The 228280-nt window shown below is 55.2% G+C and carries 230 protein-coding genes, 1 tRNA gene and 1 pseudogene (2 of these 232 cut by a window edge); 113 read left to right on the top strand and 119 right to left on the bottom strand.

The window, feature by feature from the left end; genetic code table 11:
* Positions 1–104, top strand: the 3' portion of a protein-coding gene (gene tesB / locus FIV00_RS01990; protein ID WP_152499246.1) for an acyl-CoA thioesterase II. It extends 763 nt beyond the left edge of the window; only the last 104 of its 867 coding nucleotides appear in the window; its start codon lies beyond the left edge, outside the window; the stop codon is at positions 102–104.
* A 51-nt stretch (positions 105–155) separates the two neighbouring features.
* Here the strand turns inward: tesB and FIV00_RS01985 are convergent, their stop codons facing one another.
* The 3 genes from FIV00_RS01985 to FIV00_RS01975 form a co-directional block, all read right to left on the bottom strand.
* A complete protein-coding gene (locus tag FIV00_RS01985) occupies positions 156–1400 on the bottom strand; it encodes a GTP-binding protein (protein ID WP_152499245.1) in 1245 nt (414 codons plus the stop codon).
* Between the two features lie 119 nt (positions 1401–1519).
* Positions 1520–1819 carry a hypothetical protein gene (locus FIV00_RS01980; protein ID WP_152499244.1) on the bottom strand — a complete coding sequence of 100 codons (300 nt, stop codon included), beginning with the start codon at positions 1817–1819 and terminating at the stop codon, positions 1520–1522.
* Between the two features lie 191 nt (positions 1820–2010).
* Complete coding sequence (locus FIV00_RS01975; RefSeq protein WP_209006779.1) at positions 2011–3411, bottom strand: D-alanyl-D-alanine carboxypeptidase family protein; 1401 nt, start codon at positions 3409–3411, stop codon at positions 2011–2013.
* 374 nt (positions 3412–3785) lie between these two features.
* Between FIV00_RS01975 and FIV00_RS01970 the strand changes: the two genes are divergently transcribed.
* The 14 genes from FIV00_RS01970 (at position 3786) to acs (ending at position 14508) form a co-directional block, all read left to right on the top strand.
* The gene (locus FIV00_RS01970) at positions 3786–4640 is read left to right on the top strand and encodes an urease accessory protein UreD (RefSeq protein ID WP_152499243.1); all 855 of its coding nucleotides are present in this window, start codon (positions 3786–3788) and stop codon (positions 4638–4640) included.
* An 18-nt stretch (positions 4641–4658) separates the two neighbouring features.
* Positions 4659–4961: an urease subunit gamma gene (locus tag FIV00_RS01965; protein WP_152499242.1), complete on the top strand. Its 303-nt coding sequence runs from the start codon at positions 4659–4661 to the stop codon at positions 4959–4961.
* A gap of 20 nt (positions 4962–4981) precedes the next feature.
* Entirely contained in the window at positions 4982–5287 is a 306-nt protein-coding gene (locus tag FIV00_RS01960) for an urease subunit beta (protein WP_152499241.1), read from the top strand.
* Between the two features lie 15 nt (positions 5288–5302).
* Positions 5303–5710 carry a lysozyme inhibitor LprI family protein gene (locus tag FIV00_RS01955; protein WP_152499240.1) on the top strand — a complete coding sequence of 136 codons (408 nt, stop codon included), beginning with the start codon at positions 5303–5305 and terminating at the stop codon, positions 5708–5710.
* Positions 5707–6135 carry a lysozyme inhibitor LprI family protein gene (locus FIV00_RS01950; protein ID WP_209006778.1) on the top strand — a complete coding sequence of 143 codons (429 nt, stop codon included), beginning with the start codon at positions 5707–5709 and terminating at the stop codon, positions 6133–6135. The genes FIV00_RS01955 and FIV00_RS01950 overlap by 4 nt, the downstream gene beginning before the upstream one ends.
* 34 nt (positions 6136–6169) lie before the next feature.
* Positions 6170–7882: an urease subunit alpha gene (gene ureC, locus FIV00_RS01945; protein ID WP_152499239.1), complete on the top strand. Its 1713-nt coding sequence runs from the start codon at positions 6170–6172 to the stop codon at positions 7880–7882.
* A 19-nt stretch (positions 7883–7901) separates the two neighbouring features.
* A complete protein-coding gene (locus FIV00_RS30165; RefSeq protein ID WP_247649324.1) occupies positions 7902–8672 on the top strand; it encodes a hypothetical protein in 771 nt (256 codons plus the stop codon).
* Positions 8673–8749: 77 nt separating this feature from the next.
* Positions 8750–9355, top strand: a complete 606-nt coding sequence (locus tag FIV00_RS01935) for a glutathione S-transferase family protein (protein WP_152499237.1) — start codon at positions 8750–8752, stop codon at positions 9353–9355.
* Complete coding sequence (locus FIV00_RS01930; RefSeq protein WP_152499236.1) at positions 9352–9855, top strand: urease accessory protein UreE; 504 nt, start codon at positions 9352–9354, stop codon at positions 9853–9855. Before FIV00_RS01935 ends, FIV00_RS01930 begins: the two co-directional genes overlap by 4 nt.
* Complete coding sequence (locus FIV00_RS01925; RefSeq protein WP_173006215.1) at positions 9797–10561, top strand: urease accessory protein UreF; 765 nt, start codon at positions 9797–9799, stop codon at positions 10559–10561. The genes FIV00_RS01930 and FIV00_RS01925 overlap by 59 nt, the downstream gene beginning before the upstream one ends.
* Positions 10558–11175 (top strand): urease accessory protein UreG, encoded by a 618-nt coding sequence (gene ureG, locus FIV00_RS01920; protein ID WP_152499234.1) that lies wholly within the window; start codon positions 10558–10560, stop codon positions 11173–11175. The genes FIV00_RS01925 and ureG overlap by 4 nt, the downstream gene beginning before the upstream one ends.
* Positions 11176–11206: 31 nt before the next feature.
* Positions 11207–11911: a hypothetical protein gene (locus FIV00_RS01915; RefSeq protein WP_152499233.1), complete on the top strand. Its 705-nt coding sequence runs from the start codon at positions 11207–11209 to the stop codon at positions 11909–11911.
* A 78-nt stretch (positions 11912–11989) separates the two neighbouring features.
* A complete protein-coding gene (locus FIV00_RS01910; RefSeq protein ID WP_152499232.1) occupies positions 11990–12388 on the top strand; it encodes a DUF1761 domain-containing protein in 399 nt (132 codons plus the stop codon).
* A 182-nt stretch (positions 12389–12570) separates the two neighbouring features.
* Complete coding sequence (acs, locus tag FIV00_RS01905) at positions 12571–14508, top strand: acetate--CoA ligase (RefSeq protein ID WP_152499231.1); 1938 nt, start codon at positions 12571–12573, stop codon at positions 14506–14508.
* Between the two features lie 69 nt (positions 14509–14577).
* Here acs and FIV00_RS01900 read toward each other — a convergent pair whose 3' ends face one another.
* The 5 genes from FIV00_RS01900 to trmD all read right to left on the bottom strand — a co-directional run bounded on the left by FIV00_RS01900 (position 14578) and on the right by trmD (position 20243).
* Positions 14578–15948, bottom strand: a complete 1371-nt coding sequence (locus FIV00_RS01900) for a pilus assembly protein (protein ID WP_152499230.1) — start codon at positions 15946–15948, stop codon at positions 14578–14580.
* A gap of 145 nt (positions 15949–16093) precedes the next feature.
* Positions 16094–16651 (bottom strand): HNH endonuclease, encoded by a 558-nt coding sequence (locus tag FIV00_RS01895; protein ID WP_152499229.1) that lies wholly within the window; start codon positions 16649–16651, stop codon positions 16094–16096.
* Between the two features lie 381 nt (positions 16652–17032).
* Positions 17033–18445 (bottom strand): 3-isopropylmalate dehydratase large subunit, encoded by a 1413-nt coding sequence (gene leuC, locus FIV00_RS01890; protein ID WP_152499228.1) that lies wholly within the window; start codon positions 18443–18445, stop codon positions 17033–17035.
* A gap of 305 nt (positions 18446–18750) precedes the next feature.
* Complete coding sequence (rplS, locus tag FIV00_RS01885; protein ID WP_152499227.1) at positions 18751–19221, bottom strand: 50S ribosomal protein L19; 471 nt, start codon at positions 19219–19221, stop codon at positions 18751–18753.
* 311 nt (positions 19222–19532) lie between these two features.
* A complete protein-coding gene (gene trmD / locus FIV00_RS01880) occupies positions 19533–20243 on the bottom strand; it encodes a tRNA (guanosine(37)-N1)-methyltransferase TrmD (protein ID WP_152499226.1) in 711 nt (236 codons plus the stop codon).
* 179 nt (positions 20244–20422) lie between these two features.
* On the opposite strand from trmD, the gene FIV00_RS01875 reads away from it, so the two are divergent.
* Positions 20423–20941 (top strand): antibiotic resistance protein VanZ, encoded by a 519-nt coding sequence (locus tag FIV00_RS01875; protein WP_152499225.1) that lies wholly within the window; start codon positions 20423–20425, stop codon positions 20939–20941.
* Here FIV00_RS01875 and rimM read toward each other — a convergent pair.
* The 13 genes from rimM to phnG all read right to left on the bottom strand — a co-directional run bounded on the left by rimM (position 20890) and on the right by phnG (position 31312).
* Entirely contained in the window at positions 20890–21444 is a 555-nt protein-coding gene (gene rimM / locus FIV00_RS01870; RefSeq protein WP_152499224.1) for a ribosome maturation factor RimM, read from the bottom strand. The two genes, FIV00_RS01875 and rimM, sit on opposite strands and share 52 nt — an antisense overlap.
* Positions 21445–21491: 47 nt before the next feature.
* Positions 21492–21896 (bottom strand): 30S ribosomal protein S16, encoded by a 405-nt coding sequence (rpsP, locus tag FIV00_RS01865; protein ID WP_152499223.1) that lies wholly within the window; start codon positions 21894–21896, stop codon positions 21492–21494.
* A 17-nt stretch (positions 21897–21913) separates the two neighbouring features.
* On the bottom strand, positions 21914–22237 hold the full coding sequence (locus FIV00_RS01860; protein WP_152499222.1) for a chorismate mutase: 324 nt from the start codon (positions 22235–22237) through the stop codon (positions 21914–21916).
* A complete protein-coding gene (gene ffh, locus FIV00_RS01855; RefSeq protein ID WP_152499221.1) occupies positions 22234–23781 on the bottom strand; it encodes a signal recognition particle protein in 1548 nt (515 codons plus the stop codon). Before ffh ends, FIV00_RS01860 begins: the two co-directional genes overlap by 4 nt.
* A gap of 283 nt (positions 23782–24064) precedes the next feature.
* Entirely contained in the window at positions 24065–24631 is a 567-nt protein-coding gene (phnN, locus tag FIV00_RS01850; protein ID WP_152499220.1) for a phosphonate metabolism protein/1,5-bisphosphokinase (PRPP-forming) PhnN, read from the bottom strand.
* 1 nt (position 24632) lies between these two features.
* A complete protein-coding gene (locus FIV00_RS01845) occupies positions 24633–25778 on the bottom strand; it encodes an alpha-D-ribose 1-methylphosphonate 5-triphosphate diphosphatase (protein ID WP_152499219.1) in 1146 nt (381 codons plus the stop codon).
* Positions 25775–26524 carry a DUF1045 domain-containing protein gene (locus FIV00_RS01840; RefSeq protein WP_152499218.1) on the bottom strand — a complete coding sequence of 250 codons (750 nt, stop codon included), beginning with the start codon at positions 26522–26524 and terminating at the stop codon, positions 25775–25777. The genes FIV00_RS01845 and FIV00_RS01840 overlap by 4 nt, the downstream gene beginning before the upstream one ends.
* A gap of 123 nt (positions 26525–26647) precedes the next feature.
* Positions 26648–27352, bottom strand: coding sequence for a phosphonate C-P lyase system protein PhnL (gene phnL, locus FIV00_RS01835; protein WP_152499217.1), 705 nt, complete (start codon positions 27350–27352; stop codon positions 26648–26650).
* 15 nt (positions 27353–27367) lie between these two features.
* Positions 27368–28156, bottom strand: coding sequence for a phosphonate C-P lyase system protein PhnK (phnK, locus tag FIV00_RS01830; protein ID WP_152499216.1), 789 nt, complete (start codon positions 28154–28156; stop codon positions 27368–27370).
* Entirely contained in the window at positions 28153–29082 is a 930-nt protein-coding gene (locus tag FIV00_RS01825) for an alpha-D-ribose 1-methylphosphonate 5-phosphate C-P-lyase PhnJ (protein ID WP_152499215.1), read from the bottom strand. The genes phnK and FIV00_RS01825 overlap by 4 nt, the downstream gene beginning before the upstream one ends.
* The gene (locus FIV00_RS01820) at positions 29079–30203 is read right to left on the bottom strand and encodes a carbon-phosphorus lyase complex subunit PhnI (RefSeq protein WP_152499214.1); all 1125 of its coding nucleotides are present in this window, start codon (positions 30201–30203) and stop codon (positions 29079–29081) included. Before FIV00_RS01820 ends, FIV00_RS01825 begins: the two co-directional genes overlap by 4 nt.
* 3 nt (positions 30204–30206) lie before the next feature.
* On the bottom strand, positions 30207–30839 hold the full coding sequence (phnH, locus tag FIV00_RS01815) for a phosphonate C-P lyase system protein PhnH (RefSeq protein WP_152499213.1): 633 nt from the start codon (positions 30837–30839) through the stop codon (positions 30207–30209).
* Positions 30839–31312 carry a phosphonate C-P lyase system protein PhnG gene (gene phnG, locus FIV00_RS01810; RefSeq protein WP_152499212.1) on the bottom strand — a complete coding sequence of 158 codons (474 nt, stop codon included), beginning with the start codon at positions 31310–31312 and terminating at the stop codon, positions 30839–30841. The genes phnH and phnG overlap by 1 nt, the downstream gene beginning before the upstream one ends.
* 132 nt (positions 31313–31444) lie before the next feature.
* Between phnG and phnF the strand changes: the two genes are divergently transcribed.
* From phnF to FIV00_RS01790, 4 genes are all read left to right on the top strand, one after another.
* The gene (gene phnF, locus FIV00_RS01805) at positions 31445–32185 is read left to right on the top strand and encodes a phosphonate metabolism transcriptional regulator PhnF (protein WP_152499211.1); all 741 of its coding nucleotides are present in this window, start codon (positions 31445–31447) and stop codon (positions 32183–32185) included.
* Between the two features lie 447 nt (positions 32186–32632).
* A complete protein-coding gene (locus FIV00_RS01800) occupies positions 32633–34627 on the top strand; it encodes a methyl-accepting chemotaxis protein (protein ID WP_152499210.1) in 1995 nt (664 codons plus the stop codon).
* Positions 34628–34928: 301 nt separating this feature from the next.
* Positions 34929–36317 carry a glutamate decarboxylase gene (locus FIV00_RS01795; RefSeq protein ID WP_152499209.1) on the top strand — a complete coding sequence of 463 codons (1389 nt, stop codon included), beginning with the start codon at positions 34929–34931 and terminating at the stop codon, positions 36315–36317.
* A gap of 5 nt (positions 36318–36322) precedes the next feature.
* Entirely contained in the window at positions 36323–37786 is a 1464-nt protein-coding gene (locus FIV00_RS01790; RefSeq protein ID WP_152499208.1) for an APC family permease, read from the top strand.
* A 107-nt stretch (positions 37787–37893) separates the two neighbouring features.
* Here FIV00_RS01790 and FIV00_RS01785 read toward each other — a convergent pair whose 3' ends face one another.
* Positions 37894–39459, bottom strand: a complete 1566-nt coding sequence (locus FIV00_RS01785) for a CYTH and CHAD domain-containing protein (protein ID WP_152499207.1) — start codon at positions 39457–39459, stop codon at positions 37894–37896.
* A gap of 274 nt (positions 39460–39733) precedes the next feature.
* On the opposite strand from FIV00_RS01785, the gene FIV00_RS01780 reads away from it, so the two are divergent.
* From FIV00_RS01780 to FIV00_RS01760, 5 genes are all read left to right on the top strand, one after another.
* Positions 39734–39818 (top strand) — tRNA-Leu (locus FIV00_RS01780).
* Between the two features lie 163 nt (positions 39819–39981).
* Entirely contained in the window at positions 39982–40560 is a 579-nt protein-coding gene (locus FIV00_RS01775; protein ID WP_152499206.1) for a YqaA family protein, read from the top strand.
* Between the two features lie 16 nt (positions 40561–40576).
* Positions 40577–41101 (top strand): disulfide bond formation protein B, encoded by a 525-nt coding sequence (locus FIV00_RS01770; protein WP_152499205.1) that lies wholly within the window; start codon positions 40577–40579, stop codon positions 41099–41101.
* Entirely contained in the window at positions 41098–41358 is a 261-nt protein-coding gene (locus FIV00_RS01765) for a hypothetical protein (RefSeq protein ID WP_152499204.1), read from the top strand. Before FIV00_RS01770 ends, FIV00_RS01765 begins: the two co-directional genes overlap by 4 nt.
* A gap of 50 nt (positions 41359–41408) precedes the next feature.
* Positions 41409–41843 (top strand): metallopeptidase family protein, encoded by a 435-nt coding sequence (locus tag FIV00_RS01760; RefSeq protein WP_152499203.1) that lies wholly within the window; start codon positions 41409–41411, stop codon positions 41841–41843.
* Between the two features lie 37 nt (positions 41844–41880).
* On the opposite strand, the gene ppa is transcribed toward FIV00_RS01760, so the two are convergent.
* On the bottom strand, positions 41881–42420 hold the full coding sequence (gene ppa, locus FIV00_RS01755; protein ID WP_152499202.1) for an inorganic diphosphatase: 540 nt from the start codon (positions 42418–42420) through the stop codon (positions 41881–41883).
* Positions 42421–42550: 130 nt separating this feature from the next.
* Here ppa and FIV00_RS01750 point away from each other — a divergent pair, with 130 nt between their 5' ends.
* Entirely contained in the window at positions 42551–43129 is a 579-nt protein-coding gene (locus FIV00_RS01750) for a hypothetical protein (RefSeq protein ID WP_152499201.1), read from the top strand.
* 13 nt (positions 43130–43142) lie between these two features.
* On the opposite strand, the gene FIV00_RS01745 is transcribed toward FIV00_RS01750, so the two are convergent.
* Entirely contained in the window at positions 43143–43661 is a 519-nt protein-coding gene (locus FIV00_RS01745) for a GNAT family N-acetyltransferase (protein WP_152499200.1), read from the bottom strand.
* Positions 43662–44213: 552 nt separating this feature from the next.
* Between FIV00_RS01745 and FIV00_RS01740 the strand changes: the two genes are divergently transcribed.
* A complete protein-coding gene (locus FIV00_RS01740) occupies positions 44214–44603 on the top strand; it encodes a DUF2794 domain-containing protein (protein ID WP_152499199.1) in 390 nt (129 codons plus the stop codon).
* Positions 44604–44676: 73 nt separating this feature from the next.
* Here the strand turns inward: FIV00_RS01740 and FIV00_RS01735 are convergent, their stop codons facing one another.
* The 4 genes from FIV00_RS01735 to FIV00_RS01720 all read right to left on the bottom strand — a co-directional run bounded on the left by FIV00_RS01735 (position 44677) and on the right by FIV00_RS01720 (position 49807).
* Positions 44677–45414: a Bax inhibitor-1/YccA family protein gene (locus FIV00_RS01735; RefSeq protein WP_152499198.1), complete on the bottom strand. Its 738-nt coding sequence runs from the start codon at positions 45412–45414 to the stop codon at positions 44677–44679.
* Positions 45415–45580: 166 nt separating this feature from the next.
* Complete coding sequence (locus FIV00_RS01730; protein ID WP_152499197.1) at positions 45581–46354, bottom strand: hypothetical protein; 774 nt, start codon at positions 46352–46354, stop codon at positions 45581–45583.
* 160 nt (positions 46355–46514) lie between these two features.
* Positions 46515–49097: an ABC transporter permease gene (locus FIV00_RS01725; protein WP_247649323.1), complete on the bottom strand. Its 2583-nt coding sequence runs from the start codon at positions 49095–49097 to the stop codon at positions 46515–46517.
* On the bottom strand, positions 49094–49807 hold the full coding sequence (locus FIV00_RS01720; RefSeq protein WP_152499195.1) for an ABC transporter ATP-binding protein: 714 nt from the start codon (positions 49805–49807) through the stop codon (positions 49094–49096). The genes FIV00_RS01725 and FIV00_RS01720 overlap by 4 nt, the downstream gene beginning before the upstream one ends.
* A 123-nt stretch (positions 49808–49930) precedes the next feature.
* Here FIV00_RS01720 and FIV00_RS01715 point away from each other — a divergent pair, with 123 nt between their 5' ends.
* From FIV00_RS01715 to thpR, 3 genes are all read left to right on the top strand, one after another.
* Positions 49931–50560, top strand: a complete 630-nt coding sequence (locus FIV00_RS01715; protein WP_152499194.1) for an arylesterase — start codon at positions 49931–49933, stop codon at positions 50558–50560.
* Positions 50561–50619: 59 nt separating this feature from the next.
* Complete coding sequence (locus FIV00_RS01710; protein WP_152499193.1) at positions 50620–51672, top strand: NADP(H)-dependent aldo-keto reductase; 1053 nt, start codon at positions 50620–50622, stop codon at positions 51670–51672.
* 183 nt (positions 51673–51855) lie between these two features.
* The gene (gene thpR, locus FIV00_RS01705) at positions 51856–52392 is read left to right on the top strand and encodes an RNA 2',3'-cyclic phosphodiesterase (protein ID WP_152499192.1); all 537 of its coding nucleotides are present in this window, start codon (positions 51856–51858) and stop codon (positions 52390–52392) included.
* Between the two features lie 62 nt (positions 52393–52454).
* Here the strand turns inward: thpR and FIV00_RS01700 are convergent, their stop codons facing one another.
* Positions 52455–53645 carry a glycosyltransferase family 4 protein gene (locus tag FIV00_RS01700; RefSeq protein ID WP_209006776.1) on the bottom strand — a complete coding sequence of 397 codons (1191 nt, stop codon included), beginning with the start codon at positions 53643–53645 and terminating at the stop codon, positions 52455–52457.
* Positions 53646–53729: 84 nt separating this feature from the next.
* Here FIV00_RS01700 and FIV00_RS01695 point away from each other — a divergent pair, with 84 nt between their 5' ends.
* Complete coding sequence (locus FIV00_RS01695; RefSeq protein ID WP_152499191.1) at positions 53730–54503, top strand: carboxylesterase; 774 nt, start codon at positions 53730–53732, stop codon at positions 54501–54503.
* 7 nt (positions 54504–54510) lie between these two features.
* Here FIV00_RS01695 and FIV00_RS01690 read toward each other — a convergent pair whose 3' ends face one another.
* Positions 54511–55152: a DNA-3-methyladenine glycosylase gene (locus FIV00_RS01690; protein WP_152504072.1), complete on the bottom strand. Its 642-nt coding sequence runs from the start codon at positions 55150–55152 to the stop codon at positions 54511–54513.
* Between the two features lie 100 nt (positions 55153–55252).
* Between FIV00_RS01690 and gluQRS the strand changes: the two genes are divergently transcribed.
* Positions 55253–56137, top strand: a complete 885-nt coding sequence (gene gluQRS / locus FIV00_RS01685) for a tRNA glutamyl-Q(34) synthetase GluQRS (RefSeq protein ID WP_152499190.1) — start codon at positions 55253–55255, stop codon at positions 56135–56137.
* Here the strand turns inward: gluQRS and FIV00_RS01680 are convergent.
* Entirely contained in the window at positions 56134–57102 is a 969-nt protein-coding gene (locus tag FIV00_RS01680; RefSeq protein ID WP_152499189.1) for an AEC family transporter, read from the bottom strand. The genes gluQRS and FIV00_RS01680 overlap by 4 nt on opposite strands.
* Positions 57103–57291: 189 nt before the next feature.
* Here FIV00_RS01680 and FIV00_RS01675 point away from each other — a divergent pair, with 189 nt between their 5' ends.
* Positions 57292–58440: a response regulator gene (locus FIV00_RS01675; protein WP_152499188.1), complete on the top strand. Its 1149-nt coding sequence runs from the start codon at positions 57292–57294 to the stop codon at positions 58438–58440.
* On the opposite strand, the gene FIV00_RS01670 is transcribed toward FIV00_RS01675, so the two are convergent.
* Entirely contained in the window at positions 58437–59111 is a 675-nt protein-coding gene (locus FIV00_RS01670; RefSeq protein WP_371419561.1) for a 2-hydroxychromene-2-carboxylate isomerase, read from the bottom strand. The two genes, FIV00_RS01675 and FIV00_RS01670, sit on opposite strands and share 4 nt — an antisense overlap.
* A 75-nt stretch (positions 59112–59186) precedes the next feature.
* Between FIV00_RS01670 and FIV00_RS01665 the strand changes: the two genes are divergently transcribed.
* Entirely contained in the window at positions 59187–60044 is an 858-nt protein-coding gene (locus FIV00_RS01665) for a phosphatase PAP2 family protein (protein WP_152499186.1), read from the top strand.
* 27 nt (positions 60045–60071) lie between these two features.
* Here the strand turns inward: FIV00_RS01665 and FIV00_RS01660 are convergent, their stop codons facing one another.
* Positions 60072–60362 carry a hypothetical protein gene (locus FIV00_RS01660; RefSeq protein WP_209006775.1) on the bottom strand — a complete coding sequence of 97 codons (291 nt, stop codon included), beginning with the start codon at positions 60360–60362 and terminating at the stop codon, positions 60072–60074.
* Positions 60363–60425: 63 nt separating this feature from the next.
* Positions 60426–60887: a low molecular weight protein-tyrosine-phosphatase gene (locus FIV00_RS01655; RefSeq protein WP_247649322.1), complete on the bottom strand. Its 462-nt coding sequence runs from the start codon at positions 60885–60887 to the stop codon at positions 60426–60428.
* 165 nt (positions 60888–61052) lie between these two features.
* Between FIV00_RS01655 and FIV00_RS01650 the strand changes: the two genes are divergently transcribed.
* Both FIV00_RS01650 and FIV00_RS01645 read left to right on the top strand, forming a co-directional pair.
* Complete coding sequence (locus FIV00_RS01650) at positions 61053–61349, top strand: 4a-hydroxytetrahydrobiopterin dehydratase (protein WP_152499185.1); 297 nt, start codon at positions 61053–61055, stop codon at positions 61347–61349.
* Positions 61350–61466: 117 nt separating this feature from the next.
* Positions 61467–62792 carry an FAD-dependent oxidoreductase gene (locus tag FIV00_RS01645; RefSeq protein ID WP_209006774.1) on the top strand — a complete coding sequence of 442 codons (1326 nt, stop codon included), beginning with the start codon at positions 61467–61469 and terminating at the stop codon, positions 62790–62792.
* Between the two features lie 43 nt (positions 62793–62835).
* Here FIV00_RS01645 and FIV00_RS01640 read toward each other — a convergent pair whose 3' ends face one another.
* The gene (locus FIV00_RS01640) at positions 62836–63063 is read right to left on the bottom strand and encodes a sulfurtransferase TusA family protein (RefSeq protein ID WP_152499183.1); all 228 of its coding nucleotides are present in this window, start codon (positions 63061–63063) and stop codon (positions 62836–62838) included.
* A 150-nt stretch (positions 63064–63213) separates the two neighbouring features.
* Here FIV00_RS01640 and FIV00_RS01635 point away from each other — a divergent pair, with 150 nt between their 5' ends.
* From FIV00_RS01635 to FIV00_RS01625, 3 genes are all read left to right on the top strand, one after another.
* Positions 63214–63765 carry a DUF924 family protein gene (locus tag FIV00_RS01635; protein WP_152499182.1) on the top strand — a complete coding sequence of 184 codons (552 nt, stop codon included), beginning with the start codon at positions 63214–63216 and terminating at the stop codon, positions 63763–63765.
* Positions 63766–64193: 428 nt separating this feature from the next.
* The gene (locus FIV00_RS01630) at positions 64194–64532 is read left to right on the top strand and encodes a P-II family nitrogen regulator (RefSeq protein WP_173005836.1); all 339 of its coding nucleotides are present in this window, start codon (positions 64194–64196) and stop codon (positions 64530–64532) included.
* 20 nt (positions 64533–64552) lie between these two features.
* Entirely contained in the window at positions 64553–65887 is a 1335-nt protein-coding gene (locus tag FIV00_RS01625) for an ammonium transporter (protein WP_152499180.1), read from the top strand.
* 111 nt (positions 65888–65998) lie between these two features.
* Here FIV00_RS01625 and FIV00_RS01620 read toward each other — a convergent pair whose 3' ends face one another.
* Positions 65999–67114: a methyl-accepting chemotaxis protein gene (locus tag FIV00_RS01620; RefSeq protein ID WP_209006773.1), complete on the bottom strand. Its 1116-nt coding sequence runs from the start codon at positions 67112–67114 to the stop codon at positions 65999–66001.
* A 286-nt stretch (positions 67115–67400) separates the two neighbouring features.
* On the opposite strand from FIV00_RS01620, the gene FIV00_RS01615 reads away from it, so the two are divergent.
* Complete coding sequence (locus FIV00_RS01615) at positions 67401–68621, top strand: ammonium transporter (protein WP_152499178.1); 1221 nt, start codon at positions 67401–67403, stop codon at positions 68619–68621.
* Between the two features lie 51 nt (positions 68622–68672).
* On the opposite strand, the gene FIV00_RS01610 is transcribed toward FIV00_RS01615, so the two are convergent.
* The 18 genes from FIV00_RS01610 to hemE form a co-directional block, all read right to left on the bottom strand.
* Entirely contained in the window at positions 68673–69353 is a 681-nt protein-coding gene (locus FIV00_RS01610; protein ID WP_152499177.1) for an HAD family phosphatase, read from the bottom strand.
* 25 nt (positions 69354–69378) lie between these two features.
* Positions 69379–70206 (bottom strand): ABC transporter permease subunit, encoded by an 828-nt coding sequence (locus FIV00_RS01605; RefSeq protein ID WP_152499176.1) that lies wholly within the window; start codon positions 70204–70206, stop codon positions 69379–69381.
* 45 nt (positions 70207–70251) lie between these two features.
* Positions 70252–71139, bottom strand: coding sequence for a cation diffusion facilitator family transporter (locus tag FIV00_RS01600; protein WP_152504069.1), 888 nt, complete (start codon positions 71137–71139; stop codon positions 70252–70254).
* A 161-nt stretch (positions 71140–71300) separates the two neighbouring features.
* Positions 71301–72074 (bottom strand): thioredoxin family protein, encoded by a 774-nt coding sequence (locus tag FIV00_RS01595; protein WP_152499175.1) that lies wholly within the window; start codon positions 72072–72074, stop codon positions 71301–71303.
* Positions 72075–72249: 175 nt separating this feature from the next.
* Complete coding sequence (locus tag FIV00_RS01590) at positions 72250–72855, bottom strand: DsbE family thiol:disulfide interchange protein (protein WP_152499174.1); 606 nt, start codon at positions 72853–72855, stop codon at positions 72250–72252.
* Positions 72856–72859: 4 nt separating this feature from the next.
* Positions 72860–73033 carry a heme exporter protein CcmD gene (gene ccmD, locus FIV00_RS01585; RefSeq protein WP_152499173.1) on the bottom strand — a complete coding sequence of 58 codons (174 nt, stop codon included), beginning with the start codon at positions 73031–73033 and terminating at the stop codon, positions 72860–72862.
* Between the two features lie 4 nt (positions 73034–73037).
* Complete coding sequence (locus FIV00_RS01580; RefSeq protein WP_152499172.1) at positions 73038–73805, bottom strand: heme ABC transporter permease; 768 nt, start codon at positions 73803–73805, stop codon at positions 73038–73040.
* 104 nt (positions 73806–73909) lie between these two features.
* Positions 73910–74581, bottom strand: coding sequence for a heme exporter protein CcmB (gene ccmB, locus FIV00_RS01575; RefSeq protein WP_152499171.1), 672 nt, complete (start codon positions 74579–74581; stop codon positions 73910–73912).
* Entirely contained in the window at positions 74581–75213 is a 633-nt protein-coding gene (ccmA, locus tag FIV00_RS01570) for a heme ABC exporter ATP-binding protein CcmA (protein ID WP_371419577.1), read from the bottom strand. The genes ccmB and ccmA overlap by 1 nt, the downstream gene beginning before the upstream one ends.
* 236 nt (positions 75214–75449) lie before the next feature.
* Positions 75450–76355, bottom strand: a complete 906-nt coding sequence (locus FIV00_RS01565) for a ParB/RepB/Spo0J family partition protein (RefSeq protein WP_152499169.1) — start codon at positions 76353–76355, stop codon at positions 75450–75452.
* A gap of 96 nt (positions 76356–76451) precedes the next feature.
* A complete protein-coding gene (locus FIV00_RS01560; protein ID WP_152499168.1) occupies positions 76452–77276 on the bottom strand; it encodes a ParA family protein in 825 nt (274 codons plus the stop codon).
* Between the two features lie 20 nt (positions 77277–77296).
* Positions 77297–77953 carry a 16S rRNA (guanine(527)-N(7))-methyltransferase RsmG gene (rsmG, locus tag FIV00_RS01555; protein ID WP_152499167.1) on the bottom strand — a complete coding sequence of 219 codons (657 nt, stop codon included), beginning with the start codon at positions 77951–77953 and terminating at the stop codon, positions 77297–77299.
* Entirely contained in the window at positions 77953–79842 is a 1890-nt protein-coding gene (gene mnmG, locus FIV00_RS01550) for a tRNA uridine-5-carboxymethylaminomethyl(34) synthesis enzyme MnmG (protein WP_152499166.1), read from the bottom strand. Before mnmG ends, rsmG begins: the two co-directional genes overlap by 1 nt.
* 301 nt (positions 79843–80143) lie before the next feature.
* Positions 80144–81493 carry a tRNA uridine-5-carboxymethylaminomethyl(34) synthesis GTPase MnmE gene (gene mnmE, locus FIV00_RS01545; RefSeq protein ID WP_152499165.1) on the bottom strand — a complete coding sequence of 450 codons (1350 nt, stop codon included), beginning with the start codon at positions 81491–81493 and terminating at the stop codon, positions 80144–80146.
* A 387-nt stretch (positions 81494–81880) separates the two neighbouring features.
* Entirely contained in the window at positions 81881–82453 is a 573-nt protein-coding gene (locus FIV00_RS01540) for a GNAT family N-acetyltransferase (RefSeq protein ID WP_152499164.1), read from the bottom strand.
* 113 nt (positions 82454–82566) lie between these two features.
* Complete coding sequence (rho, locus tag FIV00_RS01535) at positions 82567–83832, bottom strand: transcription termination factor Rho (RefSeq protein WP_152499163.1); 1266 nt, start codon at positions 83830–83832, stop codon at positions 82567–82569.
* A 293-nt stretch (positions 83833–84125) separates the two neighbouring features.
* Entirely contained in the window at positions 84126–84554 is a 429-nt protein-coding gene (hemJ, locus tag FIV00_RS01530; RefSeq protein ID WP_152499162.1) for a protoporphyrinogen oxidase HemJ, read from the bottom strand.
* A 3-nt stretch (positions 84555–84557) separates the two neighbouring features.
* A complete protein-coding gene (hemE, locus tag FIV00_RS01525; RefSeq protein ID WP_152499161.1) occupies positions 84558–85586 on the bottom strand; it encodes a uroporphyrinogen decarboxylase in 1029 nt (342 codons plus the stop codon).
* 488 nt (positions 85587–86074) lie between these two features.
* Between hemE and FIV00_RS01520 the strand changes: the two genes are divergently transcribed.
* Genes FIV00_RS01520 through coaE form a run of 4 tightly spaced genes read left to right on the top strand, consistent with a single transcriptional unit; the run spans position 86075 to position 88910 of the window.
* A complete protein-coding gene (locus FIV00_RS01520; RefSeq protein ID WP_247649393.1) occupies positions 86075–86860 on the top strand; it encodes a pyruvate, water dikinase regulatory protein in 786 nt (261 codons plus the stop codon).
* Between the two features lie 27 nt (positions 86861–86887).
* On the top strand, positions 86888–87481 hold the full coding sequence (locus FIV00_RS01515; protein ID WP_152499159.1) for a Maf family protein: 594 nt from the start codon (positions 86888–86890) through the stop codon (positions 87479–87481).
* Positions 87478–88326, top strand: a complete 849-nt coding sequence (locus tag FIV00_RS01510) for a shikimate dehydrogenase (RefSeq protein WP_173005835.1) — start codon at positions 87478–87480, stop codon at positions 88324–88326. The genes FIV00_RS01515 and FIV00_RS01510 overlap by 4 nt, the downstream gene beginning before the upstream one ends.
* Positions 88323–88910: a dephospho-CoA kinase gene (gene coaE, locus FIV00_RS01505; protein ID WP_152499158.1), complete on the top strand. Its 588-nt coding sequence runs from the start codon at positions 88323–88325 to the stop codon at positions 88908–88910. Before FIV00_RS01510 ends, coaE begins: the two co-directional genes overlap by 4 nt.
* 6 nt (positions 88911–88916) lie before the next feature.
* Here the strand turns inward: coaE and FIV00_RS01500 are convergent, their stop codons facing one another.
* On the bottom strand, positions 88917–89276 hold the full coding sequence (locus tag FIV00_RS01500; protein ID WP_152499157.1) for a hypothetical protein: 360 nt from the start codon (positions 89274–89276) through the stop codon (positions 88917–88919).
* 144 nt (positions 89277–89420) lie between these two features.
* Here FIV00_RS01500 and dnaQ point away from each other — a divergent pair, with 144 nt between their 5' ends.
* Entirely contained in the window at positions 89421–90134 is a 714-nt protein-coding gene (gene dnaQ / locus FIV00_RS01495; protein ID WP_152499156.1) for a DNA polymerase III subunit epsilon, read from the top strand.
* A gap of 84 nt (positions 90135–90218) precedes the next feature.
* Here the strand turns inward: dnaQ and FIV00_RS01490 are convergent, their stop codons facing one another.
* Both FIV00_RS01490 and FIV00_RS01485 read right to left on the bottom strand, forming a co-directional pair.
* On the bottom strand, positions 90219–91100 hold the full coding sequence (locus tag FIV00_RS01490; protein WP_209006772.1) for an aminoglycoside phosphotransferase family protein: 882 nt from the start codon (positions 91098–91100) through the stop codon (positions 90219–90221).
* 21 nt (positions 91101–91121) lie between these two features.
* Entirely contained in the window at positions 91122–92108 is a 987-nt protein-coding gene (locus tag FIV00_RS01485) for a D-glycerate dehydrogenase (protein WP_152499154.1), read from the bottom strand.
* A gap of 289 nt (positions 92109–92397) precedes the next feature.
* Between FIV00_RS01485 and FIV00_RS01480 the strand changes: the two genes are divergently transcribed.
* Positions 92398–92895 (top strand): SH3 domain-containing protein, encoded by a 498-nt coding sequence (locus FIV00_RS01480; protein WP_152499153.1) that lies wholly within the window; start codon positions 92398–92400, stop codon positions 92893–92895.
* Positions 92896–92992: 97 nt separating this feature from the next.
* Here the strand turns inward: FIV00_RS01480 and fabI are convergent, their stop codons facing one another.
* From fabI to fabA, 3 genes are all read right to left on the bottom strand, one after another.
* On the bottom strand, positions 92993–93805 hold the full coding sequence (gene fabI / locus FIV00_RS01475; protein WP_152499152.1) for an enoyl-ACP reductase FabI: 813 nt from the start codon (positions 93803–93805) through the stop codon (positions 92993–92995).
* 10 nt (positions 93806–93815) lie between these two features.
* Positions 93816–95039 (bottom strand): beta-ketoacyl-ACP synthase I, encoded by a 1224-nt coding sequence (fabB, locus tag FIV00_RS01470; RefSeq protein ID WP_152499151.1) that lies wholly within the window; start codon positions 95037–95039, stop codon positions 93816–93818.
* Between the two features lie 138 nt (positions 95040–95177).
* Entirely contained in the window at positions 95178–95684 is a 507-nt protein-coding gene (gene fabA / locus FIV00_RS01465) for a 3-hydroxyacyl-[acyl-carrier-protein] dehydratase FabA (protein WP_152499150.1), read from the bottom strand.
* A gap of 340 nt (positions 95685–96024) precedes the next feature.
* On the opposite strand from fabA, the gene irrA reads away from it, so the two are divergent.
* On the top strand, positions 96025–96456 hold the full coding sequence (gene irrA / locus FIV00_RS01460; RefSeq protein ID WP_247649321.1) for an iron response transcriptional regulator IrrA: 432 nt from the start codon (positions 96025–96027) through the stop codon (positions 96454–96456).
* Here the strand turns inward: irrA and FIV00_RS01455 are convergent, their stop codons facing one another.
* A complete protein-coding gene (locus tag FIV00_RS01455) occupies positions 96457–97005 on the bottom strand; it encodes a GNAT family N-acetyltransferase (RefSeq protein WP_152499149.1) in 549 nt (182 codons plus the stop codon).
* On the bottom strand, positions 97002–97763 hold the full coding sequence (gene nth / locus FIV00_RS01450; RefSeq protein ID WP_247649320.1) for an endonuclease III: 762 nt from the start codon (positions 97761–97763) through the stop codon (positions 97002–97004). The genes FIV00_RS01455 and nth overlap by 4 nt, the downstream gene beginning before the upstream one ends.
* A gap of 76 nt (positions 97764–97839) precedes the next feature.
* Here nth and FIV00_RS01445 point away from each other — a divergent pair, with 76 nt between their 5' ends.
* A complete protein-coding gene (locus FIV00_RS01445) occupies positions 97840–98361 on the top strand; it encodes a DUF2244 domain-containing protein (protein WP_152499147.1) in 522 nt (173 codons plus the stop codon).
* Positions 98362–98370: 9 nt separating this feature from the next.
* On the opposite strand, the gene FIV00_RS01440 is transcribed toward FIV00_RS01445, so the two are convergent.
* Positions 98371–99558 (bottom strand): MFS transporter, encoded by a 1188-nt coding sequence (locus FIV00_RS01440; protein ID WP_152499146.1) that lies wholly within the window; start codon positions 99556–99558, stop codon positions 98371–98373.
* Positions 99559–99647: 89 nt separating this feature from the next.
* Positions 99648–102377, bottom strand: coding sequence for a DNA mismatch repair protein MutS (gene mutS, locus FIV00_RS01435; RefSeq protein ID WP_152499145.1), 2730 nt, complete (start codon positions 102375–102377; stop codon positions 99648–99650).
* Between the two features lie 160 nt (positions 102378–102537).
* Here mutS and FIV00_RS01430 point away from each other — a divergent pair, with 160 nt between their 5' ends.
* Positions 102538–104820, top strand: a complete 2283-nt coding sequence (locus FIV00_RS01430) for an NADP-dependent malic enzyme (RefSeq protein WP_152499144.1) — start codon at positions 102538–102540, stop codon at positions 104818–104820.
* Positions 104821–104824: 4 nt separating this feature from the next.
* Here the strand turns inward: FIV00_RS01430 and FIV00_RS01425 are convergent, their stop codons facing one another.
* Both FIV00_RS01425 and FIV00_RS01420 read right to left on the bottom strand, forming a co-directional pair.
* Positions 104825–105664 carry a 3-keto-5-aminohexanoate cleavage protein gene (locus FIV00_RS01425; protein ID WP_209006770.1) on the bottom strand — a complete coding sequence of 280 codons (840 nt, stop codon included), beginning with the start codon at positions 105662–105664 and terminating at the stop codon, positions 104825–104827.
* A 3-nt stretch (positions 105665–105667) separates the two neighbouring features.
* The gene (locus FIV00_RS01420; protein WP_152499143.1) at positions 105668–106984 is read right to left on the bottom strand and encodes an aspartate aminotransferase family protein; all 1317 of its coding nucleotides are present in this window, start codon (positions 106982–106984) and stop codon (positions 105668–105670) included.
* Positions 106985–107215: 231 nt separating this feature from the next.
* Here FIV00_RS01420 and FIV00_RS01415 point away from each other — a divergent pair, with 231 nt between their 5' ends.
* Positions 107216–107593, top strand: coding sequence for a D-Ala-D-Ala carboxypeptidase family metallohydrolase (locus tag FIV00_RS01415; RefSeq protein WP_209006769.1), 378 nt, complete (start codon positions 107216–107218; stop codon positions 107591–107593).
* A gap of 9 nt (positions 107594–107602) precedes the next feature.
* Here the strand turns inward: FIV00_RS01415 and FIV00_RS01410 are convergent, their stop codons facing one another.
* On the bottom strand, positions 107603–107962 hold the full coding sequence (locus FIV00_RS01410) for an ArsC family reductase (RefSeq protein ID WP_152499141.1): 360 nt from the start codon (positions 107960–107962) through the stop codon (positions 107603–107605).
* Between the two features lie 211 nt (positions 107963–108173).
* On the opposite strand from FIV00_RS01410, the gene FIV00_RS01405 reads away from it, so the two are divergent.
* The 8 genes from FIV00_RS01405 (at position 108174) to FIV00_RS01370 (ending at position 120692) form a co-directional block, all read left to right on the top strand.
* Positions 108174–109898, top strand: a complete 1725-nt coding sequence (locus FIV00_RS01405) for an adenylate/guanylate cyclase domain-containing protein (protein WP_152499140.1) — start codon at positions 108174–108176, stop codon at positions 109896–109898.
* Between the two features lie 18 nt (positions 109899–109916).
* Complete coding sequence (gene argE, locus FIV00_RS01400) at positions 109917–111074, top strand: acetylornithine deacetylase (RefSeq protein ID WP_247649319.1); 1158 nt, start codon at positions 109917–109919, stop codon at positions 111072–111074.
* Positions 111075–111206: 132 nt separating this feature from the next.
* Complete coding sequence (locus tag FIV00_RS01395) at positions 111207–112790, top strand: ABC transporter substrate-binding protein (RefSeq protein ID WP_152499139.1); 1584 nt, start codon at positions 111207–111209, stop codon at positions 112788–112790.
* Positions 112791–112861: 71 nt separating this feature from the next.
* A complete protein-coding gene (locus FIV00_RS01390; protein WP_152499138.1) occupies positions 112862–113836 on the top strand; it encodes an ABC transporter permease in 975 nt (324 codons plus the stop codon).
* Positions 113837–113851: 15 nt separating this feature from the next.
* Entirely contained in the window at positions 113852–114829 is a 978-nt protein-coding gene (locus tag FIV00_RS01385) for an ABC transporter permease (protein ID WP_152499137.1), read from the top strand.
* A gap of 7 nt (positions 114830–114836) precedes the next feature.
* Entirely contained in the window at positions 114837–116558 is a 1722-nt protein-coding gene (locus FIV00_RS01380) for an ABC transporter ATP-binding protein (protein WP_152499136.1), read from the top strand.
* Between the two features lie 661 nt (positions 116559–117219).
* Entirely contained in the window at positions 117220–118785 is a 1566-nt protein-coding gene (locus FIV00_RS01375; RefSeq protein WP_209006768.1) for a cation-translocating P-type ATPase, read from the top strand.
* A 110-nt stretch (positions 118786–118895) separates the two neighbouring features.
* The gene (locus FIV00_RS01370; RefSeq protein WP_152499135.1) at positions 118896–120692 is read left to right on the top strand and encodes an IlvD/Edd family dehydratase; all 1797 of its coding nucleotides are present in this window, start codon (positions 118896–118898) and stop codon (positions 120690–120692) included.
* A gap of 21 nt (positions 120693–120713) precedes the next feature.
* On the opposite strand, the gene FIV00_RS01365 is transcribed toward FIV00_RS01370, so the two are convergent.
* On the bottom strand, positions 120714–121517 hold the full coding sequence (locus FIV00_RS01365; RefSeq protein ID WP_152499134.1) for a molybdopterin-synthase adenylyltransferase MoeB: 804 nt from the start codon (positions 121515–121517) through the stop codon (positions 120714–120716).
* A 56-nt stretch (positions 121518–121573) separates the two neighbouring features.
* Complete coding sequence (gene hrcA, locus FIV00_RS01360) at positions 121574–122623, bottom strand: heat-inducible transcriptional repressor HrcA (protein WP_152499133.1); 1050 nt, start codon at positions 122621–122623, stop codon at positions 121574–121576.
* A gap of 176 nt (positions 122624–122799) precedes the next feature.
* Between hrcA and rph the strand changes: the two genes are divergently transcribed.
* The 8 genes from rph to FIV00_RS01320 all read left to right on the top strand — a co-directional run bounded on the left by rph (position 122800) and on the right by FIV00_RS01320 (position 130060).
* Positions 122800–123513, top strand: a complete 714-nt coding sequence (gene rph, locus FIV00_RS01355) for a ribonuclease PH (RefSeq protein ID WP_152499132.1) — start codon at positions 122800–122802, stop codon at positions 123511–123513.
* Positions 123514–123534: 21 nt separating this feature from the next.
* Positions 123535–124173, top strand: a complete 639-nt coding sequence (rdgB, locus tag FIV00_RS01350) for an RdgB/HAM1 family non-canonical purine NTP pyrophosphatase (protein WP_152499131.1) — start codon at positions 123535–123537, stop codon at positions 124171–124173.
* Between the two features lie 15 nt (positions 124174–124188).
* On the top strand, positions 124189–125343 hold the full coding sequence (gene hemW / locus FIV00_RS01345; RefSeq protein ID WP_152499130.1) for a radical SAM family heme chaperone HemW: 1155 nt from the start codon (positions 124189–124191) through the stop codon (positions 125341–125343).
* A gap of 322 nt (positions 125344–125665) precedes the next feature.
* The gene (phaZ, locus tag FIV00_RS01340) at positions 125666–127186 is read left to right on the top strand and encodes a polyhydroxyalkanoate depolymerase (protein ID WP_247649392.1); all 1521 of its coding nucleotides are present in this window, start codon (positions 125666–125668) and stop codon (positions 127184–127186) included.
* Positions 127187–127329: 143 nt separating this feature from the next.
* Positions 127330–128025: a glycosyltransferase gene (locus FIV00_RS01335; protein ID WP_152499128.1), complete on the top strand. Its 696-nt coding sequence runs from the start codon at positions 127330–127332 to the stop codon at positions 128023–128025.
* A gap of 149 nt (positions 128026–128174) precedes the next feature.
* Positions 128175–128615: a DUF2852 domain-containing protein gene (locus FIV00_RS01330; protein WP_247649318.1), complete on the top strand. Its 441-nt coding sequence runs from the start codon at positions 128175–128177 to the stop codon at positions 128613–128615.
* A gap of 209 nt (positions 128616–128824) precedes the next feature.
* Positions 128825–129562: a M48 family metallopeptidase gene (locus FIV00_RS01325; RefSeq protein ID WP_152499127.1), complete on the top strand. Its 738-nt coding sequence runs from the start codon at positions 128825–128827 to the stop codon at positions 129560–129562.
* Between the two features lie 63 nt (positions 129563–129625).
* On the top strand, positions 129626–130060 hold the full coding sequence (locus tag FIV00_RS01320) for a hypothetical protein (RefSeq protein ID WP_209006767.1): 435 nt from the start codon (positions 129626–129628) through the stop codon (positions 130058–130060).
* Positions 130061–130117: 57 nt separating this feature from the next.
* On the opposite strand, the gene FIV00_RS01315 is transcribed toward FIV00_RS01320, so the two are convergent.
* The 12 genes and pseudogenes from FIV00_RS01315 to FIV00_RS01265 all read right to left on the bottom strand — a co-directional run bounded on the left by FIV00_RS01315 (position 130118) and on the right by FIV00_RS01265 (position 145503).
* Positions 130118–132370, bottom strand: a complete 2253-nt coding sequence (locus FIV00_RS01315; RefSeq protein ID WP_152499126.1) for a transglycosylase domain-containing protein — start codon at positions 132368–132370, stop codon at positions 130118–130120.
* A 192-nt stretch (positions 132371–132562) separates the two neighbouring features.
* Positions 132563–133501: a GNAT family N-acetyltransferase gene (locus FIV00_RS01310; RefSeq protein ID WP_152504061.1), complete on the bottom strand. Its 939-nt coding sequence runs from the start codon at positions 133499–133501 to the stop codon at positions 132563–132565.
* A gap of 292 nt (positions 133502–133793) precedes the next feature.
* Entirely contained in the window at positions 133794–135308 is a 1515-nt protein-coding gene (locus tag FIV00_RS30495) for a response regulator (protein ID WP_371419576.1), read from the bottom strand.
* Positions 135309–135428: 120 nt separating this feature from the next.
* Positions 135429–135785: pseudogene (locus tag FIV00_RS30490) on the bottom strand (PAS domain-containing sensor histidine kinase); the annotation flags it as partial.
* A gap of 513 nt (positions 135786–136298) precedes the next feature.
* A complete protein-coding gene (locus FIV00_RS01300) occupies positions 136299–136778 on the bottom strand; it encodes a hypothetical protein (RefSeq protein ID WP_152499124.1) in 480 nt (159 codons plus the stop codon).
* Positions 136779–136818: 40 nt separating this feature from the next.
* Complete coding sequence (gene trpS / locus FIV00_RS01295; RefSeq protein WP_152499123.1) at positions 136819–137898, bottom strand: tryptophan--tRNA ligase; 1080 nt, start codon at positions 137896–137898, stop codon at positions 136819–136821.
* A 121-nt stretch (positions 137899–138019) separates the two neighbouring features.
* Complete coding sequence (gene murJ / locus FIV00_RS01290) at positions 138020–139582, bottom strand: murein biosynthesis integral membrane protein MurJ (protein WP_152499122.1); 1563 nt, start codon at positions 139580–139582, stop codon at positions 138020–138022.
* Positions 139583–139615: 33 nt separating this feature from the next.
* Positions 139616–142450 carry a [protein-PII] uridylyltransferase gene (locus tag FIV00_RS01285; RefSeq protein ID WP_152499121.1) on the bottom strand — a complete coding sequence of 945 codons (2835 nt, stop codon included), beginning with the start codon at positions 142448–142450 and terminating at the stop codon, positions 139616–139618.
* Between the two features lie 183 nt (positions 142451–142633).
* The gene (locus tag FIV00_RS01280) at positions 142634–143005 is read right to left on the bottom strand and encodes a helix-turn-helix domain-containing protein (protein ID WP_152499120.1); all 372 of its coding nucleotides are present in this window, start codon (positions 143003–143005) and stop codon (positions 142634–142636) included.
* Between the two features lie 3 nt (positions 143006–143008).
* Positions 143009–143578 carry a Smr/MutS family protein gene (locus tag FIV00_RS01275; protein WP_152499119.1) on the bottom strand — a complete coding sequence of 190 codons (570 nt, stop codon included), beginning with the start codon at positions 143576–143578 and terminating at the stop codon, positions 143009–143011.
* Between the two features lie 3 nt (positions 143579–143581).
* Positions 143582–144676, bottom strand: coding sequence for a murein transglycosylase A (locus FIV00_RS01270; RefSeq protein WP_152499118.1), 1095 nt, complete (start codon positions 144674–144676; stop codon positions 143582–143584).
* Between the two features lie 95 nt (positions 144677–144771).
* On the bottom strand, positions 144772–145503 hold the full coding sequence (locus tag FIV00_RS01265; protein ID WP_152499117.1) for a Tim44/TimA family putative adaptor protein: 732 nt from the start codon (positions 145501–145503) through the stop codon (positions 144772–144774).
* Positions 145504–145741: 238 nt separating this feature from the next.
* Here FIV00_RS01265 and FIV00_RS01260 point away from each other — a divergent pair, with 238 nt between their 5' ends.
* From FIV00_RS01260 to polA, 3 genes are all read left to right on the top strand, one after another.
* Positions 145742–146263, top strand: coding sequence for an FxsA family protein (locus tag FIV00_RS01260; RefSeq protein ID WP_152499116.1), 522 nt, complete (start codon positions 145742–145744; stop codon positions 146261–146263).
* A 119-nt stretch (positions 146264–146382) separates the two neighbouring features.
* Positions 146383–147414 (top strand): acyltransferase family protein, encoded by a 1032-nt coding sequence (locus FIV00_RS01255; RefSeq protein WP_152499115.1) that lies wholly within the window; start codon positions 146383–146385, stop codon positions 147412–147414.
* Positions 147415–147593: 179 nt separating this feature from the next.
* Positions 147594–150566 (top strand): DNA polymerase I, encoded by a 2973-nt coding sequence (gene polA / locus FIV00_RS01250; RefSeq protein WP_152499114.1) that lies wholly within the window; start codon positions 147594–147596, stop codon positions 150564–150566.
* 33 nt (positions 150567–150599) lie between these two features.
* Here polA and FIV00_RS01245 read toward each other — a convergent pair whose 3' ends face one another.
* The gene (locus FIV00_RS01245; protein ID WP_152499113.1) at positions 150600–151421 is read right to left on the bottom strand and encodes a cyclase family protein; all 822 of its coding nucleotides are present in this window, start codon (positions 151419–151421) and stop codon (positions 150600–150602) included.
* A gap of 72 nt (positions 151422–151493) precedes the next feature.
* Positions 151494–152597: a linear amide C-N hydrolase gene (locus FIV00_RS01240; protein WP_173005832.1), complete on the bottom strand. Its 1104-nt coding sequence runs from the start codon at positions 152595–152597 to the stop codon at positions 151494–151496.
* An 82-nt stretch (positions 152598–152679) separates the two neighbouring features.
* Here FIV00_RS01240 and FIV00_RS01235 point away from each other — a divergent pair, with 82 nt between their 5' ends.
* Both FIV00_RS01235 and FIV00_RS01230 read left to right on the top strand, forming a co-directional pair.
* Positions 152680–153495, top strand: a complete 816-nt coding sequence (locus FIV00_RS01235; RefSeq protein ID WP_152499111.1) for a LytTR family DNA-binding domain-containing protein — start codon at positions 152680–152682, stop codon at positions 153493–153495.
* Positions 153496–153840: 345 nt separating this feature from the next.
* Positions 153841–154413 carry an ADP-ribosyltransferase domain-containing protein gene (locus tag FIV00_RS01230; protein ID WP_152499110.1) on the top strand — a complete coding sequence of 191 codons (573 nt, stop codon included), beginning with the start codon at positions 153841–153843 and terminating at the stop codon, positions 154411–154413.
* Positions 154414–154651: 238 nt separating this feature from the next.
* Here the strand turns inward: FIV00_RS01230 and FIV00_RS01225 are convergent, their stop codons facing one another.
* Positions 154652–155635, bottom strand: a complete 984-nt coding sequence (locus FIV00_RS01225; protein ID WP_152499109.1) for a LysR family transcriptional regulator — start codon at positions 155633–155635, stop codon at positions 154652–154654.
* Positions 155636–155719: 84 nt separating this feature from the next.
* Between FIV00_RS01225 and FIV00_RS01220 the strand changes: the two genes are divergently transcribed.
* The 4 genes from FIV00_RS01220 (at position 155720) to FIV00_RS01205 (ending at position 159896) form a co-directional block, all read left to right on the top strand.
* Positions 155720–156778: a hypothetical protein gene (locus FIV00_RS01220; RefSeq protein WP_152499108.1), complete on the top strand. Its 1059-nt coding sequence runs from the start codon at positions 155720–155722 to the stop codon at positions 156776–156778.
* On the top strand, positions 156738–157937 hold the full coding sequence (locus FIV00_RS01215) for an MFS transporter (protein WP_152499107.1): 1200 nt from the start codon (positions 156738–156740) through the stop codon (positions 157935–157937). The genes FIV00_RS01220 and FIV00_RS01215 overlap by 41 nt, the downstream gene beginning before the upstream one ends.
* Before the next feature lie 113 nt (positions 157938–158050).
* Entirely contained in the window at positions 158051–158281 is a 231-nt protein-coding gene (locus tag FIV00_RS01210) for a hypothetical protein (RefSeq protein WP_152499106.1), read from the top strand.
* An 88-nt stretch (positions 158282–158369) separates the two neighbouring features.
* The gene (locus FIV00_RS01205) at positions 158370–159896 is read left to right on the top strand and encodes a YifB family Mg chelatase-like AAA ATPase (protein ID WP_152499105.1); all 1527 of its coding nucleotides are present in this window, start codon (positions 158370–158372) and stop codon (positions 159894–159896) included.
* 38 nt (positions 159897–159934) lie between these two features.
* Here the strand turns inward: FIV00_RS01205 and FIV00_RS01200 are convergent, their stop codons facing one another.
* Positions 159935–160975, bottom strand: coding sequence for a zinc-dependent alcohol dehydrogenase family protein (locus tag FIV00_RS01200; protein ID WP_152499104.1), 1041 nt, complete (start codon positions 160973–160975; stop codon positions 159935–159937).
* 224 nt (positions 160976–161199) lie between these two features.
* Between FIV00_RS01200 and FIV00_RS01195 the strand changes: the two genes are divergently transcribed.
* Positions 161200–161517, top strand: coding sequence for a heavy metal-binding domain-containing protein (locus tag FIV00_RS01195; RefSeq protein ID WP_152499103.1), 318 nt, complete (start codon positions 161200–161202; stop codon positions 161515–161517).
* A gap of 8 nt (positions 161518–161525) precedes the next feature.
* A complete protein-coding gene (locus tag FIV00_RS01190; protein ID WP_152499102.1) occupies positions 161526–162116 on the top strand; it encodes an N-acetyltransferase in 591 nt (196 codons plus the stop codon).
* 50 nt (positions 162117–162166) lie between these two features.
* On the opposite strand, the gene cysK is transcribed toward FIV00_RS01190, so the two are convergent.
* From cysK to dut, 3 genes are all read right to left on the bottom strand, one after another.
* Entirely contained in the window at positions 162167–163126 is a 960-nt protein-coding gene (gene cysK, locus FIV00_RS01185) for a cysteine synthase A (protein WP_152499101.1), read from the bottom strand.
* A 145-nt stretch (positions 163127–163271) separates the two neighbouring features.
* The gene (locus FIV00_RS01180; protein ID WP_152499100.1) at positions 163272–163931 is read right to left on the bottom strand and encodes an HAD family phosphatase; all 660 of its coding nucleotides are present in this window, start codon (positions 163929–163931) and stop codon (positions 163272–163274) included.
* 20 nt (positions 163932–163951) lie between these two features.
* Positions 163952–164401, bottom strand: coding sequence for a dUTP diphosphatase (gene dut / locus FIV00_RS01175; protein WP_152499099.1), 450 nt, complete (start codon positions 164399–164401; stop codon positions 163952–163954).
* 204 nt (positions 164402–164605) lie between these two features.
* Here dut and FIV00_RS01170 point away from each other — a divergent pair, with 204 nt between their 5' ends.
* The 3 genes from FIV00_RS01170 (at position 164606) to FIV00_RS01160 (ending at position 166569) form a co-directional block, all read left to right on the top strand.
* The gene (locus FIV00_RS01170) at positions 164606–165022 is read left to right on the top strand and encodes a hypothetical protein (RefSeq protein ID WP_209006764.1); all 417 of its coding nucleotides are present in this window, start codon (positions 164606–164608) and stop codon (positions 165020–165022) included.
* Between the two features lie 21 nt (positions 165023–165043).
* Positions 165044–165625, top strand: coding sequence for an OmpA family protein (locus tag FIV00_RS01165; RefSeq protein ID WP_152499098.1), 582 nt, complete (start codon positions 165044–165046; stop codon positions 165623–165625).
* Between the two features lie 143 nt (positions 165626–165768).
* Positions 165769–166569 carry a class III extradiol ring-cleavage dioxygenase gene (locus FIV00_RS01160; protein ID WP_209006763.1) on the top strand — a complete coding sequence of 267 codons (801 nt, stop codon included), beginning with the start codon at positions 165769–165771 and terminating at the stop codon, positions 166567–166569.
* Positions 166570–166592: 23 nt separating this feature from the next.
* Here the strand turns inward: FIV00_RS01160 and coaBC are convergent, their stop codons facing one another.
* Both coaBC and FIV00_RS01150 read right to left on the bottom strand, forming a co-directional pair.
* Positions 166593–167816 (bottom strand): bifunctional phosphopantothenoylcysteine decarboxylase/phosphopantothenate--cysteine ligase CoaBC, encoded by a 1224-nt coding sequence (gene coaBC, locus FIV00_RS01155; protein WP_152499097.1) that lies wholly within the window; start codon positions 167814–167816, stop codon positions 166593–166595.
* 54 nt (positions 167817–167870) lie between these two features.
* Entirely contained in the window at positions 167871–169094 is a 1224-nt protein-coding gene (locus tag FIV00_RS01150) for a penicillin-binding protein activator (RefSeq protein WP_152499096.1), read from the bottom strand.
* Positions 169095–169291: 197 nt separating this feature from the next.
* On the opposite strand from FIV00_RS01150, the gene rsmI reads away from it, so the two are divergent.
* The 3 genes from rsmI to gshB all read left to right on the top strand — a co-directional run bounded on the left by rsmI (position 169292) and on the right by gshB (position 171716).
* The gene (rsmI, locus tag FIV00_RS01145) at positions 169292–170206 is read left to right on the top strand and encodes a 16S rRNA (cytidine(1402)-2'-O)-methyltransferase (RefSeq protein ID WP_152499095.1); all 915 of its coding nucleotides are present in this window, start codon (positions 169292–169294) and stop codon (positions 170204–170206) included.
* Positions 170206–170595, top strand: coding sequence for a YraN family protein (locus FIV00_RS01140; protein ID WP_152499094.1), 390 nt, complete (start codon positions 170206–170208; stop codon positions 170593–170595). Before rsmI ends, FIV00_RS01140 begins: the two co-directional genes overlap by 1 nt.
* A gap of 176 nt (positions 170596–170771) precedes the next feature.
* Entirely contained in the window at positions 170772–171716 is a 945-nt protein-coding gene (gene gshB / locus FIV00_RS01135) for a glutathione synthase (RefSeq protein ID WP_152499093.1), read from the top strand.
* A gap of 396 nt (positions 171717–172112) precedes the next feature.
* Here gshB and hppD read toward each other — a convergent pair whose 3' ends face one another.
* On the bottom strand, positions 172113–173225 hold the full coding sequence (hppD, locus tag FIV00_RS01130; protein ID WP_152499092.1) for a 4-hydroxyphenylpyruvate dioxygenase: 1113 nt from the start codon (positions 173223–173225) through the stop codon (positions 172113–172115).
* Positions 173226–173353: 128 nt separating this feature from the next.
* Between hppD and FIV00_RS01125 the strand changes: the two genes are divergently transcribed.
* Positions 173354–173827 carry an Lrp/AsnC family transcriptional regulator gene (locus FIV00_RS01125; RefSeq protein ID WP_152499091.1) on the top strand — a complete coding sequence of 158 codons (474 nt, stop codon included), beginning with the start codon at positions 173354–173356 and terminating at the stop codon, positions 173825–173827.
* A 5-nt stretch (positions 173828–173832) separates the two neighbouring features.
* Here the strand turns inward: FIV00_RS01125 and FIV00_RS01120 are convergent, their stop codons facing one another.
* Positions 173833–174327, bottom strand: a complete 495-nt coding sequence (locus tag FIV00_RS01120; RefSeq protein WP_152499090.1) for a hypothetical protein — start codon at positions 174325–174327, stop codon at positions 173833–173835.
* Positions 174328–174512: 185 nt separating this feature from the next.
* On the opposite strand from FIV00_RS01120, the gene FIV00_RS01115 reads away from it, so the two are divergent.
* A complete protein-coding gene (locus tag FIV00_RS01115; protein ID WP_152499089.1) occupies positions 174513–175274 on the top strand; it encodes a tellurite resistance TerB family protein in 762 nt (253 codons plus the stop codon).
* A gap of 106 nt (positions 175275–175380) precedes the next feature.
* On the opposite strand, the gene FIV00_RS01110 is transcribed toward FIV00_RS01115, so the two are convergent.
* Positions 175381–176484 (bottom strand): citrate synthase/methylcitrate synthase, encoded by a 1104-nt coding sequence (locus FIV00_RS01110; protein WP_152499088.1) that lies wholly within the window; start codon positions 176482–176484, stop codon positions 175381–175383.
* A gap of 47 nt (positions 176485–176531) precedes the next feature.
* Between FIV00_RS01110 and FIV00_RS01105 the strand changes: the two genes are divergently transcribed.
* From FIV00_RS01105 to FIV00_RS01095, 3 genes are all read left to right on the top strand, one after another.
* Positions 176532–177731, top strand: coding sequence for a citrate/2-methylcitrate synthase (locus FIV00_RS01105; protein WP_209006762.1), 1200 nt, complete (start codon positions 176532–176534; stop codon positions 177729–177731).
* 205 nt (positions 177732–177936) lie between these two features.
* Positions 177937–179031: a ribosome small subunit-dependent GTPase A gene (gene rsgA, locus FIV00_RS01100; protein WP_152499087.1), complete on the top strand. Its 1095-nt coding sequence runs from the start codon at positions 177937–177939 to the stop codon at positions 179029–179031.
* A gap of 150 nt (positions 179032–179181) precedes the next feature.
* The gene (locus tag FIV00_RS01095; RefSeq protein WP_209006761.1) at positions 179182–180075 is read left to right on the top strand and encodes an AEC family transporter; all 894 of its coding nucleotides are present in this window, start codon (positions 179182–179184) and stop codon (positions 180073–180075) included.
* Positions 180076–180084: 9 nt separating this feature from the next.
* Here the strand turns inward: FIV00_RS01095 and FIV00_RS01090 are convergent, their stop codons facing one another.
* The 5 genes from FIV00_RS01090 to FIV00_RS01070 form a co-directional block, all read right to left on the bottom strand.
* Positions 180085–180558 (bottom strand): GNAT family N-acetyltransferase, encoded by a 474-nt coding sequence (locus tag FIV00_RS01090; protein WP_152499086.1) that lies wholly within the window; start codon positions 180556–180558, stop codon positions 180085–180087.
* Positions 180555–181400 (bottom strand): oxaloacetate decarboxylase, encoded by an 846-nt coding sequence (locus FIV00_RS01085; protein WP_152499085.1) that lies wholly within the window; start codon positions 181398–181400, stop codon positions 180555–180557. The genes FIV00_RS01090 and FIV00_RS01085 overlap by 4 nt, the downstream gene beginning before the upstream one ends.
* A 311-nt stretch (positions 181401–181711) precedes the next feature.
* On the bottom strand, positions 181712–182176 hold the full coding sequence (locus tag FIV00_RS01080) for a DUF1203 domain-containing protein (RefSeq protein WP_152499084.1): 465 nt from the start codon (positions 182174–182176) through the stop codon (positions 181712–181714).
* A gap of 80 nt (positions 182177–182256) precedes the next feature.
* Positions 182257–183372 carry a hypothetical protein gene (locus FIV00_RS01075; protein WP_209006760.1) on the bottom strand — a complete coding sequence of 372 codons (1116 nt, stop codon included), beginning with the start codon at positions 183370–183372 and terminating at the stop codon, positions 182257–182259.
* Positions 183373–183506: 134 nt separating this feature from the next.
* A complete protein-coding gene (locus FIV00_RS01070; RefSeq protein WP_152499082.1) occupies positions 183507–183914 on the bottom strand; it encodes a GNAT family N-acetyltransferase in 408 nt (135 codons plus the stop codon).
* Positions 183915–184142: 228 nt separating this feature from the next.
* Here FIV00_RS01070 and modA point away from each other — a divergent pair, with 228 nt between their 5' ends.
* From modA to FIV00_RS01015, 11 genes are all read left to right on the top strand, one after another.
* The gene (gene modA / locus FIV00_RS01065; protein ID WP_152499081.1) at positions 184143–184901 is read left to right on the top strand and encodes a molybdate ABC transporter substrate-binding protein; all 759 of its coding nucleotides are present in this window, start codon (positions 184143–184145) and stop codon (positions 184899–184901) included.
* Between the two features lie 45 nt (positions 184902–184946).
* Positions 184947–185654, top strand: coding sequence for a molybdate ABC transporter permease subunit (modB, locus tag FIV00_RS01060; protein ID WP_152504056.1), 708 nt, complete (start codon positions 184947–184949; stop codon positions 185652–185654).
* The gene (modC, locus tag FIV00_RS01055; RefSeq protein ID WP_173005830.1) at positions 185641–186759 is read left to right on the top strand and encodes a molybdenum ABC transporter ATP-binding protein; all 1119 of its coding nucleotides are present in this window, start codon (positions 185641–185643) and stop codon (positions 186757–186759) included. Before modB ends, modC begins: the two co-directional genes overlap by 14 nt.
* A gap of 69 nt (positions 186760–186828) precedes the next feature.
* Complete coding sequence (locus FIV00_RS01050; protein WP_152499079.1) at positions 186829–188613, top strand: ATP-binding protein; 1785 nt, start codon at positions 186829–186831, stop codon at positions 188611–188613.
* Between the two features lie 13 nt (positions 188614–188626).
* Positions 188627–189961 carry a sigma-54 dependent transcriptional regulator gene (locus tag FIV00_RS01045; protein WP_152499078.1) on the top strand — a complete coding sequence of 445 codons (1335 nt, stop codon included), beginning with the start codon at positions 188627–188629 and terminating at the stop codon, positions 189959–189961.
* Between the two features lie 141 nt (positions 189962–190102).
* Positions 190103–190534: a carboxymuconolactone decarboxylase family protein gene (locus FIV00_RS01040; RefSeq protein WP_152499077.1), complete on the top strand. Its 432-nt coding sequence runs from the start codon at positions 190103–190105 to the stop codon at positions 190532–190534.
* A gap of 19 nt (positions 190535–190553) precedes the next feature.
* The gene (sigJ, locus tag FIV00_RS01035; RefSeq protein ID WP_209006759.1) at positions 190554–191450 is read left to right on the top strand and encodes an RNA polymerase sigma factor SigJ; all 897 of its coding nucleotides are present in this window, start codon (positions 190554–190556) and stop codon (positions 191448–191450) included.
* A 248-nt stretch (positions 191451–191698) separates the two neighbouring features.
* Positions 191699–192706 (top strand): DctP family TRAP transporter solute-binding subunit, encoded by a 1008-nt coding sequence (locus tag FIV00_RS01030; RefSeq protein ID WP_152499075.1) that lies wholly within the window; start codon positions 191699–191701, stop codon positions 192704–192706.
* A 131-nt stretch (positions 192707–192837) separates the two neighbouring features.
* Positions 192838–193470 carry a TRAP transporter small permease gene (locus FIV00_RS01025; RefSeq protein ID WP_152499074.1) on the top strand — a complete coding sequence of 211 codons (633 nt, stop codon included), beginning with the start codon at positions 192838–192840 and terminating at the stop codon, positions 193468–193470.
* A 6-nt stretch (positions 193471–193476) separates the two neighbouring features.
* Entirely contained in the window at positions 193477–195075 is a 1599-nt protein-coding gene (locus tag FIV00_RS01020) for a TRAP transporter large permease (protein WP_152499073.1), read from the top strand.
* A 126-nt stretch (positions 195076–195201) separates the two neighbouring features.
* The gene (locus FIV00_RS01015; RefSeq protein ID WP_152499072.1) at positions 195202–195849 is read left to right on the top strand and encodes an MSMEG_1061 family FMN-dependent PPOX-type flavoprotein; all 648 of its coding nucleotides are present in this window, start codon (positions 195202–195204) and stop codon (positions 195847–195849) included.
* A gap of 66 nt (positions 195850–195915) precedes the next feature.
* Here FIV00_RS01015 and FIV00_RS01010 read toward each other — a convergent pair whose 3' ends face one another.
* Both FIV00_RS01010 and secB read right to left on the bottom strand, forming a co-directional pair.
* The gene (locus FIV00_RS01010; RefSeq protein WP_152499071.1) at positions 195916–196197 is read right to left on the bottom strand and encodes an SCP2 sterol-binding domain-containing protein; all 282 of its coding nucleotides are present in this window, start codon (positions 196195–196197) and stop codon (positions 195916–195918) included.
* 218 nt (positions 196198–196415) lie between these two features.
* Complete coding sequence (gene secB, locus FIV00_RS01005; protein ID WP_152499070.1) at positions 196416–196925, bottom strand: protein-export chaperone SecB; 510 nt, start codon at positions 196923–196925, stop codon at positions 196416–196418.
* A 191-nt stretch (positions 196926–197116) separates the two neighbouring features.
* Between secB and FIV00_RS01000 the strand changes: the two genes are divergently transcribed.
* The 4 genes from FIV00_RS01000 to FIV00_RS00985 all read left to right on the top strand — a co-directional run bounded on the left by FIV00_RS01000 (position 197117) and on the right by FIV00_RS00985 (position 202951).
* Entirely contained in the window at positions 197117–198463 is a 1347-nt protein-coding gene (locus FIV00_RS01000) for an ActS/PrrB/RegB family redox-sensitive histidine kinase (protein ID WP_152499069.1), read from the top strand.
* A gap of 76 nt (positions 198464–198539) precedes the next feature.
* The gene (locus tag FIV00_RS00995; RefSeq protein ID WP_152499068.1) at positions 198540–199097 is read left to right on the top strand and encodes an ActR/PrrA/RegA family redox response regulator transcription factor; all 558 of its coding nucleotides are present in this window, start codon (positions 198540–198542) and stop codon (positions 199095–199097) included.
* A 100-nt stretch (positions 199098–199197) separates the two neighbouring features.
* The gene (locus FIV00_RS00990; protein ID WP_152499067.1) at positions 199198–201072 is read left to right on the top strand and encodes a hypothetical protein; all 1875 of its coding nucleotides are present in this window, start codon (positions 199198–199200) and stop codon (positions 201070–201072) included.
* A 175-nt stretch (positions 201073–201247) separates the two neighbouring features.
* Entirely contained in the window at positions 201248–202951 is a 1704-nt protein-coding gene (locus FIV00_RS00985; protein ID WP_152499066.1) for a methyl-accepting chemotaxis protein, read from the top strand.
* A 78-nt stretch (positions 202952–203029) separates the two neighbouring features.
* Here FIV00_RS00985 and coaA read toward each other — a convergent pair whose 3' ends face one another.
* From coaA to hisB, 8 genes are read right to left on the bottom strand one after another with little or no spacing between them, the layout of a single operon-like run.
* Positions 203030–203995, bottom strand: coding sequence for a type I pantothenate kinase (coaA, locus tag FIV00_RS00980; protein WP_152499065.1), 966 nt, complete (start codon positions 203993–203995; stop codon positions 203030–203032).
* Between the two features lie 45 nt (positions 203996–204040).
* Entirely contained in the window at positions 204041–204364 is a 324-nt protein-coding gene (locus FIV00_RS00975) for a phosphoribosyl-ATP diphosphatase (RefSeq protein ID WP_152499064.1), read from the bottom strand.
* Between the two features lie 23 nt (positions 204365–204387).
* Entirely contained in the window at positions 204388–205167 is a 780-nt protein-coding gene (hisF, locus tag FIV00_RS00970) for an imidazole glycerol phosphate synthase subunit HisF (protein WP_152499063.1), read from the bottom strand.
* Complete coding sequence (gene hisA / locus FIV00_RS00965) at positions 205164–205907, bottom strand: 1-(5-phosphoribosyl)-5-[(5-phosphoribosylamino)methylideneamino]imidazole-4-carboxamide isomerase (protein WP_152499062.1); 744 nt, start codon at positions 205905–205907, stop codon at positions 205164–205166. Before hisA ends, hisF begins: the two co-directional genes overlap by 4 nt.
* A gap of 5 nt (positions 205908–205912) precedes the next feature.
* Positions 205913–206200: a DUF1330 domain-containing protein gene (locus tag FIV00_RS00960; RefSeq protein WP_152499061.1), complete on the bottom strand. Its 288-nt coding sequence runs from the start codon at positions 206198–206200 to the stop codon at positions 205913–205915.
* A gap of 19 nt (positions 206201–206219) precedes the next feature.
* Positions 206220–206873, bottom strand: a complete 654-nt coding sequence (gene hisH, locus FIV00_RS00955; RefSeq protein ID WP_152499060.1) for an imidazole glycerol phosphate synthase subunit HisH — start codon at positions 206871–206873, stop codon at positions 206220–206222.
* A complete protein-coding gene (locus tag FIV00_RS00950; RefSeq protein ID WP_152499059.1) occupies positions 206870–207379 on the bottom strand; it encodes a DUF2628 domain-containing protein in 510 nt (169 codons plus the stop codon). The genes hisH and FIV00_RS00950 overlap by 4 nt, the downstream gene beginning before the upstream one ends.
* Positions 207380–207393: 14 nt before the next feature.
* Complete coding sequence (gene hisB / locus FIV00_RS00945) at positions 207394–207987, bottom strand: imidazoleglycerol-phosphate dehydratase HisB (RefSeq protein ID WP_152499058.1); 594 nt, start codon at positions 207985–207987, stop codon at positions 207394–207396.
* 173 nt (positions 207988–208160) lie between these two features.
* On the opposite strand from hisB, the gene FIV00_RS00940 reads away from it, so the two are divergent.
* A complete protein-coding gene (locus FIV00_RS00940) occupies positions 208161–209009 on the top strand; it encodes an SDR family oxidoreductase (RefSeq protein WP_152499057.1) in 849 nt (282 codons plus the stop codon).
* 66 nt (positions 209010–209075) lie between these two features.
* The gene (gene pyrF / locus FIV00_RS00935; protein ID WP_152499056.1) at positions 209076–209804 is read left to right on the top strand and encodes an orotidine-5'-phosphate decarboxylase; all 729 of its coding nucleotides are present in this window, start codon (positions 209076–209078) and stop codon (positions 209802–209804) included.
* Positions 209805–209809: 5 nt separating this feature from the next.
* On the opposite strand, the gene FIV00_RS00930 is transcribed toward pyrF, so the two are convergent.
* Together FIV00_RS00930 and rocF are read right to left on the bottom strand one after the other, a co-directional pair.
* Positions 209810–210895, bottom strand: coding sequence for an ornithine cyclodeaminase (locus FIV00_RS00930; protein ID WP_152499055.1), 1086 nt, complete (start codon positions 210893–210895; stop codon positions 209810–209812).
* Between the two features lie 8 nt (positions 210896–210903).
* A complete protein-coding gene (rocF, locus tag FIV00_RS00925) occupies positions 210904–211770 on the bottom strand; it encodes an arginase (protein ID WP_247649390.1) in 867 nt (288 codons plus the stop codon).
* Positions 211771–211976: 206 nt separating this feature from the next.
* Between rocF and FIV00_RS00920 the strand changes: the two genes are divergently transcribed.
* Together FIV00_RS00920 and FIV00_RS00915 are read left to right on the top strand one after the other, a co-directional pair.
* Positions 211977–212438, top strand: coding sequence for an Lrp/AsnC family transcriptional regulator (locus tag FIV00_RS00920; RefSeq protein ID WP_152499053.1), 462 nt, complete (start codon positions 211977–211979; stop codon positions 212436–212438).
* 109 nt (positions 212439–212547) lie between these two features.
* Positions 212548–213465 (top strand): bifunctional helix-turn-helix domain-containing protein/methylated-DNA--[protein]-cysteine S-methyltransferase, encoded by a 918-nt coding sequence (locus FIV00_RS00915; protein WP_152499052.1) that lies wholly within the window; start codon positions 212548–212550, stop codon positions 213463–213465.
* A gap of 57 nt (positions 213466–213522) precedes the next feature.
* On the opposite strand, the gene FIV00_RS00910 is transcribed toward FIV00_RS00915, so the two are convergent.
* The 4 genes from FIV00_RS00910 to trpA form a co-directional block, all read right to left on the bottom strand.
* Positions 213523–214785 carry a hypothetical protein gene (locus FIV00_RS00910; RefSeq protein ID WP_152499051.1) on the bottom strand — a complete coding sequence of 421 codons (1263 nt, stop codon included), beginning with the start codon at positions 214783–214785 and terminating at the stop codon, positions 213523–213525.
* A 36-nt stretch (positions 214786–214821) separates the two neighbouring features.
* The gene (locus tag FIV00_RS00905) at positions 214822–216138 is read right to left on the bottom strand and encodes a folylpolyglutamate synthase/dihydrofolate synthase family protein (RefSeq protein WP_152499050.1); all 1317 of its coding nucleotides are present in this window, start codon (positions 216136–216138) and stop codon (positions 214822–214824) included.
* Positions 216139–216275: 137 nt separating this feature from the next.
* Complete coding sequence (gene accD, locus FIV00_RS00900; RefSeq protein ID WP_152499049.1) at positions 216276–217232, bottom strand: acetyl-CoA carboxylase, carboxyltransferase subunit beta; 957 nt, start codon at positions 217230–217232, stop codon at positions 216276–216278.
* A gap of 79 nt (positions 217233–217311) precedes the next feature.
* Complete coding sequence (trpA, locus tag FIV00_RS00895) at positions 217312–218145, bottom strand: tryptophan synthase subunit alpha (protein WP_152499048.1); 834 nt, start codon at positions 218143–218145, stop codon at positions 217312–217314.
* Positions 218146–218682: 537 nt separating this feature from the next.
* Here trpA and FIV00_RS00890 point away from each other — a divergent pair.
* A complete protein-coding gene (locus tag FIV00_RS00890; RefSeq protein ID WP_152499047.1) occupies positions 218683–218889 on the top strand; it encodes a hypothetical protein in 207 nt (68 codons plus the stop codon).
* A 90-nt stretch (positions 218890–218979) separates the two neighbouring features.
* On the opposite strand, the gene FIV00_RS00885 is transcribed toward FIV00_RS00890, so the two are convergent.
* The 5 genes from FIV00_RS00885 to FIV00_RS00865 form a co-directional block, all read right to left on the bottom strand.
* Positions 218980–219150, bottom strand: coding sequence for a DUF1127 domain-containing protein (locus FIV00_RS00885; RefSeq protein ID WP_152499046.1), 171 nt, complete (start codon positions 219148–219150; stop codon positions 218980–218982).
* A 230-nt stretch (positions 219151–219380) separates the two neighbouring features.
* Complete coding sequence (trpB, locus tag FIV00_RS00880) at positions 219381–220586, bottom strand: tryptophan synthase subunit beta (protein WP_152504055.1); 1206 nt, start codon at positions 220584–220586, stop codon at positions 219381–219383.
* Between the two features lie 33 nt (positions 220587–220619).
* Positions 220620–221264, bottom strand: coding sequence for a phosphoribosylanthranilate isomerase (locus FIV00_RS00875; RefSeq protein WP_152499045.1), 645 nt, complete (start codon positions 221262–221264; stop codon positions 220620–220622).
* A gap of 129 nt (positions 221265–221393) precedes the next feature.
* Positions 221394–222293 carry a LysR family transcriptional regulator gene (locus FIV00_RS00870; RefSeq protein WP_152499044.1) on the bottom strand — a complete coding sequence of 300 codons (900 nt, stop codon included), beginning with the start codon at positions 222291–222293 and terminating at the stop codon, positions 221394–221396.
* Between the two features lie 353 nt (positions 222294–222646).
* Positions 222647–223243: a LysE family translocator gene (locus tag FIV00_RS00865; protein ID WP_152499043.1), complete on the bottom strand. Its 597-nt coding sequence runs from the start codon at positions 223241–223243 to the stop codon at positions 222647–222649.
* A gap of 105 nt (positions 223244–223348) precedes the next feature.
* Between FIV00_RS00865 and FIV00_RS00860 the strand changes: the two genes are divergently transcribed.
* The 5 genes from FIV00_RS00860 to FIV00_RS00840 form a co-directional block, all read left to right on the top strand.
* Positions 223349–224758 carry a PLP-dependent aminotransferase family protein gene (locus tag FIV00_RS00860; protein ID WP_209006758.1) on the top strand — a complete coding sequence of 470 codons (1410 nt, stop codon included), beginning with the start codon at positions 223349–223351 and terminating at the stop codon, positions 224756–224758.
* 223 nt (positions 224759–224981) lie between these two features.
* Entirely contained in the window at positions 224982–225758 is a 777-nt protein-coding gene (locus FIV00_RS00855) for an energy-coupling factor ABC transporter ATP-binding protein (RefSeq protein WP_152499042.1), read from the top strand.
* Between the two features lie 5 nt (positions 225759–225763).
* The gene (locus FIV00_RS00850) at positions 225764–226363 is read left to right on the top strand and encodes an energy-coupling factor transporter transmembrane protein EcfT (protein WP_247649389.1); all 600 of its coding nucleotides are present in this window, start codon (positions 225764–225766) and stop codon (positions 226361–226363) included.
* 144 nt (positions 226364–226507) lie between these two features.
* Positions 226508–227062, top strand: coding sequence for a biotin transporter BioY (locus FIV00_RS00845; RefSeq protein WP_152499040.1), 555 nt, complete (start codon positions 226508–226510; stop codon positions 227060–227062).
* Between the two features lie 25 nt (positions 227063–227087).
* Positions 227088–228280 carry the 5' portion of an AMP-binding protein gene (locus FIV00_RS00840; protein WP_152499039.1) on the top strand. 235 nt of this gene lie beyond the right edge of the window, so only the first 1193 of its 1428 coding nucleotides appear in the window; it begins with the start codon at positions 227088–227090; its stop codon lies beyond the right edge, outside the window.

The raw sequence follows: 228280 nt of genomic DNA, 5'->3' as shown, positions 1-228280 counted from the left end.
CAGGCTCGCGTGGCATGAACCGCGGTTCGCTCTACACGAAAGAGGGGGTCTTGATCGCTTCAACGGCACAGGAAGGTCTGATCCGGCTCCGAAAGAAAGATTGATCGATTTCGGCAACAATTTGCGATGCGACGCAGACGCCTTCGCCGCACTAATCACCGGACAGGACTTGTGAAACCCGATACCGCAAGCGGGTTTTCGCTCAAAGCCTGGTGATCCGGGGTATCCGGAAGCAAAGCACCAGAAAACGCTTCAAACATCTTGCGTACGAAACCTTCAGGCAGATCCTTGGTGATAAAGACCATACGAGTTCTATGGTCTTCATCCGGCCAGGCCTCAAGCGTTGCGGGCGGGTGAAAGACATGCTGAACGCCATGGATGACAACCGGCCGCTCGGGATCTTCCGCCAGTTGCACAATGCCCTTAACCCGCAAGAGCTTCGGCCCATGTGCAGAGCGCAGCAAATCCAAGAACATTTCGAGAGCAGATGCTGGCACAGGCCTGTCGGTAGCCAAAGTAAATGCGCGGATGGATTCGCTGTGCCGATTTACGTCATGCGGATGGTCGTGGCCATGACCTTCACCATGAATATGACCGTGGTTGTGACTATGTCCATGGCTGTGGCCACGGTGATGCGCGTGATCGTGATGGTCGTGGTCATGCCCGGAGCCTTCATAAGCCTCCGCATTCAGCCAGGCCGCCACATCCGGTATCTTGCTGTCAGGATCGTAAAGGCCTGCATTGAACAAGGTGGTCGGCGTCGCCTCACCAGACTGCGCATCCAGTCGCCTTGCACCGGGGTTCAGCGTTTCGATTTTCCGCAAAAGCTGTCCGAATTCCGCTTGTTCCGCCTCCGATTCGATCAGATCTTTCTTCGTAAAGACCAGGCGGTCCGCAACCGCAGCCTGTTTGCGGGCTTCTTCGTGGTTTTCAAGGGTCGACAAGCCGTTCACAGCGTCGATGAGCGTGATAACACTGTCCAGCCGATAGCGCATGACCAGATAGGGATGCAGCATCACGGTGTGCAGGATCGGCGCTGGGTCGGCAAGACCAGTGGTCTCGATTACCACCCGCCTCAAGCGCTCCGTACGGCCATTGTCGAGATGGCGTAACAGGTTTTCCAGAGTTGAAACCAGATCGCCTCGGATCGTGCAGCAAAGGCAACCGGACGAAAGTTCGATAATTCCCTCTCCAGCCTGGTCAACAAACAGATGGTCAAGACCGATCTCGCCAAATTCATTGATGATAACCGCTGTGTCGGCCATGGCCGGGTCATTTAGAATCTGGTTCAGCAAAGTGGTCTTTCCCGAACCGAGGAAGCCGGTCAGGACGGAAAGCGGGATAGGGGGCTTGGGCCCCTTTTGCGCAGGCTGGTCCGTTGCTTCTTTGGCAGAAGTCATGAGGTCGAAGTCTCCTGATCGTAGAACTGCCGGGCAGGGTGCAATTCATGCGGCACCGCTAGCATTCTTTTCAGGAGTAGGTCAAAGGTGTTTGGATGTTTGCCGACACTCGGCGAGAGTTACCCGGCGTTCAGGACGGGCTCTTCGGCTTCAGCCGTTTCAGCTTCTTTGTCCGCGTCCACGCCATTCTCGCCGGCTGAAAGATCCATTGGAGTCAGATCCTGAGCGAGATCCTCATTGTCAAAGTCTGCCTGATCTTGCTCATCTGCATCGACAACAATACGCACCGCTTCCGCGGCCTTCCGCAATGTTGCGATGACTTCCTCAACCGAAACCCCTTCTTCCAACTGGTTGGCGGAAAGTTCAGCGAGGCTGGCGAGCGCCTTGATTGTGGCAGTGGATCTCGGTTCAATCATCATGCGATCACTCGCTTCTTTAGTTTCGGCATGTTCTATGCCCGGATGACCTGACGTGTCATTGCCTCACTCAGGCGGGCAAATGCCCACCCAAGAGAATGCTTACTACACTGTTAAGGAGTAGCGTAAATAAAGGGTTAACCGACTTTTCTGCGCATCCTTACAAAGGCTTAGCTCAGCTATCGACCGATCTGTTATTGTCTGCGAGGGCTGGGAGTCGGTACCGGAACGGAAAAATCGAGGCCTTTGCGGAAGATTGACCCGGGTGCGGCCGGAGAGGAATCTCCGCCAGCGACTTGCTCTGTTTGCGGAATTGCACCCACGGCACTTGCCTCGGCAGTCTGCTGAAGTTTGGCACGGATTTGCATCTCGGCACGGCGCATCGGATTGGCAACGGGCAGCGGAATGTTCTCAGCAGGCGCCAGGACCTCAAGCGCTGAAGTTGATGCGCCGGCTGCTGGCCGCCCACTCGGATTGCCAAGGCTTACCTGCAAGGGTTTGTAAGCAAGACGTCGTGGACCGAGCGTCCGGTCAAGTATCTTCGCCCAGTCAGGCTTGCCATTCGATTTGGTGTAGCCACTGGCATCGGCGTTCTTTTCTTTGGTCTTGTCGGCCTTGAAGAAAAGAAAACCACCCCGTTTCTCGTTCTGCATATCGAAACGGGCCATGTACCCGTTCGGTCCCGGGCTTTTGTTTCGCCGGCAGTACCCGTTTGCAGGTGGGTTTCCGGATGACCCCGTCAGGGTGCTGACATTCTGGCCACCGCGCTTGCGAAACCCATTGTCAAAAAGCTGCCGGGCGAATGCTGTTCGCTCAAGACCTGAACCAGCCCCAAGAATAATCGCAATCAATGTCCGGCCCTTGCGGGAGACGCTTGCTGCAACATTGTAACCCGAATTGCAGATGTATCCCGTCTTCATGCCGTTTGCTCCGGGAACACGCAGCAGGAACTCCCGATTTGCCGAGCGAAGCGTCTTTTTGCCAAAACGAATTCCGGGATATTTGTAGAAATCCCGTGATTCCGGGAAGTCCCTTCGAAGCGCCATTGCCAGGATCGCCATGTCTCGCGCAGTTGTCACCTGACCGTTATCCGGCAAACCGTGAGGATTGGTGAAACGGGTGTTCGTCATGCCCAAGCGCCTGGCTTCAGCATTCATGGCCGCAATGAAGGCTGCTTCGGAACCCGAGATTGCCTCGCCCAGCGCCACGGCAACATCGTTTGCCGACTTGATAAGAATGATCTTGAGCGCTGTATCGACTGTGAAACGCGTTCCGACCTTGAAACCCATCTTGCTGGGTGGCTCAGATATGGAATTTTTCGATTGAACCACGGCGGAGTTCAGGGTCGCACGGCCTTCACGGATCGCTTTGAAGGTGACATACGCCGTCATCATTTTCGTCAAGGAAGCAGGGTACCACTTGCGAGTTGCGTTTTTTTGGTCGATCACCGCACCCGATTTTGCGTCGACGAGAATGAACGCACCGATATCGGCCCTGGCCTCATCAGGAACCAGGCAAAAAAACAATACGGCAAACATTACAACCGCGGATGTCAGGCGGCCGGCCAGGCTTGCAATCACGGGGATCCCTCGCATGTCATCCTGTAAAACAGGGAAACGCACAAACTGCAATCTCAGTCTAAGGTGCATAGCCTAACGACTGTTGAACTCTAAAAAACCGGAACATGTCCCTAAGGGCAACCCCTTCCGTGCAACCGTCCCGCGCCAAAACTTTTATCAATTGCCGTTTTTTTAGGCATCTTAACTGGTAAAATCGCCCTAACCTTTGAAACGATTGGGCGATTGTCCCTTGCAGAACATCACGGCAAGAGCCCAACAACTTTGGCCCGGCTCTTGCTAAGATTACCAAGGGCATCTTGCCTATTGCATCCCGGAAGAAGCTGGGAACAAGGTGGCGATCAGACGTCAGACAATAAAAAAACCGGGAATCCGGGGAGGCACGCAACTTCATGTATGATGCTGGCGTAGCATCACAATCGACTGCGTCCGCGCGCGAATTGCAACGCGTGAATGGTCACGCACGCGCCGGTTTCCGCTTGTCTGAGGGCTCGACCCGTCTCGCCGACCTTTATCAAAGTGGCGCGGCGAAGATCCGATTGCCAAAGGTTTACGATGAACCGACAACAGCCGTCCTCATCAACACCGCCGGTGGTCTGACAGGAGGCGATCGGCTGTCTCTTGAATTCCATCTTGCAGTAGGTGCACACGCGATTGTGACCAGCCAGGCAGCCGAACGCGCCTACCGAAGCCAGACGGGTCCAGCAAAAGTGACCGCAAAGTTCCAAGTCGGCGCAGGTGCAAAACTCGAATGGCTGCCGCAGGAAACGATCCTCTTTGACGCGTCAAACCTTAGCCGCACGATCGAAGCTGATCTGGCGGAAGATGCCGGTTTGCTCATGTTGGAATCGGTCATACTCGGGCGCAAGGCAATGGGTGAGAAAGTCAGATCCGTGTTCTTCAGGGACAGCTGGCGTATTCGGCGGAGCGGCAAGCTGGTTTTCGCCGATGACGTGCGCCTGGAGGGAGACCCGGATGTATTCTTGGCCGGACCGGCAACAGCATCTGGAAATCTGTGCGTTGCAACTCTTTTGGACTGCTCACCACAGGCAGAAGATCATCTGAACCTTGCAAGGTCCTTGATTGGAGCTTTGCCTTCTGACCGTGTCCGGGCAGCAGCCAGCACTTGGAACGGCCAATTGGTCGCACGATTGACGGCGGTGAGCGGACAGGATCTACGCACCGCCTTAGTGAGTTTTTTAACCGGATACCGCTCGGCACCTTTGCCGCGGGTTTGGCATTGTTGACAATAAGGAGCCTTCTTCATGAACCTGACGCCCCGCGAAAAAGACAAGTTGCTGATCTCAATGGCAGCCATGGTCGCGCGCCGCCGTCTGGAGCGTGGCGTGAAGCTGAATCACCCGGAAGCGATTGCACTGATCACCGACTTCGTCGTTGAAGGCGCCCGAGATGGCCGCTCTGTGGCTGACCTGATGGCGGCGGGAGCCACGGTCGTAACGCGCGAGCAGGTCATGGAGGGCGTCGCCGAGATGATCCATGATGTGCAGGTTGAAGCCACATTTCCCGACGGTACGAAGCTTGTCACCGTTCACGAACCCATTCGCTGACCCGATTTGAGGACAAAGACATGATCCCCGGAGAACTGTTTCCCGCCGAAGGTGACATAGAACTCAATGCCGGTCTGGAGACGGCGACACTGGAAGTTTCCAATACCGGCGACCGGCCTGTTCAGGTTGGCAGCCACTATCATTTTTATGAAACAAATGAGGGCCTTTCATTCGACCGTGAAAAGGCGCGCGGCATGCGCCTTGATATTCCGGCCGGCACTGCTGTGCGCTTTGAGCCGGGCCAGACCAGAACGGTCACGCTGGTCGCTTACCGCGGCGCGAGAACCGTCTACGGCTTCAATCAGAAGGTCATGGGCGAGCTTTAACGCCGGGAGACATGCATGTTTGGGGTGTTATGGGGATTGATACTGGTGGCGGTGCTTGTCTCGCCAGCGCTGGCTGAAGAAAAGGTCGACTGCAACAATGCCATGACTCAACTGGAAATGACCACTTGCACCAATCTTGATTGGCAACAGGCAGATGAGGAACTGAACGCCGCCTATAAAGCAGCGATGGCGAAAATGCGCGAAACAGATGAGTTTCTGCCCGAAGATCAGCGGGGGGCGGCAGAAACCCTTCGCGAGGCCCAACGTGCCAGGATTCCATACCGAGACAAGGCGTGTGACGCCTATGGGTTTCAGGCAAGAGGCGGAACAATGGAGCCAATGCTGGTCTATGGCTGTCGCGCGCAGTTGACCGAGCAACGGACCAAGGAACTTGAGGAATTGACGGAAGGACTGGGAAATTGACCCGTGTTTCGTGCTTCTTGTTCCTGATGCTGGGCATCATCTGCTTGGCCTCAACCAATGCTCCTGCAGTGCTGGCGCAAGAGAACATCGATTGCGGATATCCATTGAACAACGACGAGCGAACCTATTGCGCAGAAAAGGCCTTGAAAGACGCAGAGGCAAAAATGGCGGCTGCATACGTCAAACTCCACGCAAAAGTGGTCGAAATGGATGACGCACTGCCCGAGCACCTGAAAGGCAGCCCCGCAGCACTGGAGGAAGCGCAGGCGGCATGGTCGGACTATGCCGACAAGGACTGCAAGGCTTACGCCTTTCCGTTTATGGGCGGGACGCGCGGGCAGGAACTTTACCGAAATTGCAAGATCGTTCTGACGATGACGCGAACGGAAGATCTGACTGCAACACTAGATGACTACGGCAATTAAACGACACGATTTCTGATCGCCGATTGGAGACACAATGGCTTACAAAATGCCCCGCGCCGCCTATGCGGACATGTTCGGACCAACCACCGGTGACAGGCTTCGCCTTGCCGATACGGATCTGGTAATCGAGGTTGAAAAAGACTTCACCACCTATGGTGAAGAGGTGAAATTCGGTGGTGGCAAAGTCATTCGCGATGGCATGGGACAATCGCAGGCGCCCCGCAGTGCCGGGGCCGTCGACACGGTAATCACAAACGCCCTGATTGTTGATCACTGGGGCATCGTGAAAGCAGATGTCGGCCTGAGAGACGGACGGATTGTCGGCATTGGCAAGGCAGGCAATCCGGATGTACAGCCTGATGTCGACATTGTCGTTGGTCCCGGTACGGAGGCCATTGCCGGTGAGGGCAAGATCCTGACAGCGGGTGCGCTCGACGTCCATATTCACTTCATTTGTCCGCAGCAGATTGACGAGGCGCTGATGTCCGGCGTCACAACCATGCTTGGTGGCGGAACCGGGCCGGCGACGGGAACCAATGCCACAACATGCACACCCGGCCCTTGGCACATCACCCGCATGCTGCAATCGGCAGACAGCTTTCCGATGAACCTGGCATTTGCAGGCAAAGGCAATGCCTCCTTGCCTGCAGCGCTGGAGGAACAGATCCTGGCAGGTGCTTCTGCGCTGAAATTACATGAGGATTGGGGAACAACTCCGGCGGCCATCGATACCTGTCTTTCGGTTGCTGACGAATACGATGTCCAGGTGATGATCCACACCGACACCTTGAACGAAAGCGGCTTTGTTGAAAACACAACCGCCGCCTTCAAGAACAGGACCATTCACGCTTTTCATACTGAAGGGGCCGGAGGCGGCCACGCGCCCGACATCATCAAAGTCTGCGGCGAAACAAATGTTCTGCCCTCGTCCACCAACCCCACGCGGCCTTACACGGTCAATACGCTGGAAGAGCATCTCGACATGCTGATGGTCTGTCACCATCTAGACAACTCCATTCCGGAAGACGTTGCCTTTGCAGAAAGCAGAATCCGCAAGGAAACGATCGCCGCGGAAGACATCCTTCACGACATGGGTGCGTTTTCGATCATCGCATCCGACAGCCAGGCCATGGGCCGGGTCGGCGAGGTGATTATCCGCACCCTGCAGACAGCTCACAAGATGAAGGTGCAACGCGGACGTCTTTCAAATGAGATCGGGGAAAACGACAACTTCCGCGTCAAGCGTTACATGGCCAAGATCACAATCAACCCGGCAGTTGCACACGGTCTTGACGAACATGTCGGCTCTGTCGAAGTCGGAAAACTCGCCGATCTCGTTCTGTGGGATCCGAAGTTCTTCGGGGTGAAGCCTGACATGGTATTGAAACTCGGCACCATCGCCGCAGCACCCATGGGTGATCCGAACGCATCGATTCCAACACCTCAACCGGTTCACTACAGACCGATGTTCGGCGCCTTTGGCAAAGCCATGACCGAAAGCCGGGTGACTTTCGTCTCTCAGGCGGCCTATGAAAACGGCGTCAAGGACAAGGCTGATCTCTCAAGCTTGGTCTTACCGGTAAAGAACACCAGAGGCGGCATTTCAAAGAAATCCATGGTGCTCAACGATGCAACGCCGGAAGTTGAAGTGCATCCGGAAACCTACGAGGTACGCGCAGACGGTGAGCTGCTCACCTGTGAGCCGGCGGAGGTCCTGCCGATGGCTCAGCGGTACTTCCTGTTCTAGTCTCAAATCGGCAAGCGTCATGAAACTCCTGCCAACTTCACGACCCCGGATTTTTGAAGACTATCCAACCCTTGCGATTGCTTTGAAGAACTGGCAGCACGAGACCTACCGCCTGGAAGATCTGACATTTGAGGCAGGTGAAGAAGTGTTTCTGGAGATTGATGATGAGGAGCCAACAGTGCTGAGCGAAAGTAAGGCACGCGAACTCAATCTCGAGGCCGAGGAGGAACTTGCCAATCTGAAGGACTCTTTCAGGGACGACATTCCCCTGTTGTCCCCGTTGACCACGTTGATTGTGGACAAAAGCGCAGCATCGTTTGAGGATTTCACAAAGCAGATTGGAAAGGCCTGCTCTTTGCTGGCGAGAGAGTTGGATTGGTCGGAATTTGCGATCATTTCCGATTGCCGGAGATCCATACTGTCTCAGGACAATGATCATCCGCCTGTTCGAGCTGCGCAAAAGAAGTTGGCCGAGTTCGGGCTCACAGCAACAGCACCGGATGGCCTGGTTGTCGACAGACAAGGACTTGAGGCAATCATTGGTGATCTCTTCTGGATTGCACGATGCAACGCGTCCGCACCCTATACCTTTGTTTCCGCCAAGGGGTCTTCAACTGTTGCAACGCTTTGCAAATACGGAAATTTCCACTTCGATTTCTATGCGGAAGACGCAGAAAGAGTGTTTGAAATGGCTGTCCCGCCCGCAGGCTTGTCAATTGTGCCCGATGGCATGTGCTATGAGCGTTTTACACATGATAGTTCAATATCAGGCAGAGCCCTGGACCTCTGAGCAGGCCAAATTGCCTTATCGGCAGCCCTCTCGAAGCGGATTGTCGAGCAGCACTGAACTCCGGAGTTGAAACGAGAATGTACAAAATCATTGGGTTTCCTCGCACACGCGCCATGCGCGTCATGTGGCTGCTGGAAGAACTGGGTGAACCATACGAGATTGATCCGGCACTGCCGCAATCTGAGCCGGTACGAGAAGTCAATGTCAGCGGCAAGGTGCCGGTCTTGATCGATGGCGAGGCTGTCATCACGGATTCAATTGCGATCTGCACCTATCTGGCCGACAAGCATGGCCGGTTCACTTTTCCCGCGGGCACGCTGCAACGCGCCAGGCAGGATGGTTTCACGCAGTTCGCCGTCGATGTTTTGGAAGGCGCGCTTTGGACGGCGGCGAAAAACTCCTTCATCTTGCCTGAAGACATTCGCGTTCCGCAGATCAAGCCCGTCTGCAAATTCGAATTCAGGCAAGGTTTGGAAACTTTTGAGATTATGCTGGCTGATGGGCCATATGCGATGGGCGAGACTTTCACAATCGCCGACATCATCATCGGACATTGTTCAGGCTGGGCCATATCGGCCAATTTCGACCTGCCGATGGAGGGACCGGTCTTCGACTATTTCAAGCTCTTGCGGTCACGGCCGGGTTTCAAAGCTATGAAGGCAAAGGTAGACGCCGCACAATGATCCGGATCGCCCAAATTCATTCGCATGGTAACTGGCAGGGTAAGGCCACAGATCAGGTAACGCTCGACAGAGAAGATCGACATCGCCGCCGAGCCGTTCTGACGTGCGACCAGGGTTTGACTGTTCTTCTGGACGAACCGACAGCCATACACCTTCGTCACGGAGACGGACTGGAACTCGAAGATGGCCGCTTCGTAGAGGTCTTGGCAGAACCCGAAGACCTGGTGGAAATCGAAGCGGCGAACGCCGCACATCTTGTCAAGATTGCGTGGCACCTCGGCAACCGTCACCTTCCGACCCAACTCCTGGACGATCGCCTCAGGATCCGGCGGGATCATGTGATCGAAGACATGGTCCTAAAACTTGGTGGCAAGCTGACCCCCGTAACAGCGCCCTTTGATCCGGAAGGCGGAGCCTACGGCCATGGGCGGACCCATAGCCATGATCACGGGCCCGGTCACGGCCACCACCATCATGCCCACGAACACGCTCATGACTGAAGCCGTCACGCTTCCGGCGCTCTACCGCTTGTTGGCCTTTCTGTCTCCGAGCTTTCCGGTCGGCGCATTCACCTATAGCCACGGCCTTGAACAGGCGATTGAAGACGGGACGGTCAAAACTGCCGAGGACCTTTCCCGTTGGCTCGAGGATATCTTGCGGCATGGGGCCGGGCGCAGCGATGCGATCTTGTTGAAAGCAAGCTATGACGCGACCACTAGAGGCGATGAGGGCTCCGTGGCCGAACTGCAAGAGCTTGCTCTTGCGTTGCAGCCCTCCAAGGAGCGCCATCTGGAAACCAGCGCGCAAGGGACGGCGTTCTTGGCGGCTGTCAGACAAAGTTGGCGCCCTGACAGCAACTCGCCGGCCGCCGATCTTTTCAGACGCCGGGCCGAAGACACAGGTCAAAGCTGGCCTTATCCGGTTGCGCTGGGTCTCGTCGCAGCCGCTCATGAAATTCCCGAGGACGCCGCTCTGGTTGCGTATCTTCATGCTTTTGCGGGCAATATTGTCTCAGCTGCCATACGCGCGGTACCACTCGGTCAAAGCAACGGACAAACCGTCCTGGCATCGCTCGAGCCGATCATATTCGAGGTCGCGGCAGTGGCTAAACAAGCAAGCCTGGAAGACATCGGATCCTCCACGTTTCTGGCAGATATCGCCTCCATGGCACATGAAACTCAATATTCGAGGTTGTTTCGTTCATGACATCCCAAAACGGTCCTTTGCGCGTTGGCATCGGCGGCCCGGTCGGTGCTGGCAAGACCACCCTGACCGACCGCCTTTGCAAAGCCATGCGCGATGACTTTTCAGTCGCTGTCATTACCAATGACATTTACACAAGTGAAGATGCCGAAGCACTGATGCGCAGTCAGGCCTTGACCAGCGACCGCATTCGCGGGGTTGAAACCGGCGGGTGCCCGCACACCGCAATCCGGGAAGATGCCTCGATCAATCTGGCTGCCGTCCACGACCTGACCCGATCGATCCCCGATCTTGACCTGATCCTGATCGAGTCGGGCGGTGACAATCTCGCAGCCACGTTTTCGCCGGAGCTTGCAGATCTGACGCTGTATCTCATCGACGTGGCGGCAGGTGAGGAAATCCCTCGCAAGGGCGGACCAGGAATAACCCGCTCGGACTTGTTGATCATCAACAAGACCGACCTTGCACCTCATGTCGGCGCTGATCTTGGCGTTATGGATCGGGATGCGACCAGAATGCGTAAAAAGCGCCCGTTTGTATTCGCAAACATGAAGGCAGGCGACGGAGTTGACGCGGTGGTAAGTTTTCTCATCGATAAGGGAGGCCTGAACGCATAAGGGTCGGCCCTCAATCCAAGGCAACGTTTTCATGGATTCCGTCAGACAAAGCACCTGCGCACACAACAATGCGCTCTGGTGCGACTCGGTTCTGAAGGCCGCTGGCGCCAACTCCCGTTTTCAAACGGGTTTTTGGTCTGCAGAAGATAAAGTTCTCCCGCTGTATCCGAATGTTGTGACACTTACAAAGAAACCGGGTGCGGAGCTCTATAGCGTTTTAAGGTCCCTCCCGTCCGGGGCCTCGGTCAAGGACAGTTTCGATGCGCTTGATCTTTCCGCCCTTGGATTTCAAAAGCTTTTCTCAGCCACCTGGCTGTTTCGATCCGATCAGACCAATCGGAAACCGCCAGTGTCTTCAGACTGGTTAAAAATCAATCATCTGCAGGCATTCAAAAAATGGCTCCAGAATTGGAACGGCAACGAAGCACTTCACAACGTGTTACCGGCCAGGCTTATGGACGTTCCAGCGGTCGAATTTGCGGCCATCCAGAAAGACGGAGATTTCCGCGCCGGTGCGGTTTTCAACTCCGGGCCGAAACTGGAAGGCCGTGACGTCATCGGATTATCCAACATTTTCTGTCGCCGAAGCTGGCTCTACAGCGCACTCCACGATCTTCTGGCGCCTTTCCCGCATAAATCCGTATGCACCTACGAGAATGATGAGACCATCCTGCCGGTCTATCGTCAGCTCGGATTTGAAGACTGCGGCCACTTGCGCGTTTGGACAAAAATCTGACCCCCTCAAGCGAAAACTGCCGCTTGATCTTTGCCTCAATACCGACCACGCTGTCGTGAAAAATAGGGAGGGTCGCCAATGATGTTCGACGGCATAAACCTGGTTGCGGTTGCGGCAGCGGCAGTTGCATCCTTCATCTTCGGCTCTGTCTGGTATGGCTTGCTCGGCAAGGCATGGATGAAAGCGGCCAGCTTGACCGAGGCACAGACCAAACCAGATCCCGTTACCCTTGGACTGACCTTTGTCTGTCAGCTCGTGATGGCCTTCGTTTTTGCCGGCATTGTCTATCACACCGGCTCAACCGATGTTCGAGCGGGCATCATTTCTGCGCTCATGGTCTGGGTCGGCATCGTGATGACCACGCAGATCATCAATCATCGCTTTCAGGGGAAACCCTGGAGCCTCACTCTGATAGACGGCGGCCACTGGCTCGGCGTCTTCCTTGTTCAGGGCATCGTACTTGGTCTGCTGAGCTGACGAATACGTAATTCCTCGCATGTTTTGAACGCATTAGACCAAGGAATCGGAGACTAAAGCACTAAACCTTGGTTCTGGACTTGGCGTGGGCCGTACGCATAATGGCCCCGGAAAATAGGTCATCGGCTGGGCATGAGGATACCCGGCTGCCGGCCCGACAGTTGTTTGTGGGAGGTTCTCATATGTCTGACTCAGTTTTTCCCGTTCCTGCGGAAGTTGCCGCCCGGGCGCATGTCGACAATACCAAATATCTGGAAATGTATCAGCGCTCAGTGGACGATCCGGACGGGTTCTGGGGCGAACACGGCAAACGGGTCGACTGGATCAAGCCGTATACCAAGGTCAAGAACACGTCTTACGACTACCACAACGTGTCGATCAAATGGTTCGAAGACGGCACTTTGAACGTTTCAGCCAACTGCATAGACCGGCATCTGGCAACACGTGGCGACCAGCCTGCCATCATCTGGGAAGGCGATGATCCGAGCGAATCCAAGATCATCACCTACAAGGAGCTGCACCAGGAAGTGAACCGGTTCGCTAACGTCCTGCACGGGCAGGGTGTCAAGAAGGGTGACCGTGTAACCATCTACCTTCCGATGATCCCGGAAGCAGCTTACGCGATGCTGGCCTGCGCGCGCATCGGAGCCGTACATTCCATCGTCTTCGGTGGTTTTTCGCCCGACAGTCTTGCCCAACGGATTGAGGGCTGCAAGTCAGACTGTGTGATCACGGCAGACGAAGGCCTGCGCGGCGGCCGCAAGGTTCCCCTCAAGGCCAATGTCGACAAGGCAGCCGAAAAGGCTCCCGTGAAAAGCGTTGTCGTTGTCAGACGCACCGGCGGTGACATCACGATGCAGGGCGGGCGCGACGTCTGGTACCACGAAGAAGCCGCACGGGTTTCCGATCACTGTGAGCCGGTGGAAATGAACGCGGAAGATCCGCTGTTCATTCTTTACACCTCCGGTTCAACGGGACAACCGAAAGGCGTGCTGCACACAACAGGCGGCTACCTCGTTTATGCGTCCATGACCCATGAATACGTCTTTGACTACCATGAAGGCGATATCTACTGGTGTACGGCAGATGTGGGCTGGGTCACGGGGCACAGTTATATCGTCTATGGACCGCTTGCGAATGGCGCTACCACGCTGATGTTCGAAGGGGTCCCAACCTATCCTGGGCCAGGCCGGTTCTGGGAAGTCTGCGACAAGCACAACGTCAACATTTTCTACACCGCACCGACTGCCATCCGTGCATTGATGGGCGCCGGGGACGAACATGTCACCAACACGTCCCGCAAATCTTTGCGTTTGCTGGGGTCCGTGGGAGAGCCAATCAACCCGGAAGCCTGGAACTGGTATTATGATGTCGTCGGCGAAAAGCGCTGTCCGATTGTCGACACCTGGTGGCAGACGGAAACAGGCGGCATCCTGATCACACCATTGCCGGGCGCGACGGATCTCAAACCAGGCTCGGCAACACGTCCGTTCTTCGGCGTTCAGCCTGCTGTTGTCGATGCGGAAGGTAAGTTCCTCGAAGGTGCAACGGAAGGCAACCTCGTGATCAAGGACAGCTGGCCTGGCCAGATGCGAACGGTTTATGGCGATCATGACCGCTTCGTACAGACCTATTTCGCGACCTACAAAGGCCTATACTTCACGGGCGATGGCTGCCGGCGGGACGAAGACGGCTATTACTGGATCACGGGCCGTGTTGATGACGTTATCAACGTGTCCGGCCACCGCATGGGCACGGCCGAGGTTGAAAGCGCACTCGTCGCCCACCCGATGGTGTCCGAAGCGGCGGTGGTTGGTTACCCGCACGATATCAAGGGTCAGGGCATCTATGCCTATGTCACCTTGATGGAAGGCGAGGAACCTACCGACGAACTGAAAAAAGAACTCGTCAAGCATGTGCGCGCCGAAATCGGCCCGATCGCGTCGCCGGACCTGATCCAGTTCTCGCCCGGCCTGCCCAAGACCCGCTCCGGCAAGATCATGCGCCGTATCCTGCGCAAGATTGCGGAAGACAGCTTTGATAATCTCGGCGACACGTCGACCCTGGCAGATCCGACGGTCGTCGACGACCTGATCGACAATCGTCAGAACCGAGCCTGATCAGACAGGCCAAGACCAAACTAAAAAAGCCCGCCATTTCGGCGGGCTTTTTTAGTTTCCTGCAGCTGATTATCTTGAAATATAGATCTGCTGAATTTTCTTGGCAATGTTTGCGAATGCCTGGATCAAATCACTCGAAGAACTAGCTTGGTAGTAGTTGCCGGTATCCGCACAAGCCTTCATCACCTTGGCACCATTGGAATTTCCGTTTGTTCCAAAATAAACGCCAAACATTTCAATGTCTTCGTCTCTCATTGCATCACAAAGAGATCTTGCGCGTACTGACGACTCACCGTCGTAACCCCACTCTGATCTTTCAAGCCAATAATTTCGCTTTTTACCGCTTTTCTTTGCTTTGCAGGTGCCGGTGTATTCACCATCATCCTTCAGTTTCTCACATTCAGTGTAAGTCATTTTGACTTTCTCATAGTGAGTGTTGAAATCACCGTCTGTCATAATAAGCGCAAACTTGAGGACATCTTCATCGGTGTAAGCTGCACCTACTGACCCAGAAGGCCACAAGTCACTCCAATTTGGAGAGAGTGTATACCAACCCCATCCAATGCCCGTATGGCCAGCCGTGTAACCATCCGTCTCCAAATCGCTGATTGCCTTTAACAATTTCGACCTGTCATCCGTTAGGGGAAGGATTTCTGAGTCCGAACAATCCTGTGTGCGATATGTGCCCGACCCATCGCCAATTGCCGTCTTGGAATAACTAGCGTCCGTATATTGCTGTTTACCTGCGCGTTCGGTTGCACACCGACTGCTGAATTTTTTTGTTGCCGTTTCAGCGTAGTCCCCGAGATTGACGCCAACGCTATACGGTACAATCGAAATTTTGACTTTGCCGTCCTTGGAGTCATCTGGGATCAGGATGTTTACAACGGCTTCGGCAGCATCTTTAAGGTCTTCAATCTCCCCTGACATTGAACCCGTCACGTCCACAACGAGCGTTAACTCAACATCGAATTTGGAATAGGTAACCTGCGAACTTGTACCGAATACAAAGGATTCCGGTCCAAGGTCATCGTCGATCAGATTGCCCATATCAAGAAAATAGTTATCGATAGTGGCGTTAGACGTGACGGTGACAAGGCCATTTTCCGGATCGACCGTATAGTCAAGATTGTCGATCGCTTCGTCCAGGAAATGTGCATCGGCCAAGTTGGCTCGAAATGAATCTTCAAGTGCTGCCTTGATCTCATCATCCGACATTACAGATGTGGACAAATCAGCAGCGACAGACAAGGCAGCTGCGTCAAGTGCATAGGATAACTTCTCGCGCGCATTCACTGTGCGTGAAATGTCGACCGATGCACCGATGATGACAATTAGGAACACCGCGCAGATTGCGAAGATCGGCAATACCGATCCTTCACGCGAACTTTTTAGGCGGCGAACATGTTGTCCGAAAGATTTAAAGAGCTGAAAACGCATGACTGCCTCATTGTTTCAAGAGACAGTACTACAAAAAAGTACCTAATTTCTTAAACTGTCAATGTAGCAAATATGAATAAACTATTAACATTATTATAAAAATCTTATAAAATACAATTCGACACCATAGTTTCTGCCTTTTTTCTCACGGCTCTAGCTCAGTATCCCAATAGAGAAAATCGAGCCAGCTATCATGCAGATAGTTGGGTGGGAATGCGCGGCCGTTGTTGTGCAAGTCCTGAATTGTCGGCTGAAACGGCATGTGCATCGGCCACATGTTGAGCTGTTCGCACGACTTGTTGGATTTGCGCAAATTGCAGGGGGAGCAAGCGGTGATGACATTGTCCCAGGTTGTCAGGCCACCCTTTGAGCGGGGAATGAGGTGGTCGAATGTCAGCTCTTCCTTGGAGCTGCAATACTGACACTGGAATTTGTCGCGGAGGAAGACGTTGAAGCGGGTAAAGGCGGGATATCGGCTGGGTTTTACAAAAGTCTTGAGCGAGACAACACTGGGCAATCGAAATTCAAAGCTCGGGCTTCGGACCGCTGCATCATATTCGGCAACGATGTTCACCCGATCCAGAAAAACAGCCTTGACGGTGTCCTGCCAACTCCACAGGGACAAAGGGTAGTAGCTCAGGGGCCGGTAGTCTGCATTGAGTACCAACGCCGGATGGGCTCCCTGGGAAACCGCTATCGTCACTCTCCGCTCCTTATCGTTTAGAACGATCTCCCTTCATCGGGGCAAATCGCTCCAACTCCTAAAGTCCGATCAGCCAGCATTCCCGCGTCAGCGCGGGAAACCAAGTTGATCGCGTCGGATTGTTCTGTGCCCGGATAATCGGACGGCGGAACAAGTCCTTATGTGACCGGAGTATTGTAGTGCCGAGGTGACAGTCTTGTGAAGCCCGCCTTTTTCAATTCCGGTCACAGTTGTTGAAAGGTGTTTTCCGTCAAAGGATTTTTCGTAAATCTATGAATCATTTGCGCAAACGCCACGCCAGCTGCGTCATTGCGACAGATCTACAATTGAAACGAAAAAGGGCGCCCGGAGGCGCCCTTGATTTGCTTTATCTTGGTCGAATCAATTCGTCGTCCAGTCCCGGATATCGACAAAATGACCTGCAATCGCAGCCGCTGCAGCCATGGCAGGTGACACCAGATGCGTCCGGCCCTTGTGACCCTGACGACCTTCGAAATTCCGGTTGGATGTCGACGCGCAACGCTCGCCCGGCTTCAACTTGTCCGCGTTCATCGCAAGACACATGGAACAGCCTGGCTCGCGCCACTCAAATCCGGCTTCCTTGAACACAAGGTCCAGACCTTCTTCCTCAGCCTGTTCTTTTACCAGACCCGACCCTGGAACAACCATGGCATTGACGTGAGAAGCGACCTTGTGATTTCCGATAACAGCGGCAGCTGCCCGAAGGTCTTCGATCCGACCATTGGTGCAGGAGCCAATAAAGGCCCGATCGATCTTGATGTCCGTGATCTTTGTACCGGGTTCAAGACCCATGTAGTCGAGTGCGCGCTTTTTGGAATCGCGCCGGTTTTCGTCATCGATTTCGGCTGGATCGGGCACCACGCCTTCGACCGACACAACATCTTCAGGAGAGGACCCCCAGGAAACGATCGGCGGCAGATTGGCAGCGTCAAGTTCCACGACCTTGTCGAAATAGGCATCAGCATCGGAATAAAGGGTTTTCCAATAGGACAGCGCCATCTCCCAGGCCTCTCCCTTGGGAGCTTTCGGCCGGCCGTCGATATAGTCGAACGTGGTCTGGTCCGGGGCGATCAGACCCGCACGGGCACCGGCCTCAATGGACATGTTACACACCGTCATCCGGCCTTCCATGGACAGCGAACGAATGGCTTCACCAGCATATTCGATCACATAGCCCGTGCCACCGGCTGTACCGATCTCGCCGATAATCGCCAGCACGATGTCCTTGGCGGTCACGCCTTCGGGGATCTCACCCTCGACCTTGACCAGCATGTTCTTGGCTTTTTTCTGGATCAGTGTCTGCGTTGCCAGAACGTGCTCGACCTCAGATGTGCCAATGCCGTGCGCCAAAGATCCGAAAGCGCCATGGGTTGATGTGTGGCTGTCACCGCAGACGATTGTCATTCCAGGCAGGGTAAAGCCCTGTTCAGGACCCACAATGTGAACAACGCCCTGGCGCATATCCAGTTCTGAATAATATTCGATGCCGAATTCAGTGGCGTTCTTGGCAAGCGTTTCGACCTGCAATGCAGATTCCGGATCGTCGATACCGTGTCTGCGGTCAGTGGTCGGGACGTTGTGGTCGACGACCGCCAGTGTCTTTTGCGGCTGACGCACCTTACGGCCATGCATGCGCAAACCCTCAAACGCCTGGGGGCTTGTCACTTCGTGCACCAGATGACGATCAATATAAAGCAGACCAGTTCCGTCCGGCTGCATATCGACTGCATGATCGTCCCAGATTTTGTCGTAAAGCGTCCGTGCCTTAGCCATGGATCTCTCCTCATTTTCGACCGGAGATGCGCGCCTGTCATGAGGCAGCGTTTCTCTCCGGAGTTTCTTCGGACTCAGCTGAGTCTCAAGTCGCGTCCTGTAAACTCAAGCTTTGAAAGCCTGCTGGCACCTTGCACGGCGCCGGTTGCCCTAGTGAATGGCGCAGCGATGCTTGAAGGTCAAGCATTGCCGAGTTGAGTTGAATTCAACTGAGATTGACCGTCAGATCGTCAGCCATCACCAGACTGCAAAAAAGGCGGCCTCTGGGACCGCCTTTCCAAAAAGTGTTTTCAAGCCAGATCGGCTTATTCTGCAGCGTTTTCAGCTGCTTCTGCTTCGGCCTTTTTCGCTTCTGCCTTGGCAACTTTTGCAGCAGCAGCTTCAGCGCGCTGCTCCTCGTTGAGGCGCTTGGAGCGAACATTGGTGTTTTCGGTGATGCGTGCAGACTTACCACGACGGTCGCGCAGATAGTAAAGCTTCGCACGGCGCACTTTACCGCGGCGGACAACTTCCACGCCTTCAAGCATCGGAGAGTAGATCGGGAAGACACGCTCTACGCCTTCACCGTAAGAAATCTTGCGAACCGTGAAGCTCTCGTTGATGCCGCCGCCGGAACGGGCGATGCAGACACCTTCGTAAGCCTGTGTACGTGTCCGGTTACCTTCGGTGACCTTCACATTGACGCGAACGGTATCACCTGGAGAAAATTCCGGCAGTTTGCGCTGCTCTTCGATTTTCGCCATTTCTTCAGCATTAAGCTGCTCGATGATGTTCATGGCATTTTTCCCTTTTCATTTACAAAGCGGTCAGAGCGCTGTCCGGTTCTAAGGCCGGAAACGGGTTCACCGACTTTGGGCCATGGTGCATTATCTGCCGGAATTTTCTGAGTATTTGCGTCTCAGGAGAAGCAATTCAGGAAACACGCCCCCTATCAGGATGGTCACGCCTCTTCCAACATCGCGGGCGTATACAGGAAATCTCGCAAAATGTCATTAGAGAATATGCAAAAATGGGCTTCTTAATCTGAGGTTTGCCGTCAATTGACGTATTTGGTTCGGCTATGGCCTCCCCGGGCACATTCGAGCACTCAATCCACGTCATCCTCATCCGCCATATAGGCATCCCATAGATCCGGTCTGCGTTCACGGGTGAGGCGCTCTGCTTCGGCCATGCGCCAGTCATGGATTTTCTTGTGATTTCCCGAAGTCAGAACTTCTGGAATGGCACGTCCTTCAAATTCCGCAGGGCGCGTATAGTGCGGGTGCTCCAAAAGCCCGGTTTCGAAGCTTTCCGTATCTGCACTTTCCATATTCCCCATGACACCCGGGATCAGCCGGATAATCGCGTCCAGCATCGTGATCGCACCGATCTCGCCGCCCGACAGTATGTAATCGCCTATTGAAACCTCTTCGAGATCCCGCCCGTCGATCACACGTTGATCAACACCTTCAAAACGACCACAGATGATAATTGCGCCGGGCCCGGCGGCCAGCTCGTGGGCGCGTTCCTGCGTGAAGGGAAGTCCGCGCGGGCTCATCAATATTCGTGGACGCGGGTCTTCGGAAGACGCTGCGGCATCGATCGCCTTTGCCAGAATGTCTGCACGCAGAACCATTCCAGCACCACCGCCAGCAGGCGTGTCATCTACTGAGCGATGTTTATCTGTTGCAAAGTCCCGGATCTGGCGTGTCTCAAGGTTCCAAAGGTCCTTTTCCAAAGCTCTACCAGACAAGCTGTGGCCAAGCGGGCCTGGAAACATGTCCGGGTAAAGGGTCAACAGTGTCGCCTTGAACGCCATTGCGCTTCGTCTTTCAGTGCTTTTCCGGCCGGGTTACATCGCCGATATCTGTGCAGTTAGGAATAGGTTAACCATAACAAAAAAAGTCAACGCACCCTTACAGGTTCTTAACCTGAAGGAAGCACTGATTAGGGTACGGCCCATCGTGTGGCAAGTGCGTTTCAGTCAGGTGTCCCAAGGTGGTCAGGTTTCCAGTCTTCCGTTTCAAACTACCGGCGTTCGTGCAGGACCGGATTGACCGGCATTATCTTGATATCTCCATGAGCCGTTTGTTGCCGCTGGTCATCCTGATCAGCTTCGGTGTGCTTGTAGGACTGGTGTTCAACACCGGCGTAGGCCATCCCTATGACAAGGTCATCCATATCGGCTTCTTCGCGTTACTGACCCTTTCCATCCATGCACTGTTTTGTTGTCGCTTGCGGATATCGGCCGTCGTCGCCTTTGCCATGGGTTTGGCAGGAGAAGTGGTTCAAGGGTTTTTACCGCATCACGAAATGTCGCTTCCTGACGCGTTCGCCAATGGTATTGGCGTGACCCTGGTTGTTGCGTTGATTGCCCTTATCCGGTCCGAGGCACGGCAAGCCGTCCAGGACACTCCGGAAGAACTTGATTTCAGTGGCATGGGTCTAGAACCGGTCCCGACGCGTTACCTGTCAGGTGCGCCTTCTGAAGGCTCAGGCGTTCCTTCGGAAAAATAGTCTTCAGGCAAGTCAAGAAGAACTTTGCCATTGGTGAGGTCGATTTCAGGCACAAAGTCCTTCGTGAAGGGCACGTAGAACGTTCGGCCACGCTTAGGACGAATCTCGAGCAGATCACCGGCACCGAAATCCTGCACCGCAACGATCTTGCCCAGGACCTCATTGCCCTGATCCAGCACCGTCAAGCCATTTAAATCTGAATAGTAGAATTCATCGTCATCAGTCTCGGGAAGCTGGTCGCGGTCGACATAGAGTTCGACGCCGTTCAACGCTTCCGCTTGATTGCGATCAGTGACGCCCTTGAAGCTGGTAATCACGACCGTCTTTTGCACACGCGCTTTCTTGACCTCAAACGACCGTTTCCCGTCTTTTGTGGTCAGAACCCCATAGTCGGTGAAGGAGAGCGGGTCATCACCAAAAGGCTTGACCCGCACTTCCCCGCGAATGCCATGAGCTGCACCGATCTTTGCAAGGAGGATCTTCTGATCTTCAGACGATGTCATGTCAAAAGACCTCCAGCAGCAAGACCGGTGCGCTTAAACATCATTGCTTATTCAGCAGCAGCTTCTTCAGTTGCTGCTTCTTCAGCTGCCGGTTCAGCAGCCGCTGCAGCGGCTTCTTCTTCAGCCATGCGCTTGGCTTCCAGACGCTCTTTCGCCTTTGCACCCGGCTCAGCTTTTTTCGGGTTGTTGCGTGCTTCGCGTTTCAAAAGACCGGCAGCATCCAGGAAACGGTGTACGCGGTCCGTCGGCTTTGCACCGTTGTCGAGCCAGTATTGAATGCGCTCGACATTCAAATTGACGCGCTCTTCGGAATCCTTCGGCAGCATCGGGTCGTAAGAACCAACTTTTTCAATGAAGCGGCCATCACGCGGGGAGCGGATATCTGCAACAACGATACGGTAATACGGGCGCTTCTTGGAACCGCCGCGTGCCAGGCGAATTTTCGTAGCCATTTTTATGTCTCCAGTTTCTAGCTGCCGGTTTTCGCGGCAATGGCTTCATGGTGCCGGATCACTTCGCGAACGATGAAGTTCAGCAGTTTCTCGGCAAAATCAGGATCGAGATTGGCGTCACCGGCCAGTTGCCTCAGCCGCTCGATCTGAATCTTTTCCCGCGCCGGATCAGCCGGCGGCAGGTCGTTTGTGGCTTTCAGGACACCCACTTTCTGGGTGCATTTGAACCGCTCTGCGAGCATGTGAATGAGCGCTGCATCGATGTTGTCGATAGAGGCTCTGAGTGATTTCAACTCACCAAGCGCTTCGCTCTCTGCGAGCCGTGTTTCAGCTTCGCTCATCGCTTTTTGCCCTTACCCATTCCCGGCAATCCGGGCAGCTTCGGACCACCCAGACCAGGCAGGCCCGGCATACCGGGGGGCAGTCCGGCACCGCCCAGACCGCCAGGCATGCCACCGGGCAGGCCCTTAGGCAGCTCCATGCCACCCGGCAATTGACCGGATTTGGCCATTTCCTCAAGCTGCTTCGGATCGACATCAGGCATTCCGCCGCCCATGCCGCCCATCAGCTTGCCCAGCATGCCTTTGCCCTTGCCCATCTTCTTCATCATGTCCGCCATCTGGCGATGCATCTTCAGGAGTTTGTTGACGTCAGCTACCTGAACGCCGGAGCCTGCGGCAATACGTTTTTTACGGCTGGCTTTCAGCAGATCAGGCTTCTGCCGTTCCGTCGGTGTCATTGATTGAATGATCGCAACCTGCCGCTTGAACATCTTGTCGTCGATGTTGGCCGCTTCGATCTGCTTTTTCATTTTGCCGACACCGGGAAGCATGCCCATCATTCCGGACATACCGCCAAGTTTTTCCATCTGCTTCAGCTGTTCGGCAAGATCGTCCAGGTCGAAATGACCCTTCTGCATCTTCTTGGCCATCTTGGCGGCTTTTTCCGCGTCGATGGCCTCGGCCGCCTTTTCCACCAGCGAGACGATGTCGCCCATGCCCAGAATACGGTCGGCGATCCGTTTCGGGTGAAAGTCTTCAAGAGCGTCGGATTTTTCACCGGTACCGATCAACTTGACCGGTTTGCCCGTAACCGCCTGCATGGACAAGGCCGCACCGCCGCGACCATCACCGTCCATACGTGTCAGCGCAATACCGGTGATGCCGACCCGTTCGTCGAAATTCTTGGCCAGATTAACGGCGTCCTGACCAGTCAGGGAATCGGCTACAAGCAGGATTTCGTGAGGCTGAGCTGCGGATTTGACTTCCGCCATCTCGACCATCAGCGGCTCATCGATATGAATGCGGCCGGCAGTATCGAGCAGGACAACGTCATAACCGCCAAGCTTTGCAGCCGACATGGCCCGATTGGCGATCTCAACAGGGCCCTGGCCTTCGATGATCGGCAACGTGTCGATCTCGTTCTGCTCACCAAGAACCTTCAGCTGCTCCTGAGCCGCCGGACGGCGGGTATCAAGCGATGCCATCAGGACACGGCGCTTGTCGCGCAGGGTCATCCGCCGGGCAATCTTTGCAGTCGTGGTCGTTTTACCTGAACCTTGCAGACCGACCATCATGATTGCGACCGGCGCGGGCGCATTGAGATCGATCGGTTGCCCTTCTTCGCCGAGCATCTCAATCAGCTGATCGTGCACAATCTTCACGACCATCTGGCCAGGCGTGACGGACTTTACCACTTCCGCGCCGACAGCCCGGTTGCGAACCTTGTCGGTAAAGGAGCGAACGATCGGCAACGCGACATCGGCTTCAATCAGCGCACGGCGAATTTCGCGCAGCGCTTCATTGACGTCGTTTTCCGACAACGCTCCACGGCCCGTGAGCTTGTCGAAAATTCCGCTTAATCGATCGGACAGGCTTTCAAACATCAGTGGTCCTTAAACTCGTCAGTTTCGGGAGAACTCCCGATCCATATGGGCAACCGGTACACAAATCCAAACAGTTCGAGCCATGCAAAGCAGTTTAGCACCCGAGGGCGCAACGCGCTGTCGGGTGTTAACCTCCGGGCTCTCTTTACACCTGTGCGGGTCCCGGTCGGCAGTTCGAATTTCAGTCACTCAAATGGAGTTGGCGGGTCTATGCCTGAAACGTTGGAAGGAGTCAAGGAAGCTGCGGCAATTGCCGTCCCCCGATTGTGCAGCCCGACCGCGTCTAGTAGCCCAGCGCTTTCATCATTGCTGCAACGCCATCTTCGACTGTACCCGTGTTTTCAATTCGGACCAGATTCGCAACCTGGTCCGGCTCCAGATCAGCCCTTTGAAGCCGTCGCCTGATGTCATCTTTGGTTTCCCGCCCACGGGCGGACAGACGCTCGGCAAGCACTTCAATTGGAGCCGTAATCAGAAGAACGATAGCCGATTGATACTTTTGCGCCGCCCGCTCAAGAACTTTCCGTGATCCATTGGCAATCACCGTCACTCCCATGGCGATGGCCGCATCATAGGATTTCGGAATGACATAGCCCAGACCGTGCGCTTCCCAGGAAAGGGCAACCTCCTGCCTCTTGGCAAGTCGTTCGAATTCATCCCGACTGAGCGTATCGTGGTCTTCCGCCTCCGGATCTGCGTCACGTGTGATGGCGCGACGCGCAAACACCACATCACTTCTGAACTTCAACCGCTCATGGAGGGCCGCCATAAGCGTGTCTTTTCCGGCTCCGCTCGGTCCAACAACCAAAACCATACGGCCCGGGCCAAGTCCGGCATCATCAACCGGCATGTCAGGCAACCCGCCGGCCCTCACGCCAGACACCCCGGACAATCGGAATGTTTCCGACCATCTTCACCTGGATGAGATCCGCCCGTAGACCCGGCGACAATGCACCTCGGTCAGACAGTCCAATGGCGTTGGCCGGTGTCGATGTCACCATGGCAACGGCTTTCGGCAAAGAGATGCTCTCGATCTCTTCCGCCAACTGAAACGAGGCCTGAAGAAGAGACACTGGAACATAGTCGGAGGACAAAACATCCAGAACACCGGCTTCTGCAAGTTCCCTTGCAGACACGTTGCCGGAGTGTGAGCCGCCCCGGACCACGTTGGGTGCTCCCATAAGGACCGCCATACCGGCCGCATGAGACGCCTTCGCCGCCTCAACCGTCGTCGGAAACTCTGCGATCTTCGTATTTAGGTCGATCGCCTCATCGACATGATCCTGTGTTGCATCGTCATGACTTGCTATGGCGATACCGCGTGCCAGCGCAATTTCCGAGAGCTTTTGCCGGTTTTCCGGTGCCAGGCCGCTGGCACGCTCCTGACGTCGGCGGATAAACTCCTCCATCTGCGCGTCAGAAAAGCCTTTTTTGCCCTGATAATAGATCTTGTAGGCATCCAGCGAAACGAATTGGCGCTGCCCGGGCGTATGGTCCATCAACGAGATCAGGCGAATGCTGTCGTCGTCTTCGAACACCTTGAAAGCCTCGAGCACATCCGGTGCCGAAACTTCACAGCGGAGATGGATAAAGTGGTCGGCCCGCAGTCGATGTTCCTGCTGTCCGGTTTCGATCGCGTCTGCGAGCTTGCGCATATCCGGATATCTGAGATCAGCGTCTTCATCCATGCCGACCCGCAATGCATCGAACACAGTCGTAATACCGGCGCAGGCAATTTGCGCATCGTGCGCCTGAACGGCTGAAATCGGGTTCCAGCGAACCTTTGGGCGCGGTGCATAGTGTGTTTCAAGGTGGTCCGTATGCAGCTCAACCAGACCTGGAAGCAAATAGTCGCCGTCACAATCGTGACCATCTGTTTCCGTGGGAGACGCGACACCGGCAATCAGCCCCGCTTCGTCAATTTGAAGCGAACCGTTCAACACATCGTCGGGCAGAACAAGTTTGGCGTTCTTGAAGACCTTGGGCTGCGTGCTCATGCGTTCTCCTTGCGGGTGAAACTGTCATCGGAAAGCTGGGCGTTGCACGGCGCTGTGCCGCCTGTGAGTTCAAAGATTTTCCGAACCTGAAATGGTGCCCCCGGCTCAGGCTCCACATAAAGCCCGAAATAGCGGCATCCGCGAGGAATGCCCGTCTCCCTTGCAAAGAAGGCACGCGCGGAACCTGTCAGCTTTTCCGCCTCTGTTTCCACTTCGAGTTTGTTCGAAAGCGTCATGTGAAAACGGAATTCATCAAAGATGTAAGGATAGCCCCAGTCTTTCAGGTAAACGTCTTGCTTTGGGGTCAGGCCGCCTTTGCGTCGCCGCTCCAGATCAGCATCGGAAAGTGGTGCCCTGAATTTTTCAAAGTGACGGACGCACAATTCGGCAAAAGCCTTCAGATCCGGTTCGTCCTGGTCAGGTGTGAGCGCCAGAAACTTTCCCAGCCTGTTGACTCCCAGTTTTTGGATTTCAAAAGGTGCAATGCGGCCAGCGAAATCTTCGCAAGCGCTCACCAGTGCCTTTTCCGTTTCACCCTGGCGCAGAAAGAACGGCGCTTTCAGTGTCCCATGAAAACCGTAACGTCGCGGACTGGACGTCAACTCGGCAAACCGCATATCAGACAGTCCTTCGATGCCGGGCTGCGCTAGCGGATCTCCCGTGAAAGGGTCCCTGCCAAGCCAGGCATTGCCAAGAAGCATCAGGCTGTCATCTGCCGTAGCGGCGAAATAAATTGCATAGCGCATGGTGAACAATCATGTGAAAGGTGGGCGGCTGCAGATGGCCTATCGGTGGGCAATGACCGTTCTGTGACAATTGTCGCCCACCTGCAAGTCCAGAGCGGCTTTTTGATGTATTTCCTGCCGCCACTAGGCGGCTGCCTCGGAGCTGAATGTCGTGACATCGATAATACGGTCGGCTATTTCCTGGCGCACATCCTGATCATGCAGAATGCCGACCATGGCGACGCCCTGCGCCTTTTTCTCTTCCACCAGCCGGACAACCACCGCCCGGTTGGCTGCATCGAGTGATGCGGTCGGTTCATCGAGCAGCAGGACCGGATAGTACGCAATAAAGCCCCTTGCTATGTTGACCCTTTGTTGCTCACCGCCCGAGAAGGTTGCCGGAGGCAAGGTCCAAAGACGTTCAGGAACATTCAGACGCGCAAGGAGGTTTCTTGCCTTGTCACGGCCTTCCTCTTCGCTTGAACCTTGGGCGATCAGCGGTTCAGCGACAACATCCTCTGCTGAAACACGCGGGATCGTGCGCAGAAACTGACTGACATACCCAATGGTATCGCTGCGCAGTTTCAGTATATCGCGGGGTTCAGCGCCGGCCACGTTGACAATATCGTCACCGACGGTCACCAGAATCTGGCCCTGATCGCAACGATAGTTGCCATAGATCATTTTGAGGATTGAGCTTTTGCCGGCACCGGACGGGCCGCCCAGCACAACGCATTCACCGGCATCAACCGAGAATTCGACCTTGTCGACGACAGGAATGACGGTGCCCCCTTGCAGGTGCATGGTGAATGTCTTGCCGACACTGTTGAGATAGAGACGAACAGCCATTGGAAGCGACCCCGTTCAAACTTGAAGAATGGAAGAGACAAGCAGCTGCGTATACGGCTCGCGCGGATCGTCCAGGACCTGATCGGTCAACCCGGCCTCAATCACATTGCCATGGCGCATGACCATGATCCTGTGCGAGAGCAGCCTTGCCACCGCAAGGTCATGGGTGACGATGACTACGGAAAGGCCAAGGTCGGCCACCAAACGGCGCAAGAGGTCAAGCAGTCGAGCTTGAACGGAAACATCCAACCCGCCAGTCGGCTCGTCCATGAAGACCAATCGCGGACGTGTCACCAGATTACGCGCGATCTGCAACCGCTGACGCATGCCACCGGAAAAGGAGCGCGGGTCATCATCGATCCGGTCGCTTTCGATCTCTACGCGCCCAAGCCAGTCATCTGCCGTGGAACGAATGTTCCCGTAATGCCGATCGCCAACGGCCATCAGTCTTTCACCGACATTTGCACCGGCAGACACATTCATGCGCAGACCATCGGCCGCATTCTGGTGCACAAAACCCCAATCTGTGCGCATCAGAAGGCGACGCTCGGCTTCCGTCAATTGATAGAGATTGCGCATCGTGCCATCACGCATGCGGTATTCGATTGCCCCTGCGGTTGGTGCAAGACGGGTTGAAAGGCAATTCAGCAAAGTCGTTTTGCCTGACCCGCTTTCTCCGACAATGGCCAACACTTCACCGGGCCAAAGATCGAACGACACGTCCAGACACCCAACCCTGTCGCCATAATATCGCGTGACATTATGAACCTGCAGCAAGGGAGCTTCGGATTGAAATACGTTCATCGGACAGTCTCCTCTGGTGCACCACCGGCAATTTGCGTGGCTGCCGGATCAGCGGCCATCGGACCAAGATGTCCGCTCGCCCGGCGTTCCTCGCAATGGTCACTGTCAGAACAGACGAACATCCGGCCGCCTTGGTCATCGAGGATGACTTCGTCGAGATAGACATTTTCCGCACCGCAAAGTCCGCAGGGTTTGTCGAATTTTTGAACTTCGAAGGGATAGTCCTCGAAATCCAGACTCTTCACCTTCGTATAGGGTGGAATTGCATAGATCCGCTTCTCGCGGCCAGCGCCGTAAAGCTGGAGCGCCGGCATCTGGTCGATTTTTGGATTGTCGAATTTGGGTGTCGGCGAAGGGTCCATGACATAGCGGTCATTCACCTTCACAGGATAGGCATAGGTCGTTGCGATATGACCGTTTTTCGCGATGTCTTCGTAAAGCTTCACATGCATCAGACCATAATCTTCAAGTGCATGCATCTTGCGGGTCTCGGTCTCTCGAGGCTCCAGGAACCGAAGCGGTTCGGGGATCGGCACCTGAAAAACAAGGATCTGGTCTTCCCTCAATTCCTTTTCAGGTATCCGGTGACGTGTCTGGATGACGGTGGCTTCGGAAGTCTCATAGGTGGTTCTGACACCTGCCGTCTTTTCGAAGAAGCCACGGAGCGAGACTGCATTTGTGGTGTCGTCTGAACCCTGGTCGATCATCTTCAGGCAATCATCCTTGCCCAATATCGAAGCAGTCACCTGAACACCGCCCGTCCCCCAGCCATACGGCATCGGCATCTCCCGGGAGGCAAAAGGAACTTGGTAACCGGGGATGGCGATACCCTTGAGGACCGCTCGTCGAATCATTCGCTTGGTCTGTTCGTCCAGGTAAGCGAAATTGTACTCGCCCTGGTCATAGATCTGAGCCGTGTCGTTCATTCCGCAGCCTCCTGGGCAGCATCGCCGCTGTCTTCTTCCTGTCGGCGTTTTTCGAACCATTCGGCACGCATCTGGCGCACCAGAACGAGTTCGGCCTGAAAGTCGACGTAGTGTGGTAGTTTCAGGTGTTCGACAAATCCGGTCGCCTGGATATTGTCAGAGTGAGACAGCACAAATTCGACATCCTGAGCCGGTGCGACCTGCTCTTCGCCCAATTCTTCAAAGCGCATGGAGCGATCGACCATCGCCATGGACATGGCCTTGCGTTCAACCTGACCGAAAACGAGGCCATAACCTCTCGTAAAGGTCGGCGCAGTCTTGGCCGAACCCTTGAACTGGTTGATCATCTGACATTCGGTAACCTTGATGGTTCCGAGCGTGACCGCAAACCCAAGCTCTTCGGCAAAGAACTCAACCTCGACCTCGCCGTAACGGATTTCCCCGGCAAAAGGGTGCGTCCGGCCGTAGCCGCGCTGCGTCGAATAGGCGAGTGCCAGGAGAAAGCCCTCGTCGCCTCGGGCCAGGTTCTGAAGGCGCAGATCCCGGTCCGCCGGAAACGACAGCGGTTCGCGGGTCAGGTCGCCGACAGGAGCCGTCTCGTCTGAAACGGGATCCGGCTCCATCAGCCCTTCATCGCCCAGGAGATCCGTGACCCGTGGCATCGCAACCTCGTCGGGCGGTGAGGTTTCGGCCACCGGTTCTGCATTGTCGTCTTCCGCGGCCAAGGCGAAATCGAGCAAGCGGTGGCTGTAATCGAAGGTTGGCCCGAGCACTTGCCCGCCTGGAAGATCTTTGTAAGTTGCAGAGATCCTGCGCTCGACCAGCATGTCCGCAGTATCGATAGGCTGACTGTATCCGAAGCGTGGCAACGTCGTGCGGTAAGCCCGCATCAGGAAAGCTGCCTCAATGAGATCACCCCTTGATTGCTTGATGGCCAGGGCTGCCAGTGTCTCGTCGTAAAGAGAACCTTCGCCCATGACGCGAGCAACCGCATGGCTGAGCTGCTGCGCGATCTGTTCGAGTGTCAGCGACGGGACGGAAGTATCGCCCCGACGGCGTTTCGCAGTCAGCTTGTGAGCATTGCGGATGGCCTTCTCACCACCCTTGACGGCAACGTACATGGCTCAGATCTCCGAAAACAGAACACGGGTGGAACGGGGCAGGGCGCATATGCGTCCATTGCCGGAGAAGATCAGATCAACTCCTCGCGGAAACAGACGATTGTTGGCCGAGACCTGATCCCAAAAAACCGGCGGTAAAGGCCCAGTCGATAGGCTTGCCTTATCCTTGATGCCCGGCCCTTCAAGCGTCACTGCCTGGTGTTTGCTGAATTCCTGCGAGGACAGGACCACCGTGGTAGAGCGATCCGGATATTCCGCCGAGCCTTGATTGAAGCTGGTCAAGGGCACCAGGTGAGCAGGATCGGCAACAAGTGCGAAGGCCGCCTCAACGGGTTCCTTTACGATCGGAGCCCCCGTGTGAAAACGCAGAAACGATTTGACTGCTTCACTCGTCATCAAGGGCCGGTCAAGCCAGACGGGGGTGTCATAATCCAGCAGTGTCAAAGCAACGGCCGCAACGGTGGGTGTGAGAGGTGCGGGCGGTGCCAAGTCGACTTGCTGGATCGACTGCTCCGTTCCAGGCCGCGCCATGGCATTCATGATCGCCCGGAAGCACTCTTGTGCATCATGAACCGGATCCTTGAATCCCGCAGCAAGCGCGGTGGACTGCTCACTTGCATTGATTGCCGTGTCCATCAGTTGTCTCCGCGTACCATGGTAAAGAAGTTGACTTTGGTCGCTTCGGTTTCCTGCTTGACGGTTTCTTTTTCCGTGCTTTGCAATCCATCAAGCGGCCCAATGATGTCCGTCTCAATCTTGTCGCGGCCATCGCTGGTCTGCCAAAGCGCGTCGATCACTGCCGATTGCAACGCTTTTGTCTTGTTTCGGCCAAGCGCGTAGCTGCTCCCTGTTTCTCCTGTTTTCAGGCGCACGACACAGCGGGTCACCGTCACCTCGCCCAGATTGAACGGACTGCCCGTGCCACCCATTCGACCGCGCACCATCACCAGACCCGTCTCGGGTTGACGGACAAGGTCATAATCGGGCGGCGGCAGTGTCCCGTATTTTTCCGCAACAGCCTCAGGCGAGGCAGCCGCGAGCGTTGCCATGACTTTCCGGCGGGCTTCCACCGTTCCGTCCGTCTTGGGTTGAGAAGATTTTTCAGTCATGAAGCGCGCCTTTTTTGCTTGGGCGGTTCCTAAGAAGAAGATGCAGGCAGCACCTGCTTAAGCAGTATTTGTCTATTTGTCTATACAAATAAACTGATTGACTAATTGCTACTGAAATTTGATGACGTTCGCATGACGAACAACAGCTCGGTTGATCGTGGCGCCGGAATAACGGTTTGGCGACAGATCATGGAAACACTCAAGGCTGACATTATTGGCGGAGTCTTTGAGAAAGGCAGCCGCTTGCCGCCGGAATCCGATCTTGCCGCGCGGTTCGGCGTGAACCGACACACAGTCCGTCGGGCAATTGCCGCGCTGACGTCGGAGGGCATTCTGCGGGCCGACCAGGGCCGCGGAACATTCGTCGCTTCAGCGCCGCTCAGTTATCCAATCGGCCCTCGTACCCGGTTTTCGGAAATTGTATCCGGTCAACACCGGGCCCCAAGCGGCCGGCTGATCGGCTCTTCCATCGTAGACGCCGACGCATTCCTGGCCAACCAACTTGGTGTACCGCTGGGAGTTCCCTTGATCAGGGTGGAAACACTGAGAGTGGCAGACGGAACCCCGATGATTGTTGCAACAAGCTGGTTTGAGCAATCTCGGGTGCCCAATCTGGTCGCGGACTATGCCGAAAACGGTTCAGTCACCAAAGCATTGAAAGCCGCCGGCATTGAAGACTATCAGCGCAAGGAAACGCGTATAACGGCCGAACTTGTCGACGCTCAGGACGCCCGCCAGCTTGGTCTCGCACTCGGTCAGCCCGTAATGGTGATGGAAAGTCTGAATCTCGACGACAGCGGAAAGCCGCTCCAATACACACGTGCGCGCGTTGCAGCTGACAGGATCCAGCTCGTCGTCAATGGTGACGGCTAGGCGCGAAGACCTCTTGTCAATTTACCTGGCGAGCAAATCCAAGAAGGAGCGATGCGATTCCCTCAAGGATGAGAGACGCCAAAATCCCTTGATTTCGACCATTGGCCCAAACCCAACTGGTAGGTTCAGCCCTTATTATTTTTTCCTTTGCGGAATAATATCTTTTCTTATTCCACGGCAATGCGTCGACTATTGTGAAGGATAAAGACCTTCATCCTTTAACAATATTAAACAACAAGAGTTCACGACTGGTCGTATTCGCGAAATGATTCAGAGACTTACTCTAATGCATACACAAGTGTTTCTCATTTTTATGTAAAACGATCATTTTATCTCAAACACAACTTCTGGTATTTCTATCTGAGCTGACTGAGTACGTATTTTACCGTACGTAAAGTCTTTGATCGCTATCCGTTTTGCAAAGTGGGGACAGAAAAGGCTCGAAGAATGACCGTTCAGCATCGAATATTGATGGGTTTTGGGCTCATTGCTCTATTCATCGCCGCCGTTGGCGTATGGGCCTATATCAGCTTGTCGGTTGTTGGTGAGGACATTGCCGCCATGGAAGACATGAGCGGCGATGCGCTTCTGGCATCCGAAATGAATGCCGATATGGCCAAGGTTCTGGTCAATACCAACAAGTATATTCAGACCCGGTCAGAAGAGGCTCTACAAGCCACGAACGAATTCCTTCGGCAGATGGAAGATGGGATCAAAACCGCCGAAATTGAAATTCGAAACCCAGCGCGTGTGGAACTTGTTCAAAAAATCAAATCCGGTCTGACCGACTTTACCGGCGGCCTTGAACAGGTCGTTGCGCTCTATCGCGAGCGCGACGAACTTGTCCTGAACAAGCTCGACAAGATCGGCCCAATAGCCCGCAAGAATCTTTCATCCATAAACGAGACGGCAACTGAAGACGGTGACTACGAAACCGCGAACCTTGCGGCCAGGGCGTCGCAGGACTTTCTGCTGGCGCGTCTTTACGTTCTAAAATTTCTTGCAACCAACAACACGACAGACTTTGAGCGCGCCATGATGGAAATGAGCGTCATAGAAAAAGAGCTGGCCCTGCTGGATAACAGCATCGAAAACCCGGAACGCAAAGCCACCTTGGCAACTACAATCCCCATGATCGTGGACTATAAGTCCTCGGCCCAGCGCGTTCATGACATCATTCTCGAGCGAAATTCAATTCGAACAGGCGTGCTCGACAAGACCGGTTTTGAAGTCAACGGATGGGCTGCACAAGTCAAGGAAAGTGCCGTTGAGGACAACAGTGCTCTCGGACAAAAAACACTCCGCGAGGCATTCGTTGCCGAATGGCAGATCATCGGCGCATCCGCATTTGCGTTCGTGCTGGCAATAACCCTCGCAATATTCATTTCCTTCGGCATTACGCGCCCACTCGCGCGTCTCGTAGGTGACGCCGGCAGGCTTGCCGACGGCGACACAGCAGTTGAATTCGCCGAAGCACGTCGCCCGGACGAAATCGGCAACGTGGCGAGATCCGTGGCCGGGTTCCGCGATGCAGTAGTCCAGCGTCAGGAGCTGACAATCCGTCAGGAAGCTGAACAGCAGGAACGCGAAAAGAGGAATGCGCGCGTTGCAGACCTCCTTGAAACGTTCAGTGCTCAGATCAGCGATATGCTGAACTCGGTCAAGGGCGCAACGGTTTCAATGCAATCCACGGCCACCCAGATGACACAGACCGCACAGGACACGAGCGGTCAGGCCAGCGACGTCGCCGCGGCTGCCGAAGAAGCAACGACCAATGTTCAGACCGTTGCCAGCGCAACTGAAGAACTTGCCGCCTCTTTGCAGGAGGTTAGTCAGCAAGTCAGCCATTCCTCGGAGATCTCCGACAAGGCTTCCTCGGAGGCCAAAAGAACCAATACGCAAATTGGTGGACTGGCAACCGTTGCAGAAGACATCGGAGAGGTCATAAGCCTCATTCAGAACATCGCTGAACAGACAAATCTTTTGGCGCTCAATGCAACGATTGAGGCCGCACGCGCCGGAGAGGCAGGCAAGGGCTTCGCCGTGGTCGCCGCGGAAGTGAAGGACCTTGCGAGCCAGACTGGCAAGGCAACAGAGGAGATTTCACAAAAAATCTCAGCGATCCAGGCAGAGACACGAGACGCCGTTGGCGGCATCGAGGCAATCGGAGAAATCATCGAGGAAATGAACACCGTTTCCGCCTCGATCGCCTCCGCAGTCGATCAACAGACGTCCGCGACGTCGGAAATTGCCTCCAATGTGGATCAGGCCTCACGCGGTACCACGGTGGTGAGCGAGCAGATCGCCAAAGTGTCCGGCGCAGCCAGTGAAACGGATACCGCTGCACACAGCGTACTTCAAGCCTCAGCGCAGCTGGCACAAAGGGCTGAAGATATGCGCAGCACAATCGAGACATTCCTGTCGGAGGTGCGTGCTGCATAGACACCAATTGACTGAGAAACTTGAGAAAAGGGCGCACAACCGCGCCTTTTTTTGTCGTTTTGAACAAATCTGTCACTTGCGCGGATCATAGAACCTGCCGGCAGACTGTTGGCACCGGATGGGCCTCTTTTGACCGCCTCACTGACATAACCCATTGATCTGTTTCGCTTGTGCCCACCGGTCTCGTTGAAAGAAACGGTTCTTAAGTTTGCGTTGAACCTGTGCTTGAAGGGCTATCGGGACACGCCTAAGGTGCGGTGTGCGTGGTTTTCGCGACACCGTGACCAAGAGGAGATCTCACTTGCCTCTCTACCAAACGTCTTCCAGCCGGCGTGACGAAGTTTTCGATATCTACACTCGCGACTTGTCCGAACAGCCCTTGCCGAAATACAGGATGCCTGAGAATTCATCTCTCGCGGACACGGTCTACAACCTCATTCACGATGAGCTGCTTCTTGACGGCAACTCTCGCCAGAACACGGCGACTTTCTGCACCACTTACGCGTCGCCGCAAGTTCAAAAGCTGATGACGGACTGTGTCGACAAGAACATGATCGACAAGGACGAGTATCCTCAGACTGCGGAAATCGAGAACCGCTGCGTGCACATTCTGGCCGATCTGTGGAATGCGCCCGAGGCGGGAGCGACGCAAGGATGCTCGACAACGGGATCTTCGGAAGCGGCCATGTTGGGCGGCTTGGCCCTTAAATGGAAATGGCGCAAGCGGCGCGAGGCGGAAGGCAAGCCTGCTGACAAACCAAACCTGATTTGCGGGCCCGTACAGATCTGCTGGCACAAATTCGCCCGATACTTCGACATAGAGCTCCGTGAGCTGCCGATCCTCGATGGCGAATTGGGAATGCGTCCGGACCAGGTGGCGGATGCGGTTGACGAAAACACCATCGGTGTAGTTGCTACGCTCGGAGTAACCTTCACCTGCGTTTATGAACCTGTTGAGCAGATTTCAGCCATTCTGGATCAGATCCAGGCCGAACGTGGCCTTGATATTCCGCTGCATATCGACGCTGCCTCCGGCGGCTTTATCGCACCATTCCTGCACGAGGACGTCGTCTGGGATTTCAAACTGCCCCGCGTCAAATCCATCAATGCTTCAGGCCACAAATATGGATTGGCGCCCCTAGGGGTCGGCTGGGTTGTCTGGCGCGAAAAAGAGGACCTGCCTGAAGAACTGATCTTCAATGTCGATTATCTGGGCGGTCAGGTTCCGACTTTCGCCCTGAACTTTTCCCGGCCTGCCGGCGAAATCATCGCGCAGTACTATCAGTTCCTCCGGCTCGGCAAAAAGGGCTATACCGATGTTCAGGGCGCATGCGCCGCTGCCGCCCAGTACCTCGCTGACGAACTGGAAAAAACCGGTCACTTCGACATTCTCTACAACGGTGACGGAGGTTTGCCTGCAGCCTGTTACTCTTTGAAGAACAGCACCGAGCGCGGTTACACGCTCTATGATGTTTCCGAACGCATGCGAATGAGGGGATGGCAGATCGCCTCTTACCCGCTTCCAAAGGACAGGCATGAACTGGTCGTGCAGCGTGTCCTCGTTCGACACGGAATGGGCCGCGATCTTATGGCATTGCTGGTGGACGACATGAAGCGAACAATTGCTTTCCTGGATCGCAATCCGTTGTCGAACATAGAAGCCGGACCAACCTTTCATCACGGGAAGTGAAGAAGATGAGCGAGACAGCACAGCCTGGCGGCAAGACCTCCGGAGCCGGAAGGATCTCCGTGCTTGGTCTTGCCATGATGACAGTCGCCGCCGTGGTCAGCCTGCGCGGCCTGCCGCTGATGGCGGACGAAGGCACCGAGCTGCTGTTTTACATCGGCTTTGCGTCAATCATTTTTCTGGTTCCTGCCGCACTTGTTGCTGCAGAACTTGGAGGTATGTTCGCCCGCTCCACGGGCGGCGTTTACGATTGGGTGAAAGCACCCTTCGGGGCGCGTGCCGGCTTTGTCGCCATCTGGCTGCAATGGATCCAGAATGTGGTCTGGTACCCGACCGTACTGGCCTTTGCTGCGGCTTCTCTGGCCTACGTCATCGGCAAGCCAAACTTGGCCGATGACGGAATTTACACAGGAACGGTCATCATCTGCGCTTACTGGTTCGCAACCGCAATCGCATTGACCGGCACCAGCGCCGCCGCGCGCTTCACATCCATCGGATTTGTATTGGGAACCGTCGTTCCCGGCCTTCTGATCATCGCGCTTGGTGCGGCGTGGATCGCGGAAGGCAATGTCATCGCTTTCCTGCCAGCCGCAGCGGAAGGCGCTCACGCTCACATCCGGCTTTTCCCGCACATTACCGGGCTTTCGTCCATCGCCTTTCTGGGCGGTATCGTGTTGCTGTTCGCTGGCGTTGAAGTACATGCGGTCCACGCCAATGAACTCAAGGATCCGCATCGCGATTTCCCGAAAGCCATTTTGCTTTCGGTGCTTGTGATCGTGGTGTTGTTTCTGCTCGGGTCGCTGGCCCTGGCAGCAATTGTTCCTGCAGACAAGATTGCACTCGACCAGGGGCCGATGCAGGCCTTCAGCATCGCATTGGGAGGTTTCGGCTTAAGCTGGCTGGTTCCAATTCTCGCGCTTTTGATTGCGCTCGGGGCACTTGCCGGCGTGATGTCGTGGATCACCGGACCGAGCCGAGGCCTCTTGCGCACGGCACGCGACGGTGAGCTGCCGCCACTTCTTGCAAAGACCAACAAGAATGGCATTCAGGTGGTCATCCTGCTGGTGCAGGGCTGCATCGTCACGGTTCTCGCGTCACTCTATTTCTTCCTGAAAGACGTCTCCGTGGCCTTCTTTCTGCTCTCCGCGATGACCATTACACTCTATCTGGTGATGTACATGATGATGTATGCAGCTGCAGTACGCCTACGCATCACCCATCCCGAAATGCCACGATCCTACAAAGTGCCCGGTGGCATGGCCGGAATGATGGCGATTGCGGGTATCGGCTTCGCCGGTGTCGCCTTTGCATTCGTGACTTCATTCTTTCCGCCCACCCAACTGCCGGTTGGAAGCCCGACGAGCTATGTCGCCGTCGTGGCAACAGGCTTTGTTGTCTTTACGGGTCTCCCCATCCTCATACACTCGCTGAAGCGACCTTCGTGGGTGAAGGTGGAAGAAGAGGAAACATGAGGTTCCGCAATCGCGACCGAAAAAGATGCGCCTTTCCTTGGCAATGATCATCTGACCAAAGATAACAGCTCCTGGAGGTTCCAGGCCTTCATTTCCGGAAAGCTCGATTACGTCCAGAACTTTGGCGTTTCGCGTGTAGCTTCCCAGTAGCCTTTGGCGTGTTGCCATTTGGACTGGCATTGAGCCTCATGCCAACCGATGACAAAGCCGATAGCCTGGGTTGCGGCAAGTTCGCCCGCTCCGCTGACCTTGCATTTTTCAGGCAGACTCTCCGCCATGGCGACATCATTCAGATAACCGAAAATGTCCTGGAGTTTCTTCATTCTCTTCAGGAACGGTTTGACCGTCTCCTGCGGATAAAGGCTGCCGTAAAACTCGATGCCATAGCGCATCTTCTTCATAGCCTTGCGCATTTCATGTCGCTCTGGGATCGTCAAATCCTCCAGGCGCTTGCCGAATTTCAGAACCTTCTTCCATTGTTTGGCAAGCGCTTTGCTAGCGTGACTTTCGATAGGTTGTGCAAGCAGTGCTGTTTGATCGAAATTTTCCGGATCGAGCCAACCCCGACCTTCCGTATAGGCGGCAAGGTCCAGCAGAAAGGCGTTCACTTCCTCCGATTGCAGATGATCGGTCAGTGTCTTGCGCGTGTCTTGCCCTCGCAAAGCATTCAGCGTGCCCAGCAGTGCATCGAAGGAAAGCGTTTCGGGAGCCTTATCGACAAGCGGCGACACGATCTCGTCGATCAGAACATCAAGATCGCGCAAGGCTCCGGCCTCGGCCGCAATCTTGCGCGCCATCTGATCCAGAGGCGCTGCCGTTGCCGGATAAAGGATAGGCCTGAAAAGCCGGAATGCGCTTCTCAAACGACGCAGGCCCACCCGGAGCTGATGAGGCCCTTCAGGATCTTCCGATGCGAGGACCGCAAGCCGGTTTTCCGAAATCTGTGTGAGGCAGGAACGCAGGACATCGCGGAACGCAAGCTCGACGCTGGACCCTTTTGAAAAACTGATCGCTTTGGCAAAAAACGGCTTTCGTTCATCCTCCGCGACGCCTTCGGAAAACCGGAAACCCCGCTCGGCTTTGCTGAAGGGAGAAAACCGGAAGGGCACATCCTTCAAAAGTGCTTTCGCAGCTTCATAGATCGAAAGGCTTGGACCCGCTTTCAGTTCCATTTCCAGCTCAACCAGCGGCTGGCTGCCAGAGCCCGCCAGGATGTTTCCGGCATCAAAAGCAATCTCGATATGCGAACCGTCTGACGCACAGGTCAGCTCGCGGGTGGTCCGCTTTATAACCGTTTCAAAGCATTCACTCAAAGGCTTTTCGCCAATGATATCGCTGAGCTTTTCCTGGACTGACGGATCCTCGATAACGGAAAAATCGAGAGCCCGGCTCTTCACAGGGTGCTCGGATTCAATTGGCGATGACAGACCGCCCATCACGCCGGTGCCCAGTTTGGCCGTTTGCACCCAACTGCGCCCCGACTTCCTCACACGCAAGGAGATTTTAGCCCTGCGCAATGCCTGATCCGGTGTATCAAAATAGATGGATTGCAGGGTCTTGGTAACCGACCTGCTGGCCGTAAAACCTTCAATGGTACCAGCGCGTTTCATGGCATCTTGCGCCATTGGGTCAAGTTCGAGCTTAAGCTCGATTTCACGTCCTGATTTACTCATGCAAATTTTCTATCCAAGGTAAATCAGCTTGTCCAGAAAAAGCGCACAATTTGCGCTTTTCTTCGCAGGCTAAGTAATTTGAGTCGGCGCTTGGGATAGTGGAACACTTTCGGGCTCAGGACGCATCATCCGATGTGCGGGCCTTTTGATCCCGACAATTTAAAGGCTTCCTTTATCCGTTTCACCTGACTGCATAAAACAGACACACCGCTTTCTTCTCTAACCGCTTGCATCCTCCAAGACTGCATGATAGGCACGCTCTCCGGTGTCAGTTGCCCCTCTGGCGGAACTGGTAGACGCGCGGGATTCAAAATCCCGTTCCTTCGGGAGTGCCGGTTCGATTCCGGCGGGGGGCACCACTGTTCAAACGCTCAGCCCATTCGCGGCCACGCTTTCAACTCTTCTTCGCAGCCTCAAAAAAACAAACTCGATCCGCATTCCAGTGCCGGACACCCCAAAAAGTGACAGGCTGAGCTTATTTCCGTAGGTGACTTTTAACCCCTCTCCAGTTATGGAGGCGGCATGTTGAGACGCCTTTATGACTGGACACTGTCCCTCGCTGCCGGACCGCGCGCACCCGCCGCGCTGGGCTCCGTTTCTTTCGTCGAGAGTTCCTTCTTTCCGATCCCGCCAGATATCCTTTTGATCCCGATGGTCATCGCCCGCCGGGAAAAGGCCTGGTGGTATGCATTTTTGTGCACGTTGACCTCCGTTGCCGGCGGTATTCTCGGATATCTTATCGGCATGTTCCTGTTTGAGCAGGTCGCTCAACCGATCCTTTCCTTCTATGGAAAAATGGACAAGTTCGACGAGTTTCGGGTCGTGTTCAATGACTGGGGTTGGTGGTTCGTCTTCATAGCCGGCTTGACCCCGTTTCCTTACAAGGTCATCACCATCGCTTCGGGTGTAGCAGGCCTGAGTTTGCCGGTATTCATCTTGGCAAGCATTGTTTCCAGGGGCATACGCTTCTTTATCGTCGCCGGACTGCTCTATGTTTTCGGCCCACCGATCAAGGAGTTTATCGAAAAACGCCTCGGTCTCATGTTCACCATATTTGTGGTGCTGCTGGTCGGCGGCTTCCTGTTGATCAAATTTATCTAAACCGAACGAGGGTGCGATGTCGGCGGACCGGATGGCGCAAAACCTGATTGGGCTGATTTTTGTCGCGGGGCTGGCAGTCATTGCAACTGCCTGGGGTTTCCAGCTGATCGGCGGCTATATCCCTTGCAAGCTCTGCCTGGAGCAGAGAATTCCCTATTATGTCGGCCTGCCGCTCACTGTTGTGGCTTTCATCCTGCATATTCGTGGACGCAGCGGAATGGCATTGCTGACGCTACTGGCGGTGGCAGCTGTTTTCGTCTATGGCGCCGGATTGGGCATCTACCAATCGGGTGCAGAATGGCAGTTCTGGGACGGACCGAATGATTGCGGCGGCGGGAGCGCTGCGCCGGCTTCAGCCGCAAACATGCTTCAGACGCTTCAGTCGACACGCGTCGTCAGCTGCACGGAGGCCAGCTGGCGGATGCTCGGCCTATCCTTTGCGGGCTGGAACGCTGTTGCCTCCGCCGGTCTTGCCGCTCTTGCGCTTTTGTCCGCTTTTCTGTTGAAACGGCGCGAAAATCAAACAACGATAGGCGCATGAGCGGATCCAAGCACCCAAAGGAAAAGCAGCGCGAAGAAGCGCTAAGAGCAATCGACAGGGTTGAAGCGGAAAGCGAAACCATCGTCGGTTCGACCTTCGTGCGCATGGCGGACAGAGCCAAGAGCCACCTCAACGCCGCAGACAAGGATCCAGAAGACCGGATCGAGATAATTGGCACGCGGATCGGCCGGTCGCTCGGTGTTGTGTTTGCGTTGGGACTGGTGATCTATCTCTTCGTTACCTACGTCATGGGTTAGCGACGACAAATTGAGCGGCGGCGCGAATTGCGGGCCGTCAGGGAACCAAAATGGCATCTATCAACCCGATAAGCAGGAGCGGATGGTCAGAGCGCAGAGCGCCGGGCCTCAAGGATTTCGAGGCCATGGCGAGCGAAATTCTGGCCGGCCTGCCGGACGATTTGCTGCTGCGCTGCGGACATTTGCAGATCAGCCTGGCCGATTATGCACCCGATGACGTGCTGGATGAACTCGGGATTGAGGATCCGCATGATCTTCTGGGCCTGTTTGAAGGTCAAGGGCTGGCACAAGGCGGCGATGCCGTTGGCACCGGCCAGATGCCCAACCGGATTTGGCTGTTCAGACGGCCCATTCTGGACTATTGGGCGGCAATGGACGAAACGCTGGGCGACGTAGTCGCACATGTCCTCATACACGAAATCGGCCACCATTTCGGTTTGTCCGATCAGGACATGGAACGAATAGAAGCCGCAACCGAGCGATAAATCCGGTCACGGCTTCCAGCAGTTTTGTGAGCAGAACTTATTCTGCGGCTTCTTTTTGCGCCCGCGAAATTGATTCAATGATCAGTTTCTTGGCTGCTTCCGCACCTTCCATACCGGTGACTTTTACCCATTTGCCGGGCTCAAGATCCTTGTAGTGCTCGAAGAAGTGCTTGACCTGCTGGACGGTGATTTCCGGCAGATCAGTGACATCTGAAATCGCGTCGTAGCGCTTGCTCAGCTTGTGTGAAGGAACGGCGATGATCTTTTCATCCTGACCAGACTCATCTTCCATAAGCAACACACCGATCGGACGACAGTTCATAATGGCACCTGGAACGATAGGCCGCTGATTGACAACCACCACATCGATCGGATCGCCGTCACCGCAAAGCGTGTGTGGCACAAAACCGTAGTTTCCAGGATATCGCATGGGCGTATAGAGAAAGCGGTCGACATACATCGCCCCGGCTTCCTTATCCATCTCATACTTGATCGGTTCACCGCCGACGGAAACCTCGACGATGACATTGATGTCTTCTGGCGGGTTCTTGCCGATCGGCACAGCGTCCATACGCATTGAAACACTCCTGTTGATCTGTGGTGCGTCTATCGCAACCCAGCCGGATAAGTGCAAGTCCTTAATTATTGCATTGCACCTAATTGATGAGCATGCCTCTAATGACGGAAAAGCCAGTCAGGGGGAATCCATGTCACCATTTTTCCGAAAGGTATCGCGGATATTGGCCGTTTTCGCGGCAGTCGTGGCGCTGACAACAGGAAACGGCACTGCTGAAACCATCGAAAGTACTTACACCAAAATCCAGCTTCAGAATTGCGTGCAGTTGGAAACCGCCGCGGAAGAGGGCACATTTGGCGGCTCCTGGGAATGCCCCGGATACAAGGGTCAATCGGTCTACGTTGCTGAGGGCGACCTTCGCATGTTTGTCTCTTTCGGACCTTCTGCAGCGGATGAACCGGCGGCCGGCCAGACCTTACCAAACTTCAATACGGTCAATGACACCCTGGAATGGCGGCTGCGAGACGGTCAACCATTTGCGACTATCCTGCGATGGTTTCCAAGTTACGGCGATGGCGGCAAGACAGGCAGCGTCCTGATTGTCACCCAGCTGAAAGCAGGCGGCGAAACTTGCCAGATTGCCCGCGTTGACGCGCAAACGAACAAGAATGCCAATGTTCTTGCAAGACAGGCGGCGGACACGATGGCCGGCCAGTTCGATTGTTCCAGACCGCCTGAAACAATTGGGAATGCAGGAAACACTCAATGAGGAGAAGGCAGAGTCAGCCGCCGGTGGCTGGCCACACATAGATCGACAGTTCCAAACGCCGACCACCCAACCGGTACCATGACTTTGCCGCAAGCCGTCCACCAACGGCCTTGTAGAACGCCCTGGCGGGTTTGTTTTCACTGAGCACCTGGATGGCAATACCGGACAGGTTTCTGGTTTCCAACGTATCCTGAACGCTTTCAAAAAGCGTACGCCCGAACCCGAGGCCCTGATACTCGGGCTTCAGGTAAAGTTCATAGATTTCACCGTCCATTCCGGTTCTGTGCAGACGGCAGGGGCCATAGGTTGCATATCCTGCAGGCGTGTCGGCTATGCTGAGAATTTTGATTTCAACGCCTCTCGCAAGAGCGCCCCGCCACCAGCCGGTTCCCCGGCGTGAGATCATCTTTTGAAGATCAACACCGTGCAATACGCCCCTGTAGGCTCCAAGCCAGGCTTCACTATGAATACCGGCTAGCGCCTCACAATCAGCGGCTCGGGCCGCGCGGAGATCAATCAGGTCCGTAGTCATTCTTTTGAAAGGATACATCAAGCAACGGGACGGAAAAGAGGCAATCCGTTGCGATTGACAAAAAGATGGGTTGCCAGTTTCGCTGTTCGATTGATTGCGAATGATGGCGCTCGACAACAGGATCCGGAAAATGAAAAGGGCCGGCTTTACGCCGGCCCTTCAGGTGCCCTGATGTTTGACTCACTAAATCTGGCTGGCTGGTAAGAACCCCGGGGGGCTGGGGGGCTAATGCATTCCGCGATCCCTACTGGCCATACCCATCAGGGTATGGTGCTAATATGGTGCGCCAAAATGGCTGGCCAAGGGCTGGAATGCGGCAAAATCAAGGAAATTTAGGCGTTCTTTCAAGGCAAACCACCGTTACATTGAGCGCCCTCATCTCATCGGCTTTTTACTCGGCAATTTTGACGTAAAAACTGACGTATGTGCCGTTCTTTCATTTGTGGGCTTGCCATCGGGGCCTATGCCAACGCATCATGACAGCTGGGTGACAAACGGGATTCAGGCGTGATTCTCGTTTCAAGCGAAACCGCAAACGGAAATGGAGGCGGAATGAGCGAAGCCGATGACAGCGCGTTTCAGCGCGGTGCGAGATTGACCCTCTCACCGCAAAGCCAACCGGCTCCCCCTCCAAGACCTGTCGTTTCATTTCATCGAAAAGAACTTGATACCATCCTCCGGCTCTACGGCCGCATGGTTGCGGATGGTGAATGGCGCGACTACGCGATCGACCTTCTAAAGGACAAGGCAGTCTTTTCCGTCTTTCGCCGATCCTCGGAGATGCCGCTTTTTCGAATTGAGAAAGACCCAAAGCTAGCGCGGCGGCAGGGCGCATATTCTGTGGTCGCCACAGGCGGCATGATCCTGAAGCGTGGCCACGACCTCGCACAGGTGCTCAAGGTCCTTGAAAAGAAAAAGCATCTTCGCGTCGTGGACGCCTGATCCGATTTCCCGTTCCAGACACAAAAAAGCCCGGCAAAAGAGCCGGGCTTTTCAGTTTCAGTTGCAGTGCAGCTTATTCGCGATTGCCGAACAGCGACAACAGCATCAGGAACAGGTTGATGAAGTCGAGGTACAGACGAAGAGCGCCCATGACGGACTTCTTCGTGGCGACTTCACTGCTGTCACCTTCGTAGTACATTTCCTTGATCTGCTGGGTGTCGTAAGCCGTGAGGCCGGCAAACACCAGAACACCGATCACTGAAACGGCAAACATCAGAGCAGACGATGCCAGGAAGATGTTGACGATCGAAGCGATGATGATGCCGATCAGGCCCATCATCAGGAACGAACCCCAACCAGACAGGTCTTTTTTGGTGGTGTAACCGAAGATGCTCAACGCGCCGAAGGATGCGGCGGTGATGAAGAACACCCGTGCAATGGAGCCACCGGTATAGACCATAAAGATCGGCGCAAGCGAAATGCCCATGATGGACGCGTAGACCAAGAACATTGTTCTGGCGGTGCTAGCGCTCATCGACTGAATGCGCGCGGACAGCCAGAGAACCATTCCGAGCGGCGCAAACAGCAGCACGAAGTAAATCGGCCCACTGAAGAGCGTTTGTGCAACGGCAGGATTGCTGACAGCCAGCATATACGTGCCGAGTGCGAGGAAGCCGGTCAGCGCGAGGCCGAGTGTCATATAGTTGTAGACACCCAGCATATAGCTGCGCAGGCCCTGATCGATGCCGGCCTCGGCGCGTGCGCCGGCAACCGAGTAGGCACCCTGAGATTGACGGTCAAAGGTCGACATGGTCGTGGTATTCCCCTTTTAGATAGAAGCACGTGAACTTACGTGCAGCACAACTCCCTCAACATATGGGAAAATGCGAACCTAAGCTCAAGACGGTTTTCCTGAAAAAATCGTAATCTTTTCCGCTCAAACCCGCAACAATTACCCAAATAGTCTGAATCAGCGCTTATTTCATCGCTTTCAGGCGCGATGCAATTTGCCGATCGCAGTCCCCGCCAGGGTTGCGAACCACCTCTTCGGAGGCAAAATCGAGGATTTCGCGTTCTTTGTCACGCATCTGTTCGACCGAAACGCCAGGCTTGAACCACTGCAAAACAGCGTAGTCACCACCAGCATCCGTCAGAAACGCCAGCGGTTTGCCGTCTTCCATAATGCCCATGCGGCCGACACGAACTTCCTCAACGGTGACATTGCGAGCGTCTCCATCAACGGTCAGCCGGCTTTTAGACAGCTTCATCTTCTTGAGATTTGAAGACGCCGTTCCGTTCCAGGTCCGGTAGAACCGGTTGCCTTTTTTCTCAACTGAAAGACAGGAGTTCTTGTAATTCGGAATGGACAGACGCTCGGCCGTCACTTCAAACGGCTCTTCACCCTTCGGTGCCAGCGTGTATTTCATCGCGTGTTCACCCGTCCGGTAAACACGGATGCCGACCGGCGTATAACCGCTGTCGTTGATCGTACGGGTAAAGAAATCGAACTGGTTCTGATCATTTGTGCCGGCGCGGCGATAGAGCCAGCGCTTTGGCAGTCCGTCTTCGAACACCAGCCAGTCGCTGACCACAAGCCCACGCGGCCCATCTTTTGTATTCAATTGCCAGACGCCGGTATGAAACGGGCTTTCCGCAAATGCGGGCTGACCAAACGAAAACGTCGTTGCGGCAGCAAGTACCACGCCTTTGGCCAGTGATCTGAGAATGGTTTTTTTAGTGAATTCAAGCATGGAACTAGCCCCTGTTTACTCTAGGCCCTAGTCGGATAGCCAAGATCAAAACAGCATGCAAGCGGCGTCGGGCCGAAGTTTGACCGAAAGCGCCTGTTTTTCATGAAAGTTTCCTGACATGGATAATTTCCACATCAGGTCGCTTGTGTCAGTCGAGGTCTTAGAGGTTTCTAAGAACCGGGGCCGGCTTTTCACCCAACACGCGCCAAGTGCCGATCAGGCCGAAGCCGACTGTCAGGACGAGTGCAACAAGCGCGGCACCCGCAGCTGTAACCGGCATGACGACGAACGATCCACCCATGATCTGAGTGATCACGTACCAGGCTGCCACACCTCCGGCCACCAGAGCAAAAAGGGCGGTCACCAATCCGAGGATCGCGTATTCGAGGCCGTAGGCAATGATCAGGCGTGTGCGTGTGGCACCCAATGTCTTGAGTATAACGGCATCGTAAATGCGACTGCGGTGGCCGGCAGCCAACGCACCTGCCAGAACAAGCACACTCGCAATCAGCGTGATCGAGCTTGCTCCCCGGATGGCCCAGGCAAGCTGTGCCACCAGATCATTGACCTGGGATATGGCGTCCTTGACGCGAACCGCAGTTACGGTCGGGAACGTGTTTGATACGGTTTTCAAAAGCGCCAGCTCAGCGTCCGTCGGCACTTCTTCGTCCCAGCCGAGTGTCATGAGATGGGCATGAGGAGCACCCGCAAAGGTGTTCGGCGAAAAGACCATGACGAAGTTGATTGCCAAGGACTGCCATTCAACGTCCCTCATGTTGGCGATCTCTGCGGTAATTTCCCGGCCCAAGACGTTGACCGTGACCTTGTCGCCAATAACCAACCCAAGGTCTGTCGCGGCCTCGGCGTCGAATGAAACCAATGGTATGCCGTTGTAGTCTTCCGGCCACCATTCTCCTGCCGACAACGTGGAATTATCCGGAATCGTGGCCTCGTATGTGATGCCACGGTCACCGCGAAGAACCCAGTCCGAGCCATCTTGTGCCGGCACGAAATCCTCAGACGGGATGTTGTTCAGGCTCACGATCCTGCCGCGCAACATGGGCACGCTTTGGAGGTTGGCGTTCGGCGCTTCGTCCTCAAGTAGCGTCTGGAAGGTGTCGCGTTCATGACTTTGGATATCGACAAAGAAGAAGCTTGGCGCCTGATCGGCAATCGTGGCCGTCAATTCCCGCCGCAGGTTGCCATCGATCAGCGCGAGTGCCACCAACAAGGACAGCCCAAGACCCAGCGACAAAACAACAGAAGGTGTCAAGGCACCAGGGCGGTGAATATTGGCAATTGCCAGGCGCAGTTCCGTAGATCTGACGCTCGGCAGGCGCTTCGCGGCAAACATGATCAGACGCGCAACAATCACAAGCAAAAGGAACGCACCCGCTGAAGCGACGATGTAAACTCCGGCAATGGTCTTGTCGTGAGCAAGCAGAATTGCAATGGCGGCCAGGGCCACAACCGTGACCATGGTTGCGAACAGATACCGCTTGCGCGGAAACTTAGCCCCGCCTGTCACGATATCCCTGAAGAGGGCGGTCGGCGGAACATCATGAGCGCGACCGAGAGGCCACAATGCGAATGCAAGTGCTGTCAGAAGTCCATAGATCAAACCAAGACCGAGCTCGGCAGGATAGATGTTGGCGGCAAGCTGAACCGGCAACACGCCGGACAATGCCGCACCAGCCGCAAATGGTATCAAAGCACCAATGACAAGGCCAATGGCGATCCCGATCAGTGCCAGAACAATCATTTGAACCAGATAGATCTGGAATACAAATCCGCCGGTCGCACCCAGGCACTTGAAACTGGCAATGACTTCACGCTTGGTCTCCAGATACGCCCGGATGGCGTTTGCGACACCCACACCTCCGACCACAAGTGCGGTCAGACCGACGAGCGTCAAAAACTGGGCGAACCGACCGATACTGCGCTGCAAACCAGGCGAGGCATTCGCACGCGAACGTATGCGCCATTCGGCGTCGGGCTGATTCTGCTTCACGCTTTCCACCACTCCTGAAAGCGTTTCAAGACTGGGGGCCGGATCCATCCGAACGCGGTAGTGCCAGCGTATCAGACTGCCAGGCTGGACAAGGTCGGTATCCGGAAGCGCTGCTTCGGACACCATCAGCCTTGGACCAAACTCCATGCCGCCAGCAAGTTTGTCCGGCTCGATTTCAATGACATCAGAAATACGCAATGTCGTGCGCCCGAGCGCAATCGTATCACCAACGGAAATATTCAGACGCGCAAGTAGGGCGAGGTCTGCCACGGCACCCCAGACACCATCCTGTTGTGCAATGGCGGTTGTCAGCGGTTGGCCCGACTGAAGGTCGAGTGACCCATAAAGGGGATAAGGGTCGTCAACCGCCTTCAATTCGACCAGAGCCTGTTCCGATCCATCCAGTCGCCTGGCCATCGCGCGCATCGTTGCAACGCCTGAGACAGCCCCAAGACTGTCCAGAAACGCGGCTTCCTCCGCATTGGCTTCGCGGTGGATCAGGCGGAAGGACAGATCGCCGCCGAGAATCGCCTGACCTTCGCGCGAGATTCCCTCTGTGAGGGCCCGTGAAACGGACGTAACGCCTGCGATTGCGGCAACGCCAAGAGCGATACAGGCGATAAAAATGTAAAACCCTTTGAGCCCACCGCGCAGCTCTCGCAAGGCAAAACGCGTTGCCAGAGGAAAGGTCTGGTTGCCTGACCCGGTCGTTCCGGGAACAAAGCCGCTCACGCGGAAACCTCTTCCATGCCGGATTTGGCTGATAGCGCTTCTTCGATCTCGCCGGACCGAACCCTGATCATGCGGTCGCATCTCTCTGCCAGCGATGGATCATGCGTCACCAGCACCAGTGTTGTCTTGCGATCGCGCTGCGCGGAAAACATCAGATCGACAATCTGTGTTCCTGTGCTGTCATCCAGGTTACCAGTCGGTTCATCCGCAATAAGAATTTCAGGTTCAACCACCAGCGCTCGCGCAACCGCCACGCGCTGCTGTTCGCCTCCGGACATTTGCGCCGGATAGTGGTGCATCCTGTGACCAAGACCGACGGCTTCAAGCTCGGCAGCCGCTTTTTCGTATGCAGAAGGATCTCCAGCCAGCTCGAGCGGAACAGTGACGTTTTCCAGCGCGGTCATATTGGGGACGAGGTGAAACGACTGAAAGATGATCCCAACGTTGCGCCCCCGAAACCGTGCAAGCTGATCCTCACTCAGAGGTCCAAGTTCCGAACCTGCCACATTGACGGACCCGTCATCAGCACGTTCAAGACCAGCCATAACCATGAGCAGCGTTGATTTGCCGGAGCCGGACGGACCCACGAGTCCGACGGATGTTCCTTTTTCAATGTCCAGATCGATGCCCTTTAGAATATGAACACGTCCGGCACCTTCACCGAGTGTCAAATGAACGTTTTTTAGGGCAATCGCGGGTGCATTTGTCATCGTCAGGCCTCTATAGTGGACACTGGATCGTCGTTCCGACGCCTGCATGCCCTCGACATTTGGTCGCATTGCGACCATATGGGACCGATGTAGCGCCTATTCCAGTCCTGAAAGAATGTTAGCGTGAACCGTCTTATCGCTGTTGTCTTTATCCTGCTCTATTCCTTTTATCCGGTTTCCGCTCAGGCGGCTGACCTGAAGCTCGTGGTTCTGGGCGACAGCCTGTCGGCCGGATATCAACTTCCACCAGACGCAGGGTTTACGACCCAATTGCAAAAAGCGCTGGATTCTCGCGGGCATTCAGTAGAAGTCGTCAACGCCGGTGTGAGCGGCGACACGACGTCAGGCGGCCTCTCCAGGCTGGACTGGTCTGTTGCGCCCGATACCGACGCGGTGATTGTTGAACTTGGTGCCAATGACGCCCTCAGAGGTATTTCTCCGGAGATTACGAGAAAGAACATCGAGGAGATCACCGCGCGTCTGCGTGAGCGTGGAATTGAGGTGATGCTGGCCGGTATGCTTGCCCCCCGAAATCTTGGCCCGGAATACGCCGATGTCTTCGACCCGATCTACTCGGAGGTTGCCAAGGCCCATGGAGCCTTGCTGTACCCGTTCTTTCTGGAAGGCGTCGCACTGAATCCCGACTTGAACCTGTCGGACGGCATGCATCCGAATGCGGATGGCGTCGCCGTCATTGTCGAAAACATTCTGCCGAAGGTTGAAGACCTGTTGGCCAAAGCACAATCGTCATAAGGGCCGGCGCCATTCGGCAGCCAGATATGCCCTTTTCTTGAAAATTGAAGGAAGACCAGATGGAACAGCGCCGGCTCGGACGCACAGACATCAATGTGAGCGCTCTTTGCCTCGGAACGATGACTTACGGCGAGCAGAACTCGGAGGCCGAAGGTCATGCCCAGATGGACTATGCTCTCGATAGAGGCATAAATTTTTTTGACGCAGCCGAGCTCTATCCGATCCCCCCGAAAAAGGAGACCCAGGGCCGCACGGAAAGGATCATTGGCAACTGGTTCAAGAAAAGCGGCAAGAGGGACAAGGTCGTCATGGCCACCAAGGTTGTCGGCCGTTCCGAGATGAACTGGTTCCGCAAGAACGGTGAAAAGAGCAAACTGACCCGTGAGCAGATTGAACAGGCCGTCGATCGCAGCCTGACAAACCTGCAGACTGATTACATCGATCTCTATCAGATCCACTGGCCGGACCGGAACCAGGCTGGCTTTGGCTCCATGCCGACACGCTGGAAAGATGCCATTCCGGCCGAAGACGAAAACAGCATCCAATCGACACTCGAAGTCATGTCCGACCTCGTGAAATCAGGAAAAGTGCGCCATATCGGCCTTTCAAACGAAAGCGCCTGGGGAACAATGCGGTATCTGGCAGCCTCTGACGTGTTCGACCTGCCACGCGTGGTCTCCATTCAAAATGCCTATTCCTTCGTCAACCGAACCTTCGAGACTGGCATTGCAGAAATCGCCCGCAGGGAAGATGTCGGGCTTCTGGCCTATTCTTCCCTCGCTCAAGGCTATTTGACCGGTAAATACCGCAACGGGGCGCTGCCGGCCGGAGCACGCAAAACCCTCTTCAATCGCATGCAGCGCTATGAGCATCCGCGCACGCTCCAGGCGGTGGATGCCTATCATGCCCTTGCCAGCAAAGCCGGCCTTGACCCTTCTCAGCTGGCGATCGCATTTGCCAAGTCCAGATCTTTCATGACCTCTGTCATCATCGGCGCGACAAGAATGGACCAGCTCGAAACTGACATTGGCGCGGCCGACCTCGTTCTCAGTGATGACATCTTGGAAAAGATCGACGAAATCCACCAGGAATTCGGCAATCCCGCACCTTGATTGCAACTGCAGGTCTTTGAGAATCAAATCACATCAGATGCCGTGCCAGAGATCTTCTGGCGCGGCGTTTTCACATTTGAGTAGTGTTTTTCATACATTTTTCAGACACTTAGATTTTTTTCTTGCGATTTTCATGAAGTTGATTCCTCATGGGATTTATCAGCGACAGCGGAGGGAACACCCATGCCGCGCCTATTTACAGGCCTTGAGATACCGTCAGAGACGGCACTCATGCTTTCTATGCTCCGGGGAGGCCTTCGGGGTGCTCGCTGGATCGATCCCGAGAACTTTCACATCACACTTCGGTTCATCGGTGACATAGATGACCGGACAGCAGATGAAGTTGCAGCCGCCCTCGACCGGATCCGCCGGGATCCGATTGAAATCCGGCTAAACGGGCTCGGTTCCTTCGGCAATGGCAAGCCACACGCGGTCTGGGCTCGCGTCGAGCCGAATGCAGAGCTCGCCGAATTGCAAGCCGAACAGGAACGGATCATTCAGCGGCTGCACCTGCCCGCAGAACGACGAAAATACGTTCCGCATGTCACGGTGGCGCGTTGCAGGTCGTCGACCAACGAGGATGTGGCCAAATGGCTCAGTGAGCGCGGCAACTTTCAGGCACAGCCCTTTGTTGCCGGCAGATTTGTTCTGTTTTCTGCCAAAGCAAGCGTAGGGGGTGGACCTTATCTGGTTGAAGAAGCCTACCCGCTCGCGGCTTGAGCCTATCGCTAGGTTTTGATTGGCTGCAAAGCAGTCTTCTTGGCACTCAGACCGAACTGATCTCAGTCTGCATTGGAGCGACGGGTCAAGAGCCCTTCATAGACCGCAAGCGTTCTGGCGCACATCGTTTCGACTGTGAAGTTTTGTTGCACATGAGCAAGTGCGCGGCTTGTCAGGTCTCTTTTTGATTTTTCATCCATTAGCAACGCCGACCTTATGGCATCAGCCAGAGCCTGAGGATCACTTGCGGTAACCCGCCAGCCTGTTCGTTGAGAACCCGGAACATCCGGTGGCGCTAGCACCGTTTCCGGCACCGCTCCCAGATTGGAAACAATCACCGGCACCGACGCGGCCTGCGCCTCGACAGCAGCACGGCCAAAGGCTTCCGGCTCGACAGAGGCAACCACCGCAAGGTCCGACAGTGCCATCGCTGCCGGTACATCGGCACAATGACCCACAAGCCTCACCCGATCATGAAGGCCAAGACCTGCAATCTGATTTTTCAACTCGGCAACATATCCGTCGCGCCCTTGCGCATCGCCGGCCAAAATCGCAATCGGTTCGCTCAGGCCATCATCTTTCAGAAGCGCCATCGCTTCGATCAGAACGGACTGCCCCTTCCAGGCCGTCAGACGAGCCATGTTCATGATGATCGGATGGCCGTTTGGAATCCCCCAGCTGTCTTTAAGTGCCTGTTGACGCAACGCACTGACATTATCCGGATCCAGGCTCTTCAGGTCCGACCCCCGCGGGATAATTGTGATGCGGGATTTGGCAAAGGGATGTCGTTTGCCAATCAGTTTGGCAATGAATTCAGAATTGGCGATCACGGCATCACCGCGCGCCATCACGGAATTGTAGTATGCCTTGAGTGCATTCGATTGATTGTAGGTGCCGTGGTAAGTGGTCACAAATGGGACATTCGTGCGTCTCGCTGCCCTCAGCGCCGACCAGGCAGGAGCTCTGCTTCTTGCGTGAATGAGATCCACACCACGTTCCGAAATGAGAGTCGCGAGCCTTTTGGTATTTTTCCAGAGAGTCACCGGGTTCTTGGACTTCACCGGAAGCACGATGTGCTCGGCTCCGAAGGACTCCAGCTCCGGCACCAACTGACCGCCCTGGCTGACGACCAACGCCTGAGCACCGTCTTCAACAATCGCCCGTGCAACATCGAGTGTCGTGCGTTCAGCTCCGCCCGAATTCAGGTCCGGGATCACTTGCAAAACAGTCGTGGCCGGGGGCAGGGGCGGCAATTGAGGCCTCCAAAGTGCTTTTCAAGGCGGGATGTGTGTGCCAAAGGCAGAGCAGAAGAAATAGACTATGTTGAGAGCCTTAATATGGGTGCGCAAGAACCGCAATTCATCTCGGTCGGAAAAAACGACTCTTTGCGGAAGATCGCGGTTTTGAAAGACGCCGGAGAAGCGCCCGGTCTTTTTTGGCTGTCCGGCTTCAAATCCGACATGTCCGGCACGAAGGCCGAAGCGCTTGCTGCTCACGGTGAAAGTCTTGGCAAGCAGGTGGTCCGGTTTGACTATTCCGGTCACGGACAATCCGGCGGCAAATTTGAAGACGCCTGTGTTTCGGATTGGCTGGAAGAGGCAACAGCCGTTTTCGACAGCTTTGCAGACAAGGAAACAGTTCTGGTCGGCTCCTCTATGGGCGGCTGGATTGCACTTCTGCTTGCATTGAAACGAAAGGAAACTGGGAAAATCAAGGGACTGGTTCTGATCGCTCCTGCTATCGACTTCACCGAGGAGCTGATGTGGAAACAGCGGTTTACCGACGAGATTCGGGAAACCATCCTCACCAGTGGACGCTGGTCCCAACCGTCGGCTTACGACGACAGCCCATATGTAATCACACGCAAACTGATCGAAGACGGACGCCGGCACCTGCTTTTCGACAAGCCGCTTTTTCTTGGGTGTCCGATCACAATTCTGCAGGGTGCTGAGGATCCCGACGTACCACGACAACACGCCGAACGTCTTGTCGATGCATTGCCGCAGGATGACGTGACATTGTCCGTCGTTCCTGACGGAGACCATCGTCTGTCCAGACCAGAAGACATCGACCTGCTGCTAAGATCGGTCGACGCATTGATCGGCAGCTGAGACGACCTCAAACAGGCATGGTTTCCCGCCCCTGCTTCTGAACTCGATACCAGGCCCAGAAGAGACGCGCAGCCACGCCACGATGTGGCGACCAGGCTGACGCAATCTCATCGAGCTGCTTGGGATCCGGCTTTTCCTGCAGCTCAAGCGCATCACGAACCGCAATCTGAAGCGCAAGATCGCCGCTTGGAAAAATGTCAGGATGGCCGGCACAAAAAAGCAGGAAAATATCTGCCGTCCAGCGGCCAATACCCTTGATCGAACACAGCTGGGCATGTGCCTCGTCGGCAGGCGCCTCGGCCAGTTGAGCGAGGTCCAGGCCGGATTGGCAAGCCAGTGAAACGGCGCGTAGCGTACGGATCTTCGGTCTGGAAAGCCCAGCGCCGGCAAGATCTTCGTCCGAAAAGGCCTTCAGACGATCTGAAGTCAGTGGCTGCACGAGCGTTTGCAATCGCGCAAATATTGCGGCAGCGCTCGCAACGGAAACCTGCTGACCAGTGATGATTTGGGCAAGACCTTCAAAGTCAGCAGCCCTTCGCCGCAACGGAAGTTCACCCGCGGCCAAGGCGATCGTTGAAAGCCTTGGATCAAGGGTTTCCAGTCCACGCAGGCCTGCCTCGATATCATCTGATGTGGCAATCGGTTTCATGATCGGTGTGATAGCTTCAGCAGATTTGCATGACAGACAGGGAATGGTAGGTAGGACTTGAACGACCAACTCCAATCCGTCAACCCGGCTCACCACCTTCATGTCCCGACCCGCCTTCCGGTTTGCCCCTTCGCCCAACGGACATCTGCACCTCGGGCATGCCCTGTCCGCACTCTTGAATGTCAGAGCTGCCAACGCGTTGAACGGACGTTTTCTGCTTAGATTGGAAGATATCGACCTGACGCGCTGCACGCCTGATCTGGAGCGGGAAATGCTCGAAGATCTCGACTGGTTGGGTGTACCGCTGGAAGAGCCTTTGCTTCGCCAGTCGCAGGCATTCGAGCACTACCGCAAAGCTCTTGAACAGCTCCAGGACCTCGGACTTGTTTATGCCGCCTACCTGACGCGCGCAGAAATCCGGACATTTGTCGCCGACTACGAGACCAACGGCAGGATCTGGCCGCGTGATCCGGACGGCGCACCTATCTATCCGGGAGACCATGCCGTTTTGACCGAGCGGGAACGCAAGGCCAGGGCCTCGAGCGACGCTCCCTTTGCTTTGCGCCTGAATATGGCAGACGCTCTTTCGAAAATTGGCAAGCCACTAAGCTGGCAGGAAGGCGGTTCAGAGGGCAAAGCGCTGTTCCAGCCCGATCAGCAGATTGCGGTCGAGGCAGCGGCCTGGGGAGATGTGGTTCTCGCCCGCAAGGACACGCCGACGAGCTATCATCTGTCCGTGGTGGTTGACGATGCGCGCCAGGGCATTACAGACGTTTTACGAGGAAAGGACCTCTATCACGCGACCAGTGTGCATCGGGTCTTGCAGGAATTGCTGGATCTGCCGGAACCGCGCTATCGTCATCATCGTCTGATTTTGGGAGCCGACGGCCGCAAATTGTCGAAATCCAGCAAGGACACGAGCCTCAGATCTTTGCGCGAATTGGGCATGACACACGCCGAATTGCGACGGCGGCTCGAGCTCTAGCTCAACTTGAACCAGATTTCCAAAAAACCGATCCAGAGGCTGGTCGTCACGATGGCGCATAATGTGGTCATCGTAATCGCATTTGCCGACATGGCGTGACCGGTTCCGTATCGGTTCGCGAATATATACGCGTTAATGCCCGTTGGGCATCCGGCCGTCAAAGTTGCAACAGCCGTCCAGAGCGGAGGCAACTGAAAGACAAACGCGCTGACAGCAAAGACCACGCCCGGCATGATGAGGATCTTGATCACGCTGAGCAGAACGCCCGGAAGCACATTGCCACGCATGCCGTATTGAACAAGGCTCATGCCGAGAGACAACAGCGCAAGTGGCAGCGCCGTAGCAGCAATCCTGTTCAGAACATCCTGCCCGATTTCCGGTAGGTCAAAGCCGGTCAGCCGCCAGAAAAAGGCGAGTACGATGGTAACGACAATGGGATTTTTCATCAGGCTCTTCAGTGCGCCTGAAAGCAACCGGCCGAGCGGAGGCAAAGGCTCGCCGCTGTCAATCGCTGCAGCACGCTCCATGACAATGGCCATCGCCACCGTCATGATTGCCAAGTGAACCGAAATCACCAAAAGAAGAGGCACCAGGCCCTCGTCGCCGTAAACAGCTGCCACCAGAGGCAACCCGACAAGAACGGTATTGGCAAATGCAGCGGATATTCCGCCAATCGCTCCGGCGCGGGCATCTCGTCCGAAGCCCTTCCGAATAACCAGGGTTCCAAGCGCCCAGGCAACACCGACACCAACGAAATAGGCGGCCCAAAGCTCAAAAGGAAACCCTGCCGACAAGTCCGCATTTGTCAAAGTACGGAAAATCAGGATGGGAATGGCAACGACGTAGACGAATTGACCCAGTGCCTCGCTGACGGTTTGAGCAAGAACCTTGAAACGGGCAAGTGCATAACCGATCCCGATGAGCAGGAAAACCGGAGCAACAATGGCAAAGTTTTGAGCAAGCATGAAACACTGCGCCGCAAAAGCGCTTTTCAACCGGGTTTGGTGGCAGAACAGTTGACGAAACAGCCGGTCCTGAAGGACCGGATGGACAGCGATGTGCCCGCAAGGTAAGCACGAATGTAGTCAGATTGGCTTTTCCCCGATGGTTCGGCAAGCCCTTTTGGCGTGAAACTGGCGAAGGACATGGGCTTCATGGCAAATCATGATGAAGATGGCGCGAAGATTGCGCTTCTGGCCCACGATCTCAGAACCCCGCTTGCGGCCATGCGGCTGACGGCTGAAATGATCGGTGAGGGGTCTCTGGACGTTGCCCAGGCAGAGCAACTGTCGGTCCTGATACGCTCCATTGATGCCCTGACGCAGCTCACCGGCGATCTCCTGAATGCTGGGGAACAGGTTGAGGACACCCTTTCGTCCCACTATCGGATTTCCGAAATCATGCTTGAGGTGACCGATCTCTTTCGCCCGGTTGCTGAGGCAAGAAGCCTGACACTTGATGTTGTCTGTGAAGAAGACGTAAGGGGAAAAATGATCCGCAAAGGTGGGTCGCTCCGCCGAGTGCTCACATCGCTGCTGGACAACGCCGTCAAATACACGGACGCCGGAGGCATCATCGTCGAACTGTCGGCCATGACACCGGAAGAAACCTCAGCTTCGCTTGGCGACGACGAATACTGGGTCAGTCTTTCAATTACGGACACCGGACCTGGGATAGATCCCGACGAAAGAGACCGTCTCTTCAGGCCCTTTGTTCGGGGCCGTCATGGCAAGGCTTCTGCTCCCGGCACCGGTCTCGGACTCTGGGGTACCGCAGAACTCGTGAGAGAAATGAAGGGACGGCTCAGACTGGCTCAGCCCAAAAGTGGCGGAAGCTGCTTTGAAGTGCAGATCCCGCTGGAAACACAAGATGCAATCGAACGGTTGACGGATCCGGCACCCTCATCTGGCACGGAACCCGTTGCATCGCGTCCCGGCATGACGCTGCACGTCCTGGTGGTCGACGACAACGAAACCAATTGCAGGCTTCTAGCCGCTCTGCTTGAGTCCTTCGGGATGTCATGCGACATCGCGCATTCCGGTGAACAGGCCATCGGGCTGGTTCAAAAAGAAATATATGACGCTGCACTTCTGGATCTGCACATGCCCGGCATGAGTGGCCTCGAAACGGCAGAAGAGCTGCGCAACCTAGAACAAGGCAGCGAGCTCCCGCTCATTGCAGTCACCGCTGCACTCGAGTCTATTGGCGATCAACGCTTGCGACAGGCAGGTTTTCAGGAAGTCTTGACCAAACCGCTGTCCCCGGCCTTGCTTTACAAAGCCCTTGAACACGCAAATTCTTAAGCGCTCGCCCTAACGGTTTCCAATGCCTGCTCAAGGCGATCATCGCCCCAAAAGAGGGCACCGTTCGGAGCAACAAAACTGGGGGCACCGAAAATTCCAAGCTTCTCAGCTTCGCTCACTGCAGCACGCAGTCCGATTTTCGTTTCTGGCGAAACCGCATCAGCCAGTGCCTGCTTGGCCGGTGCGCCAACCTCAATGAGAAGATCGGCCATCAGGGCTTCGTCCTCAATCTCCAACCCTTGCCCGAATTCTGCAATATAGACCGCCCGGCTAAATGCTCCGATCCACGGCTGATCCCGGCCGGCAAACGCGATCCTTGCCGCCAAAAGCCCATTTTGCGGAAAGGGACTGGGCATCTGGAATGGCAAACCGTATCGCTCACACTGGCGCTCCATGTCGCACCACATGTAGCGGCCCTTTGCCGGCTGAAGGTTGAAAGGGGATGTATTCCAGCCTTGTTTTTTGAAGATAGGCCCAAGCAAAAAAGGCCTCCAGGCGACGCTGACACCGAAATCAGCGGCAAGCGCTTCGATGCGCATGGCTGTGAGATAACTATAGGTCGAAGCGAATTCGTACCAGAATTCGACAACCGGTTCGCGATCCTGCCTCAATGGGACGATATTCGAGCTTGAATCTTGATCTGCCGGATCGTCACTTTGCAATATATTCAACTCCAAAAACACCTTTGCCGACCCTCCCGGCAAGGAAGGATTGGACAGGCCTGCAGGATGCGCTAAAGAGCAGCCATGGAACGAGACAGCCACCCCAACCATAGTCAGAAGTCTGGACTGCGAAAAGCCGGTAACTGGTGCGTTGCCCACCCGATAGCTTTGGTATGCGCATATGTTGTTGTTGTTTCTCTGTTTTTTCTGGCATTCCCGGGCATTGATCTAAAGGTCAGCAATCTCTTCTTTTTCGGCGAAGCCGGTTTTGCGGCTCAAAACGAGCCCTTCCTGCGGGACGTCAGGCATCTTGGACCTTTCCTGGTGAAGGTCATTGCCGTTGTCTGCGTGCTCATTCTGGTGATCAAGCTGGTAGTGCCTGGACGCCCACCTATTCTGCCCCTGCGCAAGCCGGTCTTTCTTTTAACGACATTGATCCTGGGACCGGGCATCCTGGTCAACGCGATCCTGAAGGACAATTGGGGACGCCCACGCCCGCGCTCAGTTGAAGAGTTTGGCGGAGATCTTCCCTTTCAACCTGTCTGGAAGATGACCGACTACTGCGACAAAAACTGTTCTTTTGTTTCCGGAGAAGCCTCGGCAAGCATTTGGCTTGTCTCGGTCGCATTTCTGGTTCCCGCGAGCTGGCGCAGGGCGGTGCTCGCATTTGTTCTGCCACTTTGCCTCATCCTGTCGGCGAACCGTGTTGCATTTGGCGGTCATTTTTTCTCCGACACCCTGATTTCCTGGGGCTTGACGTTCTTGCTGATCCTGATCGTCTACCACTTGCTCTACATAAAAGAACCGCCCCTTTTCACCGATAGGGGTCTGGACGAGTGGTTCACTGTAAAGGGCCGCAAGCTTCAACGCCTTGTTCGGCGTCTGCTGGTGCGATCGCGTCGGTCCTTGCGGGGTGCTGTTCGGATTTTCTCCGACCGATAGACGCGTCTTCCGAAAAATACAGTCACATCACTTGCGCGGTCTGGTGCGCTTTAAAATGCGCGCAAAACGCAGGGGCGAGCGGTCCTCCACCCAACTGATTGCATCATTTATCTGAGGAGTTTTTCGCCTTCGATTGCGCAGCATGCGGGCGGCGCTTCGGCTGGTGCCGACAATCACGATCATCCCCAGCGCAAGCAGCGGAACACCCGTTGGTATAGGCAACCAGACAGTTGCCAGGCCGAACAGAATGCAAATCGCGGCCAGTGACCACCAGAAGACTTTCATGAACCAACCATGGAGTGCAATCTCGACGATCACCCATAGCGCAATTTCTGAGACGGATTTATGAACCCTGAGACCGGGAGCCTGAATTTTATGCGGTCACGAGTGCTGCTCCGTCAATGTGCCCAAAAGCCGTTGTCCACCCGCCCTGATCAATCGATAAACATTTTCAAAACTGTCTGACCCGCCGCAATATGGGTCGGGAACTTCCTGCACCGGATCGTCGAGCAACAGCCGGATATGGGCCGTCCCACCATTGCTCCAGCTGTTCAGTTTGGTCAGGTTGCTTCGATCCATGGCAACAATTGTGTCAAAACGGTCGAAGTCAGCATCTTCTACCTGGCGCGCTTTTTGGCCGGAAATATCTACGCCATATTTCGCGGCGATCTCGATTGATCGCGGGTCCGGCGGGTCACCAATGTGCCACGCTCCCGTTCCGGCGGAATCAATTTCAAATTCACCACTTCGCCCCGCATCGAAAACAAGGCTCCGAAACACACCCTCAGCAAGGGGCGAGCGGCAGATATTTCCAAGACAAACGAAAAGAACACTTTGGACCAACAGGCGCCTCCCATATCTATTTGTCCACCGTGCGGACTTGTGCACAGAATTGCAAATGGCTCTATCAGAAACGCAGCACATGCCGGTCCTGTTTGAGTTCGCCTTCACCCTTTCATTTCATTTGAGTAGACTGCCAACTGAGTGTTGGCTGAGCAGGAGAGGCAAATGGTTGAACGATTGAAACCTGAAGATCGGGCGGCCGGGCTTCAAGACCTACCGGGCTGGCACCTTTGTGACGGTCGCGAGGCAATCACCAGGACTTTCAGATTCCGAGACTTCACCGAGGCGTTCGGGTTCATGACACAGGTAGCGCTGATTGCAGAAAAGATGAATCATCATCCGGAATGGTCCAATGTCTATCGCACGGTCGAGATAACGCTGGCAACGCATGATGTTGGCGGTTTGAGTAGCCTCGATCTGAAGTTGGCTGGTTCCATCGACAAGATTGCCGGTGACGCCTAGTCCGAAAACGGCAGGTTCAATTGTTCGACAATTTCAAATTAAGAAACAATGACCTGATTGATTGTCTGATCTCAACATGCTGACCCGCCTGGATCAATGAGGCTGAATGAATTGGCTTTGGGCGACACAAGAAGTCCTGGAGATCTTTCGACCGATGTTCTCGTCATTGGCGGTGGAACAGCTGGTTTCGGGGCTGCGGTTGCAGCCGGCAGGCAAGGCCTTTCTGTCAGCCTGATTGAGTCAAGCAACAAGATTGGCGGCGTGATGGCTTTCTGCCCCGGAATGCCCTGGGGCGCGGCCTATCCATGCGGCGTGAGTATTGGCGGCTTGATGGAGGAATTGGCCAATCGACTGTTTGAAATGGATCCACCTGCTGCCGAAAAACGGCCTTGCACGCTTGAGAACTTCGGCCACGAAATTCAGTACGATCACGATATCGCAACGCTGACCATGTTCGAGATGCTCGAGGAAGCCGGTGTTGATGTACACCTGAACACTACCGCCTTAGCACCGCGAATGGTGAGTCAAAAAATCGCTGCCGTGGAGTGCTTCAATCGGCACGGCGGTTACACGATTGTTGCGGGCATCGTCATCGATTGTTCAGGGGACGGTGACATTTCGGCTAAAGCGGGCGTTCCATATGCACTGGGCGACAGGCAGGGCAACATGATGGGTGTCACGCTGACTTTCCAGATGATTGGTGTCGATCAGGATACCGTTTTTGCCGAAGGCGATCCATATTTCGAACGGTTTGCGGCCAGGGGAATTGCAGAAGGACGATTGCATGAGGATCTTGCAAAACTCTATCTGATGCGGGGATTTCACGCGGACACGGTTTTTTGCAATTCCGTTGTTATCCGCGGTGTTGATGGAACTGATGCCGGTGCCGTCAACCGAGCCACGCTTGAAGGCAGGCGCAGATGTCGTCAACTCGCGCAATTCCTGAGAGAGGATGTCCCTGGATTTGAAAGCGCAAGATTGATGTATCTCGGCCCAACGGTCGGGGTTCGCGAGACGCGAAAGCTCGAAGGTCAGTATCGGGTGACAGGCGACGACCTTGCAAACGCCACCAAGTTTTTGGACGGTGTCGTCTGCTGCGACAATCCTGTCGATGACGTCATGCGCGGAAACGGCGCCATGACCCACGACGCAGTTGTAGGAGAGGGTGCCTACTACACAATCCCGTTTCGATCACTTGTTCCCAAAAACATTGAAAATCTAATGTTCGCAGGCAGGATTGTTTCTGCTGATGCCGTCGCATTTGCATCGGTTCGCGGCATGCCTCAGTGTGTTGCAATGGGCCAGGCAGCGGGGACTGCAGCCGCAATGGCGCTGAGAAACGAACAGACCATTCAGGAAATCGACAGTGACGACCTCATCGCCGCGCTTAAGGAGCAAGGGGTGAATGGTTTGCGCGGAGAACGATTGAAGGACAATTGTTAGGCTGAGGTTGCGATCTTTGCTGTCATAAATCGTGCCCCAAGTGTCAGCCACCTTTCGCAAGCTGGAACCTGTGGCCTCCCTCCAGCTTTTCGGCCGCCAGCAACTCGTGACCATTTTCCTGGCAAAAATGCGGGATGTCTATTTCCGCCATCGGATCGGTCGTCAGCACCGTGAGTTGGTCGCCGGTATTCAGACGCGTCAATGCCTTTCTGGTCTTCAGCACTGGTAGCGGGCATTTCAATCCCTTTAGGTCAAGCAGCGTTTCCGTCACAGATTGATCCTATCCCTTGTCTTCAAATTCGACCTGACACTTGGCAGCAAGTCGCTAAGATAGTCACGCAAGTGGGAAATTGACAGTGTTCGCAGAAGATTAGATGCTGCCTGCACTATAGACTTAGACACGTTCGGAACAGGACAGACAATGACAAGCCGCGCAATTTCCGCACTGGATATTCTTGATTTCTGGTGGCGGGCCGGACCTTCAAAATGGTTCGCGAAAGACGACAAGTTTGACAAGTCCTGTAACGACCGGTTCCTGCCTGCGATTGAAGCCGCCAAGGAAGGCAAGCTCGACCATTGGGCAGAAACCGCAGACGGCACATTGGCTTTACTGCTGCTTCTAGATCAGATGTCGAGAAATGTTTACAGAGGCTCTCCCAAAGCCTTCGAAGCAGATGAAAAAGCCGTTTCAATCGCCGAATACGCCATCGCTCACGGCTTTGATCGTGCGTTCCCGATAGAGGCAAGAGGGTTTTTTTACCTGCCTTTTGAGCACTCGGAAGACATGAGGCATCAGGAGAAATCGGTCGATCTGTGTCGCAGGCTCGGTGACAAGGAACTTTATCATTACGCGTTGATACACATGGATGTCATACGCAGGTTTGGGCGGTTTCCCCATCGAAACAAGGTTCTTGGTCGAAAAAGCACCGAGGAAGAAGAAGCCTATCTGGCCGATGGAGGTTTTTCAGCCTGATCGCATTAACCTTGGTCGATATGCCATTGATTTTGAAGAAATGATCGGTCGAGCAGTCTGCCGTTTTTTTATGCGAGTGCTCGGCTCCGATTCAGAGTGATCAAAATTTAACCAGCGATTACATGTCTGCATAAAAAATATGCAGAAAAACTGCCTCTAAAGGCGTCATTGAATTTTTCCGTTAATTTTCATTTCCTCCCGCATTTCTTCAGAGTCCGCAGAAATCCGCGAAAAACAAGGTGAAAAGAGCAAGTTGGCACGGTCCTTGATTAAGAAAGGCCGACACCGACCCGACGCCATTCACTGTGGCCAGGCCAAAGACCTGAAAAGACCCTTCCAGAGGGGACATCAACCAGGCGGCAAGTTGGGGACGGTCGGCCGAGCTTCTTCGACGGGAAGGGGCACTAATAAGGGGAATGGAACGAGCAATGAAAATCGTGATGGCCATCATCAAGCCGTTCAAGCTCGACGAAGTGCGTGATGCCCTCACCGGCATCGGCATCCAGGGGCTGACGGTGACCGAAGTGAAAGGCTATGGCCGCCAAAAGGGGCACACCGAAATCTACCGCGGAACCGAATACGCTGTCAGCTTCTTGCCGAAGCTGAAGATCGAGGTCGCCGTGGATTCTGGCTCCGTCGACAAGGTCGTCGAAGTGATTTCAGGTGCAGCAAAGACCGGTCAGATCGGTGACGGCAAAATCTTTGTCCACTCGATCGATCAGGTCGTGCGCATCCGTACCGGCGAAACCGACGCCGAAGCTCTGTGATTTAGGTAAGGAAACGTAACATGAAAAATCTTGTCGCTAAGGGCGCGACGACGCTGACCGTGTTGAGCCTCATGGCTCTTCCGGCACTCGCCCAGGATACCGATGCGGCGGCAGCTCCGGCTGTATCGCCAGAAGTCGCCTACATCTTCAACACTCTGCTGTTCTTGATCGGTGGTTTCCTGGTCATGTGGATGGCAGCCGGCTTCGCCATGCTTGAAGCTGGGCTCGTTCGCTCCAAGAACGTCTCCATGCAGTGCCTGAAGAACATCTCGCTTTATTCCATCGCGGGCATCATGTTCTGGATTACGGGCTACAACCTTATGTACACCGGTGTTGACGGTGGCTTCATGGGTTCATTCGGTCCCTATTCCTTTGACGCTGTTGGCGGAGACGCACTCGACACCGGCTATTCCACAGCATCTGACTGGTTCTTCCAGATGGTCTTCTGTGCGACCACGGCATCGATCGTTTCCGGTACGCTTGCAGAGCGCATCAAGCTTTGGCCGTTCTTGATTTTCACTGTTGTTCTGACCGGCTTCATCTACCCGATCGCAGGGTCCTGGCAGTGGGGCGCAGGTTGGCTGTCCGAAATGGGCTTCTCCGACTTCGCTGGTTCCACGCTGGTTCACTCCGTCGGTGGTTGGGCTGCTCTTGCCGGTGCGATCATCCTTGGTGCACGTAAAGGCAAGTATGGTGCCGACGGCAGCGTTCACCCGCTTCCTGGATCTTCCATGCCTTTGGCAACACTGGGTACTTTCATCCTGTGGCTCGGCTGGTTTGGCTTTAACGGTGCATCCCAGCTTGCAATGGGTTCCATCGGTGATGTGTCCGACATCTCACGCATCTTCGCCAACACAAACATGGCTGCAGCCGCTGGCGTTGTCGTCGCCGTGATCCTGACTCAGGTTCTCTACAAGAAAGTCGATGTCACGATGGCCCTGAACGGCGCTCTTGCCGGTCTGGTATCCATCACCGCTGAGCCACTGGCACCAAGTGTCTGGCAGGCTGTCCTCATCGGTGGCGTCGGTGGTGCGATCGTTGTCTTCACGGTTCCGCTTCTCGACAAGCTGAAAATCGACGACGTCGTCGGCGCTATCCCGGTTCACCTGATTGCAGGTATCTGGGGCACGCTGATTGTTCCGCTTTCCAACGGTGATGCTTCCTGGGGCACGCAGATCGTCGGCATTGTTGCCTACGGCGCGTTCACTCTGATTGCTTCGGCTGTCTTCTGGTTCATCCTGAAAGCTGCCATGGGCATCCGGGTATCCGACGAGGAAGAAGCGCTTGGTCTCGACAAGGTTGAGGTTGGCGTGGAAGCCTATCCGGAATTCGGCACCGGTTCTCAGCGCCTCTAACAAGAAGCGCTGATACAAAATCTCCCAGGCGGTCTATTGGCTCAGACCGCAAACTTGGAAAGCCCGGGGGCAACCCCGGGCTCTTTTTTGCTTACCTCATAAGCTCGACGTTTAGCCGGCCACTTTCAGGCTACTTGCAACCAGCTGCACCGCTTCGGAGGCTTGCTTGGCCAGTTCGATATTTCGGGCAGATCCGGTAATCGCGCTTTCGGTGTCCTGACGAACTTTTTGCAGGTTGGAAGACACTTCGTCCAAGGCGGTGGTGCGTTCCGTCATTTGGCGAAAGGTTGTTTCATTGCGAGCCGTCAACTCGTTCAGGTATTCCTCAACGGATGAAACCTGTTCAAGACCATCAGCACTTTGGGATTCGGAAAGCTTGAGCTTGTCGGTTGTCGTCTCGATCAGATCACGTGACCTCGAAATCGATCTGTTCATTTCCGAAAGAATACCGGAAATGGATTCAACAGCATTTTCGGTCGACCCGGCCAGCACCTTCACTTCTCCTGCTACGACCGAAAAACCCTTGCCGGCGTCTCCCGCACGTGCAGCTTCGATGGTTGCATTCAGGGCAAGCAGGTTGGTTTGAGCTGAAATTGAGGAAATTTCCTGTGCCAGAGCCTCCACATCACCAAACCGGCTAGCGAGCTCCTCAGTGGCTGCACTCAATTGACCTATCAGGTCTGCTGCTGAAAGGCAGGTATCGACAACACCTCGAATACTTTCGCGCGCCTTGGTCATGCGGCCGCCAGCATTCACCAAATCGTCCGTGCAGTCCTTGGCCTGCAAACCAACAGACTGAAGGTCTTCCTGAATTTGCTCTGCAGTTGAAATCAGATCGGCTAGGAATTCCGCCCGTTCCTTGCTCGCGGCATTGACTGCCCTCGCGTTCTGGCCAATCTGTGAAACATCAGCGCCGGCTTTCGCCAGCTGTTCAATCTGATCGCTTGCGTCACGGTCACTGCCTGCAATCTGGTCAAGGTCGGTTTCTCTGATCTCTAGAGCCTCCGGACGTATGTTCACGTCTGTTTGGTCCAGAGGCTGAGGAACCGCTGGCCCCTGTCTTAATGTCATCTTTGCGCTGACGATTGAAACGGTGAACGGCACGGCCGTCGAAAGCAACGCCTGCCAAATGACAAATTCCGCGTGGCCCATAAAAACATCGATCTGATTGATGCCTGTCAGGATCGATCCAACAATAAGTGCGGTAATGACAGCTCGTTTGAACATTTCAACCATTTCTCAATGTGAGTGTCCTGCTAGGGTCGCTCAACATAGTTAACACCGAAGAAATAGCCCTCAGTAAGCTGATCTCGTACTGACTATAAATTAAGCTGATGCCACTTTTTTAGTCTCGCAGATGTGACTGTTCGCGCCATGAGACAACGCCATTCGACCAAAAGATCGGCAGTTTTCTGCCCTATCTTTCACCGTTTGCCCGTTTGGCATGCAACTTGAATACATATCTCCCCAAAACGCATAACGAATTGGCAAATTGCCTAACTGGGGGTCAATCATGAATTCAACTGGAGTGGGCGGCGACGTCTTTTTTGTGCTGGTCGGGGCAATCCTCGTCTTCGCAATGCATGGCGGGTTCGCCTTTCTTGAGGTCGGAACCGTTCGGCACAAAAACCAAGTCAATGCACTGGTGAAAATTCTGGTCGATTTCGCGTTATCGACCGTCACGTACTTCTTTGTTGGTTACGCATTCGCCTATGGCACGACGTTCCTCGTCGATGCCGCAACATTGTCCGGTGGTGGTGGAGGATTTGAACTCCAAGGCCTGACATTGGTGAAATTCTTTTTCCTGACCACTTTTGCCGCAGCCATCCCCGCGATTATCTCCGGCGGAATTGCGGAACGAATGAAATTCTGGCCCCAATGCGTGGCGACAGTGGCCTTGGTTGGCATCGTCTATCCACTCTACGAAGGAATTGTCTGGAACGGAAACTTCGGTTTTCAAGCCTGGTTGGAAGCAACTTTCGGGGCACAATTCCACGACTTTGCCGGATCTGTGGTCGTTCATGGGGTTGGCGGCTGGATCGCGCTCGGAGCCGTGCTGCTGCTAGGTGCGCGCATGGGCCGTTACGATTCCAAAGGACGTCCGATTGGCATTCCACCATCTTCCTTGCCTTGGCTTGCCATGGGGTCCTGGATGCTTTGTGTCGGCTGGTTTGGTTTCAACGTCATGACAGCAGGCTCCCTGGACGCGGCTTCTGGTCTCGTTGCAATCAATTCGCTTATGGCCATGGTCGGCGGCATTCTGGCGGCGCTGGTCGTGGGCAAAAACGATCCGGGTTTCGTTCACAACGGCGCACTGGCGGGTCTGGTCGCCGTTTGTGCGGGGTCCGACATCATGCATCCGATTGGCAGCCTGATCGTTGGAGCAGGTGCCGGCGCAATCTTTGTGATCGGTTTTGAGATGTGCCAGAACAAATTGAAAGTCGACGACGTTCTGGGCGTCTGGCCACTTCACGGTATCTGCGGTGCATGGGGCGGTATCGCTGCCGGGATCTTCGGTCTTGAATCTCTCGGTGGCCTTGGCGGCGTTTCTTTGATGTCACAAATCATCGGAACCGTAGTCGGGGCAACATATGCACTGGCTGCCGGGTTTGTGGTCTACGGCATCTTGAAAAGCACTATGGGCCTGAGGTTGTCGCAAGAGGACGAGCATCTGGGCGCGGACCTCGCGATTCACAAGATCAGTGCAAATCCGGAGCATGACCTTGGACGGTGACTGAACTGACAATTTTGGGATTGGATCGGCGGCCCACCCGGGCCGCCGGATTTATGCATGGGCACCGTTGTTCAACAATTCTGCCAGGTTCTGGTGAGTATCAACGACCCGATGCGCGCCGGCTTCTTCAAGCTGCGCAGCATGCGTATCATGGCTGTGACCGCCGCCAACAAAACCCCACACGGTCATTCCCGCTGCAAGCCCGGCTTTCACGCCGTTTGAGCTGTCTTCAATCACCAATGTATTCGCGGGTGAAACACCGAGCTTTTGAGCCGCAAACAAAAACAGGTCCGGGGCAGGTTTTCCGTTTTCCACCTGCTCGCCGGAATAGATATGCGGGTCGAAATACGCAAAAAGCCCTGTGTGTCTAAGCTTTTGAATCAACCGCTGTAATCTGGATGAGGAAGCGACCGCCCGAGGGCCCTCGTGTTCATTCAACAGCTGTTTGATACCTGAGATTTCCAACAGCTCCGTTTCCATCCGCCGCATTGTTGCAACATCCAGATCTTCAAAGAAGTTTTCAGGCATCGGCCCTTTGCCAAGATCACGATGGTCCCGGTCGAGCGCGGCCCAGAAGTCCTCGCTCCCAAGCCCCTGAAATCGGTCCATGTACTCATCCAGATCGTATTGAAGGCCAATCCGCGCGAGATGCTCGCGTTCCACCTGCACATAAATCGTTTCCGAATCGACCAGTACACCGTCGCAATCAAACAGGATTGCCTCAAAAGCCATCGAACCCTCTTCCCTTATGTCATTCTCAATGTGAACCGTCGAACAGACCCTTAACCACCTGTCTTTGAAACAAGATGACAAGTAGAGCCGGCGGCAGGATTGCCAAGATAGCCAGTGATAGGCCGAACAGGCTCGCACGGCCGAAAAACTGCATGCCGCGAACAAGCGTATAGGTACTTTCTTCAGACGTGACGATGACCGGCCAAAGATACTGGTTCCATCCGGTCACAAAGAGGACCAGAAAAAGCGCAGCCGCGGTTGGAACCGACAGGGGCAGCAGTATATCCTTGAAAAACTTGATTGCACCGGCCCCATCAAGACGCGCCGATTCCATCAGCGTATCTGGAACCGTCATGAGAAACTGCCTGAAAAACAGCGTTCCCAACCCAGACGCCACGAGCGGCACGATCAGGCCTGCGCGCGTGTTGACAAGACCCAGATCAGCGACAACGGCGAAAGTTGGCAAAAAACGCGATTCCAGCGGAAACATTAGGCTGAGCAGCAGCAGCCAGAAAATGATGGAAGCGTACTTCACCCGGAAATAGATCAACGAATAGGCAGCCAGCAAGGAAACTGAGACCTTCAACGCGGCAAATCCCGCGCCAAGCAGAAACGAGTTCCAAACCATCGTCAGCACAGTAACATCGCCCGTAAATCCGGCATTCGCGGATATCAGAGTCCCATAATTCTCCAGGACAGAAGAGCCCGGGTCCAGACGCGGTACCACCGGAACGCCTGGTGCATGTGTTGTTGCAGCAAAAATCGAATAGACCGGCAAACACATGAAGAGGGCACCCGCGATGAGTATCGCGTGATCAACAATACGGGCCTGCCACCGGCGAAATGAATGCATCAGTGTTTCTTCCAGTCTCCGCTCACGCGTCTACAGCCAGCAGCATCAAAGAACGACAATACCGGAATGCTTCGCCTTGTGTTCAGGTTCCACATGAATGGTAATCCGCGCGCCCGGCACATCTTCCGCAATGGCAACCTCTATCCTGTCGCAGATTTCATGCGCCTCTTCCACCGACATCGTTCCGGGCACAACCAGGTGAAAATCCACGAATGTCGATCTGCCCGCGATGCGTGTTCTGAGATCATGGGCCTCAAGAGCGCCTTCTCCATGTTCGGAGATCAAAAGTCTTATCTTTTCAAGTACATCACTGGATGCAGCCTCGTCCATCAGGCCACCAACTGATTCCTTGACCAATTCCCAGCCAGTCCAAAGAACCGTCAAACCGACAACCACAGCCAGCATCGGATCAAGGATTGTCCAGCCGGTCATCAAGACAAGGACAACTCCGGCAAGAACGCCAGCTGAACTTATGACATCCGTCATCAGGTGCTTGCCGTCAGCGACCAGAGCCGGTGACCTGGTCTGCCTGCCAAAATGCATCAGGTACCTGGCCCAGGCACCGTTTATCAACGCTGCAGCCAGGTTCATTGCGATGCCTTCAAGGGAGTATTCTGGCCTGTCACCCTGAACGAAACCGAGCCAAGCAGCCCTGAAAATCATGATCGCGGCCAACACAATCATGACACCTACGAGAACGGCGGCAAAATACTCCGCCTTGTCGTGTCCATAGGGATGGTTGCTGTCAGCAGGTTTCGCGGCAAACCAGATCGCCGCCAATGCCGCTATGGACGACGCAATATTGACGATGGTTTCTAGTGCATCGGAATAAAGAGCGACAGAGCCCGTCAGCAGGTAAGCGCCAACCTTTAGGCACAGAACCAGAATACCGATGGCAATGCTTGCAAAGGCAATCCTGAGCCTTGGTTTCAGGTCCACTCCAGTCCCCCGGGCACAATCTGCAAGACACTCAGGTCAGGCAGCACTGTTGACCCGGCAAGGGGTAGCAGTTTTTTCGTCGGTTACAACCCGGTCCAGGAAATTAAATCCGGCGCTGGAGGGTTTCAAACCAGCTGAAACCATTCCCTGACGGTCTAGGAACCGCCATTCCAGTCCATTACCGCTGCTCCGATGATTTCGCCAGGTCCATCAGGCCCTTCGACCTGTACCAGAATTGCGCACCGCGCATCGCCTTTCAGCATCAGTTTGGATTTTGGCATCCGAAAGGTCTCGGCGCCTCCCGACCACATGCCCAGGGGCTGAATATTTCGAACCACGTTGACATACTTAATCTTTCGTCCGGCATTTTCACCCCGGCCGATATCCACCATCGCCTCATCCTGGATCTTAAGGAAATAGACGGTCGCCATCTCGGCGCCTTCAGGCAAGAGGCCATCGACCTTCGCCTCGACAACCATATCGGTAATCTTTAGATCCACTTTGGAGGTAAACGGCTGGGCCCGCGCGAGCGCTGCGCGGACTTCCCCTTCCCGGCTTCCGACCACGTGCTCTTCGCCATTAATGACCATTTGCGGCGTATAGACAGACCGGTCTCCGCGCTGATTTGCATAGGCGCGCTGCCGCTGGGAGTGAACCGGGCTGGCAAGCGTGTCCTTCCAACCGAGATAGTCCCAATAGTCCACTGGCATCAAAACCGTAAGCGTATCGTCGCTGTTGTTCTTCACCAGATCTTCTGCCAACCGGTCTGCCGGTGGACAGGACGAACACCCCTGGCTCGTGAACAGTTCAACGACTTTTTTCGGCTGTGCTTCTGCTGTGTTCCAGGCTGTTGTTACTATTAACGCGGCGACCGCGACCAACCCGGACCGGAACGCCTGCCCGGCTTTCCAGCGAATATGACCCACCATTTGGCTCGTTTCCCTTGTTTGCTTGATGACAAGATAGGCAAACAGACCTTCAATCGCGAGTCACGAGCCAGTGACTTTACCCGCGATTCAAAGGTTTCGCAGAAACGTGACTTTCACCAAAGTTCCGGTGACCTCACCCAGCGGAGGTAATATCTATTCAAAAACAGTCCCGTACTCAGCCACCGGCGAGTATTTTCTCAAGTTCCGGGAGGAAAGTTTCTGAATAAGACTGCGGGCCAAGTGGACCGATGAACTTATACCGGATCATGCCGTTTTCATCGACAATGAAGGTTTCCGGCACTCCGTAAACGCCCCAGTCGATCGCAGCCCGGCCGGAAGCATCCGCGCCGACACGGTCATATGGGTTTCCCAGGCTGCCAAGAAACCGCCGGGCGTTTTCAGGTTTGTCCTTGTAGTTGATACCGACCATTTCGATGCCATCAACCTTGGCAAGCTCTTCAAGAAGCGGATGCTCCTGCCGACAGGGCCCGCACCAGGATGCAAACACATTGACGACAGAGACCTTGCCCTTGAGATCTTCACTGGAAAACCCGGCAACTGCTTTGCCGTCCTTCTCCAAACCCTCCACAGGTGCAAGTACAAACTCAGGCGCAGGTTTGTTGATCAAGGCAGACGGGATCTTCTGAGGGTCCCCGCCGAGCGTCAGCTGAAACAGGAAAAGCCCAGCCAGGGCCGCAAAAACCACCAGAGGCAACAGAACGAGGATCGGCACGCCGCGCTTTGGTTGTTTTGGACCGGCTTCTGTGTCGGATGCGCTCATGGAACTACCTGCTCCCATCCTGCGGTCGTGCACGCACGATGCCCTGATCCGCCAGTTCTTTCAGAGCCTTTTCCTGATTGGCGCGGTCGATCCTGACCCACGCAATCAGCACAATCACGGTCAAAAGACAAAGGCCATAGGAGGAAAGAATGAAACCCGCATGTGGTCCAAGATCCATCTGATTACTCCGCGGCCTGTGTGGAAGCTGTGGCGGTGCTCGGGAAGGAAACGCTGGCAGCCCGTTGACGCAATGCCCTCACTCTGCGGCGCATGATCTCGTTGCGCATGGCCATGAGATGCAGAACAAAGAACAGCAAGGTGAAGGCAATAGCCATGATCAGAAGGGGCCAAAGAATGTCCGGGTGAATGGTAGGGCCATCCATCCGCACCACACTTGCCGGCTGGTGCAAGGTATTCCACCAATCGACGGAAAATTTGATAACCGGCAGATTGAGAGCACCCACAAGTGTGAGCACAGCCGCAGCTTTACCGGCCTTGATCGGATCATCCATTGTCCGCCAAAGCGTCATCAGTCCGAGATACATGATCAGGAGAACAAGAACGGATGTCAGGCGCGCATCCCACACCCAGTAGGTTCCCCACATGGGCTTTCCCCAGAGAGACCCGGTCACCAAAGACATAAAGGTGAAGGCCGCGCCGATCGGCGCCGCGCTTTTTGCCGAGACATCTGCCAGCGGATGTTTCCATACCAGAGTTCCGAGCGACGACATCGCCATGATCGAGTAGCACATCATCGCCAGCCAGGCCGCCGGAACATGAATGAACATGATCCTTACAGTGTCACCTTGCTGATAATCCTCAGGTGCTACGAAGAAACTCATGTAGAGACCGGCAGCGAAGGCCAGTACACACAAACCGATCAGCCAGGGCAGAACAATCTGCACCAGCCTCAAAAACCGCGTCGGATTTGCATAGTCCCAAATAGACATCGAAGCTCTATCTAATTCCCTCTCCGCTGTCCTTCAATGCACTGAAAAACAACAATCGCGCCTTGCTTTCGATCAATTCTAAAAATTTAAGCCAGAAATCCGGTTCAGTCACCCGCAAAACGCAGCGCAAGGGCTGCGGCAATCGGACCAATCACGGCAGCGATCAGCGACAGAGAACAAAGGATCAGAAACGGCGTCATGAACGGCACCGGATCATGGATGGCGGCATCGGCCGCGCTGACACCAAAAATCAACACCGGTATAGCAAGGGGCACAACGAGCACGGCCAGCAACAAGCCACCTCGGCGCAACGATACGGTCAAGGATGCTCCAATCGCCCCGATCAATGTGAGTGCCGGCGTGCCCACAAGAAGTGTCAAGGTGACCGCCCCCATCGCAACAGGATCGATATTCAGAAAGATCGAAAGAAGAGGCGCGGCAACAACCAATGGAAGGCCTGTCGCCACCCAATGGGCAAGACACTTGATCAGAACAACCAATTCCAGCGGCCGTCCGGCCATCAGCATCAAATCGAGTGTTCCGTCCTCCCGGTCTGCCTGGAATAGCCGATCAAGCCCGAGAAGCGTCGCAAGCAGCGCTCCAATCCAAAGTATCGCGGGTCCAATCCGGGCCAAGAGATTGAGGTCCGGCCCGACACCAAAGGGAATGACGGTTACAACGGCAAGAAAAAACAGCACGCCGACGAGCGCACTGCCGCCAATCCTCACGGACAAGCGCAAATCGCGCTGAAACAGCGCCATGGCCCAGGATGACATCAAAAGTCCTCCTCGGTCAGCTGCGCGTCAACGATTTCCGCCTTCAGATGCAAGATCTGAACTTGGTCGAGCGCCAGATCTGTATGGGTCGCCGTCACGATAAGCCCCCCAAGTGCAAGATGCCCGTTCATGAGCTCGAGCAATTGGCCTTCCGATGCCTTGTCGAGTGCCGATGTTGGTTCATCCATTAGCCAGACAGGGCGTGGCGTCACGAGCAATCGACACAATGACAGTCTGCGCCTTTGTCCAGCGGAAAGGTAGGCTGCCGGCAAATATGCGGTATGACCGATACCCAAAATCTGCAGAGCCTCAAGTGGCTCCATTTTTTTACCGGCAAAGGCCGAAACCGACACAGGCGCAGAATAACTTTGCCAGAAGACGAGGTTTTCAAGCACCGACAAGGCAGGCTTCACCGCATCCTGATGACCAAAATAGTGAGCTTGTTCCTGTGGCTGCCTGTCATCTTGCCCACCTTCCAGGCGAATTTCTCCCTTGCTCAGAAAGACCAGTCCGGCGAGCGTACGAAGCAGTGAAGATTTGCCAATGCCATTCGCGCCCGTGACAACGAGCGCGGTACCGCTTTCAAGCGTAAAGGAGAGGTCCTGAAAGACACGGCGTCCGCCACGGTCTATGGTCAGGTTTTCCGCAATGAGTTTCAGAAGATGCTCCGGCGTTCTTGAAAAGGACAGGCCTTGTTAGTGTGCACTGAAGGTCGTTGGCAAGAGCGCCATGAATGGCATCAGTTTGCCAACATGCCCTTGATCTCGGTCATTTGGCGATCAATTGACCTCTTTCAGCTGCGCACAAAAAAGACCAGAACCCGTTCCAGCTGCTCTGATCTTCTATTAAGTAAAATAAAAACAATGGCTTATCGAGTTTCGACGCCAAGTTTCCTGCACAGCTCATCCAACTGCTCAAGCGACGTGTATTTGATTTTCAAGTCGCCGGATTCCTTGCCAGCTTTATGACCAACGGTCACTTTGAGCCCCAGCGTATCAGCCAAACGCTTTTCCAGCGCCTTCGTATCGGCATCCTTTTCAGGCTTAACGACCGGCGCTTTGTCACCCTTCAAACGGGCAAGGGCATCCGGATCCTGCGAAATCTTTTCCGCATCGCGGACCGTCAAGCCCTTTTCGACGATCAACTCGGCAAGAGCCGCCGGGTCATCAACGGTAATCAATGCGCGTGCATGGCCGGCTGTGAGCAGGCCCTCCGCAAGATAGTCTTTCACAGAATTCGGCAGTTTCAGCAGCCGCATCGTATTGGCTACATGGCTGCGGCTCTTGCCGATCACTTTGGCAAGCTCGCCCTGGCTGTAACTGAACTCCGCAGTCAGCTGCTCATATCCCATCGCCTCTTCGATAGGGTTTAGGTCGGCCCGCTGAACATTTTCAATGATTGCAAGTTCCAGAGCTTCCTGGTCGGTGACATCCCGCACGATGATGGGTGCTTCATGAAGACCTGCCCTTTGCGCGGCCCGCCACCGACGTTCACCGGCTATGATCTCGAACCGTTCCGATTTGCCGGCTTCCGGGCGCACCAGAATTGGCTGAACTATCCCTTTGGCTTTCAAAGACTCGGCAAGATCGGCAAGATCTTTCTCAGTGAAGGTCTTGCGGGGATTGCGCGGGTTCGGAACCAGATGCTCAATCGGCACCTTGCGCGTATCTCTTACGATTTTCTCAGGCGCTGCGGTGGCTTCCGGGGCAGAATCGCCGATCAATGCTGCCAATCCTCGGCCCAAACGCTTGTTTTTGCCGTCTCTTTCCGCCATATCGCACCTTTTTTCTTCTTATAAATCAATAGGTTACTTCGACAGCACTAACAACGGCACTGCTTAATGAACCCATCGAACCGGATCCGAATCTTATCAGGCAGCCACTTTGCGCAGCTGACGCTCTCGCTGGATGATCTCGGAAGCGAGCCGCAGATATGCCTGACTGCCAGCACACTTCAAATCGTACAACAATGCCGGCTTGCCATAGGACGGCGCCTCGGAAATGCGGACATTGCGCGGAATGATGGTTTCGTAAACTGCGTCGCCCATCGTTTCTCGAACATCGGCAACAACCTGATTGGAAAGGTTGTTGCGGCTGTCATACATGGTGAGAACAATACCATGAATGCTGAGCTCGGCGTTCAATGCGCTCTTGACCTGCTCCACTGTACTGAGCAACTGGCTAAGTCCTTCAAGTGCAAAGAACTCGCATTGCAGAGGTACCAGAATGGAATGAGATGCTGAAAGAGCGTTGATCGTCAGAAGGTTCAGTGAAGGCGGACAATCGACCAGCACGTAGGTGAAGCCAATTTCCTGAAACAGCCTTGACCTGGTCAGACTTTCAATTGCGGCGCGCAACCGGAATGCTCGATCGCTTGTCGACGCGATCTCGAGCTCAAGACCCAAAAGATCCATGGTGGAAGGTGCGACCCAAAGACGTTGCACCGCGGTTTCACGGACAGCCTCAGCCAGAGAACAGTCACCGCTCAGAATTTCGTAAGTCGACAACCCACGGTCCCGATGTTCAATCCCGAGACCCGTCGAGGCGTTGCCCTGAGGATCGAGATCAATCACGAGTACCTTCTCACCAATCGCAGCAAGCGCAGTACCGAGATTAATTGCAGTGGTGGTTTTCCCCACCCCGCCTTTTTGGTTTGCCAACGAAAGCACACGCGGCATTTCGGGAAGCATGCTCATTGCCACAACACCTTCCTGGGCTACTCCGGCCGGTTGCAAATATTTGAGAAAAGAAGCATCCGGCTCTCAGGATCAACAAGACTGATCTTTTCTATCATGTCGAAGTGCCAACGGGCAGAGGCTTCGTTAACTTCTCGTTGAAAATCCTGACCTTTGTGGAAAACAGCCTTTGCTCCCTTCGCTGTGAACGGCTCGGAAAGCTGGAAAAGCAAATCCAAGGACGCCAAGGCGCGCGCGGAAACAGCATCAACCGGCCCATGCTGCCACTCTTTCGCAACCGATTCGATCCGGCCAGCATGTACTGTTCCGTTGGAACCAGTCTCTCGAAGTGCCGTTCGAAGGAAGGCCGCCTTCCGCTGGTTGCTCTCGATCATGTGCACATGAGTGCCCGGATCTTCGGCAAGAAGGATTGCTGTGACCACACCGGGAAACCCGCCACCGCTGCCGACATCGACCCAGGTTTTTGCCTCTGGATAACTCCACTGGGTTTGAAGACTGTCGGCTACGTGACGTGTCCATATGTCTGGAATTGTCGACGGAGCAATAAGGTTTTGTGCGGGTTGCCACTTGAGAACGAGGTCGACATAGATCTGAAGCCGTTCCAAAGTTTCACGTGAAACATCCCCATAGTTTTGCACAGCCTGTCCAGAGCTGTTCAACACGATCGGACGGCCCATCAGGCCGCACCGATCTTCTGACTGCCCCGCTTGAGATGAGACAGGATCAGCGTCAAGGCTGCCGGTGTTATCCCATCCATACGAGAAGCCTGACCCAACGTGGCCGGTCGAATGTCAGTCAGCTTTTGCTTCACTTCGTTCGATAGCCCGACAATTGCTTCGTAATCGAAACCATCCGGGATCGCCAAGGCTTCATCCCGCTTCAGTGCCTCGATGTCCGCCATCTGCCGATCGAGATAAACAGCATAGAGAGCATCTGTTGCCACCTGCTCCGTGATCACCGGGTCAATCTCGGAAAGCTCGGGCCAAATGCCTGTCAAAAGCTCGTAGGTCACATTCGGATAGGAAAGCAGATCGAACGCAGTCCGACGCACACCATCCTGGTTGACTGGCAAGCCCTTCTTCTGGGCCTCCGAGGGTGTCACAGACAACTGCTTCAACAAAGCCCGTGCCTCGGCAATGGCCGCCATCTTTCTTTCGAATGCCTGGCGCCGTTCTTCAGAAACACAACCTACCTCAAGACCAAGCGGCGTCAGTCTCTGATCCGCATTATCGGCACGCAGCGATAACCGATACTCAGCGCGCGACGTAAACATTCGATACGGCTCGGAAATGCCTCGGGTAATCAGATCGTCGATCATCACACCGATATAGCCCTGAGAGCGATCGACGACGAACGGCGACTTTCCAGCTTCCGCCAATGCCGCATTCAAGCCGGCCACCAGGCCTTGAGCTCCAGCTTCTTCATATCCGGTCGTCCCGTTGATCTGACCGGCAAGATAAAGACCCTGACATCTCTTTGCTTCCAGCGTCGGCCTGAGCTCCCGCGGGTCGACATGGTCGTATTCAATCGCATATCCCGGCTGAAAGTGTTCAACATCTTCAAGACCAGGAATGGTTCTCAAAAAGGCAATCTGGACATCTTCTGGCAAGGACGTGGAAATGCCATTCGGATAGACCGTGTGGTCATCAAGGCCCTCCGGCTCCAGAAAGATCTGGTGACCGTCACGCTCCCCAAACCGAACGATCTTATCCTCGATTGAGGGACAGTAACGGGGTCCACGGCCTTTGATCTCACCGGAATACATCGCCGATCTCGAGAGATTGTCCTGAATGATCTGATGCGTTTCAGGCGTCGTCCGCGTGATATGGCAGGGCACCTGAGGTGTCGTGATCGCTTCGGTCATTGTCGAAAACGGAACCGGCTCTTCATCACCTGGTTGGACTTCAAGTCGATCCCAATGGATTGTGCGTCCATCAAGCCTTGCGGGTGTTCCTGTCTTCAGGCGTCCGAGATCAAATCCAATTTGCTCAAGCGATTCAGACAAACCGAGGGCGGGAGCCTCCCCCGACCTGCCGGCAGGGATCTTGCGATCGCCAATGTGGATCAGACCACGTAGGAAAGTTCCACTCGTCAAGACAATCCTGCCGCACGAAACGCTGCGACCGTCGGCCAGCTCCAGTCCTGAAACGACATGACCCTCAGCATCATCGTTGAAGAGGATCTTGAAAGCTTCTCCCTCAACGACCGTCAACCCGTCGATGACGGCAATCTCTTTCTGCATTGCCTCGCGATAGAGCTTGCGGTCGGCCTGAGCGCGCGGCCCTCGAACCGCAGGACCCTTCCGCCGGTTGAGCATGCGAAACTGGATCCCACCCTTGTCGGCAACTCGACCCATCAATCCATCAAGGGCATCGATTTCTCTGACCAGATGACCTTTGCCCAATCCACCAATCGCCGGATTACAGGACATCACCCCAATGGTATCGAACCGATGGGTTACAAGTGCCGTCTTGGCACCGGTGCGCGCCGCCGCTGCAGCGGCCTCACAGCCGGCATGACCGCCACCCACTACGACCACATCAAATGTCAGGTCCTTGTCACTCATAAAGTCTCACCGTCTTGACCGGGGCTGCCACTATGTTCAAGCACCCGCCAAACCATCATCTTCTATTTTCGGGATCCGCATCCGATGCCCAGCATCAGATTATCACAAGGCCGACTGAACGGCACAACGCTGCCGCTTATATAAAGCGGGCCGACCCGTAGGTCAAAGCGGAATCAATGAGAGAGACCAACCGCGGAAACTTCACTTTCAGATACGCGGATAATGCTTCCTGATTCACGTGAAACACATTCCGGTTCAGAATCAATTCAGGAAAATCCGACATTGATTCACGTGAAACAAATTATTTCCCGATACAGAAATCCCTGAAAATCACATCCAGTAGATCTTCAACATCAATACGCCCGGTGATCCGGCCAAGCGCATCCGCTGCACCGCGGAGATCTTCTGCTCTGAGTTCTCCCGGAAGATGGTCTGCGTCAACTGCCGTGCGCAGTCCGGAAAGACACTCCGTGAGATAGTGCCGGTGCCTTTCCCGTGTCGCCAACGGTGACTCACCGATAGAAATCGTTTCCGCAGCAAAACGTGTAAGGTGATCCAAAAGTGATGTCATACCGCCTTCAGATTTGGTTGAACAAGAGATTTCTGGGATTATTCCGGAAGAGTCTTGTTCCGGAAGAGTCTCAAAATCTTGCTTGGTATTGACCGTCCAAACGGGAACACCATCCTCGAGATCAACTGCCAACGCACTCGACGCTTCCTTCATTGACACGCCGTTCGGTTCAACCGCCCACAAGATCAGGTCCGCTTCGCGGCCCTTTGCCTCGGCACGGCGAATGCCCTCTCGTTCTACTATTCCTTCGGTCTCGCGCAATCCGGCAGTGTCTACCAGCGTGACCGGATACCCCGCTAGATCCAGATGCACTTCTATAACATCTCTCGTGGTGCCAGCTTCCTCCGTCACGATAGCGACATCCCGGCCCGCAATGGCATTCAACAAACTGGACTTGCCTGCGTTGGGTGCACCCATAAGCACGACCTGTAACCCGGATCGCAAACGCTCACCACTCTTCGACTTCAGCAAGTGATCAGCGATCTCATCATGGAGATCGGAGGCTTCCACCCAGACTTGGTCAGCTACGCTGCCCGGTACATCCTCCTCGTCGGCAAAATCGAAGTCGGCTTCAATCATTGCTCGCATGTGTATCAGCCGTTTGCGCCAATCTTCATAAAGCCGACCGAGGGCTCCGCCCATCTGCCGAATTGCCTGTTTACGTTGGCTCTGTGTTTCAGCCGCAATCAGATCCGCCAATCCCTCAACTTCAGTGAGGTCCATACGTCCGGCATCGAAAGCTCTTCGTGTGAATTCACCAGCTTCAGCAGGACGGCTGTTTTCAAATTGGCCAAGTACGGAGAGGACACTGGAAACCACCGCCCTTCCCCCATGGCAGTGAAGTTCTGCAACATCTTCACCGGTAAAACTGCGCGGACCCTTGAAGAAGAGGACCAGGGCCTCATCCAGAAGATCACCCGATTGTGGGTTTCTCAACTTGAGCAGAGAGGCAACACGTGGCTCTGGTACCGTACCGCAAAGACTTCTTACTATTTCCTGTGTACCAGCCCCCGAGACACGGATAACAGCAACTCCAGACGGAACTGCCCCGCTTGAAAGCGCGAAAATCGTGTCAGCCATGTGCGTTCATCCAAGCAGAGTTTGATGCCAAAATCTCTTTATCAAGTCTGCTTTTCCAGGGAAAGGCAGGTCGTCATACGTTCCGTTGACGAATCGAAAAGCTCTAACCGGGTGTCTTAGTCATGTGACTGTTTCACGTGAATCAATTTCTGCCCTCAAGACCTCGAACACTACACCGCTCTCCAGCAGTGCGACGAGCTCCTTTGGCTTTTAAAAAATCCTAGAGATCGCCATCGCTCTTTGAACTTAATTCGCGAACAATCGGCGCAAAGATCAAAAGTTGGTTCGTCGCCGATTCAATTCATTGGATTCACGTGAAACAGGATGAAGTTGCAAGGCTGAGCCGCGAGGCTGTTTCACGTGAATCCCGGTAAGCCCACAGTTCTTCTATTGAACCTGCGTCAGCCAGACGTCTTTGCTCAAGCGGTAAAGAACATGAAGAGCTACCGGATGATCCTCAGGCAAGCTTGGGTGCAGAAAATCTCCCTCAGCGTCGCGGGTCATGCCAATCCGTTCCATGACTTTTTGAGAAGGCAGGTTGTCCGGGATCGTAAAGGCAACGATCTCGTCAAGACCAATTGTTTCAAAGCCGAATCGAAGCCACGCTCGCGCAGCTTCACTTGCATATCCGTGCCCCCAGGACGATTCCTTCAAGCGCCAACCAATTTCAACACAAGGTTCGAATGGAAGCGGTGCGGCGTAGGTTGGTCGATTCAAGCCCACCATACCGAGGAATTCACCCGTATCTTTTACCTCAATCGGTGCCATGCAGAATCCGTCGCTTCCCTGCTTCTCCCGGCATTTCGAAATCAGGAGTTCAGATCTCTCCCTCGACATAACATCAGGGAAATACCGCATAACTTCGGGATCCGCGCATAGAGCTGCAAAAGGATCCAGATCGTCATCCCGCCACGCACGTAACAATAGTCTTTCAGTTTCCAGATAGATGTCTGAGGTCATGAAACGGGTCCGAATCAAAGTCAGTGGATTCACGTGAAACAATGCTTAACAAAACGTAAAAGGCGCAGTCCCTTTGGAACCGCGCCCTTCAATAAAATTCGATCCGTTTGGGATCAAGTGTTCATGCTGTCGAAGAACTCGTCGTTGGACTTGGTTTGCTTCAATTTATCGAGCAGGAACTCAATTGCATCAACAGTGCCCATCGGATTGAGAATACGGCGAAGAACGAACGTCTTCTTCAAACGCTCATGCGGCACAAGAAGTTCTTCCTTGCGCGTTCCGGAACGCTGAATGTCGATGGACGGATAGACACGTTTGTCGGAGATCTTCCGATCAAGAATAATCTCCGAGTTACCCGTTCCCTTGAATTCTTCAAAGATGACTTCATCCATACGGCTGCCCGTGTCGATCAGCGCGGTTGCGATGATGGTCAGGGAACCGCCCTCCTCGATATTGCGAGCTGCGCCGAAGAAACGCTTCGGACGCTGCAGCGCGTTCGCATCAACACCACCCGTCAGCACCTTGCCCGAAGACGGAACAACAGTGTTGTAAGCGCGGCCCAATCGCGTGATGGAATCGAGCAGGATAACAACATCCCTGCCATGCTCCGTCAGCCGTTTCGCCTTCTCGATAACCATCTCCGCCACCTGTACGTGACGTGAAGCCGGTTCGTCGAATGTGGAGGAAACCACTTCGCCGTTCACCGTGCGCTGCATGTCCGTTACTTCTTCCGGACGCTCATCGATCAAAAGAACGATGAGATAGCATTCTGGATGATTGTTCGTAATCGACTTTGCAATGTTCTGCAGGAACACTGTCTTACCGGTACGCGGTGGTGCAGTGATCAGAGCGCGTTGGCCCTTGCCGAGAGGAGCCACAAGGTCAATGACCCTGGAAGAAAGGTCCTTGATGGTCGGATCTTCGATTTCCATCCGGAAACGTTCATCCGGATAAAGTGGTGTCAGATTATCAAAATGGACTTTGTGCCGTGCTTTTTCCGGATCTTCGAAGTTGATCGTGTTGACCTTCAAAAGAGCGAAATAACGTTCGCCTTCTTTCGGGCTGCGAATCTGCCCTTCGACCGTATCGCCGGTACGCAAGGAAAAGCGCCGTATTTGCGATGGCGAGACATAGATGTCGTCCGGGCCAGGAAGGTAGTTTGCGTCCGGAGATCGAAGGAAGCCAAAGCCATCCTGCAATACTTCGACGACACCTTCGCCGATAATCTCCACATCCTGTGCAGCAAGATTTTTCAGGATGGCGAACATCAGCTCCTGCTTACGCATGGTGCTGGCGTTTTCGACCTCAAGCTCTTCAGCAAATTGCAGCAGCTCTGTCGGTGTTTTTTCTTTTAGGTCTTTAAGTTTCATTTCCCGCATCGAGTTGGGGTTATTGGTGTTGTTTTGGATATTTATTTGGAAGGTCGTTCTGCGCCGGGAAGATGGGTCGGCCAGAAGATATCTGAAAGACGTTTAGATGTGTCCAGATTGTACGGCGTCTGCGGTGCGATAAAACGAACCATCGCCGTTTTGAAGTTGGCGGAAGATACGTTGTTTTCAAGTGAATCGCAAGCCCGCAAATCTGCCGGTCAAATGCACTGATGTCGCACTGCCGCAAAGCAAAACGGCGGCCCGTTTCCGAACCGCCGTTCAAAAGCAGAATTCAGCAACCCTTAAAATGGTTTCACGATCACGAGAATAACAATCCCGATCATCAAAACTGTCGGAACTTCGTTGAGAAGTCGATAGAAACGGGCTGATTTTGTATTCTCATCATTCGCGAATTTCCGCACACAGCCACCGAGGTAACCGTGCATCGCAGACATTGCGATAACGAGTGTCAGTTTCGCGTGAAACCAGCCGTCCTGCCAGGCCTGCAATTCATACGCTGCCCATAAACCGAATATCCAGGACGCGCCCATCGCAGGACCGATGATTGCTTTGTAGAGCCGGCGTTCCATGACCTTGAAGGTCTCGGACTGTACAGACCCTACCTCGGCATCAACGTGGTAGACGAACAGTCGTGGCAGATAAAGCATCCCTGCCATCCAGGCGATGATCGAGATGACATGTAGGGATTTGACCCAAAGAAAAATATCCATCAACTAGCCCTTGCGCACCAACTCGACCATCCGCGCAACATTTTCCGGATCCGCATCCGGAGTCACGCCATGTCCGAGATTGAAAATCAACGGGCCTTTGTCGAACGTAGACAAGACATGGCCAACACCGTCTTCGAGGGCCTTTCCGCCCGCCACCAACCGCATGGGATCGAGATTTCCCTGAATTGGAACGCGCTTTTGAACGTCGAGCGCAACCTGGTCGGGAGCTGTCCAGTCGAATCCGACGGCATCGACACCTGTTCCATCGATATAAGCAATCATCCGGGCAGATGACGCTTTCGGAAAACCTATGATCTTTGCATCCGGCCGAACCGCACGCACACCTTCGACAATCTGTCTTGTTGACTCGATCGACCACCGCTTGAAACCGGCTTCGTCCAGCACGCCCGCCCACGTATCGAATATCTGAACGGCATCTGCTCCTGCGTCGAGCTGACGGATGAGATAGCTGATGGAAGCTTCAATCAGTTGATCGATGAACCGTTGCATCAAATCAGGATCTCTATAAGCACCGACGCGGGCAGCCACCTGATCCTGAGTGGTGTGGCCTGCAACGGAATAGCAAGCAACCGTCCAGGGAGCACCGCAGAAGCCCAGCAAGGTGGTTTCCTCGGGAAGCTCTGCTCTGAGGCGAGAAACGGTCTCTATGACCGGTTTAAGGTGATCCTCGGCCTTGTCCTGCTCCAAACGATTGAGAAGATCTGATGAGAGAGGTTCAAGCACAGGACCTCTGCCCTCTTCAAACCGAACCGGATACCCGATTGCATCCGGTACGACGAAGATGTCCGAAAACAGAATGCTCGCATCAAAACCATACCGGCGTATCGGCTGGAGGGTGACCTCAGTTGCAAGATCCGGAGAGTAGCAGAAATCGAGGAAGTTTTTGGCCTTCGCTCTGACTTTCCTGTACTCGGGAAGGTAACGTCCTGCCTGTCTCATCATCCAGATGGGAGGTGGCCAGAGTTTTTCTCCTGCAAGAACCCGCATCACGGCTCTGTCCTGGGATTTCATACGCTTGGCCTTTCCCACATTTCAAATCAAATAAGATTCTTAATTTGAATCTGTTTTTTTAGTTTGTGCGTGGATTACCGGGATCATTTTCTATCCACAATCCTTACGCATGAATTTCTGTCCGGGAAAAACCAGGCCGTCTGTGCAGCTGAATCTCTCCCCAGGAGTCGATAACAGGATTACTTGCATAATTACAGTCACTTGTCGGTTTGTTTACCTTTCGTTAAGAAATTGGGCACTGGTGGACAATCTGTCGATATGTCACAGCGCCTTTGTGAATCCACTTCTATCAACAACCGTTTCGGCATCAGTTCCCGCACGATCAAGCATTGTTAATAAATCATGCTGAGCGGGCATAAACTTCATGCTAGGCACGGGGGAGCAAGAAAGACTCCCAATCGATCAACAGCCCTGGGGATGACACCGTGAATAAGTCGAGACACTACTTCCATCTGCATCTCGTGTCCGACTCCACCGGCGAAACGCTGATGACTGTGGCGCGTGCGGCTACCGTGCAATACGAAAATGTCCAGGAAATAGAACATGTCTATCCTCTGGTCCGGTCGCAGAAGCAGCTGGATCGCGTTATCAGCGAAATCGAAAAGGCCCCGGGCATCGTTCTGTACACTTTGGTGGATGAAGAGATCGCCAATCGGCTTGAACAGAAATGCCGTGAACTCGGTGCACCGTTCGTAAATATTCTCGATCCGGTTTTCGCGGTGTTTCAATCCTATCTGAATGTAACCCAGACGCATCGGATCGGAGGCCAGCACGAACTGGACGCAGAATATTTCAAGCGCATGGAGGCCATCAACTACACGATGATGCATGACGATGGGCAGATTTGGGACGATCTGGAATCTGCCGATATCGTATTGCTCGGAATTTCCCGCACCTCCAAAACTCCTACATGCATTTACCTCGCGAATAGAGGCATCAAGGCCGCCAACGTGCCTCTGGTTCCTGGAATTCCATTGCCGGACCATGTCAAAAAATTGAAAAAACCGATGATCGTGGGGCTGATCGCGTCCGCTGAACGTATTCAGCAGATCCGGCGAAATCGAGTTTTATCTTTAAATTCAGAAGGTTATAATGACACCTACGTTGATCGGAAAGAAATCTCGCAGGAAATCACTATGACGCGGCGACTCTGCTCCGAGCAGAGTTGGCCGCTGATCGATGTCACGCGCCGGTCCGTTGAAGAGACTGCTGCTGAAATCCTGAGCCTTTTCAGAGACTTCAAGGCAGACCAGACCAATGCGCAAAATGTGTGAATTGAACAGAACACTCAAGAGGGATTGATGGGACTTGTTTTGGCAAGCGGAAGCAGGATCCGCGCACAGCTTCTGGAAAATGCCGGACTGACGATCGAAGTTGATCCGTCCGACGTCGATGAGCGGGCAGTTGAAGCGCCCCTGCTAAAAGCCGAATTTCCACCGGAAGACTTGGCAAGTGTTCTCGCAGAGGCCAAAGCGGAAAATGTCAGTGTGCGCCGTTCCGGTGATCTCGTGATTGGAGCAGATCAGATCCTGGCTTTTGAAGGTCAGCGTCGAACCAAACCCGATGATATGGAAGCGGCTCGACGCCAACTTCTGGAATTTTCCGGCAAAACTCATGAACTTCATTCAGCTGTCGTCCTGTCAAAAAACGGCGAGGCGATCTGGCGAAGAGTGTCCACGGCGCGTCTGACGATGCGCACGCTCAGCCCGGCATTTGTAGGGCATTATCTTGCGAACGCAGGCGATGCAGTTCTTTCCAGTGTCGGCGCTTATCAGCTCGAAGGGCTTGGCGTGCAATTGTTTGAGAAGATCGAAGGTGATTACTTCACCATTCTGGGCTTGCCTCTGTTGCCGCTTCTTGAGCAGTTGAGAGAATTGCAAGTTATTGAAAAATGAGTGAAAAAATCAAAAAATCGGCGGTAACGGGACATCCTGTAGCCCACTCTCGATCTCCCCTAGTTCATGGATACTGGCTGAAGAAGCACGGGCTTGCCGGTTCTTATGACCGGATCGACGTCGCTCCGGAATCCGCGGAAGCGTTCTTCGGTGACTTTGCCGCCTCCGGTCTGGTTGGAGCAAATGTAACAGTGCCGCACAAGGAAGTCGCAGCCAGTGCTTGCGACTGGTTGGATGAAGCGGCTCAAACGATGGGAGCTGCAAACACATTGTGGCTCGATGCGAACGGGCGTCTTTGTGGATCCAACACCGATGGGCTGGGGTTCCTGGGAAATCTGGACCAATTGGCACCTGAATGGGACGTTTCACGTGAATCGGCTGTTGTTCTGGGAGCTGGCGGAGCCGCCAGAGCCATAGTCTGGGCTCTTTTGTCACGAGATTTCACACATGTGCATATCGTCAACAGAACACTGGAAAAAGCCAGGACAATTGCCGGTGAGTTTGGTTCCAAAACAATCGCCCATGATTGGAATAGCCTGGGGAAATTGCTTGGAAAAGCAGATGTTCTTGTTAACACAACGTCATTGGGAATGACAGGTAAGCCAGTGCTTGAAATCGACCTGACCCCATTGCCAAAGTCGGCGCTTGTCACCGACATTGTTTATGTCCCGTTGAAAACCGACCTCCTGAAAAGAGCTGCGGAGCGCGGCAACCCAACCGTCGACGGACTGGGCATGCTGTTGCATCAGGCCGTCCCGGGCTTTGAACGTTGGTTCGGGGTGCGGCCGGAAGTCGACGACGCTCTGCGGACCATCGTTCTTGAAGACCTCGGAGTGAACGGGTGATCAGGATCGGACTGACCGGCTCCATCGGTATGGGAAAATCAACGACTGCGAATATGTTCGCAGCTTCCGGCGTTCCGGTTCATGATGCCGACGCAACTGTTCATGCGCTTTATGCAGGCCGGGCTGCTCCGCTCATCGAAGCTGCGTTTCCAGGAACGGTTGCTGAGGGTCAGGTCGACCGGAAGCGGCTCTCGCCGCACGTTCTTGGCAGACCGGAAGCCATGAAGCGCCTCGAAGCGATCGTGCATCCACTTGTTCGCGAAGAAGAAGAGGCCTTTCTCGCAGCTGCTCGCAGGGCTCGGCAACGCATCGTCATGATGGACATTCCCCTCCTTTTTGAAACGGGAGGCGATGACCGCGTGGATTTGGCTGTTGTTGTAACCGCAGGTCCGGAAATTCAAAAACAACGAGTTCTGGCCCGGCCTGACATGACCGAAGACAGGTTTAGGACAATTCTCGAACGTCAAATGCCCGATGTCGATAAACGCAGACGGGCACATTTCCTGATTGATACCGGGTTGGGCATGGAGCCAGCCCGTCGGCAGGTCAGAGCAATTTTAAGGGCATTGGCGGCGTGCCAGTAAGCCGGGTCAATACAATCCCAAAACTCGAGCGCAGAACACAGTTTCAGAACCAAGGGTCTTATAGCAACTCGCTGACCCTACTGAATTTTTCCAGTTTTCCCGAATCTGGGTGGCCGGGACATTGTTCAGTTTTACTGCGTCCTGCTGAAGACGTAGAACCGTGACCATCCCGTCGTCCCAGGCGAAGATGAAGGTGGACGCTCCTTCGCCGGGTGTATAGTTCAAATCGCATTCGCCCGCTTTCTGTTGCTGTTTGTCAATCAAGATGCAATCTGGGCCCTTGTCGGTTTGCCAACCACCCGCAAGCACACTCGAACAGAAAACGCTGGACACCATAAAACCAGCAATGGAGCGGCTAATCGCCATTTTGATTTCCTTTCGGTCGCTACTTTCTGCGCGAATTCTGACCGGGGATTGTTCCAGAGATTGAACACCGTGGAAAACACGACCTTCGCCTTGCCTCCGGAACGTCAACCTGCACAGTGAATCGAAGAGGCAAAGGCTAAAAAAATGCGTGAAATATCCTTCGATACGGAAACGACGGGCCTTAATCCCCGCGGCGGCGACCGTCTGGTGGAAATTGGCGGGGTTGAACTTATCAACCACATCCCGACAGGAAATTCCTACCACGTTTACATCAACCCTGAACGGGACATGCCGGAAGAGGCCTTTCGAGTTCATGGCCTGTCCGAGGAATTTCTTTCAGATAAGCCCTTGTTCAAACAGGTTGCTGACGAGTTTCTGGAATTTGTCGGCGATGCGACACTGGTCATTCACAACGCTGCCTTCGATATGGGTTTCATCAATCATGAGTTGGCACAGGTCGGCAGAAAATCTATTCCAAATACGCAGGTGATCGATACGCTTGAAATTGCGAGGCGCAAGCATCCGTCGGGACCGAATTCTCTTGATGCGCTCTGCTCCCGTTATGGTATCGACAACTCGAAACGCGTGAAGCACGGTGCATTGCTCGATGCGGAAATTCTCGCTGAAGTCTATCTCGAGTTGATTGGTGGACGTCAGACGGCCCTCGGCCTGATGCCGGAGGAAGAGACAACCGCTTCAAGTGGAACTTCGCTCGAAATTGGTGAACTTGGAAGCTTCAACGCCAGGCCGAGGCCGGCGCCGCTCGGGTCCTTCCTGGGCGACAGCGAACACCAAGCCCACAAGAATTTCGTCCAGGGTATGGGTGACGATGCAATCTGGCGGAAGTACAGTAGCTAGTCTGATTCTGCCGCAACGGGTCTTCTCGGCCGAAATCCGTTTCCAGAGACGCCGGCGGATTGAGCTGTAAAGAGGGCTTCTAAATCAAGATCCCAGCAGCCATCGTGCCGTATCGAAATGCTTGTAGGCTTGGTCACTGCTGAAAGCCCACGCCATTGTCTGGCCGATGGTCCAATAACGCGCACGCTCGCGATCCAGACCGAGATCCGCAGATAACCGGTCCAGACGATAAAGCGCTGCCCTTTTGGTGTGGCCAAACTCGGAGCTTCGCACGATCGGGCTAAGGCAAAACGCCGGGTCACCGCTTAAGGGTTTTGGATCGATTGCCAGCCAGGCGTCTCGGTCAGCTGAAAGAATGTTGTGTCCGTGCAGGTCCTGATGAAGCAGAACCTTTTCGGTTTGATCCTGAGCGAGTGATTTTAGAGCTTCGGCTGCGACATCGACGAGGCGCTGTTCACAGGGTTTTCCAGCCCTGATCCAGTCAGGGTGCATCGTCGCGGCCCAGATTTCAGCTTCGCTGGCAAGCGACGAAAAAGGGGTATTTGCCGGAACAAGGAGCTTTTGAAGCAATCCAGTCAGCACCTCCATCTGGTCGATGCCGGACGCTTCGGCAAGAAGGTCGCCTGGTCGGCACCGCTCCAACAACAAAGCACCGAGCTCTGCGTCATGCGCCAGCAGCTTCACCGCTCCATTGCCGTTCCAAAGCTTCAGCGCATCGGCTTCATGGCGGGATTCCCGGTCGATGAATGCGATTTTCAGAACAGCATCTACGCCGTCCTTTTTCGCGGGCAACACGTAGGAAACGTTGCCCCCGGAAAATGGCGGCCCGGATAGATCCAGATTGAAACTGCTTTGTGCTGCCTCCAAAAGATCGGGAAGCGAACGCAGCCAATCGCGACCGTCTTCGCGTCGGTTCAACCAAAGAAGCGATTTGGGGATCTGAAACTCAGGCCCTGATAGCGGCAAAATCCAGCCTTTGCTAATGGCTCAAAGCATGGAGGGCAGAACCCGGTCCGGCGGTCGATGTCCATCCATGAAGGTCTTGATGTTGATGATGACCTTTTCACCCATCTCAATCCGGCCTTCAATGGTCGCTGAGCCCATATGGGGCAATAGGACCACGTTTTCGAGTTTGACCAGTTTTGGATTGACGGCGGGTTCGTGCTCGAACACATCCAGGCCGGCTCCTGCAAGTTCGCCCGCCTCCAGCAACCGGATAAGAGCGTTTTCGTCGATGACTTCGCCCCGTGCGGTGTTGACGACATAAGCATCATTTTTCAGCAGTTTCAGACGACGCGCCGACAGAAGGTGGAATGTGCCCGGCGTGTGCGGACAGTGGATGGAAACCACGTCCATGCGTGCCAGCATCTGGTCCAGGCTTTCCCAGTAGGTCGCCTCTAGCTCTTCTTCGATGTCTTCGGCAACGCGGCGGCGGTTGTGATAATGAATGGACATCCCGAATGCTTTGGCGCGGCGCGCAACAGCCTGACCGATACGACCCATGCCGATAATTCCGAGCCGTTTGCCCCAGATCCTGTGTCCGAGCATCCATGTAGGTGACCAACCGGCCCAGTCGCTGCCTTCGATCGCCTTGATGCCTGTGGCAAGACGACGCGGCACCGACAAAATCAGTGCCATGGTCATGTCAGCGGTGTCTTCCGTCAGAACACCCGGCGTGTTGGTAACATTGATGCCGCGATTGTTTGCGGTGACGACGTCGATATTGTCGACACCGTTGCCGAAGTTGGCGATCAGTTTCAGGTTCTCGCCTGCCTGCGACAAAACCGACGAATCGATTCGGTCCGTCACCGTCGGAACAAGAACATCCGCAGTTCTGACGGCTTCCACGAGCTCTGCCTGACTAAAAGGCCTGTCATTTTCGTTAAGTCGGGTTTCAAACAGCTCCCGCATCCGCGTTTCAACGACGTCCGGGAGCTTCCGGGTCACAACAACGACAGGCTTCTTTTTCGCCATACCAACTGCCTTTCGCGCTTCGTTGAGGCTTTGTTAACCACAACGGTTTCACCTTGACGCTGCGCTGTGCGCACGCGGAGGAGACCACTCCCTTTTCCATACCAGATGGTCCGGCAGAAACAAGGGATCGGTTTCAATCGACATGTATTGCCCTAGGGCCAAATCTGACCCGCTGGTTTTCGCATGCGAATTTCGGTACAGATTTGCCTCAAAGCAATGATCTAAAACAATTGGACAACCGGACGATATGGCTCGTTTGACTAAAGGTACCCGCCTCTTTGTGTGCTTGATGATCCTTTTTACTGGGTTGTCGGTCGCGACCGTGCCCGCAAAGGCCCAGGACACGAGCAACGGGGCGACGGGATTGCCGCTTCCACGCTTTGTAAGCCTGAAGTCAGACAGGGTGAATGTACGGCTTGGCCCGTCGCGTGAACACGCTGTTGCCTGGACCTTTGTGCAATCGGGCTTGCCCGTCGAGATCATTCAGGAATTTGAAAACTGGCGCCGGATCCGCGATTGGGAAGGCAAGCAGGGCTGGGTGTTCAAGTCTTTGCTTTCCGGCCGTCGTACGGCCCTGGTTACTCCTTGGGAAAAAAATGACCGTACACCGCTTCGCAACCGGTCGCGATCGGATGCCGTGATTGTCGCCGAGCTCGAGCCCTTTGTACTGACATCCGTTGACCAGTGTGCTGGCGGCTGGTGCAAGGTGAATGGCACGAACTATGAAGGCTGGCTCGACCAGACCCGGCTGTTTGGTGTCTATCCGGACGAGCTGATTGAGGATTGATCGCTCCGGCATGTGTTGAGCAATCGAGCCGAAAACGTCATAGACTAAATAAAAAAGGCGGCCATTCGGCCGCCTTTTCGTTTGATGTCAGCGAAACTCAGTCGGTCTTGGTTTCTTGAGCTTTCAATTCGTCAAGACGTGGCATGGACATGATGTTGTAGCCGCTGTCGACAAAATGAACTTCACCGGTCACACCGCCGGAAAGGTCCGACAGCAAGTAGAGTCCGGTGCCGCCGATCTCATCCAGAGAAACTGTCCGGCACAAGGGCGAGTTACGTTTCTGGAAATTGAACATCAAACGGGCATCGGACACGCCGGAGCCGGCCAGTGTCCGGACCGGTCCGGCCGAAATGGCGTTTACGCGAATGTCCTGTTCACCATAGTCGACCGCCAGATAGCGCACCGAAGATTCCAGAGCAGCTTTGGCAACGCCCATGACGTTGTAGTTCGGCATGACCTTGGTCGACCCGCCATAGGTCAGGGTGATCATGGATCCCCCGTCCGTCATGAGGGCGGCCGCGCGTTTGGCGATTTCCGTGAAAGAGAAGCAGGAAATCAACATCGTGCGGGTAAAATTGTCCCGCGTCGTATCGGCGTATTTTCCGCGCAACTCCGTCTTGTCGGAAAAGGCAATGGCATGGACCAGAAAATCGATGCTGCCCCATTCTTCCTTCAAGGTGTTGAAGACGGAATCGACGGAATCGATATCTTCAACGTCGCAAGGCAGCAAAATGTTGGAGCCGACCGATTCAGCAAGCGGCTTCGTCCTTCGCCCGAACGCCTCGCCTTGATAGGTAAAGGCAAGTTCCGCGCCGTGATCGGCGAGTGCTTTGGCGATCCCCCAGGCAATTGAGTGATCGTTGGCAACGCCCATCACAAGGCCGCGCTTGCCCTTCATCAATTCAGACATTCAATTCTCCTCAGCCGTGATAGCGCGACAGGGCAAGCGACGCGTTGGTTCCGCCGAAACCGAAGCTGTTGGAAAGCACGGTATCAAGGCCGGCATTGTCGACCCGTTCGGTGACAATTTCTTCGGGTTTAAGGGCAGGATCGAGTTCTGCGATGTTCGCGGATGCGGTCATGAAATCATTCTGCAACATGAGCAGGCAGTAGATAGCCTCCTGCACGCCAGTTGCACCAAGGCTGTGACCCGTCAAAGACTTTGTGGACGATGCCGGTGGCTGGTTTTCACCGAAGACCCGGCGAATTGCTTCGATCTCTCCCACATCACCGACCGGCGTCGATGTGCCGTGCGTGTTGACGTAGTCCACCTTACGGTCGCCGAGGGTTTCAATGGCAAGGCGCATGCAGCGCTCACCACCTTCACCGGACGGTGCCACCATGTCATAGCCATCGGAGTTGGCCGCATATCCGGTGACTTCCGCGTAGATTTTTGCACCGCGGGCTTTGGCGTGCTCGAGCTCTTCAAGCACCACGACGCCGCCGCCGCCGGCAATAACAAAACCGTCGCGAGTCGCGTCGTAGGCCCGTGCCGCGGTTTGCGGAGTGTCGTTGTATTTCGAAGACATGGCGCCCATGGCGTCGAACAGACAGGAAAGGGTCCAGTCGAGTTCTTCACCGCCGCCGGCAAACATCACATCCTGTTTGCCGAACTGGATCTGTTCAGTGGCCGCACCGATGCAATGTGCGGAGGTCGAACAGGCCGAGGTGATGGAATAGTTGATGCCCTTGATCTTGAAAGGTGTTGCCAGGCAGGCTGAGTTCGTGGAACTCATGCCACGGGTCACCATGAAAGGCCCCATGCGTTTGGGCGCACCTTTTTCAAGCACGATCTGATGAGCCTGAAAGAGGTTCTTGGTGGACGGGCCGCCGGAACCCATGATCAGACCTGTGCGGGTATTGGAAACGTCTTTTTCCTCAAGTCCGCTGTCCGCAATCGCCTGTTCCATGGAAATGTAGTTATAGGCCGCACCGTCGCCCATGAAACGAAGCTGACGCTTGTCGATGAGGGACGGAATATCGACATCGGGCATGCCATGAACCTGACTCCGGAAGCCATGCTCTGCATAATCCGGAGCAAAACTGATACCGGATTTGCCTTCCCGCAGACTTGCCAGCACTTCTTGTGCGTTCGATCCGATGGATGACACGATACCGATGCCGGTGACGACAACGCGTCTCATTGCGGTCTCCTACTTTCCTTTGGCACTGCCGGTACTAAGTCGATTGAGCCCGGGTCTTCTGCCTATACATAATGCGGAAACCGGCGCCCCCAACAACAAAGAAGCACCGGCTACAAATGAAGTCCATGTGGACTGACGTCAGGTCTTGGCCAGACCCACACGCAGATCGGTCGCCTTGTAGATCTGTTGCCCGTCGGCCTTGAGCCAACCATCGGCAATACCAAGAACCAGACGGCCTTTCATGATGCGCTTGAAATCGATCCCGTATTCGACCAGCTTCACGTCCGGAGTGACCATACCTTTGAATTTGATTTCGCCGGTAGAAAGCGCCATGCCCTTGCCTTCCAGGCCGAGCCAGCCGAGGCAGAATCCGGTCAGCTGCCAGAGGGCGTCAAGTCCGAGGCAGCCTGGCATCACCGGGTTGCCCTGAAAATGACAGGGAAAGAACCACAGGTCAGGCTTGATATCGAACTCGGCGCGGGCAAAACCCTTGTCGAACTCGCCGCCGGTTTCGGAAATTTCCGTGATCCGGTCAAACATCAGCATTGGCGGAAGAGGTAGTTGGGCATTGCCCGGGCCAAACAGCTCGCCGCGGCCGCAGGCGAGAAGAGCTTCATAGTCGTAGCTGGAGCGGCGCTCGGTCATTCAAGATCCGTCTTTTTGTTTCCTGCCCCGGGCTCCCTGAGGCGGGATTGAGTCATTTTTCGTGTATTTGAGGCGCCTTCCTAACACAGGGGAACCATGACTGAAAGATGTCAGTTGAGCCAAATGACTTTGTTTTTTCTAGCTGGTTGTCATGATTTCGTGCTGTCACAAACAGATAAATAGATCTCGGAATAAGATGCATTGGCGTTTAAAACTTGCATATTAGGTACAAGAAATGGCAGATATAGGCCAATGCTGAGGGAAACGGCTGTTGGTATCTCACGGAAAGACTACCAAATTGTCGTTTGAAAACAAAGTTTTAGACTTGGACCGGATGGGAATGACGACACATATCGCAAGCGTATCTGCCGGTAAAAATGTCACCGACATGCTGCGAAGTGCCGGATTGCGGCCAACGCGTCAACGTGTCTCCCTCGCGGAACTTCTCTATTCCCGTGGAGACAGGCACATTTCTGCAGAGTTGCTTCATGAAGAAGCCGTCGCAGCAGATGTGCCGGTGTCACTGGCGACGGTTTACAACACGCTGCACCAGTTCACCGAAGCCGGACTTTTGCGCGAAGTCGCGATCGACGGCAACAAGACATATTTCGACACCAACACCTCCGACCATCATCACTTCTTCATCGAAGGCGAAAACCGGGTGATCGATATTCCAGGCGAAGGCGTCGGTATCGACAAGCTTCCCATCGCCCCGGAAGGCATGGAAGTTGTGCGCGTCGAAGTCGTGGTGCGCGTGCGCGAAAAACGCTGACTACGACATGTTGGTCTGTGTGCTACCAAGTTCACAGACAAAATAGTCGGACGTTTCGCCTATCTCATTCAATAAGCGTTGGCCCTGGCCTTTGAAGCCGATCTTTTTCAAAAGGTCGGAAGATCTTTTGTTGTCTGGAGCCGTGATCGCACAGAGCGTCTCGATCTTCAGCTTCTGGCATGAGTGTTCAAGAACGGCCTGTGCTGCTTCACGTGCAATGCCTTGCCCTCTGAATTCCTCCAGAAAGGCATATCCGAGATCTGGATATTCCAGTTCGTCCCGCACGACCAATCCGCAGACGCCAGCCGGTTGGCCGGTTTCTTTCACCTCGACGACCCACAGCCCCACATTGAATTGAGCAAATCGTGCCAGGGGCTTGTCCTGTATGTACGCCCTGGCTTCTTCTTCAGAAGTGATACCGTTATCAGCTATGAAACGGATGTAGTCAGGATCCTTCATCAGTTTCAGATAAAAGGCCGCATCTTCCAACGATGGCAATCTGAAATTCAGCCGGTCGCATTCCGGCAGGGAACCAGCGGGAAATTTCAAGAGCTGTTATCCTTCTCGGCCAGCGCGCGGGTGCGCACGGCAATTTCCGGTATGGAATCGAACACTTCCCTTTCCGGGCTCTTGCACAAGTCGTAGATGACGCATCGCCGACATTCGGGTTTGCGAGCCTTGCAGATATATCGACCATGCAGAATTAGCCAATGATGAGCATGAAGCGCGAATTCCTGCGGTACCGCCCTTTCCATGGCCTTTTCAACATCAAGTGGTGTCTTGCCGGGTGCCAGTCCGATCCGGTTGCCCAAGCGAAATAAATGTGTATCGACCGCAATGGTTGGGTGCCCAAAGAAGATGTTCAGAACGACGTTCGCGGTCTTTCGGCCAACGCCTGGAAGCAACTCCAGAGCTTCGCGATCTTCAGGAACGACGCCGCCATGATCGCGGATCAATTGCTCAGACAGGAGTATGACGTTTTTCGCCTTGTTCTTGTAAAGACCGATTGTCCGGATCTCTTCGCGAACCTTGTCTTCTCCAAGCGCCACCATCTTTTCGGGCGTATCAGCAATTTGAAACAGGTTTCTGGTTGCACGATTGACGCCGACATCCGTTGCCTGCGCGGAAAGCACGACGGCAACGAGCAACGTATAGGCATTGACGTAATCCAGTTCCCCTTGAGGTTCGGGATTGTCGGTATGGAACCGTTTGAAGATCGCGAAGGTCTCCGCTTTGGTATAGCGAGAGCGCTTCAAGACCTTGCCCGGGTTGTCGACTGATGGCGACTTTTTGCTCTGCTTCGCCATCTTGGCTGCCTTGCTGCCGCTTTTTCGGGCGCTTGAACTCTTTGCTTGCGTCATAACCTCTCTATAATCTCGCTCTATGAGCAAGAACAATCCGAAAACCGACGGCAACGCGGATTTTGAGGAGATGGATCGGCCGTTTTTCACTGCCGTGCTCACCCCTCATCGGTCGCTTGGTCCAAAAGGGTTCATGATCCTTATGGTCGTTTTTGGCCTTGTCTGCTTCGTTGCGGGTGTTTTGTTCTGGCGGATAGGTGCTTGGCCTGTCTTCGGGTTTTTCGGTCTGGATATTGCCATTCTCTGGTTTGCGTTCCGTATGAATTACCGCTCGGCCCGTGCTTTTGAAGAGGTTGTCGTTTCGCGCAACGAAATTGCGATCCGTAAAGTTGGTCCGGGCAACCGCTACCAGGAATATCGTTTCAATCCATTCTGGGTGCGGCTGAGCGTTGACAGGATTGAAGACGAGGGTGTCGTAAAAATTCAGCTGAACAGCCGCGGCGAGACTGTTGATCTCGGAAACTTTCTCAACCCGGATGACCGAACCAGTTTTGCCGGTGCCATGGCCAATGCGTTGACCGTCGCCAAATCAGGCGGCGTCTGAAAGAGGGGTTCAAATGCGCTCTTCAACGGGTGTCGGCTGAACCTTGAGCGTTGCAATCAGCACCAATAGAGCGAGCAGAGCGCTTCCTGCAGCAACATAGAGCACGGTCTTGAAATCACCTGCACTGGCGATGAAACCCATGGAAACGCTGCCTATCATGCCGCCAAGAAACAGGCTGTTCATATAGACAGCTGTCGCGCGGCCCGGCCGATCCGGTGCGAAACTCTGGACGAAGGTGATCGAAATACCGGCAAACAAGCCGTAATACGTGCCTTCAAGAATTGAAACTACGATCACGTGCCAAATCTCCGTGACCTGTGCGAACAGGACCATGCTGGTTGCCGCAAGGCAGGCAGCCAGAAGCAGAACCTGTCTGGTGCCGATCCGCTCTGCCACATGTACCGAGCCGAAGATAACAAAGATCTCGACCACACATTTGATCGACAAGGAAAGGCCAGGGGTCGCACCTGGAAGACCGGTTTCCTGAACAAAAAACAATGGCATGGCCGAGACGAAAAGTGAGTTGGTGATGACAAATCCGAGACAGATCAGCCCGGCGACCAACAGTTTCCAGTTGATTGGATCGTTCTGGCCTTCAGATTCCGGTTTTCGCTTCGACCTAAAGGACCTTGGCACCACGGTCGCCCAAAGCAACAGATAGAAAAGGGACACGACAAACGCCGCCATAAATGCGGACGAAAACCCGAATTGGGAGACAAGCGTGAAGGAAACGGCTGGGCCAATCATCCATGCGAGCGAAACCGTCATGCGAAGCCACGAGTTGATGCGCGTAATGTCGAGACCCTGGCGTTCTGAATAGACGCGGCAAAACGTAAAGATGGTGCCGCCACCCATGTTGGTCAGGCTCATGAGCGGAGCGATGAGCAGGATCAGCATCAAGAGGCTGGTGACCTGCGTTAGGAGGGCTGTCACAAGTACAAAGGCGCATACGGATATCAGCAACAACCGTTTAACCCGATAGCCCTGGTCGAGCCGTTCCCCCGCCCAACGATTGGCGACAAGCGTCATGGGCATGAGCAAGCCGGTGTAGAGCCCAACTTGCCAGGGCTCGGATCCGAGCCCCTCGACAATGAAGAAACTCATCAAGGGAATGAGAGATGAGACACCAAGGCTGTTGGTGAACTGCAGCATTAGTATCAGCACCACCTGACGGGGTAGCTGCGGAAATGAAATCATGAAATTGGGCCGGACGAACGGTATTCTTGCGAAGGTTGTACAGATTAGTTCAGTTCGCTTTGGCCGTCACCTTTTTCCGTTCGGGGCTGTCAATCCGTGCCTTTGTGTGCCCGCAAGGCTTTCAGTCGGTATAGGGCTTCAAGGGCTTCACGGGGGGTCATGTCGTCCGGATCGATTTCCTGCAAGGCATCGTCAAGCGGATCTTCTTCTGCAAAGCCTCCGGCGACGGTTGGCGCGGGCGTCGTAATACTGGCAAAGAGCGGCAATTCTTCAATCAGGCTTTCGGCAGGTGACCGCCTGTCCTGCTCTTCCAGTTGGCTGAGCACTTGCCTGGATCGCTCGACCACTTTCCCCGGCAATCCCGCAAGTTTTGCAACCTGAATCCCGTAGGACCTGTCAGCTGCTCCGGGCACGATTTCGTGCAGGAATATGACATCGCCCTTCCATTCCTTCACCGAGACCGTTGAGTTGGACAGACGTTCGAGCTTTGCCGACAGCGCCGTCAACTCGTGATAATGGGTCGCGAAAAGGGCACGCGACTTGTTGACCTCGTGAAGGTGCTCGATTGTCGCCCAGGCAATCGACAGTCCGTCGAACGTTGCTGTGCCGCGCCCGATTTCGTCCAGTATGACCAGCGAGCGGTCACCGGCCTGATTGAGAATGGCTGCGGTTTCAACCATTTCCACCATGAAGGTCGATCTGCCTCTGGCAAGATCATCGGCGGCCCCAACCCTTGAAAACAAACGGTCGACGACACCGATATGTGCGGCGGTAGCCGGTACAAAGGCACCCATTTGAGCAAGAACGGCGATCAGCGCATTTTGGCGCAAATACGTCGACTTACCAGCCATGTTCGGACCAGTGATCAGCCATATGTGGCCGATATCTTCGTCCTGATCAGGCCCTAGATTGGAATCGTTGGCGACAAAACTGTCTCCAGCGGACTTTTTAAGGGCCAGCTCAACGACCGGATGTCGGCCGCCCTTGATGTCAAAGGCACGGCTCTCATCGACCGATGGGCGAACGTAGTTTTCTTCCTGGGCAAGTTTTGCAAGCGCTGCGGTGACATCCAGTATGCCGAGGCCGTGCGCAGCCGCCTTGATCGTGTCACCCGCATTGATAATTGCAGCCGCCAATCGCTCGAAAATATCCAGCTCGATGGCAAGAGAACGCTCGCCGGCACTGGCAATCTTGGATTCCAGATCCGCCAACTCGGTGGTCGTGAAGCGCATTGCACCTGCCATGGTTTGGCGGTGAATGAAACGGCCAGGGTCTGCCGTCAGCTGTTCTGTTTGCGCGGTAGGTGCCTCGATGAACCAGCCAAGCACGTTGTTGTGTTTGATCTTGAGGGACCGGAGACCGAGTTCTTCTGAGTAATCGGCCTGCAGCTTTGCAATCACCTTGCGGCTTTCGTCGCGCAATGACCTTAATTCGTCAAGGTCGGCATTGTATCCGGTCGCGATAAAGCTGCCGTCCCGCTTCAACAAGGGCGGATCTTCCTTGATCGCACGAACCAACTCGGCACCAAGCTCATGTGGAGCCTGTTCCAGACTAGCGCGAGCGGCGGCGACCTCCGCCGGAATGTCGTCGGTTGAATGCCCGGTCTGGTCCAGAACGGCACGTGCTGATGCCAAGCCCTGTGCCACTGACAGAATATCGCGGGGACCGCCACGGTTGAGCGCAATGCGTGAGAGCGCTCTGGCCATATCCGGTGCGCCTTTTAATGTCTGGCGCAGTCCTTCTCGCATAATTTCATTTTCGAGAAAGTGCTCGACCGCGTCGTGGCGTTGTTGGATCGCTGAGACGTTGACCAGCGGACCTGCCAGGCGGCTGGCAAGCAGGCGGGAGCCGCTGCCTGTAACGGTCCGGTCGATGGTGGCAAGCAAAGAGCCCTGTTTTTCGCCTGAAAGCGTGCGCGACAGTTCAAGATTGGCGCGTGTTGCCGGGTCGATCAGCATGCGGCCAGCGCCTGCTTCGCGCATTGGCGGGTCCAGCGGTGGCCGTTCACCCAATTGGGTTTTTTCAATATAGGACAGAATCCCGGCAGCAGCAGACAGTTCGGCACGGCTGAATGTGCCAAATCCATCGAGCGTCTTGACCCCGAAATAATGCGCCAGGCGATCCACAGCGGTCGAACTATCGAAAAAAGCGCGCGGCACAGGTGACAGCGCGCCGCCTGCCTGTTCGGTAAGAAGCCGCAACTCGCTTTCTTGCAGCAGGTTGTCTGCCAGGATCAGTTCGCGTGGCGAAACTTGCGCCAGATCGGCTGCAAGACGTTGCTGATCTGTCTCCGATACTTGAAAGGAACCGGTCGACATGTCGATCCACGCAAGGCCGTAAACCGCGGTGCCGTCCAGTGACCCTCCCTTCAGCCGGGTCAGGGCCATCAGGAAATTGTTCGAACCTGCATCAAGAAGCCGTTCCTCGGTCAACGTTCCCGGGGTAACAAGCCGAACCACGTCCCGTCGGACAACGGATTTCGATCCTCGTTTCTTGGCTTCGGCGGGGTCCTCGGTCTGTTCGCATACGGAGACGCGGAACCCCTTGGCGATCAGCTTCTGCAGGTAGTCGTCGGCGGCATGTACGGGTACACCGCACATTGGAATGTCGTCACCTTGGTGCTTGCCACGTTTGGTCAGTGTGATGCCCAAGGCGGTCGAAGCAATTTCGGCGTCTTCGAAAAAAAGCTCGTAGAAATCACCCATCCGGTAGAACAGCAGGCTATCCGGATTGGCGGCCTTGATCTCCAGGAACTGGGCCATCATTGGCGTGACTTTGCCATCGGCCTGAACCGGTTTTTGTGCGCTCATCCCACTCATGTCCGATACCTAGCAAACCTCGCCTCCCATTCCACCAAGGGCGTAAGGCATCTTGGCTTGAGGCTTCATTTTCCAGGGGATAAGGTCGAAGACCCGCCCAAGGGTCAGTTTCGACCCGCAAACGCGTGCCCGCGCATCACGGAGAGGAACCGCCCGCGTCATGTCCGCTGAAAAAAAGTCGTCGAAAACAAACATCAGCTTCACTGATCAGGAAGCGCTGCAATTCCATCAGGAAGGTCGGCCCGGAAAACTGGAAATCACGCCGACCAAGCCCATGGCAACCCAGCGTGACCTTTCCCTGGCCTATTCCCCTGGCGTGGCCGTGCCGGTGCTCGCCATCGCGGATGACCCGAGCCGCGCCTATGACTACACCACCAAGGGCAATCTGGTCGCAGTCATCTCAAATGGTTCGGCGATCTTGGGACTTGGCAATCTGGGCGCGTTGGCGTCAAAGCCCGTGATGGAGGGCAAATCCGTTCTCTTCAAGCGCTTTGCAGATGTCGATTCCATCGACCTCGAAGTGGAAACGGGCGAAGTGGAGGAGTTCATCAACTCGGTCCGCTACCTCGGTCCGTCTTTTGGTGGCATCAACCTTGAGGACATCAAAGCGCCAGACTGCTTCATCATCGAACAGCGGCTTCGAGAACTGATGGATATACCGGTATTCCATGACGATCAGCATGGAACGGCGATCATTGCCGCCGCTGGCCTCATCAATGCTCTGCATCTGACCGGCCGGGACATGAAAAACACCAAGGTGGTCTGCAACGGTGCCGGCGCCGCAGGCATTGCCTGCATCGAGCTGGTCAAGGCCATGGGCATTCCGCATGAAAATGTGACCCTGTGCGATACAAAGGGCGTCATTTACAAAGGCCGTGCCGAGGGCATGAACCAATGGAAATCGGCACATGCCATCGAGACGGATGCCCGGTCGCTGTACGACGCGCTAAAAGGTGCTGACGTTTTCTTCGGTGTTTCCGTTAAAGGGGCTCTGACCCCGGATATGCTCAGGGTCATGGCGCCCAACCCGGTCATCTTCGCCATGGCCAACCCGGACCCGGAAATCACACCGGAAGAAGCTGCGGCTGTCAGGGACGACGCCATCGTTGCAACGGGTCGCTCCGACTATCCGAACCAGGTCAACAACGTGCTCGGGTTTCCTTATATTTTCAGAGGTGCGCTCGATGTTCAGGCAACGACTATCAACGATGAGATGAAGGTTGCCTGCGCCCATGCGTTGGCGGATCTTGCTCGCGAAGAGGTGCCGGACGAAGTCGCGGCGGCATATCGTGGCAATCGCCCGAAATTTGGACCTGAATACATTATCCCCGTTCCCTTCGATCCACGTCTCATTCACGCAATTCCGCCCGCTGTGGCGCAGGCAGCTATGGATTCAGGTGTCGCCAGACGCCCGATTGTCGATATGGAGGCCTACAAGCACCAGCTTTCTGCCCGCCGCGATCCTGTTGCCGGAACGTTGCAACGCATCTTCTCGAAGGTTCGCCAGCAGCCGAAACGTGTTGTATTTGCTGAAGGCGAAGAGGAGCCGGTGATCCGTGCTGCCGCCAGTTTCGTGTCGCAGGGTCTTGGAGAAGCGATCCTTATCGGTCGCGAAGACGAGATTAAAAATGTGGCAGATCAAGCAGGGATCGACCTCAACAAATCGGGTGTTTCGATCCAGAACGCGCGGCTTTCCGACCGGAATGCGGATTATGCCCAGTATCTTTACGGTCGCTTGCAGCGCAAAGGATATCTGTTGCGCGACTGTCAGCGCATGGTCAACAACGACCGCAACTACTGGGGAGCGATCATGGTGGCGCGGGGTGATGCTGACGCCATGGTAACCGGCCTCACCCGGAATTATTCCGTTGCCCTCGACACGGTGAAGGCAACAATCGATCCGAAGCCGGGTCACCGGGTGATCGGTGTGACGCTTGCACTGGTTCGGGGTCGGACGGTCCTGATCGCAGATACGGCAGTGATCGATATGCCAAATTCAGAAGAATTGGCCGATATCGCGGAAGAAGCGGCGCATGTTGCTCGTAAGCTCGGATATGAACCAAAAGTGGCTATGCTCGCTTACTCGACCTTCGGCCATCCGCGTGGAGAACGCTCTGAAAAAGTCATCGAGGCCGTGAAGATACTCGATCGCCGCCGCGTTGATTTTGAATATGACGGCGATATGGCTGCCGACGTCGCGCTCAACATGGAACGCATGGCAGCCTATCCATTCTGTCGCCTGTCCGGCCCGGCCAATGTGCTGGTCATGCCGGCGTTCCACTCCGCATCGATTTCAACAAAGATGCTTCAGGAGCTGGGCGGTGCCACGGTGATCGGTCCGCTTCTGGTTGGTTTCGACAAGCCAATCCAGATCCTGCCGATTGGCGCGAAAGACAGCGACATCGTCAATATGGCTGCGATCGCGGCGTTCAACGTCACCTGATAGCCTAAAGTCCTGCCTGTTCGGGTCGGAGTTCTTCCGGCTCGAACCAGTGCTCATTCTCAAGCGCGTGCACGAGATCACGCACCCGATCGGCATTGTTCTCGGCCAGCAGGCCATCTCGGTTCCAAAGCCCGTTCTCAAGGCCGATGCGTGCCTTGCCGCCATTCCTGATTGCCGAGACCAAACAATCGGTTTCCTGATGACCAAAGGCACATACGGCCCAATCAAGTTCCAGATCTGCAGGGTGCGTTTCAAGTGTGTTCAGGTACGGCGTCAAATCTGACGGGGTACTTTCCTGGTCGCCGGCGTATCGGCCAAGGACAAAAAGCAGCTGGTGCCGTTTACCTGGAATGGTGCCGTCCTTCACGAGTTCGAAAAAACGAACCAGGTCCTCCGCGTGATAGAGAATGTGCTGGATCGTCGTCCCATTGGCACGGGTTCTTTCATAGAATGCCCGCACCGTTGCACCAGCTTCGTGCGGAACCATTTCAGTCACCGCAATCGAAACCCAGCTTGGCTTGAGATCATCGACAAGGTCGCGCTGGGCCTTGTCGTCATAAATCCCTGCTGCTTCTGTCGTAATTTGGACCCGCATCCTTGGGACAGAGAGGCGCATTTCCGCGAGCAGCTCGCGGTAGAGCCCGGCATCCAGAACATGAGTGCCATCCGGCCTGCGGACGTGGGCGTGAATTGCACCAGCGCCTTCCTCAAAGCAGCTTTTGGCTGCCGCAACGGTTTCCGCAATTGTGACCGGCAACGCCGGATGATCTCTTTTTGTGCGACGAGCACCGTTTGGCGCTGCCATGATCAGCGGCAGCGCGTTGCAAGAGGTTTTCAGTTTCATTTTTCAAAAGACTGCTTTGAACGCCTGGTTCAGTTTGTCGGTGACTTCGTCCACCTGAGCGTCACTCATGATGAATGGAGGCGCCAGAAGCACATGGTCGCCCTGAACTCCGTCAACGGTTCCACCCATCGGATAGCAAATGAGACCGGCTTCGAAAGCGGCTTTCTTCAGCGCTTTGTTGATACCTCGCGCCGGTGCAAAGGGAGATTTGGTGCCACGGTCCTCGACGATTTCCAGACCACGGAAAAGGCCTCGCCCGCGAATGTCACCCACGTTGGCATGCTGGCCGAAGGCGTCTTTGAGCGCTGCGTCCAGCTTGCTGCCCATCGGCATGACTTGATCAGCAATGCCGCCCTGCAGTTTTTTGAATACGGCCAAAGCCGCCGCACAGGCTGTTGGATGGCCGATATAGGTGTGTCCGTGCTGAAAGAAACCTGAGCCTTCCTCAATGGCTTTGTAGATTGCGCTCGTGCACAGCATCGCTCCAATAGGCTGGTAACCGGCTCCAAGGCCTTTGGCGATGCACAAGATGTCAGGGGCCACATCATCTTGCTCGCATGCGAAAAGCGTTCCGGTCCGACCCATTCCGCACATGACTTCGTCCAGGATCAGAAGAACACCGTGTTGATCACAGATCTCGCGGATGCGCTTGAAATAGCCCTCGACCGGCGGCACGGCGCCAGCAGTCGCCCCGACGACCGGCTCTGCAACGAAGGCCATGACATTTTCCGGACCGAGACGTTCGATTTCCGTCTCCAACTCATTGGCAACGCGCTGACCATAGTCAAAAGCCGTTTCGTCATCCCGACGACCCCGATATTCGTAGCAGGCCGAAATATGCGACGTTTCGATCATCAGCGGTGCAAATGGCTCTCTCCGCCACTGGTTACCGCCTGTTGCGAGCGCACCCAGGGTGTTGCCGTGATAACTTTGACGACGCGCGATGACACGGTGCCGAGAGGTTTCGCCTTTTTCCAGAAAGTACTGCCGCGCTAACTTCAGGGCGGCTTCCATCGCCTCAGATCCGCCAGAAACGAAATAAACCCGGTCGAGGCTTCCAGGAGCCGCTTCGATCAGGTGGTTCGCGAGATCCTCTGCAGGTTCGGAGGTGAAGAAGCCCGTGTGAGCGAAGGCGATTTGATCGACCTGCGCCTTGATTGCTCGCGTTACGTCCGGATCGCTGTGACCGAGGCAGGAAACCGCCGCACCGCCGGATCCGTCAAAGTACTTTTTCCCATTTTTATCAATGATATAGCAGCCATCGCCTTGAGTGGCGACGGGTGGATTGGCTTTGGTATGGCGGGGAAAAACATGGGACATAATTCAATTTCCGGAAGGAGGGTCAGATATCATGGCAGGCGGCTTTGTGACATTTGTATCAGAAATTGCCGAATCCTGAAACATTTGTTTCTTATCTTTGTTAACCACGTTTTTCATTCAAATTTTAATCAAATTCCGGGACCTTGGTGCGGGGAGTGTATTGCAACCGATAATCGACAGGGCCCGCCAGTTATGCGTCAGCGCGTCTTAGCTTGGACAGTTTTTCTCGGATTGATCACCGCTCTAGCAGGTTGCGGCACCGTCGCGGGTGTCTCCGGCATGGGCTGGATGACGGCCTCCCACAATTCGATCAACTACAACGACACCGCCTGGTGTGTTCCGCGCAAGCTCAAAAAGGTGCTGAATCGCGTTGCCAAACGGTATGGCAAGGTCACGGTTCATTCCACCAAGCGGTGGTGGCTGGAAAACTGGTGGAAGGGCGGCGCGAAGGATTCCTACCACCTGAATTGTCAGGCCGTTGATTTTTCAGTGGCCGGAAACCCGTCTTCGGTTATTGCATTCCTGAAATCGCAAAGGGAAGTCGGCGGTTACAAGCACTATTCTTCCGGTCACTATCACATCGACACCGGTCCACGCCGCACCTGGTAAACTTGGCAGCTACTTCAGTTCGCCGAGTTCGAGGGCCATTTCCCAGGCCACGGGGTCAAATCCGACAAAGTTCTTCGCTTCGCCTTCAACAATCGGTCGCTTGATGACTGATGGGTGCTCGATCATGACATCGAGTGCGCTCTTGGCGTCTGTCACGCCTTCCTGGGTTGCCTCATCAAGGCGGCGCCAAGTGGTTCCTCGCTTGTTCAAGATCGAGTCCCAGCCAAACTCACCGACAAATTTGGCGAGTTTGTCCGCATCCACACCATCTTTCTTGTAGTCGTGGAAATCATAGGAAACCCCGGCTTCTTCCAGAAATTTCCGCGCTTTTTTGACCGTGTCGCAGTTCTTGATTCCGTATAGCTTCATGAATTGGCGTCCCTGTATATTCGTCCTGCAGGACACTTGCCGTTAAAGAAGCGCGTTTCAAGAGGGCAACGTTTGTTGCTGAATTCTTTCCACTATCCGGCTTGACCGAACCTGACTCTCGGGTCACTGATCTTTAGACGCGAAGTAATCTGGCGCCTTGCCTGCGCTTTTTTGGATCGAGACTATCAAGCGGAGAGGACGTTACGGCACGATGACCGTTCCCGGAACAACATCTGTTTCCGAAAACGCGCAAGACCCCAAAAATGCCGCTACGCCGGGATCGGGTACCTGGCCACAACGCTTGCAGCTGTGGAGTGGTTTGATCCTTTTTGCCTTTTGCCTGAGCCACTTCATCAATCATGCCCTCGGTATTGTCTCATTTGATGTGATGAACAAGGCGTCTTTCTGGCACTACTGGGTCTGGCGCAGTGTGCTTGGCGAAAGTGTACTCAGCATCGCTGCGCTCACACATGTCGGCCTTGCCTTGTGGCGGACAAGCAAAAGACGGACGTTGAAGATGTCGCGCTGGGAGTTCGTGCAACTCACGCTCGGCCTTTATATTCCATGGCTGCTGATACCGCACATCACGACAACCATGGGCCTTGCAAACGCATTTGACTTTTCTCCGACCTATTCGCAAATGCTCACAATACTTTGGCCCAATCACGCTCTTGGGCAGTCAATCCTGTTGCTGATTGTCTGGATCCATTCAATGCTGGGATTGCATTTCTGGCTAAGGCTTTATCCGTTTTATTCTCGTGTGATGCCCGCAATTGCCGTTTTTGCGGTTGCTTTGCCGGTTGCCTCGATCTGGGGATGGATTGAAGCGGCGCGTCGTCTGGCCCTGACCCAGGACATCGCTGTCAAGATCACCGAAGAACAGCAGCTCTGGGCCCGAGAGGCGATTGTGCAAATTCGCTCCGTTGCCTTAGGACTGATTGCCGTAAGTCTGCTGGCGATCCTGATCCGCTATCTTTTCAGCTTGAGGGCGCGGAACCTCTCGATCGACTTTCCCGGTGGACTTTCCATCAAGGCACAACCGGGTGCAACGCTCCTTGAAATCAGCCGCATGAATGATATCCCGATTGCCTCCGTTTGCGGAGGACGGGCGCGCTGTTCCACCTGCCGGGTCAAGGTGCTGGGGGGGGCGACAGCCCTTGGCCAGCCAAGTGACGCTGAGGCATCCGTTCTTGCAAGGATCGGCGCAAACGAAGATGTGAGGCTGGCATGCCAAGTCCGGCCACAGAAGAACATTTCGGTGCAGCCTCTGGTTCCGGTCAAAGCCAAAGGCACAAGTGGCGAAAACCTTCAGGATGCCTATTACTGGGGCGTCGAACAGGAAGTCGCGGTCATGTTTGTGGACCTGCGCAACTTCACCGGCATTACAGAATCCCAGCTGGCCTATGACGTTGTGCATCTTCTGAACGAGTACCTCGACCAGGCGTCTTCAGCCATCCGTGCCGAAGGCGGTTATGTCGACAAGTTCATCGGCGATGGCATCATGGCAATCTTCGGCATGGATACCGGACCGCAAACGGGCGCTTGCCAGGCCCTGCGTGCAGCAAGGCGCATAGAAGCGGTGATGCAATCGCTGGATTCCGAAAAGGGGCCGCAGTTTCATGACCCGATCAGGCTGGGCATCGGACTTCATCTCGGGCCGGCTATTTTGGGTCGCATCGGTTCGGCCGGTTCAGCTGGTGGCTTGACCGCGCTTGGTGATGTTGTGAACACGGCAAGCCGCTTGGAGACTGCAAACAAGGATCATGGCAGTTTTCTGGTCGTCTCGAAAGCCGTTGTCGACGCTGCGGAAGCTGGCATTACCGGTGCAGAAACAGCGGAAATCAAGCTCAGAGGCAAGGAAATTCCCTTGCAGATCTTTGCTATGAAAAGTTTAGATGGACTGAGATTGCCGGGGGATGCTCCCACCGACGCCTGACGACAAACCGGAGGTTACGTGAGCCGTATCTATACGCCGCGGGAGATGCTGGAGAAGCTGATCTCCTTTAACACCGTGTCCGATCAAAGCAATCTTGGTTTGATTGCCTTTGTCGAAGACTATCTGGAAAGCCATGGTGTTTCGTCGACACGGGTGCCAGACGATACCGGTCAAAAGGCAGCGCTCCATGCCACCATAGGTCCCGAGCGGGATGGCGGTGTGGTTCTATCCGCCCATACGGATGTGGTGCCGGTGCAGGGTCAGGCCTGGTCGAAGGATCCCTTTGCGGCCTGGGTGGATGGTGACCGGCTTTTTGGCCGGGGCTCAGCGGACATGAAGGGATTTGCCGCGACGGTTCTTGCAAAGGTGCCCGACTTTCTGGCAACGGAACTCAAAAGTCCGATACACATTGCGCTTTCTTATGATGAGGAAGTTGGTTGCCTCGGTGCACCACCCCTTATTCGAGATCTCCTGTCCAGGGGATCGCGACCCGATCTCGTTGTCGTCGGCGAGCCGACAAATATGAAAGTCGTTACGGGTCATAAGGGGATTGTGGTTTTCAAAACCAGTATCCAGGGGTATCCAGTTCATTCCAGCCAGCTTCATCGCGGCGTATCGGCGATTTCCACGGCAGCTCGATTGATCTCCTGGATGGATGCCAAGACGGCCGAAAACAAGGCGGCGGCAGATCCCGAGTGTCCTTTTGAACCTCCTTTTACAACGCTGCACTGTGGACAGATCGCTGGTGGTGAGGCGCACAATATTACCGCGGAACGCTGCGAGTTTATAACCGATATCCGGCTGCTTCCGGGTGACAATGCTGAAAACTGGCTGAATGCGTATCGCAGTTTTATTGAGACCGAGGTCCTGCCGGGAATGCAGGCTATCTCTGAAAACTGCCGGATCAATATCGAGGTGATCGCCAATGTTCCAGGGTTGACAGAGGAAGACGACGGTTTGGCGGAACGGACAGTGCGACGGTTGACAGGCGACAACGCGCGGCATGTCGTGGTCTACGCCACGGAGGGCGGAATTTTTCAGGAACACGGACTGTCGACAGTGGTCTGTGGTCCGGGGTCGATCGATCAGGCGCATCAGCCCGACGAGTATATTGAATTGGCCGAACTCGATCGTTGTTCGGCCTTTCTGGACAGGCTCGCAGGAGAGATGACGTAATTTCCTGCCCAAACAGGTTTGAACACAGACAGTTACAGTGTCATAGTTCAGTCAATTCAGGCGTGCGGACAATACTGAAACCAGTAGCCGTGCATCTGTGAATTCCGGCTTTCGGAAGAAAAAGAGGGGAAAATGAAAACCAAATCAATCGTGGCCGCCGCAGCATTGCTGACGGCAGGAGCAGGTTCGGCCGTGCAGGCTGAAACACTCAAGTTTGCGTTTCAGGGCACCTTGAACAACCTGGATCCTTATACTTTGAACGAAACATTCACATTGTCGTCGCTTGGCAATGTCTATGAAGGTTTGACACGCAGGGGTTCGGATCTGGCCATCGAGCCGGCGCTGGCCGAACGTTGGGAGATTGTGGAACCGAACCGTTGGCGCTTCTATTTGCGCAAAGACGTGAAATTCCACAACGGCAATGATTTCACGGCGGAAGACGTGGCATTTTCGGTCGAGCGTGTTCAGTCAGAGGGGTCTGATCTGACGACCCGTGTTCCAGCCGACGCCAAAGTCGAGATTGTGGACGACCACACGGTCGATTTCGTTCTTTCAGGTCCAAATCCCATCCTGCATTACGAATGGGACACCTTCTACATCATGGACAAGGAGTGGACGGTTGAGAACGACGCGGTCAAGGTGACCTCGGCTTCCGATTCCACGGCAAATTTCGCAGCTCTCAATGCCAACGGCACTGGTCCCTTCAAGGTTGCCAGCCATGAAGCTGGTGTGAAAACGGTTTATGAGAAAAACGACGGTTGGTGGGATACTCCGACACACAATCTCGATACGGTCGAATTTACACCGATTTCATCTGACGCGACCCGGGTTGCCGCCCTATTGTCCGGCGAATTGGACATGGTGTATCCGATCCCGGTTCAGGACATCAAGCGGATCAATGACAACGCTGGTACCGTTGCACTGACCGGTCCCGAATTGCGCACGATCTTCCTCGGCATGGATCAGATGCGTGACGAGCTGCTCTATTCGGACGTCAAGGGCAAGAACCCGTTCAAAGATGCCAAGGTGCGCAAAGCGTTCTATCAGGCAATCGATATTGAAGGCATCAAGAAGAAGGTCATGCGGGATCTGTCGACACCGTCGGCAATCATGATTTCTCCGTTCCTTTTCTCAAAGGCGGGTGCATTCGAGCGGTATCCCTATGATCCGGAAGCCGCGAAGGCTCTTCTTGCAGAGGCAGGCTACGCAGACGGCTTTACGGTTGGCATGGATTGCCCGAATGATCGTTACGTCAACGATGAAGCAATCTGTCAGGCAGTGGCCGCCATGCTGGCGCGCATCGGTGTGAAAGTTGATCTGAACGCACAGCCGAAGGCAAAGTACTTTGCCAAGGTGCTGGCATCAGGCAATTTCGACACGTCGTTCTATCTGCTGGGTTGGACACCTGGTTCTCTCGACAGCTGGAACGTACTTTCCAACCTGATGAACTGCCGTGATGAAGCCGGAACTGGCTCTCCCTTCAACCTCGGCGGTTTCTGCGACGAGAAAATCGACAGCCTGACCAAGGAAATCCTTGTGGAAGTCGATCCGGAAAAACGCGATGGCCTGATTGAAAACGCTTACCAGATCAGCCACGACAACGCGTATTACATTCCGCTTCACCAGCAGGGCCTTGCCTGGGGTGTTGCTGACAATGTCGAGCTGGTTCAGCGGGCCGACAACCAGTTCAAGTTCCGCTTTGTGACCAAGAACTGATCGGCCACTGCCAACGCGCGCTCCCGGCACAGCCGGGAGCGTTTTTTCCTATCTGAACCCAAAGAGCCGCAATGATTGGTTTTGCAACGCGCCGTTTGCTTCAGGCGGTGATTGTCATGCTGGTGGTCGCACTGCTGGCCTTCACCATGTTCCGTTTCGTCGGAGACCCCATCAATCAGATGGTCGGGATCGAAACGTCAATCGAAGAACGGGAAGCCTTGAGGGAAAGGCTTGGTCTGAACGACCCGATTGCGGTTCAGTTCTATCGCTTCATCACCAAAGCAGCCCGGTTTGATTTCGGCACCTCCTACCAGTTCCGTCAGCCGGTGTCTGAGCTCTTTGCCAAACGCATTCCGGCGACGCTTGAACTCAGTCTGACCTCGGCCTTATTTGCTTTGATTGTCGGTATTCCAATGGGAATTTATGCCGGTCTGAACCGAGAGTCGCCCATTTCGAAATTGTTCCTGTCTGTGTCCCTGGTCGGCATATCGTTACCGACCTTCTTTATCGGCATATTGCTGATCTTCTTGTTTTCCGTGACGCTTCAATGGCTGCCGAGTTTCGGGCGCGGCGAGACCGTCCAGATAGGTTCCTGGTGGACAACCGGATTTCTGACCGTTTCAGGTCTCAAAGCGTTGATTTTGCCATCCATCACGCTGGGCCTCTATCAGATGACGCTGATCATGCGCCTTATCCGCGCAGAAATGCTGGAAGTTATCCGCACTGACTACATCAAATTTGCCAGAGCGCGCGGCTTGCCGGACAGGCTGGTCCATTTCCGGCACGCGCTGAAGAACACCCTTGTACCTGTGATCACCATCACCGGCCTGCAACTTGGCGCGATCATCGCCTTTGCAACCATTACCGAGACGGTGTTTCAGTGGCCCGGCATGGGACTGATGTTCCTGCAGGCGGTTCAAAACGTCGATATCCCGATCATGTCGGCCTATTTGCTGCTGACAGCGTTCCTCTTTGTCGCAATCAACTTCATTGTCGACATGCTCTATTTCTTCATCGACCCGCGTTTGCGGGTTGGCCGGCCGTAAGGGGACTGACCGACCATGCCCTATGTCTCCAACGAAGAAGCGAAAGCGGCGGTTGCCGACCGGTCCGGATCTGAGGCGGCTCCGGGACGGCTTTCAAAGATTGTCGACAGTGATCTCTTCCATTCCTTTTTGAGATCCAAGGTGACGGTCGTCGCAGCCTGCGGGACTTTTATCTTGTTCCTGCTGGCTATTCTTGCGCCCTGGGTTGCGCCCCACAATCCGTTCGATCTTGCATCGATCTCCATTCTGGATGCCCGCGTTCCGCCGGTCTGGATGGAATTTTCCGATCCGCGCTTTCCACTCGGCACGGACGACCAGGGACGGGATCTGCTGTCCGGCATTTTTTACGGCATGCGAATTTCGCTTATCGTCGGCTTTTGTTCTGTGATCGCTGCGGCCGTTCTGGGCATCACGCTCGGTCTCGTCGCCGGTTACATGGGTGGCCGCACGGATGCCGTCATCATGCGTATCGCCGACGTTCAGCTGACTTTTCCGGCCATTTTGATTGCACTGCTGATTGACGGAATCGCAAACGGAATTTTCGGCTCCCTCGATCGAGAGGTCTTCGCGTTCTACATCCTGATCGTCTCGCTGGCATTGTCGTTCTGGGTGCAATATGCCCGAACCGTTCGCGGATCCACGATGGTTGAAAAGAACAAGGAATATGTTCAAGCCGCGCGCGTGATAGGTATTCCTTCTGTGATCATCATGGCGCGCCATATCCTGCCCAATGTCATGGGCCCGGTGATGGTTATCGCAACGATCAATCTTGCGCTCGCCATTGTGACCGAAGCGACCCTCTCCTTCCTTGGAGTTGGCATGCCACCCACCCAGCCTTCGCTCGGCACACTTATCGCCGTCGGAAACGATTTTCTCTATTCGGGCGAATGGTGGATTGCCATTTTCCCTGGTCTTGCCTTGGCGCTTCTGGTTTTGAACGTCAACCTTCTGGGCGATTGGTTGCGCGACGCCCTCAATCCGAAATTGCGGTGAGGGCGGTATGAGCGTTCTTGATGTCAAAGACCTGACGGTGGAATTTCCAGGTCGCAAGTCAGTCTTCGTAGCGGTTGATGATGTCAATCTCAGCGTTGAGGCGGGCAAGATCCTCGGTGTGGTTGGCGAATCGGGTGCAGGCAAGTCGACCGTCGGCAATGCGGTTATTGGATTGCTGCAGGAACCTGGCCGTATCTCAGAGGGTGAAATCTATCTGCATGGCCAGAGGATCGACCAACTGCCATACAAGGAAAAGCGTCGCCTGCGTGGTCGGAAGATCGGTATGATCTTTCAGGATCCTCTGACGTCGCTCGATCCGTTGCAGACGGTCGAGTCTCAATTGGTAGAAACCATAAAGACCCACTTGCCTTTGTCGTCGTCTGACGCGCAAAAACGCGCGGTTGAACTGATCGATGCGGTCGGAATTCCCGATCCAGGCGAAAGGATCAAACAATATCCTCACCAGTTCTCTGGCGGTATGCGGCAGCGTGTTGTTATCGCGCTTGCGCTTTGCGCAGAGCCTGAGCTCGTGATTGCCGATGAACCGACGACAGCTCTTGATGTGTCAATCCAGGCGCAAATTCTTGAATTGATGAAGTCTTTGTGTGCTGAACGCAATGTCGCGATGATGGTTATCACTCATGACATGGGGGTCATTGCAGACATCACCGACCATGTCGCTGTGATGTATCGCGGTGAGCTTGTGGAATATGGCGAAACGACTCAGGTGCTCGGGGCGCCCAATCATCCTTACACTCAAAGCCTGATTTCCGCAGTCCCGAGGCCGGACGTAAAAGTCGAGCGCTTCCCGATCGTAAATTACATTGAGGAAGCCGGTACGCCTCAAAAGCAGATCGACATTTCAACTCACTGGCTAGGCAAAGCACGAGACTACGAAAAGGTTACGGGACCGCTGGTGCAAATCCGTGATCTTGATATGCGCTTCGAAACAAGAGGTTCTGTATTTCCATCGAGGCGGAAATATTTTCAGGCTGTCAAAAAGGTCAGTTTCGACATCCAGGAAGGCGAAACATTCGGCCTGGTCGGTGAAAGCGGATCCGGCAAGTCGACCATTGCCCGTTTGGTCACCGGACTCTATCACCCGACGGGCGGATCCATCCTTTTCGGCAAAACGGAACTGACATCGTTGAGGAACCGCAAGGACGTCCTGGCAATGCGTCGGCAGATGCAGATGATTTTTCAGGACCCCTACTCCTCCTTGAATGCGCGCATGCGTGTGAAGGATATCATCGCGGAACCAATCAAGTTTCATCGGTTGGCATCCAGCAATTCGGAAGTTCGCCAGATTGTCGACGACCTGCTCGACCATGTCGGTTTGGGCGTAGCTGCTGGTCAGAAGTACCCGCATGAGTTCTCTGGTGGGCAGCGCCAACGTATTTCCATTGCAAGGGCTCTCGCCACACGTCCAAGGTTTTTGATCTGCGATGAACCGACATCCGCTCTCGATGTTTCGATCCAGGCCCAGATTCTGAACCTTTTAAAGGACCTGCAGGAGGAGCTGAGTTTGACCATGCTGTTTATCAGCCATGATCTCGCTGTCATCCGGCAGATGTGCAACCGCATCGGCGTTATGCGAAATGGTGAATTGTGTGAAGTTTCGGACTGCGATCAGCTGTTTGAAGCTCCGCAACACGCCTATACGCGGGAGCTGCTGGACCTTATGCCGTCCATGGAACTTCTTTCTCGCGCAAATCTCGAAAGCGCCTAGCGCCTGAATTTGTCGGGCAAACCTCGGTGATCGCAGCGCTATGCGCGAATCTGCCAAGCAATTGAATGGGAGTCTTTTTTCTGGGTCACAGCGCCTCAGCACTTGACTCACATTGACCCCCTGATTCCCGACACTGCCGCCCAAGGATAACCACAAGGGAGTGTTGGCCCGGCAGATTCTGCCGTCCCATTTAGAGGGGGCAGGGGCGTGCATTTTTTGCTTAAAAAAACAAAGCTGAAAACGCTACAGCGAAAATTGAGCTGACTAAGCCCGCGGGCCTTTTGTTTCGAAACTCAACGCTTGCAAAAAATGGAGGGCAATTCCGCCCTCCACCTAAAGTATATGCCCCGAAGAAATTTAAATTATGCCTAATCAATATTAGGCGCAGCTCTGAAAACCGGCGAGCCAGTATTAAAAACAGCAAGCGAACACTACCATGGTGCTTGATAGGGGCAAGTGAACGGTTGCCTAAAGTATAGGCAAGACTGCCTGCTGCTTGGCATCGGGCTGGGCATTCGCCCTGTTCAAGTGGTTTCAAGCCATTGCAGTCCCGAAAACCGTCCAGCATTTTTGAAGGTGTTCAGAGACAGCCCGAGTGTGCATTTCCGGTAGGTGGCATCTCCGAACGCTCGAGGAACCCTACGCACGAAAGCCATCAGCCATGACGAAAACTCCTTTGATATCCGTCTTCTGGCTCACATTTATGATCTTGGCACTCGCCAGCCTCATGGCAGCTTTGCAGGTAGCGTTCACGGAATTGGACAAGTCGACGCCATCGGTTCTTCTATTCGGTAAGTATAGTGCACTGATTTTCAGCAATTTCTCCGTAATTTTTTCATTTCTCGCGTTGTCTTACTCGATAAACCGCGCCGTCGGCCGTCCTTTAACGCTGACAACGTTGTTCGTGAGCACGCTTTTGGTGACGCTTACAACGTTGCTTGTTCTGATCGGCATTGAACCGGCTATTTCAAACTGGCCGGCGCTGGCTGGGGCGCTTCTGATGTTATTGCGTTCGCTCGGCGTTGCCGTATTGCCTCCGCGCGGAGATTTCAGCGGGATCAAGGAGGCCATCGGCTCACTTGGGCTATCGATTGCAACGGCCGTCGGCTGGTGGGTCATTGATCCTGCATCGGCTCCCATGGCGGCGTCGATCACGCTTCTGATGTCCTGGCCGCATTTGATCGATGGCATCAACGCATTTGCGGATAAGGTATTTCACAAAGCGGCACTTGCCGCCGGCGCGCGTGAGCTGGCGCCTGATGCATTCAGCAAGATCGCCAAAGCCAGAGAAATCGTCATCGACAAGTCCGCAGTGATGTCCGGACCGGATCTAATGGTGACCAATGTAATGGCGTTCAACAATGAGCCCAAGACGCTCCTTGCTGTGGCGGCATCGGCGGAAGGCCGGTCTGATCATCCCGTCGCACATGCGCTGCGGCAACTGGCCAGTCAATGGCATGTAGCCTTAAAAAGTCCCGATCGCTTCAAACCGGCCGCGGGACTGGGTGTTGTCGCGCTGCTCGGAGGTCAGACGGTTGTGATCGGGACCACGGATCTTCTGAAAGAGCTGAAAATCGATAGTTTTACAGCCGATGCAATTGCCCGTTCACTGGAAGCAGATGGAAAGACGGTTCTAAGGGTAGCGGTCGGGGGCCGTGTCGTGGGCGTTCTCGGGTTGGAAGGTACGCTGCGGCAGGATGCAGGTGTCGCCGGCAGAATGCTTCGTTCAGAAGGTCTTGTGCCAAGATTGTTCAGCGGCGACAGCCACAAAACCAGAGAAGCGCTCGCCGGAATGCTGGGTCTGGAGCTGATGGATGACCCTCTCCCTGGTGAAAAGGCGCTGGAGGCCGCTGCCAGATCAGCAACAGAAACGTATCCGCTTGTGTTAAGCTTGTCACAAGACCGGTCTGCACTGGAGCTGAACGTGTGCCCTACTGGCAATGCGCAGGATAAGGCCAACTCCTCTGGACCAATTGCCGTAAGTGATACAGATGATATTGGCGCATTTCCGGCATTGAAGGCACTGGCAACACGTCGAAAGACGCTGGCGGCGCAAGCCAAAGGGCTGTTGATCGCACTTTGGGCGCTCGCCGGTTTGTGCGGTGTTTTCCTTCTTGTTCCTTTAGCGGCTGCGCCGATACTTTTCGGAATGTGTCTCGCAATCCTTTGGGTCTTCGCGCGATTTTCCGTCTCGGACACATTGAAGAAATCTTCAGCGCTCAGCTGATTTCCCGTTGTTGAAATGTCAATTGGAGCTGTCCTTACCTTTACAGCAACCCTGAGCTGGTGTTTATCGGGCGCAACGCTTGAAGCGATTTAATTGAGGGACGAGGCGCCATGAGCGATACAAAAAAAACAGGCCTGCGATCTGCCGCCTGGTTCGACAACCCGGATAATCCGGGCATGACCGCGCTCTACATCGAGCGCTATCTCAATTTTGGAATCACACGAGAGGAATTGCAGTCAGGCAAACCGATTATCGGTATTGCACAGACGGGTTCAGATCTTTCTCCGTGTAACAGGCACCATCTGGAACTTGCCAATCGCATCCGTGAAGGAATTCGCGAAGCCGGTGGAATCGCGTTTGAATTTCCTGTTCACCCGATCCAGGAAACCGGAAAACGTCCAACAGCGACGTTGGACCGGAACCTCGCTTATCTGGGCCTTGTTGAACTACTTTATGGCTATCCGATTGACGGCGTTGTTTTGACTATCGGTTGCGACAAGACCACGCCGGCCTGCCTGATGGCAGCTGCCACCGTAAATATCCCGGCAATTGCACTCTCCGTCGGTCCCATGCTGAATGGCTGGCACAAGGGCGAAAGAACCGGCTCAGGCACCATTGTCTGGAAAGCACGCCAGATGCTGGCCGCCGGAGAGATCGACTACACAGGTTTTATGGATCTCGTTTCTTCTTCTGCGCCGTCGGTTGGATACTGCAACACCATGGGCACAGCGACGACCATGAACTCGCTGGCAGAAGCACTGGGCATGCAGTTGCCTGGCTCCGCCGCGATCCCGGCTCCGTATCGCGAGCGCGGTGCAATTTCCTATGAGACGGGCAAGAGAATTGTTGAGATGGTGCGGTCCGATCGCAAGCCGTCCGACATCATGACCCGCGAAGCTTTCGAAAACGCCATTGTCGTCAATTCCGCGATTGGCGGGTCGACAAACGCACCGATCCACCTGAACGGCGTTGCGCGTCACCTCGGTGTCGAGCTGGACAATGATGACTGGCAGTCTATCGGTCAGGACATCCCTCTCCTGGTGAACCTGCAGCCGGCAGGCGAATATCTTGGTGAAGACTATTTTCACGCAGGCGGCGTTCCGGCCGTCATTGCCGAGCTGATCCGAAACGGCAAGCTGCCGCATCCCGACGCAATCACCGCCAATGGCAAAACAATGGCCGAAAACTGCGAAGGCATCACGACGGATCTGCCGGATGTGATCAAGTCTTTTGACGCACCTCTGAAAGAAAAAGCAGGATTCCTCAATCTCAAAGGCAATCTCTTCAACAGCGCAATCATGAAGACAAGCGTCATTTCCGAAGAGTTCCGCAACCGCTATCTGGTCAACCCGGATGATCCTGAAGCGTTTGAAGGCCGGGCCATCGTTTTCGAGGGGCCGGAAGACTATCACCACAACATCGACAATCCTGATCTCGAGATTGACGAACATTGCATGCTCTTCATTCGTGGAACGGGGCCGATCGGCTATCCGGGCGGTGCCGAAGTTGTCAACATGCAGCCGCCTGCCGCACTGATCAAACGCGGCATCACTTCACTGCCCTGCATTGGTGACGGTCGTCAATCCGGCACTTCAGGATCACCATCGATCCTGAATGCATCACCGGAAGCTGCTGCCATGGGTGGGTTGGCCTTGCTGAAGACCGGTGATCCGGTTCGCATTGACCTCAGGAAAGGCACTGCAGACATTCTGATCTCGGACGAAGAACTGGCTGAACGTCGCGCGAATCTGGAAGCTGCGGGAGGCTTCAAGATTGTTGACAGTCAGACGCCTTGGCAAGAAATCCAGCGCTCCATGATCGGTCAATTCGACAAGGGAATGGTGCTTGAACCAGCAGTGAAATATCAGGATGTTGCGCACAAAGGACTGCCGCGGGACAATCACTGATATTCTGTTCCCGGCTGCTGGTCAGGCCCCTTCCAGCAACTCCGTCCAGCTCATGGGTGAAGAGCCGTTAAGTGGATTGTTTGGAGACCGTTTGTAGCGAATGGTCTCCATACGAAACGATCTGGCGTCGAACATCATCATGCGACCGACCAGACTTTCCCCGGTTTCGGTAACTTCCTTGATGACTTCCATGGCCTGCATTGCACCTATAATGCCAGTGAGCGCACCGAGAACTCCCGCTTCGGCACAAGTTGGCAGCAATCCATCACGAGGTTTTTGAGGAAAAAGACAGCGATAGGTCGGATTTGCCTCACCGTCTTCGTTTTCCTCAAAGGGGCGCAAGGTTGTGATAGACCCGTCAAATTGTCCGACTGCCGCTGTGATCAGGGGTTTTTTGGCAAAAAAGCATGCATCTGAAACAAGATAGCGCGTGTCGAAATTGTCCGAACCATCGACAACAAAGTCATATCCGCTGATCAGTGAAATGGCATTGTGTCCGGCAAGTCTCGTTGGGTGCGGCTCCACTTTCACATTTGGATTGAGTCTTGCGATGGCTTCGGCTGCGCTGGCGACCTTCGGTTCGCCCAGTTGGTCGGTATCATGAATAACCTGCCTTTGGAGGTTGGACAAAGACACCGTGTCGTCGTCGACAACTCCAAGTGTGCCAATTCCTGCTGCGGCAAGGTACTGAAGAACCGGCGCTCCAAGGCCTCCTGCTCCAATCACCAGAACGCGCGCATTTTTAAGCTTTTGCTGTCCTGCGCCTCCGATTTCGCGCATGACGATGTGGCGGGCGTAGCGCTCAAGTTCTGCTGATGAAAGCATGTTTGGTCCTGTTTGGGTGCAAAACGTCATATCATCGGGAGTGGGTCAAATTGTGCTCAGCCTAAGAGCCTGCTCACAAGCCGCGCCGTATAGTCCACCATGGGAATAACGCGAGCATAATTCAGCCGGGTCGGTCCGATAACGCCAAGGACGCCGACAATGCGCTGGCTGCTGTCCCGATAAGGCGAGACCACGAGCGAAGATCCCGAAAGGGAAAAGAGGTTGTTTTCCGACCCGATGAAAATGCGTACACCGTCACCTTTCTCGGCAAGACCAAGCAATTGAATGAGGTCTTTCTTGTTTTCCAGATCGTCGAAGAGCAAGCGGATGCGTTCCAAATCCTCTACGGCGTCAAGATCGGTAAGAAGATTTGAGCGACCCCGGACAATCAGTGTTCCCGGATCGTTGATGCCATCACCGCTCCAGACAGCCAGTCCTGTATCAACAACCTTCTGGCTAAGCAGGTCGAGCTCGGCTTGATCTGCGTCCCTGACCTTTTCGAGTTTGTTCCGGATCTGGGAGAGAGTACGTCCCTGTATCTGCGCATTCAGATAGTTTGTCGCCTCGACCAGCGCCGAAGACGGCAGTCCGGCAGGCAAATCGATGACCCTGTTTTCCACCGAACCGTCTTCGCTGACCATGATGACGAGCGCTTTTTGGGGTTCGATACGCACGAATTCGATGTGTTTCAGACGCATGTCTGACTTGTGCGTCAACACCACTCCTGCTCCATGGGACAAACCCGAAAGCATCTGGCTGGCTTCGGTCAGAACCTGCTCGGCAGAATTTGTTTGTTGCGAAGCCCTCACCTGCACATCAATCTGCTGGCGCTCATCCTGTGTCAGATCACCCACTTCCAGAAGCGCATCGACGAAAAACCTCAAACCGATTTCGGTTGGCAGCCGCCCGGCGCTTGTATGCGGTGAATGCAAAAGACCCAGGTGTTCAAGATCTGACATGACATTTCGCACCGAAGCAGGCGAAAGTGACATGGCAAGACTCCGGGAAACATTTCGCGAACCCACCGGCTCTCCGGTTTCAAGGTAGGTTTCTACGATCGAGCGGAAGATTTCGCGTGATCTCTTGTCGAGGTCGCTCAAGCTCAAGGTTTATTCTCCGTAAGTCAGACTGCTGGCGTCTTCGTACGATGCCTGCCTATGATCCATAGATATAGGCTCAAAACGCTCCAAGCGTAAAACAAGATCTGATCAAGGCCTTTACGCCGAACAAAGTTGAGGTCTACAAGGCGCACAACAAATGCGCCAAGCTTGAAAGGAAATCCATGCGTCCCTCAAAACGTGCAGCAGACGAACTGCGGGCAGTCACCCTTGAACGGGGCGTCTCCAAACATGCCGAGGGCTCGTGCCTGGTGAAATTCGGTGACACGCACGTTCTGTGCACCGCAAGCCTGGAAGAGCGTGTTCCGCCCTGGTTGCGCGGTCAGAATCGCGGTTGGGTAACAGCAGAATATGGGATGTTGCCCCGTGCCACCGGCGACCGTATGCGCAGAGAAGCGACTGCCGGAAAACAGTCTGGCCGGACCCAGGAGATTCAGCGCTTGATTGGCAGATCACTGCGCGCGGTAGTCGATCTGCAAGCGCTTGGCGAAGCTCAGATCAGCGTCGACTGCGACGTTATTCAGGCGGATGGCGGCACACGCACGGCTTCCATCACTGGCGCATGGGTCGCACTGCGTGATTGTGTTGAGTGGATGAAGGCACGCGATATGGTTTCCGGTGAGGTCTTGAAAGATCACATCGCTGCGATTTCCTGCGGAATTTACGAAGGCACACCTGTTCTCGATCTTGATTACGCGGAAGACAGCACGGCGGAAACCGACGCCAACTTCGTTATGACTGGCTCTGGTGGCATTGTCGAAATTCAAGGGACAGCCGAAGGTGCGCCATTTTCGGAAGAAGAATTCGGTCAACTGCTCGGCCTCGCAAAGTCGGGAATTGGAAAGTTGGTCGATCTCCAGAAAATGGCCATTCTCTAGAGGCGCTGAGAGGTATTGATCATGGGTCACCGGAAACTGGATCCAGGCAGGCTTGTGGTGGCGAGCCACAATAAGGGAAAGATCCGGGAAATTAACGAGTTGCTTCAACCTTACGGGTTTGACGTGGTTTCAGCCTCCGAACTTGACTTGCCGGAGCCGGAAGAGACGGGTGTGACCTTTGAGGAAAATGCAGCGTTGAAGGCGCATGCAGCCGCAAAGGCGTCTCAGTTGCCGGCGCTTGCAGATGACAGCGGATTTTGCGTTGAGGCACTTGGTGGTGATCCAGGCATTTATTCTGCGCGTTGGGCAGGGCCGGACAAGGATTTTGCCATGGCCATGCGAACCATTGAGGAAAAACTCCAGTCTGCAGGAGCGGGATCGGCGGCTCAAAGGCGCAGTTCCTTTGTTGCGGTCCTGTGTTTGGCATGGCCCGATGGGCATGACGAGTCGTTCCGAGGCGAAGTCGAAGGTGAAATCGTCTGGCCGCCGCGCGGTACTCAGGGCTTCGGATATGACCCGGTATTCCGGCCGGACGGTCACGACAGAACCTTTGGTGAAATGTCATCTGAGGAAAAGCACGGTTGGTCAAAGGACAAACCTGCCTTGTCTCACAGGGCGCGCGCTTTTCAGACATTCGCGGCAAACTGCCTGGAGGGCTAGACTCACGTGAGGGGAATGGGGGAAACGGAAGGCGGCTTCGGCATCTACGTGCATTGGCCCTTCTGTGCAGCAAAGTGCCCATACTGCGATTTCAACTCGCATGTGCGTCACCAAGGTGTCGACCAGGCTCGGTTCGCCTCGGCGTTTGAAAGAGAACTTGGTCACTTTGCTGAGCTGACTAGGGGTAAGAGCGTAGAGTCCATTTTCTTGGGCGGGGGAACACCGTCACTGATGGAGCCAGAAACAGTCGGGCGAATACTGAACAAGGTTTCAGAACTCTGGTCTGTTGGTGACGATGCTGAGATCTCCTTGGAGGCTAACCCCTCTTCCGTTGAGGCAGAACGTTTCAAGGGCTATCGCGCAGCGGGCGTGAACAGGGTTTCGCTCGGTGTTCAATCTTTGATTGACGCGGATTTAAAACTTCTTGGCCGCTTGCACGATGCTAAAACGGCAAGAAATGCGATCGAAACCGCCCGAGCGACTTTTCCGCGGCTTTCATTTGATCTGATCTATGCGCGGCCGGGTCAAACGCCCGATGCTTGGTGCCGGGAACTTGAAGAAGCGATCGGGCTGGCAGCCGATCATATGTCGCTCTATCAGCTGACGATTGAAGAAGGGACGCCGTTCTTCAATCTTTACCAGGCTGGTAAACTGAAGATGCCTGAACCCGACCTGGGTGCAGAATTCTATGAACTTACGCAAGATGTGACGACGGCAGCCGGTCTTCCGGCTTATGAGGTTTCCAACCATGCCAGACCAGGCTCTGAATGCCGGCATAACCTGGTGTATTGGCGTTATGGCGACTATGTCGGCGTAGGGCCGGGAGCGCATGGCAGGTTGACTGTCGGGGTCAACAGGCTTGCAACGGCGACGGAGCGGCACCCGGAAACATGGCTTGAAAATGTCGAGCAGGTCGGACATGCGCTGGTTGAGAACTCCGGCCTCTCGGAAGAAGAACAAGGCGACGAGTTTCTGCTCATGGGCCTGAGGCTCAATGAAGGTATCGACCTAGGCCGATATCAGCGATTTGCTCACAGATCCATCGATCCCAAACGTCTGAATGCACTTCTAGAGCACAATATGGTGGAACGAGTGGGGGAAAACCGGGTACGCGCGACGCGGGAAGGTTTTTTTGTGCTTGATGCCGTCGTGGCCGACCTGGCTGCCTGAGCGCCTGATCCGATTGGGACACCCAGACCTACAGATATGATATCACAGTCTAATCTGTATTTTTGCAGTGCGCACAAACAGGATGTGGCTGCAAGAATGTTTATTGTTCTTTGGGCTTAGCACCGCAACCGCCTAACAATTAGCAGTATTGCGGGTGGCAGCGCACCTAGCTATCCTGTTGCGATGCAATAGATGGTGCAATAACAGACGGGCCGTAGGCATAATGTTTTTCGATTTCAATAAAGGGGCAGGCGGCGGCTTCGTAAACAAAGGAGATGCGCCTTTGCCATTTTATCACCTTTATGAGCTGAACCACGCGGCAATGGCACCTCTGCGTGCGGTGGCCGATATGACGCGGCTCTATTTTCAGAACCCGCTCAACCCATTGACGCACACCAGCTATGGGCGACAGATCGCAGCGGGTTGCGAGGTTCTGGAACGCACAACGCGTCGATATGGGAAACCTGATTTCGGCCTGAAGGAAACCAGTGTTGGTGGTGTCAGGGTTCCTGTACGCGAGAACATCGTCTGGAGCCGCCCGTTCTGTGATCTCATTCATTTTGAGCGGGGCGTTACCTCCCATCGAAACGATCCAAAGGTTTTGATCGTAGCGCCAATGTCCGGACACTACGCGACGCTTTTACGTGGCACTGTCGAAGCGTTGATGCCGAATGCCGATGTCTTCATCACAGACTGGATCGATGCTCGCATGGTGCCTGTGCAGGAGGGCAAGTTCGATCTGGACGATTATATCGACTACATCATTTCGATCCTGCATTTCCTTGGGCCCGATGCGCATGTTCTGGGTGTTTGTCAGCCATCCGTTCCGGTGCTGGCCGCAGTTGCGGTCATGGAAGATCGTGAGGATCCCTACATTCCGTCAACCATGACGCTTATGGGTGGCCCAATTGATACGCGGGTTGCACCGACGGCCGTGAATGATCTGGCGGTTGCCAAAGGTCTTGATTGGTTCAAGAAAAACGTCGTGATGAAGGTACCTTTCCCTCATCCGGGCTTCATGCGTGATGTGTATCCGGGATTTCTTCAGCTCTCCGGCTTCATGAGCATGAACCTCGATCGACACCTTACGGCTCACCGAGAGTTTTTCCAGCATCTGGTCGAAGGTGATGGTGACAGCGCTGAAAAACATCGCGAGTTTTATGATGAATATCTTGCGGTCATGGATTTGACGGCAGAGTTCTATCTCCAGACGGTCGAAACCGTTTTCATTGAGCACGCGCTGCCGAACGGCACCATGACGCATAACGGCCGACTGGTCGATTGCAACAAGATTACCCGGACTGCCCTTCTCACAGTTGAAGGCGAGAAAGACGATATCACTGGGCGTGGACAGACCCGTGCCGCTCATGATCTTTGCACGAGCCTGCCGGAATCCATGAAGGCGCATTACGAGCAGCCCAATGTGGGTCACTATGGTGTCTTCAATGGGTCGCGCTGGCGTTCAGAAATCGCGCCTCGGGTCATGGATTTTATCCGTTCCAACAGAAACGGGCAGCAAAAGCCGAAAGAGAAACCAGCCAAGAAAGCGACTTCGCCTGCATCGCAAAAACCCAAGAAATCCGCAGGCAAAAGCGCTGTTCCACTGGAAAAAATCCTTTTGACCAAGCCGGATGGGGTTGCAGATAACTTGAAGGAAATTGCGGGGGTTGGTCCCAAGCTTGAGTCGGCACTCAACGAGGCAGGTATATTTCACTATTGGCAAATCGCATCGTTGACCAAAGAGCAGATCGAAGCTTTGGATGGTAAGCTCGACTTTCGCGGCAGGATTGCTCGTGACAATTGGATCAAACAAGCCAAGCAGTTGTCTGAAGCTGTAGGCTGATTGAACCGGTTCAGGCGTCTTCAAGGCGCCTGAAACTTGCATCTAAACGTCCAGTTTTTTCAGACAGACTACCTGGCCCTATTGATTCCACTCATTTTGACCAATACAAGACCGGTCATGAAGCGAGGCCGGAGGTTCCCCAAGTGCTGAATATTTTCATTGGTTTCGATCCGCGTGAGGCGGTGGCCTATCATGTTTGTGCCAACAGCCTCACACGGCAGTCCAGCGATGTTCTGGCAATTACGCCCCTGTCGCTGCACAACCTCAAAACCTACAACGAAACGCACACGGACGGGTCGAACCATTTCATCTACACCAGATTTCTCATTCCAAACCTCATGAACTACAACGGTTGGGCGTTGTTCATGGATGGGGACATGATTGTCCGGGATGACATCGCAAAACTGTTTGCGTTGCGCGATGAAAGCAAGGCGGTCATGTGTGTGCACCATGACTACAAAACCAAGCAAACAACAAAATATCTAGGATCGAAAAACGAGAATTACCCTCGCAAGAACTGGTCTTCAGTCGTTCTTTGGAATTGTGCGCACCCGGCCAACCGCGCCGTGACGCCTGATTTCGTCATGAACGCAACCGGTGCGCAGCTTCATCGCTTTACCTGGCTGGAAGATGATCTGATTGGTGAGTTGCCGATCGAGTGGAACTGGTTGCCCGACGAACTCGGCCCGAACCCTGATGCAAAACTGCTCCATTTCACTCTCGGAACACCGTGTTTCCATGAGTACGCCAACGCGCCGATGGCGGGTGAATGGCACCGGGAAAAGCTTTTGGCGAACTATTCCGCCCAACATGTGATCGATGGTCCTTTTGAGGACTAGGTCAGATTTAGATCAAAGATTTGAATGCGTTAAGCTCGGCTCTCCACAATGGAGACCGAGCTTTTTGCTGCCTTTCAAGCTGTGTTGGACATCACAAATCCTTGAAGCGCGCCGCGACAGTCCCCACTTGTCAATCGTGGATGTCTTAAATGGATAGGATGATGACGACGACCAAAAGTTGCATGATCAAACCTGCCTGGACGCCTGCAACCATCGGCCTGATGGTTCTGGGGTTCGTGGTTTTCTGGCCACTTGGCCTGGCTATGCTCGCCTACATTCTCTGGGGCGATCGCTTCGAGGGAATGTTCCGCGATGCGAAAGATCAATGGCGGGGGAGCCCGCTGAAGGGAGCATTTGATCAAATGTCAAATTCGACTGGCTACGCACGCACCGGAAATGTTGCGTTCGATGACTATCGTGAGGCTGAGCTGAAACGGCTGGAAGAAGAACGCGCAAAGCTCGATGAGATGCGCGCTGAGTTCGACAATTTTCTTCGTGAGTTGCGCCGGGCGCGTGATCAGGAAGAGTTTGATCGCTTCATGGCCAACCGGGGACGGAACACCGGCGGCGCGGAACCCGCACCGTTGTAAGTCATTCCTCCCAGACCCGCCTCCGGGCGGCCTGACCGAAAGCGGCGCTTTTCAGAAGCGCCGCTTTCGTCGTTTTTGTGCCGAGTTCAATCAGTTTCATTCATCAATCAGATACCATCGTTGAGCTAAAACCACTGCGTTTCTTGCGAGAATTGCTAGCAAAAACGGCCTAATATGGAAGCCTATGATTCGTCGGACACACGTACAGCATGTTTTCACGCCTCGGTAAAAAGCGCCTGCCAGAACATATCGATATCCAGACGGAAACGAGCGAAGTGCGCATTCGATTGCGCGCCAATCCGAGGGCTCAGAGATACCTGCTACGACTTCCAGCCGACAGTTCAGGGCCGGTCTTAACGGTTCCGGGCGGTGGCAACCTCGCGCGCGCAGAGAATTTCGCGCGACAGCACATCGATTGGTTGGTGGAACGGCTTCAGGACCGGCCGGATCATGTTGCTTTTCAACCTGGGGACATTCTGCCTTTGCGCGGAGAGGACCATGTCATTGTGTCGACGGGCAATTTGCGGGGTCTGGTGTCGACCGGTGCGACAAAAGAGGGGTTTCCTGCTCTCTTTGTGCCGGGTGCGGAGGATCACATCCCCCGAAAGGTCACGACCTGGTTGAAATCTCAGGCGCGTGCCGACTTGACGGATCGGGCAATGTTTCACGCTGCGGCAATTGATGAAAAAATCGCTGCAATCAGCATTCGCGATACCAAAAGCCGTTGGGGCTCTTGTGCATCCAACGGGCGCCTGTCTTTTTCATGGCGCTTGATTTTGGCTCCTCCTGACATTCTGGACTATGTCGCAGCGCACGAAGTGGCGCATTTGAGGGAGTTGAATCATTCGAGTCGATTTTGGCGCCTGTGTGAGCGGCTGGCCCCTCAAACACCGCGTGCCAGGGTTTGGTTGAAGGAAAATGGGCTTTACCTTCACGGCTTCGGTTAATTTGCCAATTGCAAAATTCGGAGAATGTGTTTCGCTTTCCTGGGCTTAGTTGGGAGGCGATCCATGTCTTTTTTGAAGTTTATGTGGGCCAGGGCTTTCAGCCTGGCTGGAATAGTCGGACTTGTTACGGTTGCTTCGGGCGAGGCGTTCGCTGACAGTTGCTGGAATCACAACGGATCCCTCATGCGATTGCAAGCGCAAGGCAATCAACGATGGTTATCTTATGAAGTTCCAAGGAATGTCCTGCGCAATGCAGGTGTCCAGCGCGGAACGCTGCTATTCAGCGGTGTGAAAAACGGCAACTGGTATTCGGGAACAGCACGAGTTTTCTCAAAGTTCTGCCCCGGTTCGCCTCTGGAGTATTTCGTGGAGGGCCCAGTCCGTGGTGACCAGTTGCAGGTGACGGTGACAGGGACACGCGAAGTCTATAATCGTTGCCGTCCGACTGGACAGTACACCACCGACACGCTCGTCTTTACCTATAGCCACCAGTGCTGATGGAAGCGTTTTACCGCTTGATGTGACCTTAGCTGAATTCAATCTTCAAAGGTGCCATTAACCGCCACCAAAGAGGTTGCGCAAAAGGTTCAGTGGTCCTCGCCGCTCATCCGGCTCGAGGTCGCCTCCGATTGGCGCGGGCGGTATCGGCTCGCTTCCTGATCCAACGGTTGCGTTGGGAACAGGTTTTCGCGGTGCTGAAACGTTTGCGGGCAGGTTTGGAACGCCCGGAAGGTCCGCAACAGGCAGGCCGTCATGCGCCTTGTCCATGACCTCTTTCCAGACAATTGCTGGCAAACTGCCACCGGTTGCTTTCCTGGTTGGCGAATTGTTGTCGTTTCCGAACCATACGGCTGTTGTGAGGTTGCCGGTGTAACCTATGAACCAGGCGTCTCGAAAATCCTGACTGGTGCCGGTTTTCCCTCCTGCCGGACGCCCGCTGTCCAGTCTGGCCTTGCGGCCGGTGCCAGTCATCAGGGTTTCCGCCATCATCAGGTTCATGTTGCCAACGGCACCGCGCGCTACGACGCGCCCGCGGCCATCTCCAGAGCGCGAATATAGGGTCTTGCCGTCTACGGTTCGGATGCGGCGAATGATATGCGGCAGTACGCCATATCCGCCATTGGAAAATGGTACGTAGGCAGATGCAATCTCCAGCGGAGTCACTTCAGAAGTCCCAAGCGACAGGGACAGGTTTTTCTTCATGTCCGAGGTGATGCCGAGCCGCTGCGCAGTGCTGGCGACAGTGCCGACACCGACTTCATATGCCAGTTGCGCAGCAACCGTGTTGAGCGAAAGGCTGAGCGAGCGTGTCAGTGTAACCGCGCCATAGTGTTGTTTGGTGTAGTTTTTTGGAGACCAGCCACCAATTGTGATTGGTTTGTCCTGGCGTACAGATTGTGGCGTCATGCCCTTTTCGAGCGCAGCCAGATAGACAAATGGTTTGAAGGCCGAACCCGGTTGACGCTTGGCATAAACGGCACGGTTGAACTGGCTCTTCGAATAGTCTGCTCCTCCAACCATGGCCTTGACAGCACCTGCCGTGTCGAGAGTGACTACGGCGCCCTGACTGACACCGAGTGTCTGCCGGTTTTCCGATAGTGCTGCGCGCAGTGCTGTTTCGGCGGCACCCTGCATGCCGGGGTCAATGGTCGTGTCTACGATGATGTCTTTTTCGATGGAGCCAACGAAGTGTGGCAGAACGTCCATCACCCAATCGGCAGCGTAGTTCTCACTGGCGGTGGTATAGCGTCTGACGACCTGCGCTGGCGCGGCAAGGGCATTCTTTGCCTCACCTGCGGTAATATAACCCTCCTCATGCATGGCGGCGAGGACGAGCTGCGCACGGTCCTCTGCAAGATCCGGGTTTCGTGCGGGTGAATAGCGCGAAGGCGCTTTGAGAAGGCCGGCAATGGTGGCCGCCTCGGGAATGGTAAGCAAGCGCGCAGACTTGCCAAAGTAGCGTCGTGCAGCGGCATCAACACCATAGGCGCCTGAACCGAGATAAACCCGGTTGAGATACATCTCCAGGATCTCATCCTTGGAGTATTCAGCTTCCAGCCAGAATGCGAGCACCAGTTCCTGGATTTTTCGTTTGATGGTTCGATCAGGTTCCAGAAACAGGTTTTTGGCGAGCTGCTGGGTGAGTGTTGACCCACCCTGCGTCAACCGTCCGGCAGTGACGTTGATATAGAGCGCACGTGCAAGTCCGATTGGGTCAACGCCAATGTGAGATCGATAGCGCCGGTCCTCGATGGCAATGACGGCATTTGGAAGGTAAGGCGGCAGCTGTTCGAGCCTCACGGCTTCGCCGCCGGTATCGCCACGATTGGCGATCAGGCTTCCATTTGAAGCGACTATCTTGACGTTGGGCGGGCGTGCCGGAACCTGCCACTCAGAGGTTGGAGGCAGAAAGGCCGCATAGTAACCGATGATGCAAACAACAGCGATGGATCCCCAGATCCCTAAAACCATGCTCCAATAAAGGCCGCGTTTGAGCAGGCGCCCGAACGCAGTGCGTGCCTGAAAACGATTTTTGCGTTTCTGGCTTCGCCTCTTGGAGCCTGATCGCCCGCCTCGCCGGGATGCCGTGCTTTTCTTTGTCTGACTGCGCCGCGAAGGGGTGGATTTCTTTCCTGCAGGTTTTTTGCTGCTGGTCTTTGTTGATTTTCGGCTCTTGGTTTTACTTGTTTTCTTTCCTGAAGGCGCAGTGGGGCGGTCCCGCGGTCCTAGACGCAGGTCGAGCAGACTGCTGCCCGTGTCTCCAAATGTCGCTTCAATCCGCGGCTGGCGTTTCGCCCGTGTCGCCATAGATCATCCGTCCCGTACTTACCGGTCCAGACGGGTGTTCACCCGTCAGACGCGCCGGCTCCCGGAGAAGATCCTAGAAGGGGCAATTTAAGGGGGCGTTAAGACATGCCAGGCGGTTCCAAAAAACCGGCTGAACAACTGGGAATGATCACATGCGGTCGCCGGTCACAACGGTCACTGGGTTTGCCGGTTTCAGCTGGAATACCGGCTGGCATCAGCACCGTAGTAGTTGACATACCGAGTGTTCAATTCGGAAACGGGCATGATGATCAATACGTCCGTGGTACCGAATTGGGGGTCGACTACCGCGCCGTCACCGATAAACGCCCCAAGACGCAGGTAACCTTTGACCAATGGTGGCAGGGAGCGCAAAGCCTGTTTGGCATTGACCTGATCAGACGGAAGCCTGTTCATTTCAATATAACGGTCCTTAACGGCCCGAACGCGCCATTTCTCTGGTGCGCGTGCGTTGTGATGCAGGAACGACAATTGACCGGCAAGGGCGTCCGGGTCCGTGCCTTCGATCGACGCACAGCCAAGCATGACGTCGATCTTGTAGCGAAGAACGTAGGCCCATATGCCGTGCCAAAGCAATTCTACGGTCTTCTTGTTTCTATAAGGTTTTAAGACGCATGAGCGCCCGAGTTCCATGAACCTTTTGCCCGGATTGGCGTCAATCAAGGCCTGGATGTCATATTCGGCAGCTGTGTAAAATCCGGCGTGCTGATCGGCGATTTCCTGCCGGAGGATCCTGTATGTTCCGACAATTTCCGGTTTCAGGCGACCAAGTTTGTTCCGTTTCATCGAGGCATGGTCGACCACCAGCAAATGATCGCAATAGGCATCAAACGGGTCGGCGTCGCGCCGTGTAGCTAATGTGTTCGCATCAGCGATCGCCGACATTTCCTCATAGAACACCTGATAGCGCAGCCTTTGAGCTTTTTTGACCTCCTTGAAGTTGCGCGCCATACGCACTTCCAAAGAGCCGATCCGACCAAGGGTTTCTCCGGTTTTTGCAGGCATACGCGGTGAGGTCGCACGCGTGGGAGGCGCGCTGATCGGCGCGCCCGGGCGCATACCAGGTGTGAACTTCCGCACCAGTTTCCTGGGAGAAAAAAGCCCTTGCCGCATTATGGACATTTCACCCTCGCGAATTCCTCTCAAGCGCACGACAACCGGTTTCACAGCTTCGTGGCTGTTTCACCGACTGTATTTCCTTTGCCGGAATTGCATCTCCGGTGTCAGGTGATGTGCTTCGAAGCTGCCGTAGACCATAGTTTTCCGACAGCTGGATGACACGTGTGTATTTGTTTTGTTTTGATCAAGGGCAAGTCTAGCCGAATAGGGTGAAATTGTGAAATTCGGCAAGCTTGGTTCATGTCCCGGTGGTCAGGCGGCCGGAGGGCGCTTCAGCGCTCTGGATTCAGTTGCGGTTGATCTCAGAAAGAGCGTCGAAAATGGCATCCACCGACAATGGTTTGGTCAGGTATCCAGCCGCACCGACGTCCCTTGCTTTGTCTCTGGCATCTTTCATCACGTCGGCCGTAACAATCAGTACAGGCACCTGTGCTCGCCCCGCTGCCTTCTCGTCCTCGCGGATTTTGGCTATGGCCTGAAAACCATCAAGGCCGGGCATGTGCAGATCCATCAATATGGCGTCAAAAGAGCCATGCGCAGCCGCTTCCACGGCTTTCTCGCCATCCGTGACCATGACGGGGACATGGCCGAGTTTGCGAAGCAGTGCTTCGCTCAAAAGCCGATTGATATCGTTGTCTTCGGCCACCAGCAGACGCAATGGTCTCGCTGGCACTGCGGCCCGATTTGCCAGAAGTCCGTTGCTGATGGGTTCTGCACTGACATCCCAGGCGCTTTCAATACCGGTTTCTCCGAGAAGGCCTGAAAAAATCTGGGCGACTGTCTCAAGACGCGCAGGTCGGATCAGATAAGCGGCATATCCGGCTGCGCGCAGATGGTCGAGGCGGTCCCGCTCGGGTGGAGCGATCATCACAATGGCAGGCGCGTGGCATCCAGTTAGACGCGCCGTTGCGAGCCAGCCGCCACTGTCTGAAAGGGCCGCATTGTCGACAACCAGCAGGTCCGCTGATGCGAGCTTGTCCTCAAGCGCATCGTCACCGGGTGCGAGTACGGCGACATCAGCCCCGTGCTGGTCAAGGCGTTTGGCAAGCAACGGACCTTCAACGACGCTGTTGCTCACAAAGACGATATTACGCTGGTCCAAGGCGGCAAACCGGGGATCGGAAACATTCTTCAAGCTTTCAGCGATCGGCAATCTGACACAGAAGGCAGCGCCGCCCTCCGCAGTCGGTCTCGCGGAAATGGATCCACCCATCAGACCTGCCAGTCTTTGGGCAATGGCAAGGCCAAGTCCTGTGCCGCCAAACTTTCGCGCAGGGCCATGATCGACCTGTTCGAATTCCCGAAAGAGACGTTCAGCCTCTGCTTCGTCAAAACCAATGCCCGTATCGCGAACTTCGATATCCAGAAAACTGCCGCCAGCCGGATTTGGCCGGCCTGAAAGGTCCACAGCGACGCCGCCCTGATCCGTAAATTTGACACCGTTGCCAATCAGATTGAATAGGATCTGCCGGACACGTGTGGCATCGATTGTCACTTCGGCCGGAAGATTTGACGCGAGAATCGCACCGATTTCGAGGTTTTTGGCATGTGCCTTGGGGGCCAGAAGTTCAACGACGCTTTCAGCCAACGGTCCGATTGGTGTTGGGGCCGCCTGAATGTCCAGTTTTCCGGCTTCCACCTTGGAGAAGTCGAGCACTTCATCAATCAGCAAAAGCAGAGTTTCACCGGACGTTTCGAGCGCTTCGATATAGGCATGCTGCTCTTTTGTAAGGCGCGTGTCGCGCAAAAGGGCTGCCATGCCCAAAACGCCGTTCAACGGTGTTCGGATCTCATGGCTCACAGTTGCCAGAAATCTGGACTTGGCCTCGTTGGAATTTTCAGCTGAGTGCCGGGCTGCCAGCAAGTCTTCCTCGATCAGGCGGCGTTCCGTCACATCGCGCAATACGGTCTGAACAAGTTGCCGATCTGTCGACGAATCGCGCACAGGGATGTCGATCCGCGAAAACCAGCGCTTGCCTTGCACGGTTTCAATGTGAAGATCCTCAAAGCCCATGCCCCCCATCCTGGCGGCACTCTCATGAGGGCGCCTGTCATCAGTTCCAGTGGTTTCAACAAGCGGCAAGTGCATCGCGTTGCCAGTTCGCAGACCATGGTTTGAGCCGAAGACATCGTCGGCAGCGGAATTTACATATGTAACCAAACCGTCCTGATCGCGCCGGATGACAACATCGCCAAGCGTCGCCAGTATACTGGCATGCCGTTCGTCGGATTCGCCGAGTTCCCAAGCCCGGTCTTCAAGTTCCTCGCAGCGCGCCATGAGCCTGCGGATCTTGTCGTCTTTGACCTGAATTGCGGCAACCGACCGGTGCATGTCATCAGCCAGCAGGCGCCAAACAGCCAGACCACCAGCGAAAAAAGCCAGTCCAAGGCCCAGAAAGCGGTTCACTCCATCGGCTGAAACGAGAAGAAACCCCGCGGTGAGCCCCACCACCAAGGCGACTACGGCCAGGCGCTGCAATGATTTGGCCGGCGGCGACACAGGCCGATCGGTGGCGCGGCGGCCGGGTCCGACATCGGGTCCAAGTTCGTTGGCATCAGTTGTTCGAGAGCGTCTTTCGGTCGAAGGCGAGGCTGTGGAATCTTGCGAAGGCAGCGCGTGCTCGCTCCGGCGTCTTTCGTGCTGAGCGTTTTCACCAGCGACTTCGGTGTCTGTGGCGCGGTCGTTGTGTTGGTTGGCCAAGTTCAAACTCTCATCAAGACCCAAGGTGATGAGAGAGTGCCGCTTAATCTTTGAGAAACCGTTTCACTGATTGTTCAAACATATGGAAAATCAGGCTTTGGTGGGCTTGAACCAGCTGTGCAGGTAGTCTTTTGCATCCGGTTGCGGCCGCATCATCTTCTGTTGCCAGGCATTGCGTTCGAAGTGAATTAAATCGAGCTCCCAGACGCAACCGAGAACATGAGGACGCATGTCAGACATTGTATCGATACCGTTAAATGGAATTCGCACATGGTCATGACATAATACGCATCCCTGAACCCACCAGAAAGACGAGAGTGTCAGTCCCTCAGTACCTTTGTGAATGAGGGCAAAACCGAGATAGTTTTCACCATCTGCGGTGGCAACATCAGCCAGACGTGAAGTGAAGACACCACGTGCGTGGCCCAGTTCCTCATCGGTCAAAGTGTTGTCGTCAACAAAAAGCCCGTATGCTTTCAGCGTAAAGGCGGCAAAGGACAGCGTACCCAGAACAGACACAGTCCGTTCCGGGTAACGTTGAAGATCGATCGTTTGAATAGACTTTTGCATGAATTCAGCCTGTTTGGTGGGTGCTGAACCCTAGCAGGATCTAGCGGACTTCGAGAAAACCTATGATTTTTCTCACGTCCTTCAGGACCGGTTCAGCGATGGCAGATGCCTTTTCCGCACCGTCCTTCAAAACGGCATCGATCTGGGTCTTGTCATCCATCAACCGACGCATTTCGTCTGTCATCGGCGACAGTTTTGCAACGGCAAGATCGGACAGTGCCGGCTTGAAGGCTGAAAACTGCTGACCGCCAAATTCCTGCAAAACGTCTTCCTTGCTGATCCCGCCGAGTGCCGCATAGATGCCCACAAGGTTGTCTGCTTCGGGCCGGCCCTCGAGACCATCCGTTTCGCTGGGAAGAGCGTCGGGGTCGGTCTTGGCTTTTTTGACCTTCTTTGCAATCAGATCTGCATCGTCGGTCAGGTTGATGCGTGACAGATCCGAGGGATCGGATTTGGACATTTTCTTGGTGCCGTCGCGCAATGACATGATCCGGGTTGCCGGACCCGCGATCATTGGCTCGGTCAGCGGGAAATAGAGCTGTTCCGGCAGTTCGGGAGACGGCGTTGGATTCGGCACGCCGATGCCCAGCTCCTTGATCCTGTCGCCAAAATCATTGTTGAACTTCGCCGCAATGTCGCGCGTCAATTCAAGGTGCTGTTTCTGGTCGTCGCCAACCGGAACATGGGTTGCCCGATAAGCCAGAATATCGGCAGCCATCAAGTTGGGATAGGCGAACAGGCCAACGGAAGCGTTTTCCTTGTTTTTGCCGGCCTTTTCCTTGAACTGGGTCATGCGGTTGAGCCAGCCCATCCGCGCCACGCAATTGAAGATCCACGCGAGTTCCATATGTTCGCGGACCTGGGATTGATTGAAGATGATCGATTTCTTCGGGTCGATACCTGCCGCCATATAAGCCGCGGTTACTTCCCGTGTTGCATCGGTCATTTCCATCGGGTCCGGAAAACCGGCCGTGATTGCATGAGCGTCGACAACGCAGAAAATCGTCGGCATTTGGTCCTGAAGTGGGACCCAACGCGAGACTGCGCCAAGATAATTTCCAAGATGGAGGTTGCCGGTCGGCTGTACGCCTGAAAATACACGGGGCTGGAACTCCGCCATGATCAATCCCTTTTATTAGTGCGGCCGGTTGGAAGGGCGCTGTGAACATTTGGGCGCGCCGGGTTTAAGCCCGCAACTGCCTTGATGCAAGCCGGAATGATCAAGTTGTGGCGTTTCGCGATTAGGTGTTGCGCCTTCTCAACGCTTTGGCCATGCCAAGAACGTCGGCGCCGCCGCTTAGTTGTGCAATGAGCGCGAACGTCACAATGCCAACAAGTACGAGAAGACCCAGGCTTGCAGCACGCACAAGGAGCCAGCCATCGCTGAGATACGGAGCCAGGAGATCGGCGGCGAAATGAACACTCACGCCCATCAGCGCGCTTGCGAGCAGCACAAGCAATAGGCGTTTTAGCAATGAAAAATCGGGCGTGAAGTGACCGCGCTTCCAAAGAACGCTGATCAACAAAGCCGTGTTGACCCACCCTGCCAACGTTGTAGCCAGCGCAATGCCGACATGCATGAGCCAGGGAAACAGCGCGATCGACAAGATCACGTTTACGACCATTCCGACCACGGCAAATTTCATCGGCGTTTTTGTGTCTTCCCGGGCAAAGTAGCCGGGGGAAAAGACCTTGTTGAGAACAAAGGCCGGCAACCCGAACGAAAACGCCATCAGCGCTGCCGCTGTTCCGTCAACCGCCTGTGCGTCGAACCGGACCCGTTGAAACAACACCGAAACGATTTCGTGCGGCACGACTGCCAGGGCAACGGCGGCCGGCAAGGTCAATACCAGAGAGAATTCAAGTGCGCGGTTCAGGCTGTGCTGGTAAGCGGCGGTTTCGCCCGCCCGCAATTGTCGGGTCAGACTTGGCAGAAGCACCACACCGATCGCGATTCCGATGACACCCAACGGAAGTTGGTAAAGGCGGTCCGCGAAATAAAGCAGCGCATTGGCACCTTCCTGCATGGACGCGATGATCTGCCCAACTGCAATGTTGATTTGCGTGACACCACCGGCAATGACGCCCGGAATGCCAAGGACCAGAAGCCGTTTGGCGGACTTGGTATAGCGTGGGCGAAAGACCGGAATGCGAAAACCGAGCCGTTTCAGATCGATGATCACGACCAGGAGCTGCACGATGCCGCCAACCGTCACACCGATCGTGAGAATGATACCGAGCGTCGAGTTGTCTTCGATACCGGCAAGGAGGACACCGCCGAGCACGAGGCTCATCACGACGTTGAGCATCACGGGCGCAAAGGCCGCGGCAGCAAAGCGGTGATAGGTGTTCAAAATGCCGCCGATAAAGGCAAGCAGCGACATGAAGATGAGATAGGGAAAGGCGATCCTGGCCATAAGCACAGTCAGGTCGTATTTCTCCGGATCTGCCACGAAACCGGGTGCCAGGGCCCAGACAACAAATGGCATGAAGATTTGCGCCAGTGCCGTCAGAACAAGCAGGCAGAACAGCAGCGCGGCACCGATTTCACCGGCAAATTGCCTGGCACCTTGATCGCCTTCTTCTTCCACTTTTCTGCCGAAAAGTGGAATAAAAGCCGAATTGAATGCGCCTTCGGCGAACAATCGTCGGAACAGATTCGGCAGCCGGAATGCCACCACGAACGCGTCTGCGACAGGTCCGGCCCCCACAGCTGCAGCAAGCAGCACATCGCGCACAAATCCAAGCAGGCGGCTGAGTAGCGTCGCGCCGCCGACAGTAGCGAAATTGCGGACAAGGCTCATGCCGAGTGGGTTCCTGTGTTAAGGCAGCACAAGTCAGGAAGCCTGTTTCTGGACTTTGCGCGCAACAGGCGCGGCGGGGTCCAATTCGACCTCACCTTCAACTGCATTGGCAAGCCGCTCACGAATAATGTCCTGACGGCCGATATTTGCAATTTTCTGACCGGTCAGGTCGGTCACATAAAATACGTCGACAGCTTTTTCGCCGAATGTCGAGATGTGAGCGGAGCCGATGTTGAGATTGAGTGTGGCAATGCTCCGTGTCAGGTCATAGAGCAGGCCGGGCCGGTCAAGGCCGGAAATTTCAAGCACGGTATAGTCATCCGACAGGGCATTGTTCACCAGCACGTCCGTCGCAACCTTGAAGGCTTTGACGCGCCCTTTCATCGAGCCCTTTTTGGACACAGGCTCTGGCAAACGCTCATCTCCGCGCAAGGTCTTCAAAATAAGCGCGGTGATCCGTTCGCCTCGGCGGCGTTCGTCCTCATCGTCCGGCAATTCCCGGCCGATGAAGATCGTATCAAGAGCAAATCCATCGGTTGTGGTGTCGATCTGCGCATCGACAATGTTGGCGCCGGTTGAAAAACAGGCCCCTGCGATGGTGGACAGGAACCGCGGATGGTCAGGTGCCATGATGTTCAGTTCCGTCACGCCTTCAAAGGCGCGCGGGATTACCTGAAAGGCCAGCTGCTTGCCATCCTTGTCGGCCTGATGCAGCAACTCTGCGTGTGTGACCAGCCGATCCGGCTCCGTACGCAGCCAATAGGCCGGATAGTGCCGGTCGAGATACGCCTTTCTATCTTTTGCCGGCCAGTGTCCAAGTTTTTTGCTGAGACCTTCCTTGGCGTCGGCAATGGCCACATTGTGCGACATCTTGGTGTGCCCACCTGAGAGATGCGGTTCACTTGCATAATAGAGTGTGCGCAGCAGCTGACCTTTCCAGCCATTGAAAACCCCCGGACCAACGGCGCGAATATCGGCAACCGTGAGGATCAGCAGCAGTTTCAGTCGCTCGAGGGATTGAACCGTCTGTGCAAAGTCCTGAATCGTTTTCTGGTCTGAAAGGTCGCGCGACTGGGCAATCGTGCTCATGTCGAGATGATGCGCGATCAACCAGGCAACAGTCTCCGTTTCCGCATCATTCAATCCGAAGCGCGGACAGATTTTCCGCGCTACCTTGGCGCCCGCGATAGAGTGATCTTCCGGTCGTCCCTTGGCGATGTCGTGAAGGAACATGGCAACGAAAAGCACTTTGCGGTTCTGCAATGTCAAGATCAGATCAGTTGCAAGCGGGTGGTCGTCACCTGAATTGCCACGTTCGATTTCTGCCAGAACGCCGATTGACCGGATCAGATGCTCATCCACGGTGTAGTGGTGATACATATTGAACTGCATCATCGCGACGACCTTGCCGAACTCCGGTACAAATCGGCCAAGCACGCCGGTTTCGTTCATCTTTCGCAAGGTTTTTTCCGGCTGATGCCGGGACGTTAGAACCGACAGGAAAAGTCTGTTCGCTTCGGCGTTGGTTCGCAGATCCTTGTCGACGAGTTTGAGGGACTGACGGATCAGACGCGTCAGGCGCGGGTGTAGATTGTAGTCGTGCTTGTCGGCGACCTGGAACACCCGCAGAAAGTTGGTCGGGTCACTTTCAAAGATCGTGTCGGCCGTAACGTTGATGCGATTGTTTTCCACCACGAAGCCCGGAGCACCCTTAATGGGCGTCACCGTATTGGATTTTCGACCGCTGCGCAGGCGGCGCATCATGCCGGTCAAGCCTTTGCCGCGCGGTTCCTTCACATGTTCCTCTTCCAGAGCAGCGCAGATGATCCGGGTGAGATCGCCCACGTCCTTTGCGACCAGGAAATAGTGCTTCATGAACCGCTCGACATCTTTCATGCCGGGGTGCTGCGTATAGCTCAATCGAATGGCAATTTCCCTTTGTACATCAAAGGAAAGTCTCTCTTCCGGCCTGCCGGTCAGAAAGTGGAGGTGACAGCGCACAGCCCATAGGAAATCTTCTGATTTCTTGAAGCGGGCATATTCCGAGCGTGTCAGGACGCCTTTCTTGACCAGCTCGGCCTGTCGTTCGACCCGGTAGTGATACTTGGCGATCCAGAACAAGGTATTGAGGTCTCGCAGGCCACCCTTGCCTTCCTTGATATTCGGTTCAACCAGATATCGTGAGGTGCCCTGCCGCTGGTGTCGCTCATCCCGTTCCAAGAGCTTTGCCGCGATGAATTCCGAGCTGCTGCCATTGACGACTTCAGCATCGAACCTTTTTTCCATTTCGTCGTAAAGCGGCCTGTCACCCCAGATGAATCGGGCTTCCAGAATAGCGGTCCGAATGGTCATGTCTGTCTTGGCCAGACGAATGCACTCGTCGATATTGCGGGTTGCGTGCCCGACTTTGAAGCCAAGGTCCCAAAGCATGTAGAGGATGTATTCCACCACTTGCTCGCCCCAGGGTGTCTGCTTGTAAGGTAGGATAAACAGCAGATCGATGTCCGAACCCGGTGCAAGCGTGCCGCGGCCATAGCCGCCGACAGCGGCAATCGACATGCGTTCTGCAGCCGACGGGTTTTTGATCCGATAGACATGATTGCGTGCAAAGTCGTAGATGACGCGGATCAGCTCGTCCTGGATGAATGACAGTCGTCCGGCACACAAGATTCCGCCGCCATCTTCATTCAGGCGTTTCTGCGCATCGGCTCGAGCAGATTTGACCTGTGATTTCAGTTCTTTGAGAACCTCGGCCCGGATCTTCATGTCTGACCCGTCGCCGTCATGCTTTTCAGTCAGCGTGCTCAATCGGCTACGCAATGCGTCAGAGTCAATCAGTCCGGCAAGGTCTTCTTGAGAGAGTTTCATGCTGGTATGCAGGTCCGTTCAAAAGATGCGGCGGTCAATGTCGGTTGCCGGTTATATAGGGAACTCCGTCTAAGGACACGTAAATCCTGATCTGACGGACAGCCGAAAGCCGTTGCAATGCCCCTGACCCGCGGTCAGGCAAGTCACGTTGCCAAGCGGTAAGTTTGGGCAGAAATTGTTAAGTTAGATGTCATCTTTGACGGCGGCGACGCGCAACTGATGCAGCAGTCCGTTCAATGACTCTTCCGACAAGCCGCCAATCTTTAAAGCGAGTTGGTTGGCAAGTTCGGTTGCCTTGGGGTCCATGCCCGCAGTGTCGATGGTCACGCGCGGGTCGGACAGCTCCGCAAGGCGCTGGATTTCCTCCGCTTCATCCCAAATCACGTTGAAATAGGTAATGATCCGTTGCACCAGAAACCAGGTGGGCTTGCCTCGCTTGCCGTGTTCAAGTGCGGAAAGATAGGCACTGGAAACAGAAAGCGCCGCGGCCATTTCTTTCAGCGATACGCCCTGCTTTGTTCTCAGTTCCCTGATTTTTGCCCCAAGTGGTGTCACGATCTACCTTTTCTTCCTTATCCGGACATAAAGCGCCCCTGCTCCGCCATGGCTCGCATGCGCCTCTTCATAACCGAGGACGACGGGACGCATGTCAGGCATGGACAGCCATTGTGGAACCATTCTGCGCAAAATCCCGCGCTCGTCCATATAGGCGCTCGAACCTCCGCCACCTTTTCCCGTAATCACCAGAACGACTTTGTGCCGTCTTGCCTGTGCCTGATAGAGGAAGCCCAACAGCCTGTCATGTGCCTGATGCTGGGTCAGTCCATGCAGGTCAATTCGGGCATCAATCGCCCTCACACCCCGCACAATCTTGCGTCGGAACCGGTGTTCAAGCTGGTGAAGCGGCATGGGAGCTTTGGCCTTTTGCTCCCCAGGGGGATCTTTAATGGCCGTCGATGTTTTGGGTTGCTTTACGGATTTGGTCGGAGTGTCTTTGACGACATCTTCGAGTTCGGCTTCCAGGACCCTGGCACGTTCGGGATGAAGCGGGGTCAGGGTCTGGGCGACCTTGCCCCAAAGTTCCCGATCTTCCGGAGAAAGTGCCCCCTTTTTGCCCCGCTTGCCCATGTGTCAGTCCGTCTGGGCGTTGGGGAGAAGCAAGACGAATTCGGCCTCATGCCTGATGTCGCCGGCGACATCACCGGCAACCTTGCCGGAGCCTGCAAAAATGTCGCCTCGAACAGGTCCCTTGATGGCCGAACCACTGTCGTCGGCAACCATGAGGCGGGCGAAAGATCGCTTGGGCGTGTCAGGATCTTTGAAACTTGCGGAAACAAACACAAGAGCGCCAAAGGGAATATGTGCCGGGTCGACCGCCAGGCTCCTGCCCGGGCTCAACGCTATGCCGGCAGATCCAACAGGTCCTTGCTCCGGCTCAGCACCCACGACCTCACGAAAGAATATGTAGGAACGGTTCTCCCGCAACAGCGCATCCCGCCTGTCCGGATTGGTCTCCAGCCATGTCCGCAGTCCGGACATGGTGAAGTCTTCCGGGGCTCCTTCTCCGCGCTTGACCAGCAAGCGAGCGACCCCCGTATAGGGATGCCCGGTCTTTCCCGCATAGCCGACACGCATGACAGAACCATCGTCCAGGCGCAGGCGTGCAGAGCCCTGTACATGAACGAAAAATGCGTCGATCGGACTTTCGAGCCAGACCAGCTCGAGTGCTTCCTGGTCCAGTGCGCCGTCCATGATGGCACCACGGTCTGGCATTTCGATCAAGATGCCGTTCTGAAGACGACCATGACTGAGATCTGCGGGCCAGTCAGGCGGTCGATTTTTGGGTGAAACGGTTTCGAGACCTGAGGGTTTTCTGTGAAGGGGTGTCTGAAAGACTGCTGTCCTATGACGAGAGGCGCGCAGCTCGGGTTCGAAATAGCCGGTGACGAACCCCTTCCGGACGACGCGGTAAGGCGAGAAGTGGGTTTCAAGGAAGCTACGCGCAGCCTTTGGCGTTTTCAGCGCAACTTCGATTTCAGGGCATTGCGCCTCGAAGTCGTCTGCCTTCAGGACAAGGTCTGTGACTGTATTCTTCAGCAACTCAGGTTTGGAACAAATACGCTGAAGGCTTGAAAGCGCCGCCCGATGATTGTCCGCTGCCCAGCCTGGCAGAGCGTCAAAGGTGAGCCTTTCAAGGCGTTCAGAATATTGCGGGGTCTGCGGCATTGCTGCGGCGGCTCCGACAAATAAAAGCGGCGCGGCCAAAGCCGCGCCTCTGCACTTCGTGAAGAGACGGGACCCTGTCCCAGGCCACGTCATTGTTATTCAGCGGATTCGGTCGCGACCAGCTTCCAGTTCGGATCGCGGGAGCTTGTGTCCCGTGCGAACGTCCAAATATCGACCACCTCGGAAACTTTCGCTGGATCACCGTCGACGACTTCGCCGTCCTTGTCCCGCGTGGCGGAAATCATCTGGCTGTGAATTTTCACAGTCACCTGTGCCGTGGCGTCTTTCAGCGCAGCTTCAACGATTTCAGCCTTGTCGATACCGATGAAGGTTGAATCAACGGTTTCACCGCGTTTCTCACGGTCTTCGATAGCGGCAACAAACCCCTCGTAGACCTCGTGCGAGAGAAGGTTCTTCAGTGCTTTTTTATCGCCGTCAGCGAATGCCATCACGATCATTTCGTAAGCTGCCCGCGCGCCCTCCAGGAACGGCTCGGGCTCGAAGCTGCGATCAACCGAAAGGATCTGTTTCAAGGCGCTGTTGAGGGCCGAGCCCTCAGGGGCAACCTTGTCGATAACAACTTCACCACCTGCAGCGGGTTGCTCCATCTGTTCAGGCTGCTGTTGGGTCTGGCCCGGCATTGGGATCACATTGTCCTGGTCGCCGCCATTGACCTGATCGCCCGGTTTTTGTTCCGGCTTCGAATACGGATCGAAAGGCGGACGTTCATTGCCGGTGCGTTTGCCAAGAACAGACCGCAGTCTGAACAGAATGAAAACCGCAAGTCCCATAAGGAGGAGGTTTAACGGGTCAAAAATCTCGTTCATTTTAGCTTCCGGTTACCCTTCTCAGGCCTTAGCGCCGCCCCTTGATCGTGAAAGGTGCACGCCGCCCCATACGCAAAGTCTGTTACTTTCCTATTTAGGGGGTCCTTGAACCAGCATCCAGACCCAAGAGCAAGACTGAATTTGCGTAAAGTCGCTCTTTCCTATGTCAGTCAGCTCGCATTTTTAGCAACGAACGCCTAACTTATCCCAAACAAGCTTATCAGACGATGGAGGTCCCGTGGGACTTTATATCATTGCTGCCATTCTTCTGCTGCCCCTGATCGAGATCGCGGTCTTCATTTGGGTCGGTGGTTTGATTGGTGTGATTCCGACCATTTTGCTAACCGTGGTAACAGCACTTGCGGGCACTTTGATGCTGCGTCAGCAGGGTTTGTCCCTACTCATGCGCATGCAGCAGGAGCTCGATGCAGGCCGTTCGCCGGGCAACGAAGTGATGCAGGGCGCAATGATTGTTCTGGCAAGCATTTTCCTGCTGATTCCGGGTTTCGTCACAGATGCCATCGGTTTGTTGCTGTTCGTTCCGCCGATACGTGAGGCGCTAGCAAGGTTCATCATCTCCCGGTCAAATGTTGTCATTGTCCAAAACGGCCAGACGCGCCGGCAGTCTGGCGAAGGCGTTGTCGATCTGGATGCAGACGATTGGTCTGAAAAGAACGATGGCACTGAGGGTAAGCCAAGCGGCAGCGGACAACCCAGGATCAGTCCCTGGCAAGACGGCTCAGACGACGCAAAGTCCTGAAAAACCTTAATCCGGTCACCAAATCGTGACACTGGGTGTATGCTGAATTTTTACCAGTTTCAGTTAGGAGTCCTCCGAAATCCGCGGGAAATAGCCTGCGGAGGTGGAGGAAACGAGCTATGAGTGCGGCACGCATCGACTGGGTGGATACGGCGAAAGGCATCTGCATCATCTTTGTGGTGATGATGCACTCGGTGCTGGGTGTTGAAGCTGCGGCCGGCGATACCGGGTGGATGCATGCCGTAGTTGCCTTCGCGGCACCGTTCCGCATGCCGGACTTCTTTCTGATTTCCGGTCTGTTCCTGTCCAATGTGATCACCCGGGACTGGAAGCTCTATCTGGATCGCAAAGTCGTCCATTTCGCGTATTTCTACGTCCTCTGGATGACCATTCAGTTTGCCGTTAAAGCCCCTGTTTTCGTTGGTGAAATGGGCACTACAGGTACTCTGGAGTTCTATTTCCTCAGCTTCGTGCAGCCCTTCGGCACCTTGTGGTTCATCTACATGCTGCCGGTGTTCTTCCTGGTTTGTAAGGTGGCGCACGACAAGGGTATTCCTTGGCAGGTCATGCTGGCGGTGGGCGCTCTTCTGCAAATTGCGCCGATCCATACCGGATGGCTGTTGGTGGATGAGTTCGCTTCAAGATTTGTCTATTTCTATGCCGGCTACATCTTTGCGCCCCAGATTTTCCAACTTGCTGCATGGGCGCGGGAACGGATCGGCATCAGCCTTGCTTATCTGATCGGTTGGGGTGTCATAAATGGCGGCCTGGTTTATCTCGGTTGGGCGGCACTGCCTGGAGTGGCCCTTGCACTTGGCGCCGCCGGTGCTGGCGCGATCATCTTGACCAGCGCGCTGATCGTTAAGTTTGGCCGGCTGGGTTTTCTCCGCCACTTTGGCGAAAACTCAATCGTCATCTACCTGGCTTTCTTCTTTCCAATGGGTGTCAGTCGCGTGATTCTGCTCAAACTGGGCATTCTGGATATCGGCACGGTTTCACTCATCGTGACCATCGTCGCCTCCGTTAGCCCTATGATCCTGTTCTGGATGATCCGGAAAACCGGGTTCGGCTGGTTCCTATTCCGCCGCCCCGAATGGGCCTATCTGACCGGAACATTCGGCAAGAAGCGGCAGCCGCAGGCGGCTGAATGAACCGCATTCTAATCTGCCGGATCTACAAGCAATAGGGCTAGCAGCCGGCAGAAGCAGCGCTCGAAGAGGGCTTCAAGGTGGAAAAGGCTGATTGTGTGAAAGCATGGGTCTGCCAGCCTGAGTCAGGACGTCCTTTGAATTTTTGACATTAGGACTTTTCTCTCGCGCACGCTGCGGGCATGATCCGCGCCATGTCGACGCAAAGCTCTTCCCCTGCCCTCACCGCTGACGACCACCTGATTCTGGTCGATGGTTCCACGTTCATTTTCCGCGCATATCACGCTTTACCCCCGCTGACGCGCAAGCCTGACGGTCTTCCCGTTGGTGCCGTCTCGGGTTTCTGCAACATGTTGTGGAAGCTGTTGCAGGAGGGACTGACCCCGGAAGAAGGCGATGAGCCGACTCATTTTGCCGTCATTTTCGATCATTCCGCACAAACCTTCCGAAACGAGATCTATCCCGAATACAAGGCCCACAGGCCTGAGCCGCCGGAAGATCTGGTGCCGCAATTCGGACTGATCCGCGAGGCAACGCGTGCATTTTCGGTGCATTGCATTGAGCAGGCTGGGTTCGAGGCAGACGATTTGATTGCGACCTACGCCCGTCAGGCTGCAGAGCAGGGTGCGCAGGTCACGATTGTTTCGGGCGACAAGGACCTGATGCAATTGATCGGCCCCAAAGTGGGCATGATCGACACCATGAAAAACAAGATTTTCGGCGAGACTGAAGTCTTTGAGAAATTTGGCGTTGGGCCGGACAAGGTCATCGAAGTTCAATCGCTTGCCGGAGACAGCGTCGACAATGTTCCGGGCGTTCCGGGCATCGGCCTTAAGACCGCCGCTCTTTTGATCAATGAATTCGGCGATCTGGAAACACTCCTGGCCCAGGCCGACACGATCAAGCAGAAGAAGCGTCGCGAAAACCTGATCGAGTTTGCCGATCAAGCCCGTGTTTCCAAGGAACTCGTGACACTCAAGCAGGATGTTCCGGTGGAAACACCGGTCGGCAATCTCTCCGTCACCGACATGGATGGCCCGAAAGCTGTCGGTTTTCTTAAGGCCATGGGCTTCAACACACTTACGAAACGGGTTGCGGAAACAACCGGAGCCGACATTGCCAATGTGGAGGCGAGTGAGTTCGAAGTCCCTGGTTGGGATGTCCCCGATCACAAGGGTCGGATGGCTGAACGCGTCGAAACAAGTTCCGGTGCAGCAACAAGCGACGGTACGCCCGGCGTAGAAGGCATGATGGTGCCGCAGACGGTAGCGGACGCGCGCGCCGAAAGCGTGAAGGCAATTGCAATTGATTCCAGCGCCTATGAAACTGTCACATCGGTCGATCGCCTGAAAGAATGGTGTGAAGCTGCCTTTGAAAAAGGCTATGTCGCCTTCGACACTGAAACCACGTCCTTGAATGCCATGCAGGCGGACCTTGTCGGCCTGTCGCTGTCCACCGAACCCGGGAAAGCCTGTTATGTGCCGCTTGCCCATGTTGACGGTGAAGGCGATCTGTTGGGGGGTGGGGGTCTTTTGCCGGACCAGATACCTCTTCAGGATGCATTGGATGTTCTGAAGCCGATGCTTGAAGATGCGTCGGTGCTGAAAATTGCGCAGAACCTCAAATACGATTGGCTGGTCATGACCCGCTACGGCGTCGATATCGGCCCGTTCGACGACACAATGCTGCTCTCTTATACGGTTGACGCCGGCAAGGGTGGCAACGGCATGGATGAGTTGTCGGATCGATGGCTCGACCACAAGCCGATCCCGTTCAAGGAAGTCTGCGGTTCCGGCAAATCAATGATCACCTTCGACAAGGTGGCTATCGACAAGGCGACGGCCTATGCAGCAGAGGATGCCGACGTCACCTTAAGGCTCTGGATGATCCTTAAGCCGCGTCTTGTGTCCGATCGCATGGCGACGGTCTATGAAACGCTGGAACGTCCCATGGTTCCTGTGCTGGCGCGCATGGAAAAACGCGGAATCTCCGTTGACAGGCAAATGCTGTCCAGACTTTCCGGTGATTTCGCGCAAGGCATGGCCGCGCAGGAATCGGAAATCTACGAACTGGCGGGTGAAACCTTCAACATCGGCTCTCCCAAGCAGTTGGGTGACATTCTGTTCGGCAAGATGGGTTTGCCCGGGGGCAAGAAAACCAAGACGGGGGCCTGGTCAACCTCGGCTCAGGTCCTGGAGGACCTGGCAGCCGAAGGACACGAACTGCCGTCGAAAATTGTTGCATGGCGCCAGCTGTCAAAGCTGAAATCGACTTACTCCGATGCATTGCCGGGTTACATCAACCCAGAAACAAAGCGGGTGCACACCTCCTACGCGCTCGCATCGACCACAACGGGTCGGCTGTCCTCTTCTGAACCGAACCTTCAGAATATCCCGGTGCGGACAGAGGCTGGGCGCAAGATCCGCCAGGCGTTTGTCTCTGAGGCAGGACATAAGCTGGTTTCGGCCGATTACAGCCAGATTGAACTGCGCGTTCTCGCCCATATTGCCGATATCCCACAACTCAAGAAGGCATTTGAAGACGGGCTTGATATCCATGCCATGACAGCCAGCGAGATGTTCGGCACTCCCATCGAAGGTATGGATCCGATGGTTCGTCGTCAGGCCAAGGCCATCAACTTCGGCATTATTTACGGCATCTCTGCCTTTGGCCTTGCCAATCAGCTGGGCATTTCGCGCGGCGAAGCCGGCGACTACATAAAGACCTATTTTGAGCGGTTTCCAGGCATCAAGGACTATATGGAAGCGACCAAAAAGAAGGTCCATGCCGATGGTTTTGTGTCGACGATATTCGGTCGCAAGGCGCATTACCCTGAAGTGAACACCAAGAACCCAAACATGCGCGCCTTCTATGAGCGCGCGGCCATCAACGCGCCGATCCAGGGGTCAGCCGCCGACATTCTGCGCCGTGCAATGGTGCGCATGGAAGACAGACTGAACAGCGCCGGGCTGGATGCTCAAATGCTGCTGCAAGTGCATGACGAACTGATTTTCGAGGTCCCGGATGCACAGGTTGACGAGACGATCCCGGTGATCAAGGACGTCATGGAAAATGCCTGCGATCCAGCCCTCACCCTTTCCATCCCGCTGCAGGTTGATGCCCGTGCAGCCGACAATTGGGACGACGCCCACTAAATGCGGTGATTGCGGCTCAGAGCAAAGGCGCCGCTAAACCATCGCCATCACGCGCGAGGGGCCCCCGGTTCCACCCCGGTTTTTGGGTGCGCCAACGATCAGCGTCGCTCCCGTTGCCGGTAGCGCGTCGAGGTTGGCGATGCATTCCAGGCCCCAGCGATTGCTCGGCAGCCAGTCGTAGTGGACGGCAAAATCCTTCGAGATCCCATGGTCCAGGGACAGACTGTCAACCGCGATGCCAACCACATCGGCTTCTTCCATCAGCATTTTTGTGGCTTCAACGTGGAAGCCTGGAAAATGCATGACCCCATCGGCATCGGCGTTGCGAAACTTGTCGCTATCGACATGGGCGGCCCAGCCGGAGTTCATCGCGACGCAGGCTCCTGGCGGAAGGTCGCCATGATTGGAGATCCAGGCCTTGAGATCGTCCGGCGTGACCTGTGCGTCCGGATTGTCTGCTGCTTTGGTTCGAATATCGACGATGCAAAGCGGGGCGACCAGATTTTCGACAGGGATTTCGGCAACTGACTGTCCGTCCGCGGAAAAATGCAGCGGTGCATCCAAGTGGGTGCCGGTATGCTCGTTGACGCGCATCTCAAACAGGTTGTAACCGTCCTTCGCAAAGTCAAAGATCCGGTTCAACTCAAACTGCTGCCCGCCGCCGAACGTCGGAAAAGTCGGGTGAAGCTCGTGGGTCATGTCCGAAATGGTTGTCGGTGTTTGCGCCATGGCGGGCATGGCACCGGGAAGGGCCGTTGCGGCTGCAACGCTGGCACCGACAGCAGTCGCCTTGAAGAAGTCGCGTCGGGACAGCATGCGGTGCTTGACGGAATTGATGACGCAGAAATCGCACATGATTGGTCCCCTCCAGTTGACGTCACGAAGGGTTCGCGCACCGACCCAACGCTGCGTCAACTCTAGCAGGAATCAGTTCGCGGTGCAGCTTGAGGAGAAAATCAGTCCGGTTGCGATCGAGCCGGCAATTTCCGCATGGCCAAGATGCGCCGTCTGACGCATTGAGGAAAGCACTTCGGTGAGACTTTCGCTGAGCAATTCCGGCTGAATTGGCGTCAGGTCTTTTGCCTCAAATTCTGAGGTCAATTGACGCAAATCGACCGCAAGGGGTGGTACCTGGCAAGCAAAGACCAGCGTCGAGAGATCAAGTCGGTGCTCCAGCGAGGACCCTTCAATTCGCAGCCGGATCTGCTGGTCTTTCGGATCGAACACAATTTGCCAGCGTGTTTCAGAGTTTGCCAACTCGTTCAGAAACTTGAAGGCTTCAGCTGCGTTTGTCCGGCCTTTGGAGTGTTGCGCCGCATTGGCCGCAATCGCAAAGCGGTCAAGGCTGTTTTGGTCGCCTCGGCTTTGGTGCTGAGGAACCGGTGATGCGCCGCCATATCCTCTGAATTGAGCCAGATGAAGAAGCGCTTCTCGATAAGACGTGTTGGTCAATGCGGGAACAGGAAGGTCGATACCCTGATGGACAACCAAACCGGACTTTCCGGGAGTGAGAACGGCTGCTGCGCCTGCCTGATCAAAAAGGAAATAGTGGATTGGCACGAGCCCGTCGATCCGCACGCCCTTTGCATGCTCCACGGCTTCTTCAACGGATCCTGAAAGATCGAGTAGGCGTTGAATGAACTCCAATTCGCTGACCGAAGGCAAGCCTGCCGCCCCTCCAAAAACGGCATCCTTGTTCCACATCAACGTGACAACAAGTCCTGCCGTATTCATTCCTGCGGCCGGCATGCCCGGGCCAACCTGATTGATGGTCAAGCTGTCATATTCAGCAGTCCAGCTTGCAGGACGGTCTTCTGAAATGGATTGCCGTCTGCTACCGGAGGAGTTGACAGTCAGAAAGCCTGCACCGGTTGCTTCGAAATCGAAATTGTAGGCAAGCATAGGACGTTGAGTGTCCACAAAGGCAACGGTGGAGCAGGCTGGTACAGCTTCGGTCAAGCACACGCTGGCCAGACCGAAACACACCGGCAGTATCATCGCCGCAAACGGCTTTGAACGGCAGAGGGACATGGTTACTCTCTCGCTTCTGAAGTAGACTAATTTTCGCGTCATTGATCGCGCCAGGACGCTGAAGCAAGGAGGATTTCGCCAAATGCAGCCAGATTTCGCGAACGACGCCTTGTTGCGCAATTTTGCACACGATTGCGTGGCGCCGTTTGTTTCCAGGCAGACGCTGGCGCTTCTGATCACAGCTGCGGTTTTTCTCGCACTGATTGGCCCGTTTGGAACTTATGGCGCGTTCTCGCCAACCATGCGGTTGCTGTATTGGGGCATGATTGTCATCGGAACCGCCTCGATTGGACACGCGACGGCATCGGCAATTGAAACATTTCTAAGGCGTAGAAACATTCCAGTTTTCTTGGAGATGGTTGCCGTTTCAGTGTTGACGGCAATACCTGTTTGCTTTGTGGTTTCCCTGATTTGGGCACTTTTCGGCACCAACCCTCTCAACGGCCATTTGCTGCCGCTCTATGGGCAGTGCGTCGTCGTGCTTGGATGCCTGACCGTCTTTTTTCATGTTTTCGCAGCACCCAAGATCTCCGTGCAGTCGTGTTCGCGGCCAAGGCTATTGGACAGACTGCCGCTGAACAGTCGAGGCCGTCTCCTGCGATTGACGGCACGTGATCACTATGTCGAGGTTGAAACCGAGACCGGGTCCGCCCTTCTTGCAATGCGTTTTCGGGACGCCATAGCTGAGGCTGCAGGCGAACAAGGCGTCCAGACACATAGATCTCACTGGGTGGCTTTGCACGCCGTGACAGGGCGCAGCCGACAGAACGGGAAAACTGTGTTGCTGTTGAGGAACGGCCACGCTGTGCCGGTTGGCCGAACATTCAGGACTGCTGTTGAAGAAGCGTATTGGCGCCTTGACAATAAACTTATAGCTGACGGGGGCAACGGTAGCTGACTAGGTTTAGACAGGTAAATTGGCTTTTTCGAATCTCTTAGTCGGCCAATTCATCGATTTTATCGTGATACTCTTGGTAGCGTAGTAAACGCCTTAGATTCCAGTATGGACACTCTGACCAACAGTATATATTTTCATCCGTTGCAACTCAAAAAAATATTAAGGCAATTAAAACTACCTAGTTTGCGAAGTTTGAATTTGCCGTTTTAGGTTTGCGTGAACTTGATGCGCAATATAGTTGAAAGAAATACGCTTTATTCATTACGTAATTGGTTAGAATACGCAATTCAGAACTTCTATTCACACCAAGTGTTAAAATGATCAATCTAATAGTTTGAGCATACGATGAACGGAAAATTGTTCTTTGAAGTTGTTTGTAAGATTGTAGGTGTAAACAATGCGACACTCTATGCTCAAAAATTTGGCGATTTGGATGACTGGCTTAATAATGATCTGCGAAATTATGAGGGTCTTGCTTTTTACATCTACACAACGGAAATGGGCTGGTACGAGGTAATCAATAGTGAATTGTGGAGTCATTCTCCAAGTTCGCATTTTCAGCTCTTCAAGTCGGTTCTGAACAATGCATTGAAAAAGATGGAACCATACAAAGCGAACAAGGGGATAGTTTTTCGCGGGTTTAGAGCGAAAGATCTGGAGAGTTTTTTACATACCTACAGACTCGGTGAAGTTATTACATTTCATGGATTTACGAGCGCATCTTTTAAGCAGGATTATGCTTACGTTGGTAACGTGTTGTTTATCATTAAAGCGCTTACTGGGTGTGGCGTTTGGTTTTTGTCACCTAAATACGAGGAATGTGAAGTGTTAATTCCAGCGGGAAAGAGTTTCCGTGTCGAGGGTGTCGAAAGGCAAGGAGCTAAAGTGGTTGTGTATCTGGAAGAGATTCCATCATGAAGAAACCGAATACTCATAAGGCGCGCAAGAGCAAGCATAACTTCTGTGAAATTAGCAAGGGTTCTTTTGTGACCAATTTTGAGCGGAATATTGCAAAAGAGTTTCTGCACTTCAAAAAAGAGTTTACCGGTCAACCCAGCCTCGCTAACAAAATGCAATCGTCACGCGCTTAAAGGATGCTGCGGAACATCGACGATTGATACTGTTTTCTGTGTCGATGTTTTAAACTAGCGTGTCTTCACACCACTCTTAGATCCGGCTGCATCTTGCCCGCCAGGGCGGATCCGGGAGAAATCGCGTTTTGGAGCAGAGCAGTCAGATGCTCTTCCAGATAGTCGACAATCGGGGACTGGGTCTTGGAAGGTGTATAGATCGCCAGTTGGCTGGCGGGCAGATCGGGAAAGCCGTCCTGTTCTCTCAGTATCTTGATCCCATCGACAATTGCGCCTGCAGGAAGACAGCAAAGACCTGCACCGGATCGGACCGCAACCTGCGCTGCCGCTACGCTGGTCGTCGTAATGCGTTCGTACCATTGCCGTCCTGCCCGAGCCAATGCGCTGAATGCAAGATCGCGGAACGGACAGGGTTCTGGAAACAGGATCAAAGGCAAAGGGTCGGCCAAGGGGCAGGTTTCGCTAACGGTCCAGTAAAGAGGTTCCTCAACGAGACCGTTCGGCGAAGGTTTCACAGGTGAAACCAGTGCGATCGCCAGATTGATTTCGTTGGCTGACAGCATGTCGTGCAGCGTTGCGCTGTCGGCAACGGTCATCTCGAGTTTGACGTTAGGATGAATGCGCACAAAATTGCAGAAGATTGACTGGAGCTGGCCGGTCGCAAACCATTCAGGCAGTCCAACATGAACGGTTCCGGTCAATTCTGGAGCCGACAGACGTAGTCGGGCTTCTTCGTGTGATCGCAGAATCTCCGTGGCATGCTGGTAGAGAATGCGTCCGGCAGGTGTCAGGTTCATGGTGCGGGCCGTGCGCTCGATCAAAGGTTTGCCGACACGATCCTCCAGACGTCGCAACTGGGTGCTGACGCAAGGCTGGGTCCGGTTCAGCTTCGATCCTGCGTGGGTCACGTTGCCGGCTTCGGCAACGGCCACAAAGGCTTCCAGCAACTCGATGTTAAATCGGCCGATGGTCACGTCCCTGCCTCCGTTTTCGCGCGGAACCCGTTCCCCAAGCCTCTCTCCCGGCGCAGGACAATCATAACGTTTCATTATGAGTTTTTTCAATTATAAATTTAAAAAGCGCTTCAATATCCCGTAATCCGGGAAATGGTACAGTCAATTCGAGTAACCGCCATGACCTTTGCCTTTTCGATTGAAACCGCAGGCCAACAGACAGAAAGCCGGCCTGATTTAAGGAATTTTGAGAGTCAGACGCTGACCTTGCAGCAAAGAGTTCATCAGTCTATTGCCGCCCATACAGAATTTGGTCCCGAGCGCATTCTGACCCAGGACAACCGGGTCAAATATACGAATGCAGGCAGTGCGGAGACGGCCACGGAACATCTCGATGAAGTGTTTCAGCTGATGCGTCAGCTGAACCAGTTCGGCGTTGGTTCCAACGACCTTGGCCGTCTGCGCGACGATGGCATGTCGTTCAAACTGGCCTTGCGACAATGCCTGGATCTTGTTCTTGCTTCGCTGAACGGCGGCAGCCTTGTTTACGTCGAGTTGGGTCCGGAACCGGTCAAAACAGCATTTATCTTGAGCACCCTGACTGAGTTGGGAGTTGATATCGACCGGTATGTTGCTGTCGATATAAATCCTATGTCAGCGGCCCCGATGCGGGCGACGTTGAAACAGATCCTTCCTGACCTGCCGATGCAATTCATCACGGCACCGTTTGAAGCCTTTCGTCTTGCAGACATTCTGGAACCGGGCGCACCTGCGGCATTGGTTACCATGCTCGGCTTTCAGGAAGGCAATGACGACCCTTATGTGGTGAACAAGTGGCTCAGATCGATCGCACGTTCAGGTGACCTTCTTCTGTCCGAGAGCCAGCTCTATGCCGCAGGACAGATTGAAAGGATCCCGAGTTTTTATGCCCACGCAGCCATGCGGCGCTTCTCCCGGTTAGCCTTTGAGCGCGCTGTCCATAAGGATTTGCCGAGCCTGAACCGGTTTTTTCTGCTGCCCGTACCTTTTCATGACGGGGAAAGCGCTTTTGTCGCCATTCTGGGTGAAGAGTTTGAAGATACAATCAATGGAAGAATCTTGCATGTATCCAACTTCTGCCTGAAACTTACGCTTGAACAGTACCGCCACTACAGACAGCTAGGTGGTTATTTCGACATCACCGGCGAGACCATGACCGATGACCAGACACTTCATTTCCAGCTCTCCCGCCGGGTGTGAGGTGTCCGCAGCACAAACCCGTGGCCTGACCGCCGCGGGCCTTGCCATTGTTGCCGTCACATACGGATTGGCCAGATACTGCTTCGGATTATTTCTCCCCGACATTCGTCAGGAATTCGGTCTCTCTCCCGAGACCATTGGGCTGATTGCCGGTACTTCTTATCTGGGGTATCTGGCAGCGACCTTCGCCGGATCCTGGTTGTCGACCTTTGTCGAGCCGCGCCTTCCGATCCTGCTTGGCGGGCTTGCAGCAACTCTTGGCATGGCGATCATCGCGTTGGCGCCGGATCCCTGGAGGCTGGCATTTGGCGTCTTTGTGGCGGGCACGAGCCCTGGCCTTTCCTATCCCCCGTTTTCCGATGTCATTGTCCGTCACACCGCACCTGGCCGTCAGAACACGGTGTATGCCTGGATCAACTCCGGAACCGGGTTCGGTGTCGCCCTAGCGGGACCTCTCGCCCTTTATGCGGGAGAAGACTGGCGGCTGGCCTGGATGGCCTTTGCAGGACTGGCTTTGCTGATCACGATCTGGAATTTGCTGGCATTGCCACAGCGCAGCGCGCAGTCAAAACCCGAAGTACTGACAGTCTCTTTCAGACTGCTCGCGGAACGGGCCGCGCGGCCGCTATTCATCGCCGCATTTTTGTTCGGCATCATAACTGCGGTCTACTGGACCTACGCTGTCGAACTTCTTTACACGCTCACCGGAAATCCACGCGACGCAGTGTTGTTTTGGATCGTGCTTGGCATCGCAGGCGTTACAGGTTGCTTTGCGGGCGGACTGGTGAACCGTTGGGGCCTTCGCCAAACCTACATGATGCTGGCTCTGATCGTTGGCGCTGCCGTCGGAACATTGCCGCTTCTGATCGGCACAAAGATCGGGATCTATGTCTCTGCGGCGTGTTTCGGTGCAGGCTTTATCGTGATGACGGCGCTGTTTGGCATGTGGAGCATGCGCATCTTTTTCGAAACGCCTTCAATTGGGTTTGGTTTCACATTCTTTCTGATCTCACTCGGACAGGGTGTCGGGCCGGTCATCAGCGGGTTCTTGATCCCGCTCACCGGTCATTCAAGCCTGTTCATGGCGGCCGGGCTGCTCTGTTGCAGTCTCGCCGGGCTTGGCGTTCGTGGCAAAGCCGTGATGCCACCGCATGCATAACACTCAGTTATGGCGCGGGATGTGCGCATAACTGCTATTTGCTGGCAAAATCCTATAATTGCAGGCACGATATAAGCACGCATAAATTGATAATAAGAACAGTGATTGGGCCAATGATTATTAAACAAGCGGTGAAGACAAGCGCAGAGCTCGAGATGGAAATGTGCCGGGCGATGTTTGAAAAAGACCCGGAAATGCTGATCGAGCTGGTGTCTCAATGGCTTGAGGCGAACCGACTGACATTGGACGAAGACTTTTGCGTTCCCCCCTATTTGCAGGACGTTCTCGCCGGCATTGAGCGGCCCTACAATTATTTTCCAGGGCGACCCGCGATGGTCTGCTGACCGTCAGCGTAATTTGTTCCTCTTCTGTTCTTGAATCCTGATCATGGATATGCTTCGATGCCTTGCACCTTAAGGTAGAGAGCAGGGTATGGTCAGCCGGATAACGACAGTCGCTTTTCAGGGCATCGATGCAGTGACGGTGGATGTGCAAGTGCATGTCGGACCGGGCGCAGTGATGTTCAATATTGTCGGCCTTCCGGACAAGGCTGTCGCGGAAAGCCGGGAACGCGTGCGGGCAGCGCTCAGTGCGTCCGGACTTGCACTCCCGGCCAAGCGGGTAACAGTCAATCTGGCGCCTGCGGACCTGCCCAAGGAAGGATCGCATTATGACCTTCCCATCGCTCTTGGCATTATGGCGGCAATTGGCGCGATACCGGCTGAGTTCCTGGAAGGCTTTGTGGTGCTTGGCGAGCTTGGGCTCGACGGAACCCTGGCTCCGGTCACGGGCGTGTTGCCTGCTGCAATGGGTGCCAATGCGCTCGGCAAGGGTCTTATCTGTCCCGAGGCAAGCGGAGGTGAGGCCGCATGGGCAGACAAGGACATGGATGTGCTGGCACCCAGATCGCTCTTACAGCTTGCCAATCACTTCAAGGGGACCCAGGTCCTGTCCCGTCCGACCGCAAAGCTCCACAGCAATGCTGGTATCATGCCTGACCTTGCTGAAGTCAAAGGTCAGGAAAGTGCGCGCCGGGCCTTGGAAATTGCAGCCGCCGGGGGTCATAACCTGCTCATGACCGGTCCGCCCGGATCCGGCAAATCGATGCTGGCCAGTCGTCTACCCTCCATACTGCCCGCGTTAACGCCTCGCGAACTGCTGGAAGTTTCGATGATCGCGTCCCTGGCCGGAGAGCTTGCGGAAGGGAAACTGACCGACAGGCGGCCGTTCCGGTCGCCGCACCATTCAGCGTCCATGGCGGCGCTCGTTGGCGGCGGACTGAAGGCAAAACCCGGAGAGGTCTCGCTTGCGCATAATGGTGTGCTCTTTCTGGATGAGTTGCCGGAGTTCAATCCTCAAGTCCTCGACAGTTTGCGCCAGCCGCTTGAATCCGGCGAGGCGGTCATCGCCAGGGCCAACCACCGGGTGACCTATCCCGCCCGTATTCAGCTGGTCGCCGCCATGAACCCGTGCCGCTGTGGGCATGCTGGCGAGCCCGGACACCAGTGCCGGCGCGGCGAACGTTGTGTGACCGATTATCAGGCCAGGGTCAGTGGGCCGCTGCTTGATCGAATTGATTTGCGGATCGATGTGCCGGCTGTGACTGCGTCAGATCTGATTGGTCCTGCCGCAAGTGAAGCGTCGTCGGCAGTTGCTGCAAGAGTAGCAGCAGCGCGCCGAATACAGGAGCAGAGGTTTCTGGAACTGGGATTGTCCTGCCGAACCAACGCTCAGGCTCCGGCTTCTGCCGTTGAAACCATTGCCCGGCCTGACAGCAAAGGGCTGGCCTTCCTGCACGAAATCGCCGAACGGCTGCAATTAAGTGCACGCGGATATCACCGTGTTCTCAAGCTGGCCCGTACGCTGGCCGATCTGGACGGCATGGACAGTGTTGGCCGTATCCACCTTGCGGAAGCCCTCAGTTATCGTGGCCAGGATATGTCGCGACGCGCTGCCTGAACAGGTATAGCGCGCTCAAGCGAACCTGTTTCCAATGGTCAGAACTGGGTCACCACAGTTGCGCCAACGGATTGAAAGCGGTCCATCGACGTGAGCGCCGCAATTGACTGTTCCAGGCTGATCTCTTCGCCGACCAGACGGGAGGGGTGCAGTTTCCCGGTTGTTACCATGTCCAGCATGGCATCATATTGATGAGCTTGCATGCCGTGGCTGCCTAGAATTTCCAGCTCCTGACCGATCACCTTCGCCATCGGAACCTGTGGGGTGCTCTGATCGCCCAGCATCAGGCCGACCTGGACGTGCCGTCCTCTGCGCCTCAGGTTCTGTATGGAATTGAAACAGGTCGTTGGATGGCCAAGGGCGTCAAGCGAGACATGGGCACCGCCGCGCGTGAGCTCGATGACCGCGCCGGCCACATCGTGTTCCGCAGCGCCGTTGATTGTCGCAACTGCGCCAAGATCTCGGGCAAGGGAAAGCTTTTCATCCGCAATATCGATCGCCACAACATTGGCTCCGATGGCATTGGCGATCATGACGGCCGAAAGACCGACACCGCCGCAACCATGAACGGCAACCCATTCACCAGCAGAAGTCCTTGCCTGATCAACAACAGCGCGAAATGACGTGGCAAAGCGGCATCCAAGACTGGCGGCGGTTGCGAACGCCATGTCATCGGGCAGAGCCACGAGATTGAGATCGGCGTTGTGGATGGACACGTATTCTGCAAATGAACCCCAATGCGTGAACCCCGGCTGAAATTGGTTCTCGCAGACTTGCTGGTGACCTGCATGACACTCGGCACAAGCTCCGCATCCACCAACAAAAGGCACCGTCACCCGGTCACCCGCCTTCCATTGGCTGACACCCTTTCCAACCTCCATCACGATACCGGCAAGTTCATGCCCTGGCACATGTGGCAGAACGATATCCGGATCGTGCCCCATCCAGCCGTGCCAATCGCTTCGGCAGACGCCTGTCGCCTCAACTTTCAATACAGCACCATGCGCTTCCGGTGTCGGATCCGGAAGGGTTGCAAGTTTCGGTGTTTGCGCAAAGGCTTCAAAGAACACGGCCTTCATGGCGTTTCCTTTTGAGAAAAGAAGAATTGACGGCTTTGTGCCAGACTACATTTTTCATCGTAAAAGACTTGAGGAATTGTTTCGACAAGATCGAGCCCCTTTCGTCTGATGCTTTCCAGCATGAAGAGAGGTAACCAACGACACCTGGCAATTGCCTGGTTTCCTTGCAATGCTCAATCGGTCAACCCATGTCATTGCGCGGATGTCGTAAACGGAGAACCAAAATGCTTGTCACCACCACAAACACAATTCAGGGCCGGGACTTGGACTACAAAGGTCTTGTGACAGGTGAGGCAATTTTGGGTGCCAACCTGTTCAAGGATCTCTTTGCAGGTATCAGAGATATTGTCGGCGGTCGCTCCGGTGCTTACGAGGAAGAACTTGCCAAGGCGCGCAAAATCGCCGTCGATGAAATGTGTCAACAAGCCCAGGCACTTGGTGCGAATGCCGTTATCGGCGTTGATCTCGACTATGAAACGGTCGGCCAGAACGGATCCATGCTCATGGTCAGCGCAACAGGAACAGCCGTCGTCGTTCGTTAGGCCTTCTAATGCCGGACGGCTTCACAATTGTTCCAGGATTGCCGGAAGACCAGCGCTCAGTTGCCGCCGGTCTTTTCTGGCAGGCTTTCAAGGGAAAGCTCGGCAATATCCTGTCACCTGAACGCAGGGCGATGCAGCTGATTGAAAGGATTCTCGATCCTGATTTTGCCATCAGCGCTCTCGGCAAGGAAGGAGACTTGCTTGGTCTTGCCGGATACAAGACCAGCGAAGGTGCCCTGGTTGCTGGCGAACTGTCGGATATGACTGCCGTGTTCGGCCCTTTCGGAGGCCTTTGGCGAGGGCTGGTGCTTGACGTGCTCGAGCGCGAAGTGGAGCCAGATATTCTTTTGATGGACGGTATTTTCGTCAGCGAAAGAGCACGCGGTCAGGGCATCGGTACGAAGCTGCTGGACGCCGTTTGCGCCGAAGCACAAAGACGGCAACTGTCTCGAGTGCGCCTTGATGTGATCAACACAAACCCGGGCGCGCGCGCCCTATACGAAAGGCAGGGTTTCCTGCCGATAAGCCGTGAAGAAACAGGACCGTTCAAGTACGTGTTCGGGTTTTCCTCAGCAACCAGAATGGAAAGGCCGGTCTGAGCATTTGCTTGGCAGGCTGTCCCGCGGCGACCGCCGCGGGACGGTCCTCTTCAGACTTCGTCGAACAGTGCTGTCGACAGATAGCGTTCCGCAAAAGACGGAATGATCACGACGATGTTCTTGTCTTCCATCCCCTCACGCTGCCCGACACGGATGGCCGCCGTTAGCGCGGCTCCGGAGGAAATGCCGACGGGCACGCCTTCAAGCTTGGCAACTTCGCGTGCCATCGCGAAAGCGTCGTCATTCTCGACAGTTTGAACTTCGTCGTAGATCGATGTTTCGAGGACGCCCGGGACAAAGCCCGCTCCGATGCCCTGGATTTTGTGCGGGCCCGGATTGCCGCCTGACAGGATTGGACTGTCCGACGGCTCGACGGCAACCACATGAAGATCCGGCTGGCGCTCCTTCAGCACCTGGCTCACACCTGTAATTGTACCACCTGTTCCAATTCCTGAAACAAACACATCGATCTTGCCGTCAGTATCGTTCCAGATCTCCTGTGCAGTCGTATTTCGGTGAATTTCGGGATTGGCAGGGTTCTCGAATTGTTGGGGCATAACGGCGCCGTCGATTTCGCCAAGCAGTTCCTCTGCGCGCGCTATTGCGCCCTTCATGCCTTTGGGGCCCTCTGTCAATTCCAGTTCAGCGCCCAGGATCTTGAACATTTTGCGGCGCTCGACAGACATGGTTTCAGGCATCACCAGAATGAGCCGGTATCCCTTGGCCGCCGCGACAAAGGCCAAAGCAATCCCGGTGTTGCCGGAGGTCGGTTCCACGAGTGTGGTTTTACCCGGAGCAATCTTGCCGTCTTTTTCCATCGCCTCGATCATGGCAACACCAATGCGGTCCTTGACGCTTGCGATCGGATTGAAAAACTCAAGCTTTGCCAGAAGGTTACCTTTGACACCGTGTGCTTGGGCAAGCCGATTGAGCCGCACGATCGGTGTATCGCCAATAGTTTCAGTTATCGAGGAATAGATCTTTCCGCGGCCGCTGGTCGTCATGGACATGGCAATCTCCCTGTTTGGCCGGGCAATTCGCGTTTCCGGCAGTATCCTTGGTCTGGTGCGATAAGATAGTATGCGTCCAGCAAAGATATAAGGGGCGCAGATCGCCAATCCGCGCTGAACCGCAGAACTATTTTCTAGGAACTACTTAAGTATTGGAAAAGAGAAGATCGGGAAGGTCGGCCATTTCCTCAAAGAGGATGGCACCCGCCGCGCGCAGTGCTTCTTTGTCAGACGCAGGATCTTCTGCAAACGCAAAAACGGTCATTCCGGCGGCAACAGCTGCGCGGACGCCTGGCAGGCTGTCTTCTATGACGACGCAAGTTTCTGGTGGGTGCCCCATTTTTTTCGCGGCGAGCAAAAAGACATCCGGTGAAGGTTTGCCCCGTTCGCAGTCCTGTGCGGAGAATAGACGGTCCTTGACGCGAGGCAGCAAGCCGGAACTGCCGAGCGTGGCGTGCATCTTTTCATACTTTCCCGAAGACCCGACGCAGTAAGGGACCTCGCGACTGTCCAGCTCATCCAGAACGCTTTCTATGCCCTTAATGGCTGGAACGCCCAACTTGAAACTCTCAAGATCACGCATGCGAACCTGATCTGGCCAGTCGTCAGGCAGTTTGTACCCGATCAGATCTTCGACCATCTCCTTTACGTTCTCCAGCGTACGGCCCATGAAGCGGCGCTGACATTCCGCGCCGCTGATTTCAAATCCAAGTGCGGAGACCAGATCAGCCATGTTCTGATTGGTCATGCGTTCGGTGTCGACCAGAACACCATCGCAATCGAAAATCACGAGACTGGGGGTCATGCGTTTGTCATTTCCGGTTCTTAGCTGCGACCTGTGGAACCGAAGCCCCCGGTTCCACGATCTGTTTCGGACAGAACATCAACTTCCGTAATCTCGGCCTGCAACACCGGCGCGATCACCATCTGTGCAATCCGGTCGGCGCGGGAAATGAGAAAGGGCTCCTGGCCTAGGTTGACCAGAATGACCTTCACTTCGCCGCGATAATCTGCGTCGATGGTACCGGGCGTGTTGAGGACCGTAACTCCATGTTTTGCAGCAAGACCCGAGCGTGGTCGGACCTGTGCCTCAAAACCCGCGGGCAGCGCCATGGAAAGCCCTGTCGGCACGAGCCTACGTTCACCCGGTGCCAGCGCGACAGGGTCATCAACCGCTGCCAAAAGGTCGAGGCCGGCGGCAAGATCTGATTGATAGGCTGGCAAGGGCAGGTCCAGCCCATGCTCCAGGCGCTTGAGTTCCAACTTAACGGGCATCTTTGGGTTCCGGGTGTTGATTTGTGCCGAGGGACGACATTCGCAAAGCGCTGTCAAGATTGGCAATGGCGAAAAGCTCATTAACCAGAAAAATCAAAGATATACTTGCGGTCGTAGAATTCTCCTGAAACACTCTTGCGTGTCGTAATGTTGTCTGGGGCAGGCGGCATTTTCCCTTTTGCCCCTGGTTGGGAGATTCACAACATGAAACGTTTGATTTTTGCATTGATGGCCACGCTATTGCTGGCAAGCGGTCCTGCCGCCGCTCAAACCGTCGGCTTCGCGGAAGCGATCAAGATTTTGTCTGCCAGCTGCGGAGCGGACATCGAAAAATACTGCAAGAGTGCCACGCTTGCGAATAACGGCATCGGTCAATGTCTTGCTCAGAACGAGGCAAAGGTTTCACAAAAATGCAATGCAGATCGCGCAGTGGTCGCATCCCTCATTCAGGAACGTCTTGCTGCACAGGCCGCGGCTCCCAAGATCTGCACGAATGACGCGCGCCGTCTGTGCAAGGGTGTCAAGGAAGGTGCGGGCCATGTCTTGCGCTGCCTTTTGAAAGCGCAGCGTTCTGTCGGCGAAAAATGTAACACGGCAATTGATCTTGCAGGCTACCGCTAAGACCGGATTGGGAGACGAAAAATGAAAAAGCTTCTTTTGGCCGGTCTTTCGGCTGCTGTAATGACAGCCGCGGTCGTGGGGTCGTCGGCGCAGACACAACTCAACCGGAACGAGATCATCAATTCACTTCAAGGTGCTCAGCAAAAAGTGGATGTCAGCGCAGATGCATTGCAAAAGGCGGCGTTTGAAAACATCCAGAAGTATCCAGGTGCCAACTCGCCGCAGGGCGTACCTCTGTGGGACAAATTGGCTTCATTGCGCCAGTTCAACATCGAAATCACGTTCGACTTTGATTCTGCGCGGATCAAGCCTGAGTCCTACGAGACAGTCGGTCTGATCGCTGATGCGCTGCATACGCCTTATCTGCAGGGCCAGACCTTCTTTATCGTCGGGCACACGGATGCCAAAGGTGATCGCGAGTACAATCTTGAACTCTCCATCAGGAGAGCAAAGGCCGTCCGGGAAGCGCTTGTCACCACATTCCAGGTTCCCAGCCAGTACCTGTTTGCTGTGGGTATGGGTGAAGAACAGCTTCGTGAGCCATCCAAACCGGACGCTGCGATCAACCGCCGCGTTCAGCTCATCAATGTTGGCTACCGATAAAAACTACGGTGCTGCAAGATTGCCGCTTCCGGTCACCCGGAGGCGGCTTTTCATTGTTCACAATCCGGGAACACGCCTTCTCCGATCCAGGCATTAATAAAGATGCCTGCCAGGCCTATGTTCATCCTGTAGGAACCAAACGGATGAATGGAGCAAGCGAGATGCAGGAGGCCAAGACCCCGTCGGTGTTTTTCGCACATGGCGCACCGACCCTTGCTCTGGAAGATACGGCGGCCAGCCGTTTTTTGAAGTCGTTTGCGGATGTAACGTCCACCCCGAAAGCAATTGTCATCCTGTCCGCTCACTGGGAAACGCCGGGCTTGAGGCTTTCTGCTCCGGGTCGTCTGCGCACCTACCATGATTTTCAAGGCTTCCCGAAAGCGCTTTACGATATCGACTATCCTGCAATCGCGGATGAAGATCAGGTCGACGAGGTCGCTCGCCTGCTTGAAAATCAAGGTCACGACGTCATCCTTGACAGCGAATGGGGCCTTGACCATGGCGCCTGGGTTCCGCTGTCCCTCGCCTATCCTGAAGCCGACATCCCCGTCATCGCGCTGTCTCTGCCTTTCGGCAGCACACCGGCCACTCTCTTTAAGCTTGGCAGAGATCTCGCGCCTTTGAAGACAAAGGGTTATCTGATTGTCGGTTCCGGCAGCACGACCCACAATCTGCGACGCATCGCACCCCAGGGGTCTCCTGCTCCTGATTGGGTCTCCGGCTTTGACAATTGGCTGGACCAGGGACTGGCGGCAGGTTCCATCGAATATTTTGAGGATCTGGAAGCCGCGCCGGACTTCCGCAAGAACCATCCCACCGAAGAACATCTTCTGCCGCTCTTCTTTGCCTTTGGAGCGGGTGAGCCAAAGACCAGGCCCAAATTGTTGCATCGGAGCTATGAATATGGGTCGATCAGCATGAGCTACTTCGACTTCGGTACATAACCGAAGCGCAGGTTCGGACCGGCTCAGGAAGTCAAAGCGGCAGCTGCCCGCGCGATAATCCTGGCTGCAACGTCCGATTTGCTCATTTGCGGCCAGTCCTCCACGCCGTCTTTGCTGACCAGCCGGATTGTGTTGGCGTCACCGCCCATGATGCCGGATTCTGGACTGACGTCATTGGCGACAATCCAGTCGGCATTCTTGCGTTCAAGCTTGGCACGCGCATTGGCAACAAGGTCCTGCGTTTCGGCGGCAAAGCCGATCAACAGCTTGGGGCGCAAGTCGGGATGGTGCCCGATGGTCTTCAGGATGTCGGGATTTTCAGCAAGATCCAGCATGGGAGGCTTGCCACTCCCATCCTTTTTGATCTTTTGCTTCCCCTCGGATGTCACGCGCCAGTCAGCAACGGCTGCTGCCATGATCGCAATGTCGGCAGGTAGGCTGGCGTTGACCGCTTGCAGCATGTCTGAAGCGCTCTCTACGTGGTGAACCTCAATGTTATCCGGATCGGGCAATGTCACAGGTCCGGACACAAGCGTGACACGCGCACCGGCAGCAAAGGCGGCTTTTGCCAGCGCGTGACCTTGTTTGCCGGATGAGCGGTTGGCGATGTAGCGCACAGGGTCGATCGGCTCATGGGTCGGACCGGAGGTGATCAGCACATGCTTGCCGGTCAGCGGCAGCTTGCCGGCCTTGGCGTCCGTATCCCTTAGCAATGTCTCTGCAGCTGCGACGATCTCAAGCGGTTCGCTCATGCGCCCGACGCCGGCCTCTCCTTTTTCCGCCATCTCGCCCGAGGCCGGACCGCAAAAGGTCAGGCCCCGTTGTTTCAGTGTCTCAAGATTGCGCAGGGTCGCAGGGTTTCGCCACATCTTGGGGTTCATCGCCGGTGCCACCAGCACGGGAGTGTCCGTTGCCAACAGAACCGCAGTTGCCAGGTCGTCGGCAATACCGTGCGCCATCTTGGCCATAAGATCGGCAGTGGCTGGCGCGATCAGGATCAGGTCGTGATCGCGTGCAAGCCGGATATGACCAACGTCGTGCTCGTCTTCCCGGTCAAAGAGGCTTGTGAACACCTTTTCAGCTGACAGAGCACCGACAGAGAGAGGCGTGATAAATTCCTGAGCGCCTCTCGTCATGACCGGAACGACACGCGCCCCACGCTCCTTCAGACGCCGGATCAGGTCGAGAGATTTGTAGGCGGCTATGCCACCGCTGATGATCAGAACGATCTGCTTGCCGCTCAGCATCTTGACTTTTTACCCCCGACAGATGTTGGGTTCATCCTGAACGTGTGCGGCACGCTAGAAACCGGACCTGAAGTCCCTTGGCGCTGGCGATATCACCTGTACACCCGCGCCAGTGAGCTGGAACACGGCGAGCCCGCGTTGATTCAGACCATTGGACTGAAAGCGGAATAGCCCGTCAATACCGATGAAACCGTCGCGATTGGTCAATATATTCTGCTGAAAACGCTGCTGACCGGCCGCGCGCACAAGGCCGGCGCACAGTGTTACGCCATCATAGGCAAGACTAGCGTTGCGTGGCGGTGCGGAGCCATAGGTCTTCTGGTATTGCTGCGCGAAGGTGTTGAAGTTCTGCTCTTCAGGGCCGGCAAACCATGCGCCGGCGAGAGCCGGATTGCTTTTGATCTGGCCAACGTCCCATTGCCCGGTTCCCAGCAGCTTGATCCTGCCGAAATCAGCGCCTTGCCCAACGAGTGTCTGAACGACAGTGCTTGGCGCAGACCCGCCAGCAGGCACGAACAACGCATCGATATTGTTGAGAACCGACGTCAAGGCTGACGTTTTGGCAACCAGGTCGGACGTATCCGAGCCGGTTTGCTTGTATCGCTGGATCGTGGCGATCCGCCCCGAACCACGTCCGACTTCTTGGCGAAACGCTGCTTCGACCACGGCACCGTACGGGCTCTCCGGAATGAGAGCTGCATAAGAGCTTTTGCGCTGGCTGTTGGCGTATCCGATGATGCGCTTGACGTTGCCTTCGGGCAAGAAGCTCAGCAGATAGATGCTTCGTGAAGCAACAGACGTGTCGGTTGAAAACGCGATTACGGGAATGCCACTGGATCTGGCTGCCTGTGCGGCCCCTGATACCGCGGTAGAAAACACGGGGCCGAGGATGAGTTCAGCGCCTTCGGAAATGGCTGCCTGTGCGGCAGCGCGCCCGCCGGTCGCGGTTCCGCCCGTGTCTTTGACCAGCAGTTGGAGATCGGCACTTGGAAAATTCTGAAGGGCAAGGGCGGCGGCATTTTTAAAGACGGTGCCGACAGATGTGTCATTGCTGGTACTCGCCAGCGGTAGCAATAAACCGATGCGCACCGAGCCGGACCCAATCACCTCGCCTGATATCTGTGGCTGTGCTTCGGGTTGTATTTGATTGCCCGGATAAGACCCAAGGGTCGACCCCATGCACCCGCCAAGCAGCATGGTACCGGTGCCGGCCAGCGCCGTTTTCAAGAATAACCGTCTGCGCTGTTGCGCGTCGTCGCCCCGCATTCCGCTTGCCATATCTGTCAATCCACCCTTTGGGAAAGACTTACGTATTCGTTTCGAACCTGTCCAGTTTAGATGGCGTTTCAATAGCATATCCATCTGATCAACAGTGGATTTGCCTTGCATCGGGTGTGCTCAGGCGATAGCGCAAGGGCATGAAGCATTCCGGCGATGGGTCCATTCCCAGTGTCGCCGGGTGGAAAGGAGCTGCCATGACGACAGATTTACCCGCTCCGTCCGGCGACAAAAACCGCTATAGCCTCTCCGAACACGTCTTTTCCGCCCCCAATCTGGAACCGGCGCTCTACATCGTTTCAACTCCGATCGGTAATCTTGGTGACATTACCGTTCGAGCACTGGAAACTCTGGCGGCGAGCAGAGTCATTGCCTGCGAAGACACGCGCGTCACGTCCACGCTCACGCAGAAGTTCGGTTTGAAAACCCCCTTGATGCCTTATCACGAGCACAACGCGGACAAACAGCGCCCCAAGATCATGGACACCTTGGATAGCGGCAAAGCTGTGGCACTTGTTTCCGATGCTGGAACACCGCTCGTTTCAGACCCCGGATACCGGTTGGTTCGAGATGTCGTTGCCGCCGGTCACAAGGTCGTTCCTATCCCAGGCGCATCGGCTCCGCTCAGTGGCCTGGTTGCTGCTGGCCTGCCGAGCGACACAGTTCTTTTTGCCGGTTTCTTGCCGCAAAAGGGCGGACCGAAATCCAGGAGACTGGAGGAATTGGCGAAAATCCCGGCAACATTGATCTTTTTTGAATCGCCACACCGAACCGGGGCCACCTTGCAATTGATGGCGGCGTCATTGGGAGATGGTCGTGAGGCGGTCGTCGCGCGCGAACTGACCAAGCGCTTCGAGACATTTGAGCGCGGAACACTCGGTGAACTTGCTGCAAGATTTCAGGATCTGACCGTCAAGGGAGAGATCGTCATCCTTGTTGGCCCGCCGGAAGAAGCGCCAGAAGAAGACGCGGCCGATCTGGATGCACTCTTGAGCAAAGCACTCGTTGAAATGCCAGTAAGTGCAGCAGCAAAGAAGGTAGCCAAGGCGACCGGGCTTGAGCGCAGCGACGTCTATAAGCGCGCGCTTGAACTGAAGGGAGCCGGCAACTGATGGCCGCTTCCGGTCAAAAGAGCAAAAAGGCAAAGCGGCAAAGGGCACACAAGCGCGGACTGGCAGCGGAGACCTGGGCTGCCTGGTATTTGCGCCTGACAGGATGGCGGATCCTGAAACGGCGCTACAAGACAAAGGCAGGAGAGATCGATCTGATTGCCAAAAAACGCAAGACGGTTGCCTTTGTTGAGGTCAAAGCGCGCAAGACCCGCGATGCGGCGCTGGAAGCTGTGACCCCGGCAAGCCAGAAGCGCATTGCCAAGGCCGCGAAGATTTTTGTCTCACAGCATCCAAAGGCAGGATTTTTTACGCTCCGCTTCGATATTGTGGTTGTGCGTCCCTGGGCTTTGCCTGAGCGGATTGAAAACGCGTTTGAGGCTCGGGATTAGCCGACGCCCTGGCAACGCTGACCGGACACCGTCCATCCGGTTCTGGCGGACTTCGCCAAAGTGAAGGATTGCAGCAAACGAGGTCCCCTCTGGACAAAGCCGTAAACCGAACGCATATCTGGACCACCCGATCTAAAATCCCTCCGCGCTGATGCGCGCCCGCCGGAAGTTACCTCATGGCTTTGAAAGTTGCGGTCCAGATGGACCATATCTCGACCATCAATATTGCAGGTGACAGTGCATTTGCACTGATGCTTGAAGCTCAATCCAGGGGTCATGAGCTATACCATTATACGCCTGAACGGCTGGCATTGCGGGGCAATGAGGTTTTCTGTGCGCTCGAACATGTCGAGGTTCGCGATCAGAAGGGAAATCATTTCACACTTGGCGAAAAGCGGCGTGTCGACATGCGCGAGATGGACGTTGTGTTGATGCGTCAGGACCCGCCATTTGATCTGTCTTACATCGCCGCAACGCATATTCTTGAGAAAATCCATCCTTCCACGTTGGTCGTCAATGATCCCAGGGAAGTGCGCAACGCACCTGAAAAACTGTTCGTTACCGAATTTGCAGACCTGATGCCTCCGACGCTGATCACGAAGGACCGGACGGAAATAGACCTGTTCCGCCAGGAGTACGGCGACATCGTCATGAAGCCGCTGTTTGGTCATGGTGGCGCAGCCGTGTTCCGCATCACCAACGATGACCTCAATTACGGCTCCCTCTATGACTTTTTCGATGCGACCTTCCGGGAACCATGGGTGATTCAGCAATTCCTGCCGAATGTGAAACACGGCGACAAGCGTATCCTGCTGGTCAATGGTGAGTTCGCGGGAGCGGTCAATCGCGTTCCGGCGGAGGGTGATCTCAGATCCAACATGGTGCGTGGTGGAGCGCCGACTGACAGCGACTTGACAGATCGCGAGCGCGAAATTTGCGCGCGACTGGGCCCTTCCTTGCGAGAGAAAGGTCTCATTCTGGTCGGTATCGACGTCATTGACGGCCTGCTGACGGAGATCAACGTCACCGCACCCACGGGCATCAGGGCAATCCGCAAACTCGGCGGTCCCGATGTTGCGGGCAAGGTCTGGGATGTGCTCGAAGCAAAGGTCAAATCCTAGGGAAATTGCACGAGCAAAAAAAAACCTCTACGCAATGCGCAGAGGTATTAGAAGTTTGTGCTTAGACAATGCAACAGAGGGCCTACTCGGCAGCCTCTGATAGTAAAACCCATTGGAACCAGCCTTGTTCCCGAGCTTTTTCAAAAAACGTCTTGAGAATGTCTCTTAAGGCTGAAGTTGTTCAAAAACTCACATATCTTTCAGTAGTTTACGACAAAAAATTTTTTGCAAAAAAAATCGCGAAAAAATCTGATAACCGTAAACTCGCCCTTCAAATATACCGAAAGTTGTTGTTCCAGGAAGGACTTGGTGGAGCTTTCTAAAGAATGCCTGCATCAAAAAAAGCCGCTCTCTCATCAGGAGAAAGCGGCCTTCCAGAGCGACCGGCAAGTGGGTTTACTCGGCGGCTTCAGTTTTAATCACACCTCGGCGGATCTGATCTTCTTCAATGGATTCGAACAGAGCGCGGAAATTACCTTCACCAAAGCCTTCGTCGCCCTTCCTCTGGATGAATTCGAAAAAGATCGGACCGATCACGGTTTTTGAAAATATTTGCAAAAGGATTTTGGTGGTGCCGCCATCGATCACTCCTTCGCCGTCGATCAGAATGCCATGTTTTTTCATCCGGTCGATCGGCTCTTCATGCCCCTGAACGCGCTCAGAAGATCGTTCATAGTAGGTATCCGGAGGGCCAGGCATGAATTTCAGCTCGTTGGCGGCAAGTTTGTCCGTGCTGTCGTAAATGTCGTCGGTTCCCACAGCAATGTGCTGGATGCCTTCGCCGTTGTACTTTTTCAGGTATTCCTCAATTTGGCTGGTGTCATCCTTGGATTCATTCAGCGGAATACGGATTTTCCCGCAAGGGCTCGTGATCGCGCGGCTGACGAGACCCGTGATGCGACCGTCGATGTCGAAGAAGTGGATCTGCCTGAAGTTAAAGAGGTCCCGATAAAAATCCCACCATTTGTCCATGTTGCCGCGATAGACATTGTGGGTGAGATGGTCGAGATAATAAAAGCCGACACCACCCGGTCTTGGGTTCTCTTCACCCAGCCAGTTGAATTCTGCGGAATAGGCCGAGCCAGCTCCGCCATATCTGTCGACAAAATAGAGCAGCGATCCGCCGATGCCGACGATGGCCGGTGTCTCCAGAACCTTGCCCTCGCCTTCATAGGGTGTCGCACCTCTTGCGACAGCATGGTCAAAAGCCTTTTGCGCATCGACAACACGCCAGGCCATGGACGGCGCGCAAGGACCATGCGTTTCGACAAATGACATGCCGTGACTGCCCGGCTCCGCGTTCAAGACATAGGTCACATCACCCTGACGGTAGAGCGTGATGTTCTTGCTCTTGTGTTTTGCAACAGGGACATAGCCCATCTTGCGGAACAGGGCGTCGAGCTTCTCTGGCTCTGGGTGGGCGAATTCAACAAACTCGAAACCATCGGTGCCAGCAGGATTCTGGTCATTTATTTGAGCAGGTGGTGCATCATGTGGAAACGGTCCCATAAAAGAGCCTCCTCTGGAGCTTTCGTCATTGAGAGCAGGATGGAGGCAAAGATGCGCATTGTGTGTGCAAAGCACGTGATTTCGCGTAAGTTAGTGCATGGTTCTTGCAGAAAATTAAGGAAAGACGCGTGACAGTTGCGTTGGATGGATATGATGTGAAGTTGTTGGCCGCATTGCAGGAAAATGCTGCGCTCACCAATTCCGAGCTGGGCGACGTGATCAATCTGTCTGCGAGTCAGGTTTCACGCAGAAGGGCCAAGTTGGAAGAAGCGGGGATTATCCGTCGATACAGGGCCGCGTTGGATGCCGAGGCGCTGGGCTTGACGGTTACTGCTTTTGTCGGCGTAACGTTGGGTGCCCACAGCAAAGAGAATGCCCGCCGTTTTCGCAACATGGTCAAGGCAATGCCGGAAGTGCAGGAAGCTCATACACTGACAGGTGACCAGGACTATATGCTCAAGATCGTCGTTCCAGACCTGAAAGCACTTAGCCACGTTATAAATGACGAACTGTTGCCCCAGGAGGCTGTCCATCATGTCAGATCATCGATCGCCATGGAAACTCTGAAAGACGACAACCTGTTGCCGCTTGGACGGTCTTGAGGTTTTCACAACCCAAAGAGTTTGAGCAGATCTGACCAGAAATCCTGGCGCAGGCCAGGGAGATTTTCGCCCGGACTTCCCGAGCCGTCGGCAAGGCAAATATCCGAATAGCCCTTTTCTGCTGACAGAAGACAGGCATCGGGCCGACAGGCGGCTTCGTCGAGGATATAGAGATGCCGGCCTGCAAAAGCCTTTTGGATGAGCTGCATATCGTCGTGGTTGGGCTCGGATACGAAGACGAAAGTCGGATACTCTGGTCCGCGCGGCAAGCCACGGTCCTGAACGGCGTGAATGGTTTTGTGTTTCGAGCCTCGGATGCACCCATCGATACGATGCGCAAATAGCTTGTCTGTCGAACTGATGTTTTCCTGTTCCATCAGCTTGGCATAAGACGATTTGAGTGTCGCATCGGCGACAGGCAAATAGGCATCGACTGCACCGTCTTCGGCCAGCGTGGTTGTTGCCGTGCCGCTCACTGCGAACAGGGCCAAGACCATCACGATTGCAGTCTTGCGGATTGAATTCTCGAGAAGCAGCGAATGTCTTTCGTGTGCAATCCGGTTGTGAATTGGTCGATACAATTGTGTCGCGAATGGTAGCCTAATCTTGCGCCTCCGGAAGAAAGTCCCATTTGATAGGGCAAATATGTTTTGCCCCGACAGGGGCCGTTGAAAGGAGCCAATTGATGTTTGACGCAAAATCCTTGCTGGATCAGTTTCTGGGAAGCCAGGGTGGCGGTCAACCGGGGAACCAATATGGAGGCCGCGGTGGTGCCGCGGCTCAACGTGGCGGTTCCGGTGATCTCCTGTCCCAAGGCAAGGATTTTCTGTCATCCCAGGGAGGTGGACTTGCACTTGGCGGTCTGGCCGGCCTGATGCTCGGTTCAAAATCAGGTCGGAAGATGGGCAAGAAGGCCGTGACTTATGGTGGCCTCGCCCTGGTTGCCGGTCTCGCCTACAAAGCCTATCAGGGTCACAAGGCCAACCAGCAGAATGCGCCACGCCCGCAATATCCCCAGGACGAACCCATTCCGCTGGAAGCACCGCGAGGCACCGCCTTTGATCCGGCGCAGCAACCAGGTGGCGAAAACCAGTTTGCCGTTGCTCTTTTGACGGCCATGATCTCGGCGGCTAAAGCCGACGGTCATATCGACCGGGAAGAGCAAGACCGGATTTTTGCGAAAATCGATGAGGCCGGTCTGGACAGCGAAGCGAAGGCCTTCCTTATGGATGAACTGCGTTCCCCGCTCGATCTCGACAAGGTGGTGGCAAGTGCCTCCTGTCCCGAATCTGCGGCGGAGATCTATGCTGCATCCCGCATTGCCATTGATCCCGACCACCCGGCCGAACAGGCTTATCTGCAGATGCTGGCCGCACGGCTCGGTCTTGAAGCTGGTCTGGTCGACGAGATCGAACTCGCCGTGCGAGAGGCCGAGATGGCCAATTAGGCAAGCATGGTTAAAAGAGACCCTTTTGCTGCCGTTTTGAAGCATGGGCCTGACGCTTGACGTCAGGCCTTATTCATTTCTGGCGATGTGAGTTTCGCCAACAAGCTTATTCCGGGGCTGGTCCTACATACTGTGACGCTGGCCGGATCAATCTGCCGTATTTTTGTTGTTCCAGAACATGGGCGCACCACCCTGGAGTTCTGCCGACGGCAAAGAGCGGTGTGAACAACGTTCGATCGATACCGACGGCGTCAAGCAGGACGGCCGTATAGAATTCGACATTGGTGTCCAGCGGACGGTCCGGCTTTGCTCTTTTGAGCGCCACGAGGGCGGCCTCTTCGATGTCTTCCGCCAGTCCGACTTTCGGATTCTCTTCTCCAAGAATGCGCAACCCGTCTTTGAGGACATCGGCGCGCGGATCCCGGGTTCGGTAGATCCGGTGACCGAACCCCATAAGGCGTTCCTTGCGGGCAAGCGCCGCGTCAATCCACCCGGCGGCAGCGTCCGGCGTGCCGATGGCGTCGATCATGTCGAGGACCGGGCCTGGCGCTCCACCATGAAGAGGGCCGCTTAGCGCGCCCATTGCGCCGAGTACGGCCTGTTTCAAACCCGCATCAGTTGACCCGATCACCCTTGCGGTGAAGGTCGAAGCGTTCAGTCCGTGGTCCAAGATGGTAACGAGATAGCGGTCCAGCGCATCGGCGAAATATTTTGTCGGCGCTTCGCCGGTCAGCATGTGCAGGAGATCGGCAGCTGATCCAACCGAAAGGTCCGGCGCGATTGGTTTTTCACCTGCAGAGATCCTGTACGCTGCGGCAAGAAAAACGGGCAACGCACCGCTGATCGCAATCGGCTCGGGGATATCGTCGGTCATTGGCAGCGCAGCCAGGCCGAGCTGCATGTATTCATAGACTGGCAACGTTGCAGAAGCTTTCTCCAGTATCGGGACGACAGCAAAGGCAGCGCGGCGCGCCCGTGCGAAATCCGTTTGAAGCGAAAAGGCTCCTGACACCTCGAGATCTTGCCAGAGGTGTTGAACGGCGGCCTCGAATGGCATCTTGCCAGCAAGGTCCTCAATGCGGCGGCCGCGAAGAACAAGCACGCCGTTTTCACCATCAACGTCACTCAAATGCGTTGTCGCGGCGACAACCCCTTCAAGTCCGGCAATCGGGTCCGGCGTCATCCGGGCGGGATTTGGGGCTTCTGTCATGGGCATCTCCTTTTTGGTTCACGCACATGTAGAAAGAGTGCCTTGCATTGATCAATATTGATAAATACAATCAATACATGTCAAAGCCTGTCTATCTCTCGGCCCGCGAGGCGGCTACAGAGCTCGGCGTTCAACCGGCAACGCTCTACGCCTATGTTAGCCGTGGATTGATTTCTTCTGTCGCCGGACCAGGCAAACAACGCCGCTATGACGCAGGCGATGTCAGAAGGCTCAAGGGGCGCAAGTCGGTTGAAGAAACTGCAGGATCCAGGCCCTTGACGGGGGATCCGGTGCTTGAAACCGAGCTGACGCTTATCTCGGAAGATGGGCCGGTTTATCGAGGGCGCCTTGCCCGTGACCTTGCGCGAAACTCGACACTGGAAACCGTCGCCACACTGTTGTGGAACTCCGAAGAGGATCCTTTTGCGGAAGCGGCTCCGGCAGACCTCCCGAACCTTCCCCAGGGATTGGGTCCTCTGGACCGATTGATGATGGCGCTTGCTTCCTGGCCCTTGCAGGATAAGGCAGCCTTCACCCAGGCCCCGAAGCTTTTGAAGATCAAGGGTGCCGCATTGCTGCGCTTCGGTGTTGCCGCATTGCTGGATACCAAGCCAAGTGCTCAACCTATCCATACGCAAATTGCCGAGTGTTTCGGAGCATCGTCGAACGCAAAGAACGCAATTCGGTCAGCATTGGTGCTCAGCGCCGATCATGAACTGAACACAAGCGCGTTTGCAGCGCGGTGTGCAGCCTCGACAAGAGCGCCGCTGCACGCGGCATTGCTGTCGGGTCTCGGTGCTTTCACGGGACCTCGTCACGGTGCCGCTTCTGATCGCACGAGTGCATGGCTGTCGGAGATTGGGCCGGAAAGCGATATTGAAGCCGCTCTCTCCGATCGACTCAGCCGCGGGGAACAGTTGCCTGGTTTCGGTCATTCCATCTACGGTGACAAAGATCCGCGTGCGGACTGCCTGCTCGATTTGCTGTGTCAGAACGAACCGAAGCACCCGTTTGTGGACCGTTTGCCCAGCCTGATAGCATCAGCTCGGGATCTTTATGGCCTTTCACCGAATGTCGATTTTTCTCTGGCTGCAATCCAGAAAACCTATGACCTTCCGAGAGATGCCGGCAAGATCATTTTCTGCGCCGCCCGCATCACAGGCTGGATCGCTCATGCGCTGGAACAATATGCCTCCCATGAGCAAATCCGACCCAGAGCAGCTTACGTCGGTGAGCGGCCGGAGTAACAGCTTCAAAAATGTACCGTCTTCACCAGACTTGAATCCCGGGGCCTCAGCCCTTAGCTTCATGAAGCGCCAACGTCGGCGTGCAACGGAGTTTTTATGTCAGAGCTTGCGTGAGCAGGCGCTCTGGAATTCAGAGAGCCTCAAATACATGAAACGGTGCCCTGCTGGGCGCCCGATGACGTGTGTTTAAATCACGAGACCTCAAATGACACGAAACTATTCGGACTTTTTTCCCTCCGGTCCAAAAAGCGGTGGGTCCGATCAGCCCATTTCATCGCTTCAGAAGCTTGGCTGGCAATCTCATTTCGCTCAGCAGCTCAGTGCTGATGACCTGATCATGACACCACCTGTCCGGGTCGTCGAAGTGCACCGCAATGGTCTGCATGTTCTCGGAGACGGAACGGATCAGACGATCCCGCCACGTTCCGACGCAACAGTTGGAGATTGGCTGCTTCTTGATGAAGTCCATTTGGCTTCAAGCCGACTTCTGGAGCGCAAGAGCCTGCTGAAGCGCCGCGCACCTGGAACGGATCGCCAGATCCAGCTGATCGCAGCCAACATTGACACGGCTTTCATTGTGTCGTCCTGCAACCAGGACTTCAATATTGCACGGCTCGAACGCTACATAGCACTTTGCTTTGAAGCTGAAATTGAGCCTGTGATTGTATTGACCAAATCGGACCTTGTTACCGATCCTGCCGACTTTGTCCGGCAAGCCGAACGCGTCTCTGATCTGGTCCCTGTCGTGACCCTGGATGCACGCGGCGATGAGCCGGTTGCAAAGCTGGCCGACTGGTGCAGAGCCGGTCGGACGGTCGCGTTTCTGGGATCTTCGGGTGTCGGTAAATCGACGTTGACCAATGCCTTGTCCGGGTCCGACGCGATCGAGACACGAGCGATCCGCGAAGACGATGCAAAAGGGCGTCACACGACGACCCGCCGACAATTGCATCTGGTTCCAGGCGGTTGCCTTGTTCTGGACACGCCTGGCATGCGCGAGCTGCAGCTGGCCGATGTTGCTGCCGGAATTGATGAACTCTTCTCGGATCTGAACGAACTGGCTGCCTCATGTCGTTTTCGGGACTGTCTTCATCAGACGGAACCCGGTTGCGCCGTCCAGGCAGCCATTTTGCAAGGACAACTCGACGCTTCAAGGCTTCAACGATGGCGGAAACTGAAGTCTGAAGAGGCCTTCAACTCGTCCAGCCTGGCCGAGCGCAGATCGAAAGACAAAACATTCGGCAAGATGGTTCGACGGATCATGAAGGATAAGGGCGCCCGAAACTGGGGCGATTCCTAGCAACCGGCCATCGTCCGTCAACCGACATGGCCCGGCACTCTTTGCTTTGTCGCACAAGAGCGCCGGGTCTCTTTGGTTCAAGGGCTGGGATTCCCGTCATCGTGCTGTTCAGATAGTCTTTCAGCCAATCAACCAATCCGGGAACTCGGCATGACGGAAATCCTCGGCCATATCGTCAACATCATGCTTCCGGTCATGCTGTGCGTTTTGCTTGGCTATGCGCTCGCCATCGTCAAAGCGCCGTTTGACACAAAATTGTTCGGCAGTCTGGTGTCAAATGTCGGCTATCCGGCTCTTGTGCTGTCACATCTTGCCAAGGAACACGTGCAGGTCGGCACCTTTTTGACGGTCGTGATCGCGGCAATCGGGATGATCCTGATATTTGGCAGCGTCGGCTTTTTGCTTTTGAAGCTCCTGAAGATCCCGATCAAGGCATATTTAGCGCCCATGATGCTCACCAATGTGGGCAATATTGGGCTGCCGGTCTCGACACTGGCATTTGGGCCAGAAGGTGCCGCGGTTGCAATCGGGTTCATCGCTGTGGTTTTGACCGCTATTTTCACAATAGGCGTTGCACTGCCCATGGGGCGGCCCAATTTCGCTGCGCTGGCGCGTCAGCCCGTCATTTATGCGGTGATCATTGCTCTGGCACTGATGGCCAGTGGAGCCAAGCTTCCCCAGCCCCTGGATCAAAGCCTCGATATACTGGCGGGACTTGCCATCCCTATCATGCTGTTAACGCTCGGTTTCAGCCTGGCAACTCTCAAGTTGAGTAATCTGTCCCGTGCGGTTCTTTTGTCGGTGTTGCATGTCGGAATGGCAGCCATCGCAGCCTTCACGTTGACGTATGTTCTGGCGCTGGATTCCAAGGTCGAGAACGTCATTGTGCTGCTTTGCTTCATGCCGCCTTCAGTCGCAACCTATCTGGCCGTCTCTCAATATCAGACTGAGGAAGCTGCCGGTGTTGCAGGCTTCATTTTTGTCTCCACACTTTTGACGCTGATCACACTGCCGCTGGTACTCACCTACGGTACGAAACTCTGAGCAAACGCATCAAAGTCGGTAACTCATGTGCACGATGTGCTTATCGCCGCGCTGTTCCTCGTGGGTTTCAACGAAACCTGCACGCAGGTACCAATCCCTGTTCTCCGCCATGAGGATATTCGTGTAGAGGCGAATTTCTGGCACGGGGGCCTCCCTGGCTCGTTTCAGCGCCCAGTCCAGCATCTTTCTGCCATACCCGCTGCCCTGGCTGCCTGGATCTACGGCCACGCTTTCAAGCAGAAGATGGTCGGAGCGCCAGATCAGCACCAGGCTCGCAACAATGGTGTCACCGTCCCGCAGAACCCAGACTTCGTGCTCCCGGATCATTGCACTGTAGTCAGCAGACATCGGCACGGGGATCGCGTTCATGACGGGCACATAGTGCTCAAAAGCCCTATGCGCCAAGTCGCTGATCTCTGGGCCGTCGCCTGAAGCCGCACGTGTTGGTGCGCCTGCAGACGAATGTCTTTGAGATGCTGTCAAGGACGGGCTTTCATGAAGGATTCAAAGTCGACCGTACTGTCGGCGACGCTGTCAGCGCGGTCGAAACTGCCGAATGAACCTCCGTCTTTCATGTCTTCGGCGGCGGCGATGAAGGCACCATAGGCAATACGGGCAAGACCAGCCCCGATTGAAACGCGGGTAACGCCGAGGTCACCGAGTTCCTTGCGCGTTAAATGAAAGTTCTTCCGCCCGGCGAGGATGTTGAGCGGCGCATTGACCTTGGACAGAACATGCACGATCTGGTCCTTGTCCTTCAGCTGGGGTGCATAAACACAATCGGCCCCGGCTTCGACGAAGGCGTTCAGTCTCTTGATTGTTTCTTCCAGTTCGTGATCCGTCTTGACCGGACCTTCGCTGCGCGCGGTCAGAACAAAGTCTGGAGCGATCGCATTTTTTGCATCAACTGCCGCCTTGATACGCTCCACTGCGAGTTCGAGTGAATAATAGGGGTTTTTGGGATCAGTCGTGTAGTCCTCGATAGAGCAGCCTGCGAGGCCGACTTCTATGGCTCCTTTCACAGTCTCCACGACCTCTTCGGGTGCGTCGCCGAAGCCGTTTTCAAGGTCGCCGTTTACCGGAACACCACAGGCCCCGATAATGTCCGCAGCATGTGCCAGCGCAGCATCCCTGCTGATCAGTCCCTCAGCATCGCGCACACCCTGTGTCCACGCATAGCCGGCACTCGACGTGGCCATTGCGTCAAAACGCAGACCATCGAGAATTCGGGCAGAACCGATATCAAAAGGGTTGGGCATGAGGAAGGCTCTGCCTTTTTCGTGCAATGCTTTGAAGGCGGTGCGGCGGCTGGCTGCAGTTGGCATGACGCAATACTCCCTATGATAGTATCAGGCTACACGAGTAACCTGAAGTTTCAAACGGCATTTCGTTCCTTTATGCGGGTGAGGCGCGTTCCGCGTAAGATCCAGTTTAACCTGAAAAAGGGCGCCAATTGGAGCGTTGGTCGAGGGCTTGCATGCGCCAATTCGCTGCACGGGGCGTCAATTTCCCGGGCCTGAGGCCATTTTCGAACGTGTCCACATACACTGCGCTGGACAAAACACAAAAAATCGTCCTGAAGAACTCAACAAGAGCCTTTCAGGACGATTGAAATTCGAAGCTTGCCCGCTGGTGCCTACGCCTGTGCGCGGGTCACTTTGGCTGCGAAACAGCCGCGTCCCGCATAGTGCAGGTGAAGATAGTCGACATCGGGGTTTTCAAAAAAGGAAGCTATCAGGGTTTCAACCTCCGTTCCCTTCACAACGTCTGCGTCGATTATCTCATGCTGCCTGTTGAAGGCACGCACGGACAGAAATCGGGAAACAATGGATTGGGGAATGACATCGGCTTCCAGCTCGGCTTCATGGGCGTCGTCTTTGACAAAAATTGCGTGACGCGACCTATAGGGAGTATCGCCGGGCTGATGTTCGAAATTGAGCAGAAGAACCCGTTCTCCTGCTGCAACATCGGTGAGCGATACGCGGCAAGGGAAAGCGCCGTCGGAAATGAGCACCTGGACTTTCTTTTCGGCCAATTGGGCGTCTGAAAGGCCAAAAAGGTGCGAGAACTCGTTTGCTGGAAGTGGGTGTATCTGAAACATGGTGGGCTCCTAGTAGTTCGAAACAACATTAGGAGGGGGCTTTTCCGGAAACGACCCGATTTGCGAGCAGTTCGTCAGACTCAGGGACTGACATTGGCGCGGGGTTCCCTTTGGCGATGCCAGGCAACCAACAGAACCATGCCGATGATCGTGAGATACGGCAGATAAAAGCGCGTCTCGAAATGCGGAAACACGAGATATTTGGCACAGATAGATGCAACGACGGCATAGAGTAGTACGCGTTCCCGGTCACGCAGTTCGGACAGCGTGATGCATTTGGCGAAGAACAGCATCTCGGCAAAGAGCAGCGCAAGCCACGTTTGGCTCATCAACGACCTGACCGTCGAACGCACGAGCATCTGAACATAAGTAATTGGAGAAAAAGGAGGGTCGAACCCTTCAAGCGTTGGAACATATTCCACGTGGGTGAACCACATATGAACCCACCAGCCGGGATGATCGGATACGCGTGTCAGCCAATAATAAATACCGAAGCAGACAACAAAACAGCCCGTCATGGTCCATCGGCCATGGCCATAAATGGCGGCGAAGACGAAAAAGACACCGATGAAGGCCAGATGGTCGGGTCGGATTAAAAAGGCCGCAACCAGGCATGCGGCTGACGCAATATCTAGCCGTTCCAGATAAAGGAACGCTGCGGCGAGCAGAAAAACCGTGGCATAAAGATCCGGTGAGATCAGCTGGGCAGTACCGCCGAAATCCGCAAAGATCAAAAGAGCAACGATAACCGGTCCATACATCAGCGTACCCGTTCGGGCGAGCCAAATCATCAGTAGTGCTCCAACGGCAATGGCAGACACAAATGAAACAAGCCGCAACGCCTTCACCGGATCCATGAAACCGCTTAGCAGTTTTGCCGTTTCAACATATAGGATCTTCAGGCGATAGAAGCTGAGCATCGTCACGAAAGCGTCCGGATCTTGCGCCTGACGGATCCGGTAGGGCCTGTCCTGTGTCAGCGTAAGGAATTCACCCTCCGAAAGGTTCTCCCTCACAAACCCGTATGTCTGCCGATGCAGATCGTTTCTGTCTTCCGCCGCTGGTTCGAGAATGACCGCAGTATAGGCGAACATATCCCAGTTGGAGAGCGGAAAAACATGCACCACGGCGGCTGTCATCAGGATAAAAAGACCGAGCAATCCGGCCCCAATCCAGGATTTGAGCGGGCGGTACACTGCGCGAGTTGTCCTGAAAACGAATAGGAATGCGTTTTCCAGATTGCGCTGAACCTGATTGGACACTTGCAAAAACCCCGGAGCCGATGGAGCTTCATTCTAGTGGTGCAGGCGTAAGAATTACGTAAACAGGGTCAGCTTGACCGCCTGGACATGCCAATAGAGGCTGGGGCGGTCTCACGAAAGCCGAACTGTTCATAAAGCTTGTTTGCAGGCACGTCGGCGATCAGACTGACATAGGTTGTCGGTGGGAGTCTGGTTTCTATGAATTCGGTCAGGGCTGCCATGATACGCTTCCCCAATCCCAGGCCCTGGTACGCGGGCAGCACGACTATGTCGGTCACTTGAACGAAACAGCCGCCGTCGCCGATCAGGCGTCCCATGCCAATCGGTGTTCCCTCGTCCAGCAACAGAACGGAGAAAAGGCTGTTCTTCAATCCGATTTCGGCAGCGTTCCGGTCATAACCGCTCAGGCCACCATTCGTGCGCAGTTGCAGATAGATGTCGACATCAGGGACCTGTGAAACCAGTTCGATTGTCATATGTCATTCCTCTCGCATTCGTCTGAAGTTACCGAATGACTTGTGTTTTCGCCCGACCCGGCTAAAGGCAGAATTGATTGGCGCTCTTGTCTTTTCAAGTTGAAGCAGGCGAAGACAATCGCGTGAACAACCCAAATCGCCTTCAGAAGAAACAGGCTGGCCTATTGATGCGTTTTTGGATGGTGCATAAATGCTGATGCATCGTGAAATCGAAAAAGTGGTGACTGCTTGCTGGACATCTTAAAAGCCCTTGTACTGTCGATCTTGCTGGTTGTTCCTGCGCGGGCCGATCAGCCACTCACCGTATTTGCGGCGGCCAGCATGCGCGAGGCGATGGAAGAAATCGGTACGGCCTTCGCCGAAGAAAGCGGAACGAGTGTTCTCTTTTCCTTTGCCGGAACCGGAACGCTTGCGCGCCAGATAGAAGCAGGTGCACCCGCCGATGCGTTCGTATCAGCTGATGCGGAATGGATGGACTATGTCGTTGATCGGCAGGCCGTCGTGCTGGGGTCCGTTCGAGAAATCGCATCCAATCGGCTTGTATTGTTGGCACCGGCAGGCAGCCCACAACTCAAACCTGGCGCTTCCGACCTTCCAGTGCGGTTGGAGGGCGAGCGTCTGGCAATTGCGGACCCGGAAACTGTCCCCGCTGGCCGATATGGAAAAGCTGCCCTTCAAGCCCTCGGGCTTTGGGATCGTGTTTCGTCGCATCTCGCGCCAATGGACAATGTGCGTATCGTGTTGGCTGCGGTGGCTCGCGGCGACGTTCCTTTTGGTCTTGTGTACCAGACAGATGCAGTTGTCGCACCCGACGCGCTGGTCGTTTACGAATTTCCCGAAGATCGTCACCCCAGGATCCGGTATCTGGCCGCGCAAACAGTGAATGGGTCACATGCGCACACAGACCGGTTTCTTCAGTTCCTCGCAGGACCTGTCGCGCAAGAGATCTTGCACTCATCGGGCTTTCTAACCGATAAGGAAGGCTAGGCTGCGGATCGGGCGCAGCCATTGGATCCAACAGACTGGGCGCACGTGGATTTTTTCGATCTTCAACCGGCCGAATGGCAGGCTCTGATCCTGACCCTCAAGGTGGCAAGCGTCGCCCTGGCATTTGCGCTTCCGATGGCCGTTCTTGTTGCCTATCTGCTTGCGCGGTTTCGGTTTCCCGGCCACGGTGTTGTCAACGCCCTTGTGCATCTGCCCCTTGTTCTGCCACCTGTTGTCACGGGCTATGTGCTTCTTCTGGCATTCGGCAAAAAGGGACCAATCGGGTCCTTTCTCGACAACACCTTTGGCGTCAGCTTTGCATTCAACTGGACCGGTGCGGCACTTGCCGCAGGCGTCATGGCGTTTCCGCTCATGGTCCGCCCCATCCGCCTTTCATTTGAGGCAGTTGATCCCAAGCTGGAAGATGCGGCCAAGTCACTTGGCGCGCGCCGGCTCACGGCTTTCCTGACTATTTCGCTGCCGCTCGCTCTTCCGGGTATTCTTGGAGGCGCGATTTTGGGATTCGCCAAGGCGATGGGGGAATTTGGCGCTACGATTACGTTTGTCTCCAACATTCCCGGTGAGACCCGTACGTTGGCATTGGCGCTTTATACGGCAACACAAACACCCAGCGGAGACATTGCAGCCTTCCGTTTGACACTGATTGCAGCCTTCGTGGCATTTGCCGCACTGATTGCCTCTGAACTGTTGGCGCGCCGATTGCGCAACAGAATAGGGGGTGCCGATGCTTAGCGTCGACATCACTGGCAAACTCGGCGAAATGGACTTGAACGCCTGCTTTGAAAGTGCCGGCGGGGTCACCTCATTGTTCGGCCAGTCCGGCGCGGGCAAAACAACGCTGACCAATATGATCGCAGGGCTGATCAAGCCGGAGAAGGGCCACATTGTCGTCAACGGCACGGTGGTCTTCGATTCGTCAAACGGTGTCGATCTGCCAGTTCAACAAAGGCGGATCGGTCACGTCTTTCAAGACGCTCGCCTGTTTCCGCATCTTAGCGTCAAGTCGAACCTCACCTATTCCCGTTGGGCAGGAAGACGCACGCCCGGTCGGGATTTTGGTGAAGTTGTCGAACTTCTGGGCCTTCAAAGCCTTCTTGAACGCAAGCCGGCAACGCTGTCAGGTGGTGAAAGACAGAGGGTGGCAATCGGACGGGCTCTTCTTTCAGATCCACGTCTGCTGATCATGGACGAGCCTCTGGCCAATCTCGATCAGGCCCGTCGCAACGACATTCTTCCCTATCTTGATCGCTTGTGCGTGGAAGCAGGATTGCCGATCCTTTATGTCAGCCACTCGATTGAAGAAGTCGCGCGATTGTCGAACACACTGGTGATCTTGTCCGACGGACAAACGCCAGCCTACGGTCCGGTCGCCGAAATGTTGACGCGAACAGACCTTGGTCGGGCAACAGGTCGTCACGAGGCCGGTGCGCTTATTGAAGGAAAAATCGCAGGAATCGACCAGGAATGGGGACTTTGCCTTGTCGATATCGGATCCGCGGTTCTTCAGATCCCCGGCAAGGTCGGTGATATCGGCGATGCCGTGCGCTTGCGTATCAGGGCTCGGGACGTTGCTCTGGCGCTATCACCGCCCAAAGGGTTGTCGATCCGCAATTGCTTCGAGGCAACCATCAGCAGCATTTCTGAAGAAACCGGTCCCTACGCGGAAATTCTGTGTTCTGTAAGCGGACAGACATTGCGCGCCCGCATAACCAGAGCATCTGTTGCTGATCTCGGGCTCTCAGCAGGCAAAAGAGTGAGCGTTCTCATCAAGAGTGTAGCCATCGACCGCCGGCAAAGAGCGCCAGCTCTTGCGAGCCAGGCCGAATTGACACTCTAGAAGAATTCGCGTGCCTTCTGCTTCTATTGGCAGGCTTTCGGCTTGCAGATCCTTGGTTATACTGGCCGAATGATAAGCAGAACCAAGCGTCCGGCCTCGAAAAGGCTGAAATTTGCGATCGGGGCCGTCATGGTCGTCGCCACGCTTGCCCTTATCTGGCTGACCGGGCTTGCGAGTTTGCGCATTACCCTTGCAGAGCAGGAAACCCGGGCAGAGGCCAATCTGGCTGTGCAGTCTGCCGTTCTGGAACGTCTTCTCGACAAGTTTCGCCTCTTGTCTCCCTTGCTCGCACGTGGGCCTGATGTCGCGCAGTTGCTGTTGGAAAAGCACGACAACACCGATCCGGGTATTGCCGCCATCGCCGCCGGCATGTCGGGGGCTGAGGAAGTCTGGATCATGGATCCGCAAGGCAATGTGTCCGTTTCCAGCAGGAGCGGCGTTCCGGCTGGCGCTATCGGTGGCAGCGAGACCATCCGGATTGCATTTGAACAAGCGCGTCAGGGGCAACTTGGTCGTCAATTGATCCCGGGAACTCCCATTTCACCGTCCAACTATGTGTTCGCGTCTCCGTTACGCAGGAACAATGCTCTGGTCGGCGTTTTGGCGGTCAGGGTCAGCCTCGACGATGTTGAACAGGCCTGGGCCCTCAGCAAGGATCCGATTGTTGCCATTAACAGTTCGGGCAGGGTCGTTGTTACAAATGTACCCTTTTGGCGTGGGAAACAGTTCGATGATATCGATCCTGGTTCTGATATTGCGGACTTGACCTTGCCGGGGCGTCTCGAGTTGCTGTTGCCCGCAGCTCGAAATGCAGGTTTGCATATGCAGCTTGCCGAAGACCTGCCTGTTCTGGGCTGGGAAGTCAGAACCTTGGTCGACATCAAGGACGCCAGACAGAGCGCCGGGTGGGCCATGCTGGTCGCCCTGCTTGTGTGCGTTATCGCGGCGGGCGGTATCTGGGTATTGATCGCGAGGCGCGAGGCTTTCATGCGTCAGGCGCGCAGGAACAGGGCCTCGGCCCTTCGTCTTGAACGCCGGGTCCAGAGCCGAACGGCCGACCTCCGCAAGACGAACGTGTTGCTGGAACAGGAAGTCCGGGAGCGCGAACAGGCAGAAGCCAATCTGCGCCAGACCCAGGCTGAATTGGTTCAGGCCGCCAAACTGGCGACGCTCGGGCGCATGTCGGCGGCCTTGAGCCACGAATACAATCAACCGCTTGCCGCCATTCGTTCCGATGCCGAAATTGCCGGCATGCTGATCGATCGGAACCGGGCCGATGAGGCCAAAACCAATCTTTCCAGGATTGGCGGCATGGTGGCACGGATGGCTGAAATTGCGAAAACGCTGAAAGGCTTCACACGCAAATCGGGGACAGACATCAAGCCGGTTTCGTTGCGGCAGGTGATCGATGAGGCAACGCTGCTTCTTCAGCCGCAGATCAAGCAGAAAGAAGTGCGGCTTGATCTCGACCTGCCCGAACAGGACATCATCGTTAAGGGGGGCCGCATTCGGCTTGAGCAGGTGGTGATCAATCTGCTCTCCAATGCCGTGGATGCTGTCGGCGCAAATCCACTGCCTCATGTAAAACTCTCGTTGCATCGTCAGGGTACCGAGGCCGTGCTGACCGTGTCTGACAATGGACCGGGAATAGATGGCGAGGTGTTGCCGCAGATATTCGACCCTTTCTTCACAACGAAGGAGGTCGGGGCCGGGCTCGGTTTGGGCTTGTCGATCGCCTACAAGATCGTCCATGACTTTTCCGGCTCGCTGAAAGCGTCAAATCTCGACGACGGCGGCGCGGTGTTCACAATGCGGTTGCCGGTGGCGGACGAAACTGTCCTCGCGGCCGAATAGGAAGATGCAGTTTATGGACCACGCCACCGTTTTGCTGGTTGATGATGAAGAGGATCTGCGCAGATCCCTTGGCCAAGGCCTGGAACTGTCCGGCCAGGATGTGTTTGCGACGGGTGTTGCCGAAGAGGCCCTGGAACGGATCAGCCGCGATTTTTATGGTGTGCTGATCACGGATATCAGAATGCCCGGAACCGACGGTTTCCAGGTTATGAAACAGGCATTCGAAATTGATCCAGCGCTGCCGGTCGTGCTGATTACGGGACATGGTGATGTCCCGCTTGCGGTCGAGGCCATGCGCGCGGGCGCCTATGACTTTCTGGAAAAACCCTTCTCGGTTTCTCACCTGGCCTCCGTTGTCGAACGCGCGCTCGACAGGCGCCGCCTTGTTTTGGAAAACAGGAAACTCAGAGAAGAGCTCGCAGACCGGACTGGTCTGGAGAGCCGTCTGGTAGGCCGGACTCCGGCAATGGAGCTGCTGCGCCGAAATGTGACGGCGCTTGCGGCCACGGACGCGGATGTGTTGATCCTTGGCGAAACCGGCTCGGGAAAGGAAGTTGTTTCAAGAGCTCTGCATGATGAAGGGCCGCGCAAGGACAAACCGTTTGTCGCGCTCAATTGCGGCGCATTGCCTGCGGAAATCATAGAATCGGAGCTCTTCGGTCACGAAAAGGGCGCTTTCACAGGCGCCAGCGGGCAACGCATTGGAAAGCTGGAACATGCCCATGGCGGCACGGTTTTCCTGGATGAAATCGAATCGATGCCTCTGGAGCTTCAAGTGAAACTCTTGCGTGTCATCGAAAACAGGACGATCGAGCGGCTTGGCTCCAACAAGCCTATTGAACTCGACGTGCGTTTTATCGCGGCAACCAAAGAGGATCTGGAGGCGGCGGGCAAGGAAGGGCGTTTCCGGCTTGATCTTTTTTACCGGTTGAATGTCGTCAACGTCGCGATCCCGCCCCTGCGCGACCGTTTGGAAGATATTCCTCTGCTCTTTCGTCACCTGACAGTTGAAGCCAGAGCACGGTACAGGCGGGAAATCCCGGATATCGGGGATGATTATCTGGCTGGATTGATGACGCGGGACTGGCCCGGAAACGTGCGTGAACTGCGCAATGTTGCAGACAGGTTCGTTCTGGGGCTGGAGCAGATGCCTGAGGTGCAGTCCGGAGCCGGCGCTACCCTTTTTGAGCAGGTTGCCAGCTATGAGCGAACGCTGATCGCTGCGGAGCTCAAACGCAATGATGGGGCCATCAAGCCGACCTACGAAAACCTGGGCCTGTCCCGCAAGGCGCTTTATGAAAAGATGCGAAAATACGAGCTCGGAAAAGACGAAGTGCTGTCGGCTTAGTCCAACAATCAGGGAACTTCCAAGGCTCCCGGATTTTACGAACTTGCAGCATTTTGAGAGATTTTCTTTTGCGATGTCACAAACACAGTCGCTTGATCGTCATCAGTGTGTAGTCTCAACAAAATTGCATGGAAGACACTTATGACCAACGTTACTCCCGTCAATCACCACCAGAACATCCCCACAGTCGCAAAGAGCTTCATAGCCGCCAGCGGTGAAATCGGAAATGCCGACTTGGCTCCCAAACTGCGCCATCTGGTTGACTTGCGGGCGTCCCAGATGAATCAGTGCGCATTCTGCGTCAAGATGCACACGGAAGAAGCATTGGCAGATGGAGAAAGCCAGGAGCGGTTGCAGAGACTTGTTGTCTGGCGTCACGTCGACGATTTCACGCCGGCTGAAAAAGCAGCCTTTGCCTGGACGGAAGCCCTGACCGATTTGAACCCGGACACCGACTATGGCCGCTTGCGTGCCGACTTGCGCAATCACTTCGAAGATGCCCAGATCAGCGCAATCACAGCGGCTATTGCCATGATAAACCTCTGGAATCGGGTTCAGGTCTCAAACCACTGATATGAGACAGGCATCGGGCATGGACATGTTTGAAACTGCCCGCCCGCGCCTGCTTGGGTTGGCTTATCGCATGCTCGGCTCCATGGCCGATGCCGAAGACGCCGTTCAGGACACGTTCTTGAGCTGGCAGAAACTGGACAAGGCATCTGTGGCCAACGCAGATGCCTATCTGACGACAATCTGTACCAACCGCTGTCTGGACGGTTTGAAGGCAGCCCATAGAAAACGGCTCGACTATGTGGGTCCGTGGATACCCGAACCGCTTCAGCTGGCCGGCGACACTGATCCGGAGGCAGACCTGAACCGGGCGCAATCATTGACGACAGCATTTCTGTTGCTTTTGGAGCGGCTAAGCCCGAAAGAGCGCGCCGCTTATCTGTTGCGTGAGGTCTTTGGCACCCCTTATGAGGACGTCGCTGAAACCTTGAACCTCAGCGTGCCCTCTTGTCGACAGCTTGTGTCTCGCGCTGCCAAGCATATCAAGGACCCGGCCTCGCGTTTTGTGCCACCCCCCGACCATCAAAAACGCATGTTGTCTGCTTTTCTGGAAGCGCTCGAAAGCGGGTCTACGGAACAGCTCAGCGGTCTGCTTTCAGAAACGGTTCGGTTTCAGTCTGATGGCGGCGGCAAGACGACCGCGTTGGGCCGTGTCCTAGAGGGGCGTGGAGATGTGGCCAAATATGTTGCGCTGATCCTTCGGCGCTTGTGGGGAGGTGCCCCTGTATTACCTTGCAGCATCAACGGTCTTCGCGGGATCGTCGTTCTGGAAAACATGCGCGTCGTAACTGCTCTGACACTGAGCTACGACGGGGACGGACGGATAGATGGCATATTTGTTGTTCGTAATCCGGAGAAGTTGAAGGCCCTGGCAACACCGCTTCATCACGATCCGAACAGCGGCGCGCTTTGGCAATAAGGCATTTTGATGCAAAAAATGTGTCGAAATCGACACATTCAAAGAAGTGTCTGTGTCGCAACCGACCCACATTTGAGGGTATTCCGCGAAGATGAGTGTCTATTGCGCATTCCAAAATTAGAGAAATCTGCGTTTTATCGACCTCTGATGCGATTTGGCACGGGCCTTGCCATAAGACTCGCGACCAGCCCCGGTGCTGTCCGGCCGATCAACCGGCCGCCATATTGAAATGTCTGGGAGGACATCAGATGAAAAAGTTTGTGATCGCCGCTGCTGCTGCAGCTTCTTTTGCCATGACATCCGCGGCTCATGCGGCCGACGAGTGCGGCGACGGCGAAGTTGTCATCAAATTCAGCCACGTCGTTTCTGCACAGGGTCACCCGAAAGGTGAAATGGCGAATGCACTTGCTGACAGGATCAACACGGAAATGGACGGCAAGGCCTGCATGCAGGTGTTCCCGTCGTCTCAGCTTTTTGACGACAACAAGGTGATGGAAGCCTTGCTTCTGGGTGACGTGCAGCTTGCGGCTCCGTCTTTGTCCAAGTTTGAATCCTACACCCTGAAATACCGTGTGTTCGACCTTCCGTTCCTGTTCACCAACATGGATGCGGTTACCACCTTCACCAAAGGCGACAAGGGTCAGGAACTGCTCGGCGCAATGTCCGACTACGGATTTGTCGGTCTTGGTTATGTCTTCAATGGACTGAAGCAGTTCTCCGCGAACAAGCCGCTGCTGGTTCCGAGCGATGCCAAAGGCCTCAAGTTCCGCGTTCAGACATCTGACGTGGCTGTGGCCATGATTGAAGCCATGGGTGCCAACGCTCAAAAACTCGCCTTCAAGGAAGTTTATGGCGCGCTGCAGACCGGTGTTGTGGACGGTCAGGAAAACACCTGGTCCAACATTTACACCAAGAAGTTCTTTGAAGTTCAGGACGGTACAACGGAAACCAACCACCAGCTGCTGACCTACCTGGCCGTGACCTCTCAGGAATGGCTCGACAGCCTGGAAGCTGACACACGTGACCAATTCCTGAAGATCTTCAACGAGGTTTCCGACGAGTACAACGCTCGTGCCGCCGAGATCAATGAAGCAAACAAGCAGAAGATCATCGAAAACGGTGGCGTTGTTCGCCAGCTGACACCTGAGCAGCGCGACGAGTGGGTCAACACCATGAAGCCGGTTTGGGACAAATTCCGCGACGACATCGGTCAGGATGTCATCGACGCTGCCGTGTCTTCCAACAAGGCAAGCTAAGACCTTCAGGTCTGAATGGATGGGTTCGCGCTGCGGACCCATCCTCTTAAACAAAATCATTCAATTCATCTTGCTGCGCCTTGAAGGGTGCGGAGCCGGGGCGAGTGCGCGCCGGCAATGGGGAGGCTTTCATGTCCCGTGTCGGACGGTTCGTCGATTCCTTGGAGGAAAACATCATCGCCTTGATATTGGCGTTGATGACCATCGTAACCTTCACTCAGGTGGTGGCCCGCTATGGGTTCAACTCGGGCTGGGGCGGTGCACTGGAATTCACCCGCGTCCTCTTTGCCTGGCTGATCCTGTTCGGCATGAGCTATGGCATCAAGATCGGTGCGCATCTGGGCGTAGACGCTGTAATCAATCTTCTGCCGAAACCCATGTTCCGGCTGGCTGCCCTGCTGGGTGCCGCACTCACTGTTCTGTACGCGATACTCCTCTTCGATGCGACTTGGTTCGGTGCGCTTCTCGGACTGGAGAACAAGGGGTCTTCTGGCGGCGCCTACGCGTACGTTGCCAAGTTCTACAAACTACCCATCGGTATGGAAGACCTGAAATGGCCAGTCTTCATCCAGGAGTGGTTCGACGTGAAGGAACGCGTTCCGCGCTGGATTCCGTATGTCATTTTGCCAATTGGCCTCCTGTTGCTGGCGTTCCGTGCCGCACAGGCCTTCGTGCTCATTCTCATGGGTAAAAAAGACGCCATCATCGCTGCGCACGAAGCAGAAGAACTGGTGGCCGAAAACAAAGACGTCTTGAAGGACTAAGGCCCGATGGAAACTGCATTTCTCTTCATATTCGTCTTCGGCTTCCTGTTCCTGGGTGTACCGATTGCCGTTTCGCTCGGCCTATCTGCCGTTCTTTACATCGCCTTGTTCAGCCATGACTCCATGAGCTCCGTGGCGGTGCAGCTCTTCAACGCCTCACAGAACTTTACGCTACTGGCGATTCCGTTCTTCATTCTGGCATCCAGCTTCATGTCGACCGGTGGTGTTGCGCGCAGGATTATCCGCTTTTCAATCGCGACAGTTGGCTCTATTCGGGGCGGTCTCGCAATTGCCGGTGTCTTTGCCTGCATGCTTTTTGCTGCCCTGTCGGGATCGTCTCCGGCAACGGTTGTTGCCATCGGCACCATTGCCATCGCGGGCATGCGCCAGGCAGGCTACACCAAGGAGTTTGCCGCTGGTGTGATCGCCAACGCAGGCACGCTCGGCATCCTGATCCCGCCTTCCATCGTGATGGTTGTTTATGCCGCGGCCACAAACGTTTCTGTCGGACGCATGTTCCTGGCCGGGGTCATCCCGGGCCTCATTGCCGGCCTAATGCTGATGATTGCGATCTATGTCATGGCTCGCGTCAAGAACCTGCCTGCGCAGCCTTGGCCGGGGTTCAAGGAAATCTGGGGCGCGCTGTCCGAGGCAGCCGTGGGCCTGTTCCTGATGGTCATCATTCTTGGCGGGATCTATCTTGGCATCTTCACTCCGACGGAGGCCGCTGCCGTTGCAGCCGTCTATGCCGGCTTGATCGCATTGTTTGTGTATCGTGACATGGGCCCCTTGTCCGGTATCGGCTGGATCCAGGACAATGACGGGCCGATGGCTCTGACCGGTTTCAAGGCCATTACCTATTCCGTCGTTGCCATGTTCGTCTGGTCCGGTATTGCCGCGCTTGTATCGGAAAGAGCGTTCTTCGGATTGGACAGTGCCATCGTTCTGATCATAGCTTTGCTAGCTTATCCGCTCCTTCGAGGCGGTATCGCACCTGCCGCTCTGCCCGCTGCCTATGGTGCCGGTGGCCGTGTCTGGGGCCGTAATCTCGGGATAATCACCTGGAAGTTCCTGCCGGCCATGTTCCACAAGGACACCAAGAAAGTCCTGACAGACTCGGCCAAGACGACCATCATGCTGATGTTCATCATCGTCAATGCGCTGCTCTTTGCGCATACATTGACGGCAGAGCAGATCCCGCAAGTGATCACCGATTGGATGGTCGAAGCAGGCTTCAACTGGTTCACCTTCCTGATTGCGGTCAACATTCTTCTGCTGATCGGTGGACAATTTATGGAGCCGTCCGGTTTGCTGCTAATCGTGGCGCCAGTCGTGTTCCCAATCGGTCTGGAGCTGGGCGTGGATCCAATCCATCTCGGTATTCTGATGGTGGTCAACATGGAAATCGGCATGATTACACCGCCGATTGGCCTGAATCTTTTTGTGACGTCCGGTATCACCGGGATGAGTCTGGTTCAGGTTGTCAAGGCTGCAGCGCCCTTCGTGTTGGTCCTGCTGCTCTTCCTGGTTCTGGTAACCTATGTTCCGGCACTCTCAACATGGCTGCCCTATACATTGATGGGACCGGAGATCATCACTCAGTAGGTGATATCAAGGGAAATGACTGTAAACGGCCGGAATTGCATTCCGGCCGTTTGCGTTCGGACGCCGTCACAGTTGACGGTGAAAGTGGACGGATCGATAGTCTTCTGCAGGCTTGCGGAGGAAACCATGACCAGACGCGACAACCCTTTTTCCGGATTTGGAAATTTCATCACCAGTGTGGATGAGTTGGAAGCTGTTTCGGGGCCAACCATGCCGCAGGCGGTGGACAAGGAAATTCCAGCTTTGGACGATATCTGCCGGGAATTTATATCAAGGTCGCCATTCTGTTTGCTCGCAACCGCCAGTCCATCCGGTCATCTGGATCTATCACCAAAAGGCGACCCGGCTGGCTTCGTCAAAGTGATCAATGAAAGTTTGCTGGCCATTCCGGACCGTCCCGGAAACCGGCGCATGGACTCGTTTCACAATCTGCTGCAGGACCCGCGGATCGGACTTCTTTTCTTTGTTCCAGGCCGAGGCGAAACACTCAGAGTTCGGGGCGAGGCCAAGATTACCAAGGATGCTGACCTCTTGAATGCAATGGCGGTCAATGGGCGCGACCCGGCACTGGCATTGTTGGTTCATGTCAAAAGCGCATTCATGCATTGTCCGAAGTGCGTCTTCCGCTCCGGGCTCTGGCAGCCGGATAAGTGGCCCGATACGGCCGGGCTTGCGGACATGAACGAAGCTATGGTGAAGCACGCGAAAATTGCCATGCGTCCGGAAGAGTGGTTCGAATCCCTGAAAGAAAAGGGTGAGCTCGAGCTCTGGTGAGCACAGAAAAATTGCCGGTCCACCAGGATCGGCAACTAAGTCGAGGTATCAATCAGGCGGTGGTCTTCAGACGATGCTGCCAAGCTTCATGGCGACACTCATATCGCCTTCAACCTGCATTTTTCCGCCCATGAATGCAGCTGTTGGGTCAAGATCGCCGCTCAGGAGATCAGCAAGGTCTTCAGCGGTCATCTTGATGGTGCAGTCGGCTTCTGCGTCTTCGTTGGAAACGTCGGAGCCTTGAAGAAAAATTTGACCGGTATCACCCAAATCGAACTTGACGCTTTCTTCAATACCGCCGCTGGATACTTTTTCACGGACACCTTCGGTAAGTTGTTCCAAGGACATATTTGTCTCCCATGTTCGTTGGCATGCGTCACATGGCTTCTTGAAACATGCCGTTTACGTAATCGTCAAGTCTAAATCGAGACGCGCTCATTGAATAGGAGGGATGTGCTCAACGCCTGTGCATGTCCGAAGGATTTTCTTTGTGTGGCAAATAGGAACAAAAAACCCGCGTCAGCTAAGCTGCGCGGGTTTTTTACACCTTTGGATAGGTCAGGTGATCAGTTCGGCTTCTGCTCGCCTTCGCCCTCGCCTTGCTTGGCCGCTGCCTGCTGCGCCATGTTCTGACGATAGAGCTGCGCAAAGTCGATTGGGTCGAGCATAAGCGGCGGGAAACCACCATTGCGGGTTGCTTCGGACAGGATATTGCGCGCGAACGGGAAAATCATGCGCGGACATTCAATCATGATGAAGGGATGCATGTGTTCCTGCGGTACGCCGGTAACCTTGAACAGGCCGGCATAGACAAGCTCTACATTGAACATGACCATATCCGGACGCTCGGCTTTGGCAGTCAGTGTCAGGATCACTTCGTACTGGTCATCACCCATTTGCTGGGCGCCAACATTGACATTGATGTCGAGTTTCGGCTGATCGCCTTGCGTCAGCGAGCGCGGAGCATTCGGGTTTTCAAAAGACAGATCCTTGATGTACTGGCCAAGGATGTGCATGCCCGGCGCTGCGGCGCCTTCCGCCTGCGGCTGTGCGCCGCCTTCATTAATATCGGTCATCGTGTCAATTCCGTCTCGCGGTGCTGAAATGAAGAGCCCAAAAACGCTCCGCCTGGTTGCCGGTCCGCGTGACCCGGGCAACCTTGTTAGCGGTGGGCTACCATCTAGATCCCTCCGGCACAAGGGCGCAGCCTTGCCAGAGGCGCCAAACCGCTTCAAAAGAAGGAACCTTATGCGCCAACGAAACCGACATGCCTGAAACTCTGACCTCAAACATCACCCTGCCTCACAGGCGACTGAAACTTGATACGCTGGTACGCCTGCGCTGGCTGGCTGTGGGGGGCCAGACGGCTGCGCTGCTTGTGGTGCATGTGGGACTTGCCTACCCGCTTCCGATTGGACCGGCATTTGCCATGGTGGCTCTGTCTGCCTGGCTCAATATCTTTTTGAGGATCCGCTCACCTGCTGTCACGCGCTTGTCGGAACGGGCCGCGACGATGCAACTTGCCTATGACATTTTGCAGATGAGCGGATTGCTTTTCCTGACCGGTGGCCTTGGCAACCCGTTTGCTTTCCTATTGATGGCACCGGTGATGGTGTCGGCCACGGGCCTGTCCGCCCGCTATACGGTCATGCTCGGTATTCTGGCGACTGCCAGCGCAACGATACTTGCGGTTTTCCATCTGCCTTTGCCTTGGCCGGTCGGAGCGGAGTTCGACTTGCCTGTTGTCTATTCCATTGGGCTTTGGATCGCACTTGTCTCAACACTCGGCTTCATGGCGATTTATGCCTTCCGGGTGGCCGAGGAAGCCCGGCAATTGGCAGATGCGCTTGCGGCAACCGAACTGGTGCTTGCGCGCGAGCAACATCTGAACGCGCTCGATGGTCTGGCAACGGCGGCGGCGCACGAACTCGGGACACCGCTTGCGACCATTTATCTGGCGGCCAAAGAGCTGACGGACGAATTCGAAAGCGGTGATACCCGAGGAGAAGATGTGGCGCTGATCCGCTCGCAGGCCGAAAGGTGCCGTGGAATTCTTCAACAGCTCACGAGCCTTTCAAGTGATGAAGACAGAACCTATCAGCGAATACCGGTTTCGCAGCTTCTGGAAGACGTGATCGATCCGCACCGCGGCATGGGAGTTGCCATCCACTCAACTCACCAGGGCGACGGCAGCGAACCGGTTGGAACGCGCAACGCCGCCATTCGTTACGGCCTTGGCAATCTTCTGGAAAATGCGGTTGATTTTGCCAAAGACCGCGTTGATGTCTCAGCGAACTGGGATGAGACCACGTTGTCCATCTCCATCAAGGACGACGGTCCCGGCTTTTCGATGGACATCCTGGGCAAGATCGGTGACCCGTATGTTTCGGTCAGAGGCAGCAAGGCTCATCAAGCAGGCACTGGTGGCGGTCTCGGCCTTGGCTTTTTCATCGCCAAAACGCTGCTCGAGCGCACGGGCGCAAAGTTGCATCTGGAAAATTTGCCACCTCCTTCGAGAGGCGCACATATACGTGTCAGTTGGCCGCGCGTGGTCTTTGAATCTGAAGACAGAGTGGACGAAACGTCATTTTCACCCCATAACGACAATAACTGACGGAAACAGACGGTTGACGATATTGCCAAATCCGACCTCTGCAACATGTCATAAAGAATAAAAACGGTAACGCGCAATGACGGACTCGATTACTGCCATGAATACATCGGAGGACAAGACCCTCCTCATCGTTGACGATGACAAGCCTTTCCAGCAGCGCCTGGCCCGTGCGATGGAAAAACGGGGGTTTGTTCCTGAAACCGCCGACAGTGTTCAGGATGCAGCGGCCAAGATCACACGCAACGCACCTGCCTTTGCCATCGTCGACATGCGTCTCGAAGATGGCAATGGTCTCGACGTGATTCAGCAGATCCGCCAAAAACGGCCCGATTCCCGTGCAATTGTACTGACCGGCTACGGCAACATTGCGACAGCTGTAACCGCGGTCAAATTGGGGGCGATCGACTATCTGGCAAAACCGGCTGATCCCGACGATATCGTTGCAGCCCTGGCGCGCAAGCCGGAAGAAAAGGCTGAGCCGCCGGAAAATCCGATGTCGGCGGACCGGGTTCGCTGGGAGCACATTCAGCGCGTCTACGAGCTGTGCGACCGGAATGTTTCTGAGACTGCGCGCCGGCTCAACATGCATCGACGAACCCTGCAACGTATCCTTGCCAAGCGCGCTCCCCGGTGAGAATCCGGGAGTTTCGCCGTTTGCAGGGTTGCCCTTTCGCTGCCACTTTGCCTAAGTAACTCCACTTGGTGGTATTCCTGCGCTCCAATGGAGATCGCTCATGCGGCTTGCAGCTGCTTACGTACGTTATTCCCCTGTGTTGAAATCCGGCCTGCTGGCGGCCTGCAGCCTGGCGTTCCTGGGCGCTGGTGGCGGCGCTTTTGCACAATCGGTGCCGGAAACCCTGCGCATCAATGTGGAGCCGGCTGAACCAGGAATTCGGTCGATCACCGTCAACAAGAAGTATCGGCCGATTATCAGTCGGGATGCGCAAGGTGTAGTCATCGATACGCAAGGCGGCGACGCCAATCGTCCCTCCTGCGATGTCAAACTTGAAGTCACGCTTGAAAACAGCCGTGTTCTCCATCGCGACGCCAATATCTGCGGCGGCAGCACCGTTGTGGTCGATGTCACCAGCGACGGCAAGCCTGGAGCAGCCGCGCGGGTTGTCGGCAGCAATACCGGGACAGCAGCGGGACCGGTTGGAGGCAGCACCGCTGAAACCAGCGGCGGTCAGACGCAAACACAGACGCAGACGCAAACGACGGCGACAGCTCCTCAAACCGACACCGGTCAGACGCCGTCATCTTCGATCACCGAAATCAATCCGCCCGAAAACCGGGACGGTCTGCAGCCACTGGAACAGGTGGATACGCCGATTTCGACACCTGACCCGGACGGGACGGAAACGGCATCCGTACCAGGAGATCTGGAAACCATCGTCCGCGATAGCCTTTCGGATGGTTCCGGCAATTCGCAGCCTGTTCTTGTGAGTGTTTCAGAAAACCGTCAGTGGCTGGCCGAACCTGGAAGCCAGCCGGGATCGGCCTCCTTCCTTCAGCACGCGGTACCGCAGACCGATGACAGGGACTTCAGAGCCGACTGCACCACTCAGTCCGGTTTCGCCAAAATCACATTTCAACAGGCTCCCGCAGGTCTGCTGGAAGGCATGCCCCAGGCGGTGCGGATTACCGCCGGCGACTTCCAGGGCACTTACAACGCCTTCGGCTCGTCCGCTGCAAATGAGGCCGGCGTCTCCCTTCCTGAAGTGAATATCGAGATGACCGATCCGCTTTGGGAGGCCATGATCAAGCAGTCCGAGCTGACGATTGCTGTCGAAGGTCTGCCCACTCATGGGGTTTCGCTGAAAGGCAGCGCTAATCCGGTGCGGCTTTTTGTGGCTACATGCGCCCTGCCACAGCAGATTGTCTCGGACGAAGGTTTCGGCCCTTCTGGAGAAGAGCCCGGATCTGACCTTTCCTGCAGCGAGCTTGGCCGAGTGCGTTCGGTTGAGGCCGTTCGGCCTGGTCAAATCGTCTTCCGGAACGCCAGCCGTCAGCCGATCGAGGTACACTGGGTCGATTATCGTGGCGGAGAGCGGCCTTACGCCCGCCTCGAGCCCGGACAGATCCTGGAACAGCAAACCTATGTCTCGCATGCCTGGACGGTGCGGGGCGCGAGTGGTGAATGCCGCGGGATCTACGTCTCTCGTACGCCATATCGTGAAGTTGTTGTCTCAGGCCCGCCGAACGCGGCAACGCCTGGTGGTTTCGGCAATCAGGGCGGCTTCGGGCAGCCGGGCAATCTTGGCCAGCCAGGGGGACTGCAAAACAACCAGTTCAACAATGGCCAACCCACCGGCCCAATCCCTCCAGGAGATGTGGGGAGTGCCAATCAGCCCGTCTTCCAGCAACAGGCGCGCACAAATGTCGCCGACTATCTGTGCACGGCCGGCATTGACTTGAACGTGGTGTTCTCTCCGGATGGCCAGTCTGCGACGGTTGCCGAGATGGGCTATGGGGCGGTGACGCTGCAACGTCAAGGCAGCTCGAACACGTTCTATTTCGAATCGCAGGGGCATATCCTGAAAGGCCAGGTTCAAAATGCAACATGGTCAAGACCCGGGCTGAGGGACGTTTTCTGCGCAAGGCGATAAGTACTAAAAGGTGTATTGGAAGACTGATCTACTAATACGAGAAGAAAATCTCAGTAGTAATTCGTAGCGATTGTCGATAAAGCAAAATTTGGCGATTTTGTTGCACTGCGATTAAGCAATTGGTCAAGTTTTGAATTGATTCTGTTTGTAATCCTACAAAAGGAATCAATTGATCATGTCCTTCTCTCGCTGGCCCATCACGTGGAAAATTAGCCTCCCCATCGCGACGATCCTCGTTTTCACAGTCGCAATCTGTGCAGTTAGTCTGAATAGTCTCTATTCAGCGATGTTCACCGAACGTCTCAAAAAAATCGAAGACATTTCGGATAGCGCCGTCTCAATCGCAGCTCACTTTCATGAGTTGGAGAAAGCCGGCGACATGACACGCGAAGAAGCTCAGATCGCTGCGAAAGCTGCCATCGGAGCAATCCGCTTCGAAGGCAACAACTACGTTTACGTTTACGACTTTGACGGCACCAATCTTGTGCATCCGAAAACGTCGCTGAACGGCACCAATATGATTGACTTCAAAGACAAAACCGGAGTCAAGATTGTTGAAGAACTCATCGGTCACGCCAAAGCCGGTGGTGCCCCGCTGCTTTACTATTGGCCGCGTGCAAACAGTGAAGTCCCAATCGAAAAATACGGCTGGGGTGAAGGTTTTAACGCCTGGAACTGGATGGTTGGAACGGGCGTATACATTGATGATCTGGATGCAGCATATTGGAGCGCAGCGACCAAAATCATCACGCTGGCATTGATCGGTGCTGCAATCGCTATTGCCATCGCCATGGTAGCCGTTCGTCAGACCGTCAGCCCGTTGCGCGCATTGACCGCCAATATGGGGACGCTCGCAGAAGGCGATACAAACATCGTTGTTGAAGGCGCGGATCGTGGCGACGAAATCGGCAAGATGGCGACCGCCATGCAGGTCTTTGTTGCCAATGAAACCGAACGCAAGGAACTTGAGATCCACCAGCATGAAGCTCGCGAGATCGCGGCAAGAACCGGTGAACAGGTCCGCGACATCAGTCAGGATTTCGACAATCAGATCACCGGTCTGATGCAGACAATCGAAACGTCTGTGAACCGCCTGAAATCGGCATCATCCGACATGATGGTCGGTGCCGAACAAACAACGGAAAAGTCGACTGTTGTCTCCAGCTCTTCCACGCAGGCTTCCAGCAATGTGGAAACAGTTGCGGCGGCTGCAGAAGAACTGTCAGCCTCGGTCAACGAGATCCGTCGTCAGGTCCAGTCCTCCAGCGAAATTGCTGCCAAGGCGGCCGAAGAAGCCGAGGCAACCAACGAGCGCATGCATGGCCTTTCTGAGGCTGCGGGCCGGATCGGCGAGGTCGTCACGCTCATTCAGGCGATTGCTGAACAGACCAATCTGCTGGCGCTCAATGCGACGATCGAGGCCGCGCGCGCTGGTGAGGCGGGCAAAGGCTTCGCGGTTGTTGCTGCGGAAGTGAAAGAACTGGCCACACAGACGTCCAAGGCAACGGAAGAAATCTCCAGCCAGATCTCCGCGATCCAGGGCGAAACCGAACAGGCCGCCGGTGCGATCGGATCGGTGACCGAAATCATCAACAACATGAACGAGATTGCATCGTCCATCGCTGCAGCCGTGGATGAGCAGGGTGCGGCGACACAGGAAATCGCGGAAAACGCACAGCAGGCATCGCAAAGCTCGGTTGAGGTCAGCAGCACCATCCAGGGTGTTTCGGACGCTGCAGGCAACACCAAGGAAGCTGCTCAGACCGTTGACGTTGCAGCCGGTGACCTTGAAACCAATGCAAGCGATCTCCGTGGCAAGGTGACCTCGTTCCTCGACACCGTGCGCGAGCTTACCGCGCAACGGAACGAAGCTGCCTGACAAAACGCTTCTATCTGAAACAACAATCGCCCGCGGCCAATTCAGCCGCGGGTGTTTTCGTTTTGATATCTGAAAAACCTAGACCTTGCGAAGGGCCACTTTCGAAATGTGGTGACTGGCATTCTTGCTCAGGATCAGGTCGGCCCTTGGACGCGTCGGCAAAATATTTTCGCGCAGATTGACCAGGTTGATCTCAGTCCAGATCCGGTCGCCTGTCGCCAACGCTTCCTCGTCCGTTATGCGCGAGTACTTGTGAAAATAAGAACTTGGATCGCGGAACGCGGTCTCACGAAGTCGCATGAAGCGATCGACGTACCATTTGCGCAGAAGATCCTCATCCGCATCGATATAAACGGAAAAGTCGAAGAAATCGGACACGAACGGCACAGCTCTGCCGTCTTTCGGCAGTTCACGTGTCTGCAATACGTTCAGACCTTCGACAATCAAGATGTCGGGACGGTCCACCGTGACCGCGTGACCGGGCATGACATCATAATAGAAGTGGGAATAGACCGGTGCACGTACGTTGCGCTTGGCAGCCTTGATGTCTGAGAGAAACTTTAGAAGCCGCGGCCGGTCGAAGCTTTCAGGAAAGCCTTTTTTGCTCATCAGACCTTCAGATTCCAATATGGCATTGGGAAAGAGAAAGCCATCTGTGGTGATCAAGTCGACCTTGGGGCTTGCAGGCCATCTTGCAAGCAATTCACGAAGCACGCGGGAAGTCGTGGATTTGCCAACCGAAACCGATCCGGCCACGCCGATGATGAACGGCGTCTTGTTCTCCCGGTGACCCAAAAACTCCTGTGTCGCCTGGTGGATCCTGACGGTAGCCTCGGCATAGAAGGCGAGCAGCCGGGAAAGTGGCAGATAGATGGTTTCTACCTGTTCCATCGACACAGGCGCGTTCAGACCTTGCAGCTGCGCAACCTCATGTTCGCTAAGCGTCATGGGTGTGTCGGCACGCAACTTCGCCCACTGGCGCTCAGTGAACACCCGGTAGGGGGACAAATCCATGTCCAGGGCTGTTGCGACTTTCTGATCCATCGTCTTCGCAGTCCCTGCAGCGCGGCTTTCCAGCGTCTCCGGAGGTTATTCCCTAGGCCGCGATGCCTTCTCCTCAAGTCCTGTTTGGCCTGTGCGGCCGGCAAGTTCCGACATGACATCCTTCAACGGAACTTCAGATACGTTCAAAACCACCAACAAATGATAAAGCAGATCGGCGGCCTCTGCCGTCAATTCCTTCCGGTCTTCCTGAACGGCAGCAATAGCTGCCTCGACGGCCTCTTCCCCCAGTTTCTGGGCGCATTTGGCAACGCCCTTCCTGACCAGCTTCTGCGTATAGGACGTTTCATCGCTGCTCTTGGCACGGCTAGCGATAATGGCGTCAAGATCTTCCAAAGTGAAGTCGGTCATTGGGCTATGTCCTAAGGGCAAGGTCAGGCATCGAGACGCATGGGGATGCCTGCATCGCTCATATATTGCTTGGCGTCGTGGATAGTGTGTTCGCCAAAATGGAAAATCGATGCCGCCAGTACGGCGGTCGCATGCCCGTCCCGCACGCCTTCGACCATGTGGTCTAGATTGCCGACACCTCCCGATGCAATGACGGGAACGGGCACAGCATCGGCAATCGCCCTGGTCAGGGCAATATTGTAACCGGCCTTTGTACCGTCTCGATCCATCGACGTGACCAGCAGTTCTCCTGCGCCCAGGTCAACCACTTTCCTGGCGAACTCGATTGCATCGATCCCGGTCGGCGTGCGGCCACCATGTGTGAAGATCTCGAATTTCTCGGGAGTGCCGGGTTCGTTGACCTGTTTGGCATCGATTGACACCACGATGCACTGTGCACCGAATTTTTCGGCCGCCTCGCGCACGAAGTCCGGGTTCTTCACCGCGGCAGTGTTGATCGACACTTTGTCCGCGCCGGCAATCAGCAATTTGCGGATGTCTTCCACCGAACGTACGCCGCCACCGACCGTCACCGGCATGAAACAAGCCTCTGCGGTCCGCCGGACAACGTCAAAAATCGTGTCGCGGCCCTCATGGCTCGCGGTGATGTCGAGGAAGCAGAGTTCGTCGGCACCCGCAGCATCATAGGCTTTGGCGGCTTCAACCGGGTCGCCGGCATCAATCAGGTCGACGAAATTGACGCCTTTGACGACGCGGCCGTCCTTGACGTCCAGGCACGGAATGACACGGGCTTTCAGGCTCATGATGCTTTGCTCCGCTCTGCAAGGATCAGCGACATGGTTTCCGCCGGATCCAGTCTGCCGTCATAAAGCGCCCGTCCGGAAATTGCACCTTCCAGAATGGCGCAGTCTGGCTCCAGCAGGCGATGAATGTCCTCAATGGAGGCGAGTCCTCCCGAAGCAATGACCGGGATGGAAACTGCGTTGGCCAGGTCCAGCGTGGATGGAATGTTAAGGCCCTTGAGGACTCCGTCCCGATCGATATCCGTGTAGATGATCGCCGATACACCGGCATCTTCAAACTGTCTGGCAAGAGCGACAGCGGTCAGCTCGGAGGTTTCAGCCCAGCCTTCAACGGCAACATAGCCGCCCTTGGCATCAATGCCGACGGCGATCTTTCCCGGAAACCTGCGGCAGGCGTCCTTGACAAGACCGGGGTCACGCACGGCAACGGTTCCCAAAATGACCCGCGTGATGCCTTTCGAAAGCCAGGTTTCGATGTGGTCCAATGTCCTGATTCCGCCGCCGAGTTGCACCGGATTTGACGTCGAGGACAAGATGGCATCGACCGCAGCTCCGTTGACGCTCTCACCGGCAAAGGCGCCGTTGAGGTCGACCACGTGAAGCCACTCAAAGCCCTGGTCCTCGAAAGACTTCGCCTGAGCGCCCGGATCGTCATTGAAAACGGTCGCCTGGTCCATGTCGCCGAGCTTCAAACGCACACATTGACCATCTTTCAAGTCGATGGCGGGAAACAGGATCATACTACTTAAATTCCTTCCACGATGACGATTTCGCCATCGGCATATTGCTGACGGATTTTCACCGCTTCCTGATACTCGGGTGAATTGTAGCAATCGACCGCATGCTGAAAGCTCGGAAACTCGATCACGACGTTTCTGGCCCTTCCCGGTCCTTCGATTGCGTTGGTCGTACCACCGCGCGCAAGGAAGTTCGCCCCAAAGCGCTCGAACGCAGGCTTCGCTGTTTCGACATACTTCGGATAGTTCTGCGCGTCATGCACATCGACGCGGGCAATCCAGTATCCCTTGCTCATCGGATCCTCCAAGCAGTTGTTACGGTGTCCATTCCAGAAAATTCGCGATGAGGGCGAGGCCCAGCCGTTGGCTTTTTTCCGGGTGGAACTGAGTGCCGATCATGTTGTCTTTCGCCACCATGGCCGTAAAGCTGCCGGCATAGTCGAAGCTCGCCAGGCAGTCGGTCTGGTTGGCACAGGCAAAGTGGTAGGAGTGGACGAAATAGGCATGCAGCCCGTCTGGTCCTGTCTGAATTCCGTTCAGAACGGGATGCGCGCCGTTTGCAACATTGATCGTGTTCCAACCCATATGCGGTATCTTGAGGGATGGATCTGAAGGTTCCATCGCAGAAACGTCTCCCTCGACCCAGCCAAGACCGTTGACCGTTTCGAATTCGAGGCCTCTTGCAGCCATCAACTGCATGCCGACACAGATGCCGAAGAATGGTTTGCCGTTTTGGCGCACAGCTTCTTCAAGCGCCTCAGGCATACCGTCGACGGCCCACAAGCCGCGCTTGCAATCCGCAAAAGCGCCGACGCCAGGAAGTACGATCCTGTCGGCCTTTCGCACTCGATCTGGATCTGAGGTCACGAAGACATCAGGTACGTGAGCGTGCGATCTTGCCGCGCGCTCAAAGGCCTTCTCGGCCGAGCGAAGATTGCCCGAGCCATAGTCGATAATTGCAATTGTCATTGACGGATCTCCGGACCGAGCGTCAGGCCGACCACACGTTCGCTGCCGACCCTTGGGACGATCGGCGTTGGTGTGGGCGAGGTTCGCTGCAGGTCATTTTGTACGACTGGTTCCGGGGCCAGGTGGTCCGCTGCCTTGTGCAGGAAGCGCAACTCGGCCTCCGCGCGATTGACACCGTCGACAATTCCGACCACGCGCCAGCCCTTGCGCTCTAGCGACCAACGGCGAAGTGCCTGTGCTTCGAAGCCGAAGAGGATCGAAACAACAAATGCAGCGATCGCCGTTGCCTCGGGACTGACGGCGAGCGCCAGAAGTTCCACGACAAGCGCAATCCCCAGATAGCCGAGCAGTACCAGCCACATACGGTGAACCAGCATCCAGATGATCGAAAACAGAAAGGCCAACACTGAAAATCCGTCCGGAACGAAGGCAAGCCGGTCGCTCTGGAGCGGGTCACCTGCCAGATCGTTAAATTCCGGCGGCGCCATCACAACGTAAGTGCTCATGGACTTGTCCTTGCCTAGCCGCCAAGCTGGCCCTTGGTTGTCGGTATCCTGTCCGCCTGACGCGGGTCGATTTCCATAGCCTTGCGCAAGCTTCGCGCAACGGCCTTGAAGCAGGTTTCGGCGATATGGTGACAATTGGAGCCATAAAGATTGGCGATATGAAGAGTGATGCCCGCATTCATGGTGAATGCGCGAAAAAACTCTTCAAACAATTCCGTATCGAAGTCGCCGACCTTGTCCCGGTCAAAGGCAACATCCCACACCAGGAAAGGCCGTCCGGAAACATCGAGGGCACAACGGGTAAGAGCCTCGTCCATTGCCAGATGCGTATCCGCATAGCGCGTGATGCCCGCCATATCGCCAAGTGCAGATGACATCGCCTGCCCAAGCGCTATTCCAGTGTCTTCCACTGTGTGGTGAAAATCGATGTGCGTGTCGCCTTCGGCGCGGACATGCATGTCGATCAGCGAATGGCGCGAGAGCTGCTCCAGCATATGATCGAAGAACCCGACGCCGGTCTTGACGTCATATGCGCCCGTACCGTCCAGATTGATTTCGACCGAGATGCGGGTCTCTTTGGTGTCGCGCGATATTTTCGCTGTGCGCATGGATTGCTGTCCTTGCTAAGGTGAGGAACGGGCGGTGTTGTAGCAGCCTGATGCGGCTAATGAAATAGCGACGTCGACATCGGGTGTCGTCCTATAGGCCGACAAGAACGATCCAAGGACCAATCGGCCACCGAATTGCCGTTGGCAATGGCCCAGTCACAAGGGAATTTGACATGTACAGGGAAGCGATATCCGAGGGTGGTCTTGCTGTGGTGACCGGGGCCGCAAGCGGCGTCGGTCTGGTTGCCGCGATCCGCTTTGCAGAGGCCGGACTTGGTGTGGTTTTGGCAGATTTGCCCGGCGACCAACTTGATGAGGCGGTCGAAAGAGTGCGCGAAGCGGCAGGATCGAGCGCGATTGTTGAAGCTGTTGAAACCGATGTGTCGGATACGAAACAGGTGGAAGCACTCGCGGACAAAGCGTTCGAGCTGGGCCCGGTGGCGATCCTGATGAACAATGCCGGCATCAGTCGTCCGACCGGAGCTTGGGATCGTATGGAAAACTGGACGCAGATGATGGACATCAACTTTTTTGGTGTTCTTCGCGGTGTCCAGGCCTTCACACAACGCATGATCGATGCCGGAAGGCCGGCGGTCATCATCAACACCGTTTCCAAGCAGGGTATCACGACGCCTCCTGGCAACCCGGGCTACAATGTCACCAAGGCTGCGGTTAAAGTGCTTAGCGAGCAATTGGCACATGAGCTGCGTGAAAAGGCTGCGCCGATCTCCGTCCACTTGTTCGTTCCCGGATTCACCTACACCGGAATGATTGCCGCCTTCATCCCGGAAAAGCCTGATGCGGCCTGGACGAGCGAGCAAACGGTCGACTATTTCATCGAAAGAATGTCGGCAGGAGATTTCTACGTCCTTTGTCCGGACAATGACGTCGACAGCGTTCGTGACCGACGGCGTGCGCAGTGGGCCATCGGCGATATTATCGAAAATCGCCCACCCTTGAGCCGCTGGCATGCCGACTACAAGGAGGCGTTCGCCGAATTTGAGAAGGATGGCAAGCCCTGACGGTAGAACAACGGCGCCCCTAGTGCTAAGCACGGGGCGCCTGTCCGTTAGAAAAGGATCTTGCCGATGCCAACCAGCCCTTTTGCCCCGACTTCCGCACTCGATCGCCTGATGTTGCCTGTTGATGTTCCGACCCTTGGCGAAGCTGAAGAGCTGGTAAAAAAAACGGAAGGCAAGGTCGGCGTCTACAAGATCGGTATGGAGCTTCAATTCGCCGGTGGCCTGGAGTTTGCCCGCGATCTGGCTGCTGACGGCAAGAAGATCTTCCTCGATGTCAAACTGCACGACATTGACAATACGATCGAGAAGGCCGTTCGAAACGTCGCCAAAATGGGCATGACTTTCATGACGTTGCATGGGTATCCGAAGACCATGCGCGCGGCTGTGAAGGGATTGCAGGCCGAAGGCAACCCCAATCTGTGTCTTCTCGGGGTCACCGTTCTGACTTCGATGGATGAAGACGATCTCGTCGCGGCGGGGTATCGCGGCCCGCTTGCCGACGTCGTGGAGAGCCGGGCGCGTGATGCCCGTACGGCGGGCATGGGAGGCATCGTCTGTGCCGCGACTGAGGCTGAAAAGATGCGGGTGCTCCTTGGAGACGAACTCGTCATCGTCACACCCGGCATCCGGCCCGCTGGCAGCGCGGCAGGCGATCAACGCCGGGTTATGACCCCGGCAGACGCCATCCGCGCAGGCAGCGACTATCTGGTTGTCGGCCGCCCGATCAGCAAGGCTGATGACCCGGGTGCTGCTGCTGACGCCGTTGTTCAGGAAATTGAAGGTGCGCTTGGCTGATCTGCTCAGGCGGCCTGATTGTCGCCATTGGCACCAGAGCGCAAAACCATGCCATAGAGATCGCGCGGGTCATCCGGATCTGCAAGAAGGTCCAGTTTTTCGAAATGGCCTGTCTGAGGCAGCATGTCGTGCACATAACGCAGCGCTGCAAAGTCCTCTATCGCAAACCCGACGCTGTCGAACAAGGTGATCTGATCCTTGCCTGTTCGACCTTCCGCATTGCCGGCATAGACTTGCCAGAGCTCGGTGACAGGGTGATCGGCGTCCAGTTGTTGCAATTCGCCTTCGATCCGGGTCTGCTCGGGAAATTCGACGAAAATGTCAGATCGCAACAGAATGTCTTTGTGCAACTCTGTCTTGCCTGGGCAATCGCCACCGATCGCGTTGATGTGCACGCCTGAGCCGACCATGTTGTCAGTCAGGATCGTCGCGTAACGCTTGTCGGCCGTAACCGTTGTGATGATCTCCGCACCTTCGATCGCATCCTCAGGTGTTTTGCAGATGGTGACGTTGAGCCCGGAACTGGCGAGATTGCGCGCAAGCCGAATGCTGGCGCCATGGTCGATGTCGTAAGCCCGTATCTCTGTGATACCGAGCATGTCCTTGAATGCCAGGCACTGAAAGTCGGACTGTGCGCCATTGCCGATCACGGCCATGGTTGTCGATCCCTCTGGTGCAAGGTATTTGGCCGCCAGGGCTGAATTGGCAGCTGTTCGCAATGCGGTGAGGATGGTCATTTCAGTGAACAGCACAGGATAACCCGTTGCCAGATCCGACAGCACTCCGAACCCGGTCACGGTCTGCAGGCCCTCGCGCATGTTGCCGGGATGACCGTTGACATACTTGAAGCCAAAAGTCTTGCCATCGCTTGTCGGCATCAACTCAACCACCCCTTCAGGGGCATGTGCGGGAATGCGCGGCTTCTTGTCGAAGCTTTCCCAGCGCAGGAAATCCTCTTCGATATATCCTGCAAGGCCACGCATGAAGGTTTCCACGCCGACGGACCGTACGTTGCGCATCATGTTGTCGACGCTGACAAACGGAACGAATGCGAGATCTGAGGGGGACAGATTGATGGTGTTGTTGGTCATGATGTCCTCTAGAAGCTTCTGGTCGGGCGGTCGAAGACACGGCGACCGAATAGGCTACCTGTCAGTTCGACCATCAGACGCGCGGTTTTTCCGCGTTCATCCAGAAATGGGTTGAGTTCGACGAGATCGAGCGAGCTGACAAGTCCGCTGTCATGAAGCATCTCCATGACGAGATGCGCCTCGCGAAAAGTGGTGCCGCCAGGCACTGTGGTTCCAACCGCCGGCGCGATATCAGGATCAAGGAAGTCCACATCAAGGCTGACATGAAGCAATCCGTTTGCAGCCTTCACACGGTTCAAGAAGGGTCTCAGCAGTCCGGCAATTCCGTCTTCATCGATCTGGCGCATGTCGCGAACGCCAACGCCATGATCAAGAAGTTGTCTGCGCTCAGCGTCATCAATGGAACGGACACCCAGGATCTCAACGTTTTTCGGGTCGACCGTGTGTTTCAACGGATCGCCGAGAAGCGCATCGAATCCAGGCAAACCGCAGACAAACGCAAGCGGTGTGCCGTGGAGATTGCCGCTGGCAGTGGTATCGAAGGTGTGAAAATCGGAATGGGCGTCTAGCCAGAGTACAAAAAGCGGGCGTCCGAGGCGCGCTGCTGCTCGCGCCTGTCCGGAGACCGTTCCTGCGGCCATGGCATGGTCGCCGCCAAGATAGACCGGCACAATCGGGTTTTCGCCGAGCTGGGCGGCTTTTTGGTGCAGCGTGCGGGTCCAGCCGGCATAGGCCGGGAAATTTTTGAGCATGGGATTGGGCGAAGCCAGATCGCCAACGTCAGCCGGTTTCAGATTGCCGTGATCGGTGACTGAGTGCCCGAGGTCTTCCAGTGTTTCCGCCAATCCGGCGGTCCGATAGGCGTCCGGGCCCATCAGACAGCCTCGCTGACCAGCGCCTTCGTCAACCGGCGCGCCAACAAGGGCAATCTGTTTTCCGACAACGTCCACGCCATTCTCCGCCTGAATTCGCAATATCTGGAAAGTGTGCGCAAACGCCGCGGCGGAGTAAATCCGGCAACTTGATCAAATGTGCGGTAAGATTTATCATTTTGATAGCTTCAATTACTCAAAATGGTTCAATGGATGATCTCGATCTTCGCCTAGTCTCGCATTTACGCCATGATGGCCGTCGATCGGTGTCCGATTTGGCAAGTGATCTGAAAGTGTCCCGGGCAACCGTGCGTGCGCGCATGGAGAAACTGATCGAGTCGGGTGAGATACTCGGCTTCACGGCGGTCTTGCGCGATGATTGGCGCGATCTGCCGATCAGGGCCGTGACCCTGGTTGTGGTCGATGGTCACAACACCGACCCGGTGTCCAGAGCCCTGGGTGCCATGACGGAAGTCCGAGCCATTCACTCCACCAACGGCAAATGGGACCTGGTTCTGGAAATCGCAACGCGGGATCTGGCAGCCTTTGATGATGCATTGAACCGCATTCGGCTGATCGAGGGCATCACGGGCACGGAAACCAATCTTCTGCTGTCGACCAGAAAAGGTCCGGCTGCATCTGCAAGTGAGTTCAGGGATGTTCTGGGTTGATGGGCCTTGCCCTCTAAATCGTCGCCCAGGTCGGATCGCAAATCGGGTCGCGCTGGTTCTGCTGGCCCGCTAGGATCAACGCAGACTGAATAGAGCTGATGGATCTGACATGACCAAAGCACTCGACCTTACGAGCCTGACTTCTGATCCAACGCCGATATGCGTTGGTGCGGAAGCCGCCGAACACTATGAAATCGTACGTAGAACGTTGAAGCGTATTACCGAAGACTGGCGCGAGCAGCCGTCACTTGAGCAATTGGCAGGAGAGGCAGGGCTTCAGCCCATCCAGTTGCAAAGAGTGTTTTCCAGATGGGCAGGATTGACGCCAAAACAGTTCCTGCAGGCCATAACACTGGATCACGCCAAGGCTCTCTTGCGAGACAGTGCCAGCGTCCTGGATGCGTCCTACGAAGTTGGTCTTTCTGGCTCGTCCCGGCTGCACGACCTTTTTGTCACGCATGAGGCAATGACGCCGGGTGACTACCGCAACAGGGGCGCAGGACTGAAGATAGCCTACGGATTTCACCCTTCGCCGTTCGGGCAGGTTCTGGTCATGGCAACGGACAAGGGACTTGCCGGTCTTGGATTTGCCGATCCGGGCGGTGAGGAAGAAGCCCTAACGGATATGTGTGATCGTTGGCCGGCTGCGCAATTCGTTCCCGATCAGGACGCGACCGCTACGTATTCGGATCGCGTGTTCGATCCCGACAAGTGGCAGCAAGACCAACCTTTGAACGTTGTCATGATCGGAACGGATTTTGAAATTCGGGTCTGGCAAACCTTGCTCAGAATTCCAATGGGTCAGGCAACAACCTATTCCGATATCGCCACCTCGATCGGCAAACCGAAAGCCTCGCGGGCCGTCGGCACAGCAGTCGGCCGCAATCCGATTTCCTTTGTCGTGCCGTGTCACAGGGTGCTTGCCAAGGGCGGAAAACTGGGCGGCTACCATTGGGGGCTCACCCGCAAACGGGCAATCCTGGGCTGGGAAAGCGGTCTCTCAGGACCGGTTCTGGAGTGTGTTTGAGGGTGTTCCCTAGGTGGTCACGTTCGACCATCGAGTTAAGGGCGAAGGCTCCTTCGTCTAATGCACGGGCCCTTTGGGCATCGGATAGTCTCCGGTGATCTCCCAGCCAAAGGAGGTGATCCTTTCGGCAGCCATCGGGGTCAATTCGCCTGTGATCAGGAAGTCGACGCCCGAGGGCGGAAAAGGCAACTGGCCAAGGCCGGTGTGAATAGCCGAAAATGTCTGTGCCACGGTCTGCGTCCAGGAAACTTCGTCAAGCGGAAGCACAACTGCGGCCAGACCGTCACGACGGATGGCAACCGGTATGTTTGAGACTTCCTTGATCTGACTCAGACCCGAGATTTCACGATTGTAGGTCTCCAGAAGCACAATGCGGCGCAGTTGAAAATAGGCAATGTCCCTGCTTTCGGCATCTGCGGCTTTGGCTGCGATCAGGTCGAGGTCCTGAACACCGGGCATGGCCTGAAGCTGATAAGCAATCGCGGCCTTTTCGGAGATCGTATAAAACGGGTTGGCAGCAATTCTTGAGATCGTCTGATCGCTGATACCGGCATTGCGCAGAGCTGCAGCGGTCCGTTCTTCCAGCTCCGAGGGAGAGCTGTCGATGATGAGCGTGCTCAAATTGTCAGCCTGACGTGCTGCCGACACGACCAGTCCGCCCGGAAGCAATGCCGTAATCGCGCTGACTGTCCAGTTGCCCGCTGTTGTAACGCTCGCTGTTTCGTCCAGCTTTTCAGACAGTGGCCGATAGAAAGTATAGGGATCGACGCTGAGCTCAACCGCAAGTTCACGGCGTTCGCGGGCCTGCCCGGTTATCGCCTTTGCCAATTCAGCGGGAGATCCGCCTTTGCCGGTAACGGCCGACTCTACACCTTTGGTCAGGCGGCCGAACATCCGACCGACGCCGGAAACCGTGTTTTTGGCAGTCCCTACCGGGTCAGTCACCGTGTTCTCGACGAACTCTACCGGCTTCATCGCGGCCTGCTTCAATCCATCGACGAAGCTGGCGTCATTTTTCAGGCTTTCCAGGGCGACCAGAACCTTGAGCTCGGAGAGCCGCAGTTTCAAAAGGCCATCGCCCTCAATCCGTTCCACACCGAGATCTGTTTGCAGCTGGTAGATGCGCAGGAAGCCGTCACTTCGAACCGGAGCGAGAACCGCATAACCGGGTCCAAGCTGCTTGCCGTCCAGCACAACCGCAGGGTCCTGCTCTGGCGGCGTTTCATATTGCTCGCTCAGTGACATCGCCGGTCCCGCCAACAGGGCCGTTCCAAGCAACGCACCGGCGAAACTGGCAAGGATACTAATCGGGCGTTTCATCCGGCTGACCTCCTGATAGCCTTGGCCGGAAAGTGCTCAATCTGGCGCCATTCCGTTGCGCGCCAGGGCCTCACCGGCCAGATAAAGCGAACCGCAAATCAAGATCCTGGGCGCTTCGCCGTCCTGTTGCGCACAAGCTGCCACATCCGCAAGGGCTGCGTCCAGCGATTGAAACGGTGTCGCCTCAAGTCCGGCGCAACGGGCAAGGTCTGCCAGGTCTTCGGGTGTTCTCCCAGTCGACGTTGTCGAGATTGGCACAGTGCCCACATGACGGACCAGTCCGTGAAAGGGTCGAAAATACCCGACCGGATCTTTGGTTGTTAGCATGCCGGCGATCAGATAGAGCGGGCGCGGAGTGCGTTCTTCCTGTTCACCCATGAATTGGGCGACCGAGATTCCGGCGCCCGGGTTGTGGCCACCATCGATCCAGACTTCAGCGCCCGCCGGGCACATGTCGAGAAGAGCACCGTGGGTCAGCGGTTGCAGACGACCGGGCCAGTTCACATGTTTGAGCCCATCGGCAATCGTTGCTTCGCCGGGCAGGAGATGAGCCACTTTCAGAGCGGCGATGGCAAGGGCCGCGTTTTCGAACTGATGTCTTCCGCCCAGCACGGGAAGTGGCAGGTCGATCAAACCTTCCTCATCCTGAAACGCCATGCGCCCCTGGTCTTCCTGGGCGATAAAGTCCTGACCAAAAACCTGGATGAGTGCGCGGTTGCGTGCGGCTTGTCGTGTGATTTCAGGCAGGGCTGTGTCTTCTTGTGCTGCGCAGATGACCGGCACGCCGTGCTTGATGATGCCGGCTTTCTCCCGAGCGATGACCGCCAGATCGTTGCCAAGGAACTTCTCGTGGTCCATGGACACTGGTGTGATGATCGAGACCAGGGGCTCGTCGACCACATTGGTTGCATCGAGACGGCCGCCCAGTCCGACTTCAAGCAGCAAAATGTCTGCCGGTTGTTCGGCAAAGAGGAGAAGCGCCGCTGCGGTCGTAATTTCGAAAAAGGTTATTTCGGCGCCAGCATTGGCTTCTTCGCAGCGGTGAAGCGCGTCGAAAAGCAAAGGGTCGGAGACGAACTTTCCATCGCTTCCCAGCCGGATGCGCTCATTGAAGGAGACCAGATGCGGTGAGGTATAAACGTGGCATCGTTTTCCGGAAGCCTCCAGGATAGCCCGCATCGTCGCCGTCACCGATCCCTTGCCGTTTGTGCCGGCAATATGGATAGCCGGGGGCAGGCGTTGCTCGGGGTGATCGAGGGCTGCCAGCAGCCGATGCATCCGACCAAGTGATAGATCGATCTCTTTGGGGTGCAGCGCCAGAAGGCGGTCCAGAATTTTCGTGATTTGATCCAAGGCGCCCTCCGCAGGGTCCTGTCATCCGTTACAGCGTCTGTTACGCCTTTAGGATATGGCTGCTCGCGAGACAAGCGAACAGCCCGGAAATGTCGTGAATTGCCGCATTCGCGACATTTTACGGAAAATTTGCGCGCTTAGGCTGACGCTTCAGCTTCCTTGGCGGGTTCTTCAGCCGCCTTTTCAGCATTGTCTTCAGTGTCCTGCGCAGGCTCTTTGGGAGCTTCCAGGCGCGGCAGCTCGACTTCGCGTTTCATGAGGATGCCGCAGACACGAGCGATGGTGTCTTTCATCTCCTGTCGCGGCACGACCATATCGATCATGCCATGATCGAGGAGATATTCAGCGGTCTGAAAATCTTCCGGAAGTTTTTCGCGGACGGTCTGCTCGATCACGCGGCGGCCGGCAAAGCCGATCTGGGCACCCGGCTCTGCGATATGAATATCGCCGAGCATTGCATAAGATGCAGAAACACCTCCGGTTGTCGGGTTTGTCAGCACGACGATGTAAGGCAGACCCGCTTCACGCAGCATTTGCACGCCGACTGTCGTGCGTGGCATCTGCATCAATGACAAAATGCCTTCCTGCATCCGGGCACCGCCGGAAGCAACAAACATCACAAACGGTGTTTTGTCTTCAACGGCTTTCATCATGCCTGCAAGGATGGCCTCGCCGACAGCCATGCCGAGCGATCCGCCGACAAAGGTGAAGTCCTGCACGGCAACAGTCATGGCCATGCCGTTGACATTACCCTGCGCCACATGGACGGCCTCGTTTTCGCCCGTCTTGGAACGAGCGTCCTTCATGCGATCCGTGTAGCGTTTGCTGTCACGGAATTTCAAAGGGTCTGCCTGAACCTCTGGCGACTCGACAGGGGTATGTTTTCCACCATCGAAAAACGAATCAAGTCGTTTGCGCGCAGGCATGCGCATGTGATGACCGGAATTCGGAATCACCCAAAGATTGGCCTCCAGATCCCGATGAAAAACCATTTCACCGGTTTCCGGACATTTGATCCAAAGGTTCTCCGGAACTTCACGTTTTTTCCAAAGATCCCGGATCTTGGGGCGTACAATAGAATTGATCCAGTTCACGTCAGGCGCGTCCCAATACTCGAGTTACCTATGGCGGAGATATGGGGTCCGCCGCAATTCCTTCAATTCATTTCAACCGTCAGGCCTGACGGGCTCGGGCACAACCGGAGGCCAGGTCACTGACCACGTCCGACACTGCCTGAACGGTTTTGTCGGTGGCCTTGCCGGCTTCGTCCAGGCTGTCGCGAATGGCATTAACAAGAACCGACCCGACAACGACACCGTCTGCATCTTTGCCGATGACGGCGGCCTGATCGGCCGTCTTGACGCCAAAACCAACCGCGACCGGCAGTTCGGTATGGCCCTTGATGCGATTTACCGCAGTGGTCACCCGGCCGGTATCCGCAATGCTGGCACCGGTAATTCCAGTCACCGAGACATAATAGACGAAACCTGAGGTGTTGGCCAGAACGGCCGGAAGGCGCTTGTCATCGGTCGTCGGCGTGGCGAGACGAATGAAGTTGAGACCGGCTTCCAGGGCAGGAATGCAGAATTCATCGTCCGCTTCGGCCGGAATGTCGACAATGATGAAACCGTCCACGCCCGCGTCCTTGGCAACGTGTACGAATTTTTTGGGATCGCGCACATAGATGGGGTTGAAGTACCCCATTAAAATGATTGGCGTATCCTGATCCTGCTTCCGGAAAGCCCGCACCATGTCCAACGTCTTGTCCATGGTATGTCCGGCAGCAAGAGCGCGCTGGTTGCCTAATTGGATCGGAATGCCTTCTGCCATCGGGTCGGAAAATGGCATTCCCAACTCAATCACATCGGCACCGGCGGCAGGAAGCGCGTTGAGAACGGCTTGCGACGTTTCTAGATCCGGATCTCCAGCGGTAATAAAGGTGACCAGCGCCGGTCTTCCGGCCTCTGCACAAGCTTTAAAACGGCGATCGATGCGCGTTTCCGTCATTCACTGCTACCCTTTTTCCGCCCGGCCATATCACACAGGCTTTGTCATCTGAGCGATGTACGGGCGCAGCGTGCGGAATGTCAATCTATTGTGCAGGAATTCGGTTTGGTTTTGAGACCATCGGGGTCGGCAGGCCGAGATCTTTACTTGCTCGGATAATCAATCAATCCGATTGCGCGAAACTCAGCGTCGGCTCGATAGACGTGTTCGCTGCGGATGCCCCTCGCTTTTGCGGCGCGCAGGCACGGTCCGCCCGTACCGCGAAAAACCGTCGAAAGCGGTGCAGCGGAAGGTGCACTTAAAAGGATAGCCTGCAAAACACTCATCTTACACCGGAGGAACCAGATTTATAAAACCATTCGAAGCAGGATACTTATGAGATTTTTGCACTGCAGCAATAGCGCTGACTGCAAATCAGGCTTGCTAAAAATGCATGGCTGGATTGTCAGAGGCGCATCAATTGCCTCTGGAAATATGCACTCTGTGCGTCTATTTTGTTTGAACTAGAAAGCCATCGAAGAAAACAAGGAGCTGAAAATGGCCCATTCCCTCTTTGAACCAGCACCGAAGCCACTTGGTGAGCGGTTCTGGAGACGCGTCATAGAATTCAACATCAACGGATCGCAGCAACCGGAAACCGGGTCACACACAGCGCCAGAGTTGACCGCTCAGGTTAGATCGCTTGATGCTCGCGGGAGGCAGCAGTTTCTCCAGGCTGCCTTTGCAATCAAGCCCATCAAATGAAAAGCCGTGCGCTGATGAGCAGGCGCACGGCTTTTTCATTTACGAGGTCCGTCAACCGGATCGTTTAGCGGCTCTGTCCGCCAGCGATCGTTATCGCTTCTTGAAATATTTACCGAAGGCGTGGCTCGCGATATCGCTGCGCTCCAAGCCGAGGTCAGCAAGCTGAGCCGTGTTCATGTGGTTCAAGCGTTCAATTTCGTTTGCCGTGCGGTGTGCGGCGCGAACATCGCGAACAAAACCGCTAATCATGTCGAATGCCATTGGTGTGTTCCTTTGAGAGGGGCGGATGAGGTGTCGTGCACGGTTTTTCTTTGCACATAATTTAGTCCCGCCATTTTTGCGGACAACGCACAAGTTTGCATTGCAGCAATGCCGAATTGGCTGAGCAGGTTAACAAAGCCCCGGAACAGGGGTGCCAGGCGTGAAAACGAAAAAGCCGCGCCATGGTCAGGCGCGGCTTTCCAAAAAAATGAGGTGCGACGAGATCGATTTTACAAATCGAAGCCGAGCATCTGGCCAACGGCGAAGACATCCTTGTCGCCACGACCACAAAGGTTCATGACGATAATCTGGTCCTTGTCCATCTGAGGTGCCAGCTTGGCGACATAAGCCAATGCGTGCGATGGCTCGAGTGCCGGGATAATGCCTTCGACACGTGTCAGAAGCTGAAATGCTTCCAATGCCTCATTGTCCATGATCGGAACATATTCGACGCGGCCGATGTCTTTCAGCCAGGAGTGCTCAGGCCCGATGCCCGGATAATCGAGTCCGGCCGAAATGGAGTGCCCTTCCAGGATTTGCCCGTCATCGTCCTGAAGCAGAAATGTTCGGTTGCCGTGCAGCACGCCCGGTTTGCCTGCAGTCAGGGAAGCGCAATGCTCCTCGCCTTCCAGGCCGTGACCACCTGCTTCCACGCCGTAGATTTTGACATCCTTGTCATCCAGGAACGGATGGAAGAGCCCGATGGCGTTTGACCCGCCGCCAACCGCGGCAACAAGCGCATCCGGAAGCCGGCCTTCGGCCTCAACGATTTGCTCGCGCAATTCTTTGCCGATTACTGACTGAAAGTCGCGGACCATTTCCGGATAGGGATGTGGACCGGCAGCAGTTCCAATCAGATAGTAGGTGTTGTCGACATTGGTGACCCAGTCGCGCAGTGCTTCGTTCATCGCGTCTTTCAGCGTGCCGGCACCAGCTGTCACTGGAACAATTTCTGCACCTAGCAGCTTCATGCGGAAAACGTTGGGCTTTTGCCGTTCCACATCGGTCTTGCCCATATAAACCACGCACGGTAAGCCGAAGCTTGCACAAACCGTGGCGGTTGCGACACCATGCTGTCCGGCGCCCGTTTCAGCAATGATCCTGGTTTTACCCATGCGTTTGGCAAGCAGGATCTGACCGAGACAGTTGTTGATCTTGTGAGATCCGGTGTGGTTCAGCTCATCACGCTTGAAATAGATCTTGGCGCCGCCGAGTTCTTCAGTCAGGCGTTCAGCGAAATAGAGCGGTGACGGCCGACCGGTATAATGCGTGTTCAGGGATTCGATTTCGGCATGAAATGCCGGGTCGTCCTTCGCATCCTTGTAGTGCTGCTCCAGATCAAGGATCAGCGGCATCAGGGTTTCGGCCACATAGCGGCCTCCAAAAATTCCGAAATGTCCGCGATCGTCCGGACCGGTCCGGATGCTGTTCGCCATGTCGTTCACGCGTATTCTCCTTCGTCCGGCAGGTCAGGCCGCTTTGACCGCTGCCATAAATGCGCGAATTAGATTGCTGTCCTTGACGCCTTTGTCTCGCTCGACACCCGAAGAGACATCGACTTCCTTTACGCCGCTTACGCGGATCGCCTCGGCGACATTGTCTGCATTCAATCCACCCGAAAGCATGAAGGGCTTCTTCAGGTCAAGGTCTTTGAGCAGCGACCAGTCATAAGAAACACCGTTTCCGCCTGGCAGGTCCGATCCCTTTGGTGGCTTGGCATCAAATAGGATCCGGTCTGCGACGACCGAATAATACAGTGCCTTTTCCAGATCTTCCTTCGCGGCCACCGACACGGCTTTCATAACGCCGGTTCCGTGCATCACCTTAGCGGCCGCACATGCTTCGGGTGCTTCACTGCCGTGGAACTGGAACGTGTCGGGCGCCACCAGTTCCTTGATCCGCGAAAGACCGTCCAGATCCATATCCACCGTCACGGCCACGATTTCAGCACGGCCACGGGCCATGTCGGCCAGCTTGCAGGCATCGCTCAAGGAAACGTGGCGTGGGCTCTTTGGAAAAAACATCAGGCCGACCATGTCTGCGCCGGCATCCAGCGCAGCTTCCATGGTTTCTTCGGTCGACAGGCCGCAAATTTTTACTTTTATATCCGACATGGGGTTGAGGTATCGCCGCTGCAGCGCGGTTTGTCAAAAGAGGAATTGGCGTTTCACTTTTTCAAAACGTGACGGCATCGGCGAAGCCTTCGGCAGGCTGTGTGATGCTACCTCGGTAACGAATGTCAGCTAGAGCATTCCGTCGCGTTTCAACTCGTCCGAAACCCAGTCACGGAACAACCTGACTTTGCGGCTGGTCCGGTTGATCGGCGGATAGCTCAAGAACCAGCTTTCGGCCTCCACACGGCAGGTCAATTCAAACGGCTGGATCAGTTGGCCCGTCTCTATGGCGCTTTTGCAAAAATAAGGCGTCAGGATAGCCACGCCCTGACCTGCAATGGCCCTGTTTGCTTCAAGCGCCTGCGAACCCATGCGTGAGTTCGGATAATTGCTGAGATCCACATCCGGAATACCGGCTGCGGCAAACCAGATTTCCCACCATGGATCCTGCGGATCCACGAGCGGCAGTTTCAGAATGTCCTCTGGTTGTTTGACGCCCCCGATGGTCTCGGCAAGCACGGGGCTCAGCATAGGGGTAAAGGTCGCCTTGACGACCTCATGCGCGATCCAATCTTTCGGAGGTGCCTTGCATGCGGACACGACGACATCAGAACTTTCAAAACGAGGATGTGCGTCAGGACCATAGGGGAGAATGCGCACGGCAATGTCGGGATTTTGCATCTGAAAATGAACCAGACGATTGGACAGCCAATTCACAGCGAAGGTGGTGTTGCTGGAAACGACAAGTTGGCCAGCATTCTTGTCTGTTACGTCTTCGAAGGCCTGTCTCAGGGATGTGAAGGACTCAACAACCTTTGCCGCAAGTTCAGCGCCATGCTCTGTCAGTTCGATCCGGCGCGTCTTCCTGGTGAAGAGCTGAAAACCGAGTCGTTCTTCCAGAAGCCGGATCTGGTAGCTGACGGCCGCCTGCGTCATGCCGAGCTCCTCTCCAGCCTTGGTGAAACTGAGGTGGCGGCTTGCGGCTTCAAATGCGCGGATAGCTGAGAGCGGCGGCAGATTGTTTGACATGCATAAGTTTCCCTTATGCGTACTTATCGAGATTTCGTTGGTAAGACAAGCATACCGGATCGATATGTAACTTCCTAAAGCCAAGGAGTTACAGAGATGTCAGAGTGCATTCGATGTGAAGTCGATGAGGTGTTGGTTGAAAGACAAACCCCAGGTTTCATAAAGAGGTTTTTTGCGATGATGTTCAACCGGCGGTCCCACCGACGCCCGAAACGCATTGCTCCCGGCGACTTGTCACCAGCTCTGATGCGAGACATCGGGCTTAGCGACACCTCGTTTGAGGCGGCTTCCTTGCACGAGAAGTGGCGGTTGGAAATGGACCTGCAGTCAAAGTGACTTGAGGTCCAGGAGCTTCAAAGCAGAAGAGCCCAGGCAGTTGCAGCCAGCATACCGGCAGCCATGACAACGGTGATGGCGCGCATGAACGGTCCCTCACCGATAACTGCAAGAATGGAAACGCCGACAAGCGCCCAAAGCGAGTGAAAAACCAGGCCGCCTAGTGAAAATCCAACCAGCAAAATCAAGGCGTTCTCGTGTATGCCGAGGCCGTTTCCCGCAAGGAAAGTCGAGAAAGCAACAAGGTTCATCGCCCACGTCTTTGGGCTGAGTGGATGAATCAAAAGCCCCTCCCAGAAGCTTGGCAGGGCAACCTCTCCTTTCGGTTTGATCGAGAGTGAGACAATTCGCCATGCAAGATAGGTCATGTAGGCCATGCTCAGAACCTTGAACACGGTAACAATTGTTCCGCCGCCTGCCATGACGTGACCTAATCCGTAAGCGACGCTGAGTTTCAGTGGCCATGCGCCGACAACAGACGCCAGGATGACCGGAAAGGCGGTTCGATATCCCGCCGACGCGCCGATCGCCAGAAAAGTCAGATTGCCCGGACCGGGCGTGCCGGTCATGACGATGATGAAGACCGCAAAGGCTAGAAGTGTCGCGGGGTCCATTTTGTCTCCAGTCATTGTATCGTCTGGATAGATACAATTGATACAAAGTAATGAAGACTCTAACTGTCTTGAAAAATTGTATGCGTCAATGATAACATTGTTCTCATGACAATGTGGATCCCGAACATAGAGGCCGCTGCAGGTCCCATTTATCTTGCAATCGCCGACGCCCTTGAAGGCGACATACAGGCCGGGGCGCTGGCTCAAGGTGACCGGTTGCCGCCGCAGCGCGAGCTTGCTTATCAGCTGGGTGTTACACTCGGAACGATTACACGCGCCTATGGTGAAGCTGAACGCCGCCGTCTGGTGAAGGGAGAAACTGGTCGGGGAACCTATGTGGCCTCAGAAACGCAGAAGGTTTCTCCACTCGTACCCCAAGAGGACGAGCCAGAAGCTTGTGACCTCGCCCGAAATTTTGCTTATCCGCACCTGAATCCGAGCCTTGCCGAGGGTCTGGTGCGCATGGCGAAGACGAACGGCATCGATCGATTGAACGGGTTTGTCCCGTCTGAAGGCCTGAGGGCTCATCGGGAAACCGGAGTGCTGGTGTTCAAGGATTACGGGCTCGAGGCCGATCCTGCCCGCGTTGCTGTGACTTGTGGTGCTCAGCATGGAATTCAGGTGACCTGTCAGGCCCTTTTCAGAACCGGAGACGCGGTTGCGGTCGACCGGTTTACCTACCCTTCGATCTTCAGCTCGCTCTCCAGCCTCGGGCTGAAAGCTGTGCCACTTCCCGCGCTCAGGCGAGAAGATGGCGGCTTTGGAACAATGGATCCGGACGCATTGGCATCTGCCGCCAGGACTCATGGCGTCAAGGGTGTTTTCCTCATGCCCAACATGCAGAACCCGACAACCCACACCATGTCGATCACAGAGCGTGAAGATCTGGTGCGTGTGGCACGTGAAAATGATCTCAAGATTGTCGAAGATGATCCCTATACCCCTTTCCTGCCGGAAACGTTGCCGTCTTTCGGCGCTCTCGCACCTGAATTGACGGCCTCGATTGCAAGTATCTCCAAGGTCTGTTCGCCAGGAAGCCGGATCGGTTTTGTTCATGTGCCGGCGTCTTTTGGAGACAGCATCCGCAACAAGATTGGTGAAAGCACGTGGATGGCGTCGCCCATAACGGCGGAGCTGATCGCAGGTTGGGTGCGCGAAGGATTGTTGTTCAGAACCCTGCGTCTGAAGCGAAAGGCCAACAGAAGCAGGTTCTTGAACGCACGCGAAATTCTAGCGCCTCATTTCCTGCAAAGCGGCACCGACAAGGTGTTCGGCTGGTTGCGCTTGCCGGATCAGGTCGACCCGGACGCCTTGCAGGCAGCCCTTGGCCATCAGGGAGTGTCCGTGTTGTCGTCCCGCCATTTCCAGGTGAAGGACTATGAATCTGCCCCGTATGTGCGCCTCACCTTCGGGTCCGAGCCTTCCGATGACCGCTTCGTCTGGGCACTGAAGCGCATCAGGTCGACAATCAATCAATTAGCTGATCTGCCTGAGTTGACACGTCCGGTCGGCTAAGTCCTCTCGCAGCGCCTATAGTTTTGGAAAAGCGTTCGTGCGGCCGGACGCCGACGGAACGCTGTGCGCAAGTCGGTGAAATGGTGAATGCCCCTATTGCCGATTTGCTGCTTCTGCTGCGTCACGTAAAATGAAGCGTCTTTGACACAAAAGGGTTTCCGGTCGATAAGCGGCGCGAAGCTAAGAGAAAACTCTTGAAGCGGCCGACTGGCGGCGAGGTGATATGGCGTTCTGGCCAAGGAAAAGCAAACAGACTGAAACGCGTGTCTGCGACCCGGACGCCAAGCCGTTTGCTGCCTTTGAAAACGTCACTCTGGAAATCGCGGATCGGTCAGTTCTGAGTGATCTGACATTTCGTCTCAACGAAGATCGCATCGGTGTAATAGGGTTAAACGGCTCTGGGAAAAGCACTTTCGTAAGGCTTCTGAATGGGCTACGCACTCCCAGCAGCGGTGACCTTTCGCTATTTGGTGCACCGGCAACGATTGCCGAACCAGAACTGCCACGTCATGTGGGCTTCGTGTTCCAGAACCCAGATCATCAAGCGATCTTTCCAACAGTTGAAGAAGAAATTGCCTTCGGTCTCACACAGCTTGGATACGAAAAGGATGAAAGCCGCCGCCAGGCGCGGGTGTTTCTCGCCACCCATGGGTGTGAAGCGCTGGCTGAAAGGCCGATTTCAGAACTCTCGGAAGGTCAGAAGCAGCTGATCTGCATTCTGGCGGTGCTGGTTATGGAGCCTCGGCTTCTGGTGCTCGATGAGCCCATGACCAGTCTTGACGCTCTTGCGACCAGCCGCATTCGATCAATGCTGATGTCGTTGCCGCAAAAGATCGTCCTTGTCAGCCATGATCTCAGTCATTTTGAAGGCTTTGACCGGATTCTTTGGCTTGAGGAAGGGCGCTTGCGCATGGACGGGGCACCGCATGAAGTGCTTGCGGCCTACCGCGCTGATCTTGACAGCAGATTGGGCAGCAAATTGGAGCTTGTGGCGCTGTGATCGCGATGCAAATTCCTGGTGACACTTGGGCGCATCGGCTCCCGGCGGGTCCGAAACTGGTAGCGGTCGCTGTCGCCAGTATCGTGCTGTTTCAGGTGACGTCGTTCTGGGTCCTCTTGCCGTGTTTGGCTGTCGTCATCTGTCTTTATGCCAGTTTGGGTCGACAAGGTCTGGCCCGGTTAAAGCTCTTGCACGGGTTGTCGGTGCTTCTTGCATGTCTGCTGGCACTGCACTGGCTGTCCGGAACGCTCCTAGAAGGATTTGCCATCATTTTGAGACTTCTGGTCATGATCCTCGCTGCGAATTTTGTGTCTGTCACGACGCGCATGGACGATATGATGGCAGCCGTGCAACCGCTTTTCCGGCCGCTGGAATGGTTTGGGGTTTCATCGCGCAAGCCTGCGCTCGGGGTCACTCTCGTCCTTCGCTTCACACCCTACATGCTGCAAGTCTTTTCAGTGTTGCGGGAAGCTTATCGGGCGCGAACGGGATCAACCGGTTCCTGGCGTCTGTTGGCACCATTTGCCATACAATCCCTTCGCATGTCGGACCATGTCGCAGAGGCATTGAAAGCACGGGGCGGCTCAAACGGACTGACAAGATAGTTGAGTCGCAGGTATGGCCAGGTCTGGCATCCCGGTTGAAACTGGGGTATCCGGCGCCCGACACAACTGCGTTGGACGGAACGGCTTGTACGAAAGTGTTCTGTGGCAACAAAAGAGACAAGACACTCAAGAGGAATGAACGATATGGCTGATCGGTCTTTGGTTCACGTTGCTTTCTATGCCGCTCTCATTGCAGCGCTTGGCCTGCTGCCTCCGGTGGCCATACCGTTTTTAAGCGGTGTCCCGATCACCGCGCAGACGCTTGGTGTCATGTTGGCCGGTGTCATGCTCGGCCCGGTTCGCGGTGCTCTGGCGGTGCTTCTGTTTCTCTTTATCATTGCCTTGGGGGCACCTTTGCTTGCCGGCGGCAGAGGCGGTCTGGGCGTGTTCTTCACTCCGTCCGTTGGCTTTCTCATCGGTTGGCCGGTAGGTGCATTTGTTGCCGGCTGGATCATGCGCGCAACCGGACGATTGAATGTGCTTACGTCCTCTACGATTGCTGCGGCAATCGGAGGGATTGTTGTAGTTTACGCCTTCGGCATTCCAGGACTTGCCTATAAGGCTGGATTGTCGCTCACCGAGGCAGCGGTTGGCAGCGCAGTGTTCATTCCCGGCGATTTGCTGAAGGTCGCCATCACGGCACTTGTCGCTGAGACCATTTCAAGAGGCCTGCCGGCTGCCTTCCTATCCAGGACCTAGGACGTAGGGCGATTGGACCGCTTGGATGACCTTTGTTGGCGACCGGCTTGAAGCATATGCGACGGCAAAGCCCGCAGACACCGCGCTAAAATGCGGTCCGGCCTCTCTTACCTGGCTGGAGTTGTTCGACCGGATTGAAGCGGCGGCGGCGGTAATTTGCCAAGAAACGATTGCCGGTGCCAGGGTCGCACTTGCCCTGGCCGACCCGATGTCGTTGCTGATTGGCCTCTTCGCGTCAGCGCGCACGGGTCGTGTCGCTCTGATTGTCGACCCGGAGTGGCCGGACCGTTTGATGAAGTCTGTACTGGCGGAAGTGAGTCCGGCCCTTTTCATCCAACACGGCTCGCAACTGTTCAATCCGGTCAGCGGCCAACGAACGGACGACAGGCCTGATGAAGAGGCTCTCTTTTTTGCAGGCTTTACCTCCGGCAGCAGCGGTTTTCCAAAGGGATATGTCCGCACTCATAGGTCCTGGCTCAAGAGTTTTGAGCTATCAGATCGTGAATTCGGCAACGCTCTGAACAACAGGATCGTCATTGCGGGTGGGCTCACCCATTCGCTGCACCTTTATGGCGCTGTTTATGGATTATCTGGCGGCCATCAAGTCGTCCTTATGGAGCGTTTTGATCCAAAAGAGCTTCTTGCCGAACTTTATCGAGCCCGGGAGGGAGCCGTCCTTTATGCAACACCAACGCAGGTTCACTACTTGGGGCAAGCGGCCAGGCGCAATGGCCCTGTCGAGACGGTCAGACAGATCTTGGTCAGCGGTGCGAAATGGCAGGATGGGCAGCGAACCGCGATGGCCAGTATCTTTCCAGATGCCTGCCTGACGGAATTTTACGGAGCATCTGAAACGAGTTTCATTTCAATTTCACGGCCGGGCGATTATGTTCCGCAAGGCTCAGTCGGCCGCGCAGCGCATGGGGTACAAATTGCAATTGGCGACCCGGCGCATCCCCTGCCAAGTGGCAAAGCCGGAGAGATCTGGGTCAAAAGCAACCTGCTTTTTGCCGGATATTTGTGTGGCCAATCGTCGGATACTCGTTGGTCCGAAGGCTGGTTGACCGTCGGCGATCACGGCTATCTGGACGGAAGCGGTTTCCTGTTCCTGACCGGTCGATCAAACCGCATGATCGTAACATCGGGCCTCAATGTTTATCCCGAAGAAGTTGAGGCTCAGCTTCTGAACCACGCCGCAGTGGCGACCGCCGTGGTGGT

The organism is Labrenzia sp. THAF82 (assembly GCF_009363435.1).
GTDB classification, from domain to species: Bacteria; Pseudomonadota; Alphaproteobacteria; order Rhizobiales; family Stappiaceae; genus Roseibium; species Roseibium porphyridii.
The sequence above is the reverse complement of the archived record's forward strand: the minus strand, read 5'-3'. Positions and strand labels throughout refer to the sequence as shown.

Bases quoted from the DNA above. Each gene is read 5' to 3' on its own strand.
- FIV00_RS01985 (WP_152499245.1), bottom strand. From the start codon at position 1,400: ATGACTTCTGCCAAAGAAGCAACGGACCAGCCTGCGCAAAAGGGGCCC.
- FIV00_RS01980 (WP_152499244.1), bottom strand. From the start codon at position 1,819: ATGATGATTGAACCGAGATCCACTGCCACAATCAAGGCGCTCGCCAGC.
- FIV00_RS01975 (WP_209006779.1), bottom strand. From the start codon at position 3,411: ATGCGAGGGATCCCCGTGATTGCAAGCCTGGCCGGCCGCCTGACATCC.
- FIV00_RS01970 (WP_152499243.1), top strand. From the start codon at position 3,786: ATGTATGATGCTGGCGTAGCATCACAATCGACTGCGTCCGCGCGCGAA.
- FIV00_RS01965 (WP_152499242.1), top strand. From the start codon at position 4,659: ATGAACCTGACGCCCCGCGAAAAAGACAAGTTGCTGATCTCAATGGCA.
- FIV00_RS01960 (WP_152499241.1), top strand. From the start codon at position 4,982: ATGATCCCCGGAGAACTGTTTCCCGCCGAAGGTGACATAGAACTCAAT.
- FIV00_RS01955 (WP_152499240.1), top strand. From the start codon at position 5,303: ATGTTTGGGGTGTTATGGGGATTGATACTGGTGGCGGTGCTTGTCTCG.
- ureC (WP_152499239.1), top strand. From the start codon at position 6,170: ATGGCTTACAAAATGCCCCGCGCCGCCTATGCGGACATGTTCGGACCA.
- FIV00_RS30165 (WP_247649324.1), top strand. From the start codon at position 7,902: ATGAAACTCCTGCCAACTTCACGACCCCGGATTTTTGAAGACTATCCA.
- FIV00_RS01935 (WP_152499237.1), top strand. From the start codon at position 8,750: ATGTACAAAATCATTGGGTTTCCTCGCACACGCGCCATGCGCGTCATG.
- FIV00_RS01930 (WP_152499236.1), top strand. From the start codon at position 9,352: ATGATCCGGATCGCCCAAATTCATTCGCATGGTAACTGGCAGGGTAAG.
- FIV00_RS01925 (WP_173006215.1), top strand. From the start codon at position 9,797: ATGATCACGGGCCCGGTCACGGCCACCACCATCATGCCCACGAACACG.
- ureG (WP_152499234.1), top strand. From the start codon at position 10,558: ATGACATCCCAAAACGGTCCTTTGCGCGTTGGCATCGGCGGCCCGGTC.
- FIV00_RS01915 (WP_152499233.1), top strand. From the start codon at position 11,207: ATGGATTCCGTCAGACAAAGCACCTGCGCACACAACAATGCGCTCTGG.
- FIV00_RS01910 (WP_152499232.1), top strand. From the start codon at position 11,990: ATGATGTTCGACGGCATAAACCTGGTTGCGGTTGCGGCAGCGGCAGTT.
- acs (WP_152499231.1), top strand. From the start codon at position 12,571: ATGTCTGACTCAGTTTTTCCCGTTCCTGCGGAAGTTGCCGCCCGGGCG.
- FIV00_RS01900 (WP_152499230.1), bottom strand. From the start codon at position 15,948: ATGCGTTTTCAGCTCTTTAAATCTTTCGGACAACATGTTCGCCGCCTA.
- leuC (WP_152499228.1), bottom strand. From the start codon at position 18,445: ATGGCTAAGGCACGGACGCTTTACGACAAAATCTGGGACGATCATGCA.
- rplS (WP_152499227.1), bottom strand. From the start codon at position 19,221: ATGAACATCATCGAGCAGCTTAATGCTGAAGAAATGGCGAAAATCGAA.
- trmD (WP_152499226.1), bottom strand. From the start codon at position 20,243: ATGGCGTTCAAGGCGACACTGTTGACCCTTTACCCGGACATGTTTCCA.
- rimM (WP_152499224.1), bottom strand. From the start codon at position 21,444: ATGACATCGTCTGAAGATCAGAAGATCCTCCTTGCAAAGATCGGTGCA.
- rpsP (WP_152499223.1), bottom strand. From the start codon at position 21,896: ATGGCTACGAAAATTCGCCTGGCACGCGGCGGTTCCAAGAAGCGCCCG.
- FIV00_RS01860 (WP_152499222.1), bottom strand. From the start codon at position 22,237: ATGAGCGAAGCTGAAACACGGCTCGCAGAGAGCGAAGCGCTTGGTGAG.
- ffh (WP_152499221.1), bottom strand. From the start codon at position 23,781: ATGTTTGAAAGCCTGTCCGATCGATTAAGCGGAATTTTCGACAAGCTC.
- phnN (WP_152499220.1), bottom strand. From the start codon at position 24,631: ATGCCGGTTGATGATGCCGGACTTGGCCCGGGCCGTATGGTTTTGGTT.
- FIV00_RS01845 (WP_152499219.1), bottom strand. From the start codon at position 25,778: ATGAGCACGCAGCCCAAGGTCTTCAAGAACGCCAAACTTGTTCTGCCC.
- FIV00_RS01840 (WP_152499218.1), bottom strand. From the start codon at position 26,524: ATGCGCTATGCAATTTATTTCGCCGCTACGGCAGATGACAGCCTGATG.
- phnL (WP_152499217.1), bottom strand. From the start codon at position 27,352: ATGGCTGTTCGTCTCTATCTCAACAGTGTCGGCAAGACATTCACCATG.
- phnK (WP_152499216.1), bottom strand. From the start codon at position 28,156: ATGAACGTATTTCAATCCGAAGCTCCCTTGCTGCAGGTTCATAATGTC.
- FIV00_RS01825 (WP_152499215.1), bottom strand. From the start codon at position 29,082: ATGAACGACACGGCTCAGATCTATGACCAGGGCGAGTACAATTTCGCT.
- FIV00_RS01820 (WP_152499214.1), bottom strand. From the start codon at position 30,203: ATGTACGTTGCCGTCAAGGGTGGTGAGAAGGCCATCCGCAATGCTCAC.
- phnH (WP_152499213.1), bottom strand. From the start codon at position 30,839: ATGGACACGGCAATCAATGCAAGTGAGCAGTCCACCGCGCTTGCTGCG.
- phnG (WP_152499212.1), bottom strand. From the start codon at position 31,312: ATGACTGAAAAATCTTCTCAACCCAAGACGGACGGAACGGTGGAAGCC.
- phnF (WP_152499211.1), top strand. From the start codon at position 31,445: ATGACGAACAACAGCTCGGTTGATCGTGGCGCCGGAATAACGGTTTGG.
- FIV00_RS01800 (WP_152499210.1), top strand. From the start codon at position 32,633: ATGACCGTTCAGCATCGAATATTGATGGGTTTTGGGCTCATTGCTCTA.
- FIV00_RS01790 (WP_152499208.1), top strand. From the start codon at position 36,323: ATGAGCGAGACAGCACAGCCTGGCGGCAAGACCTCCGGAGCCGGAAGG.
- FIV00_RS01785 (WP_152499207.1), bottom strand. From the start codon at position 39,459: ATGAGTAAATCAGGACGTGAAATCGAGCTTAAGCTCGAACTTGACCCA.
- FIV00_RS01775 (WP_152499206.1), top strand. From the start codon at position 39,982: ATGTTGAGACGCCTTTATGACTGGACACTGTCCCTCGCTGCCGGACCG.
- FIV00_RS01770 (WP_152499205.1), top strand. From the start codon at position 40,577: ATGTCGGCGGACCGGATGGCGCAAAACCTGATTGGGCTGATTTTTGTC.
- FIV00_RS01765 (WP_152499204.1), top strand. From the start codon at position 41,098: ATGAGCGGATCCAAGCACCCAAAGGAAAAGCAGCGCGAAGAAGCGCTA.
- FIV00_RS01760 (WP_152499203.1), top strand. From the start codon at position 41,409: ATGGCATCTATCAACCCGATAAGCAGGAGCGGATGGTCAGAGCGCAGA.
- ppa (WP_152499202.1), bottom strand. From the start codon at position 42,420: ATGCGTATGGACGCTGTGCCGATCGGCAAGAACCCGCCAGAAGACATC.
- FIV00_RS01750 (WP_152499201.1), top strand. From the start codon at position 42,551: ATGTCACCATTTTTCCGAAAGGTATCGCGGATATTGGCCGTTTTCGCG.
- FIV00_RS01745 (WP_152499200.1), bottom strand. From the start codon at position 43,661: ATGACTACGGACCTGATTGATCTCCGCGCGGCCCGAGCCGCTGATTGT.
- FIV00_RS01740 (WP_152499199.1), top strand. From the start codon at position 44,214: ATGAGCGAAGCCGATGACAGCGCGTTTCAGCGCGGTGCGAGATTGACC.
- FIV00_RS01735 (WP_152499198.1), bottom strand. From the start codon at position 45,414: ATGTCGACCTTTGACCGTCAATCTCAGGGTGCCTACTCGGTTGCCGGC.
- FIV00_RS01730 (WP_152499197.1), bottom strand. From the start codon at position 46,354: ATGCTTGAATTCACTAAAAAAACCATTCTCAGATCACTGGCCAAAGGC.
- FIV00_RS01720 (WP_152499195.1), bottom strand. From the start codon at position 49,807: ATGACAAATGCACCCGCGATTGCCCTAAAAAACGTTCATTTGACACTC.
- FIV00_RS01710 (WP_152499193.1), top strand. From the start codon at position 50,620: ATGGAACAGCGCCGGCTCGGACGCACAGACATCAATGTGAGCGCTCTT.
- thpR (WP_152499192.1), top strand. From the start codon at position 51,856: ATGCCGCGCCTATTTACAGGCCTTGAGATACCGTCAGAGACGGCACTC.
- FIV00_RS01695 (WP_152499191.1), top strand. From the start codon at position 53,730: ATGGGTGCGCAAGAACCGCAATTCATCTCGGTCGGAAAAAACGACTCT.
- FIV00_RS01690 (WP_152504072.1), bottom strand. From the start codon at position 55,152: ATGAAACCGATTGCCACATCAGATGATATCGAGGCAGGCCTGCGTGGA.
- gluQRS (WP_152499190.1), top strand. From the start codon at position 55,253: ATGTCCCGACCCGCCTTCCGGTTTGCCCCTTCGCCCAACGGACATCTG.
- FIV00_RS01680 (WP_152499189.1), bottom strand. From the start codon at position 57,102: ATGCTTGCTCAAAACTTTGCCATTGTTGCTCCGGTTTTCCTGCTCATC.
- FIV00_RS01675 (WP_152499188.1), top strand. From the start codon at position 57,292: ATGGCAAATCATGATGAAGATGGCGCGAAGATTGCGCTTCTGGCCCAC.
- FIV00_RS01665 (WP_152499186.1), top strand. From the start codon at position 59,187: ATGGAACGAGACAGCCACCCCAACCATAGTCAGAAGTCTGGACTGCGA.
- FIV00_RS01650 (WP_152499185.1), top strand. From the start codon at position 61,053: ATGGTTGAACGATTGAAACCTGAAGATCGGGCGGCCGGGCTTCAAGAC.
- FIV00_RS01635 (WP_152499182.1), top strand. From the start codon at position 63,214: ATGACAAGCCGCGCAATTTCCGCACTGGATATTCTTGATTTCTGGTGG.
- FIV00_RS01630 (WP_173005836.1), top strand. From the start codon at position 64,194: ATGAAAATCGTGATGGCCATCATCAAGCCGTTCAAGCTCGACGAAGTG.
- FIV00_RS01625 (WP_152499180.1), top strand. From the start codon at position 64,553: ATGAAAAATCTTGTCGCTAAGGGCGCGACGACGCTGACCGTGTTGAGC.
- FIV00_RS01620 (WP_209006773.1), bottom strand. From the start codon at position 67,114: ATGTTCAAACGAGCTGTCATTACCGCACTTATTGTTGGATCGATCCTG.
- FIV00_RS01615 (WP_152499178.1), top strand. From the start codon at position 67,401: ATGAATTCAACTGGAGTGGGCGGCGACGTCTTTTTTGTGCTGGTCGGG.
- FIV00_RS01610 (WP_152499177.1), bottom strand. From the start codon at position 69,353: ATGGCTTTTGAGGCAATCCTGTTTGATTGCGACGGTGTACTGGTCGAT.
- FIV00_RS01605 (WP_152499176.1), bottom strand. From the start codon at position 70,206: ATGCATTCATTTCGCCGGTGGCAGGCCCGTATTGTTGATCACGCGATA.
- FIV00_RS01595 (WP_152499175.1), bottom strand. From the start codon at position 72,074: ATGGTGGGTCATATTCGCTGGAAAGCCGGGCAGGCGTTCCGGTCCGGG.
- FIV00_RS01590 (WP_152499174.1), bottom strand. From the start codon at position 72,855: ATGAGCGCATCCGACACAGAAGCCGGTCCAAAACAACCAAAGCGCGGC.
- ccmD (WP_152499173.1), bottom strand. From the start codon at position 73,033: ATGGATCTTGGACCACATGCGGGTTTCATTCTTTCCTCCTATGGCCTT.
- FIV00_RS01580 (WP_152499172.1), bottom strand. From the start codon at position 73,805: ATGTCTATTTGGGACTATGCAAATCCGACGCGGTTTTTGAGGCTGGTG.
- ccmB (WP_152499171.1), bottom strand. From the start codon at position 74,581: ATGTCATCCTGGGCCATGGCGCTGTTTCAGCGCGATTTGCGCTTGTCC.
- FIV00_RS01565 (WP_152499169.1), bottom strand. From the start codon at position 76,355: ATGGCGGAAAGAGACGGCAAAAACAAGCGTTTGGGCCGAGGATTGGCA.
- FIV00_RS01560 (WP_152499168.1), bottom strand. From the start codon at position 77,276: ATGAGCATGCTTCCCGAAATGCCGCGTGTGCTTTCGTTGGCAAACCAA.
- rsmG (WP_152499167.1), bottom strand. From the start codon at position 77,953: ATGGGCCGTCCGATCGTGTTGAACAGCTCTGGACAGGCTGTGCAAAAC.
- mnmG (WP_152499166.1), bottom strand. From the start codon at position 79,842: ATGAGTGACAAGGACCTGACATTTGATGTGGTCGTAGTGGGTGGCGGT.
- mnmE (WP_152499165.1), bottom strand. From the start codon at position 81,493: ATGGCTGACACGATTTTCGCGCTTTCAAGCGGGGCAGTTCCGTCTGGA.
- FIV00_RS01540 (WP_152499164.1), bottom strand. From the start codon at position 82,453: ATGACCTCAGACATCTATCTGGAAACTGAAAGACTATTGTTACGTGCG.
- rho (WP_152499163.1), bottom strand. From the start codon at position 83,832: ATGCGGGAAATGAAACTTAAAGACCTAAAAGAAAAAACACCGACAGAG.
- hemJ (WP_152499162.1), bottom strand. From the start codon at position 84,554: ATGGATATTTTTCTTTGGGTCAAATCCCTACATGTCATCTCGATCATC.
- hemE (WP_152499161.1), bottom strand. From the start codon at position 85,586: ATGAAATCCCAGGACAGAGCCGTGATGCGGGTTCTTGCAGGAGAAAAA.
- FIV00_RS01520 (WP_247649393.1), top strand. From the start codon at position 86,075: ATGACTGTGGCGCGTGCGGCTACCGTGCAATACGAAAATGTCCAGGAA.
- FIV00_RS01515 (WP_152499159.1), top strand. From the start codon at position 86,888: ATGGGACTTGTTTTGGCAAGCGGAAGCAGGATCCGCGCACAGCTTCTG.
- FIV00_RS01510 (WP_173005835.1), top strand. From the start codon at position 87,478: ATGAGTGAAAAAATCAAAAAATCGGCGGTAACGGGACATCCTGTAGCC.
- FIV00_RS01500 (WP_152499157.1), bottom strand. From the start codon at position 89,276: ATGGCGATTAGCCGCTCCATTGCTGGTTTTATGGTGTCCAGCGTTTTC.
- dnaQ (WP_152499156.1), top strand. From the start codon at position 89,421: ATGCGTGAAATATCCTTCGATACGGAAACGACGGGCCTTAATCCCCGC.
- FIV00_RS01485 (WP_152499154.1), bottom strand. From the start codon at position 92,108: ATGGCGAAAAAGAAGCCTGTCGTTGTTGTGACCCGGAAGCTCCCGGAC.
- FIV00_RS01480 (WP_152499153.1), top strand. From the start codon at position 92,398: ATGATCCTTTTTACTGGGTTGTCGGTCGCGACCGTGCCCGCAAAGGCC.
- fabI (WP_152499152.1), bottom strand. From the start codon at position 93,805: ATGTCTGAATTGATGAAGGGCAAGCGCGGCCTTGTGATGGGCGTTGCC.
- fabB (WP_152499151.1), bottom strand. From the start codon at position 95,039: ATGAGACGCGTTGTCGTCACCGGCATCGGTATCGTGTCATCCATCGGA.
- fabA (WP_152499150.1), bottom strand. From the start codon at position 95,684: ATGACCGAGCGCCGCTCCAGCTACGACTATGAAGCTCTTCTCGCCTGC.
- irrA (WP_247649321.1), top strand. From the start codon at position 96,025: ATGACGACACATATCGCAAGCGTATCTGCCGGTAAAAATGTCACCGAC.
- nth (WP_247649320.1), bottom strand. From the start codon at position 97,763: ATGGCGAAGCAGAGCAAAAAGTCGCCATCAGTCGACAACCCGGGCAAG.
- FIV00_RS01445 (WP_152499147.1), top strand. From the start codon at position 97,840: ATGAGCAAGAACAATCCGAAAACCGACGGCAACGCGGATTTTGAGGAG.
- FIV00_RS01440 (WP_152499146.1), bottom strand. From the start codon at position 99,558: ATGATTTCATTTCCGCAGCTACCCCGTCAGGTGGTGCTGATACTAATG.
- mutS (WP_152499145.1), bottom strand. From the start codon at position 102,377: ATGAGTGGGATGAGCGCACAAAAACCGGTTCAGGCCGATGGCAAAGTC.
- FIV00_RS01430 (WP_152499144.1), top strand. From the start codon at position 102,538: ATGTCCGCTGAAAAAAAGTCGTCGAAAACAAACATCAGCTTCACTGAT.
- FIV00_RS01425 (WP_209006770.1), bottom strand. From the start codon at position 105,664: ATGAAACTGAAAACCTCTTGCAACGCGCTGCCGCTGATCATGGCAGCG.
- FIV00_RS01420 (WP_152499143.1), bottom strand. From the start codon at position 106,984: ATGTCCCATGTTTTTCCCCGCCATACCAAAGCCAATCCACCCGTCGCC.
- FIV00_RS01410 (WP_152499141.1), bottom strand. From the start codon at position 107,962: ATGAAGCTATACGGAATCAAGAACTGCGACACGGTCAAAAAAGCGCGG.
- FIV00_RS01405 (WP_152499140.1), top strand. From the start codon at position 108,174: ATGACCGTTCCCGGAACAACATCTGTTTCCGAAAACGCGCAAGACCCC.
- FIV00_RS01395 (WP_152499139.1), top strand. From the start codon at position 111,207: ATGAAAACCAAATCAATCGTGGCCGCCGCAGCATTGCTGACGGCAGGA.
- FIV00_RS01390 (WP_152499138.1), top strand. From the start codon at position 112,862: ATGATTGGTTTTGCAACGCGCCGTTTGCTTCAGGCGGTGATTGTCATG.
- FIV00_RS01385 (WP_152499137.1), top strand. From the start codon at position 113,852: ATGCCCTATGTCTCCAACGAAGAAGCGAAAGCGGCGGTTGCCGACCGG.
- FIV00_RS01380 (WP_152499136.1), top strand. From the start codon at position 114,837: ATGAGCGTTCTTGATGTCAAAGACCTGACGGTGGAATTTCCAGGTCGC.
- FIV00_RS01375 (WP_209006768.1), top strand. From the start codon at position 117,220: ATGACGAAAACTCCTTTGATATCCGTCTTCTGGCTCACATTTATGATC.
- FIV00_RS01370 (WP_152499135.1), top strand. From the start codon at position 118,896: ATGAGCGATACAAAAAAAACAGGCCTGCGATCTGCCGCCTGGTTCGAC.
- FIV00_RS01365 (WP_152499134.1), bottom strand. From the start codon at position 121,517: ATGCTTTCATCAGCAGAACTTGAGCGCTACGCCCGCCACATCGTCATG.
- rph (WP_152499132.1), top strand. From the start codon at position 122,800: ATGCGTCCCTCAAAACGTGCAGCAGACGAACTGCGGGCAGTCACCCTT.
- rdgB (WP_152499131.1), top strand. From the start codon at position 123,535: ATGGGTCACCGGAAACTGGATCCAGGCAGGCTTGTGGTGGCGAGCCAC.
- hemW (WP_152499130.1), top strand. From the start codon at position 124,189: ATGGGGGAAACGGAAGGCGGCTTCGGCATCTACGTGCATTGGCCCTTC.
- phaZ (WP_247649392.1), top strand. From the start codon at position 125,666: ATGGCACCTCTGCGTGCGGTGGCCGATATGACGCGGCTCTATTTTCAG.
- FIV00_RS01330 (WP_247649318.1), top strand. From the start codon at position 128,175: ATGGATAGGATGATGACGACGACCAAAAGTTGCATGATCAAACCTGCC.
- FIV00_RS01325 (WP_152499127.1), top strand. From the start codon at position 128,825: ATGTTTTCACGCCTCGGTAAAAAGCGCCTGCCAGAACATATCGATATC.
- FIV00_RS01320 (WP_209006767.1), top strand. From the start codon at position 129,626: ATGTCTTTTTTGAAGTTTATGTGGGCCAGGGCTTTCAGCCTGGCTGGA.
- FIV00_RS01315 (WP_152499126.1), bottom strand. From the start codon at position 132,370: ATGGCGACACGGGCGAAACGCCAGCCGCGGATTGAAGCGACATTTGGA.
- FIV00_RS01310 (WP_152504061.1), bottom strand. From the start codon at position 133,501: ATGCGGCAAGGGCTTTTTTCTCCCAGGAAACTGGTGCGGAAGTTCACA.
- FIV00_RS01300 (WP_152499124.1), bottom strand. From the start codon at position 136,778: ATGCAAAAGTCTATTCAAACGATCGATCTTCAACGTTACCCGGAACGG.
- trpS (WP_152499123.1), bottom strand. From the start codon at position 137,898: ATGGCGGAGTTCCAGCCCCGTGTATTTTCAGGCGTACAGCCGACCGGC.
- murJ (WP_152499122.1), bottom strand. From the start codon at position 139,582: ATGAGCCTTGTCCGCAATTTCGCTACTGTCGGCGGCGCGACGCTACTC.
- FIV00_RS01285 (WP_152499121.1), bottom strand. From the start codon at position 142,450: ATGAAACTCTCTCAAGAAGACCTTGCCGGACTGATTGACTCTGACGCA.
- FIV00_RS01275 (WP_152499119.1), bottom strand. From the start codon at position 143,578: ATGGGCAAGCGGGGCAAAAAGGGGGCACTTTCTCCGGAAGATCGGGAA.
- FIV00_RS01270 (WP_152499118.1), bottom strand. From the start codon at position 144,676: ATGCCGCAGACCCCGCAATATTCTGAACGCCTTGAAAGGCTCACCTTT.
- FIV00_RS01265 (WP_152499117.1), bottom strand. From the start codon at position 145,503: ATGAACGAGATTTTTGACCCGTTAAACCTCCTCCTTATGGGACTTGCG.
- FIV00_RS01255 (WP_152499115.1), top strand. From the start codon at position 146,383: ATGAGTGCGGCACGCATCGACTGGGTGGATACGGCGAAAGGCATCTGC.
- polA (WP_152499114.1), top strand. From the start codon at position 147,594: ATGATCCGCGCCATGTCGACGCAAAGCTCTTCCCCTGCCCTCACCGCT.
- FIV00_RS01245 (WP_152499113.1), bottom strand. From the start codon at position 151,421: ATGTGCGATTTCTGCGTCATCAATTCCGTCAAGCACCGCATGCTGTCC.
- FIV00_RS01240 (WP_173005832.1), bottom strand. From the start codon at position 152,597: ATGTCCCTCTGCCGTTCAAAGCCGTTTGCGGCGATGATACTGCCGGTG.
- FIV00_RS01235 (WP_152499111.1), top strand. From the start codon at position 152,680: ATGCAGCCAGATTTCGCGAACGACGCCTTGTTGCGCAATTTTGCACAC.
- FIV00_RS01230 (WP_152499110.1), top strand. From the start codon at position 153,841: ATGAACGGAAAATTGTTCTTTGAAGTTGTTTGTAAGATTGTAGGTGTA.
- FIV00_RS01225 (WP_152499109.1), bottom strand. From the start codon at position 155,635: ATGAAACGTTATGATTGTCCTGCGCCGGGAGAGAGGCTTGGGGAACGG.
- FIV00_RS01220 (WP_152499108.1), top strand. From the start codon at position 155,720: ATGACCTTTGCCTTTTCGATTGAAACCGCAGGCCAACAGACAGAAAGC.
- FIV00_RS01215 (WP_152499107.1), top strand. From the start codon at position 156,738: ATGACCAGACACTTCATTTCCAGCTCTCCCGCCGGGTGTGAGGTGTCC.
- FIV00_RS01210 (WP_152499106.1), top strand. From the start codon at position 158,051: ATGATTATTAAACAAGCGGTGAAGACAAGCGCAGAGCTCGAGATGGAA.
- FIV00_RS01205 (WP_152499105.1), top strand. From the start codon at position 158,370: ATGGTCAGCCGGATAACGACAGTCGCTTTTCAGGGCATCGATGCAGTG.
- FIV00_RS01200 (WP_152499104.1), bottom strand. From the start codon at position 160,975: ATGAAGGCCGTGTTCTTTGAAGCCTTTGCGCAAACACCGAAACTTGCA.
- FIV00_RS01195 (WP_152499103.1), top strand. From the start codon at position 161,200: ATGCTTGTCACCACCACAAACACAATTCAGGGCCGGGACTTGGACTAC.
- FIV00_RS01190 (WP_152499102.1), top strand. From the start codon at position 161,526: ATGCCGGACGGCTTCACAATTGTTCCAGGATTGCCGGAAGACCAGCGC.
- cysK (WP_152499101.1), bottom strand. From the start codon at position 163,126: ATGTCCATGACGACCAGCGGCCGCGGAAAGATCTATTCCTCGATAACT.
- FIV00_RS01180 (WP_152499100.1), bottom strand. From the start codon at position 163,931: ATGACCCCCAGTCTCGTGATTTTCGATTGCGATGGTGTTCTGGTCGAC.
- dut (WP_152499099.1), bottom strand. From the start codon at position 164,401: ATGCCCGTTAAGTTGGAACTCAAGCGCCTGGAGCATGGGCTGGACCTG.
- FIV00_RS01170 (WP_209006764.1), top strand. From the start codon at position 164,606: ATGAAACGTTTGATTTTTGCATTGATGGCCACGCTATTGCTGGCAAGC.
- FIV00_RS01165 (WP_152499098.1), top strand. From the start codon at position 165,044: ATGAAAAAGCTTCTTTTGGCCGGTCTTTCGGCTGCTGTAATGACAGCC.
- FIV00_RS01160 (WP_209006763.1), top strand. From the start codon at position 165,769: ATGAATGGAGCAAGCGAGATGCAGGAGGCCAAGACCCCGTCGGTGTTT.
- coaBC (WP_152499097.1), bottom strand. From the start codon at position 167,816: ATGCTGAGCGGCAAGCAGATCGTTCTGATCATCAGCGGTGGCATAGCC.
- FIV00_RS01150 (WP_152499096.1), bottom strand. From the start codon at position 169,094: ATGGCAAGCGGAATGCGGGGCGACGACGCGCAACAGCGCAGACGGTTA.
- rsmI (WP_152499095.1), top strand. From the start codon at position 169,292: ATGACGACAGATTTACCCGCTCCGTCCGGCGACAAAAACCGCTATAGC.
- FIV00_RS01140 (WP_152499094.1), top strand. From the start codon at position 170,206: ATGGCCGCTTCCGGTCAAAAGAGCAAAAAGGCAAAGCGGCAAAGGGCA.
- gshB (WP_152499093.1), top strand. From the start codon at position 170,772: ATGGCTTTGAAAGTTGCGGTCCAGATGGACCATATCTCGACCATCAAT.
- hppD (WP_152499092.1), bottom strand. From the start codon at position 173,225: ATGGGACCGTTTCCACATGATGCACCACCTGCTCAAATAAATGACCAG.
- FIV00_RS01115 (WP_152499089.1), top strand. From the start codon at position 174,513: ATGTTTGACGCAAAATCCTTGCTGGATCAGTTTCTGGGAAGCCAGGGT.
- FIV00_RS01110 (WP_152499088.1), bottom strand. From the start codon at position 176,484: ATGACAGAAGCCCCAAATCCCGCCCGGATGACGCCGGACCCGATTGCC.
- rsgA (WP_152499087.1), top strand. From the start codon at position 177,937: ATGACACGAAACTATTCGGACTTTTTTCCCTCCGGTCCAAAAAGCGGT.
- FIV00_RS01095 (WP_209006761.1), top strand. From the start codon at position 179,182: ATGACGGAAATCCTCGGCCATATCGTCAACATCATGCTTCCGGTCATG.
- FIV00_RS01085 (WP_152499085.1), bottom strand. From the start codon at position 181,400: ATGCCAACTGCAGCCAGCCGCCGCACCGCCTTCAAAGCATTGCACGAA.
- FIV00_RS01080 (WP_152499084.1), bottom strand. From the start codon at position 182,176: ATGTTTCAGATACACCCACTTCCAGCAAACGAGTTCTCGCACCTTTTT.
- FIV00_RS01070 (WP_152499082.1), bottom strand. From the start codon at position 183,914: ATGACAATCGAACTGGTTTCACAGGTCCCTGATGTCGACATCTATCTG.
- FIV00_RS01050 (WP_152499079.1), top strand. From the start codon at position 186,829: ATGATAAGCAGAACCAAGCGTCCGGCCTCGAAAAGGCTGAAATTTGCG.
- FIV00_RS01045 (WP_152499078.1), top strand. From the start codon at position 188,627: ATGGACCACGCCACCGTTTTGCTGGTTGATGATGAAGAGGATCTGCGC.
- FIV00_RS01040 (WP_152499077.1), top strand. From the start codon at position 190,103: ATGACCAACGTTACTCCCGTCAATCACCACCAGAACATCCCCACAGTC.
- sigJ (WP_209006759.1), top strand. From the start codon at position 190,554: ATGGACATGTTTGAAACTGCCCGCCCGCGCCTGCTTGGGTTGGCTTAT.
- FIV00_RS01030 (WP_152499075.1), top strand. From the start codon at position 191,699: ATGAAAAAGTTTGTGATCGCCGCTGCTGCTGCAGCTTCTTTTGCCATG.
- FIV00_RS01025 (WP_152499074.1), top strand. From the start codon at position 192,838: ATGTCCCGTGTCGGACGGTTCGTCGATTCCTTGGAGGAAAACATCATC.
- FIV00_RS01020 (WP_152499073.1), top strand. From the start codon at position 193,477: ATGGAAACTGCATTTCTCTTCATATTCGTCTTCGGCTTCCTGTTCCTG.
- FIV00_RS01015 (WP_152499072.1), top strand. From the start codon at position 195,202: ATGACCAGACGCGACAACCCTTTTTCCGGATTTGGAAATTTCATCACC.
- FIV00_RS01010 (WP_152499071.1), bottom strand. From the start codon at position 196,197: ATGTCCTTGGAACAACTTACCGAAGGTGTCCGTGAAAAAGTATCCAGC.
- secB (WP_152499070.1), bottom strand. From the start codon at position 196,925: ATGACCGATATTAATGAAGGCGGCGCACAGCCGCAGGCGGAAGGCGCC.
- FIV00_RS01000 (WP_152499069.1), top strand. From the start codon at position 197,117: ATGCCTGAAACTCTGACCTCAAACATCACCCTGCCTCACAGGCGACTG.
- FIV00_RS00995 (WP_152499068.1), top strand. From the start codon at position 198,540: ATGACGGACTCGATTACTGCCATGAATACATCGGAGGACAAGACCCTC.
- FIV00_RS00990 (WP_152499067.1), top strand. From the start codon at position 199,198: ATGCGGCTTGCAGCTGCTTACGTACGTTATTCCCCTGTGTTGAAATCC.
- FIV00_RS00985 (WP_152499066.1), top strand. From the start codon at position 201,248: ATGTCCTTCTCTCGCTGGCCCATCACGTGGAAAATTAGCCTCCCCATC.
- coaA (WP_152499065.1), bottom strand. From the start codon at position 203,995: ATGGATCAGAAAGTCGCAACAGCCCTGGACATGGATTTGTCCCCCTAC.
- FIV00_RS00975 (WP_152499064.1), bottom strand. From the start codon at position 204,364: ATGACCGACTTCACTTTGGAAGATCTTGACGCCATTATCGCTAGCCGT.
- hisF (WP_152499063.1), bottom strand. From the start codon at position 205,167: ATGAGCCTGAAAGCCCGTGTCATTCCGTGCCTGGACGTCAAGGACGGC.
- hisA (WP_152499062.1), bottom strand. From the start codon at position 205,907: ATGATCCTGTTTCCCGCCATCGACTTGAAAGATGGTCAATGTGTGCGT.
- FIV00_RS00960 (WP_152499061.1), bottom strand. From the start codon at position 206,200: ATGAGCAAGGGATACTGGATTGCCCGCGTCGATGTGCATGACGCGCAG.
- hisH (WP_152499060.1), bottom strand. From the start codon at position 206,873: ATGACAATTGCAATTATCGACTATGGCTCGGGCAATCTTCGCTCGGCC.
- FIV00_RS00950 (WP_152499059.1), bottom strand. From the start codon at position 207,379: ATGAGCACTTACGTTGTGATGGCGCCGCCGGAATTTAACGATCTGGCA.
- hisB (WP_152499058.1), bottom strand. From the start codon at position 207,987: ATGCGCACAGCGAAAATATCGCGCGACACCAAAGAGACCCGCATCTCG.
- FIV00_RS00940 (WP_152499057.1), top strand. From the start codon at position 208,161: ATGTACAGGGAAGCGATATCCGAGGGTGGTCTTGCTGTGGTGACCGGG.
- pyrF (WP_152499056.1), top strand. From the start codon at position 209,076: ATGCCAACCAGCCCTTTTGCCCCGACTTCCGCACTCGATCGCCTGATG.
- FIV00_RS00930 (WP_152499055.1), bottom strand. From the start codon at position 210,895: ATGACCAACAACACCATCAATCTGTCCCCCTCAGATCTCGCATTCGTT.
- rocF (WP_247649390.1), bottom strand. From the start codon at position 211,770: ATGGGCCCGGACGCCTATCGGACCGCCGGATTGGCGGAAACACTGGAA.
- FIV00_RS00920 (WP_152499053.1), top strand. From the start codon at position 211,977: ATGGATGATCTCGATCTTCGCCTAGTCTCGCATTTACGCCATGATGGC.
- FIV00_RS00915 (WP_152499052.1), top strand. From the start codon at position 212,548: ATGACCAAAGCACTCGACCTTACGAGCCTGACTTCTGATCCAACGCCG.
- FIV00_RS00910 (WP_152499051.1), bottom strand. From the start codon at position 214,785: ATGAAACGCCCGATTAGTATCCTTGCCAGTTTCGCCGGTGCGTTGCTT.
- trpA (WP_152499048.1), bottom strand. From the start codon at position 218,145: ATGACGGAAACGCGCATCGATCGCCGTTTTAAAGCTTGTGCAGAGGCC.
- FIV00_RS00890 (WP_152499047.1), top strand. From the start codon at position 218,683: ATGGCCCATTCCCTCTTTGAACCAGCACCGAAGCCACTTGGTGAGCGG.
- FIV00_RS00885 (WP_152499046.1), bottom strand. From the start codon at position 219,150: ATGGCATTCGACATGATTAGCGGTTTTGTTCGCGATGTTCGCGCCGCA.
- trpB (WP_152504055.1), bottom strand. From the start codon at position 220,586: ATGGCGAACAGCATCCGGACCGGTCCGGACGATCGCGGACATTTCGGA.
- FIV00_RS00875 (WP_152499045.1), bottom strand. From the start codon at position 221,264: ATGTCGGATATAAAAGTAAAAATTTGCGGCCTGTCGACCGAAGAAACC.
- FIV00_RS00870 (WP_152499044.1), bottom strand. From the start codon at position 222,293: ATGTCAAACAATCTGCCGCCGCTCTCAGCTATCCGCGCATTTGAAGCC.
- FIV00_RS00865 (WP_152499043.1), bottom strand. From the start codon at position 223,243: ATGGACCCCGCGACACTTCTAGCCTTTGCGGTCTTCATCATCGTCATG.
- FIV00_RS00860 (WP_209006758.1), top strand. From the start codon at position 223,349: ATGACAATGTGGATCCCGAACATAGAGGCCGCTGCAGGTCCCATTTAT.
- FIV00_RS00855 (WP_152499042.1), top strand. From the start codon at position 224,982: ATGGCGTTCTGGCCAAGGAAAAGCAAACAGACTGAAACGCGTGTCTGC.
- FIV00_RS00850 (WP_247649389.1), top strand. From the start codon at position 225,764: ATGCAAATTCCTGGTGACACTTGGGCGCATCGGCTCCCGGCGGGTCCG.
- FIV00_RS00845 (WP_152499040.1), top strand. From the start codon at position 226,508: ATGGCTGATCGGTCTTTGGTTCACGTTGCTTTCTATGCCGCTCTCATT.